The 230,686-nt window shown below is 54.3% G+C and carries 210 protein-coding genes, 11 tRNA genes, 3 rRNA genes, 1 other RNA gene and 3 pseudogenes (2 of these 228 running past the window's edge); 156 read left to right on the top strand and 72 right to left on the bottom strand.

Going from position 1 to position 230,686, the window contains the following annotated elements:
• From miaA to CFI10_RS14320, 7 genes are all read left to right on the top strand, one after another.
• A protein-coding gene (miaA, locus tag CFI10_RS14350) for a tRNA (adenosine(37)-N6)-dimethylallyltransferase MiaA (protein ID WP_206835573.1) crosses the window boundary here: on the top strand, window positions 1–750 show its 3' portion. It extends 198 nt beyond the left edge of the window; only the last 750 of its 948 coding nucleotides appear in the window; its start codon lies beyond the left edge, outside the window; its stop codon occupies window positions 748–750.
• A gap of 117 nt (window positions 751–867) precedes the next feature.
• Window positions 868–1,107, top strand: a complete 240-nt coding sequence (gene hfq / locus CFI10_RS14345) for an RNA chaperone Hfq (RefSeq protein ID WP_091827810.1) — start codon at window positions 868–870, stop codon at window positions 1,105–1,107.
• Window positions 1,108–1,115: 8 nt separating this feature from the next.
• A complete protein-coding gene (hflX, locus tag CFI10_RS14340) occupies window positions 1,116–2,414 on the top strand; it encodes a ribosome rescue GTPase HflX (protein ID WP_091827809.1) in 1,299 nt (432 codons plus the stop codon).
• A gap of 66 nt (window positions 2,415–2,480) precedes the next feature.
• Window positions 2,481–3,689 (top strand): FtsH protease activity modulator HflK, encoded by a 1,209-nt coding sequence (gene hflK / locus CFI10_RS14335; protein WP_206835570.1) that lies wholly within the window; start codon window positions 2,481–2,483, stop codon window positions 3,687–3,689.
• Entirely contained in the window at window positions 3,689–4,564 is an 876-nt protein-coding gene (hflC, locus tag CFI10_RS14330) for a protease modulator HflC (RefSeq protein ID WP_091827807.1), read from the top strand. The genes hflK and hflC overlap by 1 nt, the downstream gene beginning before the upstream one ends.
• Before the next feature lie 123 nt (window positions 4,565–4,687).
• On the top strand, window positions 4,688–5,866 hold the full coding sequence (locus tag CFI10_RS14325; protein WP_091827806.1) for an ATP phosphoribosyltransferase regulatory subunit: 1,179 nt from the start codon (window positions 4,688–4,690) through the stop codon (window positions 5,864–5,866).
• A 41-nt stretch (window positions 5,867–5,907) separates the two neighbouring features.
• Entirely contained in the window at window positions 5,908–7,203 is a 1,296-nt protein-coding gene (locus tag CFI10_RS14320; RefSeq protein WP_206835568.1) for an adenylosuccinate synthase, read from the top strand.
• A gap of 92 nt (window positions 7,204–7,295) precedes the next feature.
• On the opposite strand, the gene CFI10_RS14315 is transcribed toward CFI10_RS14320, so the two are convergent.
• Window positions 7,296–8,102: an inositol monophosphatase family protein gene (locus tag CFI10_RS14315; RefSeq protein ID WP_206835566.1), complete on the bottom strand. Its 807-nt coding sequence runs from the start codon at window positions 8,100–8,102 to the stop codon at window positions 7,296–7,298.
• Window positions 8,103–8,241: 139 nt separating this feature from the next.
• Between CFI10_RS14315 and CFI10_RS14310 the strand changes: the two genes are divergently transcribed.
• The 24 genes from CFI10_RS14310 to rrf all read left to right on the top strand — a co-directional run bounded on the left by CFI10_RS14310 (window position 8,242) and on the right by rrf (window position 29,895).
• Window positions 8,242–9,000: an RNA methyltransferase gene (locus CFI10_RS14310; RefSeq protein WP_206835564.1), complete on the top strand. Its 759-nt coding sequence runs from the start codon at window positions 8,242–8,244 to the stop codon at window positions 8,998–9,000.
• Window positions 8,993–9,817 carry a serine O-acetyltransferase gene (gene cysE / locus CFI10_RS14305; protein WP_091827802.1) on the top strand — a complete coding sequence of 275 codons (825 nt, stop codon included), beginning with the start codon at window positions 8,993–8,995 and terminating at the stop codon, window positions 9,815–9,817. The genes CFI10_RS14310 and cysE overlap by 8 nt, the downstream gene beginning before the upstream one ends.
• Window positions 9,818–9,883: 66 nt before the next feature.
• Entirely contained in the window at window positions 9,884–10,366 is a 483-nt protein-coding gene (gene iscR, locus CFI10_RS14300) for a Fe-S cluster assembly transcriptional regulator IscR (RefSeq protein WP_206835562.1), read from the top strand.
• Between the two features lie 20 nt (window positions 10,367–10,386).
• The gene (locus tag CFI10_RS14295) at window positions 10,387–11,601 is read left to right on the top strand and encodes an IscS subfamily cysteine desulfurase (RefSeq protein ID WP_091827800.1); all 1,215 of its coding nucleotides are present in this window, start codon (window positions 10,387–10,389) and stop codon (window positions 11,599–11,601) included.
• Between the two features lie 27 nt (window positions 11,602–11,628).
• A complete protein-coding gene (gene iscU, locus CFI10_RS14290; protein ID WP_091827799.1) occupies window positions 11,629–12,012 on the top strand; it encodes a Fe-S cluster assembly scaffold IscU in 384 nt (127 codons plus the stop codon).
• Window positions 12,013–12,051: 39 nt separating this feature from the next.
• The gene (gene iscA / locus CFI10_RS14285) at window positions 12,052–12,375 is read left to right on the top strand and encodes an iron-sulfur cluster assembly protein IscA (protein WP_091827842.1); all 324 of its coding nucleotides are present in this window, start codon (window positions 12,052–12,054) and stop codon (window positions 12,373–12,375) included.
• 27 nt (window positions 12,376–12,402) lie between these two features.
• Complete coding sequence (gene hscB / locus CFI10_RS14280; RefSeq protein WP_206835559.1) at window positions 12,403–12,933, top strand: Fe-S protein assembly co-chaperone HscB; 531 nt, start codon at window positions 12,403–12,405, stop codon at window positions 12,931–12,933.
• Window positions 12,934–12,943: 10 nt separating this feature from the next.
• Window positions 12,944–14,824 (top strand): Fe-S protein assembly chaperone HscA, encoded by a 1,881-nt coding sequence (gene hscA, locus CFI10_RS14275; protein ID WP_206835554.1) that lies wholly within the window; start codon window positions 12,944–12,946, stop codon window positions 14,822–14,824.
• Window positions 14,824–15,162 carry an ISC system 2Fe-2S type ferredoxin gene (fdx, locus tag CFI10_RS14270; RefSeq protein WP_091827796.1) on the top strand — a complete coding sequence of 113 codons (339 nt, stop codon included), beginning with the start codon at window positions 14,824–14,826 and terminating at the stop codon, window positions 15,160–15,162. Before hscA ends, fdx begins: the two co-directional genes overlap by 1 nt.
• A gap of 8 nt (window positions 15,163–15,170) precedes the next feature.
• Complete coding sequence (gene iscX / locus CFI10_RS14265; protein WP_091827795.1) at window positions 15,171–15,371, top strand: Fe-S cluster assembly protein IscX; 201 nt, start codon at window positions 15,171–15,173, stop codon at window positions 15,369–15,371.
• A gap of 93 nt (window positions 15,372–15,464) precedes the next feature.
• Window positions 15,465–15,872, top strand: coding sequence for a nucleoside-diphosphate kinase (gene ndk / locus CFI10_RS14260; protein WP_206835551.1), 408 nt, complete (start codon window positions 15,465–15,467; stop codon window positions 15,870–15,872).
• A gap of 59 nt (window positions 15,873–15,931) precedes the next feature.
• Entirely contained in the window at window positions 15,932–17,065 is a 1,134-nt protein-coding gene (rlmN, locus tag CFI10_RS14255) for a dual-specificity RNA methyltransferase RlmN (protein ID WP_206835549.1), read from the top strand.
• Between the two features lie 9 nt (window positions 17,066–17,074).
• Entirely contained in the window at window positions 17,075–17,851 is a 777-nt protein-coding gene (pilW, locus tag CFI10_RS14250) for a type IV pilus biogenesis/stability protein PilW (protein WP_242530001.1), read from the top strand.
• A complete protein-coding gene (locus CFI10_RS14245) occupies window positions 17,848–18,783 on the top strand; it encodes a RodZ domain-containing protein (RefSeq protein WP_206835544.1) in 936 nt (311 codons plus the stop codon). The genes pilW and CFI10_RS14245 overlap by 4 nt, the downstream gene beginning before the upstream one ends.
• Before the next feature lie 68 nt (window positions 18,784–18,851).
• Complete coding sequence (hisS, locus tag CFI10_RS14240) at window positions 18,852–20,093, top strand: histidine--tRNA ligase (protein WP_217633040.1); 1,242 nt, start codon at window positions 18,852–18,854, stop codon at window positions 20,091–20,093.
• Window positions 20,094–20,130: 37 nt separating this feature from the next.
• Window positions 20,131–20,790, top strand: coding sequence for a YfgM family protein (locus CFI10_RS14235; protein ID WP_206835539.1), 660 nt, complete (start codon window positions 20,131–20,133; stop codon window positions 20,788–20,790).
• On the top strand, window positions 20,787–21,935 hold the full coding sequence (gene bamB, locus CFI10_RS14230; RefSeq protein ID WP_206835536.1) for an outer membrane protein assembly factor BamB: 1,149 nt from the start codon (window positions 20,787–20,789) through the stop codon (window positions 21,933–21,935). The genes CFI10_RS14235 and bamB overlap by 4 nt, the downstream gene beginning before the upstream one ends.
• Before the next feature lie 75 nt (window positions 21,936–22,010).
• The gene (gene der / locus CFI10_RS14225) at window positions 22,011–23,453 is read left to right on the top strand and encodes a ribosome biogenesis GTPase Der (RefSeq protein WP_091827787.1); all 1,443 of its coding nucleotides are present in this window, start codon (window positions 22,011–22,013) and stop codon (window positions 23,451–23,453) included.
• A complete protein-coding gene (murI, locus tag CFI10_RS14220; RefSeq protein WP_091827786.1) occupies window positions 23,446–24,306 on the top strand; it encodes a glutamate racemase in 861 nt (286 codons plus the stop codon). The genes der and murI overlap by 8 nt, the downstream gene beginning before the upstream one ends.
• Window positions 24,307–24,665: 359 nt before the next feature.
• Window positions 24,666–26,208, top strand: a 16S ribosomal RNA gene (locus tag CFI10_RS14215).
• Window positions 26,209–26,306: 98 nt separating this feature from the next.
• Window positions 26,307–26,383, top strand: a tRNA-Ile gene (locus CFI10_RS14210).
• Between the two features lie 38 nt (window positions 26,384–26,421).
• Window positions 26,422–26,497, top strand: a tRNA-Ala gene (locus tag CFI10_RS14205).
• A 229-nt stretch (window positions 26,498–26,726) separates the two neighbouring features.
• Window positions 26,727–29,613 (top strand): 23S ribosomal RNA (locus CFI10_RS14200).
• Window positions 29,614–29,779: 166 nt separating this feature from the next.
• A 5S ribosomal RNA gene (rrf, locus tag CFI10_RS14195) occupies window positions 29,780–29,895 on the top strand.
• The 16S, 23S and 5S rRNA genes sit together here with 2 tRNA genes alongside, the layout of an rRNA operon.
• 148 nt (window positions 29,896–30,043) lie before the next feature.
• Here rrf and tnpC (CFI10_RS14190) read toward each other — a convergent pair.
• From tnpC (CFI10_RS14190) to CFI10_RS14165, 6 genes are all read right to left on the bottom strand, one after another.
• Window positions 30,044–31,600: an IS66 family transposase gene (gene tnpC / locus CFI10_RS14190; RefSeq protein ID WP_206842179.1), complete on the bottom strand. Its 1,557-nt coding sequence runs from the start codon at window positions 31,598–31,600 to the stop codon at window positions 30,044–30,046.
• A 92-nt stretch (window positions 31,601–31,692) separates the two neighbouring features.
• Window positions 31,693–32,019 (bottom strand): IS66 family insertion sequence element accessory protein TnpB, encoded by a 327-nt coding sequence (gene tnpB / locus CFI10_RS14185; protein WP_206835532.1) that lies wholly within the window; start codon window positions 32,017–32,019, stop codon window positions 31,693–31,695.
• Complete coding sequence (gene tnpA, locus CFI10_RS14180) at window positions 32,016–32,375, bottom strand: IS66-like element accessory protein TnpA (protein WP_206835530.1); 360 nt, start codon at window positions 32,373–32,375, stop codon at window positions 32,016–32,018. The genes tnpB and tnpA (CFI10_RS14180) overlap by 4 nt, the downstream gene beginning before the upstream one ends.
• Window positions 32,376–32,478: 103 nt before the next feature.
• Window positions 32,479–33,384 (bottom strand): UTP--glucose-1-phosphate uridylyltransferase GalU, encoded by a 906-nt coding sequence (gene galU / locus CFI10_RS14175; protein WP_091824582.1) that lies wholly within the window; start codon window positions 33,382–33,384, stop codon window positions 32,479–32,481.
• A complete protein-coding gene (locus CFI10_RS14170; protein WP_091824585.1) occupies window positions 33,374–33,520 on the bottom strand; it encodes an oxidoreductase-like domain-containing protein in 147 nt (48 codons plus the stop codon). Before CFI10_RS14170 ends, galU begins: the two co-directional genes overlap by 11 nt.
• Window positions 33,521–33,543: 23 nt before the next feature.
• Complete coding sequence (locus CFI10_RS14165) at window positions 33,544–34,443, bottom strand: LysR family transcriptional regulator (protein ID WP_091824588.1); 900 nt, start codon at window positions 34,441–34,443, stop codon at window positions 33,544–33,546.
• 115 nt (window positions 34,444–34,558) lie between these two features.
• Between CFI10_RS14165 and CFI10_RS14160 the strand changes: the two genes are divergently transcribed.
• The 3 genes from CFI10_RS14160 (at window position 34,559) to CFI10_RS14150 (ending at window position 38,053) form a co-directional block, all read left to right on the top strand.
• Window positions 34,559–35,152, top strand: coding sequence for an FMN-dependent NADH-azoreductase (locus tag CFI10_RS14160; protein ID WP_206835526.1), 594 nt, complete (start codon window positions 34,559–34,561; stop codon window positions 35,150–35,152).
• 87 nt (window positions 35,153–35,239) lie between these two features.
• Complete coding sequence (locus CFI10_RS14155; RefSeq protein ID WP_206835524.1) at window positions 35,240–35,590, top strand: hypothetical protein; 351 nt, start codon at window positions 35,240–35,242, stop codon at window positions 35,588–35,590.
• Between the two features lie 147 nt (window positions 35,591–35,737).
• Window positions 35,738–38,053 carry a putative bifunctional diguanylate cyclase/phosphodiesterase gene (locus CFI10_RS14150; protein ID WP_206835522.1) on the top strand — a complete coding sequence of 772 codons (2,316 nt, stop codon included), beginning with the start codon at window positions 35,738–35,740 and terminating at the stop codon, window positions 38,051–38,053.
• Window positions 38,054–38,072: 19 nt separating this feature from the next.
• On the opposite strand, the gene CFI10_RS14145 is transcribed toward CFI10_RS14150, so the two are convergent.
• A tRNA-Gly gene (locus CFI10_RS14145) sits at window positions 38,073–38,148 on the bottom strand.
• Between the two features lie 7 nt (window positions 38,149–38,155).
• Window positions 38,156–38,231 (bottom strand) — tRNA-Glu (locus tag CFI10_RS14140).
• Window positions 38,232–38,360: 129 nt separating this feature from the next.
• Here CFI10_RS14140 and CFI10_RS14135 point away from each other — a divergent pair.
• The 6 genes from CFI10_RS14135 (at window position 38,361) to CFI10_RS14110 (ending at window position 41,821) form a co-directional block, all read left to right on the top strand.
• A complete protein-coding gene (locus CFI10_RS14135) occupies window positions 38,361–39,137 on the top strand; it encodes a hypothetical protein (protein ID WP_206835521.1) in 777 nt (258 codons plus the stop codon).
• Between the two features lie 92 nt (window positions 39,138–39,229).
• Window positions 39,230–41,365, top strand: coding sequence for a putative bifunctional diguanylate cyclase/phosphodiesterase (locus CFI10_RS14130; protein WP_206835519.1), 2,136 nt, complete (start codon window positions 39,230–39,232; stop codon window positions 41,363–41,365).
• A gap of 60 nt (window positions 41,366–41,425) precedes the next feature.
• Window positions 41,426–41,501 (top strand) — tRNA-Glu (locus tag CFI10_RS14125).
• A gap of 31 nt (window positions 41,502–41,532) precedes the next feature.
• Window positions 41,533–41,608: transfer RNA gene (locus CFI10_RS14120), tRNA-Gly, on the top strand.
• A gap of 18 nt (window positions 41,609–41,626) precedes the next feature.
• Window positions 41,627–41,702: transfer RNA gene (locus tag CFI10_RS14115), tRNA-Glu, on the top strand.
• A gap of 43 nt (window positions 41,703–41,745) precedes the next feature.
• Window positions 41,746–41,821, top strand: a tRNA-Gly gene (locus CFI10_RS14110).
• 167 nt (window positions 41,822–41,988) lie between these two features.
• On the opposite strand, the gene CFI10_RS14105 is transcribed toward CFI10_RS14110, so the two are convergent.
• The gene (locus tag CFI10_RS14105) at window positions 41,989–42,396 is read right to left on the bottom strand and encodes a PA2817 family protein (RefSeq protein ID WP_206835517.1); all 408 of its coding nucleotides are present in this window, start codon (window positions 42,394–42,396) and stop codon (window positions 41,989–41,991) included.
• 134 nt (window positions 42,397–42,530) lie between these two features.
• Between CFI10_RS14105 and CFI10_RS14100 the strand changes: the two genes are divergently transcribed.
• The 5 genes from CFI10_RS14100 to CFI10_RS14080 are packed head-to-tail and all read left to right on the top strand — an operon-like array spanning window position 42,531 to window position 46,073.
• Window positions 42,531–43,463, top strand: a complete 933-nt coding sequence (locus CFI10_RS14100; protein WP_091824605.1) for an ABC transporter ATP-binding protein — start codon at window positions 42,531–42,533, stop codon at window positions 43,461–43,463.
• On the top strand, window positions 43,460–44,233 hold the full coding sequence (locus CFI10_RS14095) for an ABC transporter permease (protein ID WP_091824608.1): 774 nt from the start codon (window positions 43,460–43,462) through the stop codon (window positions 44,231–44,233). The genes CFI10_RS14100 and CFI10_RS14095 overlap by 4 nt, the downstream gene beginning before the upstream one ends.
• A complete protein-coding gene (gene queF / locus CFI10_RS14090) occupies window positions 44,230–45,054 on the top strand; it encodes an NADPH-dependent 7-cyano-7-deazaguanine reductase QueF (protein ID WP_206835515.1) in 825 nt (274 codons plus the stop codon). The genes CFI10_RS14095 and queF overlap by 4 nt, the downstream gene beginning before the upstream one ends.
• A gap of 12 nt (window positions 45,055–45,066) precedes the next feature.
• On the top strand, window positions 45,067–45,624 hold the full coding sequence (locus CFI10_RS14085) for an NAD(P)H nitroreductase (protein ID WP_206835510.1): 558 nt from the start codon (window positions 45,067–45,069) through the stop codon (window positions 45,622–45,624).
• Entirely contained in the window at window positions 45,624–46,073 is a 450-nt protein-coding gene (locus tag CFI10_RS14080; protein ID WP_206835505.1) for a YiiD C-terminal domain-containing protein, read from the top strand. Before CFI10_RS14085 ends, CFI10_RS14080 begins: the two co-directional genes overlap by 1 nt.
• A 26-nt stretch (window positions 46,074–46,099) precedes the next feature.
• On the opposite strand, the gene CFI10_RS14075 is transcribed toward CFI10_RS14080, so the two are convergent.
• From CFI10_RS14075 to CFI10_RS14060, 4 genes are all read right to left on the bottom strand, one after another.
• Entirely contained in the window at window positions 46,100–47,788 is a 1,689-nt protein-coding gene (locus CFI10_RS14075) for an ABC transporter permease (protein ID WP_206835502.1), read from the bottom strand.
• Window positions 47,789–47,864: 76 nt separating this feature from the next.
• Complete coding sequence (locus CFI10_RS14070; protein ID WP_206835499.1) at window positions 47,865–48,890, bottom strand: Fe(3+) ABC transporter substrate-binding protein; 1,026 nt, start codon at window positions 48,888–48,890, stop codon at window positions 47,865–47,867.
• A gap of 168 nt (window positions 48,891–49,058) precedes the next feature.
• Entirely contained in the window at window positions 49,059–49,778 is a 720-nt protein-coding gene (locus tag CFI10_RS14065; protein WP_206835496.1) for a 16S rRNA (uracil(1498)-N(3))-methyltransferase, read from the bottom strand.
• A 65-nt stretch (window positions 49,779–49,843) separates the two neighbouring features.
• Window positions 49,844–51,562: a sigma-54-dependent Fis family transcriptional regulator gene (locus CFI10_RS14060; RefSeq protein WP_206835493.1), complete on the bottom strand. Its 1,719-nt coding sequence runs from the start codon at window positions 51,560–51,562 to the stop codon at window positions 49,844–49,846.
• A gap of 395 nt (window positions 51,563–51,957) precedes the next feature.
• Between CFI10_RS14060 and CFI10_RS14055 the strand changes: the two genes are divergently transcribed.
• From CFI10_RS14055 to CFI10_RS14015, 9 genes are all read left to right on the top strand, one after another.
• A complete protein-coding gene (locus CFI10_RS14055) occupies window positions 51,958–52,269 on the top strand; it encodes a phenol hydroxylase subunit (RefSeq protein ID WP_206835491.1) in 312 nt (103 codons plus the stop codon).
• A 26-nt stretch (window positions 52,270–52,295) separates the two neighbouring features.
• Window positions 52,296–53,279, top strand: coding sequence for an aromatic/alkene monooxygenase hydroxylase subunit beta (locus tag CFI10_RS14050; RefSeq protein ID WP_206835488.1), 984 nt, complete (start codon window positions 52,296–52,298; stop codon window positions 53,277–53,279).
• Between the two features lie 17 nt (window positions 53,280–53,296).
• Window positions 53,297–53,566, top strand: a complete 270-nt coding sequence (locus CFI10_RS14045) for an MmoB/DmpM family protein (RefSeq protein ID WP_091824635.1) — start codon at window positions 53,297–53,299, stop codon at window positions 53,564–53,566.
• Between the two features lie 16 nt (window positions 53,567–53,582).
• Window positions 53,583–55,085, top strand: coding sequence for an aromatic/alkene/methane monooxygenase hydroxylase/oxygenase subunit alpha (locus CFI10_RS14040; protein ID WP_206835484.1), 1,503 nt, complete (start codon window positions 53,583–53,585; stop codon window positions 55,083–55,085).
• Between the two features lie 75 nt (window positions 55,086–55,160).
• A complete protein-coding gene (locus tag CFI10_RS14035; protein ID WP_206835480.1) occupies window positions 55,161–55,523 on the top strand; it encodes a phenol hydroxylase subunit P4 in 363 nt (120 codons plus the stop codon).
• A 10-nt stretch (window positions 55,524–55,533) separates the two neighbouring features.
• Window positions 55,534–56,595, top strand: coding sequence for an NADH:ubiquinone reductase (Na(+)-transporting) subunit F (locus CFI10_RS14030; protein WP_206835477.1), 1,062 nt, complete (start codon window positions 55,534–55,536; stop codon window positions 56,593–56,595).
• Window positions 56,596–56,705: 110 nt separating this feature from the next.
• Window positions 56,706–57,065 (top strand): 2Fe-2S iron-sulfur cluster binding domain-containing protein, encoded by a 360-nt coding sequence (locus tag CFI10_RS14025; protein ID WP_091824646.1) that lies wholly within the window; start codon window positions 56,706–56,708, stop codon window positions 57,063–57,065.
• A 19-nt stretch (window positions 57,066–57,084) separates the two neighbouring features.
• Window positions 57,085–58,008 (top strand): catechol 2,3-dioxygenase, encoded by a 924-nt coding sequence (locus CFI10_RS14020; RefSeq protein ID WP_206835474.1) that lies wholly within the window; start codon window positions 57,085–57,087, stop codon window positions 58,006–58,008.
• A gap of 202 nt (window positions 58,009–58,210) precedes the next feature.
• Window positions 58,211–59,263 (top strand): zinc-dependent alcohol dehydrogenase family protein, encoded by a 1,053-nt coding sequence (locus CFI10_RS14015; RefSeq protein WP_242530000.1) that lies wholly within the window; start codon window positions 58,211–58,213, stop codon window positions 59,261–59,263.
• Between the two features lie 76 nt (window positions 59,264–59,339).
• Here the strand turns inward: CFI10_RS14015 and CFI10_RS14010 are convergent, their stop codons facing one another.
• Both CFI10_RS14010 and CFI10_RS14005 read right to left on the bottom strand, forming a co-directional pair.
• Window positions 59,340–60,593, bottom strand: a complete 1,254-nt coding sequence (locus CFI10_RS14010) for a YeeE/YedE family protein (protein ID WP_206835471.1) — start codon at window positions 60,591–60,593, stop codon at window positions 59,340–59,342.
• 122 nt (window positions 60,594–60,715) lie between these two features.
• Window positions 60,716–61,774 carry an alkene reductase gene (locus CFI10_RS14005; protein WP_206835470.1) on the bottom strand — a complete coding sequence of 353 codons (1,059 nt, stop codon included), beginning with the start codon at window positions 61,772–61,774 and terminating at the stop codon, window positions 60,716–60,718.
• A 172-nt stretch (window positions 61,775–61,946) separates the two neighbouring features.
• On the opposite strand from CFI10_RS14005, the gene CFI10_RS14000 reads away from it, so the two are divergent.
• Entirely contained in the window at window positions 61,947–62,510 is a 564-nt protein-coding gene (locus CFI10_RS14000) for a c-type heme family protein (RefSeq protein WP_206835467.1), read from the top strand.
• A 69-nt stretch (window positions 62,511–62,579) separates the two neighbouring features.
• On the opposite strand, the gene CFI10_RS13995 is transcribed toward CFI10_RS14000, so the two are convergent.
• Entirely contained in the window at window positions 62,580–63,776 is a 1,197-nt protein-coding gene (locus tag CFI10_RS13995; protein WP_206835464.1) for an RNA-guided endonuclease InsQ/TnpB family protein, read from the bottom strand.
• Between the two features lie 353 nt (window positions 63,777–64,129).
• On the opposite strand from CFI10_RS13995, the gene CFI10_RS13990 reads away from it, so the two are divergent.
• From CFI10_RS13990 to CFI10_RS13915, 16 genes are all read left to right on the top strand, one after another.
• Window positions 64,130–65,128, top strand: coding sequence for a WD40/YVTN/BNR-like repeat-containing protein (locus tag CFI10_RS13990; RefSeq protein WP_242529999.1), 999 nt, complete (start codon window positions 64,130–64,132; stop codon window positions 65,126–65,128).
• Between the two features lie 21 nt (window positions 65,129–65,149).
• Complete coding sequence (locus tag CFI10_RS13985) at window positions 65,150–67,582, top strand: efflux RND transporter permease subunit (protein WP_206835460.1); 2,433 nt, start codon at window positions 65,150–65,152, stop codon at window positions 67,580–67,582.
• A gap of 13 nt (window positions 67,583–67,595) precedes the next feature.
• Window positions 67,596–69,230 carry a DUF1302 family protein gene (locus CFI10_RS13980; protein WP_206835457.1) on the top strand — a complete coding sequence of 545 codons (1,635 nt, stop codon included), beginning with the start codon at window positions 67,596–67,598 and terminating at the stop codon, window positions 69,228–69,230.
• A gap of 64 nt (window positions 69,231–69,294) precedes the next feature.
• A complete protein-coding gene (locus CFI10_RS13975) occupies window positions 69,295–70,575 on the top strand; it encodes a DUF1329 domain-containing protein (protein WP_242529998.1) in 1,281 nt (426 codons plus the stop codon).
• A 131-nt stretch (window positions 70,576–70,706) separates the two neighbouring features.
• A complete protein-coding gene (locus CFI10_RS13970; protein ID WP_242529997.1) occupies window positions 70,707–72,071 on the top strand; it encodes an MATE family efflux transporter in 1,365 nt (454 codons plus the stop codon).
• A gap of 167 nt (window positions 72,072–72,238) precedes the next feature.
• Window positions 72,239–72,988: an acetoacetyl-CoA reductase gene (phbB, locus tag CFI10_RS13965; protein ID WP_206842170.1), complete on the top strand. Its 750-nt coding sequence runs from the start codon at window positions 72,239–72,241 to the stop codon at window positions 72,986–72,988.
• A gap of 136 nt (window positions 72,989–73,124) precedes the next feature.
• Complete coding sequence (locus CFI10_RS13960) at window positions 73,125–73,397, top strand: type II toxin-antitoxin system PrlF family antitoxin (RefSeq protein ID WP_206835452.1); 273 nt, start codon at window positions 73,125–73,127, stop codon at window positions 73,395–73,397.
• A gap of 97 nt (window positions 73,398–73,494) precedes the next feature.
• Entirely contained in the window at window positions 73,495–74,622 is a 1,128-nt protein-coding gene (locus CFI10_RS13955) for a Fic family protein (RefSeq protein ID WP_206835449.1), read from the top strand.
• A gap of 61 nt (window positions 74,623–74,683) precedes the next feature.
• The gene (locus CFI10_RS13950) at window positions 74,684–76,921 is read left to right on the top strand and encodes a heavy metal translocating P-type ATPase (RefSeq protein WP_242529996.1); all 2,238 of its coding nucleotides are present in this window, start codon (window positions 74,684–74,686) and stop codon (window positions 76,919–76,921) included.
• A 38-nt stretch (window positions 76,922–76,959) separates the two neighbouring features.
• On the top strand, window positions 76,960–77,493 hold the full coding sequence (parS, locus tag CFI10_RS13945; protein ID WP_206835445.1) for a type II RES/Xre toxin-antitoxin system antitoxin: 534 nt from the start codon (window positions 76,960–76,962) through the stop codon (window positions 77,491–77,493).
• Entirely contained in the window at window positions 77,490–77,963 is a 474-nt protein-coding gene (locus CFI10_RS13940) for an RES family NAD+ phosphorylase (RefSeq protein WP_206835443.1), read from the top strand. Before parS ends, CFI10_RS13940 begins: the two co-directional genes overlap by 4 nt.
• Before the next feature lie 203 nt (window positions 77,964–78,166).
• Window positions 78,167–79,849: a methyl-accepting chemotaxis protein gene (locus CFI10_RS13935; RefSeq protein WP_206835441.1), complete on the top strand. Its 1,683-nt coding sequence runs from the start codon at window positions 78,167–78,169 to the stop codon at window positions 79,847–79,849.
• 83 nt (window positions 79,850–79,932) lie between these two features.
• On the top strand, window positions 79,933–80,649 hold the full coding sequence (locus CFI10_RS13930) for a DUF6134 family protein (RefSeq protein WP_206835439.1): 717 nt from the start codon (window positions 79,933–79,935) through the stop codon (window positions 80,647–80,649).
• Complete coding sequence (locus CFI10_RS13925) at window positions 80,646–81,428, top strand: SDR family NAD(P)-dependent oxidoreductase (RefSeq protein ID WP_206835437.1); 783 nt, start codon at window positions 80,646–80,648, stop codon at window positions 81,426–81,428. Before CFI10_RS13930 ends, CFI10_RS13925 begins: the two co-directional genes overlap by 4 nt.
• Window positions 81,425–81,895 carry a nuclear transport factor 2 family protein gene (locus tag CFI10_RS13920; protein WP_206835435.1) on the top strand — a complete coding sequence of 157 codons (471 nt, stop codon included), beginning with the start codon at window positions 81,425–81,427 and terminating at the stop codon, window positions 81,893–81,895. Before CFI10_RS13925 ends, CFI10_RS13920 begins: the two co-directional genes overlap by 4 nt.
• A gap of 78 nt (window positions 81,896–81,973) precedes the next feature.
• Window positions 81,974–83,260: a sugar transferase gene (locus tag CFI10_RS13915; protein WP_242529995.1), complete on the top strand. Its 1,287-nt coding sequence runs from the start codon at window positions 81,974–81,976 to the stop codon at window positions 83,258–83,260.
• An 18-nt stretch (window positions 83,261–83,278) separates the two neighbouring features.
• Here the strand turns inward: CFI10_RS13915 and CFI10_RS13910 are convergent, their stop codons facing one another.
• From CFI10_RS13910 to pilB, 5 genes are read right to left on the bottom strand one after another with little or no spacing between them, the layout of a single operon-like run.
• Window positions 83,279–83,491 carry a DNA gyrase inhibitor YacG gene (locus CFI10_RS13910; RefSeq protein ID WP_091824692.1) on the bottom strand — a complete coding sequence of 71 codons (213 nt, stop codon included), beginning with the start codon at window positions 83,489–83,491 and terminating at the stop codon, window positions 83,279–83,281.
• Entirely contained in the window at window positions 83,492–84,103 is a 612-nt protein-coding gene (gene coaE, locus CFI10_RS13905; protein ID WP_206835434.1) for a dephospho-CoA kinase, read from the bottom strand.
• Entirely contained in the window at window positions 84,103–84,960 is an 858-nt protein-coding gene (locus CFI10_RS13900) for a prepilin peptidase (protein ID WP_206835430.1), read from the bottom strand. Before CFI10_RS13900 ends, coaE begins: the two co-directional genes overlap by 1 nt.
• 3 nt (window positions 84,961–84,963) lie before the next feature.
• The gene (locus CFI10_RS13895) at window positions 84,964–86,208 is read right to left on the bottom strand and encodes a type II secretion system F family protein (RefSeq protein WP_206835427.1); all 1,245 of its coding nucleotides are present in this window, start codon (window positions 86,206–86,208) and stop codon (window positions 84,964–84,966) included.
• 12 nt (window positions 86,209–86,220) lie between these two features.
• Complete coding sequence (pilB, locus tag CFI10_RS13890) at window positions 86,221–87,918, bottom strand: type IV-A pilus assembly ATPase PilB (RefSeq protein WP_206842166.1); 1,698 nt, start codon at window positions 87,916–87,918, stop codon at window positions 86,221–86,223.
• Between the two features lie 285 nt (window positions 87,919–88,203).
• Between pilB and CFI10_RS13885 the strand changes: the two are divergent.
• Both CFI10_RS13885 and CFI10_RS19405 read left to right on the top strand, forming a co-directional pair.
• Window positions 88,204–88,309 (top strand): annotated as a pseudogene (locus tag CFI10_RS13885) (prepilin-type N-terminal cleavage/methylation domain-containing protein); the annotation flags it as partial.
• Between the two features lie 358 nt (window positions 88,310–88,667).
• Window positions 88,668–89,042, top strand: a complete 375-nt coding sequence (locus CFI10_RS19405; protein WP_341868535.1) for a type IV pilin protein — start codon at window positions 88,668–88,670, stop codon at window positions 89,040–89,042.
• A 137-nt stretch (window positions 89,043–89,179) separates the two neighbouring features.
• On the opposite strand, the pseudogene CFI10_RS13875 reads toward CFI10_RS19405, so the two are convergent.
• Both CFI10_RS13875 and CFI10_RS13870 read right to left on the bottom strand, forming a co-directional pair.
• Window positions 89,180–89,661 (bottom strand): annotated as a pseudogene (locus CFI10_RS13875) (IS3 family transposase); the annotation flags it as partial.
• The gene (locus CFI10_RS13870) at window positions 89,657–89,998 is read right to left on the bottom strand and encodes an IS66 family transposase (RefSeq protein WP_425270454.1); all 342 of its coding nucleotides are present in this window, start codon (window positions 89,996–89,998) and stop codon (window positions 89,657–89,659) included. The pseudogene CFI10_RS13875 and the gene CFI10_RS13870, both read right to left, overlap by 5 nt.
• Window positions 89,999–90,111: 113 nt before the next feature.
• Between CFI10_RS13870 and CFI10_RS13865 the strand changes: the two genes are divergently transcribed.
• From CFI10_RS13865 to CFI10_RS13840, 6 genes are all read left to right on the top strand, one after another.
• Window positions 90,112–90,366 carry a hypothetical protein gene (locus tag CFI10_RS13865; RefSeq protein ID WP_206835426.1) on the top strand — a complete coding sequence of 85 codons (255 nt, stop codon included), beginning with the start codon at window positions 90,112–90,114 and terminating at the stop codon, window positions 90,364–90,366.
• A 285-nt stretch (window positions 90,367–90,651) separates the two neighbouring features.
• Window positions 90,652–91,137, top strand: a complete 486-nt coding sequence (locus CFI10_RS13860; protein ID WP_206842161.1) for a GspH/FimT family pseudopilin — start codon at window positions 90,652–90,654, stop codon at window positions 91,135–91,137.
• Window positions 91,134–91,610: a type IV pilus modification protein PilV gene (gene pilV / locus CFI10_RS13855; protein WP_206835423.1), complete on the top strand. Its 477-nt coding sequence runs from the start codon at window positions 91,134–91,136 to the stop codon at window positions 91,608–91,610. Before CFI10_RS13860 ends, pilV begins: the two co-directional genes overlap by 4 nt.
• On the top strand, window positions 91,607–92,638 hold the full coding sequence (locus CFI10_RS13850) for a PilW family protein (RefSeq protein ID WP_206835419.1): 1,032 nt from the start codon (window positions 91,607–91,609) through the stop codon (window positions 92,636–92,638). The genes pilV and CFI10_RS13850 overlap by 4 nt, the downstream gene beginning before the upstream one ends.
• Complete coding sequence (locus CFI10_RS13845) at window positions 92,635–93,276, top strand: pilus assembly PilX family protein (protein WP_206835416.1); 642 nt, start codon at window positions 92,635–92,637, stop codon at window positions 93,274–93,276. The genes CFI10_RS13850 and CFI10_RS13845 overlap by 4 nt, the downstream gene beginning before the upstream one ends.
• Before the next feature lie 10 nt (window positions 93,277–93,286).
• Window positions 93,287–93,946 (top strand): hypothetical protein, encoded by a 660-nt coding sequence (locus CFI10_RS13840; RefSeq protein WP_206835412.1) that lies wholly within the window; start codon window positions 93,287–93,289, stop codon window positions 93,944–93,946.
• 18 nt (window positions 93,947–93,964) lie between these two features.
• Here CFI10_RS13840 and tnpC (CFI10_RS13835) read toward each other — a convergent pair whose 3' ends face one another.
• On the bottom strand, window positions 93,965–95,407 hold the full coding sequence (gene tnpC, locus CFI10_RS13835; protein ID WP_206834310.1) for an IS66 family transposase: 1,443 nt from the start codon (window positions 95,405–95,407) through the stop codon (window positions 93,965–93,967).
• Between tnpC (CFI10_RS13835) and CFI10_RS13830 the strand changes: the two genes are divergently transcribed.
• The 6 genes from CFI10_RS13830 (at window position 95,357) to CFI10_RS13805 (ending at window position 102,725) form a co-directional block, all read left to right on the top strand.
• Window positions 95,357–98,287 carry a pilus assembly protein gene (locus CFI10_RS13830; protein WP_206835410.1) on the top strand — a complete coding sequence of 977 codons (2,931 nt, stop codon included), beginning with the start codon at window positions 95,357–95,359 and terminating at the stop codon, window positions 98,285–98,287. The two genes, tnpC (CFI10_RS13835) and CFI10_RS13830, sit on opposite strands and share 51 nt — an antisense overlap.
• A gap of 4 nt (window positions 98,288–98,291) precedes the next feature.
• Window positions 98,292–98,693, top strand: coding sequence for a type IV pilin protein (locus CFI10_RS13825; RefSeq protein WP_277987729.1), 402 nt, complete (start codon window positions 98,292–98,294; stop codon window positions 98,691–98,693).
• 2 nt (window positions 98,694–98,695) lie between these two features.
• On the top strand, window positions 98,696–100,147 hold the full coding sequence (gene lnt, locus CFI10_RS13820) for an apolipoprotein N-acyltransferase (protein WP_206835408.1): 1,452 nt from the start codon (window positions 98,696–98,698) through the stop codon (window positions 100,145–100,147).
• 26 nt (window positions 100,148–100,173) lie between these two features.
• On the top strand, window positions 100,174–101,496 hold the full coding sequence (locus tag CFI10_RS13815; protein WP_425270453.1) for a deoxyguanosinetriphosphate triphosphohydrolase: 1,323 nt from the start codon (window positions 100,174–100,176) through the stop codon (window positions 101,494–101,496).
• Between the two features lie 65 nt (window positions 101,497–101,561).
• A complete protein-coding gene (locus tag CFI10_RS13810) occupies window positions 101,562–101,936 on the top strand; it encodes a translation initiation factor Sui1 (protein ID WP_206835406.1) in 375 nt (124 codons plus the stop codon).
• Between the two features lie 18 nt (window positions 101,937–101,954).
• On the top strand, window positions 101,955–102,725 hold the full coding sequence (locus CFI10_RS13805) for an aspartyl protease family protein (protein ID WP_206835404.1): 771 nt from the start codon (window positions 101,955–101,957) through the stop codon (window positions 102,723–102,725).
• A gap of 10 nt (window positions 102,726–102,735) precedes the next feature.
• Here the strand turns inward: CFI10_RS13805 and CFI10_RS13800 are convergent, their stop codons facing one another.
• Window positions 102,736–103,701: a methylenetetrahydrofolate reductase gene (locus CFI10_RS13800; protein WP_206835402.1), complete on the bottom strand. Its 966-nt coding sequence runs from the start codon at window positions 103,699–103,701 to the stop codon at window positions 102,736–102,738.
• Between the two features lie 102 nt (window positions 103,702–103,803).
• On the opposite strand from CFI10_RS13800, the gene CFI10_RS13795 reads away from it, so the two are divergent.
• Window positions 103,804–104,361, top strand: a complete 558-nt coding sequence (locus CFI10_RS13795) for a DUF1285 domain-containing protein (protein WP_206835400.1) — start codon at window positions 103,804–103,806, stop codon at window positions 104,359–104,361.
• A gap of 10 nt (window positions 104,362–104,371) precedes the next feature.
• Here the strand turns inward: CFI10_RS13795 and CFI10_RS13790 are convergent, their stop codons facing one another.
• Entirely contained in the window at window positions 104,372–106,111 is a 1,740-nt protein-coding gene (locus CFI10_RS13790; protein WP_206835398.1) for a PglL family O-oligosaccharyltransferase, read from the bottom strand.
• Window positions 106,112–106,196: 85 nt separating this feature from the next.
• On the bottom strand, window positions 106,197–107,534 hold the full coding sequence (locus CFI10_RS13785) for a magnesium transporter (protein ID WP_206835396.1): 1,338 nt from the start codon (window positions 107,532–107,534) through the stop codon (window positions 106,197–106,199).
• A 92-nt stretch (window positions 107,535–107,626) separates the two neighbouring features.
• Here CFI10_RS13785 and CFI10_RS13780 point away from each other — a divergent pair, with 92 nt between their 5' ends.
• Window positions 107,627–108,169: a YaeQ family protein gene (locus CFI10_RS13780; RefSeq protein WP_206835395.1), complete on the top strand. Its 543-nt coding sequence runs from the start codon at window positions 107,627–107,629 to the stop codon at window positions 108,167–108,169.
• A 1-nt stretch (window position 108,170) separates the two neighbouring features.
• Here CFI10_RS13780 and rfaH read toward each other — a convergent pair whose 3' ends face one another.
• The gene (rfaH, locus tag CFI10_RS13775) at window positions 108,171–108,662 is read right to left on the bottom strand and encodes a transcription/translation regulatory transformer protein RfaH (protein ID WP_206835393.1); all 492 of its coding nucleotides are present in this window, start codon (window positions 108,660–108,662) and stop codon (window positions 108,171–108,173) included.
• A 262-nt stretch (window positions 108,663–108,924) separates the two neighbouring features.
• Between rfaH and CFI10_RS13770 the strand changes: the two genes are divergently transcribed.
• The 20 genes from CFI10_RS13770 (at window position 108,925) to asnB (CFI10_RS13675) (ending at window position 125,814) form a co-directional block, all read left to right on the top strand.
• On the top strand, window positions 108,925–110,283 hold the full coding sequence (locus tag CFI10_RS13770) for an MBL fold metallo-hydrolase RNA specificity domain-containing protein (RefSeq protein WP_206835389.1): 1,359 nt from the start codon (window positions 108,925–108,927) through the stop codon (window positions 110,281–110,283).
• Entirely contained in the window at window positions 110,280–110,684 is a 405-nt protein-coding gene (locus CFI10_RS13765) for a nucleotidyltransferase substrate binding protein (RefSeq protein WP_206835387.1), read from the top strand. Before CFI10_RS13770 ends, CFI10_RS13765 begins: the two co-directional genes overlap by 4 nt.
• Window positions 110,681–111,007, top strand: coding sequence for a nucleotidyltransferase domain-containing protein (locus tag CFI10_RS13760; RefSeq protein ID WP_206835384.1), 327 nt, complete (start codon window positions 110,681–110,683; stop codon window positions 111,005–111,007). Before CFI10_RS13765 ends, CFI10_RS13760 begins: the two co-directional genes overlap by 4 nt.
• Before the next feature lie 34 nt (window positions 111,008–111,041).
• Complete coding sequence (locus tag CFI10_RS13755; protein WP_206835381.1) at window positions 111,042–111,272, top strand: hypothetical protein; 231 nt, start codon at window positions 111,042–111,044, stop codon at window positions 111,270–111,272.
• A 327-nt stretch (window positions 111,273–111,599) separates the two neighbouring features.
• Window positions 111,600–111,785, top strand: coding sequence for a hypothetical protein (locus CFI10_RS13750; protein ID WP_206835379.1), 186 nt, complete (start codon window positions 111,600–111,602; stop codon window positions 111,783–111,785).
• Window positions 111,786–111,830: 45 nt separating this feature from the next.
• Window positions 111,831–112,133, top strand: a complete 303-nt coding sequence (locus tag CFI10_RS13745; RefSeq protein ID WP_206835377.1) for a nucleotidyltransferase domain-containing protein — start codon at window positions 111,831–111,833, stop codon at window positions 112,131–112,133.
• Window positions 112,130–112,597 (top strand): hypothetical protein, encoded by a 468-nt coding sequence (locus CFI10_RS13740; RefSeq protein ID WP_206835375.1) that lies wholly within the window; start codon window positions 112,130–112,132, stop codon window positions 112,595–112,597. Before CFI10_RS13745 ends, CFI10_RS13740 begins: the two co-directional genes overlap by 4 nt.
• Before the next feature lie 56 nt (window positions 112,598–112,653).
• Window positions 112,654–112,920, top strand: a complete 267-nt coding sequence (locus CFI10_RS13735) for a DUF4160 domain-containing protein (protein ID WP_277987728.1) — start codon at window positions 112,654–112,656, stop codon at window positions 112,918–112,920.
• Window positions 112,913–113,164: a DUF2442 domain-containing protein gene (locus tag CFI10_RS13730; protein ID WP_206835370.1), complete on the top strand. Its 252-nt coding sequence runs from the start codon at window positions 112,913–112,915 to the stop codon at window positions 113,162–113,164. The genes CFI10_RS13735 and CFI10_RS13730 overlap by 8 nt, the downstream gene beginning before the upstream one ends.
• 198 nt (window positions 113,165–113,362) lie before the next feature.
• A complete protein-coding gene (locus CFI10_RS13725) occupies window positions 113,363–113,569 on the top strand; it encodes a hypothetical protein (protein ID WP_206835367.1) in 207 nt (68 codons plus the stop codon).
• Window positions 113,570–113,622: 53 nt separating this feature from the next.
• Window positions 113,623–114,933, top strand: a complete 1,311-nt coding sequence (wbpA, locus tag CFI10_RS13720) for a UDP-N-acetyl-D-glucosamine 6-dehydrogenase (protein WP_206835362.1) — start codon at window positions 113,623–113,625, stop codon at window positions 114,931–114,933.
• A gap of 19 nt (window positions 114,934–114,952) precedes the next feature.
• The gene (locus tag CFI10_RS13715) at window positions 114,953–115,900 is read left to right on the top strand and encodes a Gfo/Idh/MocA family oxidoreductase (RefSeq protein WP_206835358.1); all 948 of its coding nucleotides are present in this window, start codon (window positions 114,953–114,955) and stop codon (window positions 115,898–115,900) included.
• A gap of 31 nt (window positions 115,901–115,931) precedes the next feature.
• Entirely contained in the window at window positions 115,932–116,525 is a 594-nt protein-coding gene (locus CFI10_RS13710) for an acyltransferase (RefSeq protein ID WP_206835355.1), read from the top strand.
• Window positions 116,526–116,556: 31 nt separating this feature from the next.
• Window positions 116,557–117,663, top strand: coding sequence for an AAA family ATPase (locus CFI10_RS13705; RefSeq protein ID WP_206835352.1), 1,107 nt, complete (start codon window positions 116,557–116,559; stop codon window positions 117,661–117,663).
• Entirely contained in the window at window positions 117,663–118,160 is a 498-nt protein-coding gene (locus CFI10_RS13700) for a hypothetical protein (protein WP_206835349.1), read from the top strand. Before CFI10_RS13705 ends, CFI10_RS13700 begins: the two co-directional genes overlap by 1 nt.
• Window positions 118,161–118,233: 73 nt before the next feature.
• A complete protein-coding gene (locus CFI10_RS13695) occupies window positions 118,234–119,313 on the top strand; it encodes a DegT/DnrJ/EryC1/StrS family aminotransferase (RefSeq protein WP_206835346.1) in 1,080 nt (359 codons plus the stop codon).
• Window positions 119,310–121,160, top strand: coding sequence for an acyltransferase family protein (locus tag CFI10_RS13690; RefSeq protein WP_206835344.1), 1,851 nt, complete (start codon window positions 119,310–119,312; stop codon window positions 121,158–121,160). Before CFI10_RS13695 ends, CFI10_RS13690 begins: the two co-directional genes overlap by 4 nt.
• Entirely contained in the window at window positions 121,150–122,409 is a 1,260-nt protein-coding gene (locus tag CFI10_RS13685; protein ID WP_206835341.1) for a lipopolysaccharide biosynthesis protein, read from the top strand. The genes CFI10_RS13690 and CFI10_RS13685 overlap by 11 nt, the downstream gene beginning before the upstream one ends.
• A gap of 95 nt (window positions 122,410–122,504) precedes the next feature.
• On the top strand, window positions 122,505–123,860 hold the full coding sequence (locus CFI10_RS13680) for an IS1182 family transposase (protein ID WP_206835339.1): 1,356 nt from the start codon (window positions 122,505–122,507) through the stop codon (window positions 123,858–123,860).
• Window positions 123,861–124,023: 163 nt separating this feature from the next.
• On the top strand, window positions 124,024–125,814 hold the full coding sequence (gene asnB / locus CFI10_RS13675) for an asparagine synthase (glutamine-hydrolyzing) (protein ID WP_206835336.1): 1,791 nt from the start codon (window positions 124,024–124,026) through the stop codon (window positions 125,812–125,814).
• 8 nt (window positions 125,815–125,822) lie between these two features.
• Here asnB (CFI10_RS13675) and CFI10_RS19260 read toward each other — a convergent pair.
• Window positions 125,823–125,957: pseudogene (locus CFI10_RS19260) on the bottom strand (IS481 family transposase); the annotation flags it as partial.
• Window positions 125,958–126,231: 274 nt separating this feature from the next.
• Between CFI10_RS19260 and asnB (CFI10_RS13670) the strand changes: the two are divergent.
• From asnB (CFI10_RS13670) to CFI10_RS13625, 10 genes are all read left to right on the top strand, one after another.
• Complete coding sequence (gene asnB, locus CFI10_RS13670) at window positions 126,232–128,115, top strand: asparagine synthase (glutamine-hydrolyzing) (protein ID WP_206835333.1); 1,884 nt, start codon at window positions 126,232–126,234, stop codon at window positions 128,113–128,115.
• Window positions 128,112–129,233, top strand: coding sequence for a glycosyltransferase (locus tag CFI10_RS13665; protein ID WP_206835330.1), 1,122 nt, complete (start codon window positions 128,112–128,114; stop codon window positions 129,231–129,233). The genes asnB (CFI10_RS13670) and CFI10_RS13665 overlap by 4 nt, the downstream gene beginning before the upstream one ends.
• Window positions 129,223–130,341: a glycosyltransferase family 4 protein gene (locus CFI10_RS13660; RefSeq protein ID WP_206835327.1), complete on the top strand. Its 1,119-nt coding sequence runs from the start codon at window positions 129,223–129,225 to the stop codon at window positions 130,339–130,341. Before CFI10_RS13665 ends, CFI10_RS13660 begins: the two co-directional genes overlap by 11 nt.
• Window positions 130,342–130,347: 6 nt before the next feature.
• The gene (gene wecB, locus CFI10_RS13655) at window positions 130,348–131,418 is read left to right on the top strand and encodes a non-hydrolyzing UDP-N-acetylglucosamine 2-epimerase (RefSeq protein ID WP_277987727.1); all 1,071 of its coding nucleotides are present in this window, start codon (window positions 130,348–130,350) and stop codon (window positions 131,416–131,418) included.
• Window positions 131,415–132,638, top strand: a complete 1,224-nt coding sequence (locus CFI10_RS13650; protein WP_206835325.1) for a glycosyltransferase family 4 protein — start codon at window positions 131,415–131,417, stop codon at window positions 132,636–132,638. Before wecB ends, CFI10_RS13650 begins: the two co-directional genes overlap by 4 nt.
• Complete coding sequence (locus tag CFI10_RS13645) at window positions 132,638–133,234, top strand: sugar transferase (RefSeq protein WP_206835323.1); 597 nt, start codon at window positions 132,638–132,640, stop codon at window positions 133,232–133,234. Before CFI10_RS13650 ends, CFI10_RS13645 begins: the two co-directional genes overlap by 1 nt.
• A complete protein-coding gene (locus CFI10_RS13640; protein WP_206835322.1) occupies window positions 133,231–133,848 on the top strand; it encodes a NeuD/PglB/VioB family sugar acetyltransferase in 618 nt (205 codons plus the stop codon). Before CFI10_RS13645 ends, CFI10_RS13640 begins: the two co-directional genes overlap by 4 nt.
• A gap of 50 nt (window positions 133,849–133,898) precedes the next feature.
• On the top strand, window positions 133,899–135,068 hold the full coding sequence (locus CFI10_RS13635; protein ID WP_206835320.1) for a DegT/DnrJ/EryC1/StrS family aminotransferase: 1,170 nt from the start codon (window positions 133,899–133,901) through the stop codon (window positions 135,066–135,068).
• A 63-nt stretch (window positions 135,069–135,131) separates the two neighbouring features.
• Window positions 135,132–136,178 carry a UDP-glucose 4-epimerase GalE gene (galE, locus tag CFI10_RS13630; protein WP_425270402.1) on the top strand — a complete coding sequence of 349 codons (1,047 nt, stop codon included), beginning with the start codon at window positions 135,132–135,134 and terminating at the stop codon, window positions 136,176–136,178.
• Window positions 136,179–136,204: 26 nt separating this feature from the next.
• Window positions 136,205–138,127: a polysaccharide biosynthesis protein gene (locus tag CFI10_RS13625; RefSeq protein WP_206835318.1), complete on the top strand. Its 1,923-nt coding sequence runs from the start codon at window positions 136,205–136,207 to the stop codon at window positions 138,125–138,127.
• Between the two features lie 47 nt (window positions 138,128–138,174).
• Here CFI10_RS13625 and gcvP read toward each other — a convergent pair whose 3' ends face one another.
• The 4 genes from gcvP to CFI10_RS13605 form a co-directional block, all read right to left on the bottom strand.
• Window positions 138,175–141,075 (bottom strand): aminomethyl-transferring glycine dehydrogenase, encoded by a 2,901-nt coding sequence (gcvP, locus tag CFI10_RS13620; protein ID WP_206835315.1) that lies wholly within the window; start codon window positions 141,073–141,075, stop codon window positions 138,175–138,177.
• Between the two features lie 88 nt (window positions 141,076–141,163).
• Complete coding sequence (locus CFI10_RS13615; protein WP_206835314.1) at window positions 141,164–141,460, bottom strand: type II toxin-antitoxin system RelE/ParE family toxin; 297 nt, start codon at window positions 141,458–141,460, stop codon at window positions 141,164–141,166.
• Window positions 141,460–141,702, bottom strand: coding sequence for a type II toxin-antitoxin system ParD family antitoxin (locus CFI10_RS13610; RefSeq protein ID WP_206835312.1), 243 nt, complete (start codon window positions 141,700–141,702; stop codon window positions 141,460–141,462). The genes CFI10_RS13615 and CFI10_RS13610 overlap by 1 nt, the downstream gene beginning before the upstream one ends.
• Window positions 141,703–141,876: 174 nt before the next feature.
• On the bottom strand, window positions 141,877–143,202 hold the full coding sequence (locus CFI10_RS13605) for an RNA-guided endonuclease InsQ/TnpB family protein (RefSeq protein ID WP_206835309.1): 1,326 nt from the start codon (window positions 143,200–143,202) through the stop codon (window positions 141,877–141,879).
• A gap of 59 nt (window positions 143,203–143,261) precedes the next feature.
• Between CFI10_RS13605 and tnpA (CFI10_RS13600) the strand changes: the two genes are divergently transcribed.
• The 4 genes from tnpA (CFI10_RS13600) (at window position 143,262) to CFI10_RS13585 (ending at window position 148,519) form a co-directional block, all read left to right on the top strand.
• Window positions 143,262–143,678, top strand: coding sequence for an IS200/IS605 family transposase (gene tnpA, locus CFI10_RS13600; RefSeq protein WP_206835307.1), 417 nt, complete (start codon window positions 143,262–143,264; stop codon window positions 143,676–143,678).
• Between the two features lie 150 nt (window positions 143,679–143,828).
• Window positions 143,829–145,133, top strand: a complete 1,305-nt coding sequence (locus tag CFI10_RS13595) for an IS1380 family transposase (protein ID WP_206834329.1) — start codon at window positions 143,829–143,831, stop codon at window positions 145,131–145,133.
• Between the two features lie 472 nt (window positions 145,134–145,605).
• Window positions 145,606–146,010 (top strand): MobC family plasmid mobilization relaxosome protein, encoded by a 405-nt coding sequence (locus CFI10_RS13590; RefSeq protein ID WP_206835305.1) that lies wholly within the window; start codon window positions 145,606–145,608, stop codon window positions 146,008–146,010.
• 49 nt (window positions 146,011–146,059) lie between these two features.
• The gene (locus tag CFI10_RS13585; protein WP_206835303.1) at window positions 146,060–148,519 is read left to right on the top strand and encodes a hypothetical protein; all 2,460 of its coding nucleotides are present in this window, start codon (window positions 146,060–146,062) and stop codon (window positions 148,517–148,519) included.
• Between the two features lie 162 nt (window positions 148,520–148,681).
• Here the strand turns inward: CFI10_RS13585 and CFI10_RS13580 are convergent, their stop codons facing one another.
• Window positions 148,682–150,646: an AAA family ATPase gene (locus CFI10_RS13580; RefSeq protein ID WP_206835301.1), complete on the bottom strand. Its 1,965-nt coding sequence runs from the start codon at window positions 150,644–150,646 to the stop codon at window positions 148,682–148,684.
• Window positions 150,643–151,716, bottom strand: a complete 1,074-nt coding sequence (locus CFI10_RS13575; protein ID WP_206835299.1) for a hypothetical protein — start codon at window positions 151,714–151,716, stop codon at window positions 150,643–150,645. Before CFI10_RS13575 ends, CFI10_RS13580 begins: the two co-directional genes overlap by 4 nt.
• A 152-nt stretch (window positions 151,717–151,868) precedes the next feature.
• On the opposite strand from CFI10_RS13575, the gene CFI10_RS13570 reads away from it, so the two are divergent.
• From CFI10_RS13570 to CFI10_RS13535, 9 genes are all read left to right on the top strand, one after another.
• Complete coding sequence (locus CFI10_RS13570) at window positions 151,869–152,465, top strand: 3'-5' exonuclease (RefSeq protein ID WP_206835297.1); 597 nt, start codon at window positions 151,869–151,871, stop codon at window positions 152,463–152,465.
• A gap of 126 nt (window positions 152,466–152,591) precedes the next feature.
• A complete protein-coding gene (locus tag CFI10_RS19255; RefSeq protein WP_242529993.1) occupies window positions 152,592–152,726 on the top strand; it encodes a helix-turn-helix domain-containing protein in 135 nt (44 codons plus the stop codon).
• A 33-nt stretch (window positions 152,727–152,759) separates the two neighbouring features.
• Window positions 152,760–153,719 (top strand): RNA-guided endonuclease InsQ/TnpB family protein, encoded by a 960-nt coding sequence (locus CFI10_RS13565; RefSeq protein ID WP_242529992.1) that lies wholly within the window; start codon window positions 152,760–152,762, stop codon window positions 153,717–153,719.
• A 605-nt stretch (window positions 153,720–154,324) separates the two neighbouring features.
• Window positions 154,325–155,548, top strand: a complete 1,224-nt coding sequence (ltrA, locus tag CFI10_RS13560; protein WP_206835294.1) for a group II intron reverse transcriptase/maturase — start codon at window positions 154,325–154,327, stop codon at window positions 155,546–155,548.
• 211 nt (window positions 155,549–155,759) lie between these two features.
• The gene (locus CFI10_RS13555; protein WP_206835291.1) at window positions 155,760–156,758 is read left to right on the top strand and encodes a GSU2403 family nucleotidyltransferase fold protein; all 999 of its coding nucleotides are present in this window, start codon (window positions 155,760–155,762) and stop codon (window positions 156,756–156,758) included.
• A gap of 123 nt (window positions 156,759–156,881) precedes the next feature.
• Window positions 156,882–158,891, top strand: coding sequence for a TonB-dependent copper receptor (locus tag CFI10_RS13550; RefSeq protein ID WP_206835288.1), 2,010 nt, complete (start codon window positions 156,882–156,884; stop codon window positions 158,889–158,891).
• A 517-nt stretch (window positions 158,892–159,408) separates the two neighbouring features.
• Window positions 159,409–160,815: a group II intron reverse transcriptase/maturase gene (ltrA, locus tag CFI10_RS13545; protein WP_242529991.1), complete on the top strand. Its 1,407-nt coding sequence runs from the start codon at window positions 159,409–159,411 to the stop codon at window positions 160,813–160,815.
• A 205-nt stretch (window positions 160,816–161,020) separates the two neighbouring features.
• Entirely contained in the window at window positions 161,021–162,763 is a 1,743-nt protein-coding gene (locus CFI10_RS19380; RefSeq protein ID WP_206835287.1) for a PAS domain S-box protein, read from the top strand.
• 84 nt (window positions 162,764–162,847) lie between these two features.
• Window positions 162,848–164,509 (top strand): methyl-accepting chemotaxis protein, encoded by a 1,662-nt coding sequence (locus CFI10_RS13535; protein WP_206835284.1) that lies wholly within the window; start codon window positions 162,848–162,850, stop codon window positions 164,507–164,509.
• 7 nt (window positions 164,510–164,516) lie between these two features.
• On the opposite strand, the gene CFI10_RS13530 is transcribed toward CFI10_RS13535, so the two are convergent.
• The 8 genes from CFI10_RS13530 to CFI10_RS13495 form a co-directional block, all read right to left on the bottom strand.
• A complete protein-coding gene (locus tag CFI10_RS13530; RefSeq protein ID WP_206835280.1) occupies window positions 164,517–165,974 on the bottom strand; it encodes a diguanylate cyclase domain-containing protein in 1,458 nt (485 codons plus the stop codon).
• 13 nt (window positions 165,975–165,987) lie between these two features.
• Window positions 165,988–166,611 (bottom strand): chemotaxis protein CheC, encoded by a 624-nt coding sequence (locus CFI10_RS13525; protein WP_206835270.1) that lies wholly within the window; start codon window positions 166,609–166,611, stop codon window positions 165,988–165,990.
• Window positions 166,612–166,983, bottom strand: a complete 372-nt coding sequence (locus CFI10_RS13520; protein WP_206835268.1) for a response regulator — start codon at window positions 166,981–166,983, stop codon at window positions 166,612–166,614.
• Window positions 166,984–167,092: 109 nt separating this feature from the next.
• Window positions 167,093–168,157 (bottom strand): lipid A deacylase LpxR family protein, encoded by a 1,065-nt coding sequence (locus tag CFI10_RS13515; RefSeq protein ID WP_242529990.1) that lies wholly within the window; start codon window positions 168,155–168,157, stop codon window positions 167,093–167,095.
• The gene (locus tag CFI10_RS13510; protein ID WP_206835266.1) at window positions 168,154–168,492 is read right to left on the bottom strand and encodes a YdbL family probable chaperone protein; all 339 of its coding nucleotides are present in this window, start codon (window positions 168,490–168,492) and stop codon (window positions 168,154–168,156) included. Before CFI10_RS13510 ends, CFI10_RS13515 begins: the two co-directional genes overlap by 4 nt.
• 10 nt (window positions 168,493–168,502) lie before the next feature.
• Window positions 168,503–168,703, bottom strand: a complete 201-nt coding sequence (locus CFI10_RS13505; protein WP_206835261.1) for a YnbE family lipoprotein — start codon at window positions 168,701–168,703, stop codon at window positions 168,503–168,505.
• 105 nt (window positions 168,704–168,808) lie between these two features.
• Entirely contained in the window at window positions 168,809–170,872 is a 2,064-nt protein-coding gene (locus CFI10_RS13500; protein WP_206835259.1) for an intermembrane phospholipid transport protein YdbH family protein, read from the bottom strand.
• The gene (locus CFI10_RS13495) at window positions 170,869–171,510 is read right to left on the bottom strand and encodes an O-methyltransferase (protein ID WP_206835255.1); all 642 of its coding nucleotides are present in this window, start codon (window positions 171,508–171,510) and stop codon (window positions 170,869–170,871) included. Before CFI10_RS13495 ends, CFI10_RS13500 begins: the two co-directional genes overlap by 4 nt.
• Window positions 171,511–171,644: 134 nt before the next feature.
• On the opposite strand from CFI10_RS13495, the gene CFI10_RS13490 reads away from it, so the two are divergent.
• Both CFI10_RS13490 and CFI10_RS13485 read left to right on the top strand, forming a co-directional pair.
• Complete coding sequence (locus tag CFI10_RS13490; protein WP_091824882.1) at window positions 171,645–171,998, top strand: hypothetical protein; 354 nt, start codon at window positions 171,645–171,647, stop codon at window positions 171,996–171,998.
• 4 nt (window positions 171,999–172,002) lie between these two features.
• Window positions 172,003–172,629 carry a gamma-glutamylcyclotransferase gene (locus CFI10_RS13485; RefSeq protein ID WP_206835252.1) on the top strand — a complete coding sequence of 209 codons (627 nt, stop codon included), beginning with the start codon at window positions 172,003–172,005 and terminating at the stop codon, window positions 172,627–172,629.
• Here CFI10_RS13485 and CFI10_RS13480 read toward each other — a convergent pair whose 3' ends face one another.
• Window positions 172,630–173,919 carry an amidase gene (locus CFI10_RS13480; RefSeq protein WP_206835249.1) on the bottom strand — a complete coding sequence of 430 codons (1,290 nt, stop codon included), beginning with the start codon at window positions 173,917–173,919 and terminating at the stop codon, window positions 172,630–172,632.
• A gap of 229 nt (window positions 173,920–174,148) precedes the next feature.
• Here CFI10_RS13480 and CFI10_RS19375 point away from each other — a divergent pair, with 229 nt between their 5' ends.
• From CFI10_RS19375 to ftsZ, 3 genes are all read left to right on the top strand, one after another.
• Window positions 174,149–175,951, top strand: coding sequence for a methyl-accepting chemotaxis protein (locus tag CFI10_RS19375; protein WP_206835246.1), 1,803 nt, complete (start codon window positions 174,149–174,151; stop codon window positions 175,949–175,951).
• Between the two features lie 463 nt (window positions 175,952–176,414).
• Window positions 176,415–177,674 (top strand): cell division protein FtsA, encoded by a 1,260-nt coding sequence (ftsA, locus tag CFI10_RS13470; protein ID WP_206835243.1) that lies wholly within the window; start codon window positions 176,415–176,417, stop codon window positions 177,672–177,674.
• 58 nt (window positions 177,675–177,732) lie between these two features.
• The gene (ftsZ, locus tag CFI10_RS13465; RefSeq protein ID WP_206835240.1) at window positions 177,733–178,947 is read left to right on the top strand and encodes a cell division protein FtsZ; all 1,215 of its coding nucleotides are present in this window, start codon (window positions 177,733–177,735) and stop codon (window positions 178,945–178,947) included.
• 101 nt (window positions 178,948–179,048) lie between these two features.
• Here the strand turns inward: ftsZ and CFI10_RS13460 are convergent, their stop codons facing one another.
• The 5 genes from CFI10_RS13460 to CFI10_RS13440 form a co-directional block, all read right to left on the bottom strand.
• Window positions 179,049–180,170, bottom strand: a complete 1,122-nt coding sequence (locus CFI10_RS13460; protein WP_206835236.1) for an ABC transporter permease — start codon at window positions 180,168–180,170, stop codon at window positions 179,049–179,051.
• 1 nt (window position 180,171) lies between these two features.
• Complete coding sequence (gene rbbA, locus CFI10_RS13455; protein WP_425270401.1) at window positions 180,172–182,901, bottom strand: ribosome-associated ATPase/putative transporter RbbA; 2,730 nt, start codon at window positions 182,899–182,901, stop codon at window positions 180,172–180,174.
• 10 nt (window positions 182,902–182,911) lie between these two features.
• Window positions 182,912–183,910 carry an HlyD family secretion protein gene (locus tag CFI10_RS13450; RefSeq protein WP_206835230.1) on the bottom strand — a complete coding sequence of 333 codons (999 nt, stop codon included), beginning with the start codon at window positions 183,908–183,910 and terminating at the stop codon, window positions 182,912–182,914.
• A gap of 79 nt (window positions 183,911–183,989) precedes the next feature.
• Window positions 183,990–185,519, bottom strand: coding sequence for a carbon-nitrogen hydrolase family protein (locus CFI10_RS13445; RefSeq protein WP_206835227.1), 1,530 nt, complete (start codon window positions 185,517–185,519; stop codon window positions 183,990–183,992).
• A 60-nt stretch (window positions 185,520–185,579) separates the two neighbouring features.
• Window positions 185,580–186,338 carry a TlyA family RNA methyltransferase gene (locus tag CFI10_RS13440; RefSeq protein ID WP_206835225.1) on the bottom strand — a complete coding sequence of 253 codons (759 nt, stop codon included), beginning with the start codon at window positions 186,336–186,338 and terminating at the stop codon, window positions 185,580–185,582.
• Window positions 186,339–186,478: 140 nt separating this feature from the next.
• On the opposite strand from CFI10_RS13440, the gene CFI10_RS13435 reads away from it, so the two are divergent.
• The 4 genes from CFI10_RS13435 to alr all read left to right on the top strand — a co-directional run bounded on the left by CFI10_RS13435 (window position 186,479) and on the right by alr (window position 190,329).
• Window positions 186,479–187,093, top strand: coding sequence for a response regulator (locus CFI10_RS13435; protein ID WP_206835222.1), 615 nt, complete (start codon window positions 186,479–186,481; stop codon window positions 187,091–187,093).
• A 405-nt stretch (window positions 187,094–187,498) separates the two neighbouring features.
• On the top strand, window positions 187,499–188,755 hold the full coding sequence (locus CFI10_RS13430; protein ID WP_206835220.1) for a D-amino acid dehydrogenase: 1,257 nt from the start codon (window positions 187,499–187,501) through the stop codon (window positions 188,753–188,755).
• A gap of 80 nt (window positions 188,756–188,835) precedes the next feature.
• Window positions 188,836–189,225, top strand: a complete 390-nt coding sequence (locus CFI10_RS13425; protein WP_091824937.1) for a RidA family protein — start codon at window positions 188,836–188,838, stop codon at window positions 189,223–189,225.
• Window positions 189,226–189,249: 24 nt separating this feature from the next.
• A complete protein-coding gene (gene alr / locus CFI10_RS13420) occupies window positions 189,250–190,329 on the top strand; it encodes an alanine racemase (RefSeq protein WP_206835218.1) in 1,080 nt (359 codons plus the stop codon).
• On the opposite strand, the gene CFI10_RS13415 is transcribed toward alr, so the two are convergent.
• Window positions 190,317–191,120 (bottom strand): response regulator, encoded by an 804-nt coding sequence (locus CFI10_RS13415; RefSeq protein ID WP_091824943.1) that lies wholly within the window; start codon window positions 191,118–191,120, stop codon window positions 190,317–190,319. The two genes, alr and CFI10_RS13415, sit on opposite strands and share 13 nt — an antisense overlap.
• Before the next feature lie 101 nt (window positions 191,121–191,221).
• Window positions 191,222–191,839 carry a DUF2058 domain-containing protein gene (locus tag CFI10_RS13410; RefSeq protein ID WP_206835216.1) on the bottom strand — a complete coding sequence of 206 codons (618 nt, stop codon included), beginning with the start codon at window positions 191,837–191,839 and terminating at the stop codon, window positions 191,222–191,224.
• A gap of 49 nt (window positions 191,840–191,888) precedes the next feature.
• Here CFI10_RS13410 and CFI10_RS13405 point away from each other — a divergent pair, with 49 nt between their 5' ends.
• Both CFI10_RS13405 and ffs read left to right on the top strand, forming a co-directional pair.
• Window positions 191,889–192,500, top strand: coding sequence for a LysE family translocator (locus CFI10_RS13405; protein ID WP_091824946.1), 612 nt, complete (start codon window positions 191,889–191,891; stop codon window positions 192,498–192,500).
• 93 nt (window positions 192,501–192,593) lie between these two features.
• Window positions 192,594–192,690: signal recognition particle sRNA small type (gene ffs, locus CFI10_RS13400), an RNA gene on the top strand.
• Window positions 192,691–192,729: 39 nt separating this feature from the next.
• Here ffs and CFI10_RS13395 read toward each other — a convergent pair.
• From CFI10_RS13395 to CFI10_RS13385, 3 genes are all read right to left on the bottom strand, one after another.
• Complete coding sequence (locus CFI10_RS13395) at window positions 192,730–193,773, bottom strand: TIGR01620 family protein (protein WP_206835214.1); 1,044 nt, start codon at window positions 193,771–193,773, stop codon at window positions 192,730–192,732.
• Window positions 193,773–195,212: a YcjX family GTP-binding protein gene (locus tag CFI10_RS13390; RefSeq protein ID WP_206835212.1), complete on the bottom strand. Its 1,440-nt coding sequence runs from the start codon at window positions 195,210–195,212 to the stop codon at window positions 193,773–193,775. The genes CFI10_RS13395 and CFI10_RS13390 overlap by 1 nt, the downstream gene beginning before the upstream one ends.
• Window positions 195,213–195,395: 183 nt before the next feature.
• Window positions 195,396–196,745, bottom strand: coding sequence for an alanine/glycine:cation symporter family protein (locus CFI10_RS13385; protein ID WP_206835210.1), 1,350 nt, complete (start codon window positions 196,743–196,745; stop codon window positions 195,396–195,398).
• 258 nt (window positions 196,746–197,003) lie between these two features.
• Here CFI10_RS13385 and CFI10_RS13380 point away from each other — a divergent pair, with 258 nt between their 5' ends.
• Window positions 197,004–198,155 carry an IS4 family transposase gene (locus tag CFI10_RS13380; RefSeq protein ID WP_206835208.1) on the top strand — a complete coding sequence of 384 codons (1,152 nt, stop codon included), beginning with the start codon at window positions 197,004–197,006 and terminating at the stop codon, window positions 198,153–198,155.
• Between the two features lie 369 nt (window positions 198,156–198,524).
• Here the strand turns inward: CFI10_RS13380 and CFI10_RS13375 are convergent, their stop codons facing one another.
• On the bottom strand, window positions 198,525–199,016 hold the full coding sequence (locus CFI10_RS13375; RefSeq protein ID WP_091824973.1) for an Lrp/AsnC ligand binding domain-containing protein: 492 nt from the start codon (window positions 199,014–199,016) through the stop codon (window positions 198,525–198,527).
• A gap of 185 nt (window positions 199,017–199,201) precedes the next feature.
• On the opposite strand from CFI10_RS13375, the gene dnaX reads away from it, so the two are divergent.
• From dnaX to CFI10_RS13345, 6 genes are read left to right on the top strand one after another with little or no spacing between them, the layout of a single operon-like run.
• Window positions 199,202–201,073, top strand: coding sequence for a DNA polymerase III subunit gamma/tau (dnaX, locus tag CFI10_RS13370; protein ID WP_206835205.1), 1,872 nt, complete (start codon window positions 199,202–199,204; stop codon window positions 201,071–201,073).
• Window positions 201,074–201,094: 21 nt separating this feature from the next.
• Window positions 201,095–201,421 (top strand): YbaB/EbfC family nucleoid-associated protein, encoded by a 327-nt coding sequence (locus CFI10_RS13365; protein ID WP_091824979.1) that lies wholly within the window; start codon window positions 201,095–201,097, stop codon window positions 201,419–201,421.
• 2 nt (window positions 201,422–201,423) lie between these two features.
• Window positions 201,424–202,038 (top strand): recombination mediator RecR, encoded by a 615-nt coding sequence (gene recR / locus CFI10_RS13360; RefSeq protein WP_091824982.1) that lies wholly within the window; start codon window positions 201,424–201,426, stop codon window positions 202,036–202,038.
• Window positions 202,031–203,212 carry a ribonuclease D gene (gene rnd / locus CFI10_RS13355; RefSeq protein ID WP_206835203.1) on the top strand — a complete coding sequence of 394 codons (1,182 nt, stop codon included), beginning with the start codon at window positions 202,031–202,033 and terminating at the stop codon, window positions 203,210–203,212. The genes recR and rnd overlap by 8 nt, the downstream gene beginning before the upstream one ends.
• A 2-nt stretch (window positions 203,213–203,214) precedes the next feature.
• A complete protein-coding gene (locus tag CFI10_RS13350; RefSeq protein ID WP_091824987.1) occupies window positions 203,215–203,505 on the top strand; it encodes a YcgL domain-containing protein in 291 nt (96 codons plus the stop codon).
• Window positions 203,506–203,507: 2 nt separating this feature from the next.
• Window positions 203,508–203,954, top strand: coding sequence for a YcgN family cysteine cluster protein (locus CFI10_RS13345; RefSeq protein ID WP_091824990.1), 447 nt, complete (start codon window positions 203,508–203,510; stop codon window positions 203,952–203,954).
• Between the two features lie 110 nt (window positions 203,955–204,064).
• On the opposite strand, the gene rpsA is transcribed toward CFI10_RS13345, so the two are convergent.
• From rpsA to CFI10_RS13330, 3 genes are all read right to left on the bottom strand, one after another.
• Entirely contained in the window at window positions 204,065–205,747 is a 1,683-nt protein-coding gene (rpsA, locus tag CFI10_RS13340; RefSeq protein WP_206835201.1) for a 30S ribosomal protein S1, read from the bottom strand.
• Between the two features lie 192 nt (window positions 205,748–205,939).
• Entirely contained in the window at window positions 205,940–206,731 is a 792-nt protein-coding gene (locus tag CFI10_RS13335; RefSeq protein WP_206835199.1) for a hypothetical protein, read from the bottom strand.
• A gap of 4 nt (window positions 206,732–206,735) precedes the next feature.
• On the bottom strand, window positions 206,736–208,832 hold the full coding sequence (locus CFI10_RS13330) for a carboxy terminal-processing peptidase (RefSeq protein WP_206835197.1): 2,097 nt from the start codon (window positions 208,830–208,832) through the stop codon (window positions 206,736–206,738).
• A gap of 193 nt (window positions 208,833–209,025) precedes the next feature.
• Here CFI10_RS13330 and bamJ point away from each other — a divergent pair, with 193 nt between their 5' ends.
• Both bamJ and CFI10_RS13320 read left to right on the top strand, forming a co-directional pair.
• Window positions 209,026–209,550 (top strand): BamJ family beta-barrel-assembly machinery protein, encoded by a 525-nt coding sequence (bamJ, locus tag CFI10_RS13325; RefSeq protein WP_206835196.1) that lies wholly within the window; start codon window positions 209,026–209,028, stop codon window positions 209,548–209,550.
• Complete coding sequence (locus CFI10_RS13320; protein ID WP_206835194.1) at window positions 209,547–210,842, top strand: M18 family aminopeptidase; 1,296 nt, start codon at window positions 209,547–209,549, stop codon at window positions 210,840–210,842. The genes bamJ and CFI10_RS13320 overlap by 4 nt, the downstream gene beginning before the upstream one ends.
• Here CFI10_RS13320 and CFI10_RS13315 read toward each other — a convergent pair whose 3' ends face one another.
• The 3 genes from CFI10_RS13315 to CFI10_RS13305 form a co-directional block, all read right to left on the bottom strand.
• Entirely contained in the window at window positions 210,843–213,830 is a 2,988-nt protein-coding gene (locus tag CFI10_RS13315; RefSeq protein ID WP_206835189.1) for an ATP-binding protein, read from the bottom strand.
• Window positions 213,827–214,867: a response regulator gene (locus tag CFI10_RS13310; RefSeq protein WP_206835187.1), complete on the bottom strand. Its 1,041-nt coding sequence runs from the start codon at window positions 214,865–214,867 to the stop codon at window positions 213,827–213,829. The genes CFI10_RS13315 and CFI10_RS13310 overlap by 4 nt, the downstream gene beginning before the upstream one ends.
• 63 nt (window positions 214,868–214,930) lie before the next feature.
• Window positions 214,931–215,869, bottom strand: a complete 939-nt coding sequence (locus CFI10_RS13305) for a sodium-dependent bicarbonate transport family permease (RefSeq protein WP_206835184.1) — start codon at window positions 215,867–215,869, stop codon at window positions 214,931–214,933.
• Between the two features lie 110 nt (window positions 215,870–215,979).
• On the opposite strand from CFI10_RS13305, the gene CFI10_RS13300 reads away from it, so the two are divergent.
• A complete protein-coding gene (locus CFI10_RS13300) occupies window positions 215,980–216,942 on the top strand; it encodes a LysR family transcriptional regulator (protein ID WP_206835180.1) in 963 nt (320 codons plus the stop codon).
• On the opposite strand, the gene CFI10_RS13295 is transcribed toward CFI10_RS13300, so the two are convergent.
• The 7 genes from CFI10_RS13295 to CFI10_RS13265 form a co-directional block, all read right to left on the bottom strand.
• Window positions 216,914–217,294 (bottom strand): rhodanese-like domain-containing protein, encoded by a 381-nt coding sequence (locus CFI10_RS13295; RefSeq protein ID WP_206835178.1) that lies wholly within the window; start codon window positions 217,292–217,294, stop codon window positions 216,914–216,916. The genes CFI10_RS13300 and CFI10_RS13295 overlap by 29 nt on opposite strands.
• 67 nt (window positions 217,295–217,361) lie before the next feature.
• Entirely contained in the window at window positions 217,362–218,135 is a 774-nt protein-coding gene (locus CFI10_RS13290) for an ABC transporter ATP-binding protein (protein ID WP_206835176.1), read from the bottom strand.
• Window positions 218,136–218,141: 6 nt separating this feature from the next.
• Window positions 218,142–219,383, bottom strand: coding sequence for a glycosyltransferase (locus CFI10_RS13285; protein ID WP_206835174.1), 1,242 nt, complete (start codon window positions 219,381–219,383; stop codon window positions 218,142–218,144).
• Window positions 219,384–219,450: 67 nt separating this feature from the next.
• Window positions 219,451–220,389, bottom strand: coding sequence for an AEC family transporter (locus CFI10_RS13280; protein WP_206835173.1), 939 nt, complete (start codon window positions 220,387–220,389; stop codon window positions 219,451–219,453).
• 83 nt (window positions 220,390–220,472) lie between these two features.
• Window positions 220,473–220,549 (bottom strand) — tRNA-Pro (locus CFI10_RS13275).
• Window positions 220,550–220,556: 7 nt separating this feature from the next.
• Window positions 220,557–220,632: transfer RNA gene (locus tag CFI10_RS13270), tRNA-Asn, on the bottom strand.
• A gap of 24 nt (window positions 220,633–220,656) precedes the next feature.
• A tRNA-Asn gene (locus tag CFI10_RS13265) sits at window positions 220,657–220,732 on the bottom strand.
• Between the two features lie 236 nt (window positions 220,733–220,968).
• Here CFI10_RS13265 and CFI10_RS13260 point away from each other — a divergent pair.
• From CFI10_RS13260 to CFI10_RS13250, 3 genes are read left to right on the top strand one after another with little or no spacing between them, the layout of a single operon-like run.
• The gene (locus CFI10_RS13260) at window positions 220,969–222,369 is read left to right on the top strand and encodes a Wadjet anti-phage system protein JetA family protein (RefSeq protein WP_206835171.1); all 1,401 of its coding nucleotides are present in this window, start codon (window positions 220,969–220,971) and stop codon (window positions 222,367–222,369) included.
• The gene (locus CFI10_RS13255; protein ID WP_206835169.1) at window positions 222,369–223,037 is read left to right on the top strand and encodes a DUF4194 domain-containing protein; all 669 of its coding nucleotides are present in this window, start codon (window positions 222,369–222,371) and stop codon (window positions 223,035–223,037) included. The genes CFI10_RS13260 and CFI10_RS13255 overlap by 1 nt, the downstream gene beginning before the upstream one ends.
• Window positions 223,034–226,465 carry an SbcC/MukB-like Walker B domain-containing protein gene (locus CFI10_RS13250; RefSeq protein ID WP_206835167.1) on the top strand — a complete coding sequence of 1,144 codons (3,432 nt, stop codon included), beginning with the start codon at window positions 223,034–223,036 and terminating at the stop codon, window positions 226,463–226,465. Before CFI10_RS13255 ends, CFI10_RS13250 begins: the two co-directional genes overlap by 4 nt.
• A 5-nt stretch (window positions 226,466–226,470) precedes the next feature.
• On the opposite strand, the gene CFI10_RS13245 is transcribed toward CFI10_RS13250, so the two are convergent.
• Entirely contained in the window at window positions 226,471–227,142 is a 672-nt protein-coding gene (locus CFI10_RS13245; RefSeq protein WP_206835164.1) for a hypothetical protein, read from the bottom strand.
• A 118-nt stretch (window positions 227,143–227,260) separates the two neighbouring features.
• Between CFI10_RS13245 and CFI10_RS13240 the strand changes: the two genes are divergently transcribed.
• Together CFI10_RS13240 and CFI10_RS13235 are read left to right on the top strand one after the other, a co-directional pair.
• A complete protein-coding gene (locus CFI10_RS13240; RefSeq protein WP_206835162.1) occupies window positions 227,261–228,565 on the top strand; it encodes a DUF3422 family protein in 1,305 nt (434 codons plus the stop codon).
• 15 nt (window positions 228,566–228,580) lie between these two features.
• Window positions 228,581–228,901, top strand: a complete 321-nt coding sequence (locus tag CFI10_RS13235; protein ID WP_091825041.1) for a BolA family protein — start codon at window positions 228,581–228,583, stop codon at window positions 228,899–228,901.
• Window positions 228,902–228,941: 40 nt separating this feature from the next.
• On the opposite strand, the gene aroA is transcribed toward CFI10_RS13235, so the two are convergent.
• Window positions 228,942–230,222 carry a 3-phosphoshikimate 1-carboxyvinyltransferase gene (aroA, locus tag CFI10_RS13230; RefSeq protein WP_206835160.1) on the bottom strand — a complete coding sequence of 427 codons (1,281 nt, stop codon included), beginning with the start codon at window positions 230,220–230,222 and terminating at the stop codon, window positions 228,942–228,944.
• A gap of 85 nt (window positions 230,223–230,307) precedes the next feature.
• Window positions 230,308–230,686: the 3' portion of a methylated-DNA--[protein]-cysteine S-methyltransferase gene (locus tag CFI10_RS13225; RefSeq protein ID WP_206835159.1), read on the bottom strand. The gene runs 131 nt beyond the window's last position; only the last 379 of its 510 coding nucleotides appear in the window; the start codon falls outside the window, past its right edge; the stop codon is at window positions 230,308–230,310.

Genomic DNA, 230,686 nt, shown 5'->3' with positions numbered 1-230,686 from the left:
AGACTGGTGGATATTCTGGATCCGGCAGAGGCTTACTCGGCGGCGCAGTTCAGGGCGGATGCATTGGCAGAGATTGCCGATATTCAGTCGCGTGGGCGGATACCGCTGTTGGTGGGGGGGACCATGCTGTATTTCAATGCTCTTCAGCAGGGCTTGGCCAACCTGCCAGAGGCGGATCCGAAATTGCGTGCTCGGCTTGAGGCTGAAGCTGCCGAGCTGGGCTGGCCGGCCATGCATAAGCGCCTGGCTGAGGTGGATCCCGAGGGTGCACGTCGACTCAAGCCAACCGATGCTCAGCGGCTGCAGCGGGCGCTGGAGGTGTTTGAATTGACGGGCAGGGCGATCAGCGATCACTGGCGAGAACAGGCTGAGGCAAAGCTGCCATTTGATATTTTGCCGCTGGCGCTCATGCCGCAGGATCGCTCCAGGTTGCATCAGCGAATTGAACAGCGTTTTGATCTGATGCTGGCAGCCGGTTTCGAAGAGGAGGTGCGGCAGCTATGGGAGCGAGGTGATCTGCATGAACGGATGCCATCAATTCGTTGTGTTGGCTATCGACAGATGTGGTCCTGGTTCAGCGATGAATATGATCGCGACACCATGCGTTACAAAGGGGTAGTGGCTACGCGACAGTTGGCAAAGCGGCAATTGACCTGGTTGCGCAGTTGGCCGGATGTGAATTGGCTTGACAGTGAGGCGTCGAATTTAGTTTCCCATGCCTTGAAACTCGCGGACCCTGCCGTTATATAATGAATTGCGGTATGATCGCGCGCAAACTCTGTGCATACAGGTGTATGATGCCGGGTCAGTAACAATAGAATTAATTACAACTACATAAACAGCTATCCATTCTGGAAGGAGTTTGCAATGTCAAAAGGGCAATCACTACAAGACCCTTATCTTAATGTTCTGCGTAAGGAACGCGTTCCGGTATCCATTTTTCTGGTAAACGGCATCAAGCTGCAGGGACAGATTGAGTCTTTCGATCAGTTCGTGATTTTGCTGAAAAATACCGTCAGTCAGATGGTTTATAAACATGCCATTTCCACAGTAGTGCCTTCGCGTCCGGTCAAGCTGCCTGTGGCCGATGAAAAGCCTGCTGAATGAGGTATTAATTGTTTTTCGAACGTCCTGAATCTGGCGAGCGCGCGATCCTCGTCCATATCGAACTGGCCCGTGAGGCTGATCGCGAAAACCCCCGTGAACTTGAAGAGCTGGCATTGTCAGCCGGGGCCGATCCGGTTGAGTTTCTGACCGGGTCGCGCGCCGATCCCAGTCCCAAATTCTTTCTTGGTAAAGGCAAGGTGGAGGAGCTTGGTAATCTTGTGCGTGAGCACGAAGCCGAGCTGGTGATCTTCAATCATTCCTTGAGCCCGGCACAGGAACGTAACCTGGAGCGTGAGCTGCAGTGTCGTGTACTGGACCGTACCGGCCTGATTTTGGATATCTTTGCCCAGCGTGCGCGTACCCATGAAGGTAAGCTGCAGGTCGAGCTGGCTCAACTTGAGCACATGTCCACCCGACTGGTGCGAGGCTGGACTCACCTGGAGCGACAGAAGGGCGGTATCGGCCTGCGTGGTCCTGGTGAAACCCAGCTCGAAACCGACCGTCGTCTGTTACGCGTTCGCATCAAGTCCATTCTCAAGCGACTGGAAAGGGTGCGCAAGCAGCGTGAGCAGGGGCGGCGGGCACGAAAACGCTCGGAAATACCCACCATCTCTCTGGTGGGGTATACCAACGCTGGCAAGTCTACCCTGTTTAATCGTCTAACTACGGCCAGTGTCTATGCCGCTGATCAGCTGTTCGCAACGCTGGACCCAACGCTGCGCAAGATTGAGCTGGCTGATGTGGGGCCGGCTATTCTGGCGGATACGGTGGGATTCATTCGTCACTTGCCGCACAAGCTGGTCGAGGCTTTTCGTGCTACCTTGCAGGAAACCACTGAAGCGGGTCTTCTGCTGCACGTGATCGATAGCTATGACGAAGAGCGCCTGGGTCACATCGAGCAGGTTGAAGCGGTGCTGGAAGAGATCGGTGCGGCAGAAGTCCCCGTACTACAGGTGTACAACAAGATTGATCAATTGCCGGATGCGCAGCCGCGCATAGACCGAGACGAGAACGGAGTGCCTTGGCGGGTGTGGGTGTCGGCGGTCAGCGGCGAAGGTATTGACCTGTTGCTGGCGGCAATCAGCGAACGCCTGGGTGAAGAGATGTTCCACCAGAAGCTGACCCTGACACCAAGGCAGGGAGGTCTGCGTTCGCAGCTGTATGCGCAGGGCGCAGTGGTTACTGAAGAGGTGGATGACAGCGGCCAGATGCAGCTGGAGGTAAGGCTGCAGGTGAAAGATTTCAGACGGATACTCAGTCGTCTGGGGATTGATCAGGAACAATACCTGCCGCAAGGGGTCGACTAAGCGGGTCGGTTGCGGCGACAATGATATCCAATACAGTTAATCAAGCGGTTTAGTACGGAGAGCACTATGGCCTGGAATGAGCCCGGCGGGAATGGCAATAACCATGACCCCTGGAGTGGCGGCGGTGATAATCGCGGCAAGCGTGGTGGTGGTAATGATCAGGGTCCGCCTGATATCGATGAGGCGCTGCGCAAGCTGCAGGATCGCCTGGGCGGTATCTTTGGGGGCGGCAAGAAGAAAGGTGGCTCCGGTGGCGGTTCGGGCAAGGGGCCGAGCAAGGCTGCAGGTGGCGGCTTCTTTGTTGTCATCATCGTACTGGCAGCCCTGTTTTGGGCAGGTATGGGGTTCTACACCGTCGACCAGCAGGAGCGTGGTATCGTGCTGCGCCTTGGCAAATACCACGACACGGTACAGCCGGGTCTGCAGTGGAATCCGCCGCTGATCGATGATGTTACCAAGGTGAATACCACCCGTATCCGTTCCTATGACCATCGCTCGTTGATGCTGACTGAAGATGAAAATATCGTTGATGTCGATATGACCGTTCAGTATGTGGTGGCGGACCCGGTCATGTACATTCTCAAGATTCGTGACCCGAGCGACAGTCTGGCACAGTCTTCGGAGTCGGCGCTGCGTCATGTGGTCGGTACTTCCGAGATGCACGGTATTCTGACGGAAGGGCGTGACACCCTCGCCCTGCAGGTGCAGGCACGCTTGCAGCGCTACATGGAAGATTATTCGACGGGTCTGCAGATCTCCAAGGTTAACATCAAGAATGCTCAGGCACCTCGCCAGGTGCAGGATGCGTTTGATGATGTGATCAAGGCGCGAGAAGACGAACAGCGTGTAATCAACGAAGCTCAGGCCTATGCCAACGGTATTATTCCTGAGGCAAGGGGTCAGGCGCAGCGTTTGATGGAAGAATCCAATGCCTACCGTGAGGAGGTTGTTGCCAAGGCAACGGGTGAAGCCAGTCGCTTCACGGCACTTCTGACCGAGTATACCAAGGCGCCAGAGGTAACGCGTGAGCGTCTGTACATCGATACCTTGCAGGATGTGCTGAGCCGTACCGGTAAGGTGATGGTCGATGTGGAAGGGGGTAATAACATGATGTACCTGCCACTGGATCGCTTGACGGAGCAGCAGCCGTTGCGCGATACGTCTGGAAGGCCAGTCAGGTTGGATGAAAATACCCTGAATCAGCTGGCTGAGCAGGTACTGCAGGAGGCGCGTCAGCGTGCTCAGACAACCTCTGGCCTGAGGGAGGGGCGCTAATGAAACCGACAACATTGTTTGGGCTGATCGCCCTTCTGCTGGTCGTCATGGTGGGCTCCAAGTCCGTTTACATCATCAAGGAAACCGAGCGGGCAATTAAGCTGCGCTTTGGTGAGGTGGTTGAGGCTGATATCAAGCCGGGCCTGCATTTCAAAATTCCGTTCGTGAACACCATTCGCAAGTTCGAAGGGCGTATCATGACGTTGGATGCACGTCCACAGGCGTTCCTGACGCTGGAGAAAAAACGTCTTATCGTGGATTCCTTCGTCAAGTGGCGCATTGATAATGTAGAGAAATACTATACTGCGACATCCGGTGACGAGTTCCGGGCGGCTGATCTGCTTTCAAGCCGCATCGAAACCAGTCTGCGTAACCAGTTCGGTGAGCGCACGTTGACCGAGGTGGTTTCAGGTGCTCGTGAAGAGGTGATGGGTGCGGTCATTCGTGCACTGAGCCAGCTGGCGCAGAATGAGCTCGGTATCGAAGTCATCGATGTGCGTGTCAAGCGTATCGAGCTGCCGCAGGAAGTTTCTTCCTCCGTATATGAGCGTATGCGGACCGAGCGTCTGCGTTTGGCGCGAGAGTTGCGCTCACGCGGTAAGGAGCTTGCCGAGGGTATTCGTGCTGATGCGGATCGTCAGCGTACGGTGATCCTGGCGGATGCTTTCCGTGAAGCCGAAATTGTGCGCGGCGAAGGTGATGCCGAGGCAGCGGGAATCTATGCTGAGGCGTTTAATCGTGATGCTGAGTTCTACGGCTTTTACCGTAGCCTCAATGCCTACCGTGAGGCTTTCTCTGGAGCAGGTGACCTGTTCGTGCTGGATCCGAAGAGCGAATTCTTCCGTTATCTGAACAGTGCGACCGGAAACCAATAAGGTAAAGTGACTGTTGCCCAAAACCGGGTGCCTTTGGCACCCGGTTTCATGGTATAGTTGAACAACCGGGTTTGTGCCCGGTTTTTTTGTGATTCAGATCAACTGATGACAGCGGAGTAATGCATGGCCTTGGCAGATCGCTGGTTGCTGCCCGACGGAATTATGGAGCTGCTGCCGCCACAGGCGCGGCAGGTGGAGCTGATGCGGCGCAAAGTGCTGGATCTTTATGACAGCTGGGGGTACGACCTGGTCATGCCGCCCATTGCAGAGCATCTGGAGTCCCTGCTGACTGGCGTAGGGCATGATCTGGATCTCAATACCTTCAAGGTCACCGATGGTATCAGTGGGCATACACTGGGCGTACGCGCTGACATGACACCCCAGGTAGCACGCATTGATGCCCATCGTCTTCGTACGGAAGGCCCCAGTCGCCTCTGCTACTGTGGCTCGGTACTGCACACTCATCCCACCAATATGCTGGCTTCTCGCAACCCGGTCCAGCTGGGTGCGGAGCTTTACGGCCATGCGGGCCCCGACAGTGATGTTGAGGTGATTGCACTAATGCTGGAAACGCTGTCGGCGGTAGGTGTTGCCGGGCCAATCAGCCTGGACCTGGGTCATGTAGCGGTATTCAGTCGGCTGATGCAGCTGTGTCAGTTGAATCAACAGCAGCAGGCTGACTATCAGGATATGCTGCAGCGCAAGGCACTGCCTGAGATTGATCGGTTTGTTGCCGCACTCGGGCTGGATGATCGCTCAACTACCTGGTTACAGACGTTGCCTCGCTTGAATGGCTCGGTGGATGTCTTGGCGCGTGCGCGTGACTTGTTTGCCAGCGATGTTGAGCTTGTGCGTGCAGTTGATGCGCTGGACACATTGGCGCAACGTGTTGTGCTGCGCTGTGAGGGTGTATCAACCTATTTTGATCTGAGTGAGTTGCGCGGCTACCACTACCACACAGGTGTGGTGTTCGCGGCATATACTCCCAGCTATGGTCAGGCGCTTGCCAAGGGTGGACGTTATGACAACATCGGTCGTGATTTTGGCCGTGCCCGCCCGGCAACCGGCTTCAGTGCTGACCTGAAAACTTTGATTGACCTGTCTGCTTCCCGGCCTGCTGCCAACACCAACGCTGTGCTGGCTCCCGCAGGTGAGGATCAGACGTTGCAACAGGCGATTCGTCTGCTGCGTACCTCCGGTGAGCGAGTTGTACAGCAGCTGGATGGTGAGATTTCCGAACCCGGTCGCTTCCGGCGGCAGCTGGTTCCAAAGGGTGGTGACTGGGTCGTTATCGACCTTTGAGCGCATTTTTTTCTGATATCTAACGAGCATTCGAGACAGCAATGGGTAAAAACGTCGTTGTTCTGGGCACCCAGTGGGGTGATGAAGGCAAGGGTAAGATCGTTGATCTACTGACCGAGCAGGTCGCTGCCGTAGTCCGCTTCCAGGGAGGTCATAACGCAGGCCATACACTGGTGATTGATGGTGAAAAGACAGTCCTGCACCTGATTCCATCCGGCATTCTGCGTCAAAATGTACTTTGTCTGATCGGCAACGGAGTGGTGCTGTCACCGGAGGCTTTGCTGAAGGAAATTGCTGAGCTGGAAGGGCGTGGTGTGCCGGTGCGTGAGCGTCTGCAGCTGAGTCCGGCCTGTCCGTTGATTTTGCCCTACCACGTTGCGCTGGATCAGGCGCGTGAGTTGGCGCGTGGCAATGCCAAGATCGGTACTACTGGTCGTGGTATCGGCCCGGCATACGAAGACAAGGTCTCCCGGCGTGGTCTGCGCTTGGGTGATATGGCCGATCCTGAGCGTTTCGCCACCAAACTGCGGGAAGTGCTGGAGTACCATAACTTCGTGCTGCAGAACTACTACAAGGTAGATGCCGTCGATTTCCAGCAAGCGTTTGATGAAGCCATGGAAATGGCCAAGACGCTGGTGCCGATGATGACGGATGTGACGGCCAAGCTGCATCAGTTGCGCAAACAGGGTGCGAGCATCATGTTTGAGGGCGCACAGGGCTCCTTGCTGGATATTGATCACGGCACCTATCCTTACGTGACATCGTCCAACACCACTGCAGGCGGCACTTCAACCGGAAGCGGCTTTGGTCCTCTGTATCTGGACTATATTCTGGGTATCACCAAGGCCTACACCACGCGCGTTGGTGGCGGGCCTTTCCCGACCGAGCTGCATTGTGGTGTGGGGCAGCGGTTGGCTGAGCGCGGTCACGAGTTTGGCTCAACCACGGGGCGTGCTCGTCGCTGTGGCTGGTTTGATGCGGTGGCACTGCAGCACGCTATTCAGATCAACTCGGTTTCCGGTATCTGCCTGACCAAGCTGGATGTGCTGGATGGTCTTGAAGAGATCAATATCTGTACGGGCTACCGTGACAGTAACGGCAACAGTGTGACTTCGCTTAACGGCAGTGAAGACTATGAGCAGATTCAGCCGGTTTACGAGACCGTGCCGGGCTGGCAGGAGTCGACCCTTGGTGCACGTACACTGGAAGAGTTGCCGGCTAATGCGCGGGCATACATTGCCCGTCTTGAGCAGCTGATTGAAGCGCCGATCGATATTATCTCGACCGGCCCTGACCGTAACGAGACCATCGTACTGCGTGATCCGTTCGATGCCTGAGATTCACTGATCTGCAGCTGAAAAAAAACCGCATCCAGGGATGCGGTTTTTTTTGGCTTAAAGCAAGCTCGATCAGGAGCGAGCTGAATGAATCAGCGTAACCCTTCGGCAGTGGCCGGGTGCAGTGTGCGCAGCAAGGCCTTGAGAATCTTGGAGTTGGCCGTGACCAGGTTGCCGCGTTCGCTGTAGCTGTTGCCGCCAGAGAAGTCGCCGACCAGGCCGCCAGCCTCACGGATCAGCAGCAGTCCTGCCGACAGCTCTGAAGGGCTGAGACCGATCTGGTAGAACCCATCCAGCCGTCCTGCTGCCGTGTAGGCCAGGCTCAGTACAGGAGATCCGCTGTTGTGGAGGGTTGCGCCTGCCTGCATGATTTCCTGCATCATGCGAACATGAGATTCCAGCCAGGGCTTGTCGCTCTTGCGTGCGTGATAGCCGGTACCGATGATGGCGCCTTCCAGTGAGGTGCGGTTGCTTACTCGCAGGCGCTTGCCGTTCAGCTGTGCGCCCTTGCCGCGGCTTGCGGTGAACTCTTCGCCAAACATGGGGTTGAGTACCACGCAGTGTTCAGCCTTGCCGTTGACGAAACCGGTGATGCTGAGCGCGAACATTGGCAGGGCGTTGGAGAAGTTGGTCAGGCTGTCAATCGGGCTGATATGCCATTCACAGTGGCCTGGGCCTTCACCAATCGGCGCATGTTGACCCGTATACTCACCGATCAGGCTGTGGTGCGGGTACGCCTTTTGAATGGTGTTGGTAATCGTGCGTTCAGCCTGCTGGCACAGATCACTGATGAACTCAGCAACATCGGCCTGTTCGGACTTGATCAGGTCAAGGCGTTCGAGGGTGCGGGAAATCTGTTCGCCTGCGAGTCGTGCTGCCCGCAGTGCTATATTAACCATCGGTTGCATCAGTGTCGGTTTCCGGTCTTCGTGGTTGTCAAAGTCCTATTGTAGCTTAGTCGGAGCCTGCGCTGAACAGGTGGTCTGCAACTCGGTGATGTTCTGATAGAATAGCCAGCTTTTAACGGCGTGCCTCCCTATGTCTGATCACATCAGAATCGTACTGGTTAACACAACCCATCCCGGTAATATCGGTGGTGTCGCGCGAGCGATGAAGAATATGGGTGTCAGTGATCTTTGTCTGGTAGAGCCCAAGAGCTTTCCACATCCTGATGCCGATGCCAGAGCCTCGGGTGCGACCGATATCCTTGAAAAGGCCCGCGTGGTGTCTACCCTGGATGAGGCATTGGCGGATTGTGGGCTGATTTTCGGTACCAGTGCACGTGAGCGTCATATTCCCTGGCCGCTGGTAAATCCTCGCGAGCTGGCTGCCATCGCGACTCCGCTCGAAGGTAAGGCGCGTGTTGCCATTCTGTTTGGCCGCGAAGACCGGGGATTGACCAACGAGGAACTGCAGCGTTGTCACCACCATGTACATATCCCGGCTGTTGAAAGTTTTAGCTCGCTCAATATTGCAGCGGCTGTACAGGTTATTACCTACGAGTTGCGAATGGCACAAGTGGTCGATCAACAGGCGGCTCGACCCCAGTGGGGGACTGACTGGGATATAGAGCTGGCAGAGCAGCGTGAGCTGGAACTGATGTTTGAACACCTTGAGCGTACGTTGGTGGAGATTGAGTTTCTTGATCCGAATAACCCGCGTCAGTTGATGCCCCGCTTGCGACGTCTGCTTCAACGTGCTGTGCCGGATAAAGTCGAAGTGAATGTATTACGCGGTATCCTTACGGCCATCGAGCGCCGTTCGGGGCAAGTGAAAAAGGACAAATCCGATGTTTGATCAGGTTCGTGAAGATATTCGCTCGGTATTTCACCGGGACCCTGCTGCACGTAATGCCTTCGAGGTGTTGACGGCCTACCCTGGATTGCACGCAATCTGGTTTCACCGTATTGCCAACTGGTTCTGGCACAAGGGCTTGAAATGGCTGGCGCGAATGATTTCCAATCTTGCGCGTTGGCTGACAGGTATTGAAATTCATCCAGGTGCGACCATTGGGCGGCGTTTTTTCATCGATCACGGCATGGGGGTTGTGATCGGGGAAACCGCCGAGATTGGTGATGATGTAACGCTCTATCATGGCGTGACTCTGGGCGGCACCACCTGGAATAAGGGGAAGCGCCATCCCACGCTTGGAAATAACGTGGTATGCGGTGCAGGTGCGAAGGTGCTGGGTCCCATTATGATCGGCGAGGGTGCGCGTGTTGGCTCCAATGCCGTAGTTACGCGTGACGTGCCAGCGGATGCCACAGTGGTCGGTATTCCCGGGCGCGTGATTCGACGCCATCCCGATGAAGACTCTCCTGAAGAGCAAAAACGGCGCCAAATGGCAGATAAGGTTGGGTTTGATGCCTATGCGGTTTCCCGTGAAGTGTCTGATCCGGTGGCACATGCCATTCGTTGTCTGCTGGATCACATGCAGGCGATGGATCACAAGGTTGAAACCATGGGTAAGGCGCTGTGTGAGCTCAAGCCGGGCTATTGCAACGAGGAGCTGCCTGAGCTGAAGTCGGAAGATTTTGAAGCCGCGGTGGATGAGCCTGAAACGTTACGTCCTGCAGCGGAGCGCAAAGACCCGGTGAACATGTCGGACAAATAGTTGACTAATTTAGTAGGGATTTGCATAATACCCACAGACTCGCAAGAGTGGGTGTGAGGGATAATTATGCGATTGACAACTAAAGGGCGTTACGCCGTAACGGCGATGCTTGATCTGGCATTGCACGAAGGCAAGGGGCCGATCAGCCTGGCTGATATCTCCGAACGGCAGGGAATCTCTCTGTCTTATCTGGAGCAGCTGTTTGCCAAGCTTCGCCGCAACGAGCTTGTGCGCAGTGTGCGTGGGCCTGGTGGAGGATATCAGCTCAAGCGAGAGCAGGGTCTGATCAATGTGGCTGAAGTGATCGATGCGGTCAACGAGTCGGTGGATGCAACCGGCTGCCAGCACAACGGTGGCTGTCAGGGTGGTGAAGTATGCCTGACGCATCATCTCTGGTGCGACCTGAGTGATCAGATTCACGGCTTTCTGAGTAGCATCAGTCTGGCTGATCTGGTTGCACGACGAGATGTCCAACAGGTGGCAGATCGTCAGCAGCGGCTGATCGCCAGTACTACCGAACAATCAGCGCGCCACAAAGCCGCTGTGTGAGAGTTTTTTGGAGAGATGAGATGAAACTGCCGATCTACCTTGATTACGCTGCAACCACACCGGTTGATCCGCGCGTGGCTCAGAAGATGACCGAGTGTCTGACACTGGACGGGAACTTTGGTAACCCGGCGTCCCGTTCCCACCTGTTCGGCTGGAAAGCTGAAGAAGCGGTGGAAAATGCGCGTCGTCAGGTGGCTGATCTGCTGGGTGCGGACCCGCGTGAAATTGTTTGGACATCCGGTGCCACCGAGTCTGACAACCTTGCAATCAAGGGTGTTGCCCACTTCTATAACAAGAAGGGTAAACATATCATCACCTCGAAAATTGAGCACAAGGCGGTGCTTGACCCCTGCCGTCAGCTGGAACGTGAAGGTTTTGAGGTGACATATCTGGAACCGGACAGCAACGGTATTATCAGTCCGCGCCAGGTTTCCGAAGCGCTGCGCGATGACACTATTCTGGTGTCCCTGATGCACGTGAATAATGAAATCGGCACCATTACCGATATCGCGGCCATCGGCGAGATTACCCGTGAAAAGGGTGTTCTCTTCCACGTCGACGCGGCTCAGAGCGCTGGCAAACTGCCAATCAATCTCAACGAGCTAAAGGTGGATCTGCTGTCGGTCTGCGCACACAAGATTTATGGCCCCAAGGGTGTTGGTGCTCTTTATGTACGCCGCAAGCCGCGTGTACGCATCGAAGCACAGATTCATGGCGGTGGTCACGAGCGTGGCATGCGTTCCGGTACCTTGCCGACCCATCAGATTGTAGGGATGGGTGAGGCTTTCCGTATCGCAGGTGAAGAGATGGCGGCTGAAACTGCCCGGCTTGAAACACTGCGCGCACGTCTTTGGGATGGTGTGCAGAATATGGAAGAGGTTCACGTTAACGGCTCCACCGAGCAGCGCGTACCGGGAATCCTGAATATCAGCTTTGCCTTCGTGGAAGGCGAGTCGCTGCTGATGTCGATAAAGGATCTGGCGGTTTCCTCAGGCTCTGCCTGTACCTCAGCAAGCCTTGAACCGTCCTATGTGCTGCGTGCACTGGGGTTGAATGATGAGCTGGCACACAGCTCCATCCGTTTCTCGCTGGGTCGATTCACCACTGAAGAAGAGGTGGATTATGCAGTTGAACAATGCCGTCACGCAGTGGAAAAACTGCGTGAACTGTCGCCGCTGTGGGATATGTATAAAGACGGCGTCGATTTGAGCAAGGTTGAGTGGGTTCACCACTAACACCGCTAAAGTTTTTGGAGGTTTATCATGGCTTACAGCGAACAGGTAATTGATCATTACGAAAATCCGCGCAATGTCGGTAAAATGGACGCCGATGACCCGCATGTAGGCACCGGTATGGTTGGTGCCCCGGCGTGTGGTGACGTAATGCGACTGCAGATCAAGGTCAGTGACGAGGGTGTAATTGAAGATGCACGCTTCAAGACCTACGGCTGCGGGTCAGCCATTGCATCCAGCTCTCTGGTGACCGAGTGGGTCAAGGGGATGACACTGGATCAGGCATCCGAGCTGAAAAACTCTCGTATTGCCGAAGAGCTGGCATTGCCGCCGGTGAAGATCCACTGCTCGGTTCTGGCCGAAGATGCGATCAAGGCTGCAGTAGAAGACTACCGCAAGAAACAGCAGAAGTGAGTGAAAGCGGGGGCTGGTGCCCCCGTTACTGGGGTGATTATGGCGATTAGCATGACACAGGCCGCGGTTGACCATGTCGCGCGCTACCTGGAACAGCGAGGCCACGGGGAAGGTATACGCCTTGGCGTCAGAACCTCGGGCTGCTCCGGCATGGCTTATGTGCTGGAATTTGTTGATTCCGGCGAGCCTGAAGATGAGGTGTTTGAGTTCGGTGGAGTGAAGGTAATGATTGACCCCAAAAGCCTGACTTACCTTGACGGTACTGAGCTGGACTTTGTTCGAGAAGGGCTCAACGAAGGGTTCAAGTTCAACAACCCGAACGTACGAAGTGAATGTGGTTGCGGTGAAAGCTTCAACATCTGACCCGTTCGGGGTTATTGAGGTCGGTTGATGGATATCACGCGCAACTATTTTGAATTTCTCGGCCTGCCGGTCGGTTTTGATATCGATCAGGCCGAACTCTCCTCGCGTTACAGGGAGCTGCAAAAGCAGCTTCATCCTGACAGACATTCACATCAGTCTGACCGAGAGCAGCGTCTTGCGGTTCAGTATACTGCCTATCTGAATGAAGCCCTCTCGACTCTCAAGTCACCGTTGCGGCGAGCGCAGTATCTATTATCCCTCCAGGGTATCGATACAGTGCATGATTCACGTGTACAACTCGATCCCATGTTTCTCATGGAACAGATGGAGCTGCGTGAGCAGGTAGCTGAAGCGCCTGAATGCAGTGACCCCGAGGCGGAGTTGGAGCGTTTGACGGCGTTGGTAGAAGCTGAGCTGCGCTCGCTGGAGTCCGGCTTTGCTCGTGCCTGGGAAGCCCTGTCGCTGGAGCAGGCGGAGCTACAGGTGCGCAAGATGCAATTCATGTCCAAGCTGCAGACGGAAGTCGCAGCGCTCGAAGACAGACTGTTCGAAGACTAACGGAAGCACTATGGCACTACTGCAAATAGCTGAACCCGGACAGAGTCCGGAGCCGCACGCGCGCAAGCTGGCGGTCGGAATTGATCTGGGTACGACGAACTCACTGGTAGCATCGGTGCGCAGTGGGGCTGCTGTTACCCTGGCGGATGCGCTGGGGGTACATCTGTTGCCCTCAGTTGTGCGCTATCGCGCCGGCGAGGCTCCTCTGGTAGGTGCTGGAGCGCTGGCAGGTGCCGCCCAGGATCCACACAATACCATCAGTTCAGTCAAGCGCCTGATGGGGCGTGGCGTAGAGGCGATGAAAGGGCTGGGTGACGAAATGCCCTATCATCTGGTCGCGTCCGATTCTGGCATGCCCTATCTGCAAACGGCGGCCGGGAACAAGAGCCCGGTAGAGGTCTCGGCTGATATATTGTCTGAACTGGCTGAGCGTGCGCGTGCAGCGCTGGGTGGTGAGTTGGAAGGTGCCGTTATTACGGTCCCTGCCTATTTTGATGATGCTCAGCGTCAGGCAACGAAGGATGCGGCGCAGCTTGCCGGACTTAAGGTGCTTCGCCTGTTGAACGAACCGACGGCTGCAGCGGTTGCTTATGGTCTGGATCAGGAAGATGAGGGCGTGATCGCCGTCTATGATCTGGGCGGTGGAACCTTTGATATCTCCATTCTGCGACTGAACCGTGGAGTGTTTGAAGTGTTGGCTACCGGTGGCGATACGGCGCTGGGTGGTGATGATTTCGACCGCATGCTGGCGGAACACCTGTTGCAGCAGAGTGGTTTGGCTGAGCAGCTGGATGCGTCATCGGCACGCAGCGTTTCAGCCCTTGCGCGACGCATAAAAGAGCGCCTTACGGATGAAGCTGAGGTGACTGAGACTCTTTCGGCCGGTGGTCGGGAGGTGGAGGTGCATGTTTCCCGTGCCCAGTTTGATGAGCTGATCGAACCGCTTGTGAGCCGTACCCTGCGTACCTGTCGACGTACATTGAAGGATGCAGGCATAGATAAGGCTGATATCGCTGAAGTTGTCATGGTGGGCGGCTCAACCCGCGTACCGCGTGTACGCGATGCGGTGGGAGAATTCTTTGGTCGAGCGCCACATATTGATATAGATCCGGATCGTGTGGTGGCGATCGGAGCGGCGCTGCAGGCGGATGTGCTGGTTGGCAACAAGCCTGACAGTGACATGCTGCTGCTGGATGTCATTCCCCTGTCCCTCGGACTTGAAACCATGGGCGGGCTGGTTGAAAAGATTGTACACCGTAATACGGCGATCCCGGTTGCAAGGGCGCAGGAGTTCACCACCTATCAGGATGGTCAGACCGCAATGGCGATCCACGTGCTTCAGGGCGAGCGTGAACTGGTCAGTGACTGCCGTTCACTGGCACGCTTTGTTCTGCGCGATATTCCGCCGATGGCCGCGGGTGCAGCCAAAATTCGTGTGACTTTTCAGGTTGATGCCGACGGTTTGCTCAATGTGTCCGCACAGGAGCTTTCAACAGGTGTGGTCAGCAGTATTCAGGTGAAGCCGTCCTATGGCCTGAGCGATGACGAAATTGCACGTATGCTGAAGGAGTCCTACAGTCATGCGGCAGAAGATCTTGAGGCTCGAAATCTGCGAGAGCAGCAGGTTGAGGCCGAGCGTATTATTGCTGCACTGAGGGCGGCCATGTCGCAGGATGGAGGCCTCCTGAATGAGGCTGAAGTCTCCATGCTGCAGTCCGAAATTGCAACGCTTGAGCGACTGGTTGCAGAGGCTGATTACCGTCGCATCGAAGCGGGGGTTGAGCAGTTGGCCAAGGCCAGTGACTTCTTCGCTTCACGTCGGATGGACCAGAGCATTTCCCGTGCCCTGTCCGGCCATACCATTGATGAAATCGATAAGGAGACCCGCTGATGCCACAGGTAATCTTTCTTCCGCATGAGGAATTGTGCCCTGAAGGCAAGGTCATAGAGACAGAAGGCGGCATCACAATCTGTGATCTGGCACTGGCCAACGGCATCGAAATTGAACATGCCTGCGAAAAATCCTGCGCCTGTACCACCTGTCATGTCATTGTGCGCGAAGGCTTTGATTCTCTTAATGAGGCCGATGAGCTCGAAGACGACATGCTCGACAAGGCCTGGGGGCTTGAGCCGGAGTCGCGTCTCAGTTGTCAGGCAGTTGTGGATAGTATGGATCTGGTAGTTGAAATTCCCAAGTACACCATTAATCAGGTGTCAGAACAGCACTGAGGTGAGTTATGGGTCTCAAGTGGACGGATGTAAACGATATTGCCATAGAGCTGGTTGAGCGCTTTCCGGAGCAGGATCCGCTGAGAATCAGTTTCCCCGACCTTTATAGTCGGGTGATGGAACTCGATGAGTTTGATGATGATCCTGATCACTGTGGCGAAAAAATCCTCGAAGCGATCCAGATGGCCTGGATCGAGGAAATGGATTGACAGCTTTGAGAGTCGCTGCTGTTCAGTAAGAGGTGCTTTGCGTATAATGTTGCGCCTTATTGACCTTAGTACTATAGATTGGGGATGTTACCTATGGCAGTTGAACGCACACTTTCCATCATCAAACCGGACGCAGTGGCAAAGAACGTAATTGGCGAAATCGTTAGCCGTTTTGAGAAAGCTGATCTGAAAATTGTCGCCATGCAGATGAAGCAGCTGAGCAAGCAAGACGCTGAAGGCTTCTACGCTGAGCATAAAGAGCGTCCGTTCTTTGCTGACCTGGTTGCCTTCATGACTTCCGGTCCGGTTGTTGTTCAGGTGCTGGAAGGCGAGAATGCAATTGCTCTGAATCGCGAACTGATGGGCGCGACTAACCCGAAAGAAGCGGCTGAGGGCACCATTCGCCGTGACTTCGCCGAGTCCATTGATGCCAATGCGGTACACGGTTCCGACTCTGCCTCTTCTGCCGAGCGCGAAATCGCCTATTTCTTCGGCGCCTGATAGACCCTTCGGGCTGCCCGTCCGGGCAGCCTGTTACCCCAAAGATGAGTAAACATCCGATGTCCGAGTCCCCCACCAAGATCAATCTGCTGGGACTGTCGCCCACCAAGCTGGAAGACTTTTTTGAGCAGATGGGCGAAAAGCGTTTTCGTGCCACTCAGGTACTTAAATGGCTGCATCAGCAGGGCGCATCCAGCTTCGATGAGATGACCAATATCAGCAAGGCGTTGCGTGCTCGATTGGCTGAAATGGCTGAAATTCGCGAGCCTGAGATCCTGTTGGACAAGGTGTCCAAAGACGGGACCCGCAAATGGGTCATTCGGATGGATGGTGGTTCGGCGATCGAAATGGTACTCATACCTGATGGCGACCGACGTACGCTGTGTGTGTCATCACAGGTCGGGTGCTCACTTGATTGCAGTTTCTGTTCGACCGGCAAGCAGGGTTTCAACCGTAACCTGTCAACGGCTGAAATTATTGCTCAGCTCCGTGTGGCTATCCGTGCCTATGGCCCGTTTGATCCGTCAGAACGCCGGGTCAGCAACGTGGTGTTGATGGGCATGGGTGAGCCGCTTATGAACTTCGACAATGTTGTTGATGCGACTCAATTGATGATGGATGACAATGCCTACGGTCTGTCTAAACGTCGCGTTACGCTGAGTACGGCGGGTGTGGTGCCTGCACTGGACAGGCTGCGTGAAGTCAGTGACGTGTCATTGGCCATTTCGCTGCACGCACCAAACAATGCATTGCGTAACGAACTGGTTCCAATCAACAAGCGTTACCCAATTGAAGAGCTGATCGCCGCCTGCAATCGTTATCTTGAGGGATTGAATGACAAGCGTGTGATTACGGTCGAGTACACTCTTATTGAGGGTGTTAATGATCAGCCTGAGCACGCGCGGGAGCTGGTTAAGGTGCTGCGCCAGGTGCCCTGTAAGTTGAACCTCATTCCGTTCAACCCTTTCCCCAATTCTGATTATCGTCGCCCATCGGAAGGGGCGATTCAGTGCTTCAAGGATATTATGCTGAAAGCTTCGATCATTACGACGGTAAGGCGTACCCGTGGCGATGATGTGGATGCAGCTTGTGGGCAGCTTGTGGGTCAGGTTGAAGACCGTACCCGGCGTAGCCAAAAGTATATTCCTGTGGTACAAGAAGAGCCTGTTCACGGAAAGAGTCAAAGGTTATAAGGGGGTAGAGTGAAACGATCCGGTGTGTTGATGTTGCTGCTTGCAGTAACGCTGATGGCTGGCTGCGCGAGCCAGACCACCGGTTCCGGCAAGGCTGCCAATTCACCTCAGGATGCACTGGAGGCCTATACCAATCTTGGTCTGCAGTATCTTCAGGCGGGCAATACCGTCAATGCCAAAACGTCGGTTCAGCGTGCCATAGCAATCGATTCCGGCTATGCCCCGGCCTATAACGCAATGGCGCTGATTTTTCAGACCGAGCAGGAATTCGAGCTCGCTGAAGAATATTTCCGCAAGGCGATGTCGGCTGACAGAACCTCCGCCATGATTCATAACAACTACGGAGCCTTCCTGTTCTCGCAGCAGCGTTATGGAGAGGCATGTGAGCAGCTTAACCAGGCAACCACTGATCCTTTTTATCAGCAGCGTGCGCAGGCATTCGAGAATCTGGGCCGATGTTACCTTTTGATCGATTCACCTGAGAAAGCGGAAGAGGCCTTCAGGCGCTCTCTGGCAATTAATGGTAACCGGCCGGTTGCGTTGGTCGAGCTGTCTGGATTGTTGCTGGATAAGGGCGAGAATGCAGCATCCAATCGTCTGTTTGAACGTTTTCGTGAACTGGTTGATCAGCAGCGTACAGAGCACAGCTCCAGAAGTCTTTGGTTGGGGATACGGCTGGCTCGCGCAGAGCGTAATGTGTCCCGTGCTGCAACCTATGCGCTGCTGCTCAAGAATTTGTACCCGAAGTCGCAAGAATATCGGCTTTATGAGGAGACAGCTCAGTGAGCGAAGAAGCCCGGTCCGAAAGCACAAGCAGCGATTTTCCAGCAGTTCAGTTTACTCAGGCCCGTGAGCAGCAAGGGCTGAGTGTTGAACAGGTATGCAGGCAGCTGAATTTATCCAAGGCGGTTGTACAAGCGATTGAAAAGGGGGACCTGCAGTACCTGTCTGACCCCGTTTTCTCGCGTGGCTATATACGTTCCTATGCCAAGTTTCTCAGGCTTGACGCAGACGCAATCGTTGCCAGTTACAATCGTGCAAGCGGTAATGTCCAAATGGCCAGTGCGGTTAAGGCCATCGGTACGGTTTCAACCGTACCGGGTCGTCATCAGGGGCGTCCATTGCTCAAGATTGGCAGTTGGCTTTTTGTACTGGCATTGATTGCAGCCAGTGTCTGGTGGTGGCAAACCCAGCAGGGCCTCACGACAGCAGATCGTGAACCACTGGATAACAGGCCTTTATCAATAGAAACCAGCGATGGAAATACCTTGATTTTACCTCAGTTGGATGATGTTGCCCCTGAGGGGTCTGCTTCAGGCAAGAGTGAGGACGTTATTGCCGCGCCCATCGCAGCGGCCGATGAGGAAGAACCGGTCTACCTTACTGAAGAGCAGATCGAACAATTGCAGGACGAGCAAGAGGCGGTGTCCTCTGCCGCTGAGCAGGAGCGGGAGTCTACTCCTGCTACGTCGGTTTCCAACGGTCTCGAAGTGGCATTCAGCGATGACTGCTGGATCAGCATTCGTGAGGTTGGTGGGCGCACGTTGTTCAACGGTGTGGCGCAGGCAGGCCAGTCGCTCAATTTCCAGAGCGACTCCACGTTGGCTGTGGTTATCGGTAAGGTCAATGCCGTACGTATGCTCAGCTATGAAGGGGAGTCCATTGATCTTGCCGTGTTGAGCAAGGACAATGTCGCCCGTTTTAGTCTACCTCTTTAAAAGTTCCCACATATTCTCATCGAAACAGGAAAGCTGACGTTTTGAGCAAAATTAAAGCCATTCGCGGCATGAATGACATCCTGCCGGACCAGACACCGGTTTGGCAGTACCTTGAAAGCACTGTAAAAAATGTACTTGGTAGCTATGGCTATGCTGAAATTCGCATGCCGGTGGTAGAGCAAACTGATCTGTTCAAGCGCTCAATAGGTGAAGTAACCGATATTGTTGAGAAAGAAATGTATACCTTTGAAGATCGCAATGGCGAAAGTCTGACATTGCGGCCAGAGGGGACGGCATGTTGTGTTCGTGCCGGTGAAGAGCATGGCCTCCTGTACAATCAGACGCAGCGTCTCTGGTATCAGGGGCCCATGTTTCGTTATGAAAAACCACAAAAAGGTCGTTATCGCCAGTTCCACCAAGTAGGTGTTGAAGCTTTTGGTATGGCCGGACCGGATATTGATGCTGAAATTATTCTCATGAGTGCCGCTTTGTGGCGTCAACTGGGCCTGGACCAGTCTGTAACACTGCAGCTGAACTCACTGGGCAGCAATGAAGCGCGCGCACGTTACCGCGATGCACTGGTGGAATATCTTAGCAGGCATTCTGACCAGCTTGATGAAGACAGCCTGCGCAGGCTGGAATCAAATCCTCTGCGTATCCTGGACTCCAAGGACGAGGGTACGCGCAAACTGCTTGAGCAGGCCCCGGTACTGACAGACTACCTCGATCAGGAGTCTGCGGCTGACTTCGAGCAGCTGTGCGCAATTCTGGATGCTGCCGGAGTGCAGTATGAGGTTAACCCTTATCTGGTTCGTGGTCTGGACTATTATTGCAAAACCGTTTTCGAATGGGTAACAGACCAACTGGGGGCTCAGGGTACTGTATGTGCCGGTGGTCGCTATGATGGGCTGGTAAAGCAGCTTGGCGGGAAACCAACACCTGCGGTTGGTTTTGCAATGGGTGTTGAGCGTTTGATTCTTCTGCTTGAGACTCTGGCGTTGGTTCCCGATCATGTGCGTCAGACCTTTGATCTTTACCTGGCGGCAGAACACAAGGGGTTGCAGGCGGACCTGATTTTGCTGGCCGAGCAGCTGCGTGAATGCCTGCCGGGGCTCCGTATTCGAACCCACTGCTCGGGACTGAAAAATATCGCGGCCAAAGCTCGTCAGACCGGAGCGCCGGTAATAGCGCTACTCAAGCAAACCGAGTCCGATGAGATGCAGGCATCTCTTTGGTATCAGGAACAGACAGTATATGATCTTGGCATTCAGCAGCTGACAGACCAGCTGAAACAAATCTTTACACGCTGAAGTTTAGCCAGGCGATTCAATTTAGCAGGAGTGGACAGTGGCAGAATTGCGTACCGAAGAAGAGCAGGTGCAGGCGCTCAAGGATTGGTGGAAGGAAAACGGCAAGGCATTGGTGGTTGGTGTCGCGGCTGCGGTGGCAATCGTGCTCGGGTGGAAAGCCTGGCAGGGTAATCAGGAGCAGAAAGCAGCCAATGCGTCTGCCCTTTACCAGAATCTGACAGAAGCGGTACAGCTGTCTGCCGGTGGTGTGAATGACTCTCAATATGCAACAGCGGTTCATCTGAATGAGCAGCTTCGCTCTGACTACGCTGACACGGCTTATGCACGCTATGGTGCCCTCATGATGGCAGCAATGGCCGTTGGAAATGGAGAGGTTGAGCGCGCGTTGCAGGAGCTGGACTGGACCTTGGGCGCAACGGATGAAGTCGATAATATTGTTCGTGTGGCTACACTGCGAAAGGCAATGCTGTTGAGCCAGCAGGGGAACGCGGATACTGCTATTAGCCTGCTGGAGAATGCTGATGCGGGTACTTATGAGGTGCAGTATCAGGAACTTCTGGGAGACCTTCATGCCAATAACGGTCGACCGGCTGAAGCTTTCGCAGCCTATGATCGAGCCCTGCAGCTGGGCGGCGGCGAACAGCTGCGTCCGCTTCTGAAAATGAAACGGGATGACCTTGCAGGAGCCGAGTCATGAAATGCTGGGTAAAAACAGCCGCAGCGATTGCCGTGAGTGTTTCCCTTGCTGGCTGTGGGTTGTTCAGTAGCGAAGAAACCGTTGAGCCAAATCCACTGGTTGACTTCGAAGCCGAACAGCAATTTCAACAGCTGTGGAGTCTGAGTACCGGTGGTAGTTTGGGCTCCAAGTTTCATCAACTGGTTCCTTCCATTGATGAACAGCAGATTTTTGCAGTCAATGTTGAAGGTGATCTGGTTGCAGCGGATCTGGCATCCGGGCGTATCAATTGGCGTGTCGAGTTGGAAACTCCGATAGGAGGTGGTGTTGGTGCCGGAAACGGTATCGTGGTCCTCGCGACAGAGTCGGGTGAAGTGATCGCTTTCGATACCACAGACGGTAGTGAGCGTTGGCGCTACCAAGCTTCCTCCGAAGTGATTTCCCAGCCGCAGATGAATGCGGAGCTCGTTGTTGTACAGCAGCTGGATGGCAAGATTACGGCACTTGAAGTGGGCAGTGGTGAACGGCGCTGGAGTTATGACAGTCAGATACCACGTCTCAGTCTGCGCGGTACAAGCGCCCCCATTGTGGCTGCTGACCTGACTCTGGCCGGTTTTGCCAATGGCAAGCTTGTTGCCGTCGAGAATGCATCGGGGCGGCCTGTCTGGGAGCAGCGTATTTCGCTGGCTGAGGGGCGGTCGGAGCTTGAGCGTATCGTTGATATTGATGGTAAACCGCTTGTCTACAACCGTATCGTTTATGTTGGCAGCTATCAGGGACGCTTGGTGGCACTGAATCCAGGTAATGGACAGGTTGTCTGGAGTCAGGATTTGTCTACCTATCGTGGGCTTGCTGGTGGTTTCGGTAATGTGTACGCAGTTTCGGATGAAGACCATGTGCATGCATTCGATGCGCGTAACAGTGCCAGTGTGTGGAGCCAGGATGGTCTTCAGTATCGACGCCTGACTACACCTGTTGTGCTCGGTAACTCTCTGGTTACAGCTGATGCAGATGGTTATCTGCATGTGTTGTCTCAGGTTGACGGTCATTTTACAGCTCGCCATCGCGTCAGTTCCTCCGGTGTCCAGAGTGATCTGCTGGTACGTGATGATGTGCTTTATGTGCTCAGCAATGATGGTCGTCTGACTGCGCTGAAATTTAAATAATCCGGATCTGTGGATCCATTATCGGCGGCCGCTGTTATCCACAGTGGCCGCCGAGTTGTTTTCAGGTGAAATCCTATGTTGCCCGTAATTGCACTGGTTGGTCGTCCCAACGTTGGCAAATCCACACTGTTCAATCGTTTGACACGCTCGCGTGATGCACTTGTTGCAGATTTGCCGGGTTTGACCCGTGACCGCAAGTACGGAGAAGGCCGTGTTGGCGATTGTGACTACATTGTTATCGATACTGGTGGTATTTCAGGGGATGAGGCCGGCATTGATCAACGGATGGCCGAGCAGTCACTGTTCGCGATAGAGGAAGCGGATGTAGTTCTGTTCCTTGTAGATGGTCGTGCAGGCCTCAACCCGGCTGATGAAATGATTGCCGATCACCTGCGGCGCAACAATAAGTCATGCTGGCTGGTTGTGAACAAGACCGACGGGATCGACCCGGATACCGCCATGGCTGATTTTCATGCGCTCGGTATTGGTGAGCCTGTTGCCATAGCCGCTTCACACGGGCGTGGTGTCAGTCAGCTGATTGACGAAGTGCTGGCGCCCTTTGTTTCTGAGGAAGAGGAGGGCGGCGAAGAGGCGGCTAAGGAAGCCTATACAGATAATATTCGAATTGCCGTGATCGGACGCCCGAACGTGGGTAAGTCAACCCTGGTTAACCGGATGCTGGGCGAAGACCGCGTGGTTGTCTTTGACCAAGCGGGCACAACACGTGACAGTATCTACATTCCTTATGAACGTGATGAGCAGAAATATATTCTGATCGACACAGCGGGTGTACGAAGGCGGAAAAATATCAAAGAAGCGGTGGAGAAGTTCTCCATCGTAAAAACGCTGCAGGCAATCAAGGATGCAAATGTTGTTATCAGCGTGATTGATGCGCGTGAGGGTGTAACCGAGCAGGACTTGAGCATGCTTGGGTTTGTCATTGACTCCGGGCGGGCATTGGTCGTTGCACTTAATAAATGGGATGGCATGAGCCCGGACGATCGTGCCGATGTTAAAAAGCAAGTAGAACGAAAACTGGAATTTGCTGCATTTGCTCGCTTTCACTTTATTTCTGCGCTGCATGGTTCGGGTGTTGGTGATCTGTATATCTCTGTTAACGAAGCTTTCGATTCAGCAATGGCGAAATGGTCTACCAATCAGCTGACTCGACTGCTGGAAGATGTAGTGGCTGACCACCAGCCGCCGGCAGTAAACAATCGACGCATCAAGTTACGCTATGCACACCAGGGTGGCTCCAACCCGCCAATCATCGTAGTGCATGGTAATCAGACGGATGCGTTACCCGGCTCTTACAAGCGCTATCTTGAAAACCGCTTTACCAAATATTTGAAAGTACGTGGAACACCGATTCGATTTGAGTTCCGTACGGGCGACAATCCTTTTGCTGGACGCAAAAATACCCTGACTGCTCGTCAAGAAGCCAAAAAGGAGCGCAGTCGTCAACACATCAAAACGCTGAAGCATAAAGCCAAGAAGCGAGCTCGACGTGATGGCTAAGTCTGTAGATTCACGATCAGAATATGCCATTGGTGTATTTGACTCCGGTGTTGGCGGCTTGACCGTCCTTAATGCGCTCAGGCAAGCCTTACCGGAAGAACATCTTGTCTATCTCGGCGATACCGCAAGAGTGCCGTACGGTACTAAAAGTGCCTTGTCGGTCCGGCGTTATGCCGAGCAGGCTGTCTGTGCTCTGAGTAGTCGCCAGATAAAGGCTATCGTTGTTGCCTGCAACACAGCCTCGGCCATGGCGCTTGAGCATTTGCAGGCCTGCTACCCGGATCTTCTGGTACTGGGTGTAATCGAGCCAGGTGCTGATGCAGCGTGCAGAGTGAGTCAACAGGGGCATATCGGTGTTATCGCGACCGAAAGTACAACAAACAATCAGGCATATCAGAAAGCTATTCTTCGTTTGAGGCCCGATGCACGTATTCGTGCTCAAGCATGCTCTCTGTTTGTTGCTTTGGCGGAAGAAGGTTGGCATGAAGGCGACCTGGTAGAGCAGATAGTCGCGCGTTGTCTTCAACCCCTGCTGGTGGCTGATAGTCAGTTTCCGTTGGATACGCTGGTATTAGGCTGTACTCATTTCCCTGCATTGAGGGGTGCTATAGCAGCAGTGACTGGTGACGATATTCAGTTGGTTGATTCAGCTCAGACCACCGCTGAAGCGGTAAAGTGCGAGCTGGAAGCCAAAGCGCTGCAGAACAAGAACCAAATACGGGGCAGTCTGACTTTTTTGGTGACAGATGGGCCAGAGCGCTTTGCACGAGTGGCGACGAACTTTTTCAATGAGCGAATCGATCCGGGTTCGGTTGAACTGATCGATATCCAGCACTACGCTTCTGAGTGTTAAAAAAGTTTTGACAGGGCGTTGACAGCGATCCGAATCGCTGTATAATACGCCACCTCATCAGCGCTGACCGCGCGTTGTTTCTCCGCCAAGGCAGTGAAAACAAACGAAAAAAACGGTTGACACTGAAACGGGTTGCGGTAGAATACGCGCCTCGCTTGAGACAACAGGTTGCACCGAACGGTGCGGTTGGCCAAGCCCGCTCTTTAACAAATTGATCAGGTAATATGTGTGGGCGCTTGTCAGGATTGAGCACACAAAGCTTAATCAAGGCAAGCAACCTAACTGAATATTCATTTAGCGTTGTGTAATACCTTGAGCCGAATGAAAAGCTGCTTGCAGCTTTGAGTTCACAAGATTTTAAACTGAAGAGTTTGATCATGGCTCAGATTGAACGCTGGCGGCAGGCCTAACACATGCAAGTCGAGCGGTAGCACAGAGAAGCTTGCTTCTTGGGTGACGAGCGGCGGACGGGTGAGTAACGCGTGGGAATCTACCTGGTAGTGGGGGACAACAGTCGGAAACGACTGCTAATACCGCATACGCCCTTCGGGGGAAAGTGGGGGATCTTCGGACCTCACGCTATCAGATGAGCCCGCGTCGGATTAGCTTGTTGGTGAGGTAAAGGCTCACCAAGGCGATGATCCGTAGCTGGTCTGAGAGGATGACCAGCCACACTGGGACTGAGACACGGCCCAGACTCCTACGGGAGGCAGCAGTGGGGAATATTGGACAATGGGGGCAACCCTGATCCAGCCATGCCGCGTGTGTGAAGAAGGCCTTCGGGTTGTAAAGCACTTTCAGCTGTGAGGAAAGGCGAGTGGTTAATACCCGCTTGCTGTGACGTTAACAGCAGAAGAAGGACCGGCTAACTCCGTGCCAGCAGCCGCGGTAATACGGAGGGTCCGAGCGTTAATCGGAATTACTGGGCGTAAAGCGCGCGTAGGTGGTTCAGTCAGTCAGATGTGAAAGCCCCGGGCTCAACCTGGGAACTGCACCTGATACTGCTGAGCTAGAGTACGGTAGAGGGTAGTGGAATTTCCGGTGTAGCGGTGAAATGCGTAGAGATCGGAAGGAACACCAGTGGCGAAGGCGACTACCTGGACCGATACTGACACTGAGGTGCGAAAGCGTGGGTAGCAAACAGGATTAGATACCCTGGTAGTCCACGCCGTAAACGATGTCAACTAGCCGTTGGGGGACTTGATCCTTTAGTGGCGAAGCTAACGCGATAAGTTGACCGCCTGGGGAGTACGGCCGCAAGGTTAAAACTCAAATGAATTGACGGGGGCCCGCACAAGCGGTGGAGCATGTGGTTTAATTCGAAGCAACGCGAAGAACCTTACCTACTCTTGACATCCAGAGAACTTTCCAGAGATGGATTGGTGCCTTCGGGAACTCTGAGACAGGTGCTGCATGGCTGTCGTCAGCTCGTGTTGTGAAATGTTGGGTTAAGTCCCGTAACGAGCGCAACCCTTATCCTTATTTGCCAGCGAGTAATGTCGGGAACTCTAAGGAGACTGCCGGTGACAAACCGGAGGAAGGTGGGGATGACGTCAAGTCATCATGGCCCTTACGAGTAGGGCTACACACGTGCTACAATGGCCGGTACAGAGGGCTGCAAACTCGCGAGAGCAAGCTAATCTCACAAAACCGGTCGTAGTCCGGATCGCAGTCTGCAACTCGACTGCGTGAAGTCGGAATCGCTAGTAATCGTGAATCAGAATGTCACGGTGAATACGTTCCCGGGCCTTGTACACACCGCCCGTCACACCATGGGAGTGGGTTGCACCAGAAGTAGCTAGTCTAACCTTCGGGAGGACGGTTACCACGGTGTGATTCATGACTGGGGTGAAGTCGTAACAAGGTAGCCCTAGGGGAACCTGGGGCTGGATCACCTCCTTAAACGATTGCGAAGTTCTGGCAAGCGTTCACACATATTACCTGATCATAACGTTAGAGAGAGCGTAGAGTTGTCGATCTGAATCGATAGCTCGCACAGTAGGCTTGTAGCTCAGTTGGTTAGAGCGCACCCCTGATAAGGGTGAGGTCGGTGGTTCAAATCCACTCAGGCCTACCAATTTTCCATTCGGTTCCGGCTGTTTGGAATATCTCGTTGGGGCTATAGCTCAGCTGGGAGAGCGCCTGCTTTGCACGCAGGAGGTCTGCGGTTCGATCCCGCATAGCTCCACCATTCCTTGCCTGGAATGGTGATTGAATGAGTTTTAAAACATACGCTCAGGTATCTATCACTGGACAGTCTGTCCCTTGCATCAATACCGAGTCTATCTTTTAAAGCATCATGCTTTAAACGCTCTTTAACAAATTGGATCTGAAAGATTGTCTTGTATTGTTTGATACAAGCGCCAATCGGCGATAATCGTTACGAACCATTCATTTGAACAGACGCCTTCGGGTTATATGGTCAAGTGAATAAGCGTGCACGGTGGATGCCTTGGCAGTCAGAGGCGATGAAGGACGTAGTAACCTGCGATAAGGTTCGGGGAGCTGGTAAACAAGCTTTGATCCGAACATTTCCGAATGGGGAAACCCACCCGCTTGCGGGTATCTCTTAGCTGAATACATAGGCTTTGAGAGGCGAACCCGGGGAACTGAAACATCTAAGTACCCGGAGGAAAAGAAATCAACCGAGATTCCCTTAGTAGCGGCGAGCGAACGGGGACCAGCCCTTAAGCTGTGTTGTGGTTAGCAGAACGCTCTGGAAAGTGCGGCCATAGTGGGTGATAGCCCCGTATGCGAAAACCTATATGCAGTGAAATCGAGTAGGACGGGACACGTGTTATCCTGTCTGAATATGGGGGGACCATCCTCCAAGGCTAAATACTCCTGACTGACCGATAGTGAACCAGTACCGTGAGGGAAAGGCGAAAAGAACCCCTGTGAGGGGAGTGAAATAGACCCTGAAACCGTGTACGTACAAGCAGTGGGAGCCGTTTTCGGACGGTGACTGCGTACCTTTTGTATAATGGGTCAGCGACTTACTTTCAGTGGCAAGCTTAACCGTTTAGGGGAGGCGTAGGGAAACCGAGTCTTAATAGGGCGATCAGTCGCTGGGAGTAGACCCGAAACCGGGCGATCTATCCATGGGCAGGTTGAAGGTTGAGTAACATCAACTGGAGGACCGAACCGACTACCGTTGAAAAGTTAGCGGATGACCTGTGGATCGGAGTGAAAGGCTAATCAAGCCCGGAGATAGCTGGTTCTCCTCGAAAGCTATTTAGGTAGCGCCTCATGTCTCACCTTGGGGGGTAGAGCACTGTTTCGGCTAGGGGGTCATCCCGACTTACCAACCCGATGCAAACTCCGAATACCCAAGAGTGCAATCATGGGAGACACACGGCGGGTGCTAACGTCCGTCGTGGAAAGGGAAACAACCCAGACCGCCAGCTAAGGTCCCAAAGTTCTGGTTAAGTGGGAAACGATGTGGGAAGGCTCAGACAGCTAGGAGGTTGGCTTAGAAGCAGCCACCCTTTAAAGAAAGCGTAATAGCTCACTAGTCGAGTCGGCCTGCGCGGAAGATATAACGGGGCTCAAACCAGACACCGAAGCTGCGGATGCCTTAGGGCATGGTAGAGGAGCGTTCTGTAAGCCGTTGAAGCCAAAGGTGTAAACCATGGTGGAGGTATCAGAAGTGCGAATGCTGACATAAGTAACGATAAAGGGGGTGAAAAACCCCCTCGCCGGAAGACCAAGGTTTCCTATCCAATGCTAATCAGGGTAGGGTGAGTCGGCCCCTAAGGCGAGGCAGAAATGCGTAGTCGATGGGAAACAGGTTAATATTCCTGTACCGGCTGTAACTGCGATGAAGGGACGGAGAAGGCTAGGCCAGCGCGGCGATGGTTGTCCGCGTTTAAGGGTGTAGGCTGGGAGAGTAGGCAAATCCGCTCTCCCTTAAGGCTGAGACCTGATGACGAGTCTCCATGTGAGACGAAGTGGTTGATGCCATGCTTCCAGGAAAAGCTTCTAAGCTTCAGGTTACAGACGACCGTACCCCAAACCGACACAGGTGGTCAGGTTGAGAATACCAAGGCGCTTGAGAGAACTCGGGTGAAGGAACTAGGCAAAATGGTGCCGTAACTTCGGGAGAAGGCACGCCGGTGTCGGTGACGAGATTTACTCTCTGAGCTGAGGCCGGTCGAAGATACCAGGTGGCTGCGACTGTTTATTAAAAACACAGCACTCTGCAAACACGAAAGTGGACGTATAGGGTGTGACGCCTGCCCGGTGCCGGAAGGTTAATTGATGGGGTTAGCTCACGCGAAGCTCTTGATCGAAGCCCCGGTAAACGGCGGCCGTAACTATAACGGTCCTAAGGTAGCGAAATTCCTTGTCGGGTAAGTTCCGACCTGCACGAATGGCGTAACGATGGCCACACTGTCTCCACCCGAGACTCAGTGAAATTGAACTCGCTGTGAAGATGCAGCGTCCCCGCGGCTAGACGGAAAGACCCCGTGAACCTTTACTATAGCTTCACAGTGGACTTTGACATTACTTGTGTAGGATAGCTGGGAGGCTTTGAAACCGGGACGCCAGTTCCGGTGGAGCCAACCTTGAAATACCAGCCTGGTACTGTTGAGGTTCTAACTCAGATCCGTTACCCGGATCGAGGACATTGTGTGGTGGGTAGTTTGACTGGGGCGGTCTCCTCCCAAAGCGTAACGGAGGAGCACGAAGGTACCCTCAGGCTGGTCGGAAATCAGCCAATGAGCGCAAGAGTAGAAGGGTGCTTGACTGCGAGACAGACACGTCGAGCAGGTGCGAAAGCAGGTTCTAGTGATCCGGTGGTTCTGTATGGAAGGGCCATCGCTCAACGGATAAAAGGTACTCCGGGGATAACAGGCTGATACCGCCCAAGAGTTCACATCGACGGCGGTGTTTGGCACCTCGATGTCGGCTCATCACATCCTGGGGCTGAAGCCGGTCCCAAGGGTATGGCTGTTCGCCATTTAAAGTGGTACGCGAGCTGGGTTTAGAACGTCGTGAGACAGTTCGGTCCCTATCTGCCGTGGGCGTTTGAGATTTGAGAAGAGTTGCTCCTAGTACGAGAGGACCGGAGTGAACGAACCTCTGGTGTTCCGGTTGTCACGCCAGTGGCATTGCCGGGTAGCTACGTTCGGACGGGATAACCGCTGAAAGCATCTAAGCGGGAAGCCCCCTTCAAGATGAGATCTCACCGGGGCCTTGAGCCCCCTGAAGAGCCGTCCGAGACCAGGACGTTGATAGGCAGGGTGTGTAAGCGTTGTAAGGCGTTGAGCTAACCTGTACTAATGGCTCGTGAGGCTTGACCATATAACGCCCAAGGCGTTTGAAATGAATGGTTCGACTGGAAACAGTCAAAACACGATTATCGGCTCGCAAGAGCACCGATTGAACGCTTGTAGCAACAACACAGACAATCAGAGCAGCGTGACATACAGGCACGAGGCTCAATCAGATCCGGTTTGTACCAGTTTCGCCTGGCGACCATAGAGACGTGGAACCACCTGATCCCATACCGAACTCAGCAGTGAAACGCGTCATCGCCGATGGTAGTGTGGGGCTTCCCCATGTGAGAGTAGGTCATCGCCAGGCACTTAATACCAGAAACCCCGGTCTCGTTGAGGCCGGGGTTTTTGCATTGGGGCGAAGTACAGGCAGACGCCAGACTTACGAGAGAGTGCCTGGATAGCCCGGTTGCACTGGGTGCATTAGGCGGTATCCGTCCGGTGATCACACCTTGTCAGGCGTCATCTACCGGTTTCCAGTTGTGAGGCAACAACTCATGGATCGCACTGGTTTTCTGCGTAGGCAGCCGGGCCAGCACATCTTTCAGATACGCATAGGGTTCATGTCCGTTAAGCTTCGCTGACTGGATCAGGCTCATGATGGCAGCTGCACGACGGCCACTGCGTAACGAGCCCGCGAACAACCAGTTCTTGCGACCCAATGCCCAGGGACGGATCAGGTTTTCCACACGGTTGTTATCGATGTGGACGGCACCATCCTGCAAGTACCGCGTCAGCGCGACCCAGCGTTTCAGGCTGTAGTCCAACGCTTTGGCCGTGGCTGAGCCATCCAGTACTTTTAGACGCTGAGTCTGCATCCATGCATGCAGCGCTTCGGCGATGGGTTTGGCCCGTGTCTGTCGTAGCTGATAACGTGCCTCCGCTGTCATCTCCCGGCCATCCTGCTCGATGCCATACAGCTGGCCGATGTACTCAACCGCCTGAGCCGCGATCTGGCTTTTGCCCGTCACCTCCAGCTCAACGAACTTGCGACGAGCATGGGCCATACAGCCGATCTCGGTGACGCCTGTGCCGAAGCTGGCCTTGTAGCCGCTGTAGTCATCGCAGACCAGCTGGCCCTGCCAGGGCCCGAGAACATCCCGCGCATGCTGGCCACCGCGTCCCGGTGTGAAGTCATAGATCACGCCCTGCAGACGCGAGAACGCAGTACTGGCATAGGCCCAGATGTAGGCCTTGTGTGTTTTCTTCTTGCCCGGTGTGAGCATGGGGACAGGCGTTTCATCCGCGTGTAAGACCGGCTCCTGCAGCAAGGTATCCCGCAGTGCATCCACCAGCGGTTGCAACTGCACACCGCAGACACCGATCCACTCCGCCAGCGTTGAGCGTGGCAGCGCAACGCCCGCACGGGTAAAGATCTGTTCCTGCCGGTACAGGGGCAGGTGATCGGCATATTTGGCGATCAGCACCTGAGCCAGCAGCCCCGTGGTCGGGATCCCCTTGTCGAGCACATGAGGTGGCATGGGAGCTTGTATCAATGTCTCGCAGGTGTTGCAGACCCATTTGCCCCGGATGTGGCGCTCGACCGTGAACACGCCGGGCGTATAGTCGAGCTTCTCGCTGACCTCCTCGCCGATGCGGGTCAACTGGCAACCACAGTGGCAGGCCGTGTGGTCCGGCTCATGATGGATCTCGGTACGCGGCAGTTCCGGTGGCAACGGCGAGCGCTTGGGCTGACGCTTTTCGGAAGGCGTGGTTGCCGGGGCTTTCAGCCGTTCAAGCTCGGTCTCGATCGCCGCGATGTCTGCATCGACGACCTCGTCCAGCAGGCTGATCTGCAGCACGTTGAGGTGTTCACTGCGTTGGCCGTATTTGTGCCGCCGCAACAAGGCGACCTCATGCGTCAGCTGTCCGATTTTCAGATCACGCTGTTGGATACCCTGATCACGTTCCTGTATCGCCTGTTCCTGCTGTTCAACACGGCTGATCAGCTGCTCGGCCAACTGACGGAGCTGTTCGGGTGTGAGCTGGGTGAGGTCGGGTGTCGTGGTCATGCGGGGCAGTATGCCCACATTAAATGGTCATGGGGATGCCCGGATCGGCTAATGGCTCATCGGGCGAGTCTGTGTTCGACTCGGCACCGCTCTCAGACGACGGTGATGACACCTGCGTCACCCATACGCTGCCAGGGCAGGCCTTGTACCAGCGCCTGCAGTTGTAAGGCGATACGGTCGCCGCGCCATGTCTCGGTCCAACTGAAGCGGCCCTGATGCAGTCGGCGCGAACAGAGCCAGATACCCAGGCCATCATGGATCAGCACCTTCATGCGGTTACCGCGCTTGTTGGCAAACAGATAAGCCGCATGCGGTCGCGCCTCGCCGAACACCTTAACCACCCGTGCCAGCGCCGTATCAGGCCCCGCCCGCTTGTCCATGGGCTCGGTGGCCAACCAGATCTCATCGATGCGGATCATGACAACAGGTCGCGCAACAGGGCAAGGCACGGCTGGGCTTGATCAACTGGCCACTCAACCACGACTGTTCCCGAAGGTCTTGTACACTCGATGCGAATAACAGAGTGATCGATCTGAGCTGGCCGATGTGGTGCAGGGAGTTGAACGGGGACGAAGGCTGGCATCGGGAGCGGTGTATTGGCGCGTTCGGCTTCTCGCATCCAGCGCCGTACCATGTTGGCGTTAAGGCCATTATCCAGTGCAATCCGTGAAACGGATACGTTCGGCTGGCGGCATTGCGCCACGATCTCGGCCTTGAACACGGGTGAAAAATGACGGCGTTTGCGTGGGCCTTGGGGTGCGCTTGATGGGGTCATTGATAGTGTCCACTTAAAAATAAGTGGACACTATCGGATGGTCAGCCTGTTGAGCTCAAGATGGGTTCACCGGACGGATACGTCAGTCGCTGTTACCTCGCATTTATTGTGACAATAACAGGCCATCGCCCACTATTTTATTTATGTATGCCTTCAGGTCGGCTGCTGTTTCTGAGTGCTTGAGCCCAAATGCCAGGTTGGCCTGCAGCAGGCCCGATTTGTTTCCGCAGTCATACAGATCACCTGACATGGTAAAAGCGTGAAGAAGGTCTCCCGATTCCACCAGTGATTTGATTGCATCAGTGAGTTGTATTTCTCCACCTGCGCCGGCTGTGGTTTTACGCAGCAGGTGCATGATCTTGCCTGGCAGGATATAACGACCGACTATGGCAAGGTTGGACGGTGCTTCGGACCGTGTAGGTTTTTCAACCAAATTATGCAGCTTTGAACTTGTACCGATGGCAGGCGGCATACCACCACAGTCAACGATTCCGTATCGCTCCACCTGATGTTCCGGTACCGCCTCAACCATGATCTGGCCGCACTGGTGCTCATAGTAGTGTGCAACCATTTGCTTTAGATCGCTGGACTCACCATTAGTGTCGATCAGCATGTCTGGTAGCATAACCGCAAAGTCTTCCTCGTCATGAATCAGTTGAGCCGCACAGAGAACCGCATGTCCCAGGCCTAGGGCCTGATCCTGACGTACTGATATGAGCTGTGAACCTGTCGGGAGCGTATTGCGCACTGCCTGAAGCAGTTCCTCCTTGCCTTTCGCAGTCAGAGCCTCTTCCAGCTCCGCATTGCGATCAAAGTGATCCTCGATCGATTCCTTGCCACTACGTGTGACCAGAATGATCTGAGTAAATCCTGCAGAAACCGCTTCTTCGACTACATATTGAATGACCGGTTTATCGACAACAGGCAACATCTCTTTTGGAATCGCTTTGCTGGCAGGCAAAACTCGAGTCCCAAGCCCGGCGACTGGAATAATGACTTTATTCAGCATTTTCGGATTCCTTCTGTTGTCGTGACTGTTCTTCCTGCCACAGTCTCAACTCTTCGTAATAGGTGTCCCACACGCATGGCTCGCAGCCATTTTCGCAGCACTCGCCATCTGCAGGTGGTGTCGGTTTGTCGCTCATTATCGACTCCATCAAAATGGCCTTCATTCTAACTGGTCATGCTGTTTTGCTCCACGAACAGCTTCCTTAATCATGGCAGCGAGTTTTTGCACCCCGGGTCTAGCCAGCTCACCATCGGTTAGGATCAGGTAAAGGTCAGCATAGCGTTCGGCACCGACTTCAAGCTGAAGAGGCTTGAGCTGTCCAGATTCAATCGCACTGGCTGCATGTGTCATTGGGTACCATGCATATCCGATACCTTTTGTTGCCGCCATTATCGACGTGGAAACATTACTGAGAGTCCAACGCTGGTCAGCCCCAAGCCAACCTGCGTCATCATTGCGACTGCCAGAATCACGTACGACCAGTTGGCGGTGTTGACGCAAATCCTCCAGGCTCAGTGGACGGTCAAGTTGATGAAGGGGATGTTCAGGATGTGCACATGCTAGAAAGCGAATCTGCAGTAAACGCTCACCCAGAAAGCCTGGCGGGAGTCGACCGCTGATGGCCATGTCTACGTCTCGCTTGAGCACGGCCTCGTCACTGCCGCTGAGGACCGTTTCAAGCAAGGTGATGCGCGTCTGTGGATGGGTGGCAGCATAATTGGCGAGGGTATCGAGCATTAACTCCTTCGGGAAAATGGTATCCATTGCGATATGAATTTGTGCTTCATAGCCCATCCCAAACTGTTCAGCCAGTTGTTCAGCCTGCTCCGCCTGTTCGAGCAGGCGCCTTGCATGATGACACAAGGCTTCTCCTGCTTCAGTGAGGACTGCCCGGCGCCCTTCCAGCCGAAACACGCGAACATTAAGGCCTGACTCCAGTTTTTGAACCGAATAACTGATGGCCGACTGGCTTTTGCCAAGACGTTCGGCTGCTTTGGCGTACCCTCCGGCATCCACAACTGCCAGCATGGCCTGCCACTGTTCCAGTGATATCTGCATACGCCCTCGAACGATCTATTTTGTTGTTCAAACCAAACATGATTTTACTGTTTTATATAGACCGTGTTGATATGAAAATGTTGCCTGAATTAACGATTGAGGCTGAACTTAAACAATGGCGACTCTTCTTCATATACGCAGCAGTATCTTTGGTGACAGCGGGCAGTCGTCCGTATTGGCCAATGATTTCATTACACAGTGGCATCTGAACCACGACAAGGCTGAGGTTATTACGCGTGATCTGATTTCAGACCCTTTGCCTCTGCTTGATGCCGAGTTGGTGTCGGCGTTGGTGAGTTCAGCTGAAAGTCGTACAGCGAAACAGCAATCCATCGTGAATTTGGCAAATCGCTTGCTGGCAGAAGTCCGCTCGGCCGATCAGATCCTGATCGGAGTTCCAATGTACAACTTTGGAATCCCAGTGCAGATGAAGGCTTGGTTCGACCTGCTTGCTCGTAGTGGTGTGACATTTAAGTATACGGATCAGGGGCCTGTCGGGTTACTTGAAGACAAGCCGGTGGTACTGATTGCAACGAGAGGCGGTCAGTATAAGGATGGGGGATATGACTTCCAGATTCCATTTGTAAAACAGTTCCTGGGCTTTCTCGGCCTCAAGGATGTACGAACCGTTTACGCAGAAGGTCTGAATATGGGGGAGCCTACTCAGGCTGAGTCTCTGAGCGCCGCACGTGCAGAACTTCAGTCGTGAGACGTTTTTATACAAAACATAACTTTGCTGTTGAGGTGCCTTGTGGCAAGCTCATGAAAAATAAATACAAAAAGCAGGAACCAACCTGTGTTTTTTTCACGCTTGCACCACAAACTGCTGTTGCTCTGGCTTCTGTCACTAGCCGGAGCATTGATGTTTGTTGGCCTGATACTCACACTGATGCTTGGACATACAAGGGAGCAGCAGTCACTCCATGAGTTGGAACAGGCGCGTCATTTTCTGGCCGGGCGCTGGGATTCCGCCCGGCAGGCTGTAGAGGAGCAGCTGGATCAGCTTGCAGGACAGTCAGAGCTTGCTTTACCTGATTCACCCGGTAATAACGAGAGACTCGAAACCGAACTGGAGTTACTTGCATTGAGGCTGCTCCGTCGGCTTGAGACACGAGGTCTGGACTATCTCGCCATCCATGATGAGTGAGGTCAGTTACAGGCCATGGCCTGTCGGTGTCAGGGTGGTGACAGGCTTTATGCCTACAATACAAAGCCCCTTGGCCGCACCGGTTTCCGTATACGACCCTCAAATGATGAGCCCTCCTACCAGAGCCACTTCCTTCCGTATGATTTGTTGCGACTGTCCCTGTCCAGTCATTCAGAGCCTGTGATTGCTCGCACGCGAGACCAGCTCTACCTGTTGGGGTGGCATGACGTGCCGGGTGGTTCAAGGCTTCAAGGTGGAGTAAAACTCAGCGATGATACGGTAGGCCACCTTGCGCACCGGCTTGAATACCCGGTGCTGTTACAGGCCGAAGAACTCAGTGTAGGGCAAGGATTCGAGTCACGACTCTCGTTACAACGCTTACAGCAACTTGAACGGAGTCAGCAAGGCTGGGTCGGGGCGGATGATGAATACTACGGTGCTATTACGTTTGCTGAGCCAGGAATTGAAGCGCGATTGATTTTCGCGGTACCGGTTAAAGGCTTGGGCCATGAGCTGGAGACGCTTGGGCAGTCGATGCTGGTACTTTTACTGCTTGCTCTGGTTGGGTTTACCCCGTTGGGTGGCTGGTTCATAAGTCGGGTGATTACACGCCCGCTGGGCAAGCTGTCGCTTGCAGTACAGAACCTGAAAGAAGGCAACTATCAACGTATTCAGGGATTTGATCAAAAAAGCGACCTGGGTCGCCTGGCATCGTCATTCAACACCATGGTGACGGCGCTCAATGAGCGTGAAGAAGCGCTAAGGGACAGTAGTCGTGAATTGCGGCAGTTGTCTGCTGCACTGGAACAAAGTCCAGCCTGTATTATCATCACGGATCTCCAAGGCATTATTCAGTATGTTAATCCGGGTTTTTGCCGTGTGACAGGCTATAGCGCTGCTGATGTGAAAGGGCGGCCGGTTAGTCTGCTTAAATCCTCTTCAACCCATGCTGACACCTTTGGTCAGCTCTGGAGTTCACTAAGCAGTAAGGGCGAGTGGCATGGCGAGCTGCTCAACCAGCGCAAGAATGGTGAGCAGTTCTGGGTGGCGGCTACCATTTCAGTGTTGCGTGACGAGCAGGGTCAGCCAGATCGCTATCTGGCCATTGAGGAAGATATTTCACTGCGTAAAAGTTACGAAGAGCAACTGTTTCACCGCAGCAATTATGATGCACTCACGGATCTTCCAAATCGAGAATTGATCCAGGATCGTTTGCAGCAGGCAATTGAAATGGCTGAGGCGCAGCAGCATCAGGTTGCTGTTCTGTTCATCAATCTATTGCAATTCCGTCGCGTGAATGAAGTCCAGGGTCATCAGGCAGGAGATACACTACTCTGTCAGGCCGCTCAACGCTTGCAGCAGGTACTTTCGCCCCTGGAAAGCCTCGGTCGGATTGGCAGTGACGAGTTTGTGGTCGTTGTTCCAGAAGTGACTCGCATGCAGGCGGTTGAAAATCTCACGCGCTGTCTGTTACAGCAGTTTGATGTCCCTTTTCAGCTTAGTGATACCGAGGTCCGTGTGGCGGCCTGTATCGGTATTGCCCTGTACCCTGACGATGGATTGCGCGCTGATATGCTGCTGCGTCATGCTGATGCGGCAATGCAACAAGTGCGCATGCGTAAGGAGTCAGGTTACTGTTTTTTCATGGAAGAGATGAATGAACATGCACGGCACTCACTTGAGATGGAGCAGGCGCTGCATGATGCGCTTGAGCGAAACGAATTTGTACTTTGGTATCAGCCACTGCTTGATCTGAAAACCCGCCGCATTACAGGTGTTGAGGCACTTGTGCGCTGGCACCGTCCGGGTTACGGGCTGGTTCCACCGGATGAATTTATTCCAAGGGCTGAAGAAAGCGGTCAGATTTTGCCACTCGGACACTTGGTACTGGCCGAGGCCATTCGTCAGGCAGCCAGTTGGCAAAGACAGATGGGGCTTAAGCTGAATCTCGCAGTGAATATTTCTCCCCGACAGATTCTGCAGCCCGATTTTGTGCAGCAGGTTAAACAGCTGTTGATTATTCATGAGCTGATGCCAGGCAGTCTGGAGCTTGAAATTACCGAGTCTATTTTTCTCGATGTTGAAGCAGAAGGCCGTACTATTGAGACATTGAAGCAATTGAGAAGCCTAGGCGTACGCTTGTCGATTGATGACTTTGGTACAGGGTTCTCGGCACTGGGTTACTTGAAGCGTTTTCCGGTAGATATTCTCAAAATTGATCGCCAATTCGTGCGGGATATTCATACGGATCAGGACGCTGCAACACTGTGTCAGGCGATTATCTGGATGGCCAGGGGAATGCACATGGAAGTGATTGCCGAGGGTGTTGAACTGGAAGAGCAACTCGACATGCTGGCTGAATCGGGAGCCGATGTGGCGCAGGGCTATTACATCGCGAAACCGCAGCCGGCTGAATGTCTGCCTCAGATGCTTGAACGATATGAAGACAGAAAGGCAATATGACGTAATTTGAACTAGAGATTGGAGCGGGAAACGAGACTCGAACTCGCGACCCCGACCTTGGCAAGGTCGTGCTCTACCAACTGAGCTATTCCCGCATTTGGATGGCATCCCGTAGGGGGTTCGAACCCCTGTTACCGCCGTGAAAGGGCGGTGTCCTGGACCACTAGACGAACGGGACGCGGTACAATCAGGCTGTGCCTGACAGCGGTGCGAATATTAATAACAGAGATTTTTCCGGTCAAGCGTTTTCTTTCGTTTTTTGTTATAGAATCAAAGTCTTCTGTTTAACTCGGATGGACATGTGCCGATGAGCCCGACTGAAACCGGCCTAATCATCGTGGCTGTAGTGGTGGTGATGGCGATGATAGCCTTCAGTATTCAGGCGGTCGAAAATCAACGTCGTGAACGTCGCATGCGCCTGCTTATGCTGAAAGACCAGATTCGCCGGGCTGATCATCTACTGCACACTTTGCCTGAGCATTACATCACCCGTGAGATTCGTGATGTGCTGGTCAGGTATCTGCAGAATCGCTGGAAGCAGGTGATGGAGCTGGAAAACACATCGGAAAATCGACAGAAACTGTCTGAGATGGAAGCCTTCGCCGCTCAACCTTTACCTGTGGTTGAACATCCACCCGGTTCCATGACGTTGCACACTGATCGTAATCATGCTCAACGCACTGCAGCTCTGTTGCGGGAGCTGTTCCAGTTTTTGACAGAGCTGCAGAACGGCGGGCTTCTGCCTCCGGCCACAACACGGGATGTCATCTATCAGGTGAAGGAAGCCTATACCCGTACACGCATTGATGTTGAGATCATGGAAGCGCTTGAGGTCGAGCAGCAAAGAGGACCGGCCCCAGCCTTGCCGCGCTATCGTACGGCAGCAGGCAAGTTGCAACGGCTCAATCAGACCCAGCAATTGGATCGCCAGATCTATGAGCTAAGTGCGCATATGGATAAACTCCAGGCGCTTGTTGAGCGTGAACGTCTGCTGCGCGAAGCGGAAGAGGAGCGCAAGCGGGCCGAAGAGGCAGCAAAAGAAGACAAGTTCAAGCCTAAATCGATTACAGACTATCGGCGTTAAGTATTCACGAAGCTGTCATAAATCTCTACAATCGCGTGCTTAAGAAATTGCTTATATAAAAGGCGCTTGCCAGCAAGGATGTGCCGTTTACAATGCCGAGGGAATCTGTGCCCCCACAAACGACCAGCCTTAACACCTCCGTTGATGAGCAGTTGCGCATCATGCAGGCGAGTCTTGAACATCTTTCTGATCTTGTGGTGGTGACGGATGCGGACCTGACGCCCCCAGGTCCGCGTATTGTCTATGTCAATCAGGCCGTTATTGAGCGTACGGGCTATGACCGTGAACGGTTGATAGGCGCCAGCCCGCGTCTGTTTCAGGGAAAAGATACCTGTAGAGAAGCGTTGAATCGAATCGGCAATGCCTTGCGCCGCGGTGAAAGGGTGCGCGAAGAGTTGCTGAATTATACCAGCAGTGGTGATGCGTATTGGATCGGCATCAGCATAGTGCCTCTTTTTGATGACAGCGGGCAGCTCACTCACTTTGTCAGTACCCAAAGTGATATTACCTCACGCAAGCGCATTGAATCCGATCTGCTGCTGTTTCGCCAGGCGATCGACCAAAGTCCTTCCAGCGTCATTATTACTGACAACAGTGGGCATATTACCTACGTTAATAATGGCTTTGAAATCAACTCCGGCTACAGTCGTGACGATGTTTTGGGGCGAACCCCCGGCTTTCGGGCCTGGGAACCTAAAAGTGAGGTTGAAAAGAGGGCTTTCTGGGACCGTCTGGATAGTGGTTTGCCTTGGCGAGGTGAGTTCGTTAATCGGCATAAACAGGGACATCGCGTGGTCAAGCGCGCCGTAGTTTCACCGGTGCGTAATATGGAAGGAAACATCAGCCATTTCCTGTCGGTCGAGCAGGATATTACGGCGGAAAAGGAGGCCCTGTCTCAACTGGAGTATTTGGCCTACCACGACCCCGTGACTCAGATGCCCAACCGTCGCCTGCTGCAGCAGAGGGTCGAAGCATTGCTCCATGCTCCACTCATTGCCCCGTCAGCTGCACTGTTGCTGATAGATCTGGATGATTTCAAACGGATCAACGATGCGCATGGTCATGGATTTGGCGATCGAGTGCTGCAGAAAATCGGCTCTCGTCTGCAAAAACAGCTGTTAAGTGAGAGCGAATTGGTCGCTCGCCTTGGGGGTGATGAGTTTGGCGTGCTTTTGTGCGGCCGAACAACAGATGCCGAGTCTGACCTGATCTGGAGATTGGAGGCCTTGAGCCAACAGTTGGCCAGACCACTCAATATTGATGGTGAAACACTACTGCTTGCCGGCAGCATTGGTGTTGCCAGAATTCCGCAACATGGTCGCAGCTTTGTAACCCTGCAGCGCAATGCCGATCTTGCTCTGTACAAGGCCAAGGCTGATGGTAAGGGAGGCTACGCCACGTTCACGGCGGAGCTGAACGTGGCGGCTCAACGCAGGGTAAGGCTTGAAGAATCACTTCGCCTCACGATTCTGCGGGATGAGCTCAGCCTTGCTGTACAGTCACAGTTCGGGCCCGCTGGCGATATTCGGGGGGCCGAGGTCCTGGTGCGCTGGTTGCGTGGTCCGGAAGGCGTTCCGGTGTCGCCCGCTGAGTTTATACCGGTGGCGGAAGCTTCCGGTCTCATCAAGCCTCTGACATTGACGGTGTTCAGGCAGGCGCTTGAGATTGCGGCGCAACTCAAGGCTGCCGGCTTGCGAATTCCGCTGTCAATCAATCTCAGTTCGGATCTGTTTCGTGATAGTGCGCTGATCGATGCACTGGTCGATCTGGTGGCTGATAGCGTTGTAACACCTGACGCGTTGATGCTTGAAATTACCGAAAGCCTGTTTATCGATACTCATCCGGACTTGTTGCGGAACATGGCGCGGCTGGCGGAGCTGGGGTTTGCCTTTTCATTGGACGACTTCGGTACAGGGTACTCCAATCTGGCCTATCTGAAACGTTTGCACTTGAGTGAGCTCAAGATCGATAAGAGTTTTGTGGATGGTTTACCGCAGGATGAAGATAACCGGGCCATTGTACTTTCGATTATCTCGATCGCTCGCCAGTTAAGACTTAGAGTTGTAGCAGAAGGTGTTGAAACGTCTGCGCAGGCTGACTTTCTTGTCGCCCATGGCTGTGAGCTGTTGCAGGGCTATTTGCTTCACAAACCATCGCCTGCCGAGGAGTGGCTGGGGCAGCTAATGGACGGTATAGAAAAAAACTGTCGAAAGGGGGTTGACCACTAAAAGGCCCATACGTAATATATGCGCCTCCTCGATGAGGAAAGCGAAAGCGCTCAAGACTGTGTCCCGTTCGTCTAGTGGTCCAGGACACCGCCCTTTCACGGCGGTAACAGGGGTTCGAACCCCCTACGGGATGCCACTCACTCGTGAGTGATGGTTTTGAGAGTAAAGCGGGAATAGCTCAGTTGGTAGAGCACGACCTTGCCAAGGTCGGGGTCGCGAGTTCGAGTCTCGTTTCCCGCTCCAAACGTTTTTGCAGGCTGCGTCCCATTCGTCTAGTGGCCTAGGACACCGCCCTTTCACGGCGGTAACAGGGGTTCGAACCCCCTATGGGACGCCACTCTCTGACAGAGATGCTATCGTAAGATCTCTGAAAGAAACATGCGGGAATAGCTCAGTTGGTAGAGCACGACCTTGCCAAGGTCGGGGTCGCGAGTTCGAGTCTCGTTTCCCGCTCCAAATTCAGTACAGACTGTCAGCACACAGTGTTTAATACGATAACCATCCGGCGAAAGCTGCATGGTTTTTTTCGTTTCATGGTCTGCACATTGGTTCCGTAAAGCAAAACCTCAGGCCGGGCATGCCTCGCACAGAGGGGATGGCCCGGCATAGGTACAAGAGTGTCTTCAGTGTCGGGTGTCCGATGCATCCCCAAGAATACTCTGTCGCAGTGACAGGTAATCTACAGGGGTGTTGCTGGCCTCAAGCTCAGCCTGTGTTTCATCAAGCTGCTGGAACTGCTCGATCTCCTCGTCACTCATAAAGTGCAGACACTCGCCGCCAAACAGCCAGAAGAGGTCACGTGCCAATAATGGTACGAATTGTGGGTAGCCACGTACCAGTCGGACCAGCAGGGTTTGGCCATCTTCGTATGCTTCTGGGCGATGATGTTCGAAATCATCCACCAGTGCGGCAAACTGGTCCAGAAACTCAAGCTCCTCGCTGGCTTCGGTGTCCTTGAAGGTTGGCTGTTGAATCAGGTTGTTATAGGCGATCTTGAGCAGGTTCAGATGAAAGCTGTGGCGATCGGTCACGGGGTACTCCGGTTGTTGCAGTCACGGGAGCGGGCATCGGATGTCCGCGCAAACGGGTACAATGGGGGGCGGCGGTTGAAATTTCAATCCCCGGCCGCATCTACCCACATCTACACTCCATTCAAAGGCAAGGCATGACAACGGCGCTTTCGATACAGGATTTAAGAAAGGTATACGGTAACGGCTTCGAGGCTCTCAAGGGGATCTCTCTGGACGTGCAGCAGGGAGACTTCTTTGCCCTGTTGGGCCCAAATGGTGCCGGCAAATCAACAACGCTGGGGATCGTTTCCTCGCTGGTCAACAAAACGGCCGGCAAGGTCAGTGTGTTTGGTTACGATATTGATACCCAGCTGGCGCAGGCCAAGCAGTGCCTTGGGGTTGTACCGCAGGAGTTCAACTTCAACCCGTTTGAAAAAGTAGTGGATATCGTTGTCACTCAGGCTGGGTATTACGGTATTCCGCGCAGGCAGGCGTTGCAGCGTGCTGAAATTTACCTGGGCAAACTTGGGCTTTGGGAAAAGCGCGATGAGCGTGCTCGCATGCTGTCCGGTGGCATGAAGCGCCGCCTGATGATTGCCCGTGCGTTGGTGCATGAACCCAAGTTGCTGATTCTGGACGAGCCCACTGCAGGGGTCGATATCGAGCTGCGCCGTTCCATGTGGGATTTCCTGAGTGAAATAAATGCCGCAGGGACAACTATTATCCTCACGACGCACTATCTGGAAGAAGCTGAAAGCCTGTGTCGCAATATCGCCATCATCGATCATGGCAGCATTATCCAGAATACCAGTATGAAAGCACTGCTGCAGAAGCTGGATACGGAAACCTTCATTCTGGATCTGCGCCAGGATTTTACCGAGCTGCCCAAACTTGATGGGTACGTGATCCGGCCGCGTGATGCACATACCCTTGAGGTCGATGTGCCAAAGGCGGCAGGGCTCAATGCGCTGTTCAGCCACTTGGCCGAGCAGGGGCTGGAAGTGAGCAGTATGCGCAACAAAGCCAACCGGCTGGAAGAACTGTTTGTGTCGCTGGTCGACAAGAATTTGAAACAGGAGTCAAAATGAATTCCCGGCTGCTATGGACCGCGTTCGTCACTATCGTCGTCAAGGAAATCCGTCGCTTTACCCGTATCTGGGTTCAGACCCTGCTGCCGCCAGCGATCACCATGACGCTCTATTTCATTATTTTCGGTAACCTGATCGGCTCTCGCATTGGTGACATGGGTGGCTTCGATTACATGGAATATATCGTTCCGGGCCTGATCATGATGTCAGTTATCACCAACTCCTACGGTAACGTGGTGTCCTCTTTCTTCGGCACCAAGTTTCAGCGCAATATCGAGGAACTGCTGGTCTCGCCGGTGCCTAATTGGATTATCCTGGCCGGCTATGTGATTGGCGGCGCCACACGAGGGTTGATGGTAGGCTTTATCGTGACCCTGCTGTCACTGTTTTTCACAAAGTTACAGATCAACCACCTCTTCATCACTATTACTGTGGTATTGCTGACCGCGATTCTGTTTTCGCTGGGTGGTTTCATCAATGCCGTGTACGCCAAAACCTTTGATGATATCGCGATCGTGCCTACCTTCATCCTGACCCCGCTGACCTATCTGGGTGGCGTGTTCTACAGCATCCAGCTGTTGCCGGGATTCTGGCAGGGGGTGTCACAGCTGAATCCGATTCTGTATATGGTAAACAGTTTCCGTTATGGCATTTTGGGCGTCAGTGACATCGATATCGGTTTTGCCTTCGCCATGATTATTGGGTTTATTGTCGTGTTGGGAGGCGTTGCCATTCATTTGCTGAATACTGGCAAGGGGATTCGAGAATGAGCGAACATGATCAGGTAAAGGCATCCCCGCTGGGGCAGGACACGGTCTACGTCAATGAGTACGACGCCTCGTTGCTGTACCCGATTCGGCGTGACCTGAACTGGGAGGCCAAGGGCGTCAAACGCAGCAGCCTGCCGTTTCGCGGACTGGATATATGGAATGCCTATGAGGTGTCTTGGCTGGACGCCGGCGGCAAGCCGGTGGTACGGCTGGCTGAATTTCGTATACCGGCCAGCTCACCCTGCATCATTGAATCCAAGTCGTTCAAACTGTACCTGAACTCTTTCAACTTGAGTCGCTTTGCACAGGAAAGTGAGGTGCGCGAGCGGATGCAGGCGGATCTGTCGGCGGCTGCAGGTGCGCCGGTGCAGGTCAAATTGATCCCGCTGACTCAGGCTGTTGAAGTGAGCCAGCTCAAGGGGCGATGCCTGGATGATCTGCCACTTCAGGTCGAGCACTACTCGCCGGCCCCTGAGTTGCTGAACGCCTCAGGTCCTGTTACCGAGGAAACTCTGGTCAGTCACTTGCTCAAGTCCAACTGCCCCGTCACCGGGCAGCCTGATTGGGCCAGTGTGCAGATCCGCTACAAGGGGGCTCAGATCGATCACAAAGGGCTGCTGGCCTATCTGATCTCCTATCGTGAACACGGCGACTTTCACGAGCAGTGTGTCGAAAATATCTTCATGGATATCTGGCAGCGCTGCCGACCGCAGAAACTCAGTGTCTATGCGCGCTATGTCCGTCGCGGTGGTCTGGATATCAATCCCTACCGCTCCAGTATCAACGATGAGCCGCAGAACCTGCGCCTGTCACGCCAGTAAAAGGATAGTACCGTGGATGCACTCGACGCCCTGATCAACCGTACCTCATGCCCCCGCTTGGAAGGTCCGGCTCCAACGCCGCAACAGCTTGACCTGATGTTGCGTGCAGCTCTGAGAGCGCCGGATCATGGATCGCTGCGCCCTTGGCGCTTTATTATTACGGAAGGCGAAGGTCTGGTACGCATGGGTGAGCTGTTTGCCCGTGCCGCTTTGAAGGCTGATCCGGAGTTGCCGCAGGCAAGGCATGACAAATACCTGCAAATGCCGCTGCGGGCACCAATGATCATCACGGTAGTTGCTGTCACTCGAGAGCATCCCAAAGTCCCGCTGGACGAACAGTTAATCTCGGCAGGATGTGCGGCTCATGCCATCACCCAAGCGGCTTTCGCGCAGGGCCTTGGGGCGATGTGGCGCACCGGTGAAATGACCCATAACTCGCATGTGCGATCAGGGCTGGAGCTGGCCGAACATGAGCAGGTGGTTGGCTTTATCTATCTGGGCCAGCGCTGTCGCGAGCGCGAGGCTCCGATGCTGGACCTTGCCGAGTTCGTGACTCGCTGGGAGGGCTGATGAAAACCGATACGGTTGAATTCCTTGGTTGGCTCAAGACCCAGATTCCACTGCTGGAACACTTGGGTATTTCACAGCTGACATGGGATGGTCAAACGCTGAAGATCCCCACGCCGCTGGCACCCAATGTAAACGACAAGGGAACCGGTTTTGGCGGTTCTCAGGCGGCGATCGCCACTGTAGCGGGGTGGTGCCTGACGACCCTGTGTCTCAGGGAGCGCGGGCTGGAGTGTGACGTGGTGATCGCTGACAGCCATCTCCAATACCTCAAGCCGGTTACGGCGGATTTTGTGACACAAGTTGAGCTGATCGACACCGCCGCTTCTGATGTCTTGGCCGAGCGTGTAGTGGAGCGGGGCAAGGGTAAGCTGGCGTTGGTGGTAGAGGTCATCTGCAATGGTCAGGTCTGCATGCGTCTGGAAGGACTCTATGTCGCGATAAAGCGCTGAGGCCTGTTCCTGTTTTAGACGGAGGCCTACTTGCCCTGCCGGGTCGCCGTGATAGTGCGACTGAGCAGAATGACCGGCACAATTCCAACCAGCACAATCAGCATCGCAGACAGTGCACTGGTTTCCAGCATTTCATCTGACGCATACTGGTACACATAGGTTGCCAGCGTATCGTAATTGAACGGTCGCAGAATCAGAGTGGCCGGCAATTCCTTCATGGAGTCGACAAAAACTACCAGAACGGCCGTTAACAATCCGCCTCGGATCAGTGGCAGGTGGACGCGCCGGAGGGTTTGCAGTGGGTTAAGGCCGAGGGAGCGCGATGCCATGTCCATGCTGGGTGTAACTTTGGCCAGTGATGACTCCACGCTGCCGGTTGATACCGCCAGAAAGCGCACGGAATAGGCAAATACGATGGCGAAGGGTGTACCGCTCAGTAGCAGGCCCGTACCAAAGCCGAAGTGACGTTGCATGAACGCGTCGACGCTGTTGTCGAAAGCCGCCAGAGGAATAATGACACCGATCGCAAGAACTGCACCTGGCAAGGCATAGCCCAGGCTGCTGAAGCGAGCGGCCACTGTAAGCGAGCGTTGCTGCGGATAAAGTCGCTTACTGTAGGCCAGTACAACTGCGATCACGACTGTCAGTGCAGCAGCCAGAGCGGAAAGGGTAAAGCTGTGCACTGCATTGGCAATAAAGCCGGGCTCGGCGAACTGGTCCAGCCGCCGCAGTGCATAGCTTCCGAGCACGATAAAAGGAATTGCAAAACCGAGCACGACCGGCAGGGCGCAAGCCAGTGTCGCCATCAGTTGTCGTGCGGGGCTGAGGCGGAAGCGTTCAATTGAACGGAACCGGTCGGAGCCGCTGAACTGACGCTGACGGGCGCGTGCAATGCGCTCAAGTGAAATCAGCAGTACTACAAACAGCATCATCAGGCTGGCAATCTGGGCGGCGGCTCCGAGGTTGCCCATGTTCAGCCAGGCATCATAGATACCGGCAGACAGACTTTTGACCGCGAAATAGTCAACCGTGCCAAAGTCGTTCAGGGTTTCCATGGATACCAGTGCAAGGCCCACAGCGATGGAGGGCCGAGCAATGGGCAGCGAGATGCGCACAAAGCTCTGCAGCGGAGTGCAGCCAAAGATGCGGCTGGCATCCCGAATGCTCATCGACTGTTCAAGGAAGCTGGCGCGAGCCAGCAGATACACATAGGGGTAGAGGACCAGCGTCAGCATGGCGATGGCGCCGCCAAGGCTTCGAATATCGGGAAACCAGTAGTCGCGCGCAGTTTGCCAACCGAACAGCTCACGCAATGTGCTTTGTACCGGGCCTGCATATTCCAGCAGATCGGTGTAGAGGTATGCTATTACATACGCGGGCATGGCGAACGGAAGCAACAGGGCCCACTCAAACAGGCGCCGACCAGGGAAATGACACATGGTCACAAGCCAGGCGGTACTGACACCGATTACGACTGACAGGCTGCCGACACCGGCCAGCAACAGCAGGGTAGAGCGGATGTAAACCGGCAGTATGGTATCGACCAGATGGGGCCAGATGTTTTCGGTGGGAAAAAGCGCCAGCCACAGAACGGCCAGAACCGGCAGCATCACCAGCAGAGCGCTGCCCCAGGCAACAGAATACCAGCCGGGCATGTAGCGGCGCGGCTTGCGGGTATCAACCAGCGGGGCAGTTGCGGTAGCGGTTTCAGACATAGGACGGTGAACGCACAGAAACGGTAGCCGGGAAGACTACCGCTTCAGGTCGCAGCTGTCGATTGTCAGGCGCGAATCAGTTGTCAAAGCCGACCTTGTCAACCAGTCGTGATGCTGTTGCGCGGTGTTTGACTACATCACCCAGGTTGATGTCATCAGCCTTGAATTCACCCATGTGCTCCTTGAGCAGGGCAGACCACTCGATGCCGGGACGCACCGGGAACTCGTAGTTTACTTCCGCGTACATTTTCTGGGCCTGCTCGCTGGTCAGGAACTCGATCAGCTTGATGGCAGCTTCAGGGTTGGGCGCATGCTTGGCCAGCGCAGCACCGGAGATGCTCATGTGCGCACCGCGACCATCCTGGTTCGGGAACAGCAGATTGACCGACCTGGCCCACTCGATCTGCTCCGGCTCTTCCTGGTTGGTCAGCATCTTGCCATAGTAGTAGGTATTGCCCAGCGCAACATCGCACTGTCCTTCCATAACCGCCTTGACCTGGCCGCGGTCATTACCCTGTGGGCGGCGTGCCAGATTATCCTTCACGGCGCTGAGCCACTGCTCGGCCTGCTCTTCGCCCTTATGTTCAATGATTGATCCGATCAGGGACAGGTTGTAGGAGTGTTTGCCACTGCGGGTGCAGACACGGCCTTTCCATTTCGGATCGGCCAGGTCTTCATAGGTCTGGATCTCACCCGGCTCCACACGATCCTTTGATGTGTAGATGATGCGAGAGCGTGCCGTCAGACCAACCCAAAGATCATCCTTCGAGCGGTACTGAGCAGGTACGTTTTCTTCTACGGTGCTGCTATTGATCGGCGCAACCAGTTGACGCTCGACCGCATCGTGCAGTGGGCCGACATCCGAGGTCAGAATGACATCGGCCGGAGAGTTGGCACCCTCGTGCTCCAGTCGTTCCAGCAGGCCGCTTTTGGAGAAGATGACATTGGCCTTGATGCCGGTTTCGGCGGTGAACGCCTCCAGCAGAGGCTTGATCAGGAACTCTTGCCGATAGGAGTAGATGTTGACCTCATCGGCTGCCTGCGCAACGGCGCCAAAGGTAGAAAAGGCCAGACCAGCAAGAAGGGCGTGTTTCGCGTTCATGTACATCTCCATCGGTTGTGGCGCGAGCCATGTAGTCCGAATATCAAAAACTTAATGCGAATTATTATCACTGTTTGCGTTCAAGTCAATGCTAGTGCATCTGATTCTTGTTCCGCTAGAGATTAAAATAGTATATAGATGTAAGGGGAGAGCATATATTGAGGCAGATCATACCGGCAGCGGAAACAGACGCGACAGTAGAACGGGGACAGCGGTTTCAACCCGTAAAATGCGTGGCCCCAGATGAATGGCTTGCAGGCCAGCCTGCTCCAGCTTTTCCACCTCATAAGCGATAAATCCGCCTTCAGGACCAATAGCCAGAGTGGTTGGTGTATCCATCGGAGCCGGGCAAGGTGCCGCGTTGTAGGGGTGTGCCACCAGGGCGCGTGTATTGCGGGCCAGCGCGGGCAGCTCGTCCTCTACAAAGGGTTTGAATCGTTTGCGGATTTCGACCCGCGGCAGACGCGTATCACCGGCCTGCTCAAGTCCCAGCAGCAGATGTTCGCGCATACGCTCTGCCTGCAGTAAGGGGGTGGACCAGTAGCTTTTGTCGACGCGGTAGGAGTTGATCAGCCACAGCTCCTTGGCCCCAAGGGTGGCGATCGTCTCGATACAGCGTTTGAGCATTTTCGGCCTTGGCAACGCTAGTACCAGTCGCAGGGGCAATGCGGGAGGGGGGGGCTGATCAAGTCTCACTTCAAGCTCGGCGCAGTGCTCACTCAGGTGAGTCAGTATTCCCTGGCCGATCAAGCCATTGAGCACCCCCACACGGAAGCTATCACCGACCTGTCCACGGTGCACTTCCAGCAGATGATGCAAGCGGCGGCCATCAAGGCGGACTCGGTGCGGGCTGATAAAGTCAGAGGTATACAGCAGAATCAGGTTCACGGTGGTTTCATCACGCAGGCTTGAAACCGGCGATCATAGCATCCCTGCATGATCGGGGTCAGTGCTCAGTCGCTGTCGAGCTTTTTCAATCGATAGGCCAGCTGCGGCCGAGTCATGCCCAGCAGACGAGCCGCCTTCGAAACATTGCCCTCGACCCGTTCCATCGCGGTACGGATCAGTTGCTCTTCCATCGCTTCAAGGCTGAACTCTTCGCTCAACAGCTGATCGCACAGCAAATCCTGTGGCAGCATGCCGTTGTCGGACTGCAGTGGCTGGCGCTCGGCCCCCAGTGTGCCATTGCGCTTGATACTGTTAAGCGGATGAGTCGCCTCCGATAACGAGGGGAAAAACGCATCCAGATCGATGGTGTGGTTGTTATCGGTCAGAATTACACCGCGTTCGATCATGTTTTCCAGCTCGCGGATATTGCCGGGCCACTTGTAGTTCATCAGGGCCTGCATTGCCAGATCGGATACACCCAGCGTGCGCTTGTTGTACAGGGTGTGATACTTCTCGAGAAAATGCTCAATCAACAGCGGAATATCCTCTATGCGGTCTCGCAATGGTGGAATATGCACCGGATACACATTGAGTCGATAGAACAGGTCAGGGCGGAATTTGCCGTTGCGAACCGCCTCTTCAAGATCTTCGTTGGCAGCAGCCACCACACGCACATCGATGCGGCGGGTACGGGTATCGCCCACCCGCTCCATTTCGCTTTCCTGCAGCACGCGTAACAGACTGGCCTGGGCGCGCGGTGATAGCTCGATCACTTCATCCAGGAAGATTGTGCCGCCGTGAGCGCGCTCGAATTTGCCTTCGCGGGACTGAACCGCACCGGTAAAGGCTCCCTTCTCAACCCCGAACAGCTCGGCTTCAATCAGGTCCGGAGGAATACAGGCACAGTTGACCGCCACGAACGCCTTGTCGGCGCGGTCTGAGCTGAGGTGCAGGCCGCGGGCGACGATCTCCTTGCCGACGCCGGTTTCGCCCTGCAGCAATACCGTGACGCGACTGGAAGAGGCGCGGCGAATCAGTTGGCACACATTCTTGAATGCACCGGAGCGCCCCACCGAGTTGAACAGCAGGTCTTCACTCTGGTCAGAGCTGCGGAAGTTGTCGCGCAGATCACTTAGCTGGCTCTGCAGTGAAAACAGCTCTTCGGCGATGGGGTCAGGCAACAGGTAGCGCTCCAGCTCGGTTTGGTCATCCCACTGCTCGACCGGCTTACCGACAATATGGCAGTGATCATGTCCCATGCCGGCGCATTGGGTTTCTTTGAAAATCACCTGTTGGCCCATGAAATAGGTCGTATAGCCGCTGGCATAGCCGATCAGTGTCCAGCAGATAGGCTCCTCTGCAGGGCCAAAATCGTGCAGGTGCACATCGGCCTCATATGAGTCAAACCAGTCGAATTCTCCATGGAAAATGCCGTTATCCATGTCGATATTGAGCGCAACGGGTTTAACGTTAACCATCCCTTTGATGCAATGCAGCTGGGGGCCAACGAAGAAGGCATCCTCTTTTGACATGTCCGGCCTGACCTTGGCTACCAGTTCGGCATCTTTCCAGCCGGAGTGGTAGCCGAAACGCATCAAGAAGCCCTTGGCACGGTTGATGCCCAAAGTGTCAATCAGCTCTTTGCGCAGCAGACCCATTACACTGGAATGGATCATCAGCATGCGCTGTTCATTCAGCCAGATCTTGCCTTTGTCGCTTTCAAAGCGGATCTGTGACAGTAGGTCTCCGCTGCCGGGAAACTCTAGTTCTTGTGTAGTTGCCATAGTTGTTTTTATACCGGCTTGGTGTGAGCGATGTTCTGTGAGCGGGCCTGCAGCCCTTTTTCATTGTTGAAAGATTTCATGCGGATTTGAAAGAGAAAGTGCAAAACATACGACTAAAGTATCATTCGGTGTTCTTATCAAAATCAACGCGTATTTGATCATCTCATCAAAAAAATTCCTGAAATTTTATGAAATGAGCATTTTTTCAAGTGTGACTATTCATCTATGCAACGCACTGTTGCGATATTGTTTCCAACGAATTGGATGTTTTTATCTTATTTAAATCAATAGCTTGGTAGTTTATTGGGTGTCGTGTTTCAGCCGTTTTTTCCAATCTGGCACAGCTGTTGCTCTCTTCATTAGCGAATGCATACGCCGATGAGCTGAGGACAACAATGACAAAACTCACACTGCACTCACGAAATGATGATCTGCCAAAGCGCTCGGATTTTGATCGTCTGACCAAATTCATTCGGGTGCGAAGCCAGCCCGGAGCTCGTTTCGTCGAGTTCGATTTTGCCATTGGTGACCCCTCCCTGTTTGTCGAGCTGGTGATGCCAAAAGGCGCGTTCGACGAATTTTGTGCCGCCAACGATGTTGTCCACATGACCGCAGATCAGATCCGTGAAGTCGATTCCGAAATGGAAAAATGGCGTTATGGAGAAGATACGCTCATGTCACACAACCACGATCGTGATTCCGAATAACAACAACTGCAGCTGGGAAGAGTTCCATGACCATTGAAATCAAAACAGCCACGCTGGAACCGGTTCGCAATACCTATGCCAACGTAGAGCGCCGCTTCGGCGACAAGCCGGCTACCCGCTATCAGGAAGCAACCTACGACCTTCAGTCTGAAACCAATTTTCATTACCGCCCACTGTGGCAGCCGGACCTTGAGCTGAATGATACTCGCCGTACCGCCATCCAGATGGCTGACTGGTACGCCCTCAAGGATCCGCGACAGTTCTACTACGGCACTTACGTGCAGCAGCGCGCCAAAATGCAGGAAAACGCCGAGAGCAACTACGCGTTCTTTGAAAAGCGCGATCTTGCCCGCCATCTGAGCGAAGAGCGCCAGGCCGAGGTAATCCGCTACCTGGTGCCGCTGCGTCACTTGGAGCACACCGCCAACCTGAACAACATGTATGGAGCGGCTTACGGCTACGGTACCGCGATCACTCAGGCATTGCTGTTTGATGGCATGGATCGGCTTGGCATCGCACAGTATCTCTCGCGTATCGGTTTGATACTGGACGGCAACAGCGGCGATGCACTGGCCGAGGCAAAACAGCAATGGATGGAAGCTGACATCTGGCAGGGGCTGCGTGCGTTGTGTGAAGAGATGCTGGTAACCGAAGACTGGTTTGAAGTGAGTGTTGCACAGAACCTTGTTGTGGACACCCTGGTGTATGACCTTGTCTACGCCCAGTTTGATCAGTACCTGGCAGACAACGGTGCTCAGGATGTCGCCATGCTCACCGAGTTCATGCAGCTCTGGTACAAGGACACGACACGCTGGGTAGATGCCGTAATCAAAACGACAGCGACTGAGTCCGAAGAAAACAAGGCGCTGCTGGCGCAGTGGATCGAGAAGTGGCGTGGCAAGGCTGCAGAAGCCCTGGCACCGCTTGCATCCGCCATGCTGAATGACGAAGCGCTGGCACAGTCGCTGGCAGAACTGGATAAGCGGGTCGCGAAGGCCGGCATCAAATAACAACAAGGAAATGCCCCATGTCCAAAGTATATATCGCGCTGCAGGATAACGATGAATCTCGCTACATCGTCGAGGCTATCGAGGAAGACAATCCTGAAGCGACCGTGATTCACATGCCGGCCATGATTCGCATTGAAGCCGAAAACTATCTCGCGGTGAAACGTGAAACCGTGGAAGAAAAAATGGGACGTGACTGGGACGTGCAGGAGCTGCACCTGAACCTGATCACGATCGGTGGCAACGTCGACGAAGACGACGATCAGATCACCCTGACCTGGAACTCATAACAAGAAGGTAACCCCGATGGCAGCCAAGAAACTCAACATCAAAGACAAATATCGCCTGCTGACCCGTGATCTGGATTGGGACTTTTCCTATCAGGATCGTAAAGATGCATTCCCGTTCGAAGAGTTCGAAGGGATCAAGATTACCGACTGGTCCAAATGGGAAGACCCGTTCCGCCTGACCATGGATTCCTACTGGAAGTATCAGGCTGAAAAAGAGAAAAAACTGTACGCCATTTTTGATGCGTTTTCTCAGAACAACGGCCAGCTCAACATCTCCGATCCGCGTTATGTCAACGCACTGAAAATCTTCCTGACCGGTGTTTCGCCGCTTGAGTATCAGGCGTTCCAGGGCTTTGCTCACACCGGTCGCCAGTTCGGCGGTGTTGGCGCTCGCGTCGCCTGCCAGATGCAGTCCATCGATGAACTGCGTCACGTCCAGACTCAGGTTCACGCCATGAGTCACTACAACAAGTTCTTTGACGGTCTGCAGGACTGGTCGCACATGCACGACCGCGTGTGGTACCTGTCTGTACCCAAATCGTTCTTCAACGATGCGCGTGCAGCGGGTCCGTTCGAGTTCATGGTGGCAATCGGTTTCAGCTTCGAATACGTGCTGACCAACCTGCTGTTCGTACCCTTCATGTCCGGCGCCGCCTACAACGGCGACATGGCTACCGTGACCTTCGGCTTCTCCGCCCAGTCGGATGAAGCGCGCCACATGACCCTCGGCCTTGAGGTGATCAAGTTCCTGCTGGAGCAGCATGAAGACAACGTGCCGATCGTGCAGAAGTGGATCGACAAGTGGTTCTGGCGCGGTACCCGTCTGCTGACACTGGTGGGCATGATGATGGACTACATGCTGCCCAACAAGGTGATGAGCTGGAAAGAAGCCTGGGAAGTGTACTTTGAAGAGGCCGGTGGTGCTTTGTTCAAGGACTTGGCTCGCTACGGCATCACCATGCCGAAATATGCTGATGTTATCGAGAAGGAAAAAGAGCATATCTCGCACCAGGCCTGGTGGACCTTCTATACCCACGGCCATGCGGCCGGCTTCCACACCTGGATCCCGACCGATGAAGAGCTGGACTGGCTGAGCGAGAAGTACCCCGATACGTTCGACAAATACTACCGTCCGCGCTGGGAGCTGGCGAAAGAGATGGAAGCCCGCGGTGAGCGTTTCTACACCAAGGCGCTGCCTCAGCTGTGTACCACCTGCCAGATCCCGATGCTGTTTACCGAGATGGATGATCCAACTCAGACCAGCTACCGCGACTCTGTTTACAACGGTGATCGTTACCACTTCTGCTCGGATGGCTGTAAGGACATCTTCGATGATGAACCGGAGAAGTTTGTGCAGTCCTGGCTGCCGGTGCATCAGATCTTCCAGGGCAACTGTGGTGGTCCGGGTGTTGAAGACGTCCTGCGCGACTACTACCAGATGAATGTTGGTGTCGACAACATGGACATCAAGGGCTCTCCGGACGAAGAGCGCTGGAAGAAGTGGAAGGGCGTTGCCTGATGTCACTGAGAGGCGTGCTGCACACGCAGCCGCTTCTCAAGTCGGTATATCTACACGAGTTTGAGGATAACAATAATGCCAGTACATGCCATCACACCCGACTATAAGGGTGATGTTAAAGACCGTGTTGAAAATTTCCACGGCAATCAGATCGTCTATGTAGGCTGGGACCATCACCTGATGTTCTGTGCCGCCTTTGCCTACCCGCTTCCGCCAGAAACGCCGTTCCGTGCGCTGCGTGATGAGGTAATGCCTGAGGGTTTTTCACTGCACCCGGAGTGGTCCAAAATCGACTGGTCCAAAGCAACCTGGCTTCTGGACGGCCAGCCGTTTGAGCCGCAACTGGACGTGTCCCTCAAGGATCAGGGCATTGGCCACAAGTCCCTGTTGCGCTTCCAAACCCCTGATCTCAAGGGTTACAAGGGCGCGGGCGTTTGAGGAGAGCGTTATGAGTTATGAAGTCAGGGTCGAACCGACCGGTGATGTGATCGAAGTCGACGAGGGGCAGACCATTCTGGATGCCGCCCTGCGTCAGGGGGTCTGGCTGCCGTTTGCCTGTGGTCATGGAACCTGTGCCACCTGCAAGGTGCAGGTACTTGAAGGTGATGCCGATCTGGGCAACGCCTCACCCTTCGCGCTGATGGATATGGAGCGTGAAGAGGGCAAGATTCTGGTTTGCTGTGCCACACCAGAGAGTGATCTGGTGATCGAAGCCGACATCGACGTCGACCCCGATTTTCTGGGCTACCCGGTACAGGACTACGTCGGCACCGTCACCGACATCGTCGATCTGTCGCCCACCATCAAAGGCATCACCTTTGAACTGGACAGTGCGATGGAATTTCAGGCGGGGCAGTACATCAACCTGAAAATTCCGGGCGTTGAGGGTACGCGAGCCTTTTCGATTGCCAACAAGCCCAGTGATGACCGCCATGTCGAACTGCATATTCGTCGGGTTCAGGGTGGCGCCGGCACCACCTGGCTGCATGAGCAACTGCAGGTGGGTGATACGCTGGATATTTCCGGTCCCTACGGTCAGTTCTTTGTCCGCAAGTCAGATGATCAGGACGTGATCTTTATTGCGGGTGGTTCCGGTCTTTCCAGTCCGCAATCGATGATTCTGGATCTGCTGGAAGCGGGCGACAATCGCCAGATCTATCTGTTCCAGGGCGCGCGCAACGTCAGTGAGTTGTACAACCGTGAGATGTTCGAAGCGCTCGACCGTGAGCACGACAACTTCCACTACATTCCGGCTTTGAATGAACCTCTTGACGAGGATCAATGGCAAGGCTTCAAGGGTTTTGTGCATGAAGCGGCCATCGACCGGTTTGATAACCGCTTCAGCGGTCACAAGGCTTACCTTTGCGGGCCGCCGCCAATGATCGATGCTGCCATCACTGCGCTGATGCAGGGGCGCCTGTTCGAGCGGGACATCCACATGGAGCGCTTTGTAACGGCTGCAGACGGTGCTGATGAGCAGACCCGTTCAGCGCTGTTTAAACGAATCTGATCCCGAATCAGGGATAGCTTCACCCGCTTTCGGGATTTCATGTTTCCACCGAAGGCGGTGGAAACCCCGGCCTCGAGGCGGGATTATCAGACATCACGTGAGGTCTGAATATGAATAACAACTATAACGCATCGACTCCGGAAACACCGCAGCGCCACCGTATCGAGCTGACGGATGAGGAGACCAGCTTTAACGCCAGTTCGGAGTTGAGCCTGCTGGTCGCCATGGAACGGGCAGGGCAGGCGCTGATACCGGTTGGTTGTCGTGGCGGCGGGTGTGGCAAATGCCGCATCCGGATTTTAAAGGGTGAGTATTTCAGTAAACGCATGAGCAGAGCCTGGGTTTCCCCCGAACAGGAAGCCGAGGGCACTGTGCTGGCCTGCAGGGTCTATGCCCGCAGTAATCTGACAATCGAACCTGATCCGCCCGAAGTCGCCACCAGCTGTGGTAAGGCAGATCGAGCAAGCTAACAACTATAAGGAAACGGCTATGAAAAAAGGTGTAATGCGTCCCGGTCATATCCAGTTGCGCGTTCTGGATATGGATGAAGCTCTGAAGCACTACGTTGACCTGATGGGCATGATCGAAGTTGATCGTGATACTCAGGGTCGTGTCTACCTCAAGGGTTGGACCGAAGTGGATAAATTCTCTCTGGTACTGCGTGAGGCGGATCAACCAGGGATGGATTTTGTCGGTTTCAAATGTCTTGATGAAGCCACCATTGATCGTCTCAGTGCCGAGCTGCAGACGGCGGGTGTTGCCACCGAAGAGATCGCAGCCGGTGACCTGAAGGACTGCGGCCGTCGCATCGCCTTCACAGTGCCGACTGGGCATCGCTTCGAGCTGTTTGCCACCAAGGAGCAAACCGGCAAGTGGGGCGTGGGCAACCGCAACCCAGAAGCCTGGCCGCGCGATCTGAAAGGCATGAAAGCGACTCGCTTTGACCACTGTCTGTTGTACGGGCCGGACGTGCCTGCTACCGTCAAGCTGCTCACTGATGTACTGGGTATGGACCTGGCCGAACAGGTTGTCGATCCTGAAGGCAAACAGCTGGCCGGCTTCATGACCGCAAGCATGAAAGCGCACGACGTAGCGTTCATTGAGCATCCCGAACCTGCCAAGCTGCACCATGCATCCTTCTTCCTGGAAACCTGGAACGATGTGTTGAAAGCAGCGGATCTGATCTCCATGACCGATACTTCCATTGATATTGGTCCGACCCGTCACGGCCTGACCCATGGCCAGACCATCTACTTCTTTGACCCGTCAGGCAACCGCAACGAAGTATTTGCCGGTGGAGACTACCATTACCCGGACCACGAACCGGTGACCTGGGATGCCGAACAACTGGGCAAGGCGATCTTCTACCATGACCGTCAGCTCAACGAGCGTTTCCTGACCGTTTTGACCTGATCCTCTGCTCTAGCTGTATCAAGCCCGCTCCGGTTCGTTCCGCAGCGGGCTTTTACGTACAGGGCGTACGGTATGCTGCGGGTGCATGGATGCACAGGAGCATCGATGACGTGAAGGTACACCGTGACGCTGGCAGATTTCCACATATTCGCTATGCTGATTTGACCGAGACATCTTTCATCTTTGCTCAATGGAGACAGCAATGACACAGGACAGCATGAAAGCAGTGGTTTATCACGGGCCGGGTAACAAGTCCCTGGATACGGTGCCGATGCCCAAAGTACAGAAACCCACTGATGCAGTGGTTAAAATCGTCAAAACCACGATTTGTGGTACTGACCTGCATATTCTCAAAGGCGATGTTCCCGCTGTGACTGAAGGCCGCATCCTGGGCCATGAGGGCGTGGGCATTATCGAATCCGTGGGCGATGCGGTCAGCAACTTCAAGCCCGGTGATCGGGTGCTGATCTCCTGCATCACCTCCTGCGGCAAGTGCGAATACTGCAAGCAACAGATGTATTCCCACTGCGAGGATGGCGGCTGGATTCTGGGTCACCTGATTGACGGCACTCAGGCCGAGTATGTGCGTATTCCGCATGCGGACAACAGCCTCTACCCGATTCCGGCAGGGTCGGATGAAGAAGCGTTGGTGATGCTCAGTGATATCCTGCCCACCGGTCACGAAATCGGTGTGCTTTACGGCGCGGTCAAACCCGGTGATACGGTTGCGATTGTGGGTGCAGGCCCTGTGGGGATGGGCGCACTGCTGACGGCGCAGTTCTATTCCCCCGCCAAGATCATCATGGTGGACCTGGACGATGGCCGGCTGGAGATGGCCAAAACCTTTGGCGCCACTGACCTTATTAACAGCGGCAGTGGCGATACGGTTGCACAGATCATGGCGCATACCAAAGATGGGGTGGATGTAGCGATTGAAGCGGTGGGTATTCCACACACTTTCGATATCTGCCAGCAGGTCGTGCGTCCGGGCGGGCATATTGCGAACGTGGGTGTACACGGCACCAAAGTGGACCTGCAGATTCAGGACCTGTGGATCAAAAACATCACCCTCACCACCGGCTTGGTAAATACCAACACCACTCCCATGCTGTTGAAAACCGTTACCTCGGGCAAATTGCAGCCGGAGCGATTAATCAGCCACCGCTTCAGCTTCGACGACTTCATGGGCGCCTATGAAGTGTTCGGCAACGCCTCGCGTGAAAATGCGATGAAGGTGATCATTAATAACGACTAACGATCTTTTTCGATGATTTGAGATACGGATGCATTTGTCGGCTTAAGAAGGTATGCCACTCTGCAGCAGACCGCGATTAAGCCGCCTGCATCCGCCGTCCCAGCATGTTGCCGATCACACCTCCGGCCACCATGAACACCAGGAAGATCCAGCCCGACAGGGAGAAGTTGGCGATCGGGGTAAACAGGGCGCCCACGTTACAGCCATTGGCAAACCGGGTACCCAGGCCCATTGCCAAACCGGCGATGACCAACATGCCCGCTTCACGTGCCGTCAGGCGCATCCGTGACAGACCGCTGAAGAAGCGCCCAGCCAGCAGCAGAGACACTACCGAACCCAGCATGATGCCCATGTTCTGCACATTCACCGGATGGCTCAGGAATGGCATGGTAAAGGCCTGTATCGGACGGTCGGCGAAGGCTGCCACGGCTGCCGGGTCGATACCGATCAGAATCAGCAGGCGACCAAACCAGAGACCGAAGGGGGTGGATGCTCCCCAGCCTGAACCGGTAACACCCATCAGCAGAGTAAACAGCACCACAATCATGGCGATGCCGGTGGTCATCGACCAGCGCGACACAAACAGCGCTTCATAGGTGTGGCGGCTGAAGAACGGATGCTCACCCAGGTTGGAGGGCTTGCTGTTCAACACCTGATGTTCTGAATCTACCCCGATATAGGTGTTGTCGCGACGACGGTGGTGTTCGTAGCGATGGGCTAGCCAGCTCACCAACCCTGCTAGGGCTGCCGTAATCAGGATGGCGCCGAAGTAGCCACCCAAGGGGTCATTGGGGAACAGGTCCGGCAGATAAACACCCTTGTCGGCATAGGTCGGGGTCGAGATCAGCGTGTCGGTGATCCAGCTTTCCTGTGACTGCAGCGGAAAACCGAGATATACCCCCATGCCAAAGCAGAACAGAATCAGCGCCGGGCGTGCCAGGTTGCTGGAGAAATAGGTCAGTACGCCCGAGGCGCAGCAGCCCGCGAACGACATGCCGAAGCCGAACATCAGCGCACCGACGACCAGCCCCGTATTGATCGGGTTAACCCAGAGGTTCAGGTCATGCGGGTTCTGGTTGTACAGAAACGCGGTTGAAGCCACGGCGGTGGCGGTGAACATCAACATTAAACCGCGCATCAGGCGGGTGGAACCGGCGCGATAGGCGCGGTTGACGCTGCCGGCGAAACCAAGCGCACCGCGGGTCAGGGCGTAACCCAGACCCAGGCCGACCAGCAGACGGAAAAAGATGGCTGAATCCAGCAGGGCGTTGCCCAACAGCAAAACAGCGGCCAGCAGAGCGAAGCCGCTGAGGTTTTCTTTAGGGTTCATTAGATGTATCCAATCATTCAGTAACACTGAACGCGGATTCTAATGCCCTTAAAGAATAAGGCAATTAGTAGACAATACTAATATGCTATAAGCTAATGCCTTTGAGTAAGCGCCCTCGGGGATCAGCCCGGCATGAACGGATAGTCGGTATAACCCTCAGGGCCGGAAGCATAAAAGGTGCTTGCATCCTGCTCGTTCCAGTCAGCCCCGGCCGCGATGCGCTGTGCCAGGTCAGGGTTGGCAATATAGGGTTTGCCAAAGGCCACTGCATCCGCCTTGCCCTCGGCCACATAGGCTTCGGCCGATTCGGCGGTAAACGCCTCGTTGGCGATATAGACGCCGCCAAAGCGTTCCTTCAATAGTGTGCTGCTGATGCTGTCATCCGCCAGATGCTCGCGGGTGCAGATGAATGCGAGCTTGCGCTGTCCCAGTTGCTCGGCCACATAAGCGTATGTGCCTTCACGGTCGGTCACGCTGACATCGTGTGAATCCGCACGCGGGGACAGGTGCATGCCCACGCGGTCGGCACCCCAGACCCCGATCACCGCATCGGTGACTTCCAGCATCAAACGCGCCCGGTTCTCAATGCTGCCGCCGTACTGATCGCTGCGCTGGTTGCTGCCATCGAGCAGGAACTGTTCCAGCAGATAGCCGTTGGCACCGTGAATTTCGACCCCGTCAAAACCGGCGGCCTTGGCATTTTCGGCGCCCTTGCGGTATGCCTCGACAATGGCCGGAATCTCGTCGGTCTCAAGCGCACGCGGCGTGGGGTATTCGGTTTTGGGGCGAATCAGGCTGACATGCCCGGCCGGCTTGATGGCGCTGGGGGCGACCGGCAGTTCGCCGTTGAGGTAGCTGGGGTGCGAAATGCGGCCCACATGCCACAGCTGCAGTACGATCAGACCGCCCTCGGCATGTACCGCATCGGTAATCTTCTTCCAGCCCTCGACCTGAGCATCGGACCAGATTCCCGGCGTATCCGGGTAACCCACGGCCATCGGCATGATGGAGGTGGCTTCGGAGATAATCAGGCCTGCAGCGGCACGCTGGCGGTAGTACTCCACCATCAACTCACCGGGGACGCGATCGGCCTCGGCACGGCAACGGGTCAGCGGAGCCATTACGATACGGTTGCGCAGCTGCAGCGCGCCGGCCTGCAGGGGCTGGAAAAGTGCACTCATCTTAAACTCCCGGTGTGTCTGTCAGGTTGGTTTGCAAGTTTTGTAACGTCAATTACACCTATATGCGGCTGCACGCCGATGATTTCAAGCCCTTTAAAACTGTCGCAAAAAAGCATTTTTTATTACAATGCCATTCTATTAACATCAGATGTTCACAGGGCAGGAAAACACAGTGCGAGATCGCCTCATCCGGTTGTTACAATCTCCATTTGCGCTGCTGTTTCCAGTACCCTTCTGGGCCCTTGTGGTGGGTCTTTTGTATTATCACAACGACCAGACATTGCAGCACGCCGGTTTTGACCTGGCGATGCAGCGCGGTGAGGTCGCGTTCCAGCTGGTGCAGGTGATGCGTCACTGGAACTCGGAACATGGTGGTGTGTATGCGCCCCTGACCGAGCGCACACCGGAAAACCCCTGGCTGGATGTGCCTGAAAAAACCATCACCTCGCCCGAGGGGGTGGTACTGACCAAACTCAACCCCGCCTATATGACCCGCCAGATTGCGGAGACACTCAGGGGTGGCGAGCTGGAAATTCACCTGACCAGTCTGAAGCTGATGAATCCCGGCAACAAACCGGATGACTGGGAAACCCGTGCCCTGACGCGCCTGGAGCAGAGCGGCGGCAAATCCTTTGTTGAAATAGTGGGTGATCGCTTCCGCTACTTGACTTCCTCCCCTCCCTTCGCAGCATGCGCTGACTCAGGAAGAGGATTCCCGTTACCGGGTGCCACCTGATCGCTCAGGGGGCTGGTTCCTGCTGCTGGCGGCCTCACTGCACCGCTCACTGGGCCTGAGCCTATTCGCTCAAGCACTCACAGGCGATCCGGGCGATGTCCCGCCCTTGGCACAGGTTTTAATCCCCCGTGCGAGGATGTTCAAGGCACCGACCACATCAGCATTGTTTGCGTAGCCGCAGTCGGTGCAGGCAAATTGTGCCTGGGTCAGACGGTTGTCCCGCGAGACGTGACCACAGGCGGGGCAGGTCTGGCTGGTGTGATGCGCTGGCACCGCCAGCACCTCACCGCCAGCCCAGTCGGCTTTATATTCCAACTGACGCCGGAACATGAACCAGCCCTGATCCAGTATCGACCGGTTTAGACCCGTCTTTTGGCGCACCTTGCGCCCTGGCACCTCAATGGTGCCTTTTGCCGATGCCGACATGTTGCTGACCTGCAGATCCTCAATCACAATCATCGCGTGGTTTTGGCTGATGCGGGTTGAGGTCTTGTGCAGGAAATCCTGCCGGACGTTGGCAATCCGGCGCTGCAGGCGCTGGACACGGGCTTTGGCCTTACGCCAGTTACTGGAGAATTTAACCTTGCGGCTGAGCTGGCGCTGCGCCTTGGCCAGCGCCTGTTGATGCCGCTTGAAGCTGCTGAGCGGGGCGGTGAAGGTGCCATCGCTCAGGGTGGCAAAACGCGCAATGCCCACATCGATTCCGATCCAGCGTTCCGGTGCCGGATGCACCGGTGCTGATACCTCGCGCTCGGTCTGGAAACTGATGTGCCAGTGACCGGCGTCCCTGCCGATGGTGCAGTTTTTGATTGTGCCGACAATCGGGCGGGATTGGCGAAACTTGATCCAGCCCAGTTTCGACGGCAGCTTTACCCGCCGGCCGTCCAGTTGGCAGTACTTGGTGAAGTTGACGAAGCGGATGCTGTCGCGGTCACGGCCTTTTTTCTTAAAGCGGGGGCGTTTAGCGGCCAACTTGGGATCGAAAAAACGCTGCCAGGCCGCGTCCAGATCCTTCAGCTTTTGCTGCAGGTTATCGGTATAGGCCTCTGTCAGCCATTGTGTTTGCGGCTCCTGCTTCCAAGCCGTGATCCACTTGGCCATCGTCTCATAGCGCGGCACGCGCTGATCCTCAGCCCGATAGGCGTCATTGCACCGTGCCAATGCTTGGTTCCAGACAAAACGTGCATGCCCGACCAGTACGCGCAAACGCGCATCCTGGTCGGGGGTCACATCGAGACGGAATTTGAAACCTTGGCGTATCATCATAAAACAATGATAGCATTATTTACTGTATATAATGACAGCACCAGCCGCCTGACGGCGGCACCGCATTCACCCCACACCTGCATCGGTGTGGGTACCCTACGGAATTTGGGATGGAGGGTTAATCATTTGCTCAACACACTGTTGTCGAATTGATGATTTAATCAAAACAGGTTGATCAAATTCACCGCCGAACGCGTACAAAATCACTGCGTTTTTTCTGTCTGATCCTATATCCCCAGTAATCATGCAGGTTTCAGCCTTGTTGCCGGAATTTGTGTGCATTCTGGCACAGCTGTTGCTCTATCCGGATGAAGCCGAATTTTCGTGCCCACATTCATCCAGAAGAACAACAAATGATGAGACTGACAACCGAACCGACCGCCGTGCAGCCTGCGGGTTCACGGTCATCCAGACTTTCATCTTCCTTCCGTCTTGCCCTGCTGCCGGGCCTGCTGTTGCTGGCCGGCTGTGAAGCACCGCTGAACCTCAGTGGCGTCGAGCAGCAGCTGCAGGAGCCTGTGCGCCGCACCGATCAGATCCAGTCGGTTGCCATCCAGCCAGGGCTGGAAGTGGCCGTGGGCAGCCATGGCCTGATCCTGCACCGCAACAGCAGTGATGCGAACTGGCAACGTCAGATTCTGGCGTCCGAACCCAATCTGATCGATGTGGAAATATGCCCCGATGGCAGCCTGATCGCGCTGGGCTTCGAGCAACAGCTCTGGCGCAGTGATGATCAGGCACAAAGCTGGCAGGGGATCGATCTGCCCACCTCCGAAAACCTGCTCGACCTGGCCTGCGGACCCGATGGCAGCTACTGGGCCGTGGGCAGCTTTTCCACCTTGCTGTCCAGCCATGACCGGGGCGAAAGCTGGCAGGAAAACAGTCTGGGCGAAGACGCCATGCTCAGCAGTATCCAGTTTCTGGCGGACGGCACCGGCTATGTGACCGGCGAATTCGGCATAGTGGCCCGCAGTGAAGATACCGGCGGCGACTGGGAGATGCTGGACTATATCCCCAATGATTTTTATCCACAGGCCGCCCACTTCACCACCCGCTGGCGCGGTTGGGTGGTCGGACTCGATGGCATGGTGCTGCATACCGAAGATGCGGGTGACAGCTGGCAGATTGAGCCGACCCCTGTGGTGGCGCCGCTGTACGGCATTGTCGAAGCCGGTGGCGAGCTGGTGGCGCTGGGGGAAAACGGCACGGTGCTGAGCCGTCGTCAGGGACAGTGGCAGCCGCTTGAGGCGCCGGTCATGCCGGTCTGGCTGCGTGATGCCGCCCTGCAGGCGAACGGGCAACTGCTGATTTCGGGCGGTGCCGGGACGCTGCTCTCGCTGGATATCCAATAATAACAACACGACGGTTCTATCATGGATAAACGATCTGCCAAGGCTCACAAGGCCACCCACTGGTTGCACAATCTTGACCAGAAACTGTTTAACCACCCCAAAATCATTCTGTCGCTGATCGCCGCGATCACGCTGTTTTTCGCCGCCCAGATTCCGGGCGTCAAGATGTACTCCGACTTTGCCGATCTGCTGCCGCAGACCCATCCCTATATCGAGCTGCACAACGAGATCAAGGAGTCGTTCGGCGGCGCCAACGTGATCATTGTCGGTGTCGAGTTCACCGAACACGACATCTTCGATAACGATGCTCTGGCGCGGATTCATCGCATCACCCAGGCGGTGGACTCGCTGCCGGGGGTTGACCACAACCTGGTCGCCAGTGTGACCCACCGCAACTCGCGCAAGGTCTGGCTGACCCCCGAAGGTAACGTCAACTCGGAGCCCTACTACAATCCCGAGCGCACCGATCTTGACGCCGAGCGGTTGGCGGAAATGCGCAAGGACGTGGCCGCCGATCCGCGGGTGCTGGGGCCGCTGGTCAGTCCCGATCTGAGCATGGCACTGGTCAAGGCACAGCTGCTTGAAGGTCAGCTGGATTACGCCACCACCTTCGAGCGGATTCAGCAGATGCGTGCGCTGGAAGCGGCGAAGGGCGTGAAGATCCACGTCACCGGACAGCCGATGCTGGTGGGCTGGGCCTATCAGTATCTGGGCCAGATCATCGAAATCTTCCTGTTTACCGCGCTGATCATGCTGGCCCTGCTGGTGTTCTACTTCCGCAAGGCCTACGGCATTTTCATCCCGCTGGCCGGGGTGATCATCTCCTCCATCTGGGGTGTGGGGATCATTTCACTGTTCGGCTACAACCTGGACCCGCTGAGTCTGGTAATACCCTTCCTGATCTCGGCTCGTGCCATGTCGCACGGTATTCAGCTGGTTGAACGCTACTATCTGGAACTGAACGAGCACGACAACCAGCAGGTGGCGGCACGGCTCACCTTCGAGAGTCTGTTCCGGCCCGGCAGTCTGGGGGTGGTGTCCGATGCCATCGGCCTGCTGTTGATCGCCATCGGCTCCATTCCGCTCAACACCAAGCTGGCGCATTACGCCTCCATCTGGGCGCTCAGCATCATTCTGACCGTACTGCTGGCGGTGCCGCTGTTGCTGTCGATTCTGCCCAAGCCGAAAAACATCACCATCAAGCACAACCTGTTCCGCAATGTGGGCTATATCTGTGCCGATCTGATCAGTGGCGAAAAGGCCGCCAAAAAAGCGCTGGGCATTGCGGCTCTGCTGCTGGCCGGCGGTTTTTACTTCTCCTCCCATGTGGTGATCGGCGAATCCGAGCCGGGCTCGCCCATTCTGTATCAGGATCACGATTACAACCTCTCGTCCAAGGCGATCAACGACAGCTTCCCGGGTTCCGAGGAGATGTACATCGTGGCCGAAACGGCCGAGAAGGGCGGCATCAAGCGTCCCGAAGTGCTGGCCGCACTGGCCGATCTGCAGCGCCACATGATGCTGGACCCGGAAGTGGGGGGCTCCAAAGGGATTCCCGATCTGGTGAAACAGGTGAACCGTCTGCTGCACAACAACGATCCGCGTTGGTCGCAGATTCCCGATGACCAGCTCTATGTCGGCGGCCTGATGTTCACCTATCTGATGTCGAGTCCGATTCCCGGTGCTCTGAAAGAGTTTGTCGACAGCGACGAGCGGGTGGCCAACCTGGTGTTCTACTACAAGGACCACAAGGGTGAGACCCTGCGCCGGGCGATCCACACCGCCAAAGAGTGGATCGATGCCAACGAAGGCAAGGTGGAAGGCCTGACCGTACGCCTGGCCGGCGGCACCATCGGCGTGATCGCGTCCCAGAACGAGGCCGCCTTCGAGACCAACCTCTGGGTGCTGCCGCTGGTGTTCCTGCTGATCTTCGCCATGGTGACCTTCTTCTACACCTCCTTGATGGCCGGGGTGATGATGTTCGGCGCCATGCTGTTCGCCACCACGCTCACCTACGCCTACATGGGACTGAGCGGCATGGGGATCAACTCCAATACCGTGCCGATCATCGCCGTGGGGGTGGGGATCGGCATCGACTACTCGATCTACATGATGGACCGCATCCGCTCCGAAATGGTGGCGCTGGGAGACCTGTCGGCAGCGGTGCGCCGTGCGATTCGGACCACCGGCCTGGCCGTCAGCTTCACCGCCATCACCCTGATCGCAGGCATCGTCATGTGGGTAGTACTGTCGGATCTGCGCTTCCAGGCGGAAGCGGCCCTGCTGCTGATCGTGATGGTCGTACTCAACGGCGCGGCAGCGATGCTGCTGGTGCCCAGCTGGGTACTGGTATTCAAGCCCAAGTTTATCTGTAAAGCCTATGCCGACGAGGATGGCGTGATCCACGCCGATTCGGAAGCAGAGGATCCATGTGTCATGACAACCAAGGCATAAGAGGCCAATAACCATGTCGAAAACAATAACAACGACATTTTCTCATCTCGCAGTCGGCGTTGCGGCGGCGCTGGGTACCGGACTGGCGGTACCGGCACTGGCGGCTGAAACCACCTGGAACGGCTATGTGGAAAATGCGACCTACTTCCGTGATGGCGTGGGGCTGTCCAAGTTCCGCAACACCGGTCAGGCTCAGTTTGAAACCGTGTTTCAGACCGACAGCCTGCGCTCGCTGAAGCTCAACGGCACCCTGCGCGGCACCTACGACGGGGTGTACGACCTGAATGATGGCGAGTTTGGCAAGGACAGCCGTCATTCATATCTAGGGGAGAACTGGCATAGCAATTCGACCATATCAAGTCAGGCTTTACTTTCGCCGGGTGTTTCCTTCCCCTGTGAGAACGACCCGACCCTGTGTAACAACCTGGACGGTTACATGGACCACAAGGAGCGCGATGCCAAGTTCCCGGATTTCAACGACCAGCTCGATTTTATCCGCGAGCTCTACATCAGTGCCGACAAGGAGCTGAGCAACGGCGACCTGCTCAACGTGCGTCTGGGCAAGCAGCAGGTGGTCTGGGGCAAGACTGACCTTTTCCGGGTACTGGACGTGATCAACCCTGTGGATTACTCCCGCCACAACATCTATGACGAACTGGAAGACATCCGTATTCCGCAGTGGATGCTGACCGCCGAATGGCGTATGGGGCCGAACGAGGTGCTGGATGACTCCAACCTGTCACTGGTGTGGAACTTTGACAAATTCCGTCCTAACAACCTGGGTACCTGTGGTCAGTCCTACCGGATGCTGGATGCGGGCTGTTTCTTCAGTTCATATTTGAACCTTGGGCCCGGTATCCCAATTATTCATGATGTGGAAGAGCCGAACTGGAGTCTGAAAAACACTCAGCTGGGCATGAAGTGGGAAGGTGTCTATGGCGATACCACCTTTTCATTGAACGCCTTGACCTACCGTCAGCAGCTGCCGTCACTGCATTTCCGTCCCAACCCGACAGTTCCTGGCGTACCGGCGTTTGACGGCGTATTCGATATCAAATTCCCGCGGGTCAATCTGGTCGGCGGCTCCATCGACTACTACTCGATGAACATGGATGCGATCTGGCGTCTGGAGATGGCTTATACCCAGGGAGAAGAGCTGCCGGATGACTCCGGTCACCACGAAACCGACATGCTGCGCTATGTCATCGGTTTCGATAAAAACATCATCATTCCGGAACTCGGAACCCGCAGTGCCTTTTTGTTCTCGACCCAGCTGTTCGGTGAACACATTCTCGATCATATCGGCACCATGCCCAATGACGAGGATAACTGGATCGCCACCATGCTGTTCAAGGGGTTCTACAAGAACAACCGTCTGAGCCCGCAGATCATTATTGCACACGATTTTGCCGCCGAGGCTACCGCCATCGCACCGAGCATCTCTTGGACGCCTGATAATCACTGGATGTTCAACGTTGGTCTGAATGTAAAAACCGGCGGCAAGGAAACCTTCCCCTGGGGTGTGGCTCGGGACGTGATGGGTGATAACTCTGGACAGTTTGAACCCACAGCACGCTTCCTCAACGGCCCGATCGGCGTAGCGAACCAGGAAGACGAGATTCAGTTCACCGTGCGTTACAGCTTCTGATCATGACAACGATAATAAGGATACCAATATGTTGAAAAAAACGTTTCTTTCAGTAGCCATCACTATGACTGTGGCAGTTGGTGCTCAGGCCGCTGCAATTCCGGAAGAGGTGATTCAGGCCTCCTTCTATCCCTACAAGGATGGTGTGCCTAGTGTGGAAGGCCTCACTCCAGGGATGACCATCAACCAGAGTAACGTGGATCGGTTCAAGGACGCGCTGGACCCGGGGATGTACCATTTCATCAAAAACGGTGATACCGAAATGCAGGTGGGCGAGACTACCTCGTTCGACCTGCACCCCAGCTACGTGGAAGCGACCCGCAAGTACTCGGCCGATGTCCAGCTCGGTGCCGGTCATGGCGAGCTGTCCCCGACCATCGCGGGTCGTCCCTTCCCGCAGGAGCCGTCACTGGATGATCCCCGTGCCGGCGAGAAGCTGGCGTGGAACTACAAGTACGGTTACAACTGGGGTGATTCAGCCGCCATCATGCCGTTCTACTGGACCATGCGTGACATGGACAGTGGCAAGAAGGAACGTACCATCAAGTTCAACTTCCACTTCCTGAACTTTACCCACCGCACTTCACAGGACCCGTACCCGAAGATCGAGCCCAACCCGTCCGAGCTGTTCCGAGGCACTTACGTTCAGGCGCTGGAGCCGTTTGACGTGAAGGACACCCAGCTGCTGATCCAGCGGTTTGAAGACGACACCAAAGTGGATAACGCCTACCTCTATCTCGGCTTCCAGCGCCGAGTGCGCCGCCTGTCGACCGGCCAGACCACCGATGCCTTCCTTGGCACCGACGTGATGATCGAGGACTTCGAGGGCTACAACGGCCGTATCAGCGATATGAACTGGGCCTACAAGGGTACCCGCTACATGCTGATGCCGTTCTTCAGCCACAACGAGCTGCAGCTCGACAATGAAACGCATCAGGACAGTGACGGCTATCAGGTTGTCGCCTTCGGCGGTCAGGGCGGCTGCTTCCCCAACATTACCTGGCAGCTGCGCAAGGTGTATGAGGTCGACTCGATTCCGATCGATCAGAACCACCCGATCAGCAAGCGTACCCATTTCATGGACGCCCAGACCTTCACCATCCCGCGCACCGTGGTCTATGACCGCAAGGGCGACATGTGGAAGAACTGGGTGATCGGACAGGCGCACCCGGACCATCATCTGCCGATCAACAAGGGCACCGGTGTTGCCATCGATGACGCCTTCACCATGATCGATATGCAGGCCAAGCACTGCACCACCGGTCAGTTCAAGGGGATCGTTGATCCGGCGCTGAGCCCTGTGGACAAGTTCAGCGTACAGAACATGCGCGCCTCCGGCCGCTGATCCAAACCCTTCATCATCATTTCAACTTTGGCCCGGGCACGCCCCGGGCTTTTTTTGCCTGCACCGGAGCGGCGATTTTGCTAAACTCCTGCCCATTCGACCCTCGGCCCGATCCAACAGACAGGAACCGCATGTCCAGGCGTCCCGACCTGCTCAACGCCCCCATCCGCCCGACACTGGTGCGCATGACCATCCCGATGATGTTCGGCATTGTCAGCCTGATGCTGTTCAATCTGGCCGACATCTGGTTCGTCTCCCGTTTGGGTACCGAACCGATGGCGGCACTGGCGTTTACCTTCCCGGTCTCTTTTTCGGTGGTCAGCCTGGCGATCGGGCTGGGTATCGGCACCTCGGCCACGCTGGCGCGGCTGATCGGCAGCGGCAGCAGCGAAACGGCAGCGCGTCTGGCAACCGATAACCTGCTGCTCACCTGCGTTTTGATGGCGGTGGTCGGGGCAGGGGGGCAGTTTCTGATCGACCCGGTGTTCGGCCAGATGGGCGCCGCGCCCGAACTGATGCCGCTGATCCGCGGTTATATGCAGATCTGGTTTGCCGGGTCGGTCTTTCTGGTGCTCAACATGGTGTGCAACAGCACCTTCAGGGCGTCGGGTGACACCCGTCTGTCCGCCAGTATCATGCTGATCTCGTCACTGCTGAACATGCTGCTCGACCCGCTGTTGATTTTCGGTTGGGGGCCGATCCCCGCTTTTGGCATCGAGGGTGCCGCCATGGCCAGTGTGCTGGCCTGGTCGATCACCACCCTGCTGGCGCTGCATCTGCTGTACCATCGCAAGGGGATGCTGCTGCTGACCCTGCCCAGGTGGCAGCCGATGCTGCAGCACTGGCGCCAACTGCTGTCGATCAGCCTGCCGGCATCGCTCTCCAACATGATGACACCCCTGGCCAACGGCGTGCTGACGGCACTGGTGGCGGTACACGGAGCCGAGGCGGTAGCCGCCTTCGGTGCCGGTGCCCGCATCGAATCCCTGTCGCTGCTGTTCTGTCTGGCGCTGTCGATGACCCTGCCGCCGTTTATCAGTCAGAATTTCGGTGCTCTGCAGCTGGAGCGGGTCAGATCCGCCTACCGTGGCGCAATTCGTTTTGCCCTGGGCTGGCAGCTGATCATCTTTGCCCTGCTGGTGCTGCTCTCCGGGCCGATCTCCCGACTGTTCAGTGACGACCCGGACGTGGCACGCTGGCTGCAGCTGTGGATGCTGATCGTCCCGGCGGGGTTCGGTTTTCAGGCGGTCACCTTCCTCAGTGCCTCTTCCTTCAATGCCCTGCATCAGCCGATGCGGGCGATGCGGATCAGCCTGTTCCGCCTGTTCCTTATGTACGTGCCGCTGGGCTGGCTGGGCAACCTGCTGTTTGGTCTGACCGGCATGTTTGTGGCACTGGTGATCGCCAACGCCATCACCGCCGTGGTGGCCCATTACTGGGTGCGTCGCTACCTGCGTACGCTCGATGCCGAGTCCGGTGTCATCGCCGCTTTATAAGCCCCGGCTATAATTGGCAATGCACCAAAATGCTACTTTAGACCTGACCCAATCAGGGCTATGATGAAGTCATAACAATCAAAACGTGACAGAACACATTATAAAAGCATGCCTGACACCCCCTGCAGGGGGCAAACAGGCAAAACCATGGAAAAGGGATGTAGATGATGAGTAAAAAAGTTGCATTGGTAACCGGTGGTACAGGTGGTCTGGGCGAGGCAATCTGCCGCAAGCTGGTCGATGCCGGCTTCCATGTGGTGGCCGGATACAACAGCGGCGGCAACCACGACAAGGCCAGGGCGTGGCAGGAAGAGCAGCGCAAGGCAGGCTATGAAATCGACGTGGCCTATGGTGATGTCACCAACGCCGAATCCTGCGCGGAATGTATCGCAACCGTGAAGGAACTGACCGGACGTGATGTGGATGTACTGGTCAACAACGCGGGTATCACCCGTGATGGTCAGTTCAAGAAAATGAGCTGGGAACAGTGGAATGAAGTCCTCAGTGCCAACCTGGACTCCATGTTCCACATGACCCGTCTGGTGATCAACCCGATGATCGACAACGGCTGGGGTCGTGTGATCAACATCTCCTCCGTCAACGCGCAGAAGGGCCAATTCGGGCAGACCAACTACTCGGCAGCCAAGGCCGGTATCCACGGCTTCACCAAGGCGCTGGCGCAGGAAGTCGCTGCCAAGGGTGTTACCGTCAACACCGTATCACCGGGTTACGTGATGACGCCGATGGTTGCCAAGATCGATGACTCCGTGCTGGAAAAAATCGCCAAGTCCATTCCGGTAGGGCGTCTGGGTGAGCCGGACGAAATCGGCCGTATCGTGACCTTCCTCGCGGAAGACGAATCGGCCTACATCACCGGTGCTGACTTCTCTATCAACGGTGGTTTGCACATGTTCTGATCTCCACTGGGAGCAAAGAAAAAACAGAGGGCTGCCATTGGGTGGCCCTTTTTTGTAAGCGCACCCTGGCATTGTTATTGGTGTAATGCAGCTGCATTATGATGCAGATATGTCATTAATTAACGAGGAGGTTGTCATGACTCTTAATCTTGAAACCAAATCAACCGAGTCAGATGATCCGGCTCTGGAGCCTTTCCTTGAATTCCAGGAGTCCGACATTGAACAACATTCCGAACGCCTGCAGGTAATGAACGAAGAGCTTGTGCAGCGTTTGCGCTCTTTGACCGCAAAGGTCGAATTGAATCTGGATGAACAGCAATGGGCCGCATTTCAGGATGCGCTGGATCGTCCCGTGCAATCCAAGCCGCGGCTGAAGAAGCTGTTGAATGAGCCAGGGATTTTGGATTGAAAATCCTCAATCGGATCATTAAAACGATTTTCTAGTTCTATTCTGAGCCGAATAGGGCATTATAATCGGCTCAAGACTATGATCATGAGCCACTTCCATGTATATCTGGCAGCAATCGGGTTGGCCTCAGTTTGTTTATGACCATCAGACACTTGCGCCTCTGTTGTCTGATATTCGTCTCTTGCAGGGGCGCTTGATAGGGCACGCAGATTACTTGGATCACAGTGCCAGTCTCGCCAGTCAGATTGACGCGCTGGTGCAAGAGGCCATTCAAACCAGTGCCATCGAGGGGGAGGTTCTCAACGCGGCCTCGGTACGCTCCTCTGCTGCACGACGTTTGGGGTTGGATACGTCAGGGTTGGTGCCGGGCACCCCCGAAACAGAGCAGTTGGTACAAATGCTGGCTGAAGCGGTTTCAGACGTTGATGAACAGCTTGATGCTAATACCCTGTTTCGATGGCAAGCGAATTTGTTCACGGAACGGCCTCTGTTTATGCCCAAAGAGGCTATTATCGGAGGCCTGCGTCAAGACTTGCCGGGACACCCCATGGCAGTGGTGTCGCAGAAAGGGCATCGCGAGGTTGTTCATTTTGTGGCGCCTCCGAGTGATTGTCTTTCTCGGGAGCTGGACCTTTTTCTGCACTGGTTTAATCACACCTCATCGGTACTGGATGGACTTGTGCGGGCAGGCTTGGCACATCTGTGGCTGGTCACACTGCACCCGTTTTCGGATGGTAATGGCCGTGTTACGCGAGCGGTTGCGGATCGAGCATTGGCGCAGGATGAAAAAACCAGCGTTCGCTTCTACAGCATGAGTGCTGCCATCATGCGTCACAGAAACGCCTACTATGATGTGCTGGAAAATACCCAAAAAGGTGACATGGATGTGACGCCTTGGCTGGTGTGGTTTCTTGAAACCTTGCGCGAGGCGATTGAGCGCAGTCTGGCCCGATTTCTTAGAACCCTGGATAAATCTCGTTTTTGGCGTGTCCATGCCGATACTGAATTGAACGACCGTCAGCGTAAGGTTCTCAACCGTTTACTCGATGCTGATCAGGATGAGTTCACTCAGGGTATCAACGCCAGTAAATACAAAAGCATTGCAGCAACCAGTAAGGCGACCGCAACGCGGGATTTGGCTGCGTTGGTAGAGCTGGGATGCCTTGAGCAGTTGCCCGGAGGTGGGCGCAGCACCCGGTATACTGTTAAGTATCCTTCCTCTTGACCCTATACCCCACTTCAGGGTTTATGCTTAAGCCATCAAATACCATCACATGAGGTGCAAGATGGCCATCTATCAGTTTGCCCTGCATAACGTGCGCTGCGCCGGTTGCGTGCGCAGTGTCGAAAAATCCCTCAACAGTACCGAAGACATTCAGGACTTCGCGATCAATTTTGCTGACCGTACCGCCTCGGTACAGACCGATGCCGACCCCAGTGTAGTGATCAGGGCGGTGGAGGCAGCCGGCTACGGTGCTGACTTGATGCAGGATCAAGACGACTACGAGAAGCGGGCCGAGCAGGAGCGTGAAGCCTATCGTCTCACGCTGCGTAAAAGTCTGGTTGCATTAACGGCAGGCGGTGTATTGATGCTCGCCATGCTGATCGGTTGGATGCCCGACCTGCATACCACAGGGGGAGTGCTTCAGGGCGTCGCGCTGGGCGTGGTCACTTTGGCAATCATGGTTTACAGCGCAGGCCATATCTATAAAGGCGCCTGGCTGGGGCTATTCCGTGGTGACCTGAACATGGATACCCTGATTGCGCTGGGTACCGGCACCGCCTGGGTCTACTCCACCGGGTTGCTGATCATTACCGCGATCGCTCCCGGCATATTGCCTGAAGCCGCGATGCACTTGTATTACGAGGCGGCGGTGATGATTCTCGGCTTTATCCTGTTGGGGCAGGCGCTGGAAAGCCGCGCCCGAGGCAATACCACCGATGCCCTTCGCAAGCTGCTGGATCTGCAGCCGCGTGAAGCGCTGCGTATTCGTGACGGTGAAAGCAAGTCTGTTCCGGTTGCGATGTTGCTGCCGGGGGATCAGGTGCGTATTCGTCCCGGCGAACGGGTCCCGGTCGATGGCAAGGTGCTTGAAGGCAGCAGCCATCTGGACGAATCCATGCTTACCGGTGAGCCGGTGCCGGTCAAGCGCGAGCTCGGTGACGCAGTCACGGGCGGTACCGTAAATGGTCAGGGCAGTCTGCTGATCGAAGTCAGCGCCGTGGGGCAGAAAACCGTACTGGCACAGATTGTGGCCACTGTACGTGAAGCCCAGAACGCCAAGCCGGCGTTGGGCCGGCTGGCCGATCGCATTTCGGCCATCTTCGTACCGGTCGTGATCCTTATCGCGCTGCTTACAGCTGTGTTCTGGCTCTGGCTGGCACCGGCGCCTGCCTGGCCCTATGCAATCGTGGCGGCCTTGACCGTACTGATCGTTGCCTGCCCCTGCGCCCTAGGGCTGGCGACGCCGATGTCAGTGATGGTGGGCGTGGGGCGTGCAGCCGAACAGGGTGTGCTGATTCGCAACGGTGAAGCGCTGCAGCAGGCGCAATCGATCACCACGTTGGTGCTGGATAAAACCGGCACCCTCACCGAAGGCAAACCACAGGTTGTCGGCCTGCACTGCGAAGGTGACGAAACCGAACTGCTGCGTTTGGCCGCCAGTGTCGAACAGCATTCCGAACACCCATTGGCACAGGCGGTGGTTGAATACGCCCGCGACAAGGCGATCACACTGACAGACACCCAATCGTTTGAAGCTGCCGCCGGCAGTGGGGTGCAGGCCGAAGTCGAAGGCAATAGCATACTGTTGGGCAATCAACTTTGGATGCAAGAGCAGGGGGTTGATACCACTGAGTTTGAGCCACATGCTGAGCGCTTCAGTGATACCGGACGCTCTCTGATCTGGATGGCGGTGGATAAACAGCCGGTGATGCTGTTCGCGGTAGCTGATCCGCTGCGCGAAGACAGCGCCGAAGCGGTGGCTCAATTCCATCGCCAAGGGTTGGAAGTGGTGATGCTGTCGGGTGATAACGAGCGCACTGCCAACGCGATCGCGAAACAGGCGGGTATTGACCGTGTCATCGCCGAGGTCAAGCCGGAGCAGAAACAGCAGGTGATCAAGAACCTGCAGGCAGAAGGCAAGATCGTTGCAATGGTGGGTGATGGCATCAATGATGCACCGGCGCTGGCGCAGGCGAATATCGGTTACGCCATGGGGTCGGGCACCGATGTGGCGATCAGTTCTGCCGATGTCACACTGATGCGCTCCAGCCTCACGTCAGTGGTGGATGCCATCGCCATATCGCGGGCAACAGTGCGTAACATCAAACAGAACCTCTTTGGTGCTTTTATCTACAACAGCCTGGCCATTCCGGTGGCGGCAGGTGTGCTGTACCCGTTGCTTGGCCTGCTGCTCAACCCGGCCATCGCCGGCGCAGCCATGGCGCTATCTTCAGTCACTGTGGTAGCCAATGCGAGGCGGCTTAAGAATATTGCATTAACTTGCCATCGTTCATCGTAGTGACTAAGCTGTTCATCTGAACAGTTTGAGGTGATCAAATGGAAGCGGCGCATATCGCAACTCCGAAAAAAGGGCCTGTTACTGCGAAAGCGCCAAGGGCAGGCAGTATTCGGCCTGTCTCGCAGCGCCAGACGCAAAAGGTTACGCGGTCAGGTCAGGGTTCTACTCTAGTCTGCGTCGTAACGGGTGTTTGTAATAACGACCACAGTGCAATTATTGGTCGTATTCGTGATGGCCTGCCTGCCGCTTCAGTCCAGATGCTTGAGGAAGCCTACGCAACTACTCGGGCAGAAATGGTCAAGTGCCTTTCCATGTCCATTGCAACCCTGAGGCGGCGTCAGAAAGAGGGCTACCTGCATGTTGATGAATCGGATCGCGTTGTACGCCTTGCCAGAATCAAAGACCTTGCGCTTGAAATGATGCAGGGCGACGATGCGGCTGCAGTCGAGTGGCTGCAGACACCTCATGACCTGTTACAGGGTGAAGCCCCCATGTATTACGCCAGTACAGAAATGGGAGCACGTGATGTTGAAGACCTGATCGGGCGCATCCGCCATGGAGTATTCAGTTGAGGCTAACGGGTTGGCGTATTGCTGACCCAGCCTTTGCAAGTACGCCCGAAGCGATGCTCTCTGGTGAGGGGGCATTTCTGTACGGTGGCCGTTGGAATAGCAAAGGGGTTCGGGTTGTGTACCTCGGTACCAGCCTTGCCCAGGCAGCGCTGGAGTTGCTCGTGCATCTGCGCCGTCCCGACATTCTGAGGCAATATGCCAAGCTCGAAGTCAGCTTTGATGCCGCGCTGGTCACACATATCGATCTGAACGACCTGCCTGATAACTGGAACAGCCCCCAGCTGGCAAGTGCTGTTCGAAATGTGGGGGATAATTGGGTCAAGGATGAGATCTCACTGGTTATGCAGGTTCCCAGTGCTGCAATCCATGGTGAGTACAACTACCTGCTCAATCCAGCGCACCCTGATATCAGCAAAATCAGAGTCGGCGCAATCACTCAATTTGATTACGATCCGCGCCTGACTCTCTGAATTGTATGCCGAAACAGGGAATGCGCACCGGCTGCAATTGAACCGTTTTCCGCTTCGGTGTGGTCTGTGAGACCAGTGCTTCATAAATATTGCATTGAGATAGATCAATACCAAGACATAAAACATGTGTTTATTAGAACAATGGAATGTTTTGCAGTACACTACGCTTATTTTTAAACCCCCTGCCTATGTAAGGATTAAAGATGAGCAAACTCAGACTAAAGGGCAAGCTGTTGCTCCTGTCTCTGGTGCCCCTGTTGCTGGTGGTCGCGGCCATCATGATCATTGTTCGCGTGCAGATGCAGGCGATGGGTGATGAAGAAGTGGAGCGCATCCGCAAGGACATGCTGGCGACCAAGCAGACCGAGTTGCGTCACTATGTGGAGCAGGCGATCAGCGCCGTGCAGCCTATATTTGCCCACCAAAATCTGAGTGAAGCCGAAAAAATGGAACGTGCTGCCGAAGTGCTGAATGCCATGCGGTTCGGCAGCGATGGGTACATTTTTGGTTACAACAGCCAGGGTATTACCAAGGTTCATGGGGGCAGTGCCCGCCTGGTCGGTACTGATATGAGCGACCTGCGTGACTCAAATGGCGTCAACATTCTGCGCGAGTTGATAGCTCAGGCTAAACAGGGTGGGGGTTATGTTGAATATGTTTGGGACAAACCCGGAACAGACGCCAAGGCGCCTAAACTGAGCTATGCGCAGATGATGCCGGGGCGGGACCTGCTGCTGGGTACCGGCTTCTACATCGATGATATCGATGCCGCCGTTGCGCAACTGGAAAATCAGATTCGCTCTTCAGTCGCAACCACACTGGGCATCATCGGTATTTCTGCCCTGATCCTGCTGGTATTGGTATCGCTGGTAACCCTGTATGTCGCACAGCGTATGGTACGCCCGCTGCAGCAGACTGCTGCGGCCCTCAAGGATATCTCGCGCGGTGAAGGTGACTTGACTCAGCGCCTGCCGGTTGAAACCGATGATGAAGTCGGTGATGTGGCCAGGGGGTTCAATGACTTTGTCGAAAAAATCCAGCAACTGGTACGCGAAGTGCAAACTGCGGTGCGCTCACTGAGTCAGTCAACCGAGTCGATGAAACATGTGGTGAGCCAAACCCATGAAGATGCCCATAAACAGAAAGGTGAAACCTCACAGGCCGCTGCCGCCATTCACCAGATGGCAGCCGCGGTTCAGCAAGTGGCTGGCAGTGCTGCTCAGGCAGCCGATGCCGCTCGTGAGGCCGATGGCGAGTCGGTAAATGGGCAAAAGGTGGTTGAGCATACCATCGAATCGATCAACCGCTTGGCTGATGACGTAAACCGTTCGGCAGAGGTCATTGCCAGCCTCGGCACCGATGCCGATCAGATCGGCACAGTGATCAACGTTATCTCGTCGATCGCGGAGCAGACCAACCTGCTGGCGCTCAATGCGGCCATCGAAGCGGCTCGAGCCGGCGAGCAGGGGCGTGGCTTTTCCGTTGTTGCCGACGAAGTGCGCACCCTGGCAACTCGTACTCAGCAGAGCACCGACGAAATTCAGCGCATGATCGAACGGTTGCAGTCCGGCGCACGCAATGCGGTTACCGAGATGCAAAGCTCGCAGGCACAAAGCCAAGACACCATCGAACGGGCCGATGAAGCACGCAACTCGCTGCAGCAGATTACCCACTCGGTCAGTACCATTACTGAAATGAATACCCAGATCGCCAGTGCAGCGGAAGAACAGACCGCGGTGGCTGACGAAATCAGCAAGAGCGTGCAGCAGATTGCCGATATTGCTGACAAGGCCACGCACAATGCAGAAGAACTGGCCGGCACCGCCAGCCAGATGGGCGAACTGGAAACACGCCTGAACCAGCTGGTATCCCGCTTCAAGGCGTAACCGGCGCCACTTGCTACCCGATAATCCCTCGTTGACTGAACCGCCCGCATTTCGAGCGCGTATCAGTCAGCGGGGGATTTTTTATGCGTATAGTTCGTCACATCTTGGTGTCGGCGCTGTTGCTGGCGACCGTTCAGGCAGCTGCCGCTCAGGTCGGGGTGGGCACTGGTTTTGTGTCGCCACTGAATTTGTACGGCACTGAAGCGTTATACAGCGTTGAACGCAAGGGCAAAACCATTGGTCATTATCGGCTTCGGTTTGACCAACAGGCCGACCGACTGCAGGTCGATATAGAGATGCATCTGCAGATTCGTGTACTGGCACTGTTCAACTACCATTTTGAGTATGCAGCGCAAGAGCAATGGTCGACTGATGGACAGCTGCAGAAATTGAACGTCAGAATTGATGACGATGGAGCGCTGACACTACACCGCATTGAGCGTCAAAATGATCGGCTCTGCCGTGTTGAGGCGGCAGTTTGTGAGCCTCTGGGTCAGCGACTGCTTACTTCAAATCACTGGCACCCTCAGCTTCCACTACAGCAGCAGCTGCTGAATACACTGACCGGCGAGGTGAGCGAGTTGAATGTCACCGAACTGGGGCGTGAAACAGTGCAGCTTGGCAACGAAGTAATAGTGGCCACTCACTACCAGTTGGGAGGGGATCTGGACGATACTCACAGCTGGTACGATCAAAATGGTCGCTGGCTGGGCATGGAGTTCAGTGCTCGCGATGGCAGTCGCATCCGTGTGCGATTACAGCCTGAGCCAGTGCCATTGGCGCTTAAGGAGGCACCATGAATATCAACGGCATTCCACGTTGGCCCTTGGTATGGATCACCGGTGCCGGCACCGGTATTGGCCGGGCCACGGCCCTCAGGCTGGCAGAGCAGGGCAGTGATGTCGTCATCAGTGGGCGTCGACGTGAAATATTGCAACAGGTGGCGGATGATGCCAGAAAAGCCGGTTATATCGGACGTATACTGCCGCTGGAAATGGATGTCACCCAACCCGGTGCCAATCAACGGGCACTGGACTGGATCGAGGCGCAATGGCGCCTGCCTGACTTGGTGGTCTTCAATGCAGGCAATCATACACCCATGACACTGGACGAGCTGTCGGTGGAAACCTGTCGCAGTCTGATGGACATCAACTTTCTGGCGGTCATGGCCGGGCTGGAAGCGGTGCTGCCGCGCATGCGCAAGCGAGGACATGGGCAAGTGGCATGTGTAGCTTCATTGGCAAGCTATCGAGGTCTGCCGACAGCCGCAGCCTACGGAGCAAGCAAGGCGGCTTTGGTCAACGCCTGCGAAGCACTGGCGGTCGAGCTACAGGGGAGTGGCGTGCAGTTGCAGGTGGTCAACCCCGGCTTTGTGCGCACTCCTCTGACCGACCAGAACCCATTCGACATGCCGCAGCTGATCAGTCCAGAAGAGGCCGCGTACCAGCTGGTCAAGGGGCTCGGAAGCCGCCGTTTCGAGATCCGCTTCCCTTCGGCGTTTGCGCGTACGCTGGCCCTGCTGCGCATGGTACCCCACGGTCTCTACTTCAAACTCATCAAACGCAGCACTGGGTTTTGAGCAAAATCATCATGGATGCAGACACCACAGAGCTTGAACAGCAGGCGCGCGATTATGCCGAGGCCTTCGCAAGCCTGACGCCCGACCGGATAAACGACCTGTGCGAGCGCCTGGCACCAGACGTGCACTTTCGTGACCCGTTCAATGATCTCTACGGACGTAACTCGGTGCGGGCGCTGCTGAATGACATGTTTGAACGTACCGGAAAGCCGGCCTTTGAACTGCTCGAAGTCTGCTGGCATGAGCCCAACCAGTGTGCCTGGCTACGCTGGCAGTTTTCTGCTCAGGTGCCGGTGATCGGTGAGCTGAAGGTAGAAGGCAGCAGCCGAATCTGGCTGGATCAGGCGGGCAGGGTTACAGAGCATCTGGACTACTGGGACAGTGCCCCAGTGTACCTGCAATTGCCGCTGATCGGCGCATTGCTGCGGCGGGTCAAACGCAAAATGGCACTGCCGCCTCCAAACTGAAACCGTTCACAGACGCTGAATATTAAGGTTTCAACGCGTATACTGGCAGCTTGATGTCAGCAGCGTGAAACATTCTCCATGTCAGTAGCCCCACATATTCCGCACTATGAGCGCCGTCACTCACGCTGGTATGAGAGGCTGCTGCTGGGGTTACCGTTTCAATTTGTGCTTGGCAGCGTTTGCCTGTACCTGTTGCCGCTGGGGCTGCTGGCATCGGAATACATGCAGTTGCGCTGGTCAGTGGGTAGCGTAACACTGACTGCCTTGGTCGGTGCTTACCTGTTAAGTCTGTTTTTTCTCAGCCGGTTGCGCATCTATCCCGGTGCGCGTTCGCTTGCACACATACTGCCAACGGTATCCCTTGCCTGGTTTCTGGTCAGCGCCATTATTCTGTTGCTAAACCAGCCGGTACTGTGGCACTGGCACCTGTATGGCTTCACTGCAGCCTGTTTCTGGAGTGGCGCAGCCATTTTTGTAGGACGTCGCTTTCGTACCCAAAAAATCGCCGTAGTACCTTCAGTCAGAACAGAACGGCTTGAATCGACCGCATTCTATCGGTTTCACACCCTGGCCGAGCCGAGTTTTGGCGGTCGTCGTTTCGATGCCGTAGTAGCTGATCTTCACGCGGAACTGTCGCCCCAATGGCAGCGCTTTCTGGCCCATGCCACGCTCAATCGCATACCGGTTTATCATATCAAGCAGCTGAACGAATCCATTACCGGCCGTGTACGTATCGATCACCTGTCCGAAAATGAGTTTGGCAGTTTGCAGCCATCACCCGCCTATGAGTCACTCAAGCGGCTGATTGATATCATCATCGTGCTAGTCACATTGCCTGCCTGGCTGCCACTGATGCTGCTGGTTGCGGTCGCCATTAAGCTGGACTCCCCCGGGGCGGTATTGTTTATTCAAGAGCGGGTGGGGCAGGGAGGGCGTCCTTTCAAAATCTGCAAGTTTCGCAGCATGCGTCATGATGCTGAAAAGAATGGTCAGCTGCTGGCACAGTCGGGGGATGAGCGCATCACTCGGTTGGGGCGTTTTTTGCGGCGCTCGCGGCTTGATGAACTGCCGCAGTTCTTCAATGTGCTGAAAGGGGATATGAGTTTGATAGGGCCACGCCCTGAACAGTCTGTATTTGTGGAACAGTTTGAGCAGGAAATCCCTTTTTACGCCTACCGTCATGTTGTTAAGCCCGGGATTACGGGGTGGGCGCAGGTAATGCAGGGGTATGCTGGTGACAGTGACGAAACCCGCATCAAGATCGAGCATGACTTTTACTACATCAAGCACTTCTCGCTGTGGGTGGACCTGTTGATTGTACTGCGCACTCTACGTGTCATTCTGACCGGTTTTGGCGCCCGTTGAAACGAGATGAGGTGTGCTTTAATGGCGCGTTTGCATCATGCCCGGGTCTTCCAGCATATCCGAGCTGAATTCATCAAACTCCGGCTCTGCCGCTATCTGGTACCCCTCGCTGGCCCACTCACCCAAGTCGATCATGCGGCAGCGTTTTGAGCAAAACGGCCGGTCCGGGTTATCGATGGAGTAGAGGGTGGGTATACCGCACTGAGGGCAGTCGAGCAGTTTGCCGGCCATTTACACCTCCTCCTGTGCCAGTTGCAAAAGTTGCGGGTGCAGGGCGTTGACCGATTCGCGCAACTGATCTTCGTTGCCACTGTTGTCCAGCACAAAGTCAGCGTGTTTCAGGCGCTCTTCACGTTGCATCTGAGCCGCCAGAATCTGGCGTACCTGTGCTTCCTCGATATTATCGCGAGCCATGGTGCGACTGATTTGCAGTGTCTCGGGGGCATCCACCACAATCACCTTGCTGATCAGCAGGTGCTGGTCGGTTTCGAGCAGCAGGGGTGAAGCCAGAATGGCATAGGCGTGGCCCTGTTCGTCCAGCTGTTCAAGAGTATCCAGAATGTGGTCACGAATCAGAGGGTGCAGCAGCGCCTCAAGCCAGTTGCGTTCGCGTTCCTTGTCAAACACGATACGGCGCAGTGCAGAGCGGTCGAGGTTGCCATTGGCCTGGATGACGTGGTCGCCAAAGTGAGCGGCAATCTTGTCCAGCGCCTCACTGCCGGGTTCTACCACCAGTCGAGCTACACGGTCGGCGTCAATCACCGGTACGCCCAGTGAGATAAAACAGTCGGATGCAGCACTCTTGCCACTGCCGATTCCACCTGTAAGTCCTGCTACCAGCATCAAAAGCTCCCCAAATAAGCGGAAATGATCTGATCACCCCAGACCAGTGCGATCCACCCGGCAATTGCCAGATAGGGCCCAAACGGAAGTGGATTTTGCGCGCTATGGCGACGTAATGCAATCAGGCTGAACGCCAGCACGACACCCACCACCGATGACAGCAAAATCACCAGCGGCAGTACCTGTACCCCGCCCCAGGCACCGATGGCAGCCAGCAGTTTGAAGTCACCATAGCCCATGCCTTCCTTGCCGGTCACCAGCTTGAACAGCCAGTAAACGGCCCAGAGTACAAGATAGCCGGCGGCCGCACCGAATACGGCACTTTCAAGCGAAGTAAATACACCTTGTGTATTCAGCAGCAGCCCCAGCCACAACAGGGGCAGAGTGATACTGTCGGGCAGCAGTTGGTGGTCCAGGTCGATAAAGGTGAGCACAATGAGCGCCCAGCTCAGCACCACCAGTGCCATGCCCTGAGGTGTCAGACCAAAATGCCAGATCAACCAGCCCCCGATCAGACCTGTGATCAGCTCGACCAGCGAATAACGCACCGAGATGCGCGTGCCGCAATTACTGCAGCGGCCACGCAAGAACAGCCAGCTGACCACTGGAATGTTTTCGTACCATTGAATCAGGTGGCCACACCCACCGCATCGTGAACGTGGCATCATCAGGTTGAAGCGCTCCTGAGGTACGGGCGCAGACGCCTCAGCCTCAGCCTGCAGCATCGCATCCCACTCGCGCTGCATCATAACCGGCAGCCGCAGTATCACCACATTCAGAAAACTGCCCACCAGCAGTGAGGTAACTAAAGCAAAAAGAGCCGCAACCAGCGGCTCTGTCATTAACAATTCGATCATTGCTCAGCCAACCACCTGGCCCAGCTGGAAGATCGGCAGGTACATGGCAATAACAAGCCCACCCACCAATACGCCAAGAATGACCATAATCATCGGTTCCAGCAGGCTGGAAAGGTTGTCCACTGCGTTATCCACATCTTCTTCATAGAAGGTGGCAATTTTATCCAGCATGTGATCAAGAGAGCCCGCCTCTTCACCGATTGATAACATCTGTATCACCATTACAGGAAATATACCGGTCATGGTAGTAGCATTGGTTAGCGATTGCCCCGTCGATACCCCGTTTCTAATCTGCTTGATAGCATCACTGTAAACCACATTACCCGTAGAGCCAGCTGCAGAATTGAGGGCTTCTACCAACGGTACCCCTGCAGCGAAAGTTGTGGCCAATGTGCGTGCAAAGCGGGCAACTGCAGCTTTATGGAGAATTCCGCCAAATACAGGTAGCCTTAGAATTGATCTATCAACGAGATTCGAGAACTTCTCCGACCTGGCGTGTAGTTTTGCAAAAAAGAAAACAGATGCGACAATGATTAACAGCACCACAAACCACCATTTCTGCATCCACTCAGACATGTTCACCACGAGTTGTGTGAACGCAGGGAGGTCGGCACCGAATCCCCTGAATATTGAGTCAAACTGAGGCACAACCTTCACAAGAAGAATCGCAGATACAATGACACCCACAACAATCACGGCAATCGGGTAAGTCATGGCTTTTTTGATTTTCTTTTTGAGAGACTCAGTTTTCTCTTTGTAGGTTGCGATTCTGTCGAGCATAGTTTCCAAGGCGCCCGACTGTTCACCAGCTTGCACAAGGGAGCATACAAGGTCATCAAAATAGTCGGGGTGTCTCGCTAGTGCAGACGCAAAATCAGTCCCTGAATTGACATCGGAACGTACAGTCTGAATGAGCTTTTTAAGCTTGAACTTGTCTGCACCGTTTGAAACAAGATCGAGCGCCTGTAACAGGGGAACACCGGCTCTCATCATGGTGGCCAGTTGGCGAATAAGGTAAGCAATATCAACCGGCTTAATGGGCTTGCTTTTGCTTCCAAAAAGACCCATGCCCTCCTTGTGAATTTTGTGGGGGTTAACACCCTGATGACGAAGGAGAGATTTTGCTTTAGCAAGGTTTACCGCGTCAATTTTACCTTTGCTGATATTGCCGCTCTTGTCGCGCCCTTGCCAGACGTAGGTGTTTTTCACTTCTTCCTGTTGTTGCTTTCGACTTAGTGCTTTAGCCATGTTCAGTCCTTGTCAGGTCTTGATGACGCGGTTCATCTCTTCCAAACTCGTCAAGCCATTGGCAACTTTGATGAGACCTGCCTCGCGAAGCGTCTTGAAGCCTTCTTGTTTTGCCACTCTGAGTATATCAATAGATGTGCCGTTATCCATAATGCACTCAGCCACGTCTGCTGTCATCTGCAGTATCTCGTAAATACCCACACGTCCCTTATAGCCACGATTGCAGCTGTTACAACCTTTATGGTTTGCTTCATATATGTGCAATGCAGGTATTGCCTCTACAGAAAAACCTTCCTCGATCAAGGTGGCCTCTGGTAGGTTGACAGGTTTTTTACAGTCTGAACATAGTCGACGCCCCAGTCTCTGAGCTATGATCAAGCTTACAGATGTTGCAATATTGAATGCAGGTACTCCCATGTTTCGTAACCGTGTCAGAGTTTCGGGTGCACTATTTGTATGCAATGTAGACAGCACCATGTGCCCTGTTTGAGCAGCCTTGATCGCAATCTCGGCTGTTTCCAAGTCACGAATCTCACCCACCATCACCACGTCGGGGTCTTGGCGCAAAAAGGCACGAAGTGCTTCAGCAAATGTAAGCCCGACTTTAGGGTTAACATGGACCTGGTTAACCCCCTCTAGGTTGATCTCTACCGGGTCTTCTGCAGTCGAAATATTGCGCTCTTCTGTATTTAAAATATTGAGACCGGTATAAAGCGTTACTGTTTTGCCCGAGCCAGTGGGGCCTGTGACTAAAATCATACCCTGCGGCTGCTCAAGCGTAGACATGAAGGCTTCTTTCTGATCCGGCTCAAAGCCCAAAGCTTCAACACCCATTTGGGCGCTGGTCGGGTCGAGAATACGCAATACAATCTTTTCACCCCAAAGAGTAGGGAGTGTGTTGACACGGAAGTCAATAGCGCGCTTTGCGGAAACCTTTAACTTAATGCGTCCGTCCTGAGGTACGCGCTTCTCTGATATATCCATCTTGGACATGACCTTCAAGCGAGCAGTTAATCGGCTGGCGAGGTTCAGGGGAGGGCGGTGTACCTCCTGCAGTATCCCATCAATACGACAACGTACCCTGTATGCTTTCTCGTACGGTTCAAAGTGAATATCTGAAGCGCCTTTCTTTATCGCGTCCAGTAGTACTCTGTTGATAAATCGAACAATTGGGGTTTCGTTAGCTGCATCTTCAGCGACATCTTCTTCCGTTTGTTCAGTTGGATGCAGTTGCAGGTTTTCCAGGTCTTCATCTTCCAGCTCGTCCATGGCTGTTGATGAGTGCTCCAGGTACTGGTCAAGCCGACGGGTTAGCTTGTCATCTTCGACAATGACAGCCTCAGTTGTGATGCCAGTCTGAAATTTGATTTCGTCGAGCGCCTGGATATTTGTAGGGTCGGAAACGGCAATGAATAACCTGTTTTCCCGACGCATCAGCGGAAGAACATGGTGCTTGGTGATCAGGCCCTCGGCTACAACCTCTTTGGGCAGTAGCTCATCAGAGATGGCGTCGATGTCAAAAAGAGGTAAGCCGAACTCATCAGATGCGGCAGTAGCCGCCCGCTGGGCGCTGACGAGTCTGTGCTTGATTATGTAGGTTATGAACGGCTGGCCAGCCTTTTGGGCTTCTTGAATCGCATCCTGTGCGACTTCGGCTGAGAAAACACCATCATTGACCAAGCGTTTGGCCAAGCCTGTAAGGGGTTGCATTCCTCTAGACACCGGGACTCCTGTAACCTCAAAACTGCACATTGCGGCTGTATAGTAATGGCAATCAAAGCACAGCGGCAGTCAAACTGTAAACTGTTCTGGGTAGAGTGATCAGCCTTTGATTCAGCTCAAGCTAATTTTGCATTCAGTTTGTGTTAAGGCTGGACAGGGAGGTAATCACTGGCCTAGTATCTAATGCAGCGTCGGGGTAACAGGAGATGTGCCCGCATGCTGCACCTCTTTTAGAAACGTTAACTCGCTGGAGAGATAACCATGAAAAAACAGATGAATCAGAAGGGTTTTACTCTGATCGAACTTATGATCGTTGTGGCGATCATCGGTATTCTGGCTGCGATCGCGCTGCCTGCTTATCAGGATTATACGCGTAAGGCGGCGAACAATGCGTGTTTGGCTGAGGCTAAAGGTGCTGCAAATGCGTTGTTGATAGCTGTATCAGAAGAGGGGGCATCTGCACCCGCCAGCGCTGAACCGTCAGAGTGGAGTGCTTGTGCAGGAAATGCACCAGGTAACTTTACTGTAGCGAATTTTGCATCCCCTGGATCGGTTACTGTGGTTGCGGCGGAACCAGGTGGCGCAACTATTGAATGTGATACTGAAAGTGCTAACTGCTCACATGATGGCTGATAATTGATGTGATGTGTGTGTGATTAATTTGAGTTACTTCATCGAAGCCCTGGATTGTCGGGGCTTCTTTGTTTTTGACCAATGTCCAAATGCCGGAGGTGGCTATGAACAGGGCAAAGGGATTCACACTGATTGAGCTGATGGTTGTGGTTGCCATTATCGGCATTTTGGCCGCGGTAGCATTGCCAGCATATCTTGATTACACGCGTAAGGCAGCTAACAGTGCCTGTATGGGGGAGGCAAAAGGCTATGCGATGAGTGCTTTGGTGGCTCTAACCGATGGCAGTAGTTCATTTCCTTCGCCGACTGAGTCCGCCTGTGTATGGATAACCGATGTGGCAGCTATTGCCAGTCCAACGGTTGGTGCCGAAATTCAGGCTTACCCCAAAAGCCCCGGTGATACGGGCATACGTTGTAATTTGAATGCCGATACCGCTTGCCGTCCGGATACAACGGGTACAGTCGGGCCAACACCTTAATCAAGGGAGAAAAAAGGGGGCAGACCCCATTTCCATTTCCTGATATCGTGATGCTTCCATTAAACGTATTTGATGGGGGATACTATGCCTCGCCGTGCGCGTGTCGTTCTGGACGGTGTACCCTTGCACTGTAGTGGTTAACCAATCCCGGACAGTATTTTAAGGTTTTCTTCGGCGGCAACAGGCGAAATGCCGTCGTTAAATGCGTGAGGTCGCTGCCGGTTGTAGTAGTCCATCAGGTAGCCCCCAACATCTTTCTTGGCCTCGGCCAGGTTCTGATACCCCAAGGCTGGTATCCACTCCGATTTCAGACTCCGGTACAGCCTTACCATCGGAGCGTATCCCAGCAGTTGCCGCGCTGGCTCATGCTTTGCGTCATTCGATAGCGCCAGAGTCTCTGACGGAATTTACGGCTGGCGTACTGGCTTCCCTGGTCTGAGTGGAACATGACTTTCTCTGGTTGGCCACGCTGCTCCCAGGCGTGGTCCAGCGCTTTGACAACCAAGTCCGCATCCGGGCTGGATGACATCGCCCAACCAACAACGCGTCGGGCACACAGATCCAGCACGACTGCCAAATAGCTCCACTGCTGACCGCTCCATACATAGGTGATGTCACCACGCCTTGCGGGTGAGTCCACCCTTCATGACACGCCCCACGTTAGCGTCCAGCCAGGTCTTGAACGCTTCCAGTCGAGGCAGGCTCGATGCCTGACGGATCTGATAGCGTTCGGCCACGCTCAGGTCCTTGATCTGACGTTCGATGGCATACAGTTTGTTGATGTGACTGAGTGCCGCATCCGCTTTGGACGGCTTGGCCTGTTTGCCTTTACTCGCCGGCTTGGCCGCTTTGGTCGCTTCGATGAACTTGCGGCGGGCATGATTCCAGCAGTCGATGCGTGTCAGCTCATTGGCTGAACAGATCGGCGCATAACCGGAGTAACCATCGGCCTGCAGGACACCCTTGAAGTCATCGAGCAGGCGTACGGGTACCGGAGTGCTTGGAATTGTTGTTGAACATAGTGTTATACTTTTTCGGGGAGCTAAAGCTGCTTGTGCAAGGAGGTAACGTGGTTCACGCGAAGCTTTTTTTTGAAGATGGCCAAGATGTATATGTATGTCTTGCAGCCCGCCCGCTGGTGGGTGAGTTTATTGTGTTTAATGAGGATCGCTTCAGGGTCAAGGATGTCACCCACATTGCTACCCCTATTGATGCTCAAGACTTGTCGCCGATGGTGGTCGTAAAGCTTGGTATTGGCCGCAAAGGTTCTCATCGGCACCTTTTGGAATCTTCGCCCAAGGGCTTTTATACAGGTTCTGATTGACTTTCTTTATATGTCTCTCTGTTGCCAGGAGCTTTCACTCCCCATAGGCTGGGCTTGAATGCTCCTGGTTTCCTCATGCTCATGCAAAAAACCAACTCATGTCGTTCGACTCTTTTTGTCGCCTCAATCCGTGACTTGGCTCATGGAATCACTCAGCTGGCTTAACGTGCCTTAACTTGAAGCGATATTATGATCCTGTCTGGATAAAAGATCTGAGTTAGGGACTATACTCAATGTGGCTTTTCCAAAAGGAGTTGTCGATGTTTCCGAAGAAGGTCTGCTCCCATGTATGAAATTGGTAGAATCCGCCAAGCAGGTGTGACGCTGGTTGAGATCATGGTAACTGTAGTGGTGTTGGGGGTTCTTGCTGCCATCGCTATACCGGGTTTTGATGCTTATTCTTCTACCAGTGCTCGACGTGCTGCTGTGAGTGATTTTCTCAGTGCGGCAGGGTTGGCGCGTTCCATGGCAATACAGCGAGGGCAAGATGTTACTCTCTGTCCACGAAACGGAAATCAATGTTCAGCAGCTGCGGACTGGAGCAACGGTTGGCTTATGGTGACGGGTGGTCAGGTGATGAGGTCTTGGGGGGAGACACCATCCGGTGTGCAGCAAATGTCGGCAGATAGTGGTGGTGCCATTACCTGGTCATCAACCGGTATGGTTAGTGCTGCCAGAAATATTGAATTGATTATGATTGACGGTGCTCAAAGATGTATCCGTATCACGACACTTGGGCGTGTAAGTACAGAGACAGGAGCCTGTCCATGATGTCAGCAAGCAGACATTTGAAGTCACAGTTGGGTGTGTCTTTGATCGAAGTAATGGTCGCTGTTGTAATTGTTGCAGTAGGGCTGCTTGGTATAGCCAAGTTGCAAGTCGCTTCATTAAAAAATAATCAGGCTGCTGTTCAGCAAAGTGGTGCCGTGATGGCCGTCTATTCAATTCTGGATCGAATGCGAGCAAATCGGATAGACTTGGGTGGATACGAGCTAAGCAATTGGGCCTCTTCAGGTCCAGCCGGAGGAAGTTTGGCGGCCAATGATTTGGATGAATGGTTCGATGAGTTACGCGGCAATCTTAATGCTCAACCACCTATCATGCCGATGGTCGGGCCTTCAGCGCAAGCACGGATACAGTGCAATGCAAGCCGCTACTGCCAAATTGAAATCAGGTGGAATGAGCGAGTTGATGGTCAAGGGAATGTAGCAACCCAGTCTATTGAGATTGAGGCCCAGTTATGAAAAATGCTGAACGCCTTTGTTGTAAGGGCAAGAAGACAAGTGGGTTTTCGCTTATCGAGTTGATGGTTGCCATGGTGATCGGTTTGGTAATCCTTGGAGCCGTCCTGAGTGTCTTTCTTGTGAACACTCGATCAATGGAAACAACCGAAAATTTGTCTAAGCTTCAAGAAGGTGCGCGGGCGGCGTTTGAGATAATGTCTCGTCAGCTTAGAGAGGTTGCACCGAGTAGTTGTTTCACATCAGACCTTTCGGGTGCAGGGAGTGGCTGGTGGGATGGTCTTGATGACGAGCTAACACCTGATCTGACAGGGTTCGCTGATGTGGGAAATAGTGATGTGCTTCAGATGTACACATCGGCGCCGGGGTTTGCCAATTCTGCCAATTTATTATCAAGAAATTGTAGTCTTGCCGATGGACTTTTTGAGATTGCACTCTTTCCTGTTGCTTGGTTTGTTGGCTGTACAGATGGGGCGGCAAATTGTGCCGAAGGGGATCGTAGTCTCTTTATATCACGAGTGAGTAGCGCAGGTAATGCACTTAGTGAGCCAGTGATGGACGGTGTCGTACGCATGGAGATCCAGAGGCTAAGGTATGGCAGCTCATCCTATGTGTTAACACCCCGTCTCATTAATAGTGATACCTTACCTCTCACACTGGTTGCTGGTTATGGTCCCGCAAGTGGTGGTGGCGGTGTGGGTGGAGGTGGCGGTGACGATGATGATGACGGAGGTGATGATGGAGGCCAGCCGGGCGGTGGAGATGACGGTGGTGGAGATGACGGCGGTGGAGACGACGGCGGTGGAGATGACGGCGGTGGAGACGACGGCGGTGGAGACGACGGCGGTGGAGATGACGGCGGTGGTGATGACGGCGGTGGTGATGATGAGACCAATGAAGAGCCAACTGAGCCAGAGCCCTTGGCTGATGATGTTGTAGCCATCAAGGTGACACTCCATTTCTTCAATGAGGATGGTGAGCCAGTTCCTTTTACTCACGTTATCAGTTTACGTAACAGGATCAGATCATGAGTGCTAAGCGTTATCACTCTTGCCTAAGAAGTAATATAAAGACTTGGCAGTCTCAGCAAGGTATAGCATTGCTTGTGGCTATGATAATTCTTTTGGCAATTACCCTGATTGGTTTGGCAGGCAGCCGTTCAACCGGAATGCAGCAGAGGATGACGGCAAACTTTCACGACAGGGCAGTCGCATTCCAAACAGCTGAGACAGCGCTTGAAGTTGCAGAAAATATTGCCCTGAGCAGGACGTTGAATACTGATGGTACATATGTTTACACAAGTATGAGCTTGGCAGAGCAACGAGCTTATTTTGATGGTCTTGAATCGTTTGTTGATTGCTCGTCTTCAACTGAAAACCAGTGCGCTTTTAATGTCGATGATAGTTATTTACAAGATATGACTGTTCCGTCATCCAGTAGCTTGCTGGCCTCTGATGTTGATATTAGCTATATCATACAGTTAATAGGTGAAGGTGTGGAAACGGGAAACGCAACAGCTTCTCAAAGCGGGCAGTGTTTACAGTATCCAGCAGCAGGATGTGAGCCGCCCAATGTATCCTCCATGTATCTCCGAGTAACCGTGACTGTTGATCAGCCTGATCGTGCAAGAGTGAAATTACAGTCTGTGGTCAAAAGAACTTTTTCCTGAGGTGATCGCGATGAACCCTTCAACCCTGCGAGTAGACATAAAGCATCAGTCCAGAATCCTCAAAGTGTTGCTTCTTTCGATGCTAAGTTCAATCTCAGCGGCAGAAGTTGTTATTGATCAAAGACCTTTGACAGTTACGGATCCTCTCGAGCCTAATTTACTTTATATGCAGGACGACTCAGGCTCTATGAGGTGGGGTTTTGTACCTGATGAGTTGGCAAGCGATCGGAGCTGTAGTGGTGAGGTATCTTTCTATGGCGAGGATCGGCAAAATTGCACAGCCAGTAGCAATCCATTTTTTGTATCCAGCTCAATAAATAAAATTTATTTTGACCCTAACCAAACATATCAACCACCTGTAAAAGAGATAAGCTTTAATTCAGCTGGTGATGTCACCATTGTGCGCTACCCAAATGCAACCTTCACAAACGCGTATTTTGATGGATATGCTCAATCGGGAACACGCTTGAATCTTGCAACAAGCTATCGAGCCTTGATGGATGATTTTTACTATAGTTCTGATGGGTTCTTGGTGACAGCTTCCCGACTGAACGGTAATCGTAGGGCCTTTTATTATGAATACGATACAGATAACTGCTCAACATCTCTATCAGATGATGACTACGAAGATAGTGACTGCTATACGCTAAGATATGTAACTTCTGCGTAACTATTCAGTTGGCTTGATTTAAAAAGTTTTCGGATTATCGCTTGGCGCTGCCATGAAGGTCGGCAAACGTCCTTCGAACAACAGTGTCAACGCCTCGGAACCACTCAGGTTTTGCTTGCGCGCCGTCGACAGATAGCTGCGCACACGACAGAAGATCTGTGCCCCATCCATCGAGCGGAAGCAGCCAGAGATCTTCTGCTGCACCTTGAGCATACGGATATCACGCTCGCCTTGGTTGTTCGTAAAGGGGACCGCCGGATCGTCCAGAAAGCGCAAAACATCTGCCTCATAGTCGCGCAACCGCTCCAGCAGGTTGCGCGCCCGAGAGCGTTTGAGCCGACCACGCTTGCCCTGCCGTTGGTTTTCATCCGGTGGCGGACACTCGTCTTCCGCTTTTTTGAGGCATTGCCGGTAGGCCTTTCGCCACCCTTCTGCCTTTTCAGGCGGCAGGCTGCCGCCCGCACTCTTAACGGCATCCTCCATGGTGCACAACAGGGTTTGCATGCGCTGCGCCCAGGTCTGTTTGTCCTGCTCCCAGGCGCGCTGAAGCTCGCGCAGATGGTGGGCATTACAGAGCGCATGCCGGCACTGATAGCGGTAGTACGGTTTCCAGTGGTCATGACAAAGCACGCCGTGGAAGCGCGGCAGGATACCGATGGCCTCCATCGCCTCGTGACCCCGGTGAGCATGGGGCGCCAGCCAGGTCAGGTCATCATTCGAGGCGCAATGCAGCCAGCGGCGTTGGCCACCGATGTTGATGCTGGTTTCATCGGCGTGAATCAGCACCGACTCGGCCAGACGGTCCTTAACCCAGTGCTCGAAGCCCTCAGCTTTGTCGAAAGCGTCTTGGTTGAAGTTGAACAGCGACCCTGCGCTGAGCGGGATACCAACCTGATCCTCAAAGTATTCGCGGACACGTTCGTAGGGCAGCAGCTGGTACTGCGACAGATACACCGCATGCGCTTTCAAGCGGGGACCATACTGCACCGGACGATCAACACCGGCCGGGAATGGCGCTGTGACGCGTTGCCCCTGTTCGTTCTCCAGGATCTCGGCCTGGTACTCGGTCACGAAGCGGCTGATATCCAGATCGAAGACCTGACGCTTTTCATAGCCGACCACGCGGAATGCGCTGCCCTTAGGCAGGGTGCGCCGGTCGACCTTCACGGTCTTGATCGCATCCGGCTCCTCGACCCGTTGCAGCGTCTTGCCAATACGGCCAGGCTGTCCGCCCGGTTTACGCTCACCTTTACTGCGGCTCTTCTTGGGCCGGTTCGGATCCTGGGAGGGCGGCGTACTGCTGTTGGTACTGTTCGTGTTGAGCCGGCCGGTCATCATCTGGATCAGCACCATCATCATCTCAATGGCTGCGCGCAGAGATGGCGAGAGTGTCTTGTCGTCCTGGAGCTGTTGTCTGACGTTCGCCAAGATGGCGTCGACATCCATATTGCTGATCTTCATGAGCCTGAGTATCGTCGATTGATGGCCTATTATCGCACGACTTTTTCAGGTCAAATTTTTCGCTTTGTGTGCGGATCTGAGCAACTTTTACATTGCTCCCACGCTCCGAGACATAGAGCTCCGCCAGACGCCACAGAGTGGCGGTACGGCACCTTGAGGCAGGCTTTAAAGCGAAATACCGACTGTCACTGGACTGGGAGATATTTTGACAAAAAACCTGTCAAGAACTTTTTGCAGGAACTTGAGCTGAATAGTTACACTTCTGCACAAGAACAAAATTTTGCCAACTGGTTTTCTTTTTATCGTACGCGAGTGCATGTCAGTAAAGCAGGCGTTAGTGAGGCTTTTAGTAAGCTACCACCAACCTATCGTTTAGGCTATGGATCTATCAATAGTAATACCATCTATGGTGTCAGACCTTTTTCATCGCGTGCTGATAATTTTTACTCGTGGCTGGCTGATCTCAGTCCGAATGGAGGTACACCACTAAGACAAGCTCTTGAACGAGCCGGTAATTACTACGAAAATAATGATGAACCTTGGCGTATAAATCCTTCTTCCTCCAGTAGTGATTTATTGTCTTGTAGGCAAAATTTCACAGTTATGATGACCGATGGTTATTGGTCTGGCGGATCCCCTAATGGAGATATTGGAGACTATGATAGTGATACTAGAGAAGTCACACTTGCCGACGTTGCTTACTATTATTGGAGGCGAGACCTAAGAAGTAACTTGAGAAATGATGTTCCTGCTTCACCGGCAAATTGGCAACACATGGTGACTTTGGGCTTAAGCTTTGGTGTGGGCGGTACGCCTGGCCTCAAAGAAGAAGCATTGCAGGTGCTGAATTCCTGTGGCCAAACTGCTGATTGCGAAGCGTTACAGGATGATGTGAACTGGCCTAATCCGATGCCGTCATCAAATGATGGCTGGCAACGCATTGATGATCTTCTGCATGCTGCTGTAAATAGCAGAGGCAATTACTTTTCGTCCCAAAACCCTCAAGAATTTGTGGAAGGTTTGGACGCAATTATCGCCAGTATTAAGGAGAGGCCTGGTAGTGGAACAAGTTTGGCATCCTCAACAACAGGGGCTGGAGATTTTGTTTATGCTAGTGGTTATACGTCAGTTACATGGGATGGTTACCTTAAGGCCTACTCGGTAAATGCGGATGGTGGGTTAGAAAATGTCATATGGGAATCAAGTTTTCCCGCTCATACTGAAAGGAAAATACTGACACGGCGAGATTCTGATGGTGCTACCATAGAGGTAAAATGGGATGGGTTGAGTGACACTCTGCGTTCACTTCTATCCTCATCCGGTGTTACGGAAGAAGTGCTGGATTACTTGAGAGGCGACAGAACTAAAGAGCGGATATCTTTAGTGGATACAAACGAAAATCGTCCATATCGTTTTAGAGGTGGGTCAGTCTTAGGTGGGATTATTAACTCAAGCCCTGTTTTTATACCTAAAGTAAATCCTGATAAGTTTAAAACCTTTAACTGGAGTGAGTTGTCAAGCTACGAAAGTTTTGCTGAAGGCGATGCTGGCTCAAGAGCTGAGGTTATTTATACGGGTGCGAATGATGGTATGCTGCATGCTTTTTATACGGGTAATGGACCAGAGGCAGGTGAAGAGGTCTTTGCATATATTCCCTCATTTTTATTAGATGATATTGGTGTTTTGAGCGACCCTGATTATGTGCATCGATACTTTATAGATGGTGATTTAACTGCTGCAGAGGTGTATGTAGCAGGTAGTTGGAAGACAGTGCTTGTCGGTACACTTGGTCGCGGTGGTGAAGGTATATTCGTTCTTGATGTTACAGACCCAACATCACCACAGGTGCTTTATGAATATGACGGTTCATCATATACTGATATTGGTAAAATTATTGGAAAACCAACAATCACGCGTCTTGAGGATGGAAGCTGGGTTGTTTTGTTAGGTAATGGCTACAATAGTAGTAGCCACGATGCAAAACTACTTAAAATAGATCTTTCAACTGGTGTGCTTACCTCTACAACAATAGCAAGTGGCTCAGCGGCCAATCCGAATGGGCTCGGTAGTCCTTTTGCGTGGGATTCAGATCAAAGTGGTGCATTCGACTTGGTTTATGCTGCAGACTATCAGGGCGATGTGTGGGCAATCGATATCTCTTCCAGCTCTGTAACGAGCAGGAAGGTATTTGACGGCTATCAGGCTATAACTGCTCCTGTTTTTGTTACAAAGCAACCTGATACTTCTTATACTTGGATTTTTGTTGGTACTGGCCGCTTTTTGAGTGAAGATGATATCGGTAATACTGGCGTGCAAACTTGGTATGGTTTCAAAGATCCAGGAGCAGGTGTAGTTCTTGATAGGTCTGATCTTAAAGAGCGTACGATCACTGCCGAGATTGAAATAGCAGGTTTCGATGCGCGAACTGTCTCTTCAGCTTCCTCTGGAGATATGGCGGGTAAGCAAGGTTGGTTCATGGATCTGGTTGTAGGCGGTAACAATCAGGGGGAGCGTATGGTGTTCCAGAACCGAATTGTCGGAAATGTATTACTGGGCTCAACTTTGCTGCCAGTTGCTGACCCGTGTCAGCCTGGTGGTACAGGTTATTTGATGTCGATAGATGCATTTACTGGGGCTGGTCTAGAGGATTTCTTCTTTGATTATAGCGGTGATGGTCAGTATGGATCTGAAGATAAATACGGGGACAGCTTTGGTAGCGGGATTTCATTCGGTGCTATTCCATCAGTTCCTGTTATTGTGAATGGCTCGGTGATTGTTCAGCAGGAGAACACTCAAATAGGTGAGACTTCTATTATAATTAGTGGAGGATCAGGTCTAACAATTGAAAGAATACTTTGGCGTGAAATGACAGGAGGCTGAGTGAATGATGAAGTATAGAGCGGCGGGTTTCACGCTAATTGAGGTTCTGATAGCAGTTCTGATTATAGGTATTCTTGCATCTATAGCATATCCTGCCTATTTGCAGTATGTCGAAAGCGGACGACGTAAATCTGCAACAAGTTGCCTTTCTGAGCTTGCACAGTATATGGAGCAAGCTTATGCGCGGACGTTTTCTTATTCTGTAGCATTACCTTTAAATGAAACATCTTGTGACAATGACTTACAGTTATTCTATTCATTCCAGTTTGCTCAAGGGCAACCTACGCAGACTACATATAATATTCAAGCTGTACCCGTCGGTGCTCAATCAGGTGACGCGTGTGGTACATTGTCGCTTAACCAAGCAGGTCAAACGACTCCTACAACTTCAGGCTGTCAGTGGTAGATGTGTTTTATAAATCACTGTTTGTTATTGTGGCCGGAGCCTCAACAGCTCTGGCTTTTTCTCCTTTTAATCTGTTTCTTTTATCACTTGTTGGCCCCGTTGTTCTTTATTTCGTGACTCGTGATACCGCCACTCGAGTTGTGGTTTTGTTTTTTGGTCTATTCTCAGTTTCATTTTATTTATCCGGTGCTCATTGGATATTTATCCCACTTATAAAAAAATCAAATAGTAATTTTATTTCATTGTTATTATTTACTCTATTTATTGCTGTATTAGTATTACACTTCTCTTTTTTTGGTTACATCTACTCGGTATTGTCAAGGTTATTCAGGTTTTATCCTATTCTATTTGGTCTGGCATGGGGTGGGATAGAGTTGTCACGAGAGTTCATTTTTAGTGGGTTTCCATGGTTGAGCATAGGTTTTTCATGGGTTGATAGTCCGTTCAGTTCACTTCTTGGATTTTTGGGAGTGTGGGGTGTAAGTGTTTTTTTGGTGGTTTTTTCGGTCTTTACAATTAATTGCCTAGTTCATGGAAATATAGTTCAGGCCGCATGGGCAGGAATGATTTTTATTATTATATACAGTGTTTCGGAGCTGAGTATTTCGAGAATTTATTATGATCAGAAAATAAAAGTTGCTATGATACAGCCGGGTATTTTGAGTGATGAGAAGGACGATAATAGGTTTTATGAAAGAACTCATGATCTAATTATGCGGTCAGAGGAGTTTATAGGTTTTGATATTATCGTTTGGCCTGAAACGGCTTTACCTCGTTATGGGAAAGTCAGGAGTTTAATGGATCCTTTTAGGAAAACTCTTAATTCAAATAGAACCGCGCTTTTAAGTGGTTTTGTATACAGAGGTAATGTTGGCTTTGAGACTGTCTCTCACAATAGTATTGGACTGTTTTCTATGGGTGATAGTGTTTATCATAAAGTCAAATTAATTGAAATATTTGAAAAAAAACCAAAGAATCAATTAATTAAAAATTGGTTAAAAAGTTTTGGTTTTAATAACGATTTTAGAAAGTCCGATACTAATATCGAATATTTCAATGTTGCTGGATTAAATATTGCTCCTTTTATTTGTTATGAAATTGCATTTACAATTTATTCACATGATGCTTACTCTGAGTCAGATCTGATCGTTAATGTTGTAAATGATGGGTGGTTTAATAATACAATCGAGCCATATCAGCATTTACAAATTGCCCGGGCGAGAGCACTTGAGTCAGGTCGATGGATCATTAGATCGGCTAACGATGGTGTTTCTGCTTTTATAGAGCCAAATGGTAATATATATGCCTCACTTGGCAGAGATCACCCCGGGGCTTTGATGGCTGATATTCATTTATATAGAGATAATAATCTGTATAGTACTTTTGGTTTTTTAAATATATTATTGGTTTTGGTTTTTTTTGTTTTTATTATATGGTTTTTTAAGTTAGAGTGAAGTGATGATATGATTCTTTGGGGTTTTTGATAGTGAATTGGTGTCACTTATTATCAACACAGCGCTATGGCCATACTGAAGTAGAACCTGACGAAGTTGGACGTTCGCATTTCCATAAGGACCACGATCGCATCATCTTCTCTAGTGCGTTTCGCAGGCTCGGACGCAAGACTCAGGTTCACCCCTTTGCCCTCAATGATCATATCCACACCCGCCTGACTCATTCGATGGAAGTCGGCAGTGTGGGGCGCAGCCTCGGTATTCGTGTGGGTGAGCTGATTGTAGATGAGTTGCCGCCTTGGGTCACACCACATGACCTGGGCATGATTGTCCAGTCGGCATGTTTGGCACACGATATAGGTAACCCACCTTTTGGGCATGCCGGCGAGTATGCCATTCGTGACTGGTTCAGTCACCATCAGGATGATGTGCGCCTGGAGCCACTGTCTGAGCTGGAACTGATGGACTTGCAAGTGTTCGAGGGCAATGCCCAGGGTTTTCGGGTGGTAACCCGCATTGAGAACCATCTGTTTGATGGCGGCTTGCGCCTGACATTTCCGACACTGGGAACGTTGCTGAAATACCCTTGGGGGGTTGAACATGCAGGACCGCGCGGCAAGTTCAGTGCGTTCTGTTCAGAGCGCGATATTCTGAATGCACTGGGGCGTGATCTTGGGCTGGTGCTTCAAGTTGACGGGCGTTGGTGCCGTCATCCTCTTGCCTATGTGCTGGAGGCTGCGGATGATATCTGCTATGCCATTCTGGATCTTGAGGACGCCATCGAGTTGCACATCCTGAGCTTTGAGGATGTAAAACAGATTTTGCTGCAGTTGTGCGGTGATCTTGAGTTTGATGATAAGATTTTTGCATCTCACGCTTCGGCCCGGCGCAAAATTTCGGCCTTGCGCGGCAAGGCGATGGAAAACATGGTCAACTCGGTGGTGCAGGTGTTTGCGCGCCAGTATTCGGCAATCATGGCGGGCACTTACACGGGCGAGCTTCTGCTGGACGGCGACCCGATGGTGCGTGAAGGCATCAATACGGCCAAGTGCGTTGCCCGTGAACGGGTATTTCCCGATACTCGCAAGGCTGAGCTGGAAGTGGGTGCTTACACCACGTTGGGTATTCTGCTGGAGGCGTTCATGGATGCGGTGTATGAGCAGTACTGCAAGGGCCGCGGAGGGCTGGGCTATCGCAGCCAGAAGATCATCAGCCTGATGGGTATTCATGCCCCTGCAGCGGACTGGTCCCTGTATGACAGCTACCGCCGTGCGCTGGATTTTATCTCCGGTATGACCGATAACTACGCCAGCTACCTGGCACGCCAGATTGGTGGTGTGGGGCTTTAGGTCCATAATGTAACGCGGTTCTTTGATTCTTACTTCATATAACGCTCAGGATTATGTGAAACAGTATGGCAAGTCTACGTGACCAGCCCAGTGGGCTGGTATATTCAACTGAAAGCGGTCGACATTGCCCTGCCTGTGGCGAGCCGGAAGCGCAGTGCAAGTGCGATGATCTGAGTGAGGCTGAGCGACTGGCGGCACTGGATGGTGTGGTACGCATTCGGCGCGAGACCAGCGGCCGCAAGGGCAAAGGTGTGACCACCATCACGGGTGTGCCGTTGTCGAGTGCAGAGCTGAAAACGCTGGCGAAAAAGCTAAAGCAGCGTTGCGGTACCGGCGGCGCAGTGAAAGAGGGGGTGATCGAGATTCAGGGAGATCATCGTGAAACGTTGAAAGCGGCGCTGGAAGCTGAGGGCTATAAGGTCAAAGCTGCTGGTGGTTGAGGCAATGTGGGGAGCAGGATGAAATCTTATTGGGTATTCGCTAGTTTGATAGTCAGTTTTCAACCCGCATTTGGTGACGTATATCATTATGTTGATGAGAGAGGGCGGAAGGTTTATGTGGATCGAAAAAGTGAAATTCCACAACGATATCGTGAGCAAGTTCAAACCATAGGTTCGGTTGAAGCTCGTACTAAACCTATAAGTATCGATCTCCAATCGGTTGAAGGTCAGGTAGATGAAGCCTTTAATGAAGGCCTCGCACATCAACAAATAGGTGAATTGAAAAGTTTTATGGATAGCCTTGTAACTCCTGTATTAATTCAGGGTAACTCGGTGTTTGTTCCTGTGCGCTTGTATTATGGCAACCAAATGATTCGGGTTAATCTATTACTGGACACTGGTGCTTCTAGAACAGTGCTTCATGATGATGCGATTGCTGATTTGTCTATTGTAAAGCGATCAGGCAGTCAGGCTCGTGTAGCAGGTGGTGGAGTTATTGATACCCGTGACGTTGCTTTCAGCCGTATGGAAGTTGGCCCCTATAAGCCAGAGAATACCATGTTGAGTGTTATTCACAATCATGATGCTGGCTCAAGATTTGATGGCCTGCTGGGTATGGATTTTCTTCGGGGAATTGAGTTTGACGTTGACTTTGAGAATAGCAGGATTGTTTGGCAGAAAAGTGATTATGACAAAGCCGCTGGAGATATTCAGCAGCTTGAAGCCCTCATTCAGAGGGTCCAGGCTGCTAGAAATGATGCGTTGAATGGATCATCAAAGCAGAGGTGAACTCGGCCTGTTACAGGTTATGGCAGAGTTGTCGTTCTGCCAGTCTCAGATCGAGCGTTGCCTTGAGCAGCTGATACAGCTGGATTGAGGCATCGATTTCGGTCTTGCGGTTGGTCAGGCTTTCAATGTTTAACCCTAGTGGCAGGCCCAGTGGCAGACAGGCATCCAGAATCTGTTCCAGATTGTTCTGGCAGATGCGAATCGATTCTGCCAGCGGCTTTTCCGCATCCAGAATGCGGTAGCGGGTGGCCTCGGGTACTGAAATGCCCAGCCACTGCATGAACTCCAGCGTCTTGGCACTACCGCAGGGAGTGAATGTCAGAATGATGCGCTGTGGTGTCAGGCCCTTTTCCTTGCAGCTGCGGGCATAGGAGGTGAGCAGGTCGATGGTGGCCTGTGCATTGTATACTGCCTGCGACACGAAAAACTCACAGCCGTTACCCATCTTGCCCAGCAGGCGTTCATGTTCGTTGCCCTTTACCGAGTGGCGTTCGGCAATGGTCACACCACCCAGATGAAACGGATGCTGGTGTTCCTGCAGGGTGGTATAGGCCTCACTCAATGACAGCTTGATGTCGCCTTCAGATGAGGGGCTGCCCACCAGTACCAGGTTGCGCACACCGTACTCATTCCAGCTTTGTTCCAGCCAGTGTTCAAAATCGGCGCGATCACGTTGGGCAACGCTTTTGTAGGTGATGATCGGTTTGCCGCTTTTCTGGCTGAGCAGACGCGAATAGTCACGCGGGTCGCGGGTTTCCATGTAGGGAAAGGGGCGCGGCGTGTCAATGCGGCTGCTCTCGTCCTGGATGTCGTAGACGATCAGGCCGTCATACTCCAGTGTGTCCAACCTGGCCAGCAGGCGTTCGGCGATCTCCTGCATCTGCATCTCCTCGGTGCTGGCCTTGGGTGGGGTGGTGCCCACAAAACAGACGCTGCGGTGAGGGTCGGCAAATTTATGTTGCAGGGTATCGCTCATGGTGGCTTTCCATTATCCGGTTGGTCTTGATTGTTTTGTGAATTATATTCATTTTAGTGAAGAGGATGATGAAATCTTCTGCAGACTCTGTGAGGCATCTTCATGAGTACAACGTTTGACCCCGCACAGCTGGGCCAGCAACTGAAAGGCGAGGCTGAGATCCCACCGCTGGAAAAGTGGAACCCTGCGTTCTGTGGGGATATTGATATGCGAATCGCGGCGGATGGGCGCTGGTTTTACGAGGGCTCGCCTATTGGGCGCGAGGCGATGATCAGAATGTTTGCACGTGTGCTCTGGCGGGAAGGGGACAAGTATTTTCTGAAGACACCGGTCGAGAAGGTCGGCATTCAGGTGGATGACGTGCCCTTTTTTGTAACTCAGGTGGAGCATCAAACGGGTAAGAAAGGGCTGGAGCTGATCTTTATCACCTCAACCGGCGACCGGGTGCGGGCTGATGCCGAACACCCGATACGGGTCAAGACCGATTCAAAAAGCGGCAAGCCTTCACCCTATCTGATGATTCGCTTCGGTATGGAAGGCAAGCTGTCACGCAATCTGTTCTACCAGTTGGTGGAATTGGCTCGTATGGTGGAGACCTCGCGCGGTACTGAGTTGGTGGTGGACAGTGCCGGCGAGATATTCAGTCTGGGGCGCCTGTAGCCCACTGGTGTTATTGCGCCTGGCTGCCCTCAGGGGTGGAGGCGGCTAGCAGCGGCTCGCGTTCTTCAAGCTTTTGGTAGGAGCTGGAGATAACCGGGTGTTGCGGGAAAAGATACAACCCGCGCTCGATCGTTGCTTCGGCATTGCCGGTCATGCCCAGGTGGTGGTATGCCAGCGCCAAGTCATGGAAGGATGATGTTTCCGGGGTGTGGAGTAGGTATGTCTCAATCCAGTCGATATAAATCTGCGTCCAGTGTTGCGTGCCCTGTGTCAGATCCTGATTGAGCAGTGCCTTCAGTGTCAGCATGGTCGCGAATTCATTGAAATACAGGTTGTCCTGTGCGGCACGCAGCTCGTCAAGATTGATCTCTTTGTAGAGCAGGAAGCGGGTCAGGTCTCGGCTGGTTCCAAAGGTGGTGGTGCAGAACATGACGGTTGCCAGCAGTAAAGCAGTTGTTGCGGCCGGAATGGGGATAAGCGCCGCAGAGGGCCAGTTTAACCAGCGGTAGCGCTGCAATGGACGGAAGACCAAAAAGCCCAGAAACAGGAACAGCAGCCAATGATACATGGAGGAGTAAAACGGCAGCTCAACCTGAGTATGCAGTGTGATGGGAAGCAGAATGGCCAGCATAGCGCCACCACGCTGCCAGCCCAGCCGATAAAGTTGCATCAGTGTGGCACTCAGAATGGCGACAATGCCCAGCAGCGCAAGTGAGCCTCCCTCGATAGCCCAGAACAGCAGCTCGTTATGCGGGTGGCTGAAACGGGCATGGCCGATCAGCGGCTCGCCACCTCTGGCCTCAAGGTATTCTGCGGCACGATCATGGAAAACTCGCTGAAAACTGCCGATGCCGTGGCCGGCGAGTGGTTTATCGGTATACAGATCCCAGGCGATGCGATAGAGGTGTGGACGTGCATCGCGACCCTCATCTGCAAGCTGCTCCAGTTTGGAAGTGGCCTTCCAGAAACCGTCGCTGGTCGCGATGCCGCTGCCGGTACCCAATACCAGCAGGGCAACTGCAAGCAACGCCTTGACTGGCGTGCGCCGCAGCAGGGTAAAGCGCGCAGCCACTACGAGCGGAACAGACAGAACCAGTGCAACCAGACCGATGCGTGAGCCGGTGATCATGACGATAAAGCTGCACACAAACAGGGTGGTCAAGGTTAGCGTTTTGAGTAAAAGTGAGCGTTGGTTAAAGCCGGGTGTACTGAGTTGATACAGGCTCAGTACTACACCTATCACCATAACCGAAGCAAGAATGTTGGGTTGCATGAAGACGCCCACTGCGCGGGGCGTTTCAGGATGAGGGATCAGCCCGAACAGGGGGCGGCCGGGTAGGGTCTGTAGGAATGCAATCACGCCATTGAGCAGCAGACCACCCAGTATGATGTAAACGGCATTGTCGAGGGTGCGGCGATTGGCCTGAAACTGAAATAATGAGAAGAAAAACAGCAGCCCCATCAAAATGGTGGCCAGCCGGAACATCCAATCCACCGGTCGGTCAAGCCCGGTTATGAAACCGCTGACCACCATGCCAACAGGCAAGGCCAGAATAAGCATTGTGTGGCGCGGCAGCACCAGCACCTGGTGTTTGTAGATGTAGAGGCCTGCAAAAAATATCGAGGCTGCTGCAATTTCCCACAAGAAAATATTGAACGGAATCAGCAGAGCATCATGTCCCGGATTGGGAAAATAGATTAGTGGAAGTAGCGTTAGCAGGAAAACAATCAACAAAAAGGCACGGTTCACGGGGCATTGTCCATGGCTTTCGACCCATTTCGGGTCAGTGAGTTTTCATTAAATGTTATCGGGTTATAGTGACCGAGGCTACCGTTCACAGTAACAACAGCGTTCCCAGTCCCAAAAAAGCCACAAATCCCACCACGTCGGTCACGGTGGTCAGGATGACCGAGCCTGACAGGGCCGGGTCGATCTTGAAGCGTTCGAGTACCACCGGGATCAGAACACCCGAGAGCGCGGCAGCGGCGATGTTGATTACAATCGCCAGAGCAATGACGACACCAATGGCGGCGCTGCTGAACCACAGCGACGCCACCACCCCTATGACCAGTGCCCAAAGCACACCGTTCAGGCCGCCTACACTGAGCTCCTTTTTCAGCAGTGGCATCATGTTGGCGGTGGTGATCTGCCCCAGTGCCAGGCCGCGAATAATCAATGTCAGCGTCTGGCTGCCGGCGATGCCGCCCATTGAAGCCACGACAGGCATCAGGACGGCCAGGGCCACGATCTGCTCCAGCGTGCCTTCAAACAGGCCAATGGTCCAGGAGGCCAGAAAGGCGGTGAGTAGGTTGATGCCCAGCCAGGTTGCGCGGCGGCGTGAACTGCGCATTACCGGCGCAAAAAGGTCTTCTTCCTCATTAAGGCCCGCTGTAGCCATCAACTGGGCTTCGTAGGTTTCATGAAGAATTTCTGTGCTCAGGCGCTGCGGCATGCGACCCAACAGCAGGCCGTTGTCACCCACCACCGGCAGTGCGGCTACGGCCGCCAGTTCAAAGCGGTCGGCGGCCTCTTTTAGCTCGGTTTTGGCTTGAAGTGGCTCCAGATCAGAATCGCACAGCTCTGTCAGCGGCAGGTGTGAGGCCGCGCTGAACAGGGCGGTGATCGGAACGGCACCGGTATAGCGGCCGGTACGGTCTACCAGCCAGAGGTGTTCGGTATATGCCGGCACCGCACGCCGCAGCAGCCGTTGAGCGTCTCGTACGCGGCTGTTGTGCGGCAGTATGAGCAGTTCATGGTCCACATAGCGCCCAATGGCGTTGTCGTCGTAACGGGCGCTCTGTTCATAATGCGTGCGCTGTTTGTCATCCATGCGCGCCAGCGCGATATCCACTACTTCTTCAGGCAGAGACTCGGCCAGCTCTATCAGCGTTTCGGCATCCAGGTCCGAAATCAGTTGATCCAGAGTGGCGCTGTCGAAGTGATGCAGCAGGCTCTCGCGTGCCTCGCCACGCATGGCAACCAGTACATCGGCATGCAGTTCTGCCGGTACATGCTCCCAGGCATGCTGACGTGCATCCAGTGGCAGTGATTCCAGCAGCAGCGCGATCTGATCCGGTTCCAGCGCTTCAAACGACTCAGGCAGAGGCTGCCCGCCGGGGTTGTCATCGTGGCGGATCATCTGGTCTATGTGCTGGCTGATGTCGTCACTCATGGCAGGAGCCTGTATCCGTAGGGTTTACGGTATGTTAACGGCTGACGCCGAGGGGCGCTATAATGTCGCCACTTTGTTAAGGATTGATAGTCATGGCTCAAAACGCAACCGTATTCAGGGTGCACCTGCAGATTGCCGATATGGATCGGCACCACTATTCCGATTACAGCCACACCCTGGCGCGGCACCCCTCCGAAACCGACCTGCGCATGATGGTGCGACTGCTGGGGTTCATGCTGCGTGCTGATGAACGGCTTGAGTTTACCCGTGGCCTGTGTGTTGATGACGAGCCTGACCTGTGGCGGAAAAGTTACTCTGACGAGATCGAACTGTGGATCGATACCGGTTTGCCCAGTGAAAAGCGTATTCGCAAGGCGTGTAACCGCTCAAAGCAGGTTCTGCTGTTGGTGTACGGAACCGACCAGGCGGTGAACCCCTGGTGGTCAGGGTTACAGGGGCAGGTAGGGCGCTTTGATAACCTTGAAGTGCTGCGTATTCCGCCACAGCAGAGCGACGCACTCGCCGCACTGGCTGAGCGCGGTATGCACCTGAATTGCACTATTCAGGATGGGCAGGTCTGGATCAGTGGTGACCATGGTGAGGTCACCATTGACCCCGAAAAGTGGCTACCCTGAGCTAATCTGCCTTGATGGCGCTGAGGGGCAATGACAGCTTCTGCCAGCGCCCGAGCAACTCCAGCAACAAAAATGCCCGCTTCTCGCCGTCGTATTCCAGAAAAACAGCGTTTAAATGACTGAACGGGCCTGCTTCGATGCGTACAGGCTGTTGTGGTTTGAGTGTGTGGTGCTCAGATTCCTGCCGCAGGCGGTCGCGTAAGTGCTCTACAACATCATCCGGTACCACAGCGGGCTTGTTCCCAAACGTAATCATGCGTGCCACACCGCGTGTCGAACGAATGGGCCGCCAGTTGCTGGTCAGTTCTGACAGCTCAATAAACAGATAGCCGGGAAACAGCGGTTCAACCCGCGCAACCCGTTCACCCCGTCGCAAGCGCTCCACCTTGATGGTCGGGCAAAACACTTCATAGCCCTGATTGGACAACTCTTGCGCCGCACGTGCGGCCTGGCCGGGCTTTGACTGAATGACATACCATTTGAAATCTGACATTGGGTGTCCCTTCTGCAACTGGCCTATTCTATCAACAAGTACCACCGGCCGCAGGCTTGATACAGCGCACAAGCGGGTCAGCTTGGCTGATTGCATTAGCATTAGGCAAGGGTATGATTGCAGGCGTGTACATTTGTACATTTGCTCAAAATGTACAAAACCGATAATGACCAAGGACAGGGTGTTGAGGATTGCCCGAGCAGACCTCCGGGCGGTAGCGTGTCTGAACGCCAACACCTCAGGGTAAAAGGATCTGCCAACGATGAGAATTGACCACCACGGTGCACGCGATGGTGTCACCGGCTCTTGCCACCAGCTTTACATTGACCAGAACAACAGCCTGCTGATTGATTGTGGTCTGTTTCAGGGTGGTGAAGCCGGTAACGGCAACAGCGGCGACCGCCATCGCATCGATTTTGATATCAGTAGTGTTAGGGCACTGATTGCAACTCATGTGCATATCGACCATGTCGGTCGCATTCCGTGGCTTTTGGCAGCAGGTTTTAACGAGCCGATCATCTGTTCACAGCCTTCAGCCAAACTGCTGCCACTGGTACTGGAGGATGCGTTCAAACTGGGTATCAGTCGCGACCGTTCGCTGGTCAAGCGCTACCTGAAGCAGATCGAATCGCGTACGCTGGCGCTTCCCTACAAACAGTGGTTCTCGCTGATCGATACGCCTGAGCACACAGTGCAGATCAGGCTGCAGCGCGCCGGCCATATCCTGGGCTCAGCCTATGTGGAAGTGAATATCAGCCAGCCTGGTATCAAGTCAGGCACTCGCATCGTCTTTTCCGGCGATCTGGGCGCTAGCCACACGCCATTGCTGCCAGCACCCAGGCCGCCGTATCGTGCTGACATTCTGGTGATGGAAAGCACCTACGGTGATCGCAACCACGAGAATCGCGCTAGACGTAAACACAGGCTCAAGGCCGCGATCTATCGTGCACTGCACAACAACGGCACCGTTTTGGTACCGGCCTTCAGCATCGGCCGTACGCAGGAACTGTTATACGAGCTGGAAGAGTTGCGTGATGACGAACTGCCGGTCATCCTCGACTCGCCATTGGCATCCAAATTCACTGATGCCTATCGAGAATTGAAACCCTTTTGGGATGATGAAGCTCACGCTCGGCTGAAACAGGGCCGCAAGCCACTGGCCTTTGATACACTGCTGACCGTAGACAGCCACCACGAACACTTGAAAATGGTCCACCACCTGTCTCGTTCCGGTCGCCCGGCCATCGTTATTGCCGGCAGCGGAATGTGCAACGCTGGCCGTATCGTCAACTACCTCAAGGCGATGTTGGGCGATGAACGGCACGATGTATTGTTTGTGGGCTACCAGGCTGAAGGCACACCGGGGCGTGTGATACAGCAATACGGCCCACAAGGAGGCTGGGTGGAACTCGACAACGAGCGCTTCACCATCCGCGCCCGTGTCGAAACCATCGGCGGCTATTCTGCCCATGCCGATCAGCAGGGGTTGGTCAATTTTGTGAAGGGCATCAAGCATAAACCGCGGGAGATTCGGCTGGTGCACGGGGACAAGGGTGCGAAGCAGGCGTTGAAAGAAGCGTTGGTACTGGCAGGCATGAACAATGCGGAATTTACACTATGACTGAACAAGACATTCGCTGGCATCAGCGTTACCAGCACTACTGTAACGCCTTCACCCTACTGGAGCAGGCCATCCGCATTCAGCGGCCCAGCGTTGTTGAGCGTGCTGGCATCATCCAGTTTTTTGAGATGGCGTTTGAACTTGCCTGGAAGCTCCTGAAGGACTACCAACAGGCAGAAGGCTTCGATGTGAACAGCCCGCGCTCAGCACTTAAGCAGGCATTTCAGAACGGACTGATCGAAGATGGCCACCGCTGGATGCAAGCGCTTGAAGACCGCAACCTGACCACGCACACCTACAACGAAGCAACAGCCATCATCGTCGAGCAGAAAATCCGTGATGATTATTACCCATTGTTGGTGCAATTGCGTGATCGGTTCGCAGGTATGATCAACTCATGAGCCTGGAGCAGCAAACGGGCCTCACGGCACGCGACTTTGAGATGATCACCCAGGCAGCTGCACGTCAGCCAGAAATCGAGCACCTGATATTGTTTGGCTCTCGCGCAAAAGGCAATTATCGCAAAGGTTCAGATGTTGACTTGGCCGTGCAGGGCGCAGATGTCACCTATGACAGCATCACAACCCTCGCTGAGCAGCTCAATGAAGTGCTGCCGTTGCCCTACATGTTCGATGTGCTGGATTACAACACCTTGGCAGAACCGTCACTGAAGGCACACATAGACCGAGTAGGGCTGGAGGTCTACTCCAGGGCCAAGTCGTAGCCTTGGCATCCATAGCGAACTATTTTAAACAACCATGCGCCTGACCCCAAAACAGCACCAGATCATCGTCACCACACTGTGCCGTTACTTTGGCCAGAACAGCCGCATTCTACTGTTGGGATCGCGTGTGGATGACAACGCCCGCGGTGGTGACATCGATCTCTACATCGAGCCGGGACTGACTGATGCCGACCAACTTGAACATCACCACCGCCGGCACCGGCTACCTGGGCCTATCCAACGTGGTACTGCGGGCTTCTTATAACAGGCCGGAACTATGTTGAAAGTATCGGCATCAAAAAGGCTGGCATGTAGAGCTGGTATATTTGGCTCTGCCCAGTGTTGAATTGTCTCGTCAGCGTGTTGCTGAAAGAGTTAAGCATGGTGGTCACGATATACCACGGGAAGACCTGATGCGTCGGTTCCCCAAGAGTCTGAAACACCTGCTTCAGGAATATAGCCAGAAAGCCGATCATTGTGTCTGCATGATGAACCACCGGGATAAGCCGGAATTGGTATTTGAAAACTTCGGTGAAACCAGAGTAGTACACAATCCTGATATGCTGGATCAACTAACCAAGAGGTCCACCCAATGAGTACAACACAGCAGCCACAGCCCTGCTCGTCATCCACACTGTTGGCCAGTTTGGCACATGCCGTACAAGAAGAGTTAGAGAAAAAACGCAAGCTTGGTCACTACTATGTGACCGATGAAAACGGCCGTATCGTTTTCAAAGGAGATGATGCCCCTGCAGCAGAAACACACGCTGGCAAGTGAAAAAAACATGTATGCAGTAGAGTTTGAAGCTGGCAGCCCTCACCTATGCGCCTGACCCCAAAACAGCAACAGATCATCGTCACCACCCTGCGCCGTTACTTTGGACAGAGCAGCCGCATTCTGCTGTTTGGGTCGCGTGTGGATGACAACGCCCGCGGTGGTGACATCGATCTCTACATCGAGCCGGGACTGACTGACGTAGACCAACTGGTCGATGCCAGGCTCAATGCCATGGCTGAACTGCATACACTTTTGGGTGAACAGAAAATCGACCTGGTCATCAACCGCCATCACAGTACCAGCCTGCCGATCTACCGTGTGGCACAGGAAACAGGAGTCGCCTTGTGAAAGCCGATATCGCCTATAAAGGTGCACTCGACATCTGCAATACCCATGCAGAGCGCTTGAATTGGGCCATGGCCGAGCTCAAGCCCCATTTCCTGCTGACACCGGCAAAGCTGGCACAACTGACACCATTGGAACTGGCCATCTTTGACCAGTTTATCGTGCGCTTCTCCAAGCTACAGGATGCCATGGGCGCCAAACTGTTACCTGCGGTACTGGATCTGACCCAAGAGCAGGGCGAGCTAAGTGCATTCATTGACAAGCTGAATCGGCTCGAAAAAATCGGCGCCATAGAGTCCGCCAACGAATGGCTGCAACTGCGAGAAATGCGTAACCAGTTTGCGCATGATTATCCCGAAGACTCCGACATACAGGCCAGCCTGTTGAATAAAGCTTTCGGCCTCAGTGAGCGGATGTTGGTCATCCTGAAGGGTGTCAGTGATTTTGCTGAGCGTTACCAGCAGTAAATTTTACTGACCCAGTTTCGGGTACTGAATTCAGGACTTGATACGGAGGCAACGGAATGCCGATACTCTCAGTCTTTTTCGGGATCGTAGTGCGAATGTGGCACGATGATCATCCACCACCTCATATTCATGTTGAATACCAAGGCTATGAGGCGCTGGTCGCTATACATACGGGTGAGGTGCAGCAGGGTAAGTTACCGAACAAAGTTGCTGCTATAGTCAAGGAATGGTGCATGAACCATCAGCAGGAATTGCTCTTGAATTGGGAAAAGGCACAGCACTTTGAACCTCTTGAACGCATCAGAGGTGCGGATCATGATTAAAATTCTCAATGTCCATTACACAAGTCAATCATCGATTACACTTGAGTTCTCTGATGGCACAACGGCTGTTTTCGATCTCCAGAAGTACCTGTCGGAGCATGAAGGGCCGCTGCTGCAGCCACTGTGCGATACAGCCTACGCACAGAGACTGTTTATCGACTGCGGCGCCTTGTGCTGGCCAAATGGCTTGGAACTGTCACCAGCCAGGTTGTATGAGTACACACACGCAAAAAAGGTGGCCTAGTCTGACCCATGCGCCTGACCCCACACGCCATACATGCCATCAAATCCGCCGTTAGCGCCATCTTCGGCGCAGACGCTGAGGTCAAACTATTCGGCTCGCGCACAGATAACAACGGATATATTCTATTCTGATCCGAATTTAAGAGTAAAAACCACTCCACGGAAGGAGTTTGCATGAAAAAAATCATCATCTGTGCCGATGGCACCTGGCAATCGCCAGAATCCGATAGCGTTACCCACATCCTGCGTACTGCACCGCCGCGTCATACGCGAAGTAGAACCGGTACTGCACATCAGTGTGCGCCAACGCTGGCTGGATCAATCGGTACGCTACTCCAGCCCCGCACTCAGGGCACTGCTGGCGCGAGTGAATAATGACTGGGAGCGGGTAGGGGTGGTGGAGTGAACGAAGCTTTACTTTCACGATATTTCATTCAGAAAACTGATTTAGAGAATCCGATGTCGACACTTCAAGCCACCCTCGCCAAATTCAAAAACAAGGAAGCCGTGATCGGTATTGCAGGTCTCGGCTATGTCGGGCTGCCGTTGATGTTGCGGTACAGTGGCGTTGGCTACCGTGTGATCGGTATCGACATTGATGCTGAAAAAGTAAACCAGCTGAACACGGGTAAAAGCTACATTGAACACATCCCTGCAGAGAAAATTGCCGGTGCCCGTGCATCAGGCTTTGAAGCGACCACCGATTTCAGTCGTGCCGCCGAGTGTGATGCGCTGGTGATGTGTGTGCCTACACCGCTGAACAAATACCGCGAACCGGATATCAGCTTTGTCATTAACACGATGAATGCACTTAAGCCACATCTGCGGACCGGCCACGTGATTTCGCTGGAGAGTACGACCTACCCGGGCACCACCGAAGAAGAGCTGCTGCCGCGTGCAGAAGAGGGTGGTCTTAAAGTAGGGGAAGACCTGTTCCTGGTGTACTCACCGGAGCGTGAGGACCCAGGCAACCCGGACTTTGAAACCCGCACCATCCCTAAAGTGGTGGGTGGTCATACCAGGGCGTGTTTGGAAGTAGGCGTAGCCCTGTACGAACAGGCGATTGATCACATTGTGCCGGTCAGCTCAACAAAAGCAGCCGAAATGACCAAACTGCTCGAAAACATTCATCGTGCCGTTAACATCGGCCTGGTCAACGAAATGAAAATCGTAGCCGACCGCATGGGGATTGATATCTTTGAAGTGGTCGATGCAGCTAAAACCAAACCGTTCGGCTTTACAGCCTACTACCCTGGCCCAGGTCTTGGGGGGCACTGCATCCCGATCGATCCTTTCTACCTGACCTGGAAGGCGCGCGAATACGGTTTGCATACCCGCTTCATCGAGCTTTCCGGTGAGGTTAACCGTGCCATGCCGGAGTACGTGGTTGGCAAGTTGATGGACGGCCTGAACGATGCGGGCAAGTCACTGAAGAACAGTAAAGTATTGGTACTGGGTATCGCCTACAAAAAAAATGTCGACGACATGCGTGAGTCGCCGTCAGTTAAGATTATGGAACTGATCGAAGCCAAGGGGGGCATTGTGGCCTATACCGATCCGCATGTGCCGGTATTCCCGAAAATGCGCGAGCACCACTTTGACCTGTCCAGTGAGCCGTTTACAGCTGAAAATCTGGCCAGTTTTGATGCGGTGCTACTGGCCACAGACCATGATCGCTTTGACTACGACCTGATTAAACAGCATGCAAAGGTGATTATCGACAGCCGTGGCAAGTACCGTGAACCGGCAGCACATATCATCAAGGCCTGACAGCAAGGAACAGACAATCATGAAAAACTTTGCACTGATTGGTGCCTCAGGCTATATCGCGCCGCGTCACATGAAAGCGATCAAAGACACCGGTAACCACCTGAGCGTTGGCTACGACATCAACGACTCGGTCGGCATTATCGATAGCATTTCGCCTGCCAGTGAGTTCTTCACCGAGTTTGAGCGCTTTCAGGAGTACGCATGGCAGCTCAAACGGAATCCTGAAACAGCATTGAATTACGTGGCCGTTTGCTCGCCCAACTACCTGCACCATCCGCATATTGCAGCAGGCCTGCGCTTGGGGTGTGATGTGATCTGTGAAAAGCCACTGGTGCCGAGCCCCGACATGCTTGACGAGCTGGCGCTGGTAGAGAAAGAAACTGGGCAACGTGTCTACAATATTCTTCAGTTGCGCCACCACGACGCGATTCTCAAGCTGAAAGAGAAAGTTGCCAGCGAGCAGCACAGCAGCAAGTATCAGGTTGATCTCACTTATATTACCTCCCGTGGCAAATGGTACATGGAAAGCTGGAAAGGCGACCCGCGCAAGTCATTCGGTGTGGCTACCAATATTGGCGTGCACTTTTTCGATATGCTGCATTTTATATTCGGCAAGCTGGAAAAGAGCGTGCTGCATTTTGCCAACGACTACAAAGCGGCAGGCTACCTAGAGTATGAGAAAGCACGTGTACCCTGGTTCCTGTCAATTGACGCCAACGACCTGCCGGAAGAAGTGAAAGGCAAGCAGACGACTTTCCGAAGTATCAGCTGTGATGGTGAGCAGATTGAGTTTTCGGCCGGGTTTACCGACCTGCACACAATCAGTTATCAGGAAATACTGGCAGGTCGTGGCTATGGTATCGAAGATGCACGCCACTGTATTGAAACGGTGCATCATATTCGTAACGCTCAGCCGGAACAGCCTTCACCGGGCGAGGGCCATCCCTTCCTGAAAAAATGCCTTTAACGTTTTAAGTGTTCAACGCAAGTGAAAGTGTATGAACTATCAAATCCATGAATCTGCGATTGTCGACGAAGGCGCCCAGATCGGTGAAGGCTCACGCGTATGGCACTTCGTACATGTCTGTGGCGGGGCTAAAATTGGCAAGGGCGTGTCCCTTGGCCAAAACGTCTTTGTCGGCAACAAGGTTACCATTGGCGATCACTGCAAAATTCAGAACAACGTATCCGTCTACGATAACGTGCATCTGGAAGAGGGCGTTTTCTGCGGCCCGAGCATGGTATTCACCAATGTGTATAACCCCCGCTCACTGATTGAGCGCAAAAGCGAATACCGCGACACTCGGGTTAAAAAAGGTGCCACTTTGGGCGCCAACTGTACCATCGTCTGTGGTGTCACCATCGGTGAGTTCGCCTTTATTGGCGCAGGTGCGGTTATCAACAAAGATGTGCCCGCCTATGCGCTGATGGTCGGCGTGCCCGCCAAACAGATCGGCTGGATGAGCGAGTTTGGCGAACAGCTGGATCTGCCGCTGACAGGGCAAGGGCAGGCTACCTGCCAACACACGGGTACAATCTACACACTCGATGGCACTCAAGTATCGACGGCTGTGCTAGAGTCACCGCAATAACTTACGCATCAAAGCTTAGGTATGTTAGCCCATGCTGAACACTGTTTATATCCATCATTTTCGTTGCCTGCAGAACTTCAAGCTCAGTTTGAAAGATCAGCACTCAGTGTTGCTGCTGGGTCGTAACGGTGCGGGTAAGTCCAGTTTTTTTGATGCACTTGAGGTATTGCAGCAGATAGGCCGTGGTGTAACTCAGCTGAAAGATCTGATCAAAGTAAGCGATTTTGCGTTTGGCGAGACCTACAAACCCATTAGTCTTGAAATCAATGCCACACTTGGCAACCAAGTATATGAATATGTTCTGGAAATAGAACTACCGGAAAACTTCAGCCAGCCCAGAGTCAGGCAAGAATCCTTCAAGGTTAACGGTAGAACCAACTATCAACGCGAGTGTGGAAAGACTCAACTGGGTCGAAATGCAGAGTTTACTCTAGACTGGCACCATGTAGGCTTGCCATTGATCTCTACGCGTAATGATGATGAACCCATTGCACGCTTTCGTGAATGGCTTGCCAATATTCTAGTACTATCGCCGGTGCCCAGCGGGTTCGATGCGGCAAGTAAAGACGAAACAGCTTATCTGAGCCGCAATGCCAACAACACGCTGGATTGGGTGCGTCATCAACTGGCAGTTTATCCGGCACTCTATACCGATATTGCCGATTTCATGCAGCTACGCATGCCCGATTTTGGCAGCTTCAAATTTGTCACCACAGGCCGCGATGAAAAAGAACTGGTTTTCAAGTTCAATGATCCCGCAGGCAAGAGCGTGGAATTGAACTTCCAGCAGCTGTCTGATGGTGAAAAAATCTACTTCCTCACGGCAACCGTGCTGGCCGCCATCACCAACGAAGAATCGGTACTCTGTCTGTGGGACGAGCCGGACAACTATGTGTCACTGCCAGAACTCAGTCACTTTATCACCGCATGCCGCAAGGCATTTGAAAACAGCAAAGTGGCGTCTCAGGTGATCATGTCCAGTCATAACGCCAGAACCATAAACGAATTCTCGGAACACAATACCTTTCTGGTATCACGGCAATCTCACCTGCACCCTTCAAGACTGGAAGTTGTCTCAGAAAAGGAATACTTGAGTGCAACATTCATTGATGCCTACGAGAACGGAGAGCTCGACTAATGGCGGTGAATCGGCATAAAAAACATCTTGTGATCTATCTGGAAGACAGACCGTACCGTGGCATCGTCAATGGGGTGAAAACACTGCCAAACGTTAACGATCAAGTCATTGATGCGAGGCCGCCCTGTGGTGGTTGGGCCAAAGTTTTTGCGGAGCTGGAAGACAACCTGCGCCTTTTGAATGCCAAGCCTGAAATGCACGCCTTACTGCTCATGGACTTCGACAATGACTTTGAAAAACGTAAAAAACGTTTTGAAGATATGCTGAACCAGCATACGTGCAAGAATCGCGTTTTCCTTTTAGGTGTAGATGATAAAGAAAGCGAAGATCTGAAAGCAGCACTCAAGCAAAGCAATAATGAAGCAGTGGGAAAAATTTTGGTAGAACAGTGCCCTGAAGAAACCAATGAACATTGGAGTAACGCGCACTTGCGTTGTAACGCTGCCGAATTAAACCGGATGCAACAGATGGGTATATTCGACTGGCTGTTTGTTTGATTGCTTGAATTTATCAACGCTTGATATTCCACCCCCCATTAATGGTAGGCGCGGATTTACCCGCGATAAGCAGATGCAATTCATCGACTTGGCCGCCCAGCAAGCCCGCATCAAAGACAAGATTGACGCCAATATCCAAAAGGTTCTCGCCCACGGTCAATACATCCTTGGCCCCGAAGTAACCGAGCTGGAAGAAAAGCTGGCTGCCTTTACCGGCGCACAATACTGTATCACCTGCGCCAACGGCACTGATGCACTGCAGATCGCACAGATGGCACTGGGTATTGGCCCCGGTGACGAAGTGATCACTCCCGGCTTTACCTACATCGCCACCGCTGAAACCGTTGCCCTGCTGGGTGCCAAGCCGGTATATGTGGACGTGTGTCCCAACACCTACAACCTTAACCCAACCAAGCTGGAAGCAGCCATTACGCCAAGGACCAAGGCTATAATCCCCGTCAGCCTTTACGGTCAATGCGCCGACTTCGACGCTATCAATTCCATTGCCTCAAAGCATGGCATACCGGTCATTGAAGACGCAGCCCAAAGCTTTGGTGCCAGCTATAAGGGCAAAAAATCCTGCAACCTGACCACCATCGCCTGTACCAGCTTCTTCCCCAGCAAGCCACTGGGCTGCTACGGTGACGGTGGTGCCATCTTCACCAATGATGAAGCATTGGCGAAAGTGATTCGCCAGATTGCCCGCCACGGGCAAGACAAGCGCTACCACCATATCCGCGTAGGCGTGAACAGCCGACTCGATACCCTGCAAGCCGCAATTTTGTTGCCCAAACTGGAGATCTTCGCTGAAGAAATCGAACTGCGTAACCAGGTGGCTGCCTATTACACATGTTTACTGAACGAAGCCGGCATTCATACTGTTCCGTATGTTGAAGCTCAGAACACCTCTGCCTGGGCGCAATACACTATCCGCGTACAAAACCGCGAACAGGTGCAGCAAAAGCTGAAAGATGCGGGTATACCCACCGCCGTACACTACCCCATACCGCTGAACAAACAGCCGGCAGTGGCGGACGCCAAAGCAGAGCTGCCAGTAGGGGATGAAGTAGCGGAAGAAGTGATGAGCCTGCCGATGCATCCATACTTGAGTGAGCAGGAGCAGCAACGAGTAGTTCAGGCTCTGACCGAATGAGCACTACGAATTACCGCCCTGACATTCAGGGTTTAAGAGCCATTGCAGTCTTGGCTGTAATGGCTTTTCACTTTAACCCTGCCTGGCTACCGGGCGGCTTTGTCGGCGTAGATGTGTTTTTGGTGATCTCCGGCTTTCTGATCACCAGCATTTTGCTGCACAAAAAAGCACAGGCCGGCTACAGCTTGCCCCCAACGCTGAAATATTTCTACGCAAGCCGGTTCAAACGCATCGCCCCTGCCTATTTTGTGATGCTGGTGTTGGTTGCGCTTGTGGCTGCTGTTTTCTTTTTACCGCAAGACTTCAACACCTTTAAGAAAGGCTTGGAGAAAGCGGCCTGGTTCAACAGCAACAACTATTTTGCTGACTTTGGTGACTACTTTGCCCCGGTCAACCATGAGCAACCTCTGCTACACACTTGGTCATTGGCGGTGGAAATTCAGTTCTACCTGCTGGCGCCGTTTATGGTGTTGCTGCTGCCGATTCGCTGGTTAAAGTGGGTCTTTACCGGTTTATTGATTGGGTTAAGCGCTATAGCAGAATACCGTCTGCGGCTATTGGGCATCGAACAGGCTACCTATTACAGCCTTTATGCCCGCCTGCCAGAGTTTTTTGCCGGTGGTCTAGTAGCACTGTATGTAACAACAGTTTCGGGCGGCAAGAGCTCTTCGTGGCAGGGCACACTTGGACTGTTGTTAATTTTTATGGCCGCTATCGCGCAGCCGCTGCTGGGGCCTTTCCCAGGTATTGCTGCATTGCTACCCGTTGCGGGTAGCGTGCTGTTACTCAGCCAACCGGCACAAGGGTGGGCGGGCAAAATGCTGCGCTGCAAGCCCCTGGTGTGGGTCGGTGCATTATCCTACTCACTCTATCTTTGGCACTGGCCCGTATTAGCCTTTTTACGCTATTACACTGGGGAGGAAACCCTAAGCTTGGAGCTCAGCCTGTTGTTCGTACTACTGACGCTAGTGTTATCGATCATATCCTACTACGGGGTTGAGCGAGCTTTCAGAACTAAGAAAACTAACAAGAAACAAGCCATAGGGTGGCTACTATTAGCTGTTGGGGTAGTAGGAACATCTCAGGCTATGGCGAAAGTGAATGCCGTGTTTACACCGGAACAGCTGCCGATTGAATATCGACGTTACGCAGATCCAGAAACCATCTGCCATGGGAAAATCATTGGTGATTGTTTAAAAGGTGACCTGTCCAGTGACAGGGAAGTGTTGGTGCTGGGTGACTCCCACGCGGCAATGCTGAATCATTTTTTTGATTATCTGGGTAAAGAACTAGGATTTAAAGCACGTATTATAACTGCTAGTAGTTGTGTGACGATTCCAGGGTTTGATTACCAGAGAATTGCTGAATGGGCACATGAGCCCTGCTTAGCACAAATAGAGCAGGCCAAGCTTTATACAAACAAAGCAGAAATAATATTTTTGGCGGCGTTTTGGAGTTGGCACATGGAAAGTCGGGAGTTTAATCAGGCCCTTACTGACTTCCTGAGTAATGAAGTGAATCAAGCAGAAAAATACATTATTAGTCAAGAGCCATTACTTAACCGCCACCCCATGCGTAATCAAAGATTTACTCATTTAGGTTTTGGGAAAAAAGCAGGCCTAGATAAAGATTACCAGTTAACCAATCAACTGCTGAAAAATTTAACACTGCTTACTAATAAAACTAGCTACTTATCCCTAGATAATCTGGAAATATTTGAGCAGGCACCCATGTGGCAAAGTCATTTAATATACTATGATGAACATCACCTAAATGAAATCGGTAGTATAGAGTATGCTAGGCAAGCCCTTCCGATGATTTCAAAAGAAGTAATTAATGTTAACTAAGCTTTTAAAAAAAAACGAGTTTGCTAAAAACGTTATTACGTTAATGACGGGAACCGTATTAGCTCAAGCAGTACCTATTGCAATTATTCCTATACTTACCCGGATTTTCACACCCGAAGACTTCGGTCTGTTGGCTTTATACAGCGCCTTCGTTTCCATCTTGGGAGTAGTAGTAACTGGGCGTTATGAAATAGCTATCATGCTTCCAAAAAATAATGACGAAGCACGAGTCCTATTGCAAGTGTCTGTCTTGGTTGCTTTTTTCATTGCTATATTATTCAGTATTCCTATTTTTATATGGAATGTTGAGGTCGCTTGTTTTTTGGGTAATGAAGCTATCGCCCCTTGGCTGTACTTGATGCCTGCTTCAGTTCTGCTGACTGGTGTGTATCAAGCTTTAACTTATTGGAATAACAGGCAAAAGAAATTTATAAATACAGTAGTTTCGCGAGTGAGTCAAAGCCTGTTTCAAGGTATCGTACAAACAGCACTGGGTTTCGCTAAGATTACCGGCGGCCTTATTTGGGGGCAGTTTATTGGAATTATATTATCAACAACCTATTTGCTGAGAAAAGATAACAGCTACAAAAAAATACTCCAAAAAACAGAAGTGAGTGCCTTAAAGCAGCAAATGAAAAAGTATCAAAAATTTCCCAAGTACGGAATTGTTGGCGGTTTATGTGACTCAGGTGCTACACAGATGCCTGTTTTAATGCTGGCTAAGTTTTATTCAAGTACTGTAACCGGTATGTTCAGTTTAACCTTTCGTGTGCTAAATATGCCTACATCTATCATTTCATCGGCCATAGCACAGGTATTATTTCAAAAAATAGTGGAAATAAGCTACACAGCACCAGAAAAACTTAATGGCTACATTATAAAAATATTTTTTCTCTTGTTTGTACTTTACTTGCCAGCAGTGCCCATATTATTTGTTTGGGGCGATACGCTATTTGCGTTTGTTTTTGGTGAAGAATGGGGGCAGGCAGGAATCTACGCAGGTTACCTGGTAATAGCCGTTGCTATACGTTTTGCAGTAAGCCCTCTAAGTGCGGTACTTGGCTTAGAGCAAAACATTAAAAAAGGAGTGTTTTGGCAGGTGCTTTATTTTTGCACCATCACTTCAACACTATATTCTAGCTCATCGCTAACAGTTGAGCAGTTTATTCTGGCTTTTGTTATACACGAAGTTATTTTATACAGTATTTATTTGATGCTTATTTTAAAAGGCACCAAAGCAATTGCTTAAACTCAAACCAATAATTACCACCTAGCAGTCTGTCGGGTTTTCGATAGCCCTGTGAGATAATCCACCTGTCATTGAGCTACGACCGGAACATCATCATGAGCCGCTTTATTCCAGTAGACCGCCAGACCGACTATCTGCTGCCACCTTCAGTTGATGAGTGGTTGCCTGACGAGCACCTGGCGCGCTTTGTCGTCGATGTGGTCGAACAGCTGGACTTGTCTGCGCTGACACAACAGTACGCTGGTCGAGGCCATAAGGCGCATCATCCTGCGGTATTGCTGAGCCTGCTGGTCTACGGCTACGCCACTGGCGTGATCTCCAGCCGCAAGATCGAACGCGCCACCTACGACTCGATTGCCTTCCGCTACCTGGCCGCGAACACCCATCCCGACCACGATACGCTGGCCACGTTCCGCCGTCGCTTTCTATCTGAGCTGGAGCAACTGTTTGTTCAGGTACTGTTGCTGGCGCGCGAGATGAAGCTGCTCAAGTTCGGCACTATCGCCCTTGATGGAACCAAGGTTAAAGCCAATGCCAGCAAGCACAAGGCGCTGTCCTATGGACATGCCAAGAAGCTGGAGGCTCAGCTCAAGACGGAGGTAAACGCCCTGATCCAACGGGCCGAGGCGGCAGACAACGATGTCACGAGTGATGGCATGGACATTCCGGCCGAGATTGCTCGGCGTGAAGCCCGCCTGGCGGCCATTGCAGAGGCGAAGGTCAAAATCGAAGCCCGTGCGCAAGAACGGGATGCCGCAGAACAAACCACTTACCAGGATAAAGCAGCCAAACGCGATGCACAGCGAAAGGCAGGCAAAAAGCCACGTGGGCGTGATCCCAAACCCCCGATGGGTGGCCCACGCGATCAGGATCAGGTGAATCTCACGGATCCACAGTCCCGCATCATGCCGGTCACGGGTAAGGGCTTTGATCAGTGCTATAACGCCCAGGCAGCGGTGGATACTGAGAGCATGCTGGTAACCTCTGTCCACGTTACGCAAGCGACGAATGACAAACAACAAGTCATGCCACTGCTGAACGCATTGACCGCCTTACCCGCCTCATTGGGCAAGGTGGCCCATCTGCTGGCGGATACCGGTTACTTCAGTGCGGAGAATGTTAAGGTGTGCGGCCAGCAGGGTATTGAGCCTCTTATTGCCATGAAACGAGACGTTCACCACTTGCCGCTCTTCGAGCGCTTTGCAGCCGAGCCGGTAGCCCCCGACAGTGATGACCCTGTTGAGCAGATGGCCTATCGCCTGAAAACACAGGCGGGACGGGCCCGTTATGCGCTGCGCAAGCATACGGTGGAACCCGTGTTCGGCATCATCAAGCACGTCATGGGGTTCAGGCAGTTCTCACTCCGAGGGTTGGACAAGGTTAGTGGTGAGTGGCGTTTGGCCACCCTGGCATGGAATATCAAACGTATGCATCGCTTAGTGGTGAGCTGACAGCCAATGCTTGAAATACGTGCCTCTGACGGCCGCATGGGGTTAAGCAACAGTAAAGCGGCTGCACACGTCATGTGATGGCTGTCTGGCGATCATTGAAAGCGATAAAGAGCTCTGGCACGCCGACGAGCCCCGTTAATCCGACAGACTGCTAGGCCCTTTTATGTGCGGAATTGCAGGTTATATTGCTAGCCAAGTAGCAGACCAAACACCACTAAAAAAAATGACCGATGCCATCATCCACCGTGGGCCCGATGGTGAAGGTCAGTATTACGCGCCAGACTTCGCCCTAGGGCACAGGCGCTTGGCTATAGTTGATTTATCCGAAGCTGCTGCACAGCCCATGCATTATCTAGACCGTTACGTCATCACCTATAACGGCGAAGTGTATAACCACCCAGAGCTAAGAGAAGAACTTATCCGCTGCGGGTACAGCTTTAACAGTGAATCAGACACCGAGGTCATACTCGCTAGCTACGATTGTTGGGGTGTAGATTGCCTAAACAAATTCAACGGCATGTGGGCTTTTGTAATCTACGACAAGCAAGCGCAACAATTCTTCATCGCCCGCGACCGCTTTGGCAAAAAGCCGCTTTATTACGCTAACACAGCAGACCACTTTGTATTTTGCAGTGAAGTGAAAGGCATCTACGCCAGTGGCCTGGTAGAAAAAGCACCCAACATAAGCTACCTGAAAAATTACCTGGAAAACGGGCCTAATGAGTACGATGCAGAAACGGCCTTCGCTAACGTTTATCGTTTTCCCTTTGCCCACTATTTTCTTGGTAGCAAAGAACAACTGCTCAATCAACCGCAGTTTACTCGGTACTGGGAATTAACCACTAATACCAGCAAAGAACGCTTCTGTCCTAATAAGGCCAAAGAATACGCCAAACAATATTACGACCTACTATCAGATGCAGTAAGACTACGTTTAAGAGCCGACGTGAAAGTGGGCTCTGCACTTTCAGGTGGTTTAGACAGTAGCTCGATTGTTTACCTGGTCAACGAACATTTAAAAGCTCAAGGTAAAGCTGACCTACAGGAAACCTTTTCTTCTGTTTATAAGTCTCATGGTACACAGGATTGTGATGAAAGCGTATATATAGACCTTCTGGCGAAAGAGCTGAATGTCATCTCAAATCAAATAGAGCCTAAAGAAAAAAATGTAATTACAGAGCATCAAAAGGTTGTTTTAGCAATGGAGAATCCGCCAGAAGGCACTATTATGTCTAGTTGGCATACTTTTATGAAGGTAAGGCAATCTGGAATAACAGTGAATCTAGATGGTCAGGGTGCAGATGAGCAGCTAGCAGGTTACACGCCTTATATATCATCATATTTTATTTCTATCTCGCTGGTTGATCTGTACAAAGAGGTTTTGTTTTTTCTGAAATTGCCGAGTGTTAAAAAGCGTGTAATTCAAAGTTTCTTTTTAGCGCATTTTAAATTCGTTTTTGGTCAAAAAAATTATGAAATATTCTTTAAAAAAATTAAAGGCCATGCTGCTCCAGCTCAGCTTAATGAAACATTAAAAGAGGCTTTTACTAAGGGCCTCGTGACTCTTCTTCATTATGCAGATCACACATCTATGGCGCATAGTGTTGAGTCGCGTGCACCATTTATGGATTATCGTCTAGTAGAGTTTTTAGCTAAAGTACCTGCTTGCTATAAAATGCATAAAGGTTGGTCTAAATACATTGCTCGGTTAGCGTTTGACAAAAAGTTACCCAATGAAATCACTTGGAGAAAGGATAAAATGGGGTGGCCTATTCCTGAGAAGCATTGGTTTAAGGGTAATTTAAGAAAAAGTTTAGAGGAGACTATTCAAGATTCAGCTCTAGTTTCAGAGATTTCATCTGAAAAAGATAAGAGATGTGTTACACCTGACTCCATGTTTAAATTATCAATTAGAAAATTCAATGTTGCTGTTCTTAATAAGAGATTTTTCTAAAATTATTTCTAGGTGTCAAGTCCCGTATGATTATAAGGGCGCTTTTTAAAAAGCTCCGGATGGGTTTTGTATCATTCCTTCATCGCCAGGATGGGTGGTTTGGAGTTCAGCGCTGACTGCGGCAACTGATGGTTATATGTCGCGCTGGCCAATGTTCTGCGGGTGGACCAGATGTTGAGAGCACAGGGTTAATCCGTCTGTACTGCCTGAAAAGGCGGTTACAGTCGGTTAAAAAGGGGCGGTTGTGCGCATTTTATGCGCCCCGACACCGGTTAACATGGTTGCTCTATACTCGTCTTTTTTGTTGTTTTACCTTCTATTATTCGCAAACTTAGCGACAGGTGTTTCCTGGGTTGTTCTTTGGTTCACGCTTGGGTTTATATCCAAGCCTTTTGGTTTTAGTGAGCGTATTTGATAATGTGTGGCTTTCTAGGTGGTTTCTACAAAGAGCCTAAAGAAGAATCTTTGGTTAAACGATCGTTAGATTTAATTCAGCATCGCGGCCCTGATCATAGTTCATTTTTTGAGAGTGTGATTGGTGATGGTTTCTTATATTTGGGTCATACACGGCTTTCTATCATTGATTTAACAGATTCTGCAGACCAGCCATTTCATTCACGATGCGGTCGATATGTGCTGATATTCAATGGTGAAATATATAACTTTAAAGAGATTAGGGAAGAGTTAAGTGGTATTGGATGCTATTTTGATACTGACTCTGATACGGAGGTATTGTTACATGCGTTGATGTTATGGGGCGTTGAATGCTTGCCCAGGTTGATTGGAATGTTTTCATTCGTCTTTTACGATCAGCAACAAGAAAAATTGCTGCTTGTTCGAGATGCATTCGGAATCAAGCCGTTCTTTTACTCTATTAATGATGGTGAAATTACATTTGGTTCTGAGATTAGAGCGCTGCTTAGTCTGAAAAATGTAAAGGCGAGGCCTAATCTACAGCGTACATATGATTATTTAGTGCATGGCGACTACGACTCCACTCAAGAATCTTTTATAGACGGTGTGTTTCACTTATCACCTGCACACTATTTCACCTTTGATCTGAAAACAAAAACTACCACCCAGCCTGAGTGCTGGTGGCAGCCTGCGATCAATACAAATGAGAATATTAGTTTTGATGAAGCTGTTAGTCAGCTAAGAACATTATTCTTGGATAGTGTCAGACTACACCTGCGTAGTGATGTGCCACTTGGTGTGGCTTTGTCAGGTGGAATTGATTCTTCTGCGGTTGTTTCAGCTGTTCGCTATCTTGAACCAAGTCTTCTCATTAAAACTTTTAGTTATATCGCTAGTGATTCAAGAATTTCTGAGGAAAAGTGGGTTGATCTACTGAATGAAAAAATGGGAGCCAAAGCTCATAAAGTTGTCGCTAATCAAGATGAAATGCGAGAAGACTTGGATGCTATGCTCCTTAAGCAAGGCGAGCCATTCGGTGGCACAAGTATTTATGCTCAATATCGTGTTTTTAAGCTTGCTAAAGAATCAGGCGTAACGGTGACCCTGGATGGCCAGGGGGCCGATGAACTGTTGGCAGGCTACTCTGGTTATCCAGGTCATCGTTTGTTAAGTATTATTGAGAATCAAGGATGGTTAGCTGCGCATCGTTATGCTAGGCGTTGGTCACAATCACCAGGTCGAAGTTATGCTTTGGCTTGGCAGTATTTGGGTCGTATCAAGCTGCCTGATACACTTTATGAGCTTGCACGTAGAAAAATGGGGCGTGATTTTCAACCAGCATGGTTGAATATTGACTACCTAAGCCAAAGGGGGGTTGAGTTCAAGGAAAAACGCGCCCCATTAAAACAAGAAAACAAAGGATTAAGAGTTAAAGAGGCTTTAGTCAATTCACTTACAGGTCGTGGGTTATCTTCCTTGTTACGGCATGGAGATCGTAACTCAATGGCCTTTTCAATAGAAAGCCGTGTGCCTTTCCTTACATTGCCATTGGCTGAGTTTTTATTGTCTTTGCCTGAAAATTACCTGATTTCAGATGGTGGTGTGACTAAGCATGTTTTTCGTGAAGCTATGCGCGGTATTATGCCTGATAGTCACTTGGATAGAAAAGACAAGATTGGATTTACTACACCTGAGTCAACTTGGTTGTTGAGTATGGTTGATGTGATTAAAGACTGGATTTCCGATGCGCCAGAATTGCCTTTTTTAGATAAGTCAAAACTTTTAAAAGAGTTTCAGAAAGTTGTTGATGGTAATAAATCATTTGATGGTCGAGTATGGCGTTGGGTTAACTATCTGCGCTGGTGTACATTGATGGATATTTCATGAAAATAGCGAATCTGGTGTTAAATAATTTTATAAATGATAGCCGTGTCCTTAAAACATCCAAAACATTGCTTGATTCTGGCTATGATGTCTGCGTTGTTGCTTTGCATGATACCGCGCTAAAGGAGCATGAAACGATAAGTGGTGTTTCAGTACATAGAATAAAACTCGTTAGTAGAGCCTGGTCAAAGCATAAGCTAATACAGGTGCTAAAGCTTTTTGAGTTTATAGGTCATTTTGTTTTTCGTTACCGTAAAATCGATGTTTTACATTGTAACGACCTTAATGGGCTTTTTGTTGGTTTTTTTTGTAAGCTAACAAGGTCCAAAATTATCATAGTTTACGACTCGCATGAATTTGCTATTAATGATGTGCCTAATCAATCGGCACTTTCAATAAAGCTAAAAAAAATGCTTGAAAGGTTCTTGATAAGGTTTGCCCGTAGTGTAATCAATGTCAGCGATTCCATCGCCAATGAATATGCACGGATCTATAATATCCCCAAGCCTCATCTTGTCTTAAACTGTCCTGCGTATCATGAGCAACCTAAGCGGAACCTGTTCCGTGAGAAATTGGGTATTCGGGCTAATCAAACCATTTTTCTCTACCAAGGTGGGCTTAGTAAAGGACGTGGCATTGAATTACTGCTCAAAGCCTTTTCTGATCTTAATACCGATAAGAATGTGTTGGTTTGCATGGGTTATGGGCCTCTTGAAGGTTTGATCAAGGAAAAGGCACAGCAGCAAAGCACAGTTTTATTTCACCCAGTAGTCAGTCCGGATGTGTTGTTGAACTACACCAGCTCTGCTGATTATGGCATTCTTTTCTATGAAGACACTTGCCTCAATCACCGATACTGCTCACCTAACAAAATATTTGAGTACCTGATGGCCGGTTTGCCAGTTTTAACATCTAATCTTTATGAAATGAAACGACTGGTTGAAACAGAAGGCGTCGGTATTGTAGCTGAAGAAAATACAGTAGAGGGCTTCAGGAAAGCAGTAGAAGCTTCCCTAATTCAAGACTACGATGCCATTCAAAAAAATGTATTTTCTGCCCGAAAAAAATATTGCTGGGAAGAGCAGGAGAAAGTTTTGAAAGAGATTTACCATGCCCTCTAATCTTAAAATCGCCCACCTAACCTCCGTCCACCCCCGCTATGACACCCGCATTTTCCTCAAAGAATGTACGTCACTTGCCAGCAACGGCTACTCCGTTTCACTGATCGTTGCTGATGGTAAGGGCGATGAAATCAAAAAGTATGTAGCCATCTACGATGTAGGTGCATCCAAAGGCCGTATGGATCGTATCCGTAATGCCCCAGGGCGGGTGTTGGCTAAAGCGCTGGCGTTGGATGCAGATATCTACCATCTGCATGACCCTGAGTTGATTCCCATTGGTGTCAAACTCAAAAAGCGCGGCAAGGTGGTGATTTTTGATGCCCATGAGGATGTGCCCAAGCAGTTGTTGGGTAAGCCGTATCTGAATAAACCCGCTAAATGGTTGCTGTCTAAAACCTTTGCCGTGTACGAGCGTTGGGCCTGCCGTAAGCTGGATGCGGTGATTACAGCCACACCCTATATCCGTGACAAATTCACTGCGATGAGTGTGCGTTCGGTTGATATTAATAACTATCCGCTGCTGGGTGAACTGTCTACAGGTAAGGTGGAATGGTCGCAGAAGAAATCACAGGTGGGGTATGTTGGAGGCTTGGGACGAATCCGTGGTATTCACGAGATGGTTCAAGCAATGGCATTGGTTGAATCTGATGCCCGTTTTGCGATGGGTGGTAGCTTTTCGGAAGCGGGTTTTGAGCAGGCGGTGAAAGCCGAAGCAGGGTGGGCGAAAACTGATCACCTTGGCTGGTTGGACCGTGCAGGAGTTAAACGTGTGTTGAATGACTCCGTTGCCGGGCTGGTTACTTTGCATCCCGTTATCAATTATCTTGATTCACTGCCGGTAAAAATGTTCGAGTATATGGCAGCTGGATTACCGGTAATCGCCTCTAACTTCCCCCTCTGGCAGCAAATCATCGAAGGCAACCAATGCGGCCTCTGCGTTGACCCCCTTGACCCTAAAGCAATTGCTGAAGCGATTGATTACCTTGTTACGCACCCTGCAGAGGCTGAACAAATGGGCCGTAACGGCCAAAAGGCTGTGCAGGAAAAGTACAACTGGGGCATTGAAGAGCAAAAGCTACTCAAATTTTATGGATCACTTATTGGCTGATTGATCATGCAACGAATACTGACCATTATCGGAGCCCGCCCGCAATTCATCAAAGCCAGCGTGGTCTCCCGCGCTATTCAGCAAAACGATGGCATTGAAGAGATCATACTGCATACTGGCCAGCATTTTGACGCCAATATGTCGGATATCTTCTTCAACCAGCTCAATATACCGCGCCCGGATATCCAGCTGGATATTCATGGCGGCAGTCACGGTGAAATGACTGGCCGGATGCTGGCTGAGATCGAACAGGCGCTGCTAGAGCACAAGCCCGACCGTATTCTGGTTTATGGAGATACCAACTCCACTCTCGCTGGCGCCTTGGCTGCAGCCAAGCTGCATATTCCCGTTGCACATGTGGAAGCGGGTTTACGCAGCTTCAACATGCAGATGCCGGAAGAGATCAACCGTATCCTCACCGATCAGATCAGCGACCTGTTGTTCTGCCCCACGAGTACCGCCGTGCAGAACCTCAATAACGAAGGTTTTGCCCACAAGCCCGTGCAAGTGTTGCAGGTGGGTGATGTGATGCAGGACTCGGCACTGTTATTTGCCGAACAAGCCAGCGCCCCAGCGGATGATTTGCCCGAAGGCTTCATCCTGGCTACCCTTCACCGTGCCGAGAATACTGACAACCCCGAGCGTTTGGCATCGATTGTGGCGGCACTGAACAATATTAACGCAACCCTTGCGCCTATAGTCTTACCACTGCACCCGCGCACCCGTAAACTGATTGCTCAACACGGGCTGGAACTTAATGTTCACTTGATTGACCCCGTAGGCTATTTTGAGATGGTTTGGCTGCTTGATCACTGCGAACTGGTATTGACCGACAGTGGTGGTGTGCAGAAAGAAGCCTTCTTCTTCGGAAAAGCTTGCGTCACCATGCGTGACCAGACCGAGTGGGTTGAGCTGATCCATGCTGGTGCCAATGAGCTGGTCGGTGCAGACCAAGGCAAAATCATAGATGCGGCTAACCGAAACCTTGGCCGTAAAGTGCAGGATACACTGCAGCTGTATGGTGGGGGCAGAGCGGCTGAAAGGATTGTGAGTGAGCTGTTAAAGGCGGGGATATGAGTAGGACAGTTTGGGTTATTAACCAATACGCGTCTACGCCTTCAACAGGTGTTGGAGGACGCCATTACTATATGGCAAGGGAGATGGCTAAGCGTGGTTACAACGTTTATGTTATTGGCTCTTCGGCTCACCATATTCTGCGCGAAAAGCCAGTCGTCCACGATGACTTCTTACTTGAAGAGGTAGATGGATTTAAATTTGTTTGGGTAAAAATGCCCGATTATAAAGATGCACACAGCAAACAGCGTGCACTCAACTGGTTTGTCTTCCCTTGGCGCTTCAGAAAACTTATAAAGTTCATTAAAGCAAAACCTGATGCAATATTAAGCTCTTCACCGTCATTGTTATCGTTTGTTGGTGCGCAATGGCTGGCAAAAAAAACAAAAGCTAAGTTGGTGTTTGAAGTGCGTGATATTTGGCCTCTGACTTTAACGGAACTAGGTGGGTTTTCATTAAAGCATCCTTTTATTCGGTTAATGCAATGGGTTGAAGACAAAGCATATCGTGAGGCAGATGCGGTAATCTCAAACCTGAAAAATTCGGTTGAGCATATGTCTAGCCGAGGGCTGGATCGCGCCAAATTTACCTGGATACCCAATGGGTTTTCACTAGAAGAGGTGAATCAAAAAGAGCCGCTAAATATTAAAGCTATCGACCAGTTACCAAAGAATAAATTTATAATTGGCTATACAGGTACCTTAGGTGTTGCCAACGCGCTGGATACGTTGATTGATGCTGCAGATAAACTCAAAGACTATTCAGATATAGCTTTTGTTATGGTGGGTTCTGGTAAGGAAAAGCCAGTATTGCAAGGACTGGTTGATAATAAAGGCTTAGAGAATGTTTTTTTTGTTGAGCCAATACCCAAGGTTGAAATACAATCTGTGCTAATTCGGTTTGATGTCTGTTACATTGGTTTGACGAAAGACCCTCTATTCAGGTTTGGTGTTTCACCCAATAAGCTATTTGACTATCTTTACTCAGGTCGCCCCATTATTTATGGAATAGACTCAGGTGAGTACAAGCCTGTCTCAGAAGCTGAAGCAGGCTTACAAATACCCGCACAAAATGCAGATAAACTTTCCGAAGCAGTACTGAAGCTTTATCAAATGACACCCGCTGAAAGAGCAAAAATGGGTGAAAATGGTCGTAAAGTGGCACTTGATCAGTATGAATATGGTCAGTTGGCTGAGAAACTGGCAAAGGTACTATTCGAATAATGATCAAGCGTCTTTTCGATATTGTCGCGTCCACCATTGGCCTGCTACTGCTTGCCCCCGTGATCGCTGCAGTCGCCTTCCAGATCCGCCGCAAACTTGGCTCTCCTGTTCTGTTCCGCCAGGTGCGCCCCGGCAAAGACGGCAAGCCCTTTGAAATGATCAAATTCCGTACCATGCGTGATGCCGTAGATAAGGACGGCAACCCGCTGCCGGACTCGGAGCGGATGACGCCTTTCGGGTCTTTCCTGAGAGCGGCCAGTCTGGATGAGCTGCCAGAGCTGTGGAATGTACTCAAGGGCGATATGAGCCTGGTTGGGCCTCGGCCTTTGCTGATGGAGTACCTGCCGCTTTACTCAAAAGAGCAATATCGACGCCATGAGGTGCGCCCCGGCATTACCGGGTGGGCGCAGGTGAATGGTCGTAACACAATCAGCTGGGAAGAGAGGTTCAAGCTTGATCTGTGGTATGTGGATAACCGCTCGTTCTGGCTCGATCTGAAGATCATGTATTTGACGGTTAAGAAAGTACTGGTTAGGGACGGAGTCACAGCTGAAGGTGAGGCGACCATGTCAAAGTTTACGGGAAGTGACAAGTGAAGCGTCTGGCAATTTTGGGTGCCAGTGGCCATGGCAAGGTAGTTGCCGACGTCGCCGAATGTTGCGGCTGGCATGAAGTCATATTCTTTGATGATGCATGGCCTGAGGTGTCGCATAACGGCCACTGGAACGTTGAGGGTAATAGCCAATCGCTGGCAGCGCGTCTAGGCGACTTTACCGGTGTAATCGTTGCAATTGGTGACAATGGCATTCGTGCTGAAAAGCTGCGCTGGCTGTTGGACATGTCAGCACCGGTTGTGACACTGACTCACCCGTCTGCCATTGTCAGTCAATATGCTGAGCTGGGCGCGGGCACTGTAGTGATGCCAAGTGTGGTGGTGAATGTATCAGCCTGCATCGGTGAGGGGGTGATTCTCAATACCGGTTGCAGTATTGATCATGATTGTAGCATTGGTGACTGTGCGCATATTAGCCCAGGGGCACGATTGGCGGGTGGTGTGCAGATAGGAGCACACAGTTGGGTTGGTATAGGAGTCTGTGTGAAACAGTTGGTCCATATTGGTCAGCAGGTTACAGTAGGTGCCGGTGCTGTAGTGGTGGCAGACCTGCCGGATGGCGTGACTGCAGTGGGTGTGCCTGCAAAGTCGATTTAACAGAGTCATATCCCTCAATGGGTATTTCACACGATGACTAAAGGTATTTAATGCTGAACGGACCGTTCTCCCCTTGGCCTTCCTTCACCGAGGAAGAGGCTAACGCGGCGCGTGATGTGTTGCTCTCCAATAAGGTTAATTACTGGACTGGGCAGGAGGGACGTCAGTTTGAGCGCGAGTTTGCTGATTATGTTGGTGCTGCGTACGCCATTGCGCTTGCCAACGGTACGGTCGCCCTTGATCTGGCGCTGAACGCACTCGGGATTGGAAAGGGTGATGAGGTGATCGTCACCTCACGTACTTTTCTAGCTTCTGTCTCCAGTATCGTCAATGCCGGTGCGGTACCGGTGTTTGCGGATGTGGATCCCGATAGCCAGAATATAACTGCTGAGTCCATTTCTGAGATGATTACGCAACGCACCCGTGCCATTGTTTGCGTGCATCTTGCCGGTTGGCCTTGTGATATGGACCCGATCATGGCGCTGGCGCAGCAGCATGGCCTGTATGTGATCGAGGATTGCGCCCAGGCGCATGGTGCTCGTTACAAGGGGCGTGCGGTTGGTTCAATCGGTCATGTTGGCTGCTGGTCATTTTGTCAGGACAAGATCATGACCACCGGTGGTGAGGGTGGTATGGTCACCACCAATGACAAAGCGCTCTGGTCAAAGATGTGGTCGTTCAAGGATCACGGTAAAAACTGGGAGGCGGTCTACGAGCGAAAGCATCCGCCGGGCTTCCGCTGGGTGCATGAGTCTTTTGGCACCAACTGGCGCATGACCGAGGTGCAGGCGGTGATTGGGCGCATCCAGCTTAAGAGCATGCCTCATTGGCATGAAACCCGTCTGCGCTATGCGCAGCAGATTTGGGGCGCGGCTAAAAAGATACCCGGGCTTCGTGTACCTGAGGTTCCTGCCCATATTGAGCATGGGGCATACAAATGCTACGTGTTCGTTGAGGGTACTGCGCAACGGCGTGATCGCATCATGCAGTTAATCAATGAGCACGGAGTGCCCTGTTTTTCGGGGTCTTGCTCAGAGGTGTATTTGGAAAAGGCATTTGACGGCACAGGCTGGCGTCCTGAGAAGCCTTTGCCTGTGGCCCACCAGTTGGGCGATACCAGCTTGATGTTCCTGGTTCATCCAACCCTGACCCAAGCCGAAATCGACAAAACCTGCACGATACTGGCAGAGTGCATGGCTGCTCCAAAACCTCTCAGTTGAGAGAGCGGGCTTGGCGCCGGTGGTTTTTTGGTTGTTATTTAACTTTTGTGGACAAAAGGTCTGGTGATCGAATTAAAACATGAGCCCGGCAAAATGGTGCTGGTGACCGGTGGGGCGGGGTATATCGGTTCACATACGTTGGTTGTGTTGTTGGCGGCGGGTTACAGGGTTGTGGTACTTGATAACCTGTGTAACAGCTCGTCCGTTGCACTGCAGCGTGTTGAACAGATTACCGGGCAGGCCGTCAGTTTTGTTGAAGGCGATATTCGTGATGCCGGTTTACTGGACAGGCTGTTTGCGCAGTATGAGATTTCAGCCGTGCTGCACTTTGCGGGCTTGAAATCGGTCGCTGAAAGCGTACAAACCCCTCTGATCTATTTTGACAACAACCTCTCTGGCAGCATCACTTTGCTTAGGGCCATGGATCGCGCTGGCGTATTCAACTTGGTGTTCAGCTCGTCGGCTACGGTGTATGGCGAAACCGCGATGGGCCCGGTGGATGAAGCCATGCCATTGGGTAGGGCAGCCAACCCTTATGGCCAAACCAAGCAGATGGTTGAGCAGGTTTTGACTGAGCTTGCCGAGCGCGATACCCGTTGGTCTGTGGCGATTCTGCGCTATTTCAATCCGGTGGGGGCGCATAAGAGCGGGCTGATCGGCGAGGCACCGGGCGGAACGCCCAACAATTTGCTGCCCTATGTGACGCAAGTGGCTGCAGGCCAGTTGGCGTCTTTGCCGATTTATGGAACAGACTACCCAACACCGGATGGCACAGGTATCAGGGATTACATTCATGTGATGGATCTGGCCGAAGGGCATTTGGGTGCACTGCAGGCCATCCAGAAATCGTCGGGTGTCCATATCTGGAATCTCGGCACTGGTCAGGGCTACAGTGTTCTTGAGGTAATTAAAACCTTCGAGCAGGTAACTGGGTGTACTGTGCCCTTTTATTTTGAAGCACGCCGTGCAGGCGATATCGCGGTATGCTTTGCAAACCCGAACAAAGCATTCGAACAATTTGGTTGGCGGGCATCATTCAGCCTTGCTGATATGTTGGCGGATGCCTGGCGCTGGCAGCAGCAACACCCCAAAGGCTATAAGGCGTCATGAATAAGCAACATCAAGGGATTGATTCAATGTTCAGGCAGATTGTCAGCCGGTTTCTGAAAGCGAATCGGCGGGTAAAGCAAAGTCTGGTGGTGCTGTCTGATTTGGTCATGTTGTTTATGGCCTGCTGGATGGCACTTGCGCTTCGGTTGGGCGATATTGTTGAGCCCATGCAGCGCTACTGGTTGCCTTGTATTTTGGTGCCGCTGATTTCGGTGCCCGTGATGGCGCGCTTGGGGCTTTACCGGGCGGTTATCCGCTATATGGGGCATGTCACGCTTTGGGTGTCTTTCAAGGCAGTGTTTTTGTCTGTGTTGATTTGGGTTGCGGTATTGGTGGTGCTGGAGGTACCCGCCCCCCGCTCTGTATTTTTCATCTATGGTTTTACCGCCGTAACCCTTGTGGCCGGCAGTCGGCTGTATGCCCGCTGGTTAATTCGTCGCCTGTCACCTTCGGGGCAACGGTTGACACGTGCCGAGCCTGTTGCGGTATACGGTGCCGGCAGCGCCGGTGCACAGTTGGTCGCGGCTTTGAGTGACTCTGTAGAGTTTCAGGCGGTAGCCTTTCTGGATGATGACCCACAAAAGCAGGGTACTGAGATTTCGGGGTTGAGGGTTTATGCTCCCGACAGTTTATCAAGCTTGATTGAGCAGTACGGGGTCAAGTCCGTACTGCTGGCTCTTCCGGGGCTTGCGCGCAGTGAGCGGCGCGTTTTGGTCGAGAAGATCAGTGTTTTTCCTGTCAGTGTTAAGGTGCTGCCGGGGATCTCTCAGCTGGCGTCTGGGTCAGTAAGAGCCAACGATATTCGTGATGTGGATGTAACGGACTTGCTGGGCCGTGATCCTGCAGAACCTGTAGCTGAGTTAATGACGGCCTGTATTACCGACAAGGTGGTGATGGTAACAGGGGCGGGTGGATCAATTGGTGCCGAAATATGTCGCCAAGTGCTCGGGCAGAAACCGAAGCGGCTGGTATTGTTTGAGCTTTCAGAGTTTGCCCTGTATCAACTGGAGCAGGAACTGAATGCCCTGCCAGATGCTGGTGTGCAGATTGTTCCGGTCTTGGGCAGTGTGTTGGATCAGGGGCACCTTGAATCAATCCTGCGCACATTCCAGGTCAATACGCTTTACCACGCAGCGGCTTATAAGCATGTGCCAATGGTTGAGAGCAATATTGCATCCGGCCTTCGAAACAACGTACTGGGTACCTTGCGCACAGCGCAGGCCGCTATTGCTGCTCATGTTACTGATTTTGTATTGATTTCGACCGATAAGGCGGTGCGCCCAACAAATGTCATGGGGGCCAGCAAACGATTGGCTGAAATGGTGTTACAGGCATTGAGTGAGCATCGGCGCTTTTCGGAGGAGCAAACCCGGTTTGTAATGGTTCGCTTTGGCAATGTGCTGGGCTCTTCGGGTTCGGTTATTCCTCTGTTTCGGCAGCAAATTGAGCAGGGTGGGCCGCTTACTGTGACGCATCCGGACATTACCCGCTACTTCATGACCATCCCTGAAGCGTCTGCGCTGGTCATTCAGGCGGGGTCCATGGGCGAGGGTGGTGATGTGTTTGTGCTGGATATGGGACAGCCTGTTCGCATTGTTGACTTGGCCAAAGAGATGATTCGATTAGCTGGTCTTTCATTGCGTGATGCGACCGACCCTAATGGTGATATCGAAATCCGTTATACCGGTTTAAGGCCAGGGGAAAAGCTGTATGAAGAGCTGCTGATTGGTGAGAGTGTATCAGGCACGCGTCATCCAATGATTATGCGAGCCTGTGAAAATATGTTGGCCTGGGAGCTGCTGCAGCCTCGTTTACAAGAGCTTGAGTTGTTGACCCGCTCGGGTAAAAGCGAAGCGTTGGTGTCATTGCTACAGCAGCTTGTGGATGGTTATCAGCCGTCGGTACAGGTTATCGAAGCCCCCACGATGGAGCCTCATCGCTTGCATTGAAAAAAGCCCGAGCGTGTCAGCGCATCGGGCTAATTGGCAGATTGTTTCTATTGGTAATCACTGACCGGAATGCAGCTGCAGAACAGATTGCGGTCGCCGTAGACGTTGTCGATGCGGTTGACCGTGGGCCACAGCTTGGATTCCTTCAGCCAGCTGGCCGGGAAGGCTGCCTGCTCGCGGCTGTAGGGGCGGTTCCAGTCCGGGTCGATCAGGTCGGCCTGAGTGTGTGGAGCATTTTTCAACGGGTTGTTGTCCGCATCCAGCTCACCCGCTTCCACCAGTGCGATTTCCTCACGAATCTTCACCATCGCTTCAATGAAGCGGTCCAGCTCGGCCTTGGATTCGGACTCGGTCGGCTCGATCATCAGCGTACCGGGTACCGGGAAGGACATGGTCGGTGCATGGAAGCCGAAGTCCATCAGGCGTTTGGCCACGTCTTCCTCGCTGATGCCGGAGCGCTCCTTGAGCGGGCGCAGGTCGATGATGCACTCGTGTGCCACGCGGTCGTTACGGCCCGAATACAGCACAGGGTAATGTGCCCCCAGTTTCTTCGCCAGATAGTTGGCGTTGAGAATGGCGTACTCGGTCGCCTGACGCAGGCCTTCTCCTCCCATCAGGGCGATATACACCCAGCTGATCGGCAGGATGCTGGCGCTGCCCCAGGGCGCAGCGGATACGGCGCCGTTTTCCGGGTTGGGGCCATCAATGCCGACCACCGGGTGGTTGGCAACAAAAGGTGCCAAGTGTGCCTTGACGCCGATGGGACCCATGCCGGGACCACCGCCGCCGTGCGGGATACAGAAGGTCTTGTGCAGGTTCATGTGCGACACATCGGCACCGATGTCCGCCGGGCGGGTGATCGCCACCTGCGCGTTGAGGTTGGCACCATCCATGTAGACCTGACCACCATTGGCGTGAATGATGTCGCAGATGTCGCGGACACCTTCCTCGTATACGCCGTGCGTGGAGGGGTAGGTGATCATCAGGCAGGACAAGTCTTCGGCGTGGGTCTCGGCCTTGCTGCGCAGATCGTTGATATCCACGTTGCCCTTGTCGTCGCAGTTGACCAGTACCACTTTCATGTCCGCCAGCGCGGCCGAGGCCGGGTTGGTGCCATGAGCGGAGGTAGGGATGAGGCAGATGTTGCGATGGCCCTGACCCTGTGATTGGTGGTAGTTGCGGATGGCCAGCAGGCCCGCATATTCACCCTGAGCGCCGGAATTGGGCTGCATGCAGATCGCATCGAAGCCGGTGACGGCCTTGAGCATGGTTTCCAGCGAATCGATCAGCGTTTTGTAGCCCTGTGCCTGCTCGACCGGCACGAAGGGGTGCAGGGCGCCGAACTCGGGCCAGGTGACCGGGATCATCTCGGCGGTGGCGTTGAGCTTCATGGTGCAGGAACCCAGCGCGATCATGCTGTGGGCCAGCGACAGGTCCTTGTTCTCCAGCCGCTTGAGGTAGCGCAGCATTTCGGTTTCGCTGTGGTACTCGTTGAATATCGGATGGGTCAGGAAGGCTGAGGTGCGTTCCAGTCCGGCAGGAATACTATCGGAGCCGTTGCTCACCAGTTCTGCATCCAGTGCGCCGATATTCAGGCCATGATCAGCGCCCAGCAGAGCGGTCCACAGGGCCTCAATTTCATTGCGGTCCGTGCGTTCATCCAGACTGATACACAGTCGATCATCCCCCAGTTTGCGCAGGTTGAAGCCTGCAGCCTGAGCGGACTCATACAGTGCATCGCGCTGGTCGCCGGCTTCAACACAGAGGGTGTCGAACCAGCTGTCATGTACCAGCTTCAGACCTTTTTGCTGCAGGCCTGCCGCAAGCAGGTCGGTCAGACGGTGGATGCGACCGGCGATGGTTTTCAGTCCTTCATGGCCATGATAGATGGCGTAAAAGGCGGCCATGTTTGCCAGCAGTACCTGAGCGGTACAGATGTTGGAGGTCGCCTTTTCACGGCGGATGTGCTGCTCGCGGGTCTGCATCGCCATGCGCAGTGCAGGCTTGCCACGAGTATCAACAGACACCCCTATAATGCGGCCCGGCACCGAGCGCTTGTACTCGTCGCGGGTGGCGAAGAAGGCGGCGTGAGGGCCGCCGTACCCCATGGGAACACCGAAGCGCTGGGCAGAACCGAACACCACATCGGCGCCCATTTCGCCCGGCGATTTCAGCAGTACCAGACTGAGCAGATCCGCCGCCGTACAGGCCAGCGCCTTCTGCGCGTGGGCCTTTTCGATCAGCGCCGAGAAGTCACGCACCACACCGCTGGTGCCGGGATACTGTACTACCACACCGAAGGCTTCATGCTGGTCCAGCAGCGCCGCCACATCACCGACGATAACCTCATAGCCTAGCGGCTCGGCACGGGTCTGAATCACGCTGATGGTCTGGGGGTGCAGCTCTTCATCGACCAGAAATACATTGGCGCGCTTGGCCTTGCTCATGCGCTTGCACAGGGTCATCGCTTCGGCGGCGGCAGTGGCTTCATCCAGCAGGGAGGCGTTGGCCAGATCCAGTCCGGTCAGGTCCAGCACCATCTGCTGGTAGTTCAGAATCGCTTCCAGACGGCCCTGTGACACTTCCGGCTGATAGGGGGTGTAGGCGGTGTACCAGCCCGGATTTTCCAGTACATTGCGCAGAATGATATTGGGCGTGAGCGTGTCGTGGTAACCCATACCGATGAGCGAGCGCTTGATTTGGTTCTGGCCTGCAATCGCTTTCAACTCAGCCAGTACCTGAGCTTCGGTCTTCGGTGTATCCAGCGCAATCGGCTGCTTGACGCGAATGCTGCCGGGCACGGTTTCATCGATCAGTGCCGCAAGGCTGTCAACGCCCAGCTCTGCCAGCATGGCGGCGGCTTCGTCTGCTGAAGGGCCGATATGGCGGCCGATAAAGGCATCCTGCTGTTCAAGGGTGTTCAGCGGGCGCAAAGACAGTTCACTCATGGCAGATCGATCCCGAATTGTTCATCAAATGGGCGCTATTCTAGCAGGGAAGAGGGGAGTGGCGCAGCAGAACTCTGGTCTTAGGTGTTCACGGAAGCGTTTGAGTTTGCCAGTCTTCGTGGGTGTGGCGGACTCGAATGACAAACACCTCATTATCAATTTCAACACGATAAATGATCAGGTGCGAACCTGTCGGGTGAATGCGTACTTCAGGCGTGAACTCACTCCTGATCGGCCTTGCCTTGGGGTTATTGGCGAGAAAACGGAATGTAGCCTCTAGATGCGCATGATAGCGTTCAGCTAATTCAGTACCGAAGCGTTCAGCGCCAGAAACAAAAATGTTGATGATATCTTCTTCTGCAAGCTGGCTGAGGATGTACTCCATCAGTCAGACGCCAGTCTGCTCAGTGCTTCTCGGCGCAATTCATCCATAGAGCGTGAGCCCTTGCCGCTGTTCATTCCCTCGGAAATCAACTGCTGTAAATGATGCTGTTGACTGGCTCGGTCCTGGTCCCGCCGTATCAAGTCACGAACATAGTCGCTGGAATTGCTGTATCGCCCGGTGTGCGCCTGCTGCTCGACCCACTCTTTCAATTCGTTGGGCAAAGAAATATTCATGGTTGCCATATCGATCACCTCTTGAGTGATTTTTGCACAGGTTGGCAAAGTTTGCCATTTTATCAAATAATCCTTATTCATTTTCGAAGATGTTCCGCACACAGTTTTCTGGCACTACAGTGTAAGCCAGTACTCCCCAGCTCCCTCTCTCTTCAAAAAAAAACCAGCCATGAACTACCACGCCTAAGCCGCTTCGCGGTTAGACATGGTTTCGCGGGGCCGTAGCCCCGCTTCTAGTAGCAGGTCGATGTGTTTGACTGCTACGGGCGTGCCCATAACGCCCTGACCGGCTTCGATCTGGCTCATCAGCCAGTGGTCACCGATTTCTTTTCTGAGGATATTGGCTGCGCCGTTCACATCACTGTTGAGTAGCACACCACTTCCAGTCTTGTACAGGCCTCGCTTGACGCGGCGACCACTGAATAGCGGCACAACCTTCCCCTCTTTCACAGCCTGATAATCAGGTATCGAGTCCAAGTCCAGACAGCTTGCCTTGGACGTGTAGCTTTCCTCACGGATCACCACCTCAATACCATGACGCTCGGCCTTGTACTGGATCATATCCAGCAGGCGGCGGTGAGGGATTGCGCAGAACTTCTGGTTGTTCACTCGCCCAATGTTTACTGAGCGCTTCCAGTTGGCGTTCAGCCCGATCACAACCCTGCCCGTATCCGTGCGCAGACACTCCGCTATCAGCCAGTGACTGACCTTGTGGAAGTAGTCACTGATCTGGCTGTAGCGTTTGCGTGACTTGGTACTGATGTGGCCGTGCTTGTCGTTACTCGCCAACTGAGCCTTGAGTTTGTTGTACTTGGCGTTGATCGACTTGATGGCCCTGCCCTTGACCAGAACAGGAGCGTAGTCCTGCTGAGTCGAAACGATGGTTACAAGGTTGTCGATACCAAGATCAATGCCAAAGGCATTATCAGGGTTTAGTTTGGATGGAGGCTCGACCGTTTCACGGTAGACAAGCTCGACTACGAAGGCCGTACCCAATGGCACAATCCTCACATCGTTTACGATGGTTTCGCTGGCCTTGCTGTTGTAAGGCTGGTTCTGGCAGCAAGTGACTTTGAGTGGCTGGAAACCAAAATCCTTACCGCTGGCCAGAAACAGCCTGCCTTGCTCGATCTTATGACCGTTACGACCGACCACATAGGTTTTGGCCGCGCGGGCGTAGTTCGGTAGTTTAGGTCGTGACTGGTACTTGTGCGGGTGTTGTTCGTAGTCCTTTTTTGCAGCGAGCCAGCCCTTCCAGTTGTCTCCTAGCACCTGCGTCGTGCGCTGTGCACCAGCAGACGGTAATAGCTGGTAGGTTTCCCGCTGAGTCTGCTTGAGCACCTTGTCAGCTTGGCTGGCCGAAATTGGCGCTTCAGAAAAGAGTGCCTGACGCATCTGGTACAGCGCAGCATTATACACCCGACGAGCAGCGCCGCAGTAGCGTTTGCACGCTGCATGGTTCACATGACCGGGTTTAATGACAATGCGCTCAGCGCGTATCAGCTCCACTGGACGCTCCCTTTTCGTTTGGTACACTGCAATCATAAGTTCATTTAGGATTAGTGTCAATGACAAAAACCATACTTAGGTCTCATCCTCACTGTGTTTTCAACATCAAGGCTCATTTAGTGTTAGTCGTAGCCTATCGACGTAAGGTTATCACCAAAGAGATCATGGAAGACCTCGAACAACATGTCCGGCGAGTGTGTGAGTTGTCAGATGTGAGCGTACTGGAGTTCTCTGGGGAGCCTGATCACATCCATATCTTGCTGGAACTGCATCCGAATGTGATGCCCTCCAAACTGGTTAACTCCATCAAGACAGTGAGTAGTCGTATGATCCGCAAGGATCATTGGGAACATATCAAGAAAATGCTGTGGAAGGATCGCTTCTGGTCACGCAGTTACTGCTTAATTTCAGTCGGTGACGGTGCGAGCACCGAAGTAATTAAGCAGTACATCCAGAATCAGGCAAGGCCGTCCTAACGGACGGCTCGCTATCCATCCACCACCAAACGACCAAACCTGATTCCGTGACTTACAACCCCACTCACACCTCTACAACACTGTAACCACGCGGCCTGCGGCGGTAATATGGACGCCATTCTCGATTCACCCAGGCAGTGATATCTGACTATGCGTACCTTCAAGCTTGAACAGTCAAAAACCGAGATTATCACACCCCACGGTGGTCTGGCGCTGGTTGGGCACAGCGTGAACAGGATGACCTCTCTGGCTAAGACCTCGCGCTCCATCGTCAAGCGCCATGGCATCGCCAACATCGACCTCATCCGTACCTACCTGGGGTTGATTTGCCTTGGCAAGAGCGACTTCGAAGCGGTCGAGCACGCACGCCATGATCCCTTCTTCAAAGCGGCCATGGGCATCAAGCAATCACCTTCATCGGCCCGGCTGCGTCAGCGCTTTGATGAAGATGCCCGCGCACTGATCCCGTTATTGGATGAGGCCAGCGTCGAGTTTCTGTGTAACGCTTCGGTGCCTATCGGCACACTCACCACCGGGCACGTGCCACTGGATATGGACGTGTTTCCCATGGACAACAGCAACAGTAAAAAAGAGGGCGTGGCCTATACCTACAAGGGGCATGACGGTTATGCCCCCATCGCGGCCTACCTGGGCACGGAGGGCTGGTGTCTGGGCTGTGAGCTGCGACCGGGTAACCAACATGCCAATAAAGAGTTTATTCACACCCTCGACCGGGTGCTGCCTCGAGTCCGAGAGCTGACCGATGCACCGCTACTGGTACGTCTTGACAGCGCCCATGATGCCGCCGAGAACCGGGGGTACTTCCGTGCGCACGGGGCAGACTACCTGATTAAGTGGAACCCCCGCTCACAAGATGGACTGGCCTGGGTCGACAAGGCTCATGCGGCCGGCGCACTTTGGTGCCATACCCGACCGGGCAAAATGGAAACGCTGGTAAGCGAACCGCTGGATGGCACGGACGACCGCCTGATCGTCAAGGTGACGGTGCGCCAGAGTGACAGTTCAGGACAGCTGTTTTTGGAGCCGGAGGTCAGCCTGGAGGGCTGGACGACTTCACTCACATCGGACGCAGCAGATAACGCCAAGGTCATTGCGCTCTACCAGGATCACGCCACCAGCGAACAGTTCCACAGTGAGTTCAAGACTGATCTGGATCTCGAACGTTTGCCGTCAGGGAAGTTCGATACCAACGACCTGGTCATAGCCTTTGCCGTACTGGGCTACAACATACTGCGTTGGATGGGACAGAACGCGCTATTGGGGCCGGATGCACCGGTGCGTCATCCGGCCAAGCGTCGGCGGCTGAAAACCGTGATTCAGGAACTGATGTATATGGCCTGTCGCTTAGTCAGCAGCGGTCGTCGTCTCCACCTGCGCTTCGGACGACATTGTCCCGGTTTCGGGGCATTCAGTCGCGTCTACGGGCTGGCCTGATCCGGACTGTCGGATTTACAGCCATTCAAAATAGCCACACGCCCGAGCGCCATGCATGGCAGGGTATGCCTTGGCCTGCAGACAGAATCGAGACGAAATACTGCGGTGAGAAGCATGATCGATGCTGCAGTGGCGTAGATTAACCCGGTACACGTTAGATAAGATCGAGCTGTGTTAAAGAGCGAGGTCGTCTTCAGTGCTGGGTGCTGCAACAGCGGGTGAAGTCACTGATTCAGGCCAAAGCTACGCAATGCTACGCAATGGTCACTTGGAAGTGGAATTCCGCGAAGAAAGGTTAAATTTGACAGTGTATATCGTCCATGGTAAGTAATGATTATATTTCTTGTTTCTAGCCAGCCTACCCCGTGGCCACATAATTGAAAGATTAAAGTTTATTTGGTTCGACTTTGCTTGAACTACCAATAGCGTCCCTTACCACTAAACGGGGCAGATCAGGAGGCCTCAAAAGCGTATGAGCGAAAGATCAGCACGCAATAAATATGTGAAAATCCGCACTACCTCTGACGAGCGTGATGTGTGGCAAGCGTTGGCTGATGAAGAGGGCGTGTCGCTCGCTGACCTGATCAGGAAACGCTTGAATGACTCTGCTTTGAAAAGCCCTAAATCTAAATCTGTGCAGCGCGTGGTTTTGGAAGCCGATCCAAAAGTGATACGTGAACTATCCAGAATCGGTAGCAATATGAATCAGATCGCGCGGGCAGTTAATGCTGCAGGGCTGCAGCCGGAGGATGTGATTACCGTGCTGGGATTTCTGTCTGACGTGGCCGCCGACCTGACGGTGATCCGCGAAGAGGTGTTAACTCAGGCCCAAGCTCATGATCTCTCATCACAGGGGGTGGATTTTGTGTCACGGTAAAGGGCTCTCTCATGGACGGGGGAGCTGTAGACGGGCTATTGATTATCTATTGGGTGACCATGACCATAAAGGAGAGACTCGTGCTCGAGTTGATGTTTTGCGTGGTGATCCCTATGGTGTTGCAGCACTTGCTGACAGCCTGAATTTTGCTTTCCGTTATACGTCTTATATCTACGGATGGGCGCCAGAGGAAAAACCCACGTTGCGCGAGATTGGTGCACTGATCGACGATTGGGACAGATTGGCCTTTGCTGGTATGGATCTCGATCGATTTATGTCTACTGCGATTCAGCATACAAATGCCGAGGGTAAAATCGATTTACACATAATTGTGGCGCGTGTGGATCTGGATTCCGGAAAATCGTTTAACCCCTGTCCTCCTCGAAGCTTAAAACAGTTTGATCGGGTGAGAGGTCTACATAACTACATTAATGGGTGGGCTCGTCCCGATGATCCTGATCGGGCGAGGTTGTTTCAACCTGGCCGTGCTGTACATGCAGCACAGGTCGTTGTTGATGAGCCTTATACTCAAAAAGAAATGTACCACACTCTGGAAGCAATGATTGACACGGGCGAGTTGACAACTGGTTTGCAGGTGAGGCAACAGGCCAGGCAGTGGGGAGAAGTGACGGCAGAGGGAGATAATTTTATCAGCATTAAGCCGCCTGGGGCTAAGCGTGGCCGGCGCCTTCGAGGCGTGCAGTTTAAATTGGAGTGGACTGCAGCTGTAGAAGCCGATAGGGCAGCACGTAAAAAAGCGATTCGCAGTTCCGGCCGTGGCGGTACTGTTGACCTTAAGCAAGCCGATGCGGAACGTAGAAGGCTGAACGCCGAAATTGCTGAACGCACCACTTATAATCATCGGAGATACCCGCCTCGCCCCGCCATAGATCCGGTTCAGGTGATGGCCCAACTCAGGGCTGAATTGGCTCAGCAGGAGCAACTCAAAAATGACCGAAATCGAGTTGTTGTTACAGCAGCAACTGAAAGACCTTCAGCAGCAGAGATGCGAGGAGATCAGCAGCTTAGAGCAGCAGCTGAGCACGCTATTGCAGCAGCAACAGAAGCAACAGGAGCTTTTAGAAAGCTTGAACATAACTATCGAAGAACAGACACAACGGTGCGACGTATTGCATTCGGCAATCACCGAACAAGCGAAAAATTTTCAAAGCTTGCAGACCGTTGTCGAAACAGCGTTGACCGCCTCGAATCAGTTGGACGTAGATCAGCTCTACAGCAGTACCTCGAACAACGCGATGCTAGAGCTGGAGGTACACCAACAGAAAACCGATGGAGCGCTGCGACAGCTGGAGAGTTGGTTGAACGCATTGCAGAACTCGGTAGATCTATTGGTCGCGCAGCTGAAGCGTTGAAAGAGGTGAGCCTATCATTGGCCGAACCAGAGCTGGATGAAAACGCGAAAATTGATGCTGCCCTGAAAGCGGCTATTATCAAATCAAATGAACAGCAGTTATTAGTTGAACCGAGTCCCTTGCGTCGGCCTGCAACAGCGTCGGTCGATTTTGATAGTGGTGACGTGGATTTCGATAATGATCCTCTGGTTTGTTGTGTATCGCAGTCAGAGCCTGCACTTGATTCAGATCCGGAGGTTGATGAGGATGACGTATTATCATCGGCCGTGCCAAAGCTGGATGAAAGCGCGAAAATTGATGCTGCCCTGAAAGCGGCTATTATCAAATCAAATGAACAGCAGTTATTAGTTGAACCGAGTCCCTTGCGTCGGCCTGCAACAGCGTCGGTCGATTTTGATAGTGGTGACGTGGATTTCGATAATGATCCTCTGGTTTGTTGTGTATCGCAGTCAGAGCCTGCACTTGATTCAGATCCGGAGGTTGATGAGGATGACGTATTATCATCGGCCGTGCCAAAGCTGGATGAAAACGCGAAAATTGATGCTGCCCTGAAAGCGGCTATTATCAAATCAAATGAACAGCAGTTATTAGTTGAACCGAGTCCCTTGCGTCGGCCTGCAACAGCGTCGGTCGATTTTGATAGTGGTGACGTGGATTTCGATAATGATCCTCTGGTTTGTTGTGTATCGCAGTCAGAGCCTGCACTTGATTCAGATCCGGAGGTTGATGAGGATGACGTATTATCATCGGCCGTGCCAGAGCTGGATGAAAACGCGAAAATTGATGCTGCCCTGAAAGCGGCTATTATCAAATCAAATGAACAGCAGTTATTAGTTGAACCGAGTCCCTTGCGTCGGCCTGCAACAGCGTCGGTCGATTTTGATAGTGGTGACGTGGATTTCGATAATGATCCTCTGGTTTGTTCTGTAACGCAGTCGGAGCCTGCACTTGATTCAGATCCGGAGGTTGATGAGGATGACCTATTTGCTGCAGCTTCAAGCAAAGTAGCAGCCAAACAGCACCTTCAGCATGAATCGGAGGTTTCTGACCAACAGGCAGGGCAGGTTGATTCAGATGATCATTTGTTGGGCCAGCTGGGTCAGAGGGTAAAACCGAGTGGGCCGAAACAGGGTTGATCTGTTTAAATGGCTTTTTAAATAGCCTCCGGACGTCAGTTTGTGGCCCGCCTCTCAAATTGATGCGCTAATTGTAGTTGCAGGTATTTTCTTTCGCACCCTTGGGGAAGTGATACCCCTCTGCATCAGAGAGGTATCACTGGCAGATCAATTCATTCAATTTCAATGCACAAAACCATCCCCCATCTGAACACTGATGGTAGTCGAAGCCACCTTTTTCACCGTCGACACAACCCGACGCAACGAAGGAGATCTCGCCAGACGCTCATGCAAAATAGCTTCCGGGTACTCCGGCATCAGTGGTACCGCATAGCCATAACGGCTCATCTCTGCATTCCACAGCTGGCGTGCCATCACCTCCAGATCGGCCGGTGTCGGGTCGTTGACGTTCAGCACCACAAATCGGTCCCGGATCGGTTCCGGTATTCCCTCGATGGAATTGGCGGTGGCCAGCAGAATCAGGTGGGACAGGTCCACATTGACCTGCAGACACTCATCGTAAAACATGCGCGCATTTTGCGGTTCCAGAACCTGTAGCAGCACATCAAAGGGGTTGCCGTTGTGTCGACTGTCGCCGACTTTCTCCAGTTCATCCAAAATGAACAGCGGGTTGGCGGTCCGTTTCTGCTCCAATGTTTGCACGAACAGACCGGGGCGGGTGCTGCTCCAACCTCGGGGCGAACCGCGAAGCGTCATGCTGTCATGCATCCCGCCCATAGGGATGAGGGTGTACTGCAAGTTCATCAACTCAGCCAGCCGCTGCAGGTAATAGGTTTTACCGCAGCCCGGTGAGCCCACCAGCAGAATAGGCGGCAACAAGGCGCTGTTGGCGGCTTCTCCCTGCGCCAGATGCCCGCGAATTGCCGAGAACATCCGCTTGATGATCGCTTTCATCCAGGGTGACTCCAGCATCAACTGCGCTTCTACCGCTTTCAGTTCATCCGGACAGGGTTGCAGCGGCATCGGGTGGCCCAGCGCATCGTAATAGCGCAAGAACTCCTCATTGGATTTACTGGTCGGCGGGGCGTTTTTCACCAGCGTTAGCTGACGATGTTCATCGTTAGTCGATACAGCGCTCTGACCCAACTGGCTCAGCAGTGCCTGGATGCGGATAACCGCATGGCTGCCCATGAAAATCGGTGTGCGCTCAATCCAGTACTGCAGCGAGGTCGCCAAAGATGCGGCATCCGAGGGCAGTTGCTTGACCGCATCAAACGACCTGTCCTGCAATGTCTCATCCGTGGGCAGTTCAAGCTCCAGCCCCAGGCGAGCGCTCAAGGACTGTAGTCTCGGCACCAGATAGGCACGGGCGTGCGCGACCGCAATGATGGCAATGGCGCGGGTACCGGCAAAGGCGTGTACCGTGGGCGGAATGCCGGAGATGTCCACTGTGTTCTTGAGCTGCAGGGTGGCCGGCAGATACTGACCCAGGGTGGTGTGCAGCCGCTCGACGGCCCGCGCCAGATTAGCCAGCTCGATTGGTCGCTCAGCGGCCAGCATATCCAGTATGCGGTAGGCATAGGACAGGCTTTTTTCGATCTCGGCATCTTCCTGTTTGTCTCGGGAAAACGCATATTGATAACGCCATGACGATTCGTGCCCACCCAATGTCAGTGCATCAACCGTACGTTTGCGGTAGTAGTGAGTGTGAGTCGACAACAGCCCCAACAGGGTTTTAAGCGCAGGCTGCGCCAGCGCAGTGACCAGCGCCTGCAGGTGCCCCAATGACATCAACACATCGTCATAGGTTTCCAGGGTGTGCCTTAGCTGATCACGCACCTCGATATTGTTACTTTCATCACGTGCTTTCTTCAGGAAGGCGCGACTCGGGATCTGCAACTGGCTCACACTGATAGCCAGTTGCAGGGCTTCCTGTTCCGGCGTGGGCAGGTCGATCGACTCCGGTGTCAGATGTGCCTGTATTTGAGGGATCAGTGGCGCCAGTGCAGATCCAACCTGACTGGCCGGTTTATCGGCGAAAATCCGAGTGACCTGCTGGATCAGTGCGCCAAGGCCTCGTCGGTTTGATTTCAGCTCTTTTGCCACGCTGTCAGGCTTGGCAGTGTCGGTTGGTACCGTATCTGCAGCAGTCTGGTTGTCGCGCGGTGCAGTACGTGGATGGTTCATATCTCGTCCTCCAGTCCTTCGAATATCTCAGCCAAACGCATGGCGATACCTTTTGGGCGATCCGGCCAGTCCTGTGCGCTCACATGCAGCATGGAGGCATGACTCAGCAGCCACAACGCCAACACATCTCCTTTGGGGCCGTACGTGTGTAAAGCCTCCCGACTGATTGCTCCAAACCCATTCAACCGCACGCCATCGAACAGGATGATGCCGATCGAGTCCGGTAGTACAACTGCTTCCGGGGTGACCAGCCAAACGGCATCCGCATATGGCTGCAGTCGCTTCAGTCGATCCAAAAGATCGGCTTCCTTGTTGGGATCCGGTGTAATGACAAAGGCGTGGGTGAGTGGAACATGCCGACGTGTAAACACCAGTCCGGCTACGGCATCGGGGCGAATGGCACTGAGTTCAGCCAGGCCTTCGAATGCTTGTGTGAAACAGCGACGCACGACGCGCCCACCGGTCACATATTCCGCCAGGTCGACATAGTGCTGATCGAGCCACTGGCAGGCCTGACTGACGTAAAGTGCATGTGCCCGCTGATCCGCCGGCCCAGTGACCGAAACGCTGTCTGCAAAGCCTTTTGAGCCACGCGAGCGAGCGGTCTTGCCCTGCAGCATCTGTCGATAATGCGCCCAGAGTCGGCGTATCTCGGCCAGCGGCATCGACTGGTCCAGCACCCCCTCTGCGGCTGGTTTCCAGACATGTATGGGCGCCACCTTCACCAGCTTCATCAGCAACTCCAGCTTCTCGGCGCTGACATTGGGATCAAGCGCCTCAAAATCCGGAACTTTGATAGCCGCGAGCCTGAGTTGCGCTCTGAGCCAGGGCCAGCCCCTGGCGTTGGCACGGTAGCGCCAGGCCGAAGCACGCTTCAGGCCCAAGGGCTCAACCAGCGTCTCAATCCAGTGCTTTTCACCGTTATGCTGATCGGGATAGCCCATCGCTTCTGCCTGCACAATGGCGGCTCCGATCTGGGGCCAGGTGAGCAGTTTCCCCTGCTCAGGATCAAAGCGCTTCAGTACCTCGGTGAGATTCTTCGGGTGAGGTGCTCGGTTTTTGCCTACCATAATAAAGCCTATCTCAGATAGTTGCTGCGACTAGACTTACACTTTAGGACTGTTATTCTACATTGGCAAGCTGATTTTTTAACCCGGGTGTCAGGTAGCAGAAGCTGGATCTGTTGAGCGAGCACAAAACAGATCAGCAGGAGGAAAACGTCATGCAACGACTATTGATTGTGGATCTGGAGTCCACCTGCTGGGAAAACCACATAGCCCCCTCAGGTGCGCGTCAGTCCGTGGATGAAATGGAAATCATCGAATTCGGCTGTGTGATCGCAACACGTGCCGGAGACGTGCTGGATAAACGTTCTTTTCTGGTGCGACCTAGGGTTCATTCTGAATTGAGCCCGTTCTGTCAGCAGCTCACTACGATCAGTCAGGCGATGGTGGATACGGCCCCCCTGTTCACCGAGGTCGTACCGGAGATTGACGCCTGGCTGAGGCAATGGTCTGACCTGACTTACTGGGCCAGTTGGGGCAATTATGATCGGCGGCATATCGCGGCTCAGTCCAGGCGCGAAGGCTCAATGCCTAACTTCATGCACCTGCCTCACCTGAATCTGAAGACGATCTGGAAGAATACGACGGGCGAGCGCAAACGCAACGGTCTTGGGTCGGCACTGAAATATCACAACCTGGCGTTTGAAGGGCAACCGCACCGGGGGATCGATGATGCCTGTAATATGGCGCGTTTGCTGCCCTGTATGTACTGGTCACTGGCGATGCTCGCCCGCACTGAAGGGGAGGCAAAATGAATAACTCAACCAGCAACTCAGTCAGCAAATTTGCGTGAGAACCATCGCCCAATCGGGCGGTGAGGAAAGCGCACACCGCGGAGCGGTGTTGTAACACCGATCAAAGCACTGTGGTAATATACAGTTATGATCGCCGCCACGAAAGTTCGCATTTACCCGACGCCTGAGCAAGCTGGTTTTTTGAACCGGCAGTTCGGCGCTGTGCGCTTTTGTTACAACAAAGCGCTGTGGCTGATGCGAGCCCAGTATAAGCGCTACTGACTGAAGCTGCGGGTCAAACGCGATATCAAGCCATTGCTGGCGGTCGCGAAGAAGTCGCGAAAATACCACTGGCTTAAAGACTTCGACTCCATGGCGCTGCAACAGGCCGTGATCAATCTGGACACGGCGTTTACCAATTTCTTTAATCCGAAACTGCGAGCGCGTTTTCCGCGGTTCAAATCCAAGCGGGGAAAGCAATCCAGTTACCACTGTACGAGTGTCGGTGATCGCTGGATTAAAATCCCCAAGCTGGATCGGATCAAGGCGCGGATTCATCGTGAAATCACGGGCACGGTGAAGAGCATTACCCTGAGTCGCACAGCGACCGGGAAATACTACGCCTCGATCCTAACCGATGACGGACAGCCAGCACCTGTACCGATGCAAACACTGGATCGGGTCGTTGGCATCGACACGGGCCTGACCGATCTGTGCATCACCTCGGACGGGGTGAAAACCCCCAATCCCCGTTTCCTGAAACGTGCCGCTGCCAACTTGCGGCGCAAGCAAAAAGCTCTGTCCCGCTGCCAGAAAGGCAGTCGGGGCCGGGCCAAAGCCCGGCTGTTGGTGGCGAAGGCGCATGAGCGCCTAGCCAACGCCCGTGCGGACTTCCAGCACAAACTGTCTCGGCAGATCACTGACGATAACCAAGCAGTGATTGTCGAGACGTTGAAGATCCAAAACCTGCTGAAAAACCAGAAACTGGCCAAGCACATCGCCGATGCCGGCTGGCACAGCCTGATAACGAAACTGGCGTATAAGGCCGAACGGGCCGGCAAGCATTTGGTCAAGATCGATCCCTGGTTTGCCAGCTCCAAGACCTGTGCCGGCTGCGGCCACAAAGTGGATTCGATGCCGCTGAATGTCCGCCGCTGGGACTGCCCGGCTTGTGGTACCACCGGCATCGACCGCGACATTAATGCCGCGATCAACATCCGGCAGCAGGGACTTTTGAAATTACGAGCCGAAGGACTGTCTGTTCCTGCCAACTGAGGCGGTGTAAATCCGGCAACTTGCCGGTTACTGCCTATGATGTTGGAAGCATCGCCCGCTAGGGCGGTGAGCTGTCAGTGCGCCGGGCATGGCGCACGTCTATAGGGTGAAAGTCCCGAGCAGTGAAGTCAGGAGTAACTGTTAGCCAGAGGGCAAGGGTGTCCATTGTAAGGTGGAATCTGAAGGAAGCCTGCGGCAAACAACCGGCCTGAGGAACACGAACCTCATATGAGGCGGGGTGCATGGAGTGAGTGGGCTGACAGCCACAAAGCTCATCCTGACACCGAGCATGCACAACGTATATGGGGCAGGTAGATGGTTGGAAAGACGTGCGTCTTACCCCGGGAGGTCCATATCGACCGTCGGAGCCGGATCAACTCAGTAGAGGAGTGAAAGCAAGGGCGATGTGGAAGTCAGCAGAGGCCATAGTAGGAGATGACGCCCCTCTGAAGGGCCAAAGGTAAAGTGATAGGGTTGATCTATTGATCTCTGAGCAACGCGATGACCACCGTACGAAGTGCAGCTTGGATCAGGCGACGGTAGGCCCTCAATCCAGTGAACCCTGCTACCCAATAACCCTGCAGGACGTCCTTGAGCGGTCGAATATGGCCCAAGCATGGAAACGGGTACGCAGCAATAAAGGAGCGGCCGGCACGGATGGTCGTTCAATCGAAGACACAGCCGATTACCTGAAGACGCAATGGCCTGATATTCGGAAAGCCCTTCTGGCGGGGACCTACAAACCTGTCCCAACAAAAGTGGTGTATATCCCGAAGTCGGGTGGCGGGCAGCGGATGCTGGGGATTCCCAGCGTCACTGACCGTCTGATTCAGCAAGCGATCATGCAGCAGCTGTCACCGTACTATCAGGCAGACTTCTCGCCTTCGAGCTTCGGCTTTCAGGCTGGGAAAAGTGCGCTGCAGGCGGTGACACAGGCTCATCATCACGCCCTTGAGGGATACAATATCGCCGTAGACATCGATCTGGAGAAGTTCTTTGATCGGGTCAATCACGATATTCTGATGGGTTTATTGAGCAAACGAATCCGGGACAAAAGTCTCCTGAAGTTGATTCGAACTTATCTCAGTAACGGCATGATGGAAGGCGGTCTAGTCACACAGCGCTCGGAAGGAACGCCTCAAGGATCCCCTCTGAGTCCTCTGTTAAGCAACATCCTACTGGATGAGCTGGACAAAGAGTTGGAGCGCCGAGGTCACCGCTTTTGTCGATATGCCGATGATGTGCAAATCCACGTCAAAAGCAGGCGGGCGGGCGCCAGAACGCTGGACAGCCTGTCTCGGTTTATCGAGCAGCATCTTAAGCTCAAGGTAAACCGAAAGAAGAGCTCAGTTGGGAGCATCACCCGGAGCCAGTTTCTGGGGTACTCATTTTACGGCACTCGCCAACCCCGCATACGGTGTGGCACGGAGTCTATCCAGCGATTCAAACGCCGGATCAGACAGCTCACACGGGGGCACCACCGACAGTCAATGGGCATCAGGCTCAGAGCACTGGACCGGTACATCCGAGGTTGGGTTAGCTACTTCCGATTGACCCAAACCGAAAGGCTGTTCAAGGATCTGGACAGTTGGATTCGAAGTCGCCTGAGAATGTGTTTAATGAAGCTCTGGCCGAAACCCAAGACCCGAATCAGGAAGCTGATCCGGTTAGGTATGCCGCCTGAAGAGGCGGCCGGGTATGGCCAACACAAACGTTGGTGGTTCTACGCTCAGTTGCACCACACACGATTTGTGTTCAACATTCAGTTCTGGCGACGCTGTGGATATCGAGGGCTCAGCTTCTACCTGAGTCGGTTTGCCAACACTTAACCAACCGCCTTGGTACGGATCCGTATGCCGGGTGGTGTGAGAGGACGGGGGTCTAAGGGCTCCCTCCTACTCGATCAGCGACACCAACCTTTCTCGGGCAGCAGGTAACCGCCTTTAACTAAACTAATTGTGTTATCCAGCAATGTTTAGTTAAATCCTGGCTGTATGCTTCAAGTGTGATAATGAGGTTCCGAATATGGGGTACAGGCGGATGGAGTCTGAACAGGTTCGTGTTGCCGTCAATGCGCGTCAGTTGTTTGGGCAGCTGGAGCAGCATCGACTGCAGGCAGATAGTGTTGCGGGCTCCATGCATTGGAAAACGATCAGTGGTCGTGAATACCTTTATCGTGCCTACTCTTATGGCAAGAACCGGTCACTGGGTGCGCGCTGCGACGAAACCGAGCGTATCAAGGCACAGTTTGAGCGGCGACAGTCAGATTACAAGGCACAAGAGGCAGCGTATCGGGATCAGTTCAAAAGGCACGCGGCGTATATCAAGGCAAACCATCTTAATCGCTTCCCGCTGGCGGGTGCGCGTGTGCTTCGCGCACTGCACCAACAAAAAATCCCCTATCGTTTGATCGGTACGAATGCGTTGTATGCATTCGAAGCCAGAGCCGGGGTGATGATCCAGTCCGAGCATCTTGCCACTGAAGACATGGATGTGTTGATGGATGCGCGCCAGGGAATACGTATCCTGTCGGGCCTTGAGCCGGGTTCATTACTGTCCTTGCTACAAAAAAGTGACAAGAGCTTTCACAAGGTGTCGTCTTCACCCTTTGAGTTTGCGGCTGCCAACGCTAAAGGCTATCGGGTGGACTTCATTACTCAGGGGTCTGGTTCGCCCATGCAGCGAAGCGCATTTGATGAGCTGTTGGATAAGGCAGATCTTCACCCCGTAGCGATTGATACGCTGAAATGGCATGTATCGGCGCCGCATTATGATGCTGTGGTGTTTGATGAGCAGGGAATGCCGCTGCGTGTTGCGACTGTTGATCCGCGTGCTTTTGTGCTCCATAAATGGTTCGTCAGTCGGCAGCCTGATCGTGAACCCATGAAACGAATTCGTGATGAAAATCAGGCTCGGCTGGTCGCAACGATGATACGCACTGAGCTGACTGATCTGCCTTTGACCCGGGCAATCAGCCGGATTTTTCCGCGTACGCTTCAGGTCCAGGCCGTCGATGAAATGGATGATTTTTCGCTGTAGGGCAAAAGAGCGGCGTAAAAAGCTCGGCTTTTACACCACAGCTGCGACAACGTGTCACATTATCCCCTCGGAACTTTCTCCCTAGAATGAGCCGCAATTTTGCAGCCTGAAGGGAGTTAGAGCATGAAATTCAGCTATTCCAGTCTGTCGCTGGCGGTGATGGCCGCTTTGTCTGTACCTGTAGTGTCTTCCCCGGTTTGGGCCGAGGCCGTGTTGGAAGTAACCAAACCTCTGCCGGTGTCGGCGGTGATTACCAGCAGTGATACCGAGGCGGTGCAGGCTGCGCCGAGCAGTGATGGCGGCGATCTGCTGCGGTCGATCAACGGGGTGTCCGGTTCGCGCATGGGCGGGCGCGGCATTGATCCTGTGATTCGCGGTCAGAAGCAGAATCAGCTGAATGTAATCCTTGATGGTGCCTTCCTCTACGGCGGCTGCCCCAACCGCATGGACCCGCCCACCACCTATACCGCTGCCGAGAGCTACGATCGGGTAACGGTGATCAAGGGCAATCGCAGTGTGATCTATGGCCCGGGCGGTTCTGGCGGCACTGTGCTGTTCGAGCGTGAGCGCCCATTTTTGGACGCCGACAAACCCTATCGCGGCAAGGTATTGGCGGCTTACACTGGCAACAGCGATACCACCAACCTGTCAGCGGATCTGGCGGCCGGTGGTGAGCAGGGCTATGTCCGCTTTGTCACTGAAAAAGCCGATGCCGGCAACTATGAAGACGGCAAGGGTAACGAGGTGCGCTCCTCTTACAAAACCGAAAGCAACGCGCTGCTGGCCGGTGTTCGTCTGGGCGAGCAGACCTGGCTGGAGGGCAGCTATGAGCAGGTTAACGAAGAGGACGTGCTCTTTCCGGGTGCGGGCATGGATTCACCCTACAGCGATAGCGATACATGGCGCTTGAAGTTGGACCATACCATCGATGGCGGTTTCATCGAGAGAGTGCGGGCCGAAGTGTATCGGGCTGATGTCGATCATCTGATGGATAACTACAGCCTGCGCCCGCTGACTGCCATGATGGCGATGGACGCGCCGACCAGTTCGGATACCCTCGGTGGTCGTTTGCTGATCGATAGCCGTGTGCGAGGGCATGAGATTCAGTGGGGTGTGGATCATCAGGAAAACAACCGTGATGCCTCTGCCATCATCGCAAGCGGCATGATGGCAGGACGTGTGACCGGCATTCAGTGGCCGGATGTGACCATCAAACAGACCGGTGTGTTTGCTGAGGCAAAACACTATATGGCCGGTGGTGACCTGCTCAAGGCGGGTGCACGCTATGATTATGTGCGCGTCGATGCCGGCAGAGCCAACGAGGCCTTTACCGGAGGCATGCTGAACGGCCAGACACCGAACGATCTCTACGGCAGCAACGCCGATGACAATACCAGTGAGCATAACCTGAGCGGTTTTGTCAGCTGGACTCACCGCCTTAATGATCAGTATCGGCTGGAGTCCACGCTGTCGCGCAGCGTGCGCACCGGCGATGCGACCGAGCGCTACATGGCCACCGGTAACTGGCGCGGCAATCCCTCGCTCGATCCCGAAAAACACCACCAGCTGGAACTGGTGCTGGCCTCGGAAACAGCCGATCTGAGCTGGTCGCTGGCTGGTTACTACAACCGGGTGGATGACTACATCAACCGCCAAAACAACCGATATGACAATATCGATGCCACGCTGTACGGTCTGGATTTTGAACTGGCCTGGCAACTCGACAACCACTGGCAACTGCGTAACGGCATCGCCTGGGTGAAAGGTGAAAACCGTGACGACAATACCGACCTGTCACAGATCCCCCCGCTGACCGCTACGCTGGCACTGGACTATCGCCGTGCTGCACTGAAAGCGGGTGTTGAGTGGGAAGTGGCGGCAAAACAGAATGATGTATGTTTCTCCGGCAGCGCCTGCGGTGGTCAGGATGTACGCACGACACCGGGCTACGGTGTGGTCAACCTGAATGCGGGTTACGACTTCAACCCGTCACTGAGTCTGAATGCAGGGATCAACAACCTGTTCGACAAGGCCTATGCCTATCATCTCAATCGTGAAGATGCCTTTGGCAACTCGGCCCAGGTCAACGAACCCGGCCGCACCGGTTGGGTGCGCCTGACCGCACGCTTCTAATCGACGTTACTGCTCTTTCCTGTTCTTCATCATACTTCGGGGCCTGTTCAGGCCCCTTTTTTGTAGTGCGCCAGGCATGGCGCGTAGCGCCGTGACGGGCGCTGTTCCGATGCGCGTGGTGGCGGTCGGATGACTTAGAGGTGCAAGTCCTCTGTGGGCCCGGCAAGGGGAACTACTAGCCGAACGGCAAGGGTGTCCATCGCGAGATGGAATCTGAAGGAAGTCGAAGGCAAAGCACTGACCTGACGAATAGAAATCGCATACGAGGCGGCAGCTGTGGGTGAGGAGTCTACTATCTTCAAAGCCCGGTACTTGCACGGAGCGGCGGTCGTAAATGCGGCAGGTATAAGTGTGAAGGTCGCGCGTCTTACCCTGGGAGGTCTGTTGTCCTGCCTTTGGCTACGGCTGTCGTGAGGCGGCCGGATGGGACCACAGAATTCAGCAGACGCCATAGTAGGTGACTTACCGGTCACTGAAGGGCTGAACATGATAAACGAATCGGGAGCCCTGCCCCTTGATGACCCTGAACAACACTGAACAGATGGCTGAGACGCCATCACTTGCCGAGGCGGTGACCGGGCAGAACCCGGTTGCGGTCCCGTGCGAGGTGTTGCCGGTTACAGCGGGCGCAGGATCACTGCCGAGCGAGGCTGACAGGGATCTGATGTCAGCGGTACTGGCCCGCAGCAACATGCTGCTGGCCTACGATCGGGTTCGTCGCAATAAAGGCGCGCCCGGGGTGGATGGGATGACAGTCGAGGCGCTCAAGCCTTACCTGAAAACCCATTGGCCCGAGATCAAACAGCAACTGTTGGAGGGGCGGTACACACCCCAGCCGGTGCGCAAGGTTGAAATCCCCAAGCCCGGGGGAGGCATCCGTATGCTGGGTATTCCCAGTGTTCTGGATCGCCTGATCCAACAGGCATTGCATCAAGTGCTTAGTCCACGCTTTGAACCCACGTTCTCTGATCACAGCTACGGCTTCCGACCGGGACGCAGTGCTGCTCAGGGGGTATTGCAGGCCCGGTCCTACATGGAAGAGGGGCGTCGCTGGGTGGTCGATATCGATCTGGAAGCGTTCTTTGACCGGGTCAACCACGACATCTTGATGTCTCGGTTGGCGCGCGGGATCACGGATACACGTGTCCTGAAACTGATCCGTGCCTATTTACAGGCCGGGATCATGGAGGGAGGTGTGGTGACGGCACGGCATGAAGGCACGCCACAAGGCGGCCCTCTCTCGCCGTTGCTGTCCAATATCCTGTTGACGGATCTGGATCGAGAGCTGGAACGGCGGGGCCACCGGTTCTGCCGGTACGCGGACGACTGCAACATCTACGTGAAAAGCCGGAAGGCGGGAGAACGTGTGCTTGCATCATTGACCGACTATCTTGAGCAACGACTCAAACTTCGCGTCAACCGGGGCAAGAGCGCGGTCGATCGACCCTGGAACAGGAGTTTTCTGGGCTATAGCGTGGATAATCGCAAGCGGAATATCCGGCTCAAAGTGGCAGACAAGTCTCTGAAACGGCTCAGAGCCACGATCAAGGGGGTGCTTCGCAGAGGTCGAGGGCAGAGGATCTATCGGACGGTCGAGATACTGACCCCGAAACTGCGGGGCTGGATCAACTACTTCCGTTATAGCGATGTGAAAGGGAGCTTCGAGGCGCTGGACGGCTGGATCCGCCGGCATCTGCGCAAAATCCTCTGGCGTCAATGGAAACGGCCGTTCACCCGGGTCAAGATGCTGATGCGACTGGGGCTATCTGAAGGCAGGGCTTGGCGCAGTGCCACCAATGGGCGTGGTCCTTGGTGGAACTCATGCGCCTCGCACTTGAATCAGGCGCTGCCGAAGAAAGTGTTTGATCGAATCGGACTGGTATCGCTGATGGATCAGTACCATCGGCTTAAATGTATGTCATGAACCGCCGTATGCGGAACCGCACGTACGGTGGTGTGAGAGGACGGAGGTCGGAAGACCTCCTCCTACTCGATTTTAGATGGCAGTCACATCAATCGCCGGTTTCCCCCTTAATGCAGAACTGCTAAATTTCACTTTTATACAGTCGTCACAAAAATAAGACACTCACAGGCGACGATTGTAGCCTGAGGACTCAAGAGGACAACAGATGCAGGTGTGGCCAGGGAAAAGCTCGGCGGACCAAACGCTGGATCAGTCATTGATTGCGGTGGTCATGATTGATGAGCGCAACCGCATCAAACGCTACAACCGGGCTGCCGAAGCACTTTGGGGCTACAGTCGCGAAGAAGTGATCAATCGCAACGTGTCGATGCTGGTACCGCAAGAACACCGGAGTCGGCATGACGATTATGTAGGCCATCACCGTAAAACCGGTGAAAACAGAATTGTGGGGACCTCGCGAGAAGTTGAGGTCGAACGCAAGGATGGCTCACGCATCTGGGTTCAGCTGGCGTTGTCGCAGGTCAAAGTCGGGCGCAAGAAATACTACAGCGCTTTCGTGCGTGACGTAACGGCCGAGCGCAGTGCTCGAGAGATGATGCAGCAAACGCTTGAGCAGGCGCTGGATGCGGTGGTTTGTATTGATGAACACAATAACATCACCCTGTTCAACAAGGCGGCCGAGGTACTTTGGGGGTGTTCTCGCGATCAGGTGATGGGGCAGAACGTCAAAATGCTGGTGCCCCAGATACATCAGCCACGCCATGACGAGTATGTACGCCGCAATCGCGAGGGCGGACAGGATCGTATTGTCGGCACGTCACGTGAAGTTGATATTGAGCGCCTTGACGGTGGGCACCGCTGGGCGTTGCTGTCTTTGTCCAAGGTGGTGGTGGATGGTCGCGTCACCTATACAGCCTTCCTGCGCGATATCACTGAAGAAGTCGAGCGGCGCGAAGAGATGCGCATGCTCAGCCTGGTCGCGGACAAGACTGAAAACTCGGTGGTTATTACCGATGCGGAAGGCTGCATTGAGTATGTGAATAACGGCTTCATTCGTATGACCGTCTACACGCTGGCTGAGGTGCAGGGCCGCAAGCCAGGCAGCTTCCTGCAGGGCGAAGAGACCAGTCCTGAAACCATTGAACGCATCCGTCAGCATCTGCGTGATCTGGATGTGTTTTATGATGAAATTCTCAACTATAACAAGGCTGGCGAGCCCTACTGGGTGTCGCTGTCGATCTCACCGGTTCTTGATGAGCGCGGCCACCCTGACAAGTTTATCTCCATCCAGGCGGATATTACCGAAACCAAGCGCGAAGCACTGGAATCCGAAGTCCGTCTCAAGGCGATCAGTGAATCCCTTCTGATGGTTGAGTACACCCCTGAGGGCCACTTTGCATCGGCCAACACTTACTTCACCAAGCGCAGTCGCAACCGTGCCGAGCAGGTAGCTCACAGCCTGTGGCAACAGATTGAACCGCAGCAGCTTAACCGGCTGAAAGAACAGGGTGAGCTGGCCTGTAAGCTTGGGATTACCCTCGCCAGTGGAGACCCTCTGACGCTGGATATGCGTTTCTGTGCCCTGCGGGACTTCAAACGAAGGATTACTCGCCTGGTTGGCTTTGGTATCGATATTTCTGATCGGCGGGTGGCGGTGACTCAAACACTGCAGGCGATGAGTTCGGTAGAGGAGGTCAGTGACCGTATCGCCAATATTGTCACCAGCATTAACCAGATTGCTGAGCAAACCAACCTTCTAGCACTGAATGCCGCCATTGAGGCAGCGCGTGCAGGAGAGGCGGGTCGAGGCTTCTCGGTGGTCGCGGACGAGGTTCGCGGACTGGCTCAGCGATCGGGAGAATCAGCCCGTGAGATCGGACAGTTGGTCGAAGAAACGCACGCGCGAGTGAACGAATTGTCGGGTGCCATGCGTAAGATCGATCAATGAGATGATTCTGATACAAACAGGTGTTCAACTGTATTAGAATGACTACATATTTGGTTTAGGACTGCCCCCACTCAAGGAGTTTATATGCACGTTGGTCTGTTCGGCTCGATCAAAAACCTGCTTCGCATGCTTGTGGCACTGTTTTTTCTGGTGGTGGTAGCCCTGACAGGCTTCGCCATGTATGGCCTCAAATACGAAGCGTTTCAGTTTGATGATAACTTCGACCGTCGCATGGTGCCGCTGTATCAGGTGGAACGCATTGGCGGTTTGATGGGGGATATTCGTTCGCAGCTGCTGTTGAGTATTCAGCATCAGCCGGGGACTGAATTCGTCAAGGCTCACAACCATCCTACCAGTCTGCATACCGATTTGGTTCGCAAATATGAAGCGCAAATCAATGAGCTTTGGCAGGCGTTTATGTCAGTGCGTCACGGTGGAGAGGCGTCAGAACTGGCCAGCGCATTTGAAGAGCAATTTCAATTGTTTTTTGAGAAGGGTGTGGCTCCCACTGTCAAACTGCTTGAGCAGGGTAACTATGTGGGTGCCAACTGGCAGATCCTGCAGCAGGTCAACCCTCTCTTTGCCGCGGCTGACAAGGCGCGTGCCGACCTGAGTGACCGTAAACTGCGGGGAGCGCAGGAAGCGCGGGCTGAAATGAGTGCAACGGGCCAGATGCTCAATATTGAACTGCTGGCAGTTGGTATCGTGGGCTTATTGTTGGCGTTTGGTTTCGCTTTCTTCGTGACACGCCGTATCAACCGCGGCATGGATAATCTGGGCAGTATTGCCGACAACATGGCGGCCGGGGACTTCCGGGACCAGTCATTGCCGTTTGCTTCGAATGAGGATGAAGTGGGGCGTATCACCCAACGCTTCATCCAGACCCGCAACAGCCTTGCCCAATTGGCACGTGAGATTGGTCAGGTCGGCGAGTCTCTGAGTGAGCAGGCCGAACGCGGGGCTGCCATGGCCGAGCAGTCGCGCAGTGGCATTCAGGCACAAAAGGCCGAAACCGATCTGGTTGCAACCGCCATGTATGAGATGAACGCCACCGTGCATGACGTAGCCAAGAGTGCGGCAACCGCTGCCGAAAGTGCTACGGCCGCGGATGAGTCGGCTCACCATGGTCAGTCGGTGGTGACCGAAAGCGTTGATGGCATGAACCATCTGGCATCCGAGGTGGAATCAGCTGCACAGGTGATCGCGGAGCTGGCCGAAGATGCTCAGGAGATAGGCAAGGTTGTGGACGTAATTCGTGCGATTGCCGAACAGACCAACCTGTTGGCATTGAACGCAGCCATTGAGGCTGCCCGTGCCGGTGAGCAGGGGCGTGGCTTTGCGGTGGTGGCGGATGAGGTGCGCAGCCTGGCAGGCCGCACCCAAACGTCAACCACTGAAATTCATGACATGATTAGTCACCTGCAGGGGGCTGCGGTCAAGGCGGCCAAGGTGATGCAGCAGGGGCAGCAGCAGGCCAGTGATGGAGTGGAAAAGGCCGCGCGTGCCAATGAAGCGCTGGAGGCGATTATCCAGCAGATCATGCGGATGAATGATATGAACACTCAAATTGCCAGTGCTGCTGAAGAGCAAAGCTCAGTCGCTGATGAGATGAACCAGAACCTCACTCGCATCAATATGGCTGCGGATGAAACATCCACAGCGGCTGACAGTGTAGCGGCGACCAGTCAAGAGATTGCGGCGCTTGCCGTGCAGTTGAAAAAGGCTGTCAGCAAGTTCCGGCACTAAGCCTGCATTAATCCAGTCGGTGCCAGCGATTCTTGCCCAGTGCCTTGGCACGGTACATGGCATCGTCGGCACGGGTCAGCAGGGCATCCGCGCTGCTGCCATCCTGTGGATAAAGTGCAATGCCGATTGAGGCGGACACCTGCAACTGCAGTTGGCCGCGCTTGACCGGACGGCTGAGGCATTCCAGCAGCTTCTCTGCCACCTGCTCTGACGCTTCTGTTGTGGTGACGGTTTCCAGCATTACTACAAACTCATCTCCACCAATGCGTGCGCAGGTGTCGGTACCACGAAGCTGCTCTGTAATGCGGCCGGACAACACCGACAGCAGGTCATCACCGGCATCGTGTCCATGCAGGTCGTTGATCTGCTTGAAACCGTCAAGATCGATGAACATAAGCGCAAACTGATTGCCTTCGCGATGAGCGCGACGCAGGTTGCGTCCCAGGTGCTCGTTGAGCAGGCTGCGGTTGGGCAGCCCTGTCAGCGGGTCATGCATCGCCAGAAAACGGATACGTTCGATGCGCTTGTGTCGCTCCATTGCGATCGCGGCCAAATGGGCCATGCGCTGCAGCAGCTGACGCTGAGTGTCGTCTGGCATAGCCGGGTTGTGTGGATAACAGGCGAACACCCCGATCACTTCATCATAGGCCGCTATGATCGGCTGGGCCCAGCAGGCAGCGATGCCGTAGCGTTGTGCCTGATCACGCCAATGGTTCCAGTTGTTGTCCTGATGGATATCCGGGCAGATTGTGAGCCCACGGCTGAGGTACGCCTGTGCACAGGTGGTGCCTTCTGCCGTCAAGCCCAGTCCCTCGCGGCGCTGCAGGAAATGTCCGGGCAGGTTCGGAGCGCTTTTGATATGCAGGCGTCGACCGCTTTCGTCAGGCAGGAGTATTGCCGCGCTGGCGCCCGGCACAAGGCTTTCAACAGTATTGCACAGCTGCAGCAAGACCTCTTCCAGCGAATCACCGGTGGCGATCAGCTCCAGCACACTGCGTTCCAGCCGTAATATGCGTTCGCTGGCGCGCAGGTGTTGCTCGCGTTTGACGGCATTGGTGATGTCGAGGCACTGCACCAGCGTCAGGTTACTGTGGCTGAGCGGTTTGATCAGGATCGATTGGTACAGGGGCGTCTGTTCACCCCCGGGTCCGCGTCGCCAAAGTGGAAGCAGTCGTTTGTGTAACTGATGTGACAGAATGCGGCCCATGCGCAGCCGGCATCCGCTTTCAATGGCGTCCAGTAAAGCGAGGGGCAGTTGTGCGGAAAACAGACTTTCAATGGTGTGGCCAACAATCTGATGTTCGGTCAAACCTGTGTGGCGGCTGAACCAGCGATTGCAAAAAATGATGCGACACTCATCGTCCAGCAGCAAGACACCGCCATCGAGGCTGTGCAGCAGTTCGGTGCAGTCGAGGTTTTCGAGGCTATCGGACAGGCAGGCACTCTGGAGTTCAGTCTGGTGCATATGCGATTCCTGCTTACAATAACTCAGCAAGGTAGCTGCGAAGGGCGGTAATAAACGTATCAGCCGAGCGCAGATCAATAATGAAGGCTAAATAGCCGCGCAGTGCACTGTGTCGCAGACTGAAATCGATTTGAACCAGCATTACCAGCGTGTTTTCGTTGTCTGAGTCGTACAGGCTCAGGGTGCTGGGCAGGTCAGCTGCACTGACGCTGAACGCTTTGGGAATATCGGTCTGAACCTGCTGCTTCAACTGATTGGCCAGCGTGGCCAGGCAATTGTTGAGCAGGATGTTGCCCAGCTCTGCCAGGGTCTCCTGTTCCAGCTCGGTGATCTCATCGGCACTGAGTTCTTCACCGATCATGGCGTTTACCAGCTCCAGGCTTCGGGCTTCCGGGAACAGCAGCGCGGCACGGCCATTGATAAAGCCTTCAAAATCCTGCAACACACCGGCCAGAAATGAGGGCAGGTCCTTGCGGAAGGCTGCCTGAGCTTCGGGCACAGAGATGAACTCTACACGCGGGACCGACAACAGGACTTCGTCATTGACCAGCTGTGACAGGGCGTTAGCAGCACGGCCAACCCCCAGGTTCATCAGCTCTACAATCAGGTCGTGCTCATCGGCGCTGAACAGGTCCATTCACGCCTCCTGACAGACAAAGGCAGCGAGCTGCTCGGCGGTGGTTGGCTTGGGCAGGAACGCCATGCCCATGTCGCGGGCGCGCTGGGCCAGTGCGTCCTGTATGTTGGCGGTCACCAGTGCCATCCGCAATTGCGGAAAACGGGCACTGAGCGCCTCGGCCAGTTCGAGGCCATCACGACCGGGCATGTTGAAATCGATCAGGGCGATATCGGCGGCTTGACTCTGCAGCAGGGTTTCGGCTGCATCAGCCGAATCAGCCTCCAGCAAATTCAGTTCCAGGCCCAGAGATTTCAGCTGACGGCTGAGACTGAGACGTGCAATACGACTGTCATCAACCAGCAGCAGGTTGATCGGTTTTGTTGTTGTCATGGTGTCAGCGTGTCGTTGCAGGAATAAAGCGAGAAGTTTAACAAGTGAAGCAATTTTAGTCAGCTGATTTACGGAATTACCCTTAAATCAGCTGACGTTGATACAGATATTAAAATGTATAGGAAACGGCAAGAGAGCCGAAATTATGGTTGCCCTGCTGCGTTTCAAACTGACGTGTGCGGTAGATGCGGGCGTAAGACAGCTTCCACTGTTGCCACGTGGCCGCAATGCCAAAGGCGACATCGCCGACCAGTGGTTCCTTGTCGACACTGTGACTGCTGCGCCAGGTGTTACCATCAAGAAAAATGTCCCGCAGTACCCAACGGCCGTCAACAGACACAAAGCCGTGAATGCCCCAGTGATGTCGAAAGCGAGGATCGCCCCGTCCCGGAACGCTGTTGTCGCCCCCCGGGCGCAGCGCCGAGGTGCCAAAGTCATGTGGCAGGTGCTTGCCGATACGATACTCAGCCCCGGTATTCAGATAGGTTGCGACGTTGCCGAGGCTGCCACCGGCATGCAGCAGGACTTCATGCTCCCAGCCTTTGCCCAGTGACTGACGCAGCCAACGGTTCTTGTGTTCATACACCAGCTGCAGCCCTGGCTCATTGCGCAACTGGTTATGCCAGCCGTTAAAATTGTCGATACCGCGCAGGTCGTGGATGAAGTCCTGTGACTCCTGTGCCAGTGCGGCGGGGCCAACCATACCAAGATTCACCTCAAAGGAGTTCATCCGATCTCGGGTTTGGGTATGGTAGCCAAAGCCCATGTACAACCAGCCTGCATAGGGGCGGTCGGTTGGGTCGATGCTGGTACGCTCGCGATCCTCCGGCGTATACATCAATTGCCCCAAGGTGAAAATCAGGCGGCGGCTCACGTCTTCGCCAAGACGGACAGGTTCAGGGTCAAGCGGTGCCAGCAGGCGGTTGGCATCACGCATCCAGCCGGGCAGGTCTGGGTCATCGATAAAGTTGTCGATTTCCGGTGATACAAACGATAGCCGCACACCATTGGTGTATTGCTGGTCAGTATCGCTGAACAGGTCGTTTTCAAAATAGAAATTGGCTGTCCAGCTTTGATCCGGGTTGAGCGAGGGTGATTCCGCCGGCGGTTGTTCGGCTGCGGTTACCGCCGAAGCCAGGCAGCCGAGGCTCAGTAGACAGAGAGTTTGCTTCACTTTCGGCGCCACTGACCGTTACCGTCCTGAATATACTCTCCGGCTGGGGTCATTTCCTGCAGGCGCTGGCCTGTACGCAGTTCCATTACGTCCAGTGAAACCCCGGCCTTGCTGGCTTTTTGTTGATACAGCGCGCGGCGTTTGTTGTTGATTTCATTCACCATCGCCTTTACATCGGCACTGGGGTTGGAGGTCACGATGCCGAGGTAGCCGGTGGCTCTTTCACCTACAACGCCGCTGGATTTGGCTTCGTCCAGTGACAGGGCAAAGGCGGGCATGCTCAGGCTTACAGCCAACAGGCCTGTGGTCAGAATTTTACTCAATGTGCGCAACATGGTTCGCCCCTCAGAAAAGTTCGCTGTTTTCATCCAGCATGGAGTCAATTTCCTTGTCGACCTTGACCAGAATCTCATGCTTGATCTTGACGTTGAGATTGATGGTGATCGGCTCGGACGGCGCGGCCACTTGCACGGTAGGGGTGCAGCCGGCTGCGACAAGCAGACCAAGCGCGCAGAGCGTGGCGGGCAGCAGTTGTCGGCTGAGCATAATAGGTTCCTTTTCTTGCTGGGCTGTATGCGGTCTGACACAGAATCGCATCAATGGTTTCCATTGAGCAGCAGCTTAGCTGAAAGCAGCCTTAACGGAAATGGGCTAGCGGCGGAAACGACGGTCGATGGAGTCGGTGACACGGCCTGTGAGCTGAAGCGTGCGTAACAGGTCAAGCAGGTTCTCCTCTATATTCAGGTTAAGATCGACCGGTCGGCCCTGCTGCCAGCCAGGATTGTGTCCCTTAAGCCGGGCTCTCATATCGGCATCACCGTTGGGCTGGTAGTCCAGCTTAAGGTCCAACAGTTCAAAGCGCAGGTCTGTCAGGGCACCCAGTGCCAGTTGAATGCCGGGGTTCTGTTGTCCCATCAGCGCGACTTCAGGGGAGGGTTGATAGCGGATTACGCCACCTTCTGCGCCGCTGAGCAGATGGCCGTTTTGGATGCTGACCTTATTGCCGTTGATACGGATGGGCAGCTCTCCACCCAGCACACCGCTGCCATAAAGGCCCTCCTGGGGGTACAGCTCCAGAATCCGGCTCAGGTCAAAGGCCGAGACGGCCAGGCGAGTGTCCAGATCAGGCTTGAGCGGATCAAACCCTAGCGCCGGTACTGCGATGATGCCATCCAAGGCTGACAGGCTGAAAGGGGTCAACTGCAGCCAGTATTGGCTGTTGCCATAGCCGGTCAGGATGTAGTCGAGGTCAGGGCCATGGACCCTAAGGCCCGTATCGGTATGGTCGATACTGAAGTTGCCGCGTGCGCTGAAACGTCCACTTGGCGCAAGCTCGATCTGGCTATCCAGATTCAGGCTGTGGATATGAGTGTTGTCCAGGCTGAGATTGACTCTGGTCAGTGCTGGCCGCAGCTCCAGTTGCCAATCACCTTTACTCAAACGGAGTTCACCCCCGGCCTGAAGTTGCCCCTGGTGAATATCAGGCCAGGTTGTCTGCTGAGGCAGTAAACGTTGTAATGCTGGTAACAGTGCAGCAACTTGAACAGGTTGCAGGTTCAGGCTGGCTTGGCCATTGAGGTTGGCATCCAGTATCAGTTCGGTGTCCAGCTGCAACGGAGGTTCCTGTGTGCGCAGGCCGACCACACCATTTATTTGCATAAGGTGTGGCTGCAGTTGCAGGTCGGCACTCAAATTGATCGGCGGCAATTCTGGAATATCCGGCTGCTGGAGTACCAGCCGGGTAGAGGGTTTCAATTGCAGGCGAATTGAGCCATCAAGGAATTGCAGGCCGGCTTGCAGGTTCAGATTGCTGCCGGGCATGGAATTTTGGCCGGGCAACCTGAGCTGAGCGGCAATGTCGTGCCGACTGTCGAGATGCAGCATTGTTTGCGCGTCAGGTGTCAGCTGGACCGGCAATTCCAGCTGACTGTTAAGCTTCAGCACGCCACTGAGTCGGCGCACCTCTTGTGGCAGTGAAATCTGCAATGACTCAAGGGCAGGGAGCAGGTGCTGGAGATGAACCGTAGTATCGGCTTCAAAACGCCAGTTTTGTGCGTCAGGGGACAGCTGTAGTTGGCTCTGCAGTAATGGTTGCTGGGTGTTGCTCACACTCAGCTGCAGCTTATAGTCGGGATCAAAGTTGAGATCAAGATAACCAAGCGGTTGCTGATCCAGTTGGATCTGCATTCGGCTCTGCAGTAGCTGTGGCTCCAGATCCACATTGCCAAGCAGGGTCAGGGGTGGTTGCTCCGGCGCCGTGTAGTTCAGCTCCAGTTGGGCAATCACCAATCGTTTTGAGGGGGCGTAGCTGAACAGCTGCCGTGGGTGAAAATGGGTCAGATCGATCGGGTCGGGTTGTAGTTGAAGTTGTTCAGCACGGCCTTTGAGCGAATGATCCGCAACGATATCGAGACGAGCCTGTTGCACGCGCAGCTCTGCCAGCTGTCCCTGCAACAGGTTGATCGGGTCGAAATGCAGCTCAACATGATCGGCGCTGAGTGTTACACGCCGGCCATCGCCGGTTTGACTGACACTTAGGTGATCAATATGAAGCTTTTCCCATGAGGGGTGGCGCATATTGAATGCGGGTGCAACGAAGCCCTGTTCAGTCAGCCAGCGCTCGATCAGATACTGGGCGCTCCAGGGCAGGGACAGCCACACCAGGCCTGCCAGCAACAGTGGTAACAGAAACAGCAGGCCCAGCCACTTCTTCATGGCAGCTTGCGGACTACGTTAAGGCCGTCGCGCACGGTCAAAAACACGTTTTCCACCTCGGGATCGGCGGCGATGAAGCGGTTGGTTTCAACCAGAATGTCGTCAATCTCGGATTCGGGCTGTACCACCTTGCCTGACCAAAGCACGTTGTCGAGGATAATCAGCCCACCGGGACGGGTCATCTGTTTAACGCGCTGATAGTAGTTGAGGTAGTTACGCTTGTCGGCATCGATGAAGGTGAAATCCAGCTCCAGATCCAGTGTTTCCAGCGTATCCAGCGCACGGCCGAAAATTACCTCGATCTTTTGACCGTGCTCGCTGCGATCGAAAAAGCCCTTGGCAAATTCGATGGCACGAGGGTTGGTTTCACAGCAGATCAGCTTGCCATCGGCTGGCATGCCTTCTGCGATTGATAGCGCGGAGTAGCCGGTGAACATGCCGATCTCCAGTGCCTGCTTTGGCTGTGCCAGGGCACTGAGCATTTTCAACGTGCGGCCTACCAGGCGGCCCGACAGTTTTTGCGGCCAGCCCATGTTGAGGTTGGTCTGGTCGATCAGCTCCTGCAGCAGTGGCGGCTCTGAGCGAGTGTTAACAAAGGCATAGTCTTCAATGGTTTCATCAACCAGAAAGTCGGGCATGGTGGTGTACCTGAATCACAAACGGCAAAGTGCAATTCTAGCATTACCCCGCAGCACTTTTCCCGGTCAGGGATATTGATACCGAAATGCGGCCTGATCTTTTACAATCTGCGCTGATTTGAAGGAGAGTTCTGATGTACGAAGCTTTGTATCTGTTTCTGGCGACGGGCCTGGTGTCCATGTCGGCGGCACTGAGTGCCGGAGCACTGAACAAGTTGCCGGAGGAGAAGCGCCCGGCGTTCATGCAGACCCGCAACGGTGCGGTGACCGTAGTGATGGCCGGCAACCTGGGAGCGCTGACACTGATCGGAGCGCTGGCTTATGGTATTCGGCACCTTGATTGGTGGATTCCCGTCAGTTGCCTGTTCATCACCTTTCCGGTGGTGCATCTGGTGCTGGTTCAACGCCTGCTGGGTGACCTCAAGGCGTTGTTGCTGATGCTGCCGCTGGTGTTGGCGTCCATTGTGGCGCTTTGGTACTTCTGGTAACGCCATGATTTCCGTTGTGGGGTATGGCTCGCTGCTGTCGGAGCAGTCCGCGCGCGAAACTGTTCCGAATCTAAGCAATTACCGTTTGGTGCGAGTGCCAGGCTATCGCCGCGTGTTTGATAAGGTGGGCATCGTGTTCATCAGTCGGCATGGCATGCCGCCGGACAGTTTGGAGCTGGCCTCATGCTCCACCGAAGCGGCAGACGGTATCGACATCATTGCCGCTCAGTTCGAGTGCAGCGAGTCTGACTTTCTGGAACTGTACGAACGCGAGCATCGTTATCGCTGGATCGAGGTGGAAACGTGTCATCTGGACACGGGTGAGCCTTCTCGAGGACGCATGTGCACAGGCTATTCGGATACGGATTACCGCCTTAACAAGTGTGTCACTGAGGCGGAATATCAGCGCCGGGTCGGGCAGTATTACGCGGGTCCGCTCTGGCGACGCGATATTCTGCCCAACCCGCGCTATCTGGCTTTCTGCCTGCAGTCTGCGGCCACTCAGGGCGAGTCGGTGCTGCAGAATTTTCTTGATACCAGTTTCACCGCTGACGGACGCTCTGTGCGTCAATATCTGGCGGATAACCCCGGCCTGATTCCGGCCGAGGTGGTTGAGTACAGCTACCGCTGATCAGCTCAGCAGCGGTTCCAGCCAGCGTGCGATGCGCAGCAGGTCGTCATCGCTGTGCGGTTGCCCGATCAGTTGAATCCCCAGCGGCAGGTTGTCGGCATCCGTCAGCCCCGGCAGTGTTACCACCGGCAGCCCCATCGCCTGCCATGGGCGGCTCATATGGGGAGCGCCGGTGCGTTCGTGTCCTTCGGGCGCCACGCCCGGTGCGGCCGGTGCGAGCATGGCATCTACATCCGGGTAGCGTTGAGCCAGCGTGTCACGGATATCCGCCACTGCTTGCAGGGATGCCAGATAATCGGCGCGCGGGGTCGCCAGGCCCGTTGAAATCAGATCCTGCAGCGCCGGACTCAGAAGGTCAGGCTGGCCTGATTCAAGTGCCAGGTTGCGAGCCGCCTCATACGCCATTATCAGGCCATGATGCTGTACCAGCTCACCCAGCCAGTCACTGTTGTCGGGCTCTATTACGTCAACCCCTTGAGTGCGCAGAGTGGTAGCTGCCCGCTCGATGGCGTCTGCCATGTCCGGCTCGACCTCACCGGCGGCATCGCCCCGACACAGAAGGATGCGTTTGGGCTGCAGGGCGTCGGCTGTGGTCATCGGCTCTGGCTGGCGCAGCAGAATGGCGCGCAGCAGTTCGATATCTTCAACCTGGCGGCTGAACAGGCCGAGCGAGTCCAGTGATTGTCCCAGTGGCTGGATGCCACGCAGCGAAAACTCCCCGCGAGTACCCACATAACCCACCGTACCGCAGTAGGCGGCGGGCCTGATGACGGATGCAGCAGTCTGTGAGCCCAGTGCCGCAGGCACCATTCCATCGGCGACAGCCGCCGCCGAACCACTGGAAGAGCCGCCTGGCGTTCGTTTCAGATCGCGTGGGTTAGCGGTCTTGCCGGGCTTGAAATAGGCGAATTCGGTTGTGACCGTCTTGCCAATAATAATGCCGCCGGCCTGGCGCAGAAGTGCAACACAGCTGGCATCGTCAACCGGCTGGCGACCCTTGTGGATGGGGGACCCCATCTCGGTCGGCATATTGGCGGTGTCGATGATGTCCTTGATACCGATGGGTAGTCCTTTCAGCAGGCTGGTTTCATAAAACGACTGGTTATTGCGGTAATGTTCCAGGCAGGTTTTGGCGTCAAGGCGGTGCTGCCAGGCACCGACCTCAGGCTCGCGGGCCTCGATTTGGGCAAGGCAGGCCTCCAGCAGTTCCAGTGCGGTACAGTGACCTTCCTCGATAAGGGTAAGGGCCTGTCGCAGGCTAATGGGGGTTGCCAACTTGTTACTGTTCATCTGCGCCACTCCACGGGGTCAATACGGCGGGGAAAGAGTCGGGGCATCAGTTTGGCGCCATACGGGGCAGGGGTAAAGCACCATTAATCAATCCGTTACAAATTGTTACAGGTTTTTACACCACATGTATCACGCATGGTTGCCTGTAAAGGTAATCAGCATTACTCTTTTCGTCTGCTGCATGCGACTCCGACCAAAGTAGCAACATAACAATAATGAGTGTGCCCCGATGAGTCTCTACCAGAGTATTGAAAAAACTTTCTTCCACAGCCTGACCCGCAAAATCTGCGGCAATGTGCTTTTCCTTGTGTTCCCCAGCCTGATTCTGATCGGCCTTGGCTACTGGCTGCATTTATCCCTGCGGGATCTGCAGGTGGTGTTGGCCGATACACCCGCGGCAGGAGAACAGGTGGCGCAGCTGGCGCACACCACCGGTATGATCGCGGGTGCCATGTTGGTGTTCACCCTGGTGATAGCCGCTTTCGCGCTGTTTTTCATGCGTCATCTTTTTCTGCGACCGATTCACAGCATGACGCGGGTCCTGAGGGCGGTGAAAGACAAGGATGGTGATATCTCGGCAACTTTGCCGGTACAGACTCAGGATGAGATCGCACGCATGGCGGAAAGCTACAATGATTTCTCGGCCAGCCTGAAGCAGATGATTGCCGATACCCGTCAGCGCAGTGTGCGAGTGTCGCTCAGTGCCAGTCAGCTGCAAAAGGTGGTGCTGGCGGCAAAGGGGTCGGCCGAAGAGCAGGTGTCGAAGGCGCAGGCCGTGTTTCAGGCCAGTCAGGAGTCCACCACGGCGATCGAGGGAATCGCTGCACATACTCAAAGCATTTCGGAGCGCAACAGCCATAACCTGGCTGAGGTGAAGGATTCCAGTTCAGAGCTCATGCGGGTCAGTGAGCAGGTAGCAACCATCGAAACTCAGGTAAAGGAGTTTCAACAGGTGGTGGGACAGCTGGCGGAAAATTCCGCCAGTATCATCAGTATCCTTTCTCTGGTGCAAGGGTTCTCTGAGCAGACCAACCTGCTGGCACTGAATGCGTCCATTGAAGCGGCGCGTGCCGGTGAAGCTGGGCGGGGGTTTGCTGTGGTCGCGGATGAAGTGCGTACGCTGTCCCAGAAAGTGAACACCGCCACCGGCGAAATCGACAGCAAGATCAACGCAATGGTGTCGCTGGTGGAAAGTACCCGCAGCGGGGCTGAAGTGATTATGCAGAACGTGTCGGATACAGATGGCTTCATCTCTCAGACCAGTCGTCGCTTCAGCACCATGGTGAGTGATTTTGAAGCGCTGAACAGCCAGTTGGGCGAGATCAGTGCCGCCATTGAAGAGCTCTCCTACACCAACCGACACAGTCATGAACAGGTGTCCGATATAACCCGGTTGGCTGACAGCATTCGGCAGGAAATGGAAGTGTCGAGCCAGCACTCGCAGGAGCTGGATGGTGCAACCGAAGAGATGCAGGAGCTGCTGTCGCGCTTCACGATCGGTTATGGCGGTTTTGAGCAGATCATCACCACAACCCGGGAATGGGCGCGCATGGTGGAGGCCGAGCTGGAAAACCTGGCGGCTCAGGGGCTGGACCTGTTCGATACCCATTATGTTCGTACCAACAAGGACCAGTTGCCGGAGAAGTATGATACTCGCTACACGGATGCCTACGAAGCCAGGCTGCGGCCACTGTTTGACCGCTGTATTACCGAAAACGACGCCTTCCTGGTGGCTGCCGGATTTGATTTGAATGGTTACTGCCCAGCGAACAATACGCGCGTATCCAAGCCGCTTACGGGTGATTTTGAAGTGGATAACGCTCAAAGCCGTCACCGTCGCATTTTTGCCGGAACGCGCGCCGAAATCCGCCGTGCTTCCCACGATTCCCCGTTCCTGCTTCAGACCTTCATCCGTGATACCGGAGAAATTCTTAACTCCTTGTCGGTTCCCCTGTTCGTAAATGGGCGTCGCTGGGGCAGCTTCTGCGTTGCCTTCACACCTGATCACCTGCTCAACGCGACCCGCGACTGACGCTCACAGGGTCATCTGAAGGCGGCATACCGACATCGGGTTGCCGCTTTTTTTTCGTCAAAATCCCAAAACTTAAGGCTATAAAAATCAAAATCAAATATTGATTATTTCGCGTTTCGTCAAGATAAAGTTTTGAATAATCATATGTTATTCAAAATTAAATATTGATGATGGTATCATGAAAATAAATTGATTTTATTTTAACCAGCGGCAACTCCATTCACCCTTGGGCAAAGCAGGTTGCTGAAAAATAAAGAAAAAACGCTAAACAACGGCAAAAACTTGCCGATATAAGATAACGTGCTGGTTGTTGATTTTTTGACCATGTACCGGCGATACTTACTCGCAGCTTAATTCGGTAGCTGTTTGAAGAACTGGCCCGGATTTTGCGTGTAATATGGCAACAGAGATGAAATCAGGGTTATTCCCTTCCGCCTGTCCAGCTGGGTTCAGAGCACACAATATGGTGACTGCACATAACATGATCGTTGCACTCGATATCGGCACCTCAAAGGTGGTGTGTCTGGTGGGTGAGTTGACCCCTCAGGGCACCATCGAAATTATCGGTGTTGGTGCTCAGCCTTCGCGAGGGTTGAAACGCGGTGTCGTGGTCAACATCGAATCGACGGTCAGTTCGATCCAGCGCGCGGTTGAAGAAGCAGAACTGATGGCTGGCTGTAAGGTTCACGGCGTGACCGTGGGCATTGCCGGCAGCCATATCAATAGCCTGAACTCTCATGGCATCGTTGCCGTGCGTGATCGAGAAGTATCCGACTACGATCTTGAGCGAGTGATTGATGCGGCGCGTGCCGTGGCCATTCCGGCAGACCAGAAAATCATCCATATTCTGCCGCAAGAATACCTGATTGATAACCAAGAAGGGATCAAGGAGCCGCTGGGAATGTCTGGCGTTCGACTTGAGGCCAAGGTTCATCTGATTACCGGCGCAATTAATGCGATTCAGAACGTCGAAAAATGTGTGCGCCGCTGTGGTCTTGAGGTTGATGCGGTGGTGCTGCAGCAGCTGGCATCCAGTTACTCCGTACTGACGGATGACGAAAAGGATCTGGGTGTCTGTATTGTTGATATTGGCGGTGGCACCACTGACATTGCCGTATTTACCGGCGGGGCTATTCGTCATACAGCCGTCATTCCAATCGCCGGTGATCAGGTCACCAGCGATATTGCCATGGCGCTGCGCACCCCGACTCAGCATGCCGAGCAGATCAAGATAAAATACGCCTGTGCACTGGCTCAGCTGGCCAGATCAGACGAGATGATTAAAGTGCCCAGTGTCGGCGACCGCGCACCACGCGACCTGTCACGTCAAGCGCTGGCTGAGGTGGTTGAGCCGCGTTATGAAGAGTTGTTCACGCTGGTGCAGTCGGAGTTGCGCCGCAGCGGATTTGAGGATTTGGTGGCAGCCGGGATTGTGTTGACCGGTGGAACGGCCAAGATGGAAGGTGCCGTAGAGTTGGCGGAAGAAATTTTTCATATGCCGGTACGGCTGGCTAAACCGCAGGGTATCCGCGGTTTGGAAGCTCAATTGAGCAACCCCATTTATGCCACTGTTATCGGCTTGCTGCACTACGCACGCCAGGGTCACGGACCGGTCAGCCCGGTGCCGGAAATTGAAGAATATGAAGACAGCCTGCGGCCACAGCGCAAGGCTGAAGGCAGCTTGATCTCGCGTATGAAGAGCTGGCTGCAGGGTAATTATTAAGTTTGGGCAAACAGCGGTACCCGGCGACAGAGCGGGGCCGTATCTGGAGGGGATAAATATGTTTGAGCTGGTGGATAGTGTACCTCAGAGTGCTGTAATCAAGGTGGTCGGTGTTGGTGGCGGCGGTGGTAATGCCGTCAACCACATGGTAACCACCGAACTGGAGGGTGTGGATTTCATCTGCGCCAATACCGATGCGCAGGCACTGAACAGCATGGCGGCCAAAACGGCACTGCATATTGGTAGCGAGCTGACCAAGGGGCTGGGCGCCGGTGCCAACCCTGAGGTGGGCCGTCAGGCTGCCTTGGAAGACCGTGAGCGTATCGCGGCAACCCTGTCCGGTGCTGATATGGTCTTCATTACGGCAGGCATGGGTGGCGGTACCGGTACCGGTGCCGCTCCGATTGTGGCAGAAGTGGCTCGTGAAATGGGTATTCTGACCGTGGCGGTTGTGACCAAGCCGTTTCCGTTTGAAGGCCGTCGTCGCAAGAAGATAGCCGAAGAAGGGATCCGTGAACTGCAGGAACATGTTGATTCACTGATCATCATCCCGAACGAAAAACTGCTGCCGGTACTGGGCAAGAACTGTACTCTGGTGAGTGCCTTCGGTACGGCCAATGATGTGCTCAAGGGCGCTGTGCAGGGGATTGCGGATCTGATCATCCGCCCCGGAATGATCAACGTGGATTTCGCCGACGTGCGCACCGTGATGTCCGAAATGGGCATGGCGATGATGGGTACCGGTATCGCCCGCGGTGAAAACCGTGCCCGTGAAGCGGCCGAGGCGGCGATCAACAGCCCGCTGCTGGAAGATATCGACCTGAAAGGCGCCAGCGGTATTCTGGTTAACATTACCGCCGGCCTGGATCTGAGTCTGGGTGAGTTCTCCGAGGTCGGTGATCTGGTCGAAGAGTATGCCTCTGAAAATGCCACGATTGTGGTAGGTACCGTCATCGATCCTGAGCTGTCTGACGAGCTCAAGGTGACTGTTGTCGCCACGGGTCTGGAGCGTGTTCAGGCTGCCGAGTCTCGTGTTGTGAACGGCGATACCACCGCTCCGCGTGCTCAGTCTTCCCGTACGGTAAAGACGGCTGACTTTAACCAGCTGGAGCTGCCGACAGTATTGCGCAACCGCCAGAGTGAAGAGAAAGCACGTCCGGTGCAGAATGAGCTGGCTGAAACGCAGATGGATTCAGTGCCGATGAAAAAGACCGGCACTGACGATATGGATTTCCTGGATATCCCGGCGTTTCTGCGCCGTCAGGCTGATTGATTAAGTGATCACCCCCGGGCAGTGCTCGGGTTCCCTCCTGAATTCCCGCCCGGCCTCAAGGCCCGGCGGGTTTTTTGTTAGCTGTCTGGCAGGGATAAAACTCAGTGCTCTCGCGCAAGACTGCGCCTGAACAGTCCCAGTGTCAGCAGGAAAAACACCAACCCTATACCGGCGGTAGCCAGGAAAGAGGGCCAGACCACGGCAAGGCCGGCGCCTCGGTAGAGAATCGCCTGGGCAAAGCTGACAAAGTGCGTGGTGGGTGCCAGCAGCATCAACTGCTGGACCGTTTCGGGCATGCTTTCGCGGGGGGTAATGCCGCCACTGAGCAGCTGCAGGGGCAGAATGGTCAGAATCAGCAGCAGGCCGAACTGAGGCATTGAGCGAGCCAAAGTACCAAGGAAAATTCCAATACTGCCAGCGGCAAATAGATGGATGGCGGCTCCGGCCAGGAACAGGGGGATCGAGCCGCTGACCGGGACGCCCAGCGCCCATTGCACCACCAGATACAGCGACAGGCTGGCGGCCAGGAGGACGACGCAGGCGTTAGCGGTCAACTTGGCCAGCATGATCTCGGCGGGGGTAAGCGGCATCACCATCAGGTGCTCGAGGGTGCCGTGTTCACGTTCACGAATCAGAGCGGCTCCGGTCAGGATGATCGACAGCAGCGTAATGTTGTTGATGATCTCCATGACGCTGCCGAACCAGCTGCTTTCAAGATTGGGGTTGAACCAGACACGGGTTTCCAGGCGAATCGGCAGTTCGCTGTTGTCCGGGCGGTCGTTGAGTGTCTGCAGCAGTTCCTGCTGAACGATCTGCTGTATGTAACGGCTGCCGAGGAAAGCCTGGGTCATTCGGGTGGCATCGATGATCAGCTGCAGCTCGGGCTGCTGGCCTGCCCGCAGATCCGCTTCAAAACGATGGGGAATAAACAGTACGAAGGTGTAGTTGCCCCGGTCCAGCGCGAGATCTGCCTGCTGCTCTTCAAGCAGGTCTGGCGCCTTGAACCAGGGAGGGGTAAACAGTGTCTGGAGTCGTGTCGACAGTGGCGATCGATCCTGGTCGACGATGGCAATGGGGGCGTTATGGACCGCCACCGAACTGCTTTTGGCCATCGCGTAAATGCCGCCACTGAAGGCCCAGATAATCAGCAACAGTAACACCCGGTCATGCCAGAGGCTGCGCAGTTCCTTGATGCCCAGCTGGGCGATATTGGATACCTTCATGTCAGCGCTCCTGCTGCCTGAGCAGGACCAGACTCAACAGCGTCAATACCGGGATGAAGGCGGCCAGCATCAGCAGGTGTGGCCAGAGTTCGGCCAGCCCCAGTGATTTGGTGAAAATACCGCGGCTGATGGTCAGGAACCAGGTAGTTGGATAACCGTTGCCGACCAGGGCAGCGACCCCTTCCAATGATGTGACGGGCTGGGTCAGTCCGGAGAAGTTGATCGCCGGCAGCAGCGTTATGATAGCGGTGCCGGCCAGTGCTGCTACCTGTGTTTTGGTGAAGGCTGAAATGCACAGTCCCAGTCCCGTGGTTGCTGTCACATAGAGCAGAGTCGCCAGTGTTAGCAGCAGAAAGCTGCCTTTTAGCGGTACCTGGAACAGGATGACCGAAATCAGTACAAGACCGATAAAACTGATCATGCTAAGCAGGATATAGGGCAATTGCTTGCCAAGCAGGAACTCCAGCCGTGTTACCGGAGAGGCGTAGAGGTTGGTGATCGAGCCCAGCTCTTTCTCGCGCACGACGCCCAGTGCCATCAGGATCGATGGGATGAAGATCAGCAGAATCGGAATCATCGCCGGAACCATGGCGTTGAGGCTGCGAAAGTCCTGGTTGTAGCGGTAGCGGGTTTGGAATCCGGCTGGTTGCAGCGCCGAAATGTCCATCCGCATCTGGGAAGCCATTTGTAGCAGGTATTGCAGGTGCATGCCCTGCAGATAGCCGTGAATGGTCTCGCCACGAAAGGGCATGGCGCCGTCGATCCATACACCGGCCTCTGGAGATTGTCCCAGCTTCAGCGCACGGCCATATCCGGCCGGAAGAATCAGTGCGACGGCGAGTTTGCCGCTGCGCATGCGTTGTTCCAGTTCGGCTTCCGAAACGGCATCCGCTTGCCGGTTGAAGTAGCGTGAGCCGGCAATGTTGTCGATGTAGGCCCGGCTTTCCGGGGTGCGGTCATGATCCAGCACGGCAAATGTCAGGTCTTCCACATCGAACGATAGCCCGTAGCCGAGCACCAGCATCAGAATTACCGAACCTAGCAGTGCGAAAGCCGTGCGTATGGGGTCGCGAAGGATCTCCAGCGTTTCGCGGCGAGAGTAGGCCAGCAGGCGGCGTGGGCTGAACAGACGATTGGGGGCTGTGGTTGCCGGTTCGGGCCGGGTATCGGCTTCCGGCTTTGTGTCCGGTGGTGTGTCAGTATCCTGTGTCTCAGCCTGAAGGTAATCGATGAACGCTTCTTCCAGCGTCTCCCGACCCTGTCGTCGGATCAGTGCGTCGGGTGTGTCGCAGGCGAGGACCTGACCGGCATGCATCAACGAGATGCGGTCACAGCGGGCGCCCTCGTTCATAAAGTGGGTTGAGATAAAGATGGTGACCCCTTGCTCGCGAGACAAGCGAACCAGTTCGCGCCAGAAGTCGTCACGCGCCCGTGGATCAACGCCGGAGGTGGGTTCGTCCAGTATCAGGATGTCGGGTTCGTGAATGATCGCCACGGCCAGAGAAAGGCGCTGACGGATACCAAGTGGCAGAGCGGTGGCCAGCTGGTCGCGATACTCGGTCAGGCTGAACTGATCCAGCAGCTGGGCGACGCGGGATTCCCTGTGCGCCTGCGGCAGCTGAAACAGGCGCGCATGCAGCAGCAGGTTCTGGATCACGCTCAGCTCTTCATACAGGGAGAATGCCTGCGACATGAAGCCGACGCGGGCGCGGGTCGCCAGATCGCGAGCATTCAAGGGCTGCCCAAACAGTAGCGCCTCGCCTTCACTGGGTTCGAGCAGGCCGGTCAGCATCTTCATGGTCGTGGTTTTGCCGCAGCCGTTTGAGCCGAGGAAGCCGAAGATCTCGCCGCGCCGGATTTTGAAGCTGACATTGTCGACGGCGGTGAAACGGCCGAAACGGCGAGTCAGCCCCTTGGCTTCGATGGCGATGCTCTGGTCATTCAGTTCAAGGGGCGGAATCTGCAAGGGCTGGTGGGTCTTCCCTTCGGACTCGGGGAGCAGGCGGACAAAGGCGGTATCCAGTTCCAGAGCGCCCGTGCGGGCAAGCAGCTGCTGCGGGCTGCCGGTCGCCAGCACCTGGCCGGCGTTCATCGCTACCAGCCAGTCGAACCCCATGGCCTCGTCCATATAGGCGGTGGCGACCAGTACACTCATGCCGGGCCGCTGATGGCGGATGCGCTCGATCAGTTGCCAGAACTGGCGGCGGGACAGCGGGTCCACCCCGGTGGTCGGTTCATCCAGAATCAGCAGGTCGGGGTCATGGATCAGGGCACAGCAGAGCCCCAGTTTCTGCTTCATGCCACCGGACAGCTTGCCTGCCGGTCGATCGCGAAAGGGAGCCAGTCCGGTGCTGTGCAACAGATCGTCAATGCGTGCCGCGCGAACGCGCCGGTCCTGATCAAACAGACGGGCGAAAAAGTCGATGTTCTCCGCCACCGTCAGGGTCATGTACAGGTTGCGCCCCAGCCCCTGGGGCATGTAGGCGATACGCGGGCACACCTGGCGGCGAAAGCTCGGCTGCTTAAGGTCGCCCTCGAACAGGCGGATAGTGCCCGTCTGGATCTTGCGCACACCGGCCAGCAGGCTGAGCAGGGTGGACTTGCCGACGCCATCCGGCCCGATCAGGCCGATCATGCAGCCGGCAGGCAGTGCCAGGGTGGTGGGTTCCAGCGCGGTCACGTCGCCATAGCGGTGGCCGACACTGTCCAGGTGGGCCACAGTGTCTGACATGGTCATCTCCTCAGAGTGCGTCGGCAGTGGCCAGTCCGGCAGGCGGTGTCAGCCATTCCGGCCAGCGGACCTGAGGATCCAGGCGCAGATAGCTGATGCCAGGCAGGCCAGTCTTGACCTTGTCGCGGTGCTGTTCCAGTACGGCAGGGTCGATACTGACCTTGACGCGAAACATCAGCTTGTCGCGCTCGCTGCGGGTTTCCACCTCTTTAGGGGTGAACTGGGATTGCGGCGAGATGAAGGTGATGCGGGCCGGGATGGCAACCTCCGGCAGGGCATCAACCAGAATGCGCGCCTCGTCACCCAGGTTCAGGCGACCGATTTCGGCGGTCGGCAGATAGACCGGCATATAAACCTGACCGATATCAAGCAGGGTTATCACCTTGCCCCCGGCGGCCAGTACTTCGCCCGGTTCATTCAGTCGGTAGAGTACTCGTCCTGCGACCGGCGCAGTTAGCAGGGTGTCATCCAGCAGGCTGCGAATCTGCTCCGCGTTCGCCTCGGCGGCCGTGATTTGGTCCAGTGCCAACTGAGCTTGGCGCTGCGCCGCGAGCAGTGCAGCCGCTGCGCTTTGGCTGGCGTTGAGTGCTTGGTCCATTTTGTCCTGGGAAGCCAGTTTCTTATCGACCATGCTACGCACTCGGACCAGCTCCTTTTGAACGAGTGTATGACCACTCTCGCGTTGCTGAACAACAGCAAGGGTGTACAGGTGCTGCTGCTCGGCTTGGCGTACTGCGGATTCGGCGGCCGCCAACTGGGCCTCCAGCTGACGGCTATCCAGTCGCGCCAGGGGTTGTCCCTGTTTGACCAGGTCCCCTTCATGCACCATAACTTCAACGATCCGGCCGGCTACCTTGGTTGCAATATCGATCTCCGCTGCTTCGATACGACCGTTGGCGGCGGTTAGTCCCGGCGGCAATGCGTGTTCGTCACTCAGTGGGTTGAACAGGTAGATGCCGGCAGTGGCCAGCAGGGCGAGTATGACAACAGAAGGAAGCAGGTGGCGCACGTTTAACTCCTTGTAGCCGGGTACCTGTTGTATCCAGTGTACTGCTCTGGTCCGCACGGGGCCAGAGCAGTGGGTCTGATCACATCTCGTGACGCCACTTGAGGTTGTACAGATCGCGCCTGCGATCTTTCAGGTTGGTGACCGAACCTTCGTTGCGGATCACACGGATCTGGTCCAGATCCAGATCTGAGAACATGATCATCTCGGTGTTAGGAGTGGTTTCGGCCATCACGGCATCATGCGGGAAGGCAAAGTCAGAAGGCGAGAAGACGGATGACTGCGCATATTGCACGTCCAGACTTTCAACCGAAGGCAAGTTGCCCACACTGCCGCAGATGACGGTGTAGCACTCGTTCTCGATGGCCCGTGCCTGAGCGCAGTTGCGCACCCTCAGGTAGCCGTTCTTGGTGTCGGTCCAGAAAGGCACAAACAGAATATCCATATCCTGATCCGCCAGCAGGCGGCCCAGTTCGGGAAACTCCACGTCGTAGCAGATCAAGATGCCTACACGCCCGGCATCGGTTTCGAATACACGCAGCTGGTCACCGCCACGAATGACCCAGTCACGTCGCTCATGCGGGGTAATGTGGAGCTTGCGCTGCTCTTCCACCGTACCGTCACGGCGGCAGAGGTAGCTGACGTTGTAGAGGTGGTCACCTTCCAGCAGTGGCATCGAGCCGGTGATGATATTGATGTTGTAGCTGACCGCAAAGTGGGACATCTCATTACGGAACCGCTCGGTGAACCCTGCCAAGAAGCGAATGGCGCTGGTCTGGCTGGTTTGATCGGTCAGGCCCATCAGCGGTGCGTTGAAAAACTCCGGGAACAGCGCAAAGTCACTCTGATATTCAGACAGTGTGTCGACGAAATACTCGACCTGTTTGAGCAGCTCTTCCACCGACTCCACTTCACGCATCTGCCACTGGATGGCGCCGATTCGAACCTGGGTCGGACGGCTGCTGATAACGTTGTCTTCGGGCTCGAACAGAATATTGTTCCATTCCAGCAAGGTGGCATAGCCCTGAGACTTGGTGTCTTCCGGCAGGTAACTGCCCAGCAGGCGTTTGACCTGAAAATTGTTCGACAGCTGGAAGGTCAGGATCGGGTCGTATAGTTCGCGTTGTCGCACCTTGCCAATGTACTCACTAGCGGTCATCTCGCTGGCGTGTTTGTAGTAATTGGGAATGCGTCCCCCTGCCAGGATCGAGCGCAGGTTGTACTGACGACACAGCTCCTTGCGTGCCTCATACAGGCGGCGACCCAGGCGAAAGCCGCGGTACTCCGGGTGGATCAGCACATCCAGACCGTACAGGGCATCACCGTCGGGGTCATTGAGGATGGTCATCCGCTTCCCGATCAGATCTTCATAGGAGTGAGGGTTGCTGAAGCGGTCATAACGCACTTGTGCCGACAGCGCGATGCCGGCCAGTTCATCACCGTCAAATACACAGATCTGGCCTTCAGGAAATTCATCGATCAGCTTGTTAATGGTGTGTTCGGGCCAGGACCCGCCAATATCATCATAGACACGGTCCATCAGCACTTTCAGGCGGGGATAGTCATCATGTTCCAGATTGCGGATGACAAGGTGCATGTCTTCGATGCGCATGATCGGTCCTCTTTAGCGGAATTCGCTTGCAGTGTGCGGCAGGGTGGGAATGGGCGCAAGTCAGCCTGACCGGCGAGCGGCTAGCAGGAACTCGCGATTGCCATCACCACCGGTAATTGGGCTTTCGCTCCACCAACAGGGTAAAAGGTTATTGTCGCGGCAACAGGCTTCAATTTTCTGACGTATCCGTTCATAGATGGCGGAGTCACGTACCAGACCACCCTTGCCGATATGTTCAGGGCCGGCTTCAAACTGTGGCTTGACCAGCGTAATCAGCAGACCCTCGGGTCGCAGTAGAGGGGCGAGTGATGGCAGGATCAGAGTTTGTGAAATGAATGAAACGTCCATCACCGCCAGCTCGAACCCCAGTGCTTCGGGAGTGTGATCACGCAGTGACGGTTCCAGTGCGCGGGCGTTATAGCCTTCCAGACAAATGACCCGCGGATCCTGGCGCAGGCGCGGGTGCAGCTGATCGTGACCAACTTCAATGCCAACGACTTTGGCAGCACCGTGCTGCAGCAGACAGTCGGTAAAACCGCCGGTGGACTGGCCTACATCCAGTGCGGTGATGCCTTCGACACCAGGGTTGAGTGGTGCCAGTGCATGCTGCAGCTTGAGAGCGCCGCGTGAAACAAACCGGTCTTCGTCACTACTTTCCACGCGCACGGGAGTGTCAACCGGCAGTTTGAAAGAGGGTTTGTCCAATCGCTGCCACTGCCCCAGCTCAGCCTCGACGCGACCCTCTTTGATCAGGCGCTGGGCACGGGTGCGTGTCTCGGCAATGCCGCGCTCCACCAACAGCAGATCCAGTCGTTGCATGGCGATGATCCTGAGTTAAATTGGGCCATTATACCGAAACCCTTTAAATGCGAAGGCCTGTTGTTGCTTTAGTTGTGCAAACGGCCGGCAAAGGATTAACATGAGACCGTTCTAATCATTGATCTGGATAGAGAATTTCGGTGTCAAACCAAGACCTGTGTACCAGTCGTAAAGCCGCCGAATTGCTGGGAGTAACCCCTCGGACCATACAGCTGTGGGCGGACGCCGGCATTTTGCATGGCTGGAAGACACCAGGCGGACATCGACGCTTCAGTCTCGGCGCGATTGAGCGTTTGGCCGAAAAGATTCGCAGTGGTGAGGCTGTCACAGCTGCAGCGGATGTGGTGCGCCCCGAGCCAACCCGTCCGGTAAGGCTGCAGGTGATTGAGGATGAGCCCGCGCTGCAGCGGCTCTATGCCCTGACTATTCGCAGCTGGGGGCTTCCGGTGGAGTTGCGCCAGTCAGTGGACGGCTACCAGGGGCTGTTGGAGTTGGGGCGCTTTGAGCCCGATTTGCTGATACTGGATCTTAACCTGCCGAATGTTGATGGCTTCAGTGTTATCCAGGCGCTGGTGCGTCAGGAGCTGCTGCAGCAGATGCAGCTGATTGTGGTTACTGCATTGGGGATGAGACAGGTACAGGATCGTATCGACGCGATCAGCAGGGGTATAGAGGTGTTACCCAAACCGATTCCATTTGCGCGCTTGCGCGAAAAGGTTGAACAGATTTTGCTGGGAATGTCTGATCAGATTTGAAATTCACTTTCTTTCGCTTTAGAATCGGAAAAAACGGAAGCCGGAGTCGGTTTTCGAGTTATGGTCTGAAAGGCTGTGTCGGTTAGGTGGGGGCCAATCCGATACAGCTGAATAGGACCACCCCCTTCCTTTTTTACCTTCGTTCTCGTTCTGTCCTGAACTTCATCTTTGAGTCTATGATCAACTGACACGTTTGTTGGCGAACTTCAGTGCCTGTGTACTCGTCTCTGTGTGTGGCTGGCGGTATTCACTGCCTTATGCTCTTTATGGCAGTTGAAAAATCTGCTTTTGAATTTTTATAAGATTATTTTTCTATAAATAAATATAAATACGGAAAATAAATGCGTCATTTTTGATCCAGAATAGTGACTTCTGTTGCATAACGATGAACATGAAGGTGTTGCTATGCGTGTGATTATTCTTGGCAGTGGCGTTATCGGCGTGACCAGTGCCTGGTATCTGGCCCAGGCCGGCCATGAGGTGGTGGTGATTGATCGCCAGCCGGAGTCGGCACTGGAAACCAGTCATGCCAATGCTGGCCAGATATCACCGGGATATTCGGCCCCTTGGGCGGCCCCCGGCGTGCCGCTGAAGGCGATCAAATGGATGTTGCAGGATCTGGCGCCCCTGCGTGTGGCGCCACGTCTGGATCCTGCCATGTTGCGCTGGCTGGTCAGTATGCTCTCAAACTGTACCCGGTCAGCCTATGCCCGTAACAAGTCGCGCATGCTGCGTATCGCAGAATATAGCCGAGACTGTTTTATCGAGCTGCGCCGGGAAACCGGTATCGAGTATGACAACCGGGCTCAGGGGCTGATTCAACTTTTTCGAAGCCAAAAGCAGCTTGATGCCTCGCTTGAGGATATCCGTATTCTGGAATCCTGCGGCGTTGCCTATGAATCGCTGAACCGAGAGGGAATACTGCAACATGAGCCAGCCCTCGCACATGTGCGTGACAAGCTGGTTGGCGGTTTGCGTTTGCCCGGTGACGAAACCGGCGACTGCTTTCTGTTCACTCAGGCACTGGCAAAACGCTGTGAAGCGTTGGGGGTAGAGTTCAGGTTTGATACAACCATCGATGCTATTGAGGCCGAGCAGGGGAGAATCAAAGGCGTTAAGACCTCGGGCGGTGACGTACGGGGTGATCGCTATCTGGTGGCGCTTGGCAGCTACAGTCCCCAATTGCTTAAGCCTTTGGGGATGCGTTTGCCAATCTACCCGGTTAAGGGGTTCTCGCTCACCATCCCGATTAAGGATGCATCGAGAGCACCGGAATCAACGGTAATGGATGAGACCTACAAGGTTGCGGTCAGCCGGTTGGGTGATCGCATTCGTGTAGGGGGAACGGCAGAGCTGACAGGTTATGATCTGTCTACGCCCGAGAGCCGGCGCGCCAATGTGGAATTTGTAGTCAACGACCTTTTCGGTGGCAGTGGAGACCCGTCGCAGGCCGAGCTGTGGACAGGGCTGCGACCGATGACGCCGGATGGTACCCCGATTCTGGGCCCAACGGGTTATCCCGAGCTGTTTCTGAATACCGGCCACGGTACGCTGGGGTGGACCATGTCACTTGGCTCTGCCCGCTATATCACCGATATAATCTGTGGTCAGACGCCGGCAATTGAAACGGAGGGGCTGAGCCTTGACCGTTACGCCGGTTGAAACACAGCATTCTCTGGCAGTAGAGGCAATTTGCGCTATAGTCTGCCGATTCCATTTATCATCAAACACAGGAAAATAACATGTCCAATCGCAGCATCATCAGCACTGAAAACGCTCCGGCCGCCATCGGCACCTACTCTCAGGCGGTTCGTGTTGGCAACACCGTGTATCTTTCGGGCCAGATTCCGCTGGATCCGGCGACTATGGAGATGGTGACCGACTCATTCGAGGCTCAGGCGGTGCGGGTATTTGAAAACCTGAAAGCCGTAGCGGAAGCGGCCGGTGGTTCACTGGGTGACTTCGCCAAGGTGACGATCCTGTTGTCTGATCTTGAGTATTTTGCACAGGTAAATGAAGTGATGGCGCGATACTTCAGCGAACCCTATCCGGCCCGTGCGGCCTACGCCGTCAAGGCGCTTCCCAAGGATGCCGATATCGAAGTGGAAGCGATCATGGTGTTAAAGGACTGACAGGCAGCCGGTGGAGGGCAGGGCATGAGCCGCAAAGTGCGCGCGGATATCCATCTGGATGCGATCGTTCACAACTACCGCCTGGCCAAGGTACAGGCGCCAACGGCGATGGCGGCTGCCATCGTCAAGGCGAACGCCTATGGCCACGGTGCAGTGCCGGTGGCGCGTGCATTGGCCAATGATGCTGATGCTTTTGGCGTTGCCTGCATTGAGGAGGCAATGGAGCTGCGTGAAGCCGGGCTGCGCCAGCCGATCATTCTGCTGGAAGGCTGCTTTGATGCGGACGAGTTGCCATTGATCGCCGAGCACGGTTTCTGGCCTGCACTGCACAGTGAGCATCAGGTACGTTGGCTGGAGCAGTTCAGCAGCCCGGCGCGTTTCCCGGTGTGGCTCAAGCTGGATACCGGCATGCACCGCCTGGGTGTGGCACCCGATCAGGTTGAGTCGCTGGTGGCGCGTCTGCGTCAATGTGAAGTGGTGAGTGAGGTGTTACTGATGACCCACTTTGCCCGCTCAGATGAGCCGTCATTGCCGATGACCCGCGACCAGCTGGGCTGTTTTGATCGGGTTGCGGCGCAACTTGGTTTGGGGGCAAGCCTGTCGAATTCCGCTGCCGTGATGGCATGGCCTGAGGCACACCGACAGTGGCTGCGCCCCGGCATCATGCTCTATGGAACAACGCCTTTTGGTGAGTCGAACCCGGTGGCGGATCAGCTGCGGGCCGGTATGACGCTCAGCTCCGAGATAATCGCAGTGCGAGAAGTGCCGGCGGGTGAGACGGTGGGCTATGGTGCGACGTTCAGTTGTGATCGTACGCGCCGTATCGGTACCGTGGCCATGGGCTACGGCGACGGTTACCCGCGTCATGCCCGTAACGGTACACCCGTGCTGGTCGAAGGCGTCAGAACATCACTGGCAGGCCGGGTATCGATGGATATGCTGACGGTTGATCTGACCGATATCCCGCAGGCAGATATCGGCAGCCGGGTAGAGCTTTGGGGGCAGAGGTTGCCGGTGTCTGAAGTGGCGCAGTGGTGCGATACCATCCCCTACACGTTGCTGACCTGCCTGACCCCACGTGTACCGCGCGTTTACTCTGACTGATCCAGCAGGCGCACCAGAAGCCGTTTGACTGTTTCGGGTTCAAACGGCTTGTCAGTGAGCGCGTTTACACCCGCATGCTCGACATGACTCAGGTGGGTTTCATTGGCCTCCGAGGTCACCATCAGAATCGGCAGGTGAGAGTGAAGTTCAGAGCTTCGAATGAATTCAGCCAGCTCCAGTCCATTCACTTCCGGCATGTTGTAGTCGGTGACCACCAGGTCGACCGTTTCACGCTGCAGCAGCTCGATCGCTTCGCGCCCGTCCGCCGCTTCCAGCAGGTGTACGATGCCCAGATTGTGCAGCACACGATGGATCAGCTTGCGTGCCATACGGCTGTCGTCCACGATCAGCACCCGCAGGCTTTCCACGTCATAGAACTCCAGCTCCAGCTCATCCTTGCCCAGCAGATCCAGGGTAGCATTCAAGGCGGACCCAAGATGCTGACGGGTAAAAGGCTTGGGCAGTATGGCGACCACGCCAGACTGCTTGAACACTTCCAGCTGTGGCTTGCGGGTCTCGCTCGATACAAGCATGAACGGCAGGTCGGCCAGCTCCGGTAAGCGACGAATGGCACCCAGCAGCTCAACTGCGCTGCCATCGTCATAGTGCAAAGCACTGATCACCAAGTCGGGTTTTACCTTCATGATCTTCTCCAGCGCCTCATGCAGGTTGGCGGCGGTATCGATTGCCATGACCTGCTCATCCTGCAGCTGCTGAATCATGATTTTGCGCTGCATGGCGGAAGGCTCGACCAGCAGTATGTTCAGTTCACTGACACCCAGGGTACTCATCCGCATTGTCCTGCCATTGGTGGGGATTTTTGGACTGAGCGTATCAGTTGTTGCAGGATGAGGACAGAGGCAAGGCCTGATCGGCGTCAGGCCCGCAGTGATTACCACATCAGATCGTCGGGAATCTGATAATCGGCATAGGGGTCATCCGGCTCAGGGGTGTCGTCCACAGGGCGTGGCAGAACAACATCCTGCATGCGTGCTTCGATACGCTCAACGACTTCGGCCGGGATTAGGTGGTAGCCATTGTCGAGTACGGCAATACGCAACTGGCCGCGGGCAAGCTGGTCGATCTGTTTCTGCTCAAGATAGAGATGGCGGATGGTGGTGCCGTGTACAAAGTTGTAGCGCAACTCAGCCTTGGGCGACAAAGGCAGTCGATGAGTCTCGATCAGCTGGCGGACTTCGGCCTGGGCCGCTTTATGTGCCTGCTCTTGTTGACGTTGACGGTTCAGTTCACGGTCGCGCTCAATCTTTTCCAGCCGTGCCGCCTCAACGGCTTCGCGCCGCTGGTGTTCTTCATCGACGCTGGCCTGTCCGCCCCGTTTCTGTTTCGACTGTTTGCGTTTAAGATCCTTGGCTTGTTTGGCCTGTTTTTTGTTTGCCAGGCCTGCGTTGAGTAGCTGGTCCTGAAGTGAGCCTGCCATGGTGAACCCTCGGATACCTGATTCATGGTGATAACGGCGCACGACTATAGCATAGTCTGCCTTGGCGGGCATGATCGACAGCGGTCTGAACGGGTCATCAGGGAGTTTTAAGGAGAGAGTAATGTCATTGATGTTGTGGTTTTCGTTGCTGTTGATCTGTGTGCTGGGGGCGATGTCGCCGGGCCCCAGCCTTGCGGTGGTGCTGCGTCAAACCGTCAGTAACGGTCGGGGTCATGGCATAGCTGCCGGGTGTGCCCATGCGCTGGGGGTTGGGCTGTGGGCGATGGCAACGGTGTGGGGGCTCGGGCTGCTTGTAAGCCGTCATGAAACCCTCTATCAGATTCTGACCTGGCTGGGGGCTGCCTATCTGGTTTGGTTGGGGTTCAATGCCCTGCGTCATGCATCGGCGCCGGGGCTACAGGCCGAGCAGGGCGCACGCGACAGCCTGTGGCAGGCGGCCCGTTCCGGGGCACTAATTTCGCTGCTGAACCCCAAGCTGGCGGTGTTTTTTACTGCGCTGTTCTCTCAGTTCGTTACTGCAGATCAGACGCTGAGTGACCAGTTGCTGATGGTGGCAACGGCAACCGTTGTAGATGGCCTCTGGTATTCGCTGGTGGCTTTGCTGTTTTCCCAGTCGCACCTGCTGGCCTGGCTGCGGCGCCACCTTAAGCGGGTAGAGCAGTTGACCGGTGTGGTGCTGATCGGTCTGGCCGTGCGCGTTGTGGTGCCTTGATCGGGGGCGGGAGCGTTTGCAATCCTGGTCACGGATGCTTATACTGCGCGCCTGTCTTTTGAGACAGGGCATAATGCCGCGTTATGGCGGTTCTGCTGGTCCTCTCGCAACGATACACCGTGAACCTGGTCAGGCCCGGAAGGGAGCAGCCACAGCGGTCGACTCGTGTGCCGGGATGTGGCTGGTGGAGCCGCCCCCATCATCTGTTTTATCTCTTTTCAAACGCTCATCATTTTCGGTCCGTACCGGTCTCCGGCTTGCCGCTTGTCAATCTGTGTACAATGCCTTTGGCAATCTGCTGCAGCATGTTTTTTGGCCGGTCGGGTTCAGGCAGGGGCCGGCAGAGCTTGATGGTCATCAGGCCGGTCCGAGCGGTAAAGAGGCCAGCGCCTATCCCTTGCCCGGCCCTTGCTGACAGGCTTGATGTCAATGAGCTGCCCAACAGCGCAGAGCCTGCATCCATTGCCACTTCACTGGCGCCGGCAAATGCCAGGTTTTGCAGAACCTGCTTCAGTAATTTGCCTTGGGTCAGTAGCCCCGGCGCGATGCCATACACCGTGGCGATTTCACGAATCATGCGCAGGTTGCGCCAGGCGACCAGCAGCATATCGAAACTGGCCCAGGGGCTCAGTGCGACCATGACACCCGATTCCACACTGTAGCGTTGAACGCAGCGCTGGGCGGTGCGGTCGGCTTGATTCAGGGCGTGTCGGCTCAGGTACTGAATAATCTCCCGGTCGTTGTAGCTGCTGTCGAGCTGTGTGATGGCACCTTGTAACTCGTTCTTCAGCGCCGTGTGGTGGTAGCGCTGCTCCAGTTGATGCAGCAGTGCTGTGCTGTCGCCATAACTGGTCTGTTGCAACAGGGCTTCAGCCTGTTGCTGCAGACCTTGTACCTGTCGCAATTGGCGGCTGCCACTGAGGCCTCGCCTGATTTCGATACCGACCACAAGCATCAGTAGCAGCGTCAGCAGGCTGAAGGCACCGCCCAGCAGGGGGTGAATGGATATGCTCCAGCTGATCAGTCGGTACAACTCGGCACCGATGGCCAAAACGACCAACGTTCCCAACAGGGGCACTAACCAACCTCTACTGCGTATATTGCTCTGAGGCGGCGGGGGAGGTAGCTCCAAAGAGGTGTCATCTTCAACAGTCTGGGTCTTGTCCAGCGGGATATCTCGAGCTGGCTGGTGCGGGGGATGTTCGGCTGGATCGGCTGCCATCGCCTCGGGCGGTAGCTCGATAGGGCGTTGCCATTTAGGTGTATCACGCATCAGAACAGGTCTCCCAACAGGTATTCGATCGCCTGATCCAGCCGAATGTGGTGCTCGGGTTTGAGCGAGCCTGACGGCAGGGGGCGGGGGGCAAAGTCGACAAAGCGGAAACGGTCACTGTTCCAGTCTTCGGCGCGAGGCAGTTCAACGGGCACTTCGCCGGGGAAAAGGGCAATCTCTTCGCCCGTGTCCTTGCGATGACCCCGCAGGCAGGAGAGGTGCTGGCCATCCAGTCGTGCCTGCGCGGCTTCAGTGGCACGCAGGGATGACAGGGCAAGGCATCGGGTTTCGACCTGTTCAAACCGGATCTCGCGCTGAGCGGCTTCAATCATCAGGCGCAGGAACTGGTCCAGGTTGTGGTGCTGATTGGCCGTAACATGGTCGGCCTTGGTGGCGGCGAACAGGACGCGGTTGATGCGCGGGCGAAACAGGCGTCGAAACAGGCTGTTGCGGCCATATTGAAAACTGTGCAGCAGGGTGGTCAGGGCCAGCTGCATGTCATTGAAACAGGATTCGCCGCTGTTGAGTGTTTTCAGGCAGTCCACCAGTACGATCTGACGATCAAAGTGTCGAAAGTGGTTCCGGTAGAAAGGACGGACGACCTGTTCACAGTAATCGTTGTAGGCCTGTTGCAGTTGTGTAAACAGGCTGTTTGTATCCGCGTTTTCGGGTGCTTCGGGCCAGTTCTGGATAATCGGAAACAGGTCAAGCAATGGACTGCCTGCCAGTTCAGCCGGCATGAGAAGACGCCCGGGCTGCAGCAGGCTCAGGTTGTATGGGGGCTCACGCAGTTGCTGCAACAGGAATCGGTAGCGTTCAGTCAGTCGTTGTCGCAGGCCCTCCGGAGCGGGAGCCAGCCAGTCGATCCCGCTCTGCTGAGCGATCCAGTCAGCAGCCACTTCTGTGCGTGGGAGAGAGGCAAACAGGGCCTGCTGCTGTTTGCACCACTGCTCGAAACTGAGTGTCAGCATAGGCAGATCGAGCAGCCATTCGCCGGGGTAATCGATCAAGTCCAGATACAGTGTGGAGTGCTCGCCCAATGCGCGCCCCAGCCCCGGTTTGCGGCGATAACGCAGTGCCAGCCGGATCTCCGACAGTGCTTCGGTCGAATTCGGCCAGTGTGGTGGAGAGGCCTGAAGCCCCGCCAGGCACTGTTGCAGCGGAAATGGGCTGGGGGATTCCGTGCTCAAGTCACGGGTAGCGACAATTCTGCCTTCGGAAGCCGCAGCAAAAAACGGCAGTGAGCGCCCCTGCTCACTTTGCAGCAGGTGGCGAGCCAGGGCGCTTATGAAGACGGTTTTGCCGCTGCGGCTCAATCCCGTGACGGCCAGGCGGACACGTTGTTCCATGCCGCGCTCGACGCTCATCTTCAGCTGTTCGGGCCAGTCAGTCAGACCGCTTTGTCGGATCAGGCCACCCAGTTTGTTCGGTATGCTCATGCATGGCTCCGTTTGAGGTATCGGATTATTCTGTCATCCCTCAGCTGAAGTGTGGATGAAAAACTCAATTTCCGGTTAGATCCTGACATCATTTCTGCGAGTTGACAGAAATCCTGTTGCTGCGGGCTGAAACTGAACAAAAAAAGGGAGCCGCAATGGCTCCCGTTTTCGTTCAGAGCTGGATCAGTTGCGGTTGAAGTACTCTCGTGTCAACTTGAACACCACCGGGCTCAGAAGAGCCAGTGCAACCAGGTTGGGGATCGCCATCATGGCGTTAAGGGTATCGGCAACCAGCCAGACGAAGTCCAGGCTCAGTGTTGCGCCCAGTGGAATCGCTAGAATCCAGAGGATGCGGTAGGGGGTGATCGCCTTGATGCCGAACAGAAACTCTACGCAGCGCTCACCGTAGAATGACCAGCCGATAATGGTGGTAAAGGCGAAGATGGCCAACGCAATGGCGACCAGATAGTTACCCAGGCCGGGCAGGGCCGTTGCAAAGGCCTGGCTGGTCAATGCTGCACCGGATTCGCCGCCGGTCCAGGCGCCGGAGCTGACGATCACCAGACCGGTGATGGTGCAGATCACCAGCGTGTCGAGGAAGGTGCCCAACATGGCGATCATGCCCTGGCGCACCGGGTCGTTGGTCTGGGCAGCTGCGTGTGCGATGGGGGCTGAGCCCAGGCCTGCTTCATTGGAGAACACGCCTCGGGCGACACCAAAGCGGATGGCGGCCCATACGGCTGCCCCGGCAAAACCACCCTGCGCGGCAACAGGGGAAAAGGCGTGGGTGAAAATCAGATCCAGTGCCTGTGGCAGAAGGTGGGCATTGATTGCCAGTACGATCAGTCCGGCGATCAGATAGGAGAGTGCCATGAAAGGTACCAGTGCTCCGGCTACATGGCCGATACGCTTGATACCACCCAATATAACGGCACCCACCAGAATCATCATCACCAGTCCGCTGATCCAGGTGGGAATGCTGAAGTTGGCATGCAGTACATCGGCGACCGAGTTGGACTGCACGGTATTGCCGATACCGAAACCTGCAGCGGCGCCAAAAATGGCAAAGGCTACGCCCATCCATGCCCATTTTTTGCCCAGACCATTCTTGATGTAATACATGGGGCCGCCGACATGCTGGCCCTTTTCATCGGTTTCACGGTACTTGACCGCCAGAACTGCCTCGGAATACTTGGTTGCCATGCCGATCAGGGCTGTTATCCACATCCAAAACAGGGCGCCTGGTCCGCCCAGAAAGATTGCCGTGGCAACCCCGGCGATATTACCAGTGCCCACTGTGGCGGACATGGCGGTCATCAGTGCCTGAAAGGGTGGAATTTCCCCTTCCTTTTCGTCACCGGCGCTGGCAGTCCGCCCGCCCCAGAGCAGCCGGAAACCGGTGCCGATCCTGAGGATAGGCATCAGTTTCAAGCCGATTGAAAGAAACAGGCCTACCCCGAGGATAAGCACCAGCATCATGGGGCCCCAGACGACCCCGTTAATTGCCGAAATAAACGATTCGATTGCAGCCATCGTAAGATGTCTCCGTGTTGTAAACCTGAAGTGGTCGGTACCGACTTCAAGGTTTGAGTCCTGAATTCACTGCCGAGCCATATTGCATTGTTTCGGGCCATGAAAGTACCCAAAGCTATAGCAGATCCCATGCCACTTAAAGTGAAGGCTGGGTCAAGTCCACTGCTGTCCCATAAATGGCAGCAAATGAGAAAGCCTGAATCCAAGTGAGTAAAATGAGAGTGCGACCAAACACTCTACTCACAAAGGATTCAGGCTTTGTCTCATCATAACACCGCGTTTCATCAGTTGCTCCAGCCTTTGTCCAGACATGATTTTGAGCGAACGGCCCGTGAGCATCATGTGGGGCAAAAGCTCCGTTCAGCTTCACGCTGGGATCAGTTCATTGGCATTGCGATGTCCCAGATTTCTGGCCGACAAAGTCTTCGCGACATCGAGTCTAGCCTCGCCAGTCAGCGGCATAAACTCTACCACCTCGGAGCCAAGCCGATTGCTCGCTCAACCCTTGCCCGCCTCAATGAGCAGCAGCCTGCCGAGCTCTATGAGGCCATCTTTTATAAGCTTTTGCAGCGCTGTTCTGTGCGTTCAAATGCGCATAAATTTCGCTTCAAAAATCCACTTTATTCACTCGATGCCAGCACCATCGATCTGTCATTGAATATTTTCCCCTGGGCAAAAATCCATCAGTCAAAAGCCGGTGTAAAGCTGCATACCGGCCTGAACAACGCCAGCTTAATTCCCGAGTTCGTTGCGCTCAGTGATGGACGGGAAGGCGATTTGATTCAGGGGCGCCAGTTCACCTTCCCGGCAGGCAGTATCGTGGCTTTTGATAAGGGCTATGTTGATTACCGCTGGTATGGAGAGCTGACAAAACAAAAAGTTAGCTTTGTCACACGACTGAAGCCCAAAGCTGTTTATCAGGTGCAGAAATCGAATCCAGTACGTGCCGAAACGTCGGTTGAGTACGATCAAGTGATTGAGTTGAGCAGTCAGCACGCGCAAAAACAGGGCGCACCCACGCTTCGATTGGTGGGGTATAACTGCCCGGAAAGCGGTAAACACTTCCGCTTTATCACCAACAACTTCAAGCTGGCCGCGACGACAATTGCGGCGATCTATAAGGATCGTTGGCAGGTGGAACTCTTCTTCAAAGCACTCAAGCAGAACCTGAAGATAAAGGCATTTTTAGGTAACAGTAAGAATGCTGTGCTGACGCAGATCTGGATCGCCATGATATGCTATCTACTGCTCTCGTTTGCTCGCCACAGCGCTCGGCAAGGCTGGAGCGTACAACGCATTATGCGAACACTTCAGGTGAGCTTGTTCGAACGCATGCCCCTTTGGGCGCTGCTTAATCCTCCTCCACTAAAGCCAGAAAAAAGGGACCCTCAAATGAGGATCCCTTTATGATCAAAAACTATGGGACAGCAGTGGGGTCAAGTCAGGCATTTTTCGTATTGTTTTGTGAGAAAAACCTGTTTTCTGTTTCTAAAACAGAAATACTTTCTGATTCAAAAGGAGGTTGTCCATTCACATCTCGGCTGCAGCAACAGTGTGTGCGCTACAGTTGTGCCCAGTGCACCGTAAAGGTTCAGACGATGACGATATGAATGGTTATTCAGACATGGAGGATGAGGGCCGGCATCAAGCCGATAGAGTCGGGTCATGTTGCGCTCCGATGGTATTGTTATTGTTGGATGCGTTTCATGGAATATATTAGAGCCTTTTTGGGGCTCAACAAGGTTTTTTATTCTGTATTGACAGCTAATGACGGAATAATTAACTGCCTATATCAACCGGAAGCTGTGTCTGCTCTTTCACTTCCTCCATCACGATATAGGATTTGGAGTTTTTTACGCCGGGCAGGGTTAACAGCATATCACCCAGTAACTCGCGGTACTGTGACATGTCATGCAGGCGTGCCTTGAGCAGATAATCGGCATCGCCGGATACCAGGTGACACTCCAGAATATAGGGCAATGTACTGACCGCCCGGTTGAAGCGCTCAAATGCATCAGGTGACTGGTAGGAAAGGGCAATCTCGACAAATACCAGCAGGTTGTAGTTAAGCATTTGCGGATTGACGCTGGCGTGGTAACCCGTAATAAAACCGTCCCGCTCGAGCCGTTTGACACGTTCCATGCAGGGCGTTGTGGACAGCCCAACCCGGTCCGCAAGCTCGGTATAGGAAATGCGCCCCTCTTGCTGCAGTATCGTCAGGATATTGCGGTCGATTCGGTCAATCTTCTTGACCTTCTGTTGTTGTGCCATTGTCTGGTGATTCCATCTGTAAATTGATTAATGAGTATAGTTTTAACCTGATTCAGGCATGGTGCAACGTATAAATGGCTGTCATCTACCCCTGCCAAGCTGCTTCGGCAGTGGGGCGTTGAACAGTAAAGCGTGGTAATATCGGCAGCCATACATGAATGAACCGACCGGATGAATGAGGCAGCATGAGCTATCAGGTTCTGGCACGAAAATGGCGCCCCAGACGTTTCAAGGAAATGGTTGGCCAGGAACATGTTCTGAAAGCGCTGGTCAATGCGCTGGATGATGACCGGCTACACCATGCCTACCTGTTTACCGGTACTCGTGGGGTGGGTAAAACCTCCATCGCGCGCCTGTTTGCCAAATCGCTCAACTGCGAACAGGGCATCTCCTCCGAACCTTGCGGCGTATGCAGTGCTTGTGTCGAGATTGCCGAGGGTCGGTTCGTTGATCTGATTGAGGTGGACGCGGCCTCGCGCACCAAAGTTGAAGATACGCGCGAACTGCTCGAAAACGTGCAGTACTCACCAACACATGGTCGGTTCAAGGTGTACTTGATCGACGAGGTGCACATGCTGTCCAACAGCTCGTTCAATGCGCTGTTGAAAACGCTGGAAGAGCCGCCGCCGCATGTGAAGTTTCTGCTGGCGACTACCGATCCACAAAAGCTGCCGATGACGGTGCTGTCGCGTTGCCTCCAGTTCAATCTTAAAAACCTCACTGCCGAGCGTATTCAAAACCACCTTGGTTTTGTGCTGGGAGAAGAGGGCATTGAGTCTGAAAGTGCAGCGCTCTGGCTGCTGGCACGTTCGGCTGATGGTTCCATGCGTGATGCGCTCAGCCTGACCGATCAGGCGATTGCCTTTGGTGCCGGCAGCGTACGCGAAGCAGATGTGCGCACCATGCTGGGCACCATTGACCAACGTCTGGTGTACCGGATGCTTGAGCAGATTGCGCGGCAGCAGCCGGCACAGGTGCTGGAGGCAGTGCGTGAACTGTCAGAATTTTCGCCTGATTACCTGACGGTGCTGGGGGATATGGTCAGCCTGCTGCATCGCATTGCACTGGCGCAGGTGATGCCGGCCGCGGTGGATAATAGCCTGGGTGATCGTGAGCAGGTACTGGAACTGGCACGCCTGCTGCGCCCGGAAGAGGTTCAGCTGTATTATCAGGTTGCTCTGATGGGGCGCAAGGATATGCCTTTGGTACCTGAGCCACGAGAAGGGCTCGAAATGACGCTGCTGCGTATGCTGGCGTTCCGACCGGCCGGCAGCGAGCCGCTGCAGGGGCTCAGCCCGACTGAGGCGAAGGGAGCTGATCCTGTGTCGGAATCTGCCGCTGCCGTGGCAGCTGCGCCTGCAGCCACCGAAGCTGTTGCGCCGATGGCCGCTGCTGAGCCCAGCCAACAGTCGAACGCGCAGGCACCCGCTGAGCCGCCGTCTGCACCGATGCCAGAGGACATTCCTCCGTGGGATGACCTGCCGCCGGATCTGGCCGAGAACTCGCCAAAAAAGTCTGACCCGGCTGAGGTGGATGCCCGGCCGGAGCCTGCCTCGATAAGTACCGCACAAGCGGAACCGATGGCTCCGGTGCGGACTCCAACTCCAGAGCCACCGACTCCGATGCCTGAGGCCTTGCCCGTGCTGGCTGCCTCAGATTACGTTGCAGGCAATGGTGACTGGTGTGATCTGCTGCCGCAGCTGGGGCTTAGTGGCATGGTGGAAAGCCTGGCGCGCAATCTGTCGCTGGAGTTGGGCGACTCCAGTCGCATGTTGTTCCACTACACGCCTGAGCAGGATGCATTGCTTAACGAGGATCGCCGAGAGCGTATTCGAACCGCGATCAGAGCGGTTCGGGGCGAACAGGTTCAGATTGAGTTTACGCAGGCGGTGCAAACAGTCGAAACCCCGGCTCAGCGTATCGAGCGCCTGCGTGCCGAACGTCAGGCAGAAGCGGTGCAGGCAATTGAGGCCGACCCGTTGGTACAAACGTTGATCGAACAATTTGGCGCACGGATCGAAACCGAGTCGGTCCGCCCGCTGGACCCGGAACACTGATATTAGAAGAGGAGTCTGAACATGATGAAAGGTGGCATGGGAAACCTGATGAAACAGGCCCAGAAAATGCAGGAAGACATGCAGAAGGCGCAGGAAGAGATTGCGCGCGCTGAAGTCCAGGGTGAGTCCGGTGCCGGTCTGGTCCGCATCACCATGAACGGTCGCCATGATGTGAAGGCGGTCCAGATTGATGAGAGCCTGATGGAAGAAGAGAAAGAAATTCTTGAAGATCTGATCGCCGCGGCTGTCAACGACGCCGTACGCAAGGTTGAACAGAATACTCAGGACAAGATGTCCAAAATCACCAGTGGCATGGGTATGCCACCGGGCTTCAAAATGCCGTTCTGATCATGAGCTTCAGTCCCTTACTGCAAAACCTGATAACGTCACTGCGCGCATTGCCCGGTGTTGGGCCAAAATCGGCACAACGCATGGCACTGCATCTGCTTGAGCGTGACCGGGAGGGTGCGCGCACCTTATCCGAGTCCCTTCTGCAGGCGGCTGAAAAGGTTGGTGAATGTCAACGTTGTCGCAACCTGTCCGAAGAGACGCTATGCCCTGTCTGCGAGGATGACAGCCGTGACCATCAGCTGATTTGCGTACTGGAGTCACCGGTGGACCTGATCGCTGTAGAGCAAACGGGTGGGTTCAACGGTGTGTATTTTGTCCTTAAGGGGCATCTGTCCCCCATTGACGGGGTTGGCCCGGAAGATCTGGGGCTTGATCAGCTGTTTGAACGGGTAGAAAGCGGAGAGGTGCGTGAGCTGATACTGGCAACCAACCCCACGGTAGAAGGGGAGGCAACGGCTCACTACATTGCTGAACAGCTGCAGGACTTGAATGTGAATATCACCCGCATCGCCCATGGCGTCCCGGTCGGGGGCGAGCTTGAGTTCGTCGACGGCGGTACGCTGGCCCATGCTTTCGCCGGGCGGCGCTCCCTGAAACGGAGTCAGGATGACTGAATTGATGCAGCGTTATGACTGGCATCGGCTGCAACAGGCTGCGGCCAGCCCGATCTGGATCAACGATACCGCAACACTGATGCATTACTGCCAGCAGTGGCTGCAGTTGCCGTTGATCGCGCTTGATACCGAATTCATGCGTACCGAAACCTTCTATCCCATACCGGGCCTGATCCAGATAGCGGATGACCAGGGCTGTTATCTGATTGACCCGCTTCAGGTTGAGGACATGTCACCGCTGGCAGAAGTGCTGCGTGCGCCAGATGTGCTCAAGGTTCTGCATGCCGGTAATGAGGATATGGAGCTGTTTCGCCATAGCTACGGCGTACTGCCGCAGCCGCTCTATGATACTCAGGTGGGCGCCGCCTTTGCGGGCTGGGGGTTCAGTATGGGCCTGCAGCGCTTGGTAGCGTATGCGCTTGAGGTTGAACTGGGCAAGGGCGAGACCACCTCCGATTGGCTGCAGCGTCCACTTACGGCTGAACAGGAACATTATGCGGCACTGGATGTGGCCTATTTGCCAGTTCTGGCTCTGATGCAGCACGAGCAGCTTGAGGCGCGAGGGCGTCTGAGCTGGGTAATGGAAGAGTGCGAAAGCATTGGTGCAAGTGTAATGGCGGCTGATGAAGCAGACCCGCAAGCATACTTTCAGCGCTTCAGTCAGGTATGGCATCTGGATGATGTGCGACGTGCCTTGCTGCGTGATCTCAGTGCATGGCGGGAACAAACCTGCCGTGAGCGCGATATGTCTCGCAATCGTCTGCTGCGTAACGAAATGCTGCTGGAAATCGCTGAACGGATGCCTCAGAACGAGCAGCATCTGGATGCCATTATCAAGCGTGGTCGTATCATGCGTGAGTACGGACAGGCGATTATGGCAATAATCGCGGCCGCTCCTGAATCGGCCCGCCAAAACCCGCCGGCCGAGATCGATCGCCCGTTGCACTATGTCTGGAACAAACGGCTCAAGCAATTACGGTCAATTGGCCGTCAGGCGGCAGGCGCGAATGATCTCTTGCCTGAAATACTGTTGCGCAAGCGAGACCTTGATGCGCTCATACGCTCACGTGATGCAGAGGGGCATTATCACCTGCCACCCAGTCTTTCCGGCTGGCGCAAGCCACTGGTGGGCGATGCCCTGTTGAATCGAATCGAACAGTTTGAAACGAGTTGATGATGATAATTTTGAGTATCTTCAAGAGTCCGCGCAAGGATGAGATGTATCTTTACGTAGACAAGCGCGAGCAGTTGGAGCGTGTCCCCGAGGCTTTGCTGGAGATGTTTGGTCAGCCCGTGCACGTCATGGATATGCCGATGACGCCAAACCGCAAGCTGGCACGGGTCGAAAGCACGGCAAAGCTTCTGGATGATCTGGACAGTCGAGGGTACTACCTGCAGATGCCGCCTCAGAAGGAGGAGTATATGCTGGATCTGTTCAAGAACCGGCCCGAGACCGGGGTGCGCTGAGTATGGCGCAGGAAGTGTTCTGGCGCCGCAAGGGCCTGAAGGAGATGACCCCTCAAGAGTGGGAGTCCCTTTGTGATGGGTGTGCGTTGTGCTGTCTGCATAAGGTGGAGGATGAGGATACTCGGGAGGTCTTTTACACCACCGTCGTATGTCATCTGTTGGATCTGAACGACTGCCATTGCACAGAGTATGAAAAGCGCTGTCAGTTAGTGCCCAGCTGCATCAAGCTCAAGCCCGAGGATGTGGAGAGTTTTGACTGGCTGCCACCCAGTTGCAGTTATCGGCTGATTCATGAAGGCCAGGAGTTGCCGGACTGGCACCCGTTGCTGACGGGTGAGCGCAAGTCAGTGATTCATGCCAACTCATCGGTATTGAGCGTGTATGAAGTGCGTGATAACGAGATCAGTGATGATCAGCTGATCGACTTTGTACTGGATGAGGATTACTGAGCCGCGGGGCTTGTGGCTCAGGGCAGTGACCCGAGCTGTTTGATCTGAAAGGTACAGACAAAAAAAGGGGCGCCATGGGCGCCCCTTAGTGTTGCAACTGAAGAGGAAAATCAGTTGTTCTGGTTGGCCATCTGCTGCTTGATCAGATCACCGATAGTGGTCGGCCCCGGAACTTCAACTTCCTGGTTGCGAACTGCACTGATGGCTGCTTTCTCTTCAGCCTGATCTTTGGCGCGGATCGACAGGTTGATGACGCGGTTGCGACGGTCAACAGCTGTGATCTTGGCTTCAACAGTTTCGCCTACCTTGAGTGCCGTAGTGGCATCGTCGATGCGCTCAGCAGCGATCTCGGATACTTTCAGAGTGCCTTCGATGCCTTCAGCCAGCTCGATAACAGCAGCTTTCGGCTCAACGCTCTTCACGGTACCGGTTACGATGGTTCCCTTGTCGTTAGCGGCCAGGTATTCAGCGAACGGATCGCTTTCCAGCTGCTTGATGCCCAGAGAGATGCGCTCTTTCTCGGCGTCGATAGACAGGATGACGGCTTCAACTTCGTCACCTTTCTTGAACTGACGCAGTGCAGTTTCAGGATCGGCTTCCCAAGAGATGTCGGACATGTGAACCAGACCGTCAAGATCGTTATCCAGACCTACGAAGATACCGAAGTCAGTGATGGTCTTGATGGTGCCGCTGACCTTGTCGCCGGCAGCGTGCTGCTCGGAGAAGGAGATCCACGGGTTGATGGTGCACTGCTTGATACCCAGGGAGATACGACGACGCTCTTCGTCAACGTCCAGGATCATCACTTCCACTTCGTCGCCGATGTTAACGATCTTGGACGGGTGGATGTTTTTGTTGGTCCAGGACATTTCAGATACGTGTACCAGGCCTTCAACACCATCTTCGATGGAGGCGAAGCAGCCGTAGTCGGTCAGGTTGGTGACGCGTGCAGCAACCTTGGTACCGGCCGGGTAACGATCCTTGATGTCATCCCACGGATCTTCGCTCAGCTGTTTCAGGCCGAGGGAGATACGGTTGGTTTCCTTGTCGAACTTGATGATCTTGACAGAGATCTCATCGCCCGGGTTCAGCATTTCGCTCGGGTGAGAGATGCGCTTCCACGCCATGTCAGTGATGTGCAGCAGGCCGTCAACACCACCCAGATCGATGAACGCACCGTAGTTGGTGAGGTTCTTGACGTAACCCTTGGCGATCTGACCCTCTTCCAGGGTGGCCAGAAGCTCTTCGCGCTGAGCGCTGTTGGCTTCCTGCAGAACGGCACGACGAGAAACAACGATGTTGTTGCGCTTCGGATCCAGCTTGATCAGTTTGAAGTCAAGCTCTTTGCCTTCCAGGTGGTCAACATCACGCACCGGACGAACATCAACCAGGGAGCCCGGCAGGAAGCCCTGAATGTTGTTGATGCTGACAGTGAAGCCGCCCTTGACCTTGCCGGAGATGTAGCCTTTAACAGTCTCTTCTGCGTCGAATTTCTTCTGCAGAACTTCCCAGGCTTCAGCGCGCTTGGCTTTTTCACGGGACAGGCGGGTTTCACCGAAGCCGTCTTCAACCGCTTCCAGTGCAACCTTGACGGAATCACCAACCTGAATTTCCAGCTCGTTGTTGTCGTTCAGGAACTGTGAACGGGGGATAACGGCTTCGGATTTCAGACCAGCGTTGACTGTAACCCAGTCGCTGTCGATGTCGACAACTTCACCCATAACGAGGGTGCCGGGGGTCATGGCAATGTCTTGCAGGGATTCTTCAAACAGATCAGCAAAGCTTTCGCTCATGAAAGTATCCTATATTGTCGCTGCCGGTTAGGTGTGTGGCAGCTTTCCAGCCTGTATGCCAGCTATACAGGGTCGGTTAGCGATAACCATCTCGGCGGACACTGGGCTGGCGATGTGTCCGCGAAATGGGAAAATATAAAGTTGCAAAATTATACAGAGGGTGGCTGGCTTTTGCCAGTGGCTGCCCAGTATTTATCCGGCAATGATCTCGGGAAGTGAAGCTTCAAGCTGTTCGCGCAGAGGCTTTTGGCAGGTGGGAAGCAGTTTGGCCAGGTCTTCGTCCAGGGCTGTTGGCAGTGTGGTGTCGTCGGGTTGGTTGAACCAGTCGATCAGCAGGCGTTCTTCAGCGCGGCTGTTCGCGGCAAGTTCTGTGGCGCTTCCAACGCAGAAGGCAAAAGCGGGCAGGTGCTCGCTGACAATTTTGCCGCGCTGAGGCTGCTCCAGCATCAGGCGGTTGGTGCTGACAAAACGCCGGTACTCCTGCATGCCGGCGGCGGCCATGATCTCAAGACGAACATTGCTGAACTGATCGGCTTCGGGCATCCGCGCCAGAATGGCCTTGAGCTGAGTCTTGGTTCGGGCCAGTTCATCTTCGAAGGTTTCGGGAGCAAAGTGCTGGTTCAGGCGTTTGTATTCCTGCAACTCAGTGATCTGCTGTTTCAGCGCATCAATTTCGCTTTTGAGAGTATCCTGCTCGGCCAGCAGGTTCTCCTTATCCTGCATAAGGCCGCGGATCACGCGCTCTGTGGGGGTGAGTTTTTTCTCGGTAAAGGTGGCCGGAAGCTGCTGGGCGCCCAGAGCGCCTGTGCTTTCAGTGTACGTGTTGCTGGGGACCATTTCGTAGCCAAACTTTTCCAGGTCCGCCAAATTCACTTCATGCTGGGACTGCATTTTCTGGTAGGCAAAGTAGCTTGCGACCGCGGCGATTGCCAGCAACATTGGCACCAGTACCAACAGCAGAATACTCACCTTGCCCAGCTTCATGCGTTTACTCCATCGCCTTTCGGTTCGATATGTGGTCCGGCAGGGCGGCTGTGTGGCTTAGAGTCAGGTCAATCAAGTCGAGCAGAACTTCACCGCTCTCGGCCAGAATCGCTTCTGACTCGGGATTGATTGGGCGTCCCTGCTCATCTTTGGGCAGCGTATCATCAACTTCGGCCAGGGTCTTCACAGGCGGCAGCCCAAGGCCGGCGCGACGTTCGTTCTCAACGCTCAGCAGCCAGTTCTCGTTGGTCTCTCGCTCCTGTTGCAGCGTGTCTTGGTTGAGTGTGATATGGGTGATTTTCTTCTGTTTTTCCAGGTGCTCTACCTGTTTGCGCATGAAGATAAAATCCGGATCGGCTTCGGTACGGGCCTGATGTCTTTCCAACAGTTGCTGCATAAAGGGTGACAGGCTGGGGAAGCGACCATGTCGAACCGGGCGTACCTGGTCCCAGGGCAGCGCCTTGTCCAGTGCGCTTTCTCCAATGTCTTCAACCGTGTACAGAGAAGGGAGGTGAATATCAGGCTCTACTCCGCGGTGCTGGGTACTGTCGCCGGAGATGCGGTAAAACTTGGCGTGGGTCAGTTTTACCTGGCCGTGTTCGATCGGCTGCAGGGTCTGGACGGTACCCTTGCCAAAGGTGCGGTTGCCAATGAGAATGCCTCGGTTGTAATCCTGTATGGCGCCGGCGAAAATTTCGGAGGCAGAAGCACTCAGGCGGTTGACGATAACGGCCATGGGACCATCCCAGGCTACCTTCGGATCGAAGTCACCCAAAATGTCAACGCGACCGGAGGCATCGCGAATCTGAACGGTGGGGCCGCGCTGGATGAAAAGACCTACCAGCTCGTTGGCTTCACGCAGCGAGCCGCCGCCGTTGTTGCGAAGATCGACTATCAGGCCGTCAATCTTTTCTTCACGCAGCTCATGGATAAGCTTTTCCACGTCACGTGTGGTGCTTTTGTAGTCGGGATCACCCTTCTGCAGGGCTTCAAAGTCGATGTAAAATGTCGGTATTTCGATGACGCCGAGCTTGAACTCCTTGCCGTCACGGTTAAGCTCCAGTACTCGCTTGCGGGCAGCCTGCTCTTCGAGTTTTACCTTGTTGCGTTCGATCCTTATGACTTTGCGGGCTTGACGATCGACTGCATCGGCGGGGATCACCTCCAGGCGCACCAATGTGCCCTTGGGACCGCGAATCTTGCTGACAACATCATCCAGGCGCATACCCACCACATCTTCAATGGCACCGTCTTCACCCTGTCCGACACCCACGATGATGTCAGCGGGCTTCAGCTGGCCGGTTTTGTCAGCGGGACCGGCCGGTACCAGTCGTACGACCTTGGTCTGGTCGTTTTCCGACTGCAATACAGCACCGATACCTTCCAGAGAAAGACTCATGTTGATCTGGAAGTTCTCGGACCCTTGCGGGGAAAAGTACTGGGTGTGGGGGTCAAATTCATGCGTCAGGGCATTGACGAAACTTTCAAATACATCGTCACTTTTGGCCTGGTCGGTGCGCTGTTTCTGGTTCTGGTAGCGTCGCAGCAGAACTTCCTGTGCTTCTTCGGTGGTTTTATCGGCCAGCTTCAGGCTCAGCAATGAGCTTTTCAACTGCTTGCGCCAGAGCTGCTGCAGTTCTGCATCGGTTTTGATCCACTCTGCCTCTGAGCGATCACCTTCCAGCACGTCGTCACGGTTGAAATCCCAGGTGTTGCTTTCGTCTTCCAGGGTGCTGATCATGTAATTCAACCGCTGCAAACGTCGCTCTTGATAACGGTTGAAAATCTCGAATGCAGCTTCAGTCTCGCCCTGCAGAATTTGATCATCGAGCAGGTGGCGCCACTGCTCAAACTGTTGAATGTCACTGGCCAGGAAGTGACTGCGTTCAGGGTCAAGAGTCGCCAAATACTGATCCAGTACGGCTTCAGACAGCTGGTCGTCAATATCGATCCGGTTGTAGTGCCCCTGCTGCAGCGATGTCACGACATCCAGCATCGTTTGAGTATGGATGGGCTCGGGGGCAAGATTGGCTTGTGCAGGGGCGATGCCCAGCGTGAGTGTCAGTGCCGTGACGAGTGTCAGAAAATGAGGCTTGAGCATGAGAGGCGGATCTCCGGATCATGTGGCTGGAGCTGAGCTCCACCGCTGAAAAACACCTGAATCAGGCGGTGGCTCCTTCTGTGACAGGCACTCTGGGCTCCGAGTTCCGTCAGCTACAGCTTTGTGAGTGTAGTCATGGAGCTGGGTAATGTAAAATCATTGCTTTACACCTGTATGTACGGAGAGTGTGAGGATGCAGATCTGGAAATCTCTGGTCGTGACGTTGGCGTTTGCCGGCCTGCTGGCCGGGTGCGGTGAAGACCCGGAAAAAGAACGCTTTCGTCAGGAGCTGATCGACAAGGCGCTGAACGATGAAACCCGCAAGGCCGGTAATGAATTTCTGGCCAGCAATCGCGAGCGCGAAACGGTCAGCGTCACCGATTCTGGGCTGCAGATCGAACATCTGCGCAAGGGTAACGGGGCCAGCCCTACCGCACGTGATACGGTGGTGGTTCACTATGAGGGTACGCGAGTGGACGGGGGGGTATTCGACAGCTCCTACGCGCGGGAAAAACCGGCTACCTTCCCACTGAATCAGGTGATCCGAGGCTGGCGTGAAGGACTTATGCTGATGCAGGAAGGCGGTGAAGCGATGATCTATCTGCCCCCCGAGCTGGCATACGGTGCTACCAGCCCATCCCCGGATATTCCGGCCAACTCTACGCTGATTTTTCGGGTGGAACTGATAGAGGTGATCAAGGCTGAGGGCGCGCAATGAAACAGCAAACTGAATTCAATCAGGACCTGATCCGCTTTCTGGATCAGGCAACCACACCCTTTCATGCTGTGGAACAGATGGTGCAGCGCCTGCTCAAGGCCGGTTTTCGTGAAATGAGCGAAGCTGAGCGCTGGCGTCCGGAGTCGGGAGAGGGTTACTTTATCCGTCGCAATGGATCTTCAATCATCGCCTGGCGTCATCCTGAGCAGGAGGCCGCCGTTAATCAGGGGTGGCGTCTTGTTGGGGCGCATACCGACTCCCCCTGTTTGAAGGTCAAGCCGAATCCGGAGCTGCACCGCAAGGGCTACTTCCAGCTTGGCGTTGAAGTCTATGGCGGGGTTTTGCTCAACCCCTGGTTTGACCGCGATCTGTCACTGGCGGGGCGTGTGACCTATCGCAGTGAAGATGGTGATGTCTGCAGCACGCTTCTGGATCTGCGCCGCCCGATCGCGGTGGTGCCGAGCCTTGCCATTCATCTTGATCGAGAAGCCAATTCCAGCCGCACCATCAATGCGCAGACCTTCCTGCCGGTGCTGATGGGGCAAACAGATGAGAAGCCGGATTTTCGTCAGCTGCTGGCTGATTGGTTGATGCGCGAAGGTACGGGGAATCTGGCTCAGGTGCTGGACTATGAGTTGTGCCTCTATGATACCCAGGGCGCTGCGCTGATTGGGCTTGAGCAGGAATTTCTGACCTCTGCGCGACTGGATAATCTGCTCAGTTGTTACATTGGTCTGCAGGCCCTGCTGGATACCCCGGCTGCAGGTGCGGGGCAGGTGTTGGTCTGCAATGATCATGAAGAGGTTGGCAGTCTTAGTGCATGTGGTGCGCAGGGGCCGATGCTGGCGCAGTGGTTGGAGCGCCTTATGCCGGATGTGGACAACCGCAATCGCGCACTGGCCCGGTCCATGTTGATATCAGCCGATAATGCTCATGGTGTGCATCCCAACTTTGCCGATCGGCACGATGATAACCACGGCCCGCTGCTCAATCGTGGGCCGGTTATCAAGATCAATGCCAACCAGCGCTACGCGACCAACAGCGAAACCAGTTCAATCTTCCGGCACCTGGCGGCTCAGGCAGGGGTGCCGGTGCAGAGTTTTGTGGTGCGCTCCGATATGGCTTGCGGCAGTACCATCGGGCCAATCACGGCCGGAGAGCTGGGCGTGCGCACGCTGGATGTCGGCGTGCCTCAGTTTGCCATGCACTCGATCCGTGAACTGGCGGGAAGTGCGGATGCACACGGGCTATACCGTGTGCTGCAGCGTTTCATGTCGGAACCGCGGTTATAATCAGAGCAGAGTGTTGGCTTCACTGAAGCTGTTCAGCTGCTCCAGCAGGTCTGGGAGCTGTTTCATGACGTCCGTCATGGCTTTGCTGGCGCCTGGCTTGTTCTCGCTGCGGCAGGCAGTTTCGATCTGCTGCAGCTGCGCGGCCAGGAGATTACAGCCGATGGTGCGAGCACTACCCTTAATTCGGTGTGAGGCTGAGCGTGCCGCTTCCAGGTCGTCCGCATCCAGCGCCTGCTGCAGAATCTGCAGCTCGGCACGCAACGTGTTGGCAAACTCACGTACCAGTAAGGCGGCTGACTCTGCATCACCAACCTGCTCAACCAGGTTGTCACTGTCGAACGTCTCAGGCTCCTCCGGTTCTGGTCTATTGGCTGTTGCGGTGTCTGTATGGGTCGCCATAGTGCGTGCGATCACCTGTTGCAAGTCTGCAAGGCGAACCGGCTTGGCCAGATAGTCATTCATGCCGGCCGCCAGGCATTTCTCTCGATCACCAGCCAGTGCATCGGCGGTGACCGCAATAATCGGAATGTTCCGTTCCGGGCCGGGCAGGTCTCGGATGCTGCGAGTGGCTTCATAACCATCCATGTTAGGCATGTGCAAATCCATCAGAATCAGGTCGAAATGGGCATCTGACTGCATTGCCTGAATCACCTCAAGCCCATCACTGCACAGCTGCCAGGTCGCACCGGCACGCTGCATCAGAATCTCCATCATTTTCTGGTTGATCGGGTGGTCTTCCGCGATCAGGATCGACAGCCCGTCTGTTATTGGCTCTGCAGTGTGCTCCGGTTCCTCGAAGGCGGTATCGCTTGTGGCTGTTGCTGTTTCCGGCTGAACAATTCGACTCAGAGTATCCACCAGTTGCAGCGGTGACAGCGGTGGTTGCAACTGGGCTGTGACGGGGATAAAGGCCTGGGCCAGGTCGCGTTGTGACAGGCCGATCAATTCACCGTTGCCGCCTCGCTGCTGAATCCACCCACGCAAGCTCTCGGGAGCCAGTTTGAAGCGGCGGTCATCCACCAGCAACATGGAGTACTGGCCTGCCTGGGGCTCCTCTTCAAGAGGGCGAAAATGGCAGTCGAACTGCTCGAAGTGTGGGCTCAGCAGGCTGTACAGGTATTCAAACAGCTGATGAGAGTTGGTAACACACAGCAGCTGTTGCTGAGACAATGGATTGAGTTCTGCCAGCCGCGTGTGCAATGTGGCAGTGTTGGCTGGCTGCAGCGGCAGCTCCACAATGAAGCGTGAGCCTGTGCCCGGCGAGCTTTTTACATCGATACGTCCCTGCATCGCATTGACGAGATTGCGGGTGATCGCAAGTCCCAGCCCGGTGCCTTGATAATGGCGGGTAATGGAGTGGTCAATCTGACGGAAGGCTTCAAAGATGATTGTCAGGTCGCGGTTGTCGATACCGATGCCGGTATCCTCAATACTGATTAACAGGTGTACTTCGCCGGTTGCTTCGACAGTACGTTGACTGACGGTGAGTATGACATGGCCCGCCTCGGTAAATTTGACTGCGTTGCTGACCAGATTGTTGAGAATCTGGCGCATACGTATTGGATCACCGATGATGCTCAAGGGAACGTCGGGTGCATAGTTCAGGTATAGATCAAGACCTTTTGCCGCAGCGTTGACGGATGTGGCGGTCAACACTGAGTGAATCGATTCGCACAGGTTGAATGGCTCCTGCACCAGGGTAAGCATGCCTGCCTCGATTTTGGAAAAGTCGAGTACATCATTGATCAGTCGCAGCAAGGTGTCGGCGGCAATGGATGCTGATTGCACATAGCCGGTTTGGCGGTCATCCAGCTCGGTTGCTTCCAGCGAGTCCAGCATGCCGACGACAGCATTGAGCGGAGTGCGAATTTCATGGCTCATGGTAGCGAGAAAATCGCTTTTGAGACGGTTGGCATGCTCCGCTTCATCACGGGCCTGCAGCATGCGTCGCTCCGATTCTCGCTGGGCGCGTTCAATGCGGAAGGCGTACATGATGCCGGTAATGGCATCTGTCAGAGGGCGGAGCCATTCCACCAGCTCCTGATCGTAGGCGTCTGCCCGGTTTGCCAGGCCATACATGCCCAGCACTTCACCGCGAAACTTGAGCGGAATGCCCACAAAAGAGTCCAGGTCCGGGTGTCCGGCCGGGCAGGAGCCTGCGCGATGGACCGGATCGTGGTGGTTGGAAATGACCACTTCGCCGGTTAACAAGGTACGCCCGAACAGGTTGTCGAGGTTGTGAAAATCGATGCCCTTCTCGATATTATCTACATACAGGTTATGGGAGGACTGGTCCCAGGCCAGGTTGGTGATGGCGTAACAGCGCATGAATGGCTTTCCATCCTGCTCCATACGCTCGCTGATAAAGCCCATGGGGGAGCCGGTCAGCTCCTTGAGTGTTTCCAGTAGCTCGCCAAAGCGTCGTTTGGGGTCTTTGTACAGCAGGAAATTGTTGTTAACCCGCGAGACTGCTGCCAGAACCAGGTGGTTGCGTGCTTCCTGTGCCTGTTGTTGCAAACGGTCGGATACGTCACGAAAAATGAGTACCCCTGTCGGCGAGTGTTGCTTGTGGCGGCGCTCGGTTCGAATGGGTGACAGGGTGCCTTCAAGCAAAATCAGGCGACCGTTACCGTGGCGGCATTTGAGTTCGTTGAATTGATGGTTCTGATGGCCTTGCAGTGCCTCAATGGAGACCGAATCAGCTGCCTCAAGCAACTCGGTCAGGGATTTGCCGGCCAATGTCTCGCTGTCTTGGCCCAGCAGTGTTGCTCCGCTTTGATTGATGCACAGTATTTGGCCATGACGCAGGAGAACAATGCCCTCTGCAGTATTATCAAAAACCAGCCCCATGTGTTCGCTGTGGATGTCACGCTCGCGCCGCAATACATGATAAAGCCGAAACAGCAGCGCCGAGGACAGCATGAACATCAGTGCTGCCAGGCTGGCGATCAGCAACATCAGTTGCCCGTCTTGCCCGTGGTCTGTCATCCGTGTGTTCCTTGTGTTGTCAGATAGCGAGCATACTGCTGGTCCTTGCCAGCAATGTGGCGGTACCAGGCTTGCAGCAATTGCTGGTGCGCCAACAGGGCCTTGGGTTTCTTGTTCTGGCGAATCTTGTTGGCCAGCATCTGCGTGCGCTGCAGGATCATGCCATGTTCGGCCTGGTGTGCTGAGAGATGGCTGAAGTGATGCTCGCGCTGATGTTGATACTCTTGTCCGAACATCTCAGCACTGATCTGTTCCAGGCTATTGGTAATCTGTGCCGCTGTATCGTCGCTGCCGAAACTGATTTCGCGGCGTATGGCATCCAACTGGTGCAGGATGTCAGTCAACTGCTGCTGTTTCTGTTGCAGAAAGGGGTCTTTGCTGTTGCTCGGTACCAGTTCCGTGAGGGCCTGTCTGAACCTGTCGGCATCATTTTCTTCTGGTGGCGTCTGTGTCTGTGAAGGGCCTGGGTTTGGAGTGGTCGATACTGTTGGTTCGGGTGTAGAAGGTTCGTGTGCAGGCGTATGAGTGGAGTCGGCGGATTGCCGTGGATACAGACTACCATCGGCAGGCTTGTTGACGCCGACTGCCGTATTCACGCCTGTCGGGATTGAGCGGTATACGGCGGTATCAGCAAGGGTGATTTTCCGGCGTCGGGCGGCATCAATCTTGTCACTGAGCAGCGCTACGCTGAGTGGTTTGCTGACGAAGCCGTTACAGTCCAGCCCTACCGCGTTCATCACGTTGTTGCGATAGTTGTAATCGGTAAACATCAAAACGCAGAGGTCGCGCGGTACCTTGGGAATATCACCGCAACGAATTGTCTGCAAAAGCTCAAGGCCATTCCCGGGTTGCATGTCGATATCCGTGAGAACCATATCGATGCAGGGCTCACGGGTCAGAATCTCGATCGCTTCGCGACCGCTCAGGGCTGAGTAAACCTGCTCACAACCCAAGTGCTCAAGCACCTTACGGCAGAATTCGTCGATGATGGGCTGGTCGTCAACGACCAGCACCTTGAGCGAAGAGAGAGCCTTCATGTCTGTCTCTTGAGCAGATTATCTTCATGTTCAGAGCATTACACAGATCTTTCGGGTTGTATATCACAGCAGTGCCAGGCTCATCTGGTGGTATAGCGGGATACCGATAATCACGTTGAAGGGGAAGGTGAAGCCCAGTGATGCCAGCATGGCCAGGCCAATATTGGCTTCCGGGATAGCGGCTCGGATAGCAGCCGGCGCCGCGATGTAGGAGGCGCTTGCCGTCAAGCTGGCCAGAATCAGGGCGCTGCCGCTCGGCAGCTCAAGCGCCATGGCTGCGCCCAGACCAAACAGTGACAGCAGTAAAGGTGCACAGCAGGCAAAGGCCAGCAGGCGCCAGTGCTTAAGCGGGATTGGGCGCAGGGTTTCGGCTGCCGTAAGACCCATTTCCAGCAGGAACAGCGCCAGCACTGCCTTGAAGGCATTGGTGAACAGGTCCGTCACCGAGGCACCTTCCATCGGGCCATAGAGGTAACCGATGATCACGCCACCGGCCAGCAGGATGACACCTCGGTTGGTCAGAGTCTCATGCAGCAGGCTGATGCGTGAGCCGGTGTTGCTGTCGGCGGCAAATTTGCGATATAGCGCCAAGCCCACCATGATCGCGGGCAGCTCCAGCAGTACCAGGTAGAGTGTAACCTCCGGGCCGATCAGGAGCTGATGGGTTTCGGCAAAGGCCAGCGCGACGGCAAAGGTACCGGCACTTACCGAGCCGTAATGTGCGCTGATGCTGGCACTGTCGGCCAGCGACAGACCGATCAGCCTGCGCAGCAAGGGAAACAGCAACAGCGGGATCAGTGCGCCGATCACCATTACCAGCATCATCTCAGGCACCAGTTGCCAGCTGAGGTTGCCGTGCAGTCCCATGCCACCCTTGAGGCCGATGGTCAGCATCAGCAGCAGGCTGAGGGTGTCGTAGGCGGCTTTGGGAATGGTCAGGTCGGATTTGACCAGCCCGGCAACAACGCCGAGCAGAAAAAACATCACAACAATATCAGGCATGATTGGCTCCGTCTCTGAATCTGGCGCGAATTGTGCCGTTGAAAGGGTATTGAATCTAATTAATTCTTGGTGAACTATGTATAGATAATTATCTATATACAGGTGTATTTGTGCGGCTCAGGCATTTGACGTTTCGACTGCTGGAAGTATACGTGGCCGTTGTGCGCACCGGCTCGGTGACGGCGGCGGCTCAGCAGCTTCACCTTAGTCAGCCGACGGTGTCCCAGCAACTTAAAAGGCTGACCGAAACGGTGGGTGAGCCCTTGTTGAGGGCGGGTAACAAGGGGCTGGAGCTGACCGATGTGGGGCGTGAATTATACCGATCAGCTCAGGATGTCACCGGTCGATTTGAGGATTTTGCCGATTACCTGGCAGAACTTCGAGGTGGTCATCGCGGGCGTTTCAGTATTGCACTGGTGAACACGGCACAGTATGTGCTGCCGCGTTTGCTTGGTCCTTACAGTCAGGCGTTTCCAGAGGTTGAATTGACACTTGAGATTGGTAACCGTCAGCAATTGCTGCAGCGTTTTGAGCAACAGTTGGATGATGTCTATGTGTTCAGTCATCCGCCAGCACTGGAGCAGGCTGTTGCAGCACGGTTTTTGCGCAATCCACTGGTCATGATTGCCCCGCAACAGCATCCGCTGGCGCAAAAGGAACGGTTGTCCATTCATGATCTCAAGCATGAGCGGTTCCTGTTGCGTGAACCCGGCTCGGCCACTCGTATGCTGTTCGAGAGCTGGCTGCATGCGCAGGGCGTGCAGTTATCCGATACGCTGCAGATGGCCAGTAATGAAGCGATTCGCGTGGGTGTCGCCTCAGGCATGGGGCTGGCAGTGGTGTCGCGTCATGTGCTGCCGCTCCAGCACCTGGGCATTGAAGTGTTGCCGTTGCAACAGTTTCCGCTCGACAGTCACTGGCATTTCATTATTCGACGTGACCGGCGTCTGCCACATGCTGCGAGGGGGTTTCTCGATTATGCTGCCGGCTCACTGGAGCAGTGGTTGCCGGCAGAGTACGTCTGTAACGAGATCGAGCGGCTGTTCAGTCAAACTCGGGAAGAGTGGGCGTAACAACGGGTTTGTCAGCGGCCTGCCAAGCCTCAATACCACCGGTGATGGAGGTAACGTGCAGGTATCCCATCTCAGCCAGACTTTTGGCGCTGAGGGCTGCGCGACCGCTGTTCTTGCAATAGATGACGATATTGAGATCGCGAGCGTTGAGCGACTCGTCGTTGCTGAACTTGAATTCCAGCAGGCCGCGTGGAATGTTGATGGCACCTGAAAGATGGCCGCTCTGGTATTCATCCGGCTCGCGCACATCAACCAGAAGATCGGCGGCTCTAATGGCTTCGTCAGCATGTTCGACGCTGACTTCGGTGATATTTTCCTTGGCGGCCATTACCAAATCATGGGCTGTTTTCATTTGAAGCTCCTGCAAGGTTATGCATCAGTTTTGCATGTATATTAGATTTTATTAATACATAATGCCATCAACAATGCCAGAGCCGGTACCAGCCATTTTGTTCGCTGATCTCCAACGGTGTTTGGTACAGCGCTGAAAGATTGGCGCCAGTCAGTACTTCTTCTTTCGGGCCGTCCGCAACCACTGTACCTTGTGACAGCAATACCACGCGCTCAATTTCAGGAATAATCTCGTCCACATGGTGGGTTGCGATCAGCATGGAGCCATTCTGCTGACAAAATTGTCGCATCTGTCTTAGCATAAGTGCTGCGGCGCCCATATCGAGGCCGTTTGCTGGCTCGTCCAGAATCAGAGCTTCGGGTTGATGAATCAGTGCTCTGGCCAGCAGCAACCGACGTTTCTGGCCAGTGGAGAGGCGTTGAAACATCTGCTGCTCCTGGTCAATCAGTCCGATCTGCTGTAACAGGCCGATGGCTCTTTGACGCTGCTCATCAGAGGCCTGCAGGTGATCGTGCTGCCCGATCGCGCCGAACAACCCGGACAGGATGACATCCAGAGAGCGGGTATAGGGTGTGTAATCCTCTTGCAATTCATGCGAGACGAAACCAATACGGCTGCGCAACTCCCACAGGTTGACGCTTTCGCTGCCGTAGAGCCGCACATGGCTGCCGTCGCGCACCACGGGGTATAGTTCGCGGCTGATCAGTTTGAGCAATGTGCTCTTGCCGGCTCCGTTCGGGCCGAGAATGGCGACGCGCTCACCGCGCTCCACCCGTAGGGAGAAGTGCTGTAATACCGGTGTCTGTTGCTGGTAAACGGTTACATCCTGGATATCAATCATGTGGGCTCACTTGCGCTGTTTGGCTTCGATCCACTGTGCCATATATTGAGTGCTTTTCAGAGTATGGTGACGCAGCATGGCACCGGTAAAATTGTCCAGTCGGTGCTGTTCAAGGTCGGCTCTGAGTAGGTTGAGGCGTGATATCAGCGCATCGGCATGGCGCTGGAACTGAAAGTGGCGGTCGTGTAGCTCAAAGCCTTGCTGCTGGCATGCTCTCCATTGTGGCGCATCCCGGTATAATGCAACGGCGGTAGTCGAAAACGCTTCGGCATCATCTGCTACAGGTGCCGGCCAGGTATCAGTATCAGCCATTCCTTCGGCACCTACAGATGTAGTCACAGAGGGTGTGCCACAGGCCAGAGCGTCTACCAGTTTGCCTTTCAGGCCTGCGCCAAAGCGCAGTGGCGCCAGGTTAATCCGCGCCTTGCGCATCACTTCATGGGCGTCTTCTGCCCAGCCCTTTACCAGAAAGCCCTGTTTCGGATTGTGCAGTGCCGTTGCCTTTGGGGGAGGGTAGGCGCCATATATATGCAGCTCGGCCTGCGGCAACTGTTGACGAACAAGTGGCCAGATGGATTGTTTGAGCCACAGGACGGCGTCCCAGTTAGGGGCGTGACGGAAGTTGCCGATGGCCAGAAAGTGTTCTCGCTGCTCGAAGGTTGGCAGCTGCTCCGTTTCTTTTCTGTTTAGAGGTGGCAGCATGAAAGGGCTGTAGTGAAGCAGGGCAGGGTCGACCTTGAATGTTGACGTCAGCAGCTCGATTTCGGCCCGGGAAATCATAAGCGTCAGATCACTGCGCAAAATGGCGGCAACCTCGCGTTTGGCATGATCCGAGAACAGCAGGTCAGGGCCGACCGTCAGGCTGACTTCACCGCTGTGTTTACAGGCCTGGTGACGTGCATGGCGCAGGCAGGAAAGGTCTTCGGTATCCAGCAGACGAATGGCCTCGGGGCAGTGTTTTTCCACCCGCCAGCCGAATTGCTCCTCCATCATGAAACGATCAAACATCACCAGGTCGGGCTGCAGGACACGGATGAAATCATCAAAGCTGGAGCAGTTCAGTGCGATGTTGACTTCGTTGATACCGCGAGCGGGCAGGTTGGCGCGGTGGATGCTTTTTTCAGCAGGACTGGCAAAAGTCACTGTCCAGCCTTGATCCCGGAAGGCATCGAGCAGGGCCAGCATGCGGTAGCCTGCGGCACTGGAAGCAGGCTCGGGCCAAACATAACCAACAACAAGAACATTCATGAACAATAAAAACCTGTGCAGCAATCGGGCTGGATGTGAGTGTTCATATTACCACTGCATAAAACCATTACCCCATCAACGCCAGAATGAGGGTCAGGGTAATAAAGGAAAGTGCGGTGGTGACCAGCAACATACCTGCGCACTGACGACCATACCCGTAGTTGCCGCCTATGATCGGGAATACGCTCAGCATCGGCATCGCTGCGGCGAGTATGACAGCCTTTTCAAGCTGCGGATCAAAGTCGCGCCAGAGCATAACCAGCAACAGCATCAGCAATGGGTGTAGCAGAAGCTTGCCTGCAGCGACCAGGCTGATACTGCCAAGGCTGTCATTGACGCGCGTGCCGACCAGAGAGCCGCCGATTACAAACAGCGCTGTGCCCACTGAAGCCATGGCCAGCATCTCCAGGCTGCGGTCCAGCGCGGACGGTATCGACAGCTGCAGGCTGGCACAGATCAGGCCGGCCAGAATGGCAATGATCAAGGGGCTGCGCAAAATGCGCATGAAAATGCGGCGCCAAACCTGTAACAAAGGCTCGCCAGTACCGGTATCGCGCTTGCCATACTCGATCAGAATAAGGGCCAGCGGCAAAATCAGGATGTTTTCCACCAGCAGTGCCATGGTGAAAGGCTGGGTGGGGGCTGAACCAAATACCTGCAGTAAAACGGGGTAGCCAATAAAGGCGCTGTTGGATGCTGACATTCCCATGCCGCGAACACTGGCCTCGGCCAGATCGGTATTGAAAATAAGCCGGTTAAGGGCTATACCGCCCAGCAGTGCGCCAAGGGAGCCAATGGCATAAATGGTCAGGAAGTCAAACTGGATAACTTCGCTTACCTGCATCTGCGACAGAGTGCCGAAAATCAGGGCGGGCAAAGTGAAATAGAGTACAAATCGCCCCAACAAGGGCATCGCTTCCCGTGGCATCAGGCCGGATTTGACCGCCAGATAACCAAAGCCAATGATGATGAAAATCGGTGCGGTAATGGATAAAACGTCCGTCATGGTATCGGCTCCTCCTTAAGAGGCGGCCAGTATACAGATTTATGACGAAGGTAATATGCGGGAAAACCGGGATAATATAAGGATGGTCGGAGTGGAGGGATTCGAACCCCCGACCCTCTGGTCCCAAACCAGATGCGCTACCAAACTGCGCTACACTCCGACTTCGGTGGCTCCTCGAGCTGGACTCGAACCAGCGACCAATAGATTAACAGTCTACTGCTCTACCAACTGAGCTATCGAGGAAAACCGATTTACAGATCAGATATTTGGCTCCTCGAGCTGGACTCGAACCAGCGACCAATAGATTAACAGTCTACTGCTCTACCAACTGAGCTATCGAGGAACACCTGAACTGTGGGGGCGTATATTAGTGATGAGACCCTGTACCGTCAAGCCCTTTGGCTAAATTATTATTCCTTTTTGTATCAAGGGGATAATTCATGGTGTTTGGCAGAAGACGTGTGTAAGTAGAGGGCGGGTTTTGTAGTACGGACAGAGCGCTGTAATTCCCCTTATCTCCCTGCCAGTTTTTCGCTAACATAGCCTGCTATCGGAATCGGCGTATAACTGGACGGATCAGTGCTTTTCAACAAGCTTCCTGAAGACATATTTCTCCCGCTCTCGGGGCAGAACCGGCAGGTGTATCAGTCGGTGCTGCTGGAGCTGGCAGATCTCTTTTTTGACGAGGATCTGATCGATCCCTTTATTCCGCGGGATCTGGTGCGTTCCAGCATCGAGAATGCCGTGGTGCGGCTGGGTGTGCGTCGCTGGGAGGCAGAGCCCGGCGAAGATGCAGGCGCTGAGCCGCCTCGTTCCAGTGCCGAGTACACCAACCGCATCTATCGGCGTTTGGTCCAGACCGGCTGGCTGGAAGAAGAACAGAAGGTTTACCGTACCTATGTACTGCTTTCACCTTCAGTCAGCTACCTGCTGCGCTCGCTGGTCAGCATCGCCCGGCTGGAAAAACGCAGCTACGGCGGTGCCGTACTGAACGTGCTCAGTTCGCTGGAGTCGGCCATCAGTGACCCTCTGGGGCGAGGTATCACGCTGTCTGAAGCGGCCCAGACGGCGGCGGATTTCAGTGCCCATTTGACTGACATGATGTTGGGCCTGCGTGAGCTGAAGATGAACCTGTCGGCCAGCAATAACCCGCAGGAGATCGTGCGCGGTTTCTTCGACCGTTTTGTTGAGCAGATACTGGTTTCCGACTACAAGACGCTGAAAACCCGTAACAACCCGTTCCGCTTTCGCCGTCAGATTCTCTCCATGCTGCGTGACCTGCAGTTCGATCCGCTCAAACTGCAGCAGCTTGCAGAGCATTATCAGATGCAGTTGGATATGTCATACGACGTTGCCGAAGCGCAGGTGCACCAGCATATCAACCGCATTATCCGGATCTTTGAGTCAGTGGATCAGCGCCTGGCCGCCATTGACGATTTCCGCTACCAGCTGGAGAAGCGGGTAGCGGATACCGTTCGCTACATGGACAAGACCACACCGGGCATGGCAGCACGCTTGTCGCGCCTGATTGCGGCGGTGGGCAACCTGCCGGAAAAGGTCATTCCGCCGCTCACTACACTGGATGAGGTGGGCTTTATTTCACCTGCCAGTGTGCGTGCACCGGTACGCCGCAGGGTAGAGGCTCAGCCGCGCATTATCACCCAGAAAGAGATCGACCCCTCCGTGCTGGAGTTGCGGCGTCTGTTCAAGGAGTGGAAAGAGCGGCGCGAAGTCAATGTGGATCGTATCGAAACCTACCTGGAGAGCCAGCTTGCCGGCCGCGACCAGCTGAGGGCCACCGATTTTCGGATCGGCACGGTGGAAGACTACATCTGCTTCAGTTACGTTCGCCACTTCAACTCGCTGGGCAAGAAGGCACAGCGGATGCGGCAGCGCTATCGAATTCAATTTGAAGACAACTACGTTAACGTCTCCGGAATGGTGGAGTGTCGTGGTTTTGTTATCCACAGGAACAGCTAATGCTTGGTGATCTGCAGAAAATCGTCTCCCGCAATGAACAGCATGGTGCCGATGACTTCATCCGTGCCGCCAACCTGCTGCTGAGCAATCAGTTTCTCTATGCGGACCGGCCGGTACACCGTGACAGCTATTTTCTCATTGCCGGCAATACGGAGTATTTTCGTAACCTGTTTGCGGCCATTGGCTGGAGTCTGGTGTATCAGCCAGATGAAGCCTATCTGGGTATTCTGCCGCAGGGTGAAGAGCGTGTGCTGCGTCTGAAGCTGGACGAGTCGCTGCTGATGCTCTGTCTGCGTCAGCAGTACGAGCAGAAACTGGAAAGCTTTGAGGTGGAAGGCGGCAAGGCCTACACCAGTACAGACGAGCTGCTGCGCCTGTTCAGCAACCTGACCGGCAAGGAGATTCCCAGCGAGACGCGTCTCAAGGAGATCATCTCCCTGTTTACCCGCCATGGCCTGATTGAGCGTGGCAAGCAGGATGAAACTGATCCGAAAAACATCCCACTGAAGATCAATCCGACCATCCGTCAGGTGGTGGTGGAAGACTATATTGGCCAGCTGGAAGCACTGTGCGACACCGACATTCGTGATCAGCAGGAGCCTGAAGATATCGAACCGGTCGACCTTCCTGACACGCTACCCCCCGAGACTGAGGAGAAGCCCGCATGAAGCAGCTAAACCGGATTGTACTGGTCAACTGGTATGTGCTGGGCGCAGTCGAGATTCCGATCAAGGGTAATGTGGCGATTGTCGGCCCCAACGGTTCGGGCAAGTCATCCCTGCTGGACGCAATCCAGACGATACTCATGGGCGGCCACAAGCGCCACCTGAGCTTCAACGCCTCGGCCGGTGAGAAGAGCGAGCGCTCTCTGCGTACCTACTGTCTGGGCTTCATGGATGATAACGGCAAGAAGGCCACCGCCCGCGAAGACTCGCTGACCTACATGGCGCTCAGCTTCTTCGATACCGAAACCGCGAAAGAAAGCTGCATTGGTATTGCTATCAGTGCATCGACCGCCAGTGCGGAAGAGGATGTACTGGGCCGGTTTATTCTGCCTGAGTTTTCCGTGTCGCTGGATGACTTCTCGGTCAAGGAAGGCAATGGCCGCATGCCGCGCCCTTGGAACGAAGTGCGTGACAGCCTGCTCAAGCAATGCCCGGAGATGGTTCTGGAAAAACGAGCCAATCGCTTTATCCGCGATATGGTGACGCACCTGAGCCATGACGCACAGATGCCGAATGATGACGACAAATTCGTCAAAAACTTCAAGAACGCGCTGAAGTTTGTGCCGATCGACAGCCCGACACGCTTTATTCGTGAATTCGTGCTGGACGAAAACATCGTACATGTCGGTGCCTTCCGCAAGTCGCTGGATGAATACCGGGCGATGGAACAGAAGACACTGGAGGTCTCCAACCGCATTGCCGAGCTGGAAAAGGCGCAGGAGCTGTGCAACGGCATCAGCCGCAACGTGAAAAATGCGGTTGAATATGAGTGGGTCGTTCACGAAGGCCGTTTTGAACAGGCGGATCTGCGCAAGGAAGATGCCGCCGAGCGGCTGGAAGCCTACAGTGAGCAGGAAGAAAAGCTGCAGCAGGAGCTGGAAGAAAACAGTGCGCGCCTGAATCAGGCGATGCAGGATCTGGCCGATGCGCGTGCCGAACTGAACAGCAGCGACTCGGCACACAAGATCAATGCCCTGGAATCCACCGTCAAGGCACGTCAGCACGAGCAGAACGTGGTCAAGGACAAGATCCAGCAGGCCTACAATCTGCTGCGTACCACCGTGAGTTTTGCCAACTACAACGATCTGCTGCCGGATGACTTCAAGCCGCTGGTGGAGCGTTCGGTTGAGCTTTGGCGCTCCGGTGAAAACATGCTGGCTGATGCCTGGCCGTCTGAGCCAGTCAGTGTGGATAAGGTGATCAGTGAGCTCAAGGGGCAGGTCGACAGCGTGCGCAAGGCGATCTCGCGCCGCTATGAAGAGTCGGTAATCCGTATTAACGACCTGCGCAGCCTGATCCAGAACCAGAAAAGTGCGGTGGAACAGCTGCAGCAGGGGCGTGCGCCCATCCGTCACAATACCCGTGAGCTAATGGAGCTGCTGAGTGAGTACGGCATTGACTCCACGCCGATCTGTGAGCTGGCCGACATCAACGATGACAAGTGGCGTATCGCCATTGAGTCCTTCCTAGGTGCACGCCGTGAAGCGCTTGTGGTGGCACCGGATCGGGTCAAGGAAGCGATCACCCTGTACCGCCGCAAGGGGCGTCATCTCAAGGGCTGCCGAATCATCAATACCACCAAGTCAGGTGACTGGCTGCACCGCAGCAAACCGGGGTCACTGGCACAGTTTATCGATACCGACAACGAACACGCCCAGGCCTACCTTAACCGTGCCCTGGGTGGCGTGATGGCGGTGGAGACCGAACAGGAACTGCTGCGTCAGGAGCGGGCTTTGACCTACGACTGCATGCTGCAGACCGAAGGTTCAACCACTTCCATCAACGAGCTGAGCCCGATTATGGGTATCCGTCGCCGTCAGGATCAGCTCGAAGTGCAAGGGCGTCAGGTGGATGAACTGATCGCGGAGTTCACCACCCTGGGCAAGCGTCACGAGTCTCTGGAAAAGCTGCGTGATGCCTTGATCAGCATGACGTCGGGCCTGACTCAGGTCACCGAAAGCGTGTTCGATCTGGTCAATCAGCGTGAGCAGCTCAGCAGCGAAATACAGGGCTACGAGCAGGCGGTTGTTGATCTGCGTAACCATGATGACAGCGGTATCCAGCAGCGCATTGCCGAGCTGGCCGACAGCCAGAAGCAGGTGGAAGCCCGTCAGAAAACCCTGATGGACAAGCTGCAGAAGGTACGTACCGGCATGATCAAGGACAATGCGGCCCTTGAAGTGCTGGAGCAGGAGCTGGTGGAACACGCTCAGGCACGTACGCTGTGCGAGGAAAAACCCCACTTTGATGCCCAGTCGGCGCAGGAAAAGCGCGACTATCTGGATGAAAGCTGTGGCGGGGAGCTGGAGCGCATCATTTTTGAGGCAGCCAAGAAAGCACAGTCAGAACTGCAGCTGCACGAGAAAAAGAAAAACGCCGTGCGTGATGCCGTGGCCCAGTACAAGGCGCGCTATCACGGCGGTGGCATGAGCCATCAGGAGTTGGATAATATCAGTGCCGACTCCACTCATGAAGATCTGGAGTTCTACGTCAACAAGACCGTACAGGCGCTGCGTGACTCCGAGCTGGCCGAGTATACCAAGAAGGCCGAACGTGCCCGTCTGGAGGCCGAGACCGCCTTCCGCTCAGACTTTGTGGCGCACCTGAATGACCAGATCAACAAGATCAAGGACCTGATCCGTGAGCTTAACAGTCACCTGAAGAACCGTCCGTTCCATCAAGAGATGTACAGCTTCGAGATGATGCCCAACCCGGAGCTGAAGGACATTCTGGAGCTGGTCGAAGCCTATACCCGTCTGGATCAGGCCAACGTGGGCACCCTGTTCGATATTCAGCATCAGGGTGATAACACCCACCGCGAGGCGTTGAACAAGATCCACGATGTGCTGCGCGATGAAGGCGAAAGCAGTCTGCTGCAGGACTACCGCAACTTCTACAACTTCGAGCTGGTGGTAAAAGACCTGCAAGGCAATCGCAAGACGACCCTGACGCAGCGTATCAAGACCGGCTCCGGTGGTGAGCATCAGGTACCGTTCTATGTGGCCATGGCGGCTGCATTGGGTGCAACTTACCGCCTCAAGGAAGGTGGTGATGGCCGTCCGGTGGGCGGCATGAGTCTGTCCGTCTTCGATGAGGCGTTCAACAAACTTGACTCCGAGAACACGGTGACGTCATTGGGCTTCATGTCGGATTTGGGCCTGCAGACTATCATCGCCGCGCCGGATGAGAAGTACTCGTTGTTGTCGTCCTGCATGGATACGATCATCAACGTTTGCCGCGATGGCCGTATTGTTGATCTGGATGTGGAGTTCCCGACAGAGCAGGGCAAGGAGCTGCTGGCGTCCGATCACCCCTACAAGATCATGGCGGCTGAAGCCGCTGAAATGGAAGAGGCGTCTTTGACGCCTTGAATCGATCAGCGGGGCGGGGCTGCCAGCAGTCCTCGCCGCGTTGGTTCTGAAGGCTGCCTGTCCAGTGCAGGAATCAGGCTGGTTAGTACCTGATTGCGATAGAGCAACTGCAGGCGTGGACCAAATGGGCGACCGCTCCACTGTTCGGGTTGGTCCAGCATATCCAGCAAAATACCTGCCGCACTCAGGCTCGCTTCCTCCTGCTCGTCGCGCCAGTCTCGAAACTGCTCGTTGGCCAGCAGGCAGCTCAGCGTGTGGCTGTTCCACTGTTGTGGCAGTTGCTTCAAGGGAGGGAGCAGGCGGCTGCTGGCGGGGCTGTGCAGGTGCCGATCCCGGGGGAATGAGCGACGTGCGCTAAGGTCGCCACCAAGGCCCAGCAGTCCGTTGTCTCGTACGTTACTGCCAAAATCCAGTGAGGCCAGCCCTTCGATAAGCCGGGTCAGGCTCCAGTTACAGCCCTTGATCAGTTGCCAGGCGGGTTCCATAGTGCGGCGTGAGCCCAGTGTGTAGCGTACTTCAGGCACGGTTTCGAACAGGGTCAGCTGCAGAAAGTGGGTCTGAAAGTCGACCAGGCAGCTTGGCTGGTCGATCAGGCAATAGGGTGTCTCGCGGCGACAAAACGCCAGCCATTCCTCTCGACTTTCCAGCTGGGGCAATACGCGAATAATCATGGTCACCTGTACTCACATCAGGTCACAAGTATAAAGCAAACCGACCACAATTGACGATGCGAGCCACTGGCCTGCGGCGGCAGAATTCTTTAATGTTAGATTTTTGGCATATAAAGACAGGCCCATGAATATCCACCCACTGCGTTCGCTGTTGTACGATGAGCTGCATTCACGGCCGTTTCAGGTCATTCCCAGTCCGGCGCGCGTCACTCATATGGCACTGCTGTGCAATGAAGCTGACCGTCAGGCGCAGCATGAGCACCTGCAACAGCTGTATGCCCTGTTTGGTTGCCCGGTCGAGCAGGGGGATCGCAACTGCTATGAATATGATTGCGGTACCTTTCGCATGCGCCTGGAGCAGCACACCGAATTTACGACCTTCACTTTCGTTAATCTGGATATTCCCGAGGGCAGTGGTCCCTTTGACGTAACCGGTCTGACCCCGTTGCCCGAGGGCTGGATTGAGGCTCTGCCGGGGCAGGTTGTGGCGGCGTTTCATGTCAGCATTGAAGACGCCCGGCAAGGGCCGGAGCCGAGCCTGCCGCAGGTGAAGCGGGCATTCGAGGAAATGCGCCTGGTCGGCAGCAGCCCGCAGGATGGTGATGCGCGGGTCTGGGCCAGTTTTCAGCTGCATTCGGATGGCTTTGGTCGCCTGATGGTGGTCAACAAACAGATGAGTGACAGTCAGCTTGGCCGTCTGACTCAGCGTCTGATGGAGATTGAGACCTACCGCTTGATGGCATTGCTGGCTCTGCCGCTGGCACGTACGGTATCACCCGAGCTGGTCAAAATGGATGCTCGGCTTGCCGAACTGACTCAGCAACTGGCCGGGGAAGGTGGAGTCAATGAGCGAGAGTTGCTGGCCGACCTGATCGAAATGGCTGCCAGTATCGAGTCATGGCGTGCACGTTCAACCTTTCGCTTCGGCGCTACCAAGGCATACCATGAACTGGTGTTGACGCGCCTGGATGCGTTGCGTGAGGATGAGGTGTCAGGTCATCTCACGATTACTGAGTTTCTTACCCGTCGTCTGACGCCGGCTGTGCGGACGTGTCAGGCGAGCAGTGAACGATTGGAGGATCTGTCGCGGCGGGTGGATCGTGTGTCTGATATGATGCGCACGCGAGTGGAACTGGGTATTCAGCAGCAGAACCAGCAGCTGCTCAGCTCCATGGACCGTCGCTCTCGCATTCAGTTGATGATGCAGCATACGGTAGAGGGGCTGTCCGTGGTGGCGATCAGCTACTACCTGATCGGGCTGCTGAAGTATCTGTTTGAAGCGCTGTACGATGCAGGTGTACCGCTGGACAAGTCACTGGCAATCGGCATTTCGGTGCCGGTGGTTGCCTTCAGTGTCTGGCTGGCCACGCGCCGTATCCACCATCATTTTATCAAGCTGGCACGCAAGGATCGTCTGCGTGATCAGTGAGTCCTGGAGTTGTAGATGAGCGTTGCGGAACGTATTGAAGAGCTGGTCAATGCCGGCATGCAGGTTGAACGGTTTGCGCTGGAAAACGAAAGCCACATGCACTCCGGCCCGGCAACCGAAAGTCATTTCAAGCTGGTACTGGTCAGCCCTGACTTTGCCGGCAAGCGGTTGGTGCAGCGCCATCAGCTGGTATATGGGCTGGTGGCCGAGTTGATGCAGAACCCGATCCATGCACTGGCGTTACACCTGCATACACCCGAAGAGTGGCAGCAGCGCAATGGTGAGGTACCGGAGTCACCCAACTGCATGGGTGGTTCCAAGGCGGATAAGGGCTAAACCGCTTGGGCACGCTGAAGCCGTGCCCAAGCTGTATGCATCAGGCCGTGATGCGGCGGAACAGCTCGAAGTATTCCGGGAAGGTTTTGCGGGTGCAGCCGGGGTCATTGATGGTGATCGGTGCATCGCCAAAGGCAGCCAGCGAGAAACACATCGCCATGCGGTGGTCATCATAGGTATCGATGGCGGCGCTCTGAATCTGTGCCGGTGGCGTGATTTCGATAAAGTCTTCACCTTCGACCACTTCCGCCCCGACCTTGCGCAGCTCAGTTGCCATGGCGCTGAGACGGTCGGTTTCCTTGACGCGCCAGTTGTAGACATTGCGAATGGCTGTTGGGCCCTTGGCAAACAACGCTGTGGTGGCAATGGTCATGGCGGCATCAGGAATGGCGTTCAGGTCCAGATCAACGCCGTTGAGCTCGCCCCGCGTCACTTCAATCCAGGTCGGGCCATAGCTGACCTGCGCGCCCATCTTGCCCAGTACTTCGGCAAAGGCCTTGTCACCCTGAACGCTGTCGGCGCCAACGCCGTAAACTCGCACGGTGCCACCGGCGATTGCGGCAGCGGCCAGAAAGTAGGAGGCTGAAGAGGCATCACCTTCCACCATCACTTCACCCGGTGAGCGATACTGTTGACCGGCGCGTACCACGAAACGCTGGTAGTCGTGGTTTTCCACCTCTACGCCAAACAGCGCCATGGTGTGCAGGGTAATGTCGATATAGGGCTTGGAGACAAGCTCGCCCTCTACCCGAATGATTAGATCTCCCTCGGCAAGGGGCGCCGCCATCAACAGAGCGGTCAGGAACTGACTGGAGATGTTGCCGCGAATACTGACTTCGCCACCCTTCAAGCCTTTGGCGTTGATCCGCAGGGGGGGGTAACCCGGCTCGCCCAGATATTCGATATCAGCACCCAGCGGCAGCAGGGCATCCACCAGGTCGGCAATTGGCCGCTCATACATGCGTGGCTCACCGCTCAGGGTAAAGCTGCCTTCGCTGGCGCAAAGTGCTGCACAGAGAGGACGCATGGCGGTACCGGCGTTACCCAGAAACAGCTCCAATGCCTGTTCTGCCTTGAATGCCTGCCCCAAGCCGTCCAGCTCACAGCTGCGGCGGTCATCCGCCAATTGATAGCTTACGCCCAGTGCCTTGAGTGCGTTCAACATATGGCGCACGTCATCACTGTCGAGCAGGTTAGTGATACGAGTACTGCCCTCGGCCAGTGCGGCCAGCAGCAGAATGCGGTTGGAGAGGCTCTTCGAGCCCGGAATCTGAACGTCACCGTTGGCTTGGGCCAGCGGCTGCAGGGTCAGGGTATCCATCTGAGGCAGCTTCACTTTAAACACTGGGAGTGGGGTGCATAAACTACCCTGTATCCCGGTCAAGGTCGAGTCCTCGGAGGGCCGATTACGCCGGTTTACGGATGACGCGAGCGCGCTCAAGCAATTCGGCGGGTTGTATTGCGAGCTGTTCCAGCTCAAGCAGGCGGATCTTGTGTGTGAGGCCACCGCCATACCCGGTCAACTCGCCGCTGCTGCCAATCACTCGATGGCAGGGAATGATGATGGATAGTGGGTTGCGGTTGTTGGCCAGCCCCACGGCACGTGATGCACCGGGCTTGCCCAGTGCCGCAGCGATCTCGCCATAGCTGCGGGTTTGTCCCCAGGGAATATTGAGCAGCTGGTTCCATACCTGTTCCTGAAAGGCGGTGCCTACGGGGGCCAGCGGCAAATCAAACTGCTTTAGCCGGCCGGCAAAGTAGGCTTCAAGCTGGCTGGCGGCTGCC

Origin of the sequence: Marinobacterium iners (assembly GCF_017310015.1) — a bacterium.
Lineage (GTDB): Bacteria > Pseudomonadota > Gammaproteobacteria > Pseudomonadales > Balneatricaceae > Marinobacterium > Marinobacterium iners.
This window is presented reverse-complemented; position numbering and strand designations above follow the sequence as displayed.

Coding starts and splice junctions, on each gene's coding strand:
- wecB (WP_277987727.1), top strand. CDS start 130,348: ATGCAACGAATACTGACCATTATCGGAGCCCGCCCGCAATTCATCAAA.
- CFI10_RS14100 (WP_091824605.1), top strand. CDS start 42,531: ATGACAACGGCGCTTTCGATACAGGATTTAAGAAAGGTATACGGTAAC.
- CFI10_RS13650 (WP_206835325.1), top strand. CDS start 131,415: ATGAGTAGGACAGTTTGGGTTATTAACCAATACGCGTCTACGCCTTCA.
- CFI10_RS14010 (WP_206835471.1), bottom strand. CDS start 60,593: ATGAACCCTAAAGAAAACCTCAGCGGCTTCGCTCTGCTGGCCGCTGTT.
- hfq (WP_091827810.1), top strand. CDS start 868: ATGTCAAAAGGGCAATCACTACAAGACCCTTATCTTAATGTTCTGCGT.
- CFI10_RS14030 (WP_206835477.1), top strand. CDS start 55,534: ATGAGTTATGAAGTCAGGGTCGAACCGACCGGTGATGTGATCGAAGTC.
- CFI10_RS19375 (WP_206835246.1), top strand. CDS start 174,149: ATGAGTCTCTACCAGAGTATTGAAAAAACTTTCTTCCACAGCCTGACC.
- CFI10_RS13250 (WP_206835167.1), top strand. CDS start 223,034: ATGAAGCAGCTAAACCGGATTGTACTGGTCAACTGGTATGTGCTGGGC.
- CFI10_RS13405 (WP_091824946.1), top strand. CDS start 191,889: ATGTCATTGATGTTGTGGTTTTCGTTGCTGTTGATCTGTGTGCTGGGG.
- CFI10_RS13525 (WP_206835270.1), bottom strand. CDS start 166,611: ATGGACCTGTTCAGCGCCGATGAGCACGACCTGATTGTAGAGCTGATG.
- CFI10_RS13375 (WP_091824973.1), bottom strand. CDS start 199,016: ATGGCACAACAACAGAAGGTCAAGAAGATTGACCGAATCGACCGCAAT.
- CFI10_RS14040 (WP_206835484.1), top strand. CDS start 53,583: ATGGCAGCCAAGAAACTCAACATCAAAGACAAATATCGCCTGCTGACC.
- gcvP (WP_206835315.1), bottom strand. CDS start 141,075: ATGAGTGAACTGTCTTTGCGCCCGCTGAACACCCTTGAACAGCAGGAT.
- coaE (WP_206835434.1), bottom strand. CDS start 84,103: ATGCTGGTAGCAGGACTTACAGGTGGAATCGGCAGTGGCAAGAGTGCT.
- CFI10_RS13510 (WP_206835266.1), bottom strand. CDS start 168,492: ATGTTGCGCACATTGAGTAAAATTCTGACCACAGGCCTGTTGGCTGTA.
- CFI10_RS14165 (WP_091824588.1), bottom strand. CDS start 34,443: ATGCAGATATCACTGGAACAGTGGCAGGCCATGCTGGCAGTTGTGGAT.
- aroA (WP_206835160.1), bottom strand. CDS start 230,222: ATGGATACCCTGACCCTGCAGCCGCTGGCCCAAGCCAACGGTGACGTT.
- CFI10_RS14035 (WP_206835480.1), top strand. CDS start 55,161: ATGCCAGTACATGCCATCACACCCGACTATAAGGGTGATGTTAAAGAC.
- CFI10_RS13825 (WP_277987729.1), top strand. CDS start 98,292: ATGATGAAGTATAGAGCGGCGGGTTTCACGCTAATTGAGGTTCTGATA.
- pilV (WP_206835423.1), top strand. CDS start 91,134: ATGATGTCAGCAAGCAGACATTTGAAGTCACAGTTGGGTGTGTCTTTG.
- CFI10_RS13765 (WP_206835387.1), top strand. CDS start 110,280: ATGACTGAACAAGACATTCGCTGGCATCAGCGTTACCAGCACTACTGT.
- CFI10_RS14075 (WP_206835502.1), bottom strand. CDS start 47,788: ATGTCTGAAACCGCTACCGCAACTGCCCCGCTGGTTGATACCCGCAAG.
- CFI10_RS13320 (WP_206835194.1), top strand. CDS start 209,547: ATGAAACAGCAAACTGAATTCAATCAGGACCTGATCCGCTTTCTGGAT.
- CFI10_RS14170 (WP_091824585.1), bottom strand. CDS start 33,520: ATGAGCGACAAACCGACACCACCTGCAGATGGCGAGTGCTGCGAAAAT.
- CFI10_RS14025 (WP_091824646.1), top strand. CDS start 56,706: ATGAATAACAACTATAACGCATCGACTCCGGAAACACCGCAGCGCCAC.
- CFI10_RS13280 (WP_206835173.1), bottom strand. CDS start 220,389: ATGACGGACGTTTTATCCATTACCGCACCGATTTTCATCATCATTGGC.
- CFI10_RS14005 (WP_206835470.1), bottom strand. CDS start 61,774: ATGAGTGCACTTTTCCAGCCCCTGCAGGCCGGCGCGCTGCAGCTGCGC.
- ltrA (WP_242529991.1), top strand. CDS start 159,409: ATGACCCTGAACAACACTGAACAGATGGCTGAGACGCCATCACTTGCC.
- phbB (WP_206842170.1), top strand. CDS start 72,239: ATGAGTAAAAAAGTTGCATTGGTAACCGGTGGTACAGGTGGTCTGGGC.
- CFI10_RS13970 (WP_242529997.1), top strand. CDS start 70,707: ATGTCCAGGCGTCCCGACCTGCTCAACGCCCCCATCCGCCCGACACTG.
- CFI10_RS13710 (WP_206835355.1), top strand. CDS start 115,932: ATGAACTATCAAATCCATGAATCTGCGATTGTCGACGAAGGCGCCCAG.
- CFI10_RS13930 (WP_206835439.1), top strand. CDS start 79,933: ATGCGTATAGTTCGTCACATCTTGGTGTCGGCGCTGTTGCTGGCGACC.
- CFI10_RS13530 (WP_206835280.1), bottom strand. CDS start 165,974: ATGCACCAGACTGAACTCCAGAGTGCCTGCCTGTCCGATAGCCTCGAA.
- CFI10_RS13915 (WP_242529995.1), top strand. CDS start 81,974: ATGTCAGTAGCCCCACATATTCCGCACTATGAGCGCCGTCACTCACGC.
- CFI10_RS13955 (WP_206835449.1), top strand. CDS start 73,495: ATGTATATCTGGCAGCAATCGGGTTGGCCTCAGTTTGTTTATGACCAT.
- CFI10_RS13780 (WP_206835395.1), top strand. CDS start 107,627: ATGGCTCAAAACGCAACCGTATTCAGGGTGCACCTGCAGATTGCCGAT.
- CFI10_RS13505 (WP_206835261.1), bottom strand. CDS start 168,703: ATGCTCAGCCGACAACTGCTGCCCGCCACGCTCTGCGCGCTTGGTCTG.
- CFI10_RS13860 (WP_206842161.1), top strand. CDS start 90,652: ATGTATGAAATTGGTAGAATCCGCCAAGCAGGTGTGACGCTGGTTGAG.
- CFI10_RS13240 (WP_206835162.1), top strand. CDS start 227,261: ATGAATATCCACCCACTGCGTTCGCTGTTGTACGATGAGCTGCATTCA.
- tnpA (WP_206835307.1), top strand. CDS start 143,262: ATGACAAAAACCATACTTAGGTCTCATCCTCACTGTGTTTTCAACATC.
- CFI10_RS13335 (WP_206835199.1), bottom strand. CDS start 206,731: ATGAAGCTGGGCAAGGTGAGTATTCTGCTGTTGGTACTGGTGCCAATG.
- CFI10_RS14055 (WP_206835491.1), top strand. CDS start 51,958: ATGACAAAACTCACACTGCACTCACGAAATGATGATCTGCCAAAGCGC.
- CFI10_RS13635 (WP_206835320.1), top strand. CDS start 133,899: ATGCTGAACGGACCGTTCTCCCCTTGGCCTTCCTTCACCGAGGAAGAG.
- CFI10_RS13440 (WP_206835225.1), bottom strand. CDS start 186,338: ATGCAACGACTGGATCTGCTGTTGGTGGAGCGCGGCATTGCCGAGACA.
- hisS (WP_217633040.1), top strand. CDS start 18,852: ATGAATGACATCCTGCCGGACCAGACACCGGTTTGGCAGTACCTTGAA.
- CFI10_RS13985 (WP_206835460.1), top strand. CDS start 65,150: ATGGATAAACGATCTGCCAAGGCTCACAAGGCCACCCACTGGTTGCAC.
- CFI10_RS13535 (WP_206835284.1), top strand. CDS start 162,848: ATGCACGTTGGTCTGTTCGGCTCGATCAAAAACCTGCTTCGCATGCTT.
- CFI10_RS13425 (WP_091824937.1), top strand. CDS start 188,836: ATGTCCAATCGCAGCATCATCAGCACTGAAAACGCTCCGGCCGCCATC.
- CFI10_RS13485 (WP_206835252.1), top strand. CDS start 172,003: ATGATTTCCGTTGTGGGGTATGGCTCGCTGCTGTCGGAGCAGTCCGCG.
- CFI10_RS14135 (WP_206835521.1), top strand. CDS start 38,361: ATGAGCCCGACTGAAACCGGCCTAATCATCGTGGCTGTAGTGGTGGTG.
- CFI10_RS13715 (WP_206835358.1), top strand. CDS start 114,953: ATGAAAAACTTTGCACTGATTGGTGCCTCAGGCTATATCGCGCCGCGT.
- CFI10_RS13345 (WP_091824990.1), top strand. CDS start 203,508: ATGGCGCAGGAAGTGTTCTGGCGCCGCAAGGGCCTGAAGGAGATGACC.
- CFI10_RS13900 (WP_206835430.1), bottom strand. CDS start 84,960: ATGATCGAATTGTTAATGACAGAGCCGCTGGTTGCGGCTCTTTTTGCT.
- CFI10_RS13310 (WP_206835187.1), bottom strand. CDS start 214,867: ATGAAGGCTCTCTCTTCGCTCAAGGTGCTGGTCGTTGACGACCAGCCC.
- CFI10_RS19380 (WP_206835287.1), top strand. CDS start 161,021: ATGCAGGTGTGGCCAGGGAAAAGCTCGGCGGACCAAACGCTGGATCAG.
- cysE (WP_091827802.1), top strand. CDS start 8,993: ATGTTTGATCAGGTTCGTGAAGATATTCGCTCGGTATTTCACCGGGAC.
- CFI10_RS13365 (WP_091824979.1), top strand. CDS start 201,095: ATGATGAAAGGTGGCATGGGAAACCTGATGAAACAGGCCCAGAAAATG.
- bamB (WP_206835536.1), top strand. CDS start 20,787: ATGAAATGCTGGGTAAAAACAGCCGCAGCGATTGCCGTGAGTGTTTCC.
- CFI10_RS13285 (WP_206835174.1), bottom strand. CDS start 219,383: ATGAATGTTCTTGTTGTTGGTTATGTTTGGCCCGAGCCTGCTTCCAGT.
- CFI10_RS13490 (WP_091824882.1), top strand. CDS start 171,645: ATGTACGAAGCTTTGTATCTGTTTCTGGCGACGGGCCTGGTGTCCATG.
- CFI10_RS13805 (WP_206835404.1), top strand. CDS start 101,955: ATGAAATCTTATTGGGTATTCGCTAGTTTGATAGTCAGTTTTCAACCC.
- CFI10_RS13610 (WP_206835312.1), bottom strand. CDS start 141,702: ATGGCAACCATGAATATTTCTTTGCCCAACGAATTGAAAGAGTGGGTC.
- tnpB (WP_206835532.1), bottom strand. CDS start 32,019: ATGATCCGCATCGATGAGATCTGGTTGGCCACCGAGCCCATGGACAAG.
- CFI10_RS13755 (WP_206835381.1), top strand. CDS start 111,042: ATGCGCCTGACCCCAAAACAGCACCAGATCATCGTCACCACACTGTGC.
- CFI10_RS14050 (WP_206835488.1), top strand. CDS start 52,296: ATGACCATTGAAATCAAAACAGCCACGCTGGAACCGGTTCGCAATACC.
- CFI10_RS13785 (WP_206835396.1), bottom strand. CDS start 107,534: ATGAGTGACGACATCAGCCAGCACATAGACCAGATGATCCGCCACGAT.
- asnB (WP_206835333.1), top strand. CDS start 126,232: ATGTGTGGCTTTCTAGGTGGTTTCTACAAAGAGCCTAAAGAAGAATCT.
- CFI10_RS13290 (WP_206835176.1), bottom strand. CDS start 218,135: ATGATTGATATCCAGGATGTAACCGTTTACCAGCAACAGACACCGGTA.
- CFI10_RS13590 (WP_206835305.1), top strand. CDS start 145,606: ATGAGCGAAAGATCAGCACGCAATAAATATGTGAAAATCCGCACTACC.
- CFI10_RS13795 (WP_206835400.1), top strand. CDS start 103,804: ATGAGTACAACGTTTGACCCCGCACAGCTGGGCCAGCAACTGAAAGGC.
- CFI10_RS14060 (WP_206835493.1), bottom strand. CDS start 51,562: ATGGCAACTACACAAGAACTAGAGTTTCCCGGCAGCGGAGACCTACTG.
- CFI10_RS13695 (WP_206835346.1), top strand. CDS start 118,234: ATGCAATTCATCGACTTGGCCGCCCAGCAAGCCCGCATCAAAGACAAG.
- CFI10_RS13645 (WP_206835323.1), top strand. CDS start 132,638: ATGATCAAGCGTCTTTTCGATATTGTCGCGTCCACCATTGGCCTGCTA.
- ndk (WP_206835551.1), top strand. CDS start 15,465: ATGGCAGTTGAACGCACACTTTCCATCATCAAACCGGACGCAGTGGCA.
- CFI10_RS13330 (WP_206835197.1), bottom strand. CDS start 208,832: ATGCTCAAGCCTCATTTTCTGACACTCGTCACGGCACTGACACTCACG.
- CFI10_RS14070 (WP_206835499.1), bottom strand. CDS start 48,890: ATGAACGCGAAACACGCCCTTCTTGCTGGTCTGGCCTTTTCTACCTTT.
- CFI10_RS13800 (WP_206835402.1), bottom strand. CDS start 103,701: ATGAGCGATACCCTGCAACATAAATTTGCCGACCCTCACCGCAGCGTC.
- dnaX (WP_206835205.1), top strand. CDS start 199,202: ATGAGCTATCAGGTTCTGGCACGAAAATGGCGCCCCAGACGTTTCAAG.
- CFI10_RS13845 (WP_206835416.1), top strand. CDS start 92,635: ATGAGTGCTAAGCGTTATCACTCTTGCCTAAGAAGTAATATAAAGACT.
- CFI10_RS13480 (WP_206835249.1), bottom strand. CDS start 173,919: ATGAACAGTAACAAGTTGGCAACCCCCATTAGCCTGCGACAGGCCCTT.
- hscB (WP_206835559.1), top strand. CDS start 12,403: ATGGATATCACGCGCAACTATTTTGAATTTCTCGGCCTGCCGGTCGGT.
- CFI10_RS14020 (WP_206835474.1), top strand. CDS start 57,085: ATGAAAAAAGGTGTAATGCGTCCCGGTCATATCCAGTTGCGCGTTCTG.
- CFI10_RS13995 (WP_206835464.1), bottom strand. CDS start 63,776: ATGATGATACGCCAAGGTTTCAAATTCCGTCTCGATGTGACCCCCGAC.
- hscA (WP_206835554.1), top strand. CDS start 12,944: ATGGCACTACTGCAAATAGCTGAACCCGGACAGAGTCCGGAGCCGCAC.
- CFI10_RS13430 (WP_206835220.1), top strand. CDS start 187,499: ATGCGTGTGATTATTCTTGGCAGTGGCGTTATCGGCGTGACCAGTGCC.
- CFI10_RS14295 (WP_091827800.1), top strand. CDS start 10,387: ATGAAACTGCCGATCTACCTTGATTACGCTGCAACCACACCGGTTGAT.
- alr (WP_206835218.1), top strand. CDS start 189,250: ATGAGCCGCAAAGTGCGCGCGGATATCCATCTGGATGCGATCGTTCAC.
- CFI10_RS14315 (WP_206835566.1), bottom strand. CDS start 8,102: ATGGTTAATATAGCACTGCGGGCAGCACGACTCGCAGGCGAACAGATT.
- CFI10_RS14095 (WP_091824608.1), top strand. CDS start 43,460: ATGAATTCCCGGCTGCTATGGACCGCGTTCGTCACTATCGTCGTCAAG.
- CFI10_RS13735 (WP_277987728.1), top strand. CDS start 112,654: ATGCCGATACTCTCAGTCTTTTTCGGGATCGTAGTGCGAATGTGGCAC.
- CFI10_RS13575 (WP_206835299.1), bottom strand. CDS start 151,716: ATGGTAGGCAAAAACCGAGCACCTCACCCGAAGAATCTCACCGAGGTA.
- CFI10_RS13725 (WP_206835367.1), top strand. CDS start 113,363: ATGGCACCTGGCAATCGCCAGAATCCGATAGCGTTACCCACATCCTGC.
- CFI10_RS13960 (WP_206835452.1), top strand. CDS start 73,125: ATGACTCTTAATCTTGAAACCAAATCAACCGAGTCAGATGATCCGGCT.
- tnpC (WP_206834310.1), bottom strand. CDS start 95,407: ATGAAGATCAGCAATATGGATGTCGACGCCATCTTGGCGAACGTCAGA.
- ftsA (WP_206835243.1), top strand. CDS start 176,415: ATGGTGACTGCACATAACATGATCGTTGCACTCGATATCGGCACCTCA.
- rfaH (WP_206835393.1), bottom strand. CDS start 108,662: ATGTCAGATTTCAAATGGTATGTCATTCAGTCAAAGCCCGGCCAGGCC.
- CFI10_RS13520 (WP_206835268.1), bottom strand. CDS start 166,983: ATGACAACAACAAAACCGATCAACCTGCTGCTGGTTGATGACAGTCGT.
- CFI10_RS13685 (WP_206835341.1), top strand. CDS start 121,150: ATGTTAACTAAGCTTTTAAAAAAAAACGAGTTTGCTAAAAACGTTATT.
- hflC (WP_091827807.1), top strand. CDS start 3,689: ATGAAACCGACAACATTGTTTGGGCTGATCGCCCTTCTGCTGGTCGTC.
- CFI10_RS14160 (WP_206835526.1), top strand. CDS start 34,559: ATGGCGACTCTTCTTCATATACGCAGCAGTATCTTTGGTGACAGCGGG.
- CFI10_RS13500 (WP_206835259.1), bottom strand. CDS start 170,872: ATGAAGAAGTGGCTGGGCCTGCTGTTTCTGTTACCACTGTTGCTGGCA.
- CFI10_RS13950 (WP_242529996.1), top strand. CDS start 74,684: ATGGCCATCTATCAGTTTGCCCTGCATAACGTGCGCTGCGCCGGTTGC.
- CFI10_RS13910 (WP_091824692.1), bottom strand. CDS start 83,491: ATGGCCGGCAAACTGCTCGACTGCCCTCAGTGCGGTATACCCACCCTC.
- wbpA (WP_206835362.1), top strand. CDS start 113,623: ATGTCGACACTTCAAGCCACCCTCGCCAAATTCAAAAACAAGGAAGCC.
- CFI10_RS14015 (WP_242530000.1), top strand. CDS start 58,211: ATGACACAGGACAGCATGAAAGCAGTGGTTTATCACGGGCCGGGTAAC.
- rnd (WP_206835203.1), top strand. CDS start 202,031: ATGACTGAATTGATGCAGCGTTATGACTGGCATCGGCTGCAACAGGCT.
- CFI10_RS13705 (WP_206835352.1), top strand. CDS start 116,557: ATGCTGAACACTGTTTATATCCATCATTTTCGTTGCCTGCAGAACTTC.
- CFI10_RS13410 (WP_206835216.1), bottom strand. CDS start 191,839: ATGCCCGCCAAGGCAGACTATGCTATAGTCGTGCGCCGTTATCACCAT.
- CFI10_RS13770 (WP_206835389.1), top strand. CDS start 108,925: ATGAGAATTGACCACCACGGTGCACGCGATGGTGTCACCGGCTCTTGC.
- CFI10_RS13730 (WP_206835370.1), top strand. CDS start 112,913: ATGATTAAAATTCTCAATGTCCATTACACAAGTCAATCATCGATTACA.
- rbbA (WP_425270401.1), bottom strand. CDS start 182,901: ATGTCAGACACTGTGGCCCACCTGGACAGTGTCGGCCACCGCTATGGC.
- CFI10_RS13680 (WP_206835339.1), top strand. CDS start 122,505: ATGAGCCGCTTTATTCCAGTAGACCGCCAGACCGACTATCTGCTGCCA.
- CFI10_RS13570 (WP_206835297.1), top strand. CDS start 151,869: ATGCAACGACTATTGATTGTGGATCTGGAGTCCACCTGCTGGGAAAAC.
- CFI10_RS13390 (WP_206835212.1), bottom strand. CDS start 195,212: ATGAGCATACCGAACAAACTGGGTGGCCTGATCCGACAAAGCGGTCTG.
- CFI10_RS13660 (WP_206835327.1), top strand. CDS start 129,223: ATGCCCTCTAATCTTAAAATCGCCCACCTAACCTCCGTCCACCCCCGC.
- CFI10_RS13385 (WP_206835210.1), bottom strand. CDS start 196,745: ATGGCTGCAATCGAATCGTTTATTTCGGCAATTAACGGGGTCGTCTGG.
- CFI10_RS13975 (WP_242529998.1), top strand. CDS start 69,295: ATGACTGTGGCAGTTGGTGCTCAGGCCGCTGCAATTCCGGAAGAGGTG.
- CFI10_RS13690 (WP_206835344.1), top strand. CDS start 119,310: ATGAGCACTACGAATTACCGCCCTGACATTCAGGGTTTAAGAGCCATT.
- CFI10_RS13935 (WP_206835441.1), top strand. CDS start 78,167: ATGAGCAAACTCAGACTAAAGGGCAAGCTGTTGCTCCTGTCTCTGGTG.
- CFI10_RS13925 (WP_206835437.1), top strand. CDS start 80,646: ATGAATATCAACGGCATTCCACGTTGGCCCTTGGTATGGATCACCGGT.
- hflK (WP_206835570.1), top strand. CDS start 2,481: ATGGCCTGGAATGAGCCCGGCGGGAATGGCAATAACCATGACCCCTGG.
- CFI10_RS13350 (WP_091824987.1), top strand. CDS start 203,215: ATGATAATTTTGAGTATCTTCAAGAGTCCGCGCAAGGATGAGATGTAT.
- CFI10_RS13980 (WP_206835457.1), top strand. CDS start 67,596: ATGTCGAAAACAATAACAACGACATTTTCTCATCTCGCAGTCGGCGTT.
- CFI10_RS13555 (WP_206835291.1), top strand. CDS start 155,760: ATGGAGTCTGAACAGGTTCGTGTTGCCGTCAATGCGCGTCAGTTGTTT.
- CFI10_RS13595 (WP_206834329.1), top strand. CDS start 143,829: ATGCGTACCTTCAAGCTTGAACAGTCAAAAACCGAGATTATCACACCC.
- CFI10_RS13750 (WP_206835379.1), top strand. CDS start 111,600: ATGAGTACAACACAGCAGCCACAGCCCTGCTCGTCATCCACACTGTTG.
- iscU (WP_091827799.1), top strand. CDS start 11,629: ATGGCTTACAGCGAACAGGTAATTGATCATTACGAAAATCCGCGCAAT.
- CFI10_RS13315 (WP_206835189.1), bottom strand. CDS start 213,830: ATGACAGACCACGGGCAAGACGGGCAACTGATGTTGCTGATCGCCAGC.
- iscR (WP_206835562.1), top strand. CDS start 9,884: ATGCGATTGACAACTAAAGGGCGTTACGCCGTAACGGCGATGCTTGAT.
- recR (WP_091824982.1), top strand. CDS start 201,424: ATGAGCTTCAGTCCCTTACTGCAAAACCTGATAACGTCACTGCGCGCA.
- rpsA (WP_206835201.1), bottom strand. CDS start 205,747: ATGAGCGAAAGCTTTGCTGATCTGTTTGAAGAATCCCTGCAAGACATT.
- CFI10_RS13235 (WP_091825041.1), top strand. CDS start 228,581: ATGAGCGTTGCGGAACGTATTGAAGAGCTGGTCAATGCCGGCATGCAG.
- CFI10_RS14325 (WP_091827806.1), top strand. CDS start 4,688: ATGGCCTTGGCAGATCGCTGGTTGCTGCCCGACGGAATTATGGAGCTG.
- CFI10_RS14045 (WP_091824635.1), top strand. CDS start 53,297: ATGTCCAAAGTATATATCGCGCTGCAGGATAACGATGAATCTCGCTAC.
- bamJ (WP_206835196.1), top strand. CDS start 209,026: ATGCAGATCTGGAAATCTCTGGTCGTGACGTTGGCGTTTGCCGGCCTG.
- CFI10_RS13850 (WP_206835419.1), top strand. CDS start 91,607: ATGAAAAATGCTGAACGCCTTTGTTGTAAGGGCAAGAAGACAAGTGGG.
- CFI10_RS13495 (WP_206835255.1), bottom strand. CDS start 171,510: ATGCCCGACTTTCTGGTTGATGAAACCATTGAAGACTATGCCTTTGTT.
- CFI10_RS13895 (WP_206835427.1), bottom strand. CDS start 86,208: ATGGCTAAAGCACTAAGTCGAAAGCAACAACAGGAAGAAGTGAAAAAC.
- CFI10_RS13550 (WP_206835288.1), top strand. CDS start 156,882: ATGAAATTCAGCTATTCCAGTCTGTCGCTGGCGGTGATGGCCGCTTTG.
- CFI10_RS13415 (WP_091824943.1), bottom strand. CDS start 191,120: ATGAGTACCCTGGGTGTCAGTGAACTGAACATACTGCTGGTCGAGCCT.
- CFI10_RS13810 (WP_206835406.1), top strand. CDS start 101,562: ATGGCAAGTCTACGTGACCAGCCCAGTGGGCTGGTATATTCAACTGAA.
- pilB (WP_206842166.1), bottom strand. CDS start 87,918: ATGCAACCCCTTACAGGCTTGGCCAAACGCTTGGTCAATGATGGTGTT.
- CFI10_RS13395 (WP_206835214.1), bottom strand. CDS start 193,773: ATGCGTGATACACCTAAATGGCAACGCCCTATCGAGCTACCGCCCGAG.
- parS (WP_206835445.1), top strand. CDS start 76,960: ATGGAAGCGGCGCATATCGCAACTCCGAAAAAAGGGCCTGTTACTGCG.
- CFI10_RS14080 (WP_206835505.1), top strand. CDS start 45,624: ATGAAAACCGATACGGTTGAATTCCTTGGTTGGCTCAAGACCCAGATT.
- CFI10_RS19255 (WP_242529993.1), top strand. CDS start 152,592: ATGATCGCCGCCACGAAAGTTCGCATTTACCCGACGCCTGAGCAAGCT.
- CFI10_RS13460 (WP_206835236.1), bottom strand. CDS start 180,170: ATGAAGGTATCCAATATCGCCCAGCTGGGCATCAAGGAACTGCGCAGC.
- rlmN (WP_206835549.1), top strand. CDS start 15,932: ATGTCCGAGTCCCCCACCAAGATCAATCTGCTGGGACTGTCGCCCACC.
- ftsZ (WP_206835240.1), top strand. CDS start 177,733: ATGTTTGAGCTGGTGGATAGTGTACCTCAGAGTGCTGTAATCAAGGTG.
- CFI10_RS14310 (WP_206835564.1), top strand. CDS start 8,242: ATGTCTGATCACATCAGAATCGTACTGGTTAACACAACCCATCCCGGT.
- iscA (WP_091827842.1), top strand. CDS start 12,052: ATGGCGATTAGCATGACACAGGCCGCGGTTGACCATGTCGCGCGCTAC.
- iscX (WP_091827795.1), top strand. CDS start 15,171: ATGGGTCTCAAGTGGACGGATGTAAACGATATTGCCATAGAGCTGGTT.
- tnpA (WP_206835530.1), bottom strand. CDS start 32,375: ATGACCCCATCAAGCGCACCCCAAGGCCCACGCAAACGCCGTCATTTT.
- asnB (WP_206835336.1), top strand. CDS start 124,024: ATGTGCGGAATTGCAGGTTATATTGCTAGCCAAGTAGCAGACCAAACA.
- CFI10_RS13255 (WP_206835169.1), top strand. CDS start 222,369: ATGCTTGGTGATCTGCAGAAAATCGTCTCCCGCAATGAACAGCATGGT.
- CFI10_RS19405 (WP_341868535.1), top strand. CDS start 88,668: ATGAACAGGGCAAAGGGATTCACACTGATTGAGCTGATGGTTGTGGTT.
- CFI10_RS13295 (WP_206835178.1), bottom strand. CDS start 217,294: ATGAAAACAGCCCATGATTTGGTAATGGCCGCCAAGGAAAATATCACC.
- tnpC (WP_206842179.1), bottom strand. CDS start 31,600: ATGACCACGACACCCGACCTCACCCAGCTCACACCCGAACAGCTCCGT.
- galU (WP_091824582.1), bottom strand. CDS start 33,384: ATGCTGAATAAAGTCATTATTCCAGTCGCCGGGCTTGGGACTCGAGTT.
- CFI10_RS13445 (WP_206835227.1), bottom strand. CDS start 185,519: ATGCGCATCGAAGACATGCACCTTGTCATCCGCAATCTGGAACATGAT.
- fdx (WP_091827796.1), top strand. CDS start 14,824: ATGCCACAGGTAATCTTTCTTCCGCATGAGGAATTGTGCCCTGAAGGC.
- CFI10_RS13760 (WP_206835384.1), top strand. CDS start 110,681: ATGAGCCTGGAGCAGCAAACGGGCCTCACGGCACGCGACTTTGAGATG.
- CFI10_RS13615 (WP_206835314.1), bottom strand. CDS start 141,460: ATGGAGTACATCCTCAGCCAGCTTGCAGAAGAAGATATCATCAACATT.
- der (WP_091827787.1), top strand. CDS start 22,011: ATGTTGCCCGTAATTGCACTGGTTGGTCGTCCCAACGTTGGCAAATCC.
- CFI10_RS13990 (WP_242529999.1), top strand. CDS start 64,130: ATGATGAGACTGACAACCGAACCGACCGCCGTGCAGCCTGCGGGTTCA.
- CFI10_RS13840 (WP_206835412.1), top strand. CDS start 93,287: ATGAACCCTTCAACCCTGCGAGTAGACATAAAGCATCAGTCCAGAATC.
- CFI10_RS14130 (WP_206835519.1), top strand. CDS start 39,230: ATGCCGAGGGAATCTGTGCCCCCACAAACGACCAGCCTTAACACCTCC.
- CFI10_RS14320 (WP_206835568.1), top strand. CDS start 5,908: ATGGGTAAAAACGTCGTTGTTCTGGGCACCCAGTGGGGTGATGAAGGC.
- CFI10_RS13580 (WP_206835301.1), bottom strand. CDS start 150,646: ATGAACCATCCACGTACTGCACCGCGCGACAACCAGACTGCTGCAGAT.
- queF (WP_206835515.1), top strand. CDS start 44,230: ATGAGCGAACATGATCAGGTAAAGGCATCCCCGCTGGGGCAGGACACG.
- CFI10_RS13745 (WP_206835377.1), top strand. CDS start 111,831: ATGCGCCTGACCCCAAAACAGCAACAGATCATCGTCACCACCCTGCGC.
- ltrA (WP_206835294.1), top strand. CDS start 154,325: ATGGCCCAAGCATGGAAACGGGTACGCAGCAATAAAGGAGCGGCCGGC.
- murI (WP_091827786.1), top strand. CDS start 23,446: ATGGCTAAGTCTGTAGATTCACGATCAGAATATGCCATTGGTGTATTT.
- CFI10_RS13700 (WP_206835349.1), top strand. CDS start 117,663: ATGGCGGTGAATCGGCATAAAAAACATCTTGTGATCTATCTGGAAGAC.
- CFI10_RS13305 (WP_206835184.1), bottom strand. CDS start 215,869: ATGCCTGATATTGTTGTGATGTTTTTTCTGCTCGGCGTTGTTGCCGGG.
- CFI10_RS13625 (WP_206835318.1), top strand. CDS start 136,205: ATGTTCAGGCAGATTGTCAGCCGGTTTCTGAAAGCGAATCGGCGGGTA.
- CFI10_RS13665 (WP_206835330.1), top strand. CDS start 128,112: ATGAAAATAGCGAATCTGGTGTTAAATAATTTTATAAATGATAGCCGT.